Origin of the sequence: Microcystis ichthyoblabe FBCC-A1114 (genome assembly GCF_050500245.1) — a bacterium.
Taxonomy (GTDB): Bacteria; Cyanobacteriota; Cyanobacteriia; order Cyanobacteriales; family Microcystaceae; genus Microcystis; species Microcystis ichthyoblabe_A.
Window position 1 is genome coordinate 3343233 of sequence record NZ_CP191408.1, and the last position, 230686, is coordinate 3573918.

The following is a 230686-nucleotide window of genomic DNA, read 5'->3' on the forward strand; positions in this document are numbered from 1 at the left end:
CTGAAACAATCGCCCATTTGGTCGCGGACGATTATCTGGACATTAATGAGTGTCACCACTGCCGCTTTAATTTGGTCAGTGTTCGCCAAAATCGAGCAGGTGGTCGGTGCCCAAGGACAACTTAAACCCCAGGGCAAAGTGCAAGAAGTACAAGCACCGGTGAATGGGGTGGTACAGTTCGTTAAAGTTAAAGATGGCGATCGAGTTAACAAAGGGGATGTACTGGTTTTAATGGATTCCAGTGCCTCGCAAGTGCAGTTAGAATCTTTGAAAAAAATTCGCGCCACTGCTGAGAAGGAAAATCAATTCTATCGTCTCTTAATGGCGCAGGATCTGACACCGGCAGCAGTGGAAAGTTCGATCGCTCAATTAAAATTACCGAGTGAAATCGCCGATTTAGCCCGTAATCGTGCCGCTTTGGTAGCAGAAAATCAACTTTATCAAGCACAGGTCAGTGAAGGTGCCTCTAGCTCTGCTCTACAAGGGGAAGAGTTAGCCCGTTTAGAGGTTGCCCAACGAGAGGCCAATTCTCGACAAGCGGCCGCTAGATTGGAAATGGAACAATTAGCAAAACAATTGAACCAAACCAGGGTACAGTTGGCCGATGCCCGCTCCCAATTAATCAATGATCGCTTCGTCTTAGAAGAAATTAAGACTCGTAATGCCAATTCGATGAAACAAGGCCAAGAAGGCTTGGATATCGAGCGTAATATTCTCAAAGATATTGAACCCTTGGGGGATGAAGGAGCGATCGCCCGTTATCAGATTAATAAACAAAAACAATCGGTAACTGATCGCCAGAATGAATTACAGCAGCAAGAGGCTAATGGCAAAATCGATCGAGAAAAACAAGAGCAAGAAGTACAAACCCGCATCGCCGAAATTTCCCGTTTGGAACAGGAAGAAAAGCGTTATTCCCTGTTGATCTCCCAAGCGCGAGAAAGGCTGATTAACACCACAGTAATCACGGAAAAAGATGTGCGTGATAAAATGGCGGATAATTACAAAAGGATTGCTGAAATCGATAGTCAGATCAGTCGCGTTATCATTGATAACAACAAGCGCATTGCTGAGTTAGATAGTCAAATTAGTCAAGCACAACAGACGATTAAATATCAAAAAATTACCGCCCCCATCGATGGTGTGGTCTTTGATCTCAAGGCGCGGCCTGGGTTTGTTCCCCAACCAAGTCAAGCGGAAGCATTGTTAAAAATTGTTCCCGATGGCTGTCCCACCCAGATCAAAGATGCTGCTAAAGGTTGTTTAGTGGCAGAGGTGGACGTGACTAACCAAGACATCGGTTTTGTGCGCGTGGGACAAAAGACCGATATTCGCATTGATTCCTTTTCCTACAGTGAATACGGCGATATTAAGGGAGAAGTAATCTCGATCGGTTCTGATGCTTTACCTCCCGACGAAAATCACCGTTTTTATCGGTTCCCTGTCCGGGTAAGCTTGAGCAGTCAAGAGTTAGTTTTGAAAGATAAATCTACTCTGCCGCTGCAATCGGGGATGTCTGTGAGTGTCAACATCAAAGTCAATGAAAATCGCACGGTTTTGGGACTATTTACCGATATGTTCAATAAACAGGTGGATACTCTCAAACAAGTCCGTTAGGCGAAAAAATTCGGGGGTAGATCCTGCCAACGGCCTGAACCGATCGCGCTAATCGCTTCCGAGAGGTTAACCGCACCGGTATAAAGAGCGCGGCCCACGATTACTCCCGTTACTCCCAAAGGTTCCAAAGACAATAAACTCAGTAAGTCTGTCAGGGAACTAATACCCCCGGAGGCGATGACGGGAATTTCGACAGATTCGGCTAATTCTCGCAAAGCGGCGAGATTCGGGCCAGAAAGGGTGCCATCTCGATGAATATCAGTGTAGATAATCGTGCTGGCTCCTCTTTTTGCCATATCTTGACCGAGTGCGATCGCATCTACTGAGGAAGTTTCTAACCACCCCCTGGTGGCTACTTTACCATCGCGAGCATCAATACCAACAATTATTTGCCCCGGAAAGCTTTGACAAAGTTCGCTGACCAATTCTGGCTTTTCTACGGCTACTGTCCCCAAAATCGCCTTTTCTACCCCGATTTTTAGGAGATTACTCACCGTTTCTAGATCTCGCAGTCCACCCCCCACCTGTACGGGAATGGCAATATCATTAAGAATTGTTTCAATGGTTGACAAATTAACCGATTTACCCTCTTTGGCTCCATCCAAATCGACTAAATGTAATCTGGTTGCCCCCTGATTGACCCATTCTCGCGCCACTATTGCGGGATTATCATTAAAAACCTGCGATTGTTGGTAATCTCCCTGATAAAGTCGCACACATTTGCCATCGAGAATATCAATAGCGGGGATAACTTCCATGTTTTTCTCAATATCTAACTAAGGAGCGTTTTTTATTATATATTACCAGCCTTGTCAGTTATCAGTTATCAGTTATCAGTTATCAGTTTTGAGTCTGAGAGGGGAACAATCCCTCTCAAAGCATTGTCCACAAAGATTTTGAGGCTCTTCAGTTACAAACAGACACATCGCTAAACCTTGTTGGATAAGACTTTTAGACTTTTTTTCCCTCAAAAAGTGCCAGCCATTGCGGGGATCGGGGGGAAAATTCCTGGACTTTTTCCCTGAAAATTAGGTAACTGACTACCTCAAAACTGGTAAAACCCCACACCCCAAACCCCATACCCCACTCCCAGGAAAAGCTTTTTGCCGCAAACCATCTATATTAAGTGTGCATGATCAAATGGCAGTAACAGTGCTGTCTTTTCACTGATTACTGTTTACTGATCACTGATTACTGATTATCGATTCCTAGGGGAAAAAATTCTTCTAGAATGATAAGTACATATACGAGAGGAATTATACTCATGTCTGCTGGGAAGTTTCAAACAGCCGCTTCATTATCCGATCGAGAGCTAGAAATACTCGATTTAGTGGCTAATGGTTTAACTAATCAAGAAATCTCGGAAAAGCTGGAGATTAGTAAGCGTACCGTTGATAATCATATTAGTAATATCTTGACGAAAACAAAAACCGATAATCGGGTGGAATTGGTGCGTTGGGCATTGCATTGGGGTAAAGTTTGTCTTGATGATATTAATTGTTGTATCCTTCCTTCCCCGGCGCTGACCGATGATCAGGTTTCCTAAACTTCTTCGACTTTTGCTTGCGGTTAATATCATCAGTCTGGGGGGATGTAGTGATGCGGGTTTTGTCACCCCTCCCCAACAGCTTTTAGGAAATACTTTAAATACCCCTTCCTCAGAAGATAATCCCCGTTTTAACTACGATGGTCGTTATCTGGTTTTTGCCTCTGATCGCAGGGGTCAACGAACGATTTATTTATTCGATCGAGTGGCTAATCGTTTAGTTCCCCTACCGGGGTTAAATCAAGCAAAAACCTATCAAGATCAGCCAGATATTAGTGCCGATGGTCGTTATATTGTTTATGTGTCGGAACAGTCCGGTAAACCCGATATATATATTTATGATCGACAAACTCTGCAAGCAAAAAATCTCACCGAAAATATCTTAGGAGAAGTGCGTCATCCGACGATTAGTGGTAACGGTCGTTTTATTGCTTTTGAAAGTAATCGTTTCGGTCAATGGAATCTGGAAATATTCGATCGAGGTGGCGAAATTTCTCCTTCTTTACCCCCGATAAATTCTTCCCCGTCCCGATAGTATTGGGAGAGAAGGGAGAAGGGTGCGGGGAACTCACAGGTGTAGGTATTTTACAAACCTGTGAAGAGAAGACAAGGAGGACAAGGAGGGAAAGTGGACAAGGAAGTTTTTAGGCGCAAAGAGCAAAAGTGAGATGAGGAAGTATTAACAGCAAGAGTAGATTTTGTCAGGGACTGTTGTGGAAATAAACCATTTAAAGAAATAGCGGCTCTTCTCATTTCTGTTCAGTATTTTTATCAGCTACTAATTGGGATTTTAAAGTATGATAACCTCTTTTACTACCCAAAAAATCTTTCTGTTTCTTTTGGTGGCGTTCCCTGGGAGTTTCCGTTACATCCATTACCGTTACGACCGGTATCTCTGCTTGATTTAGTAGAGCTTTTTTTCCTTTTAAACGGAAGTTTCCCGATGGTAAAAGCATCCGTCTTTTTGAATTGTTCATCTGGTAAGTTTTGATAATCCATACTTTTGCTAATAAACATAGCAAAAGTATAGATGATTTCCTGACCTAAGATCACATTTTATTCTTTTTTCCACTTCCATCTAAAAATCGAGAAAAAAGAAAAACGCTGCATTATACCATAAAAAAATTATGTAAGAGGTTTATTCTTTGACAATAGAGTTGAATTCCTTGCAGCTTGGCTAAGGAGAATTTGGGTTTAATGGGAAGGAGCAGTAAAGACATAAAACTCATCCGCAGCAAGCGATAAACAAGGATAGTTAAAGTCGTATGTTTTTCGAGACTGAGAAGATAACCATAGATATTATGAGTTAGTCTTAGATAACCATAGCGTCGGGTGATAGAAGATGGTTCATGAATAATTTTAATCTGATTGGTAACAACGACTAAATAGCCTTGATTTGCGTATCTTCGGGAAAAATCAAAGTCTTCGTAGTAGAGAAAGTAATCGGGATCAAAATGGGGACAAGTGGAAAAATTAGAGAAATTAATTAATAAACTGCATCCCGTCACCCAGTCAGGAATAAGATAGGGTTTATTTCCATAGTCTAAGGATTCCTCTACCACGTTAATTGTGCCGATTTTAGCATTAAATTTTCCCCAACCAAACCAGATTTTACCATCCGGTTCGTAAATTTCTGTACCAGCGATGGCAACTTCGGGATATTGCTGAAAAAATTTGCTTGCTTTCTCCAGAGAGTCCGGTAATAAGTAAGCATCGGGATTAACTAACCAAACGATAGCTTCTTTGTCTTGTTGATAAATCCAATCAAGTCCTAGATTACATCCTTTCCCAAATCCTAAATTTTCTCCCGCTTCAATAATCTTGACTCTTTGCGCTGCTAAAGATTGGATATTTTTATCTTCAGTGGAATTGTTAATAATGATGAGAGTAGCAGATAAGTTATCGTTGAGGGAAGCGATTAAACGCTTAATTAATGCCCCGCAATTGTAGTTAACCGTCAATAGATAAATCATTACAGATAAAAGGTAGGAGTCACTGGCAATTAATAATGGTTAGAGAATAGCTTTTCCGTACTAATTACTCTTTTTGGAGAGGACAGAGATTATACTTTTCAATTTTACTGGAAAAGGGTTGACAATTTTGGAAGTCAATCTCTAGATTTTCTTTAGCTAAATCCTTCCCTAGCTCTGGAGATTTGCTATTAAAGTCAGTCATCAGAATATAGAGATTACCCACGGGGGTTTCTGCGATAAACTTTTCAGCATTTTTTCGCATTAAAGTTCCCTCACTAACTCCCATATTTCCTCGCAATCGCACAAAACGAGTCGAAGCGGGAAAATGGGGAACTAGATAACCCGTTCCTTCATCTCCCCACATAACAATCGTGGAATTTTCGTAGGGTTTTAATGCTTGACTATCGATACCAAAGTAATTATCTGACCATCCCATTCTCCACCAGTCTAAGGGTTTGACTGTAGCGGCAATTAAGGCAAAAATAGCGATTGAGATTATAAAAACTGTCCTTTTATGAGGATAAAGATAGGCAATGATCAGGATAATTAAAACTGGTGTAATTAACTCTAAAACTATCAAGTAACGATAGATAGAAAAACCCTTTAACCAGATCAGATAGGCACTACAATAAAAAGGTAATAGAAATCCGAGAATGGGTACATGGACTAAATTATTTTTTTGCTCTAGAGAACGGCGAGAGGTGTACTGATAAATAATCACTCCCAGAAGAATGACAATTAAAAGATAGGCAATGGCAAAACGAGTCTCTTTAAATTTTACCTCAGCCACTAGGGTTTGTTCCTGCACAAAATAAAAGGGATAAAATAAAAATTGCCAAACATCTTTCGGTAAAAACCGGGTATCTTGCAGGTTAAAATCTGTTTCGATGTAGGGAGATTGAAAAATTTTGTTGAAAAAGGGAAAAAGGGGATTAGCAAAATTAGTCCACATCAGGATTATCCAATAACCCATCGTCAGGGAAAAACCCACAGCCATAGAGAGAATTAAAGTCAGAAGATTACGCAGCTTTTCTTTGATGGTATTGGTTAAAAAACTAATCGCCACGATTAAACTGATACTATACAGTGCCGTGGTCAATTTTAGTCCCGTTGCTAGTCCTAAAAGCAATCCTGCGAAAATTATCGTTTTAAGCTTAACTGGTTGATTACGACCAAGACAAGCGATAATCAAAAATAATCCTGCCAAAACAAAAACACTGCTGGTACTATCTCCGATACTGGTTCCTAATTCGGAAATATAGGCTGCGCCAAAAATACTGGTAATCGCTGCCGCTATGCTTAAAGTTATCTTGTATCTTTCGCAAACCTTATCAAAGGAGTGATAAGTGATTAAATGAACTAACCACTGATTTAAACCGTGAAATCCTCCCAAGAAAAACCCAACCACCACCGGAGGTAGTTTTAGGTAATAGATAGCAACAAAAAAAGGAACATCCATCAAAGGATTAAAGAAAGTTTGTATCTGTGCTGGGAGGACATCATACTTAAAACGTCCCGTTAATAACATATAGGGATTATAAAAATGATAATTGCGTAAATCCCAGCTAACATCTTGACCTAAGATAACTGATAAAATCCCTAGTCCGATAAAATAAACTACTGCCCAGAGGAGGGGATGAGTCAGGTTGAACCGTTTTAATAATGTCATAACTTAATCAATAATTCTGGTGAATTTGACGAGAAAACTAACCCGTTTTTGTGCCATTAGACTAATTAGTAGCTCTGGGACGAGTCGGACTTTTAGCTGATAGCTTTTTACTTGATATACCATGTTTGGCTAACAAATACAAACGGAAACTTTTAACTCCCAAAAACGTCCTTAGGCGAGTTGACCAAATTTTGATATACTAAGGTGATAAAGTTGCCCACCATACTGACTCGATCGCCCATGAAGTCCGAAAAAGGGTTAATCTCGGTCAAGCAAGCTTATCTAAAAATTCTATCGGTCATCCTAGTTCTGGCGATAATTGGTTTATCGGTAGTCGGAAACTATGGTATCACTTGGGACGAACCGATCGAAGTGGATATGGTCAATCATAATCTCGAATATATCCGAGAAAACAAGCCCATATCAGAAATGTCCCGTCATTACGGCTTTTATTTTAACTACATCTCCCAGCTCATCTACGAGAGCAAAGAAAAATTTTTCCCTGCTACCCCCAATCTTCCTCCCAATCCCACTGATAAGGATAAATGGCTATCGAGGATCTGGCAAATAACCCGGGTTAAGCACGTCGTCACCTTTCTTTTTTCCCTGATTGCCTATCTATCGGTGGTGGGAATCGTCGCTATCCTAGCAGGAATCGAATCCGCTTGGTTAGGTGCGCTAATTTTAGCCCTATTTCCCGCTTTTTGGGGTCATACCTTCTTTAATCCCAAAGATATTCCCTTTGCAGCCATGTTTACCCTCGGAACCTTCGCTGGTTCCCTATTACTAGATAAATATTTTCAGTCCGAAAATAAGGCTATTAAACTAGGATTTAACCGTTTAACCGTTTATTCTTGCCTCTACGGGATTCTCGCTGGTTTAATCACCGGAATTCGCATCGGTGGCTTTTTTATCCTCTTTTATCTCATCTTCGCCCATCTAGTGGCCCGTTGGGATATCAAAACCCTCCCAAAAACCGTCTGGCGTTTTCTGCCCCTATACGCAGTTATTATACTTTTTTGGGCAATAACCACCTATATAGTCTATCCTGCTGCTTGGAGAAACCCGATTACTTGGTTTATCGAAGCGATAACCCTCATGTCGAAGTATAACATCTGGGATAATACGGTTCTCTTTGACGGTCAAAATATCCCCGGTCGTTCCTTGCCTTGGTACTATCTACCCCGGCTATTTTCCCTCACCACCCCCGTCCTCCTGCAAATCGCCGTCCTATTGGGTGTAATGGGGATTTTGACAAAAATGACCAAATTAACGCCAAGCCAGCGTGCTTGCGCCATAATCACCCTACTGCAAGCGTTTTTACTGCCCACCTTTGCTATCCTGCGTCAATCCACTCTCTACGACGGCATCCGTCACTTTTTATTTGTCATTCCCGCCCTAGCAGCGATCGCATCTACGGCCATTATTTGGACATATCATAAACTCAAGCGAAAGTCAATAAAAATCTTTCTAACGACCCTGCTAATCCTCAACTTTAGCGTCATTGTCTATGACATGATCAGTCTGCATCCCTACGAATACACCTACTATAATCGCGCCTACGGAGGCTTAAAAGCGGCCCAAGGTCAACAGGAAACCGATTACTGGGGATTAAGTCTCAAGGAGGGGATGGAATGGCTTAATCAAAATGCCGCCGCTAACTCTACCATTGTGGTTGCCGGTCCGATATTTGCGGCGGAAATGGTAGAGAATCACCAACGAAACTTTACGATAATCTATCGAGATGACTTTGCTTGGGGAAAAGCTCCCGAACCCGATTATTACATGGGTTTATCCCGATACGATTATTTCCAAGCTTTCCCCCATTGTCCCATTGTTCACGCCGTCCAACGCCAAGACACCCCCCTAACCATCATTAAACGTTGTCCTCAGCTATGATCGAAATGACCGCTATTCCGCCGATTTCCTTGCAAAACTACCGTATCGCTGCGATTATTCCCTGTCACAACGAAGAACTAACGATTGCTAAAGTTGTCTCCCAATTCCAAACTTTTCTGCCAGAAGCGGCAATTTATGTTTATAACAACCGCTCTAGCGATGATACCGTGACCGAGGCCCTGAAAGCGGGGGCGATCGTGCGTCAGGAAACCCAACCGGGAAAAGGCAATGTTGTCCGGCGGATGTTTGCCGATATCGAAGCGGATATCTATGTTCTCATCGATGGTGATGATACCTACGAAATTGCGGCAGTACGACGCTTAATTGAACGAATGCTGCGGGAACAATTGGATATGGTGGTCGGTGCGCGTCGGGAAGCGGTAAAATCCTCCCAGGCTTATCGCCGGGGTCATCGCGCTGGTAATCTATTTTTAACAGGATTCGTTAAATTTCTGTTTGGAGCGCGTTTAATCGATATGCTCTCCGGTTATCGCATCTTTTCTCGTCGTTTCGTCAAATCTTTTCCCGCTTTATCCAATGGTTTCGAGATTGAAACCGAGTTAACTATCCACGCTTTAGAATTAAAAATTCCCTTCGCTGAAGAACCAACCCTCTACGGGGAACGTCCCGAGGGTTCCCAAAGTAAGTTAAAAACCTTTCAAGATGGCTGGCGGGTATTGGGAACCGCTATTCTACTTTTTAAAGAAATTCGTCCTTTTCTCTTTTTTAGCCTTGTCTCGCTGATTTTGGCGGTTATTTCCCTCCTCTTAGCGATTCCCGTCCTGTTTGAATACCTCGAAACCGGCTTAGTGCCACGTTTTCCCACCGCTATTTTATCGGCCTCGATCATGCTTTTAGCCTTTTTAGGTTTGACCTCTGGCATGATCCTCGATTCCGTCTCCCGGGGACGAAAAGAGATGAAACGAATGGCTTATCTAGCTAACAGTTGGCTGAAAGCTTAGGGAAAAAAGCTCCCTAAACATACAAGTCTAGGTCACATCTCCAGTTAAACCGTCTCTAACCGTTGCAGCACGGAGGAGGGTTTTTTGTCAATAAATTCCGCCGGCGGAATTTGATATTTAATCAGATTGGCTAATTCCTGTAGTTGGCTGATGGCTTCCGCGCCTTCGAGTTTCATTAACTCTCGATCATCGCGCATTTCTGTCCAGGTGATGCCGTAATCGGACACGAGAAACCGAATTAGATGGGTTTCACCCAATCCCACCATAAAAGATGCGCTATTCATTTGACCGCCACAGGTGTAGCAAGATACTAGATAACCTTGATTTTCTAAGGCGATCGCTAAAGCCTGTAAATCCATGACTAAGTCTTTGACCAGTTGGCGATGCTGTTCTGCAAGTCGTTTAAACACAATTTTCCTCCTGATAACACTCCTCAAGTATAAAACCTTAACACTTTTTTAAGATTCTTTTCTGAGAAAATAGGGTACGTGAACTAAGTTTTCTTACGGATGGTAAGTAACAAAATGTAAAGAACCCTAAATCTAGGGTAGCGTAAATTTCTGAGATAGCTAAGTATATATAACTACAGAGCCACCAGTTTATCTATCTTTCCACCCCCTCGATCCCAACTATTCCCATCATGCCTATTTTTAAAGTTTATGATCCAGTTTCGACAAAAAAGTTCGTAAATCTATATTGACAATTACATAAACCTATGCTTCTATGCCGGATGCGGAGGGGTGTGGGGTGTGGGGTGTGGGGTGTGGGGTGTAGGGTGTGGGGAGAATAAATAAAAATAATCTCCTGTCTCCTGACTCCTGATCACTGATCACTGATTGCTGATAAGATTGTTACGAAAATATAAACACGAAATTCTATAGTTAGCCATGACCCAAAACGGAAGCTCGAAGTCGATCGTTGTCTCTCCCTCGATCCTATCGGCGGATTTTAGTAAATTAGGAGCCGATATCGAGGCTGTGGATAAGGCAGGAGCCGATTGGATTCACGTTGATGTGATGGATGGTCGTTTTGTCCCGAATATCACCATTGGACCCCTGATTGTCTCCGCTATTCGTCCCTATACGAAAAAACCTTTAGATGTGCATTTAATGATCGTGGAACCAGAAAAATATGTGGCTGACTTTGCGAAAGCGGGTGCTGACATTATTTCTGTTCACGCTGAACATAATGCTTCTCCCCACCTCCATCGTACTCTTTGCCAAATTCGCGAACTCGGTAAACAAGCGGGTGTGGTGTTAAATCCCTCCACTCCCTTAGATTTAATCGAATATGTGCTGCATTTGTGCGATTTAGTCCTAATTATGAGCGTTAACCCCGGTTTTGGTGGCCAGAGTTTTATCCCGGAAGTTGTCCCCAAAATCCGTCAATTACGTCAAATCTGCGATGAAAAAGGCTTGGATCCCTGGATTGAAGTGGATGGCGGCTTAAAACCAGCTAATACTTGGCAAGTTCTCGAAGCGGGTGCTAATGCGATCGTAGCAGGTTCGGCGGTATTTAATGCCCCTGATTACGCAGCAGCGATCGAAGGTATCCGTAACAGCAAACGTCCCCAACCTCAATTAGCCACCGTTTAATTGTCGCAGGGGTGGGTTAGCTGTTGATTAATTATCTTGCTATTCGCACTAACCCACTCTGCTGATTTGTTCTAAAACCTGCCGCCATAAACCCGAATTAGAGACGGCTAAAACTTCGCTAGAATCAGCTTGTAGGGGATTACCAGACCAATCGCTAATTATTCCGCCCGCACCTTCAATAATCGGGATTAAAGCACAAAAATCGTAGTATTTCAGGTCTGATTCTAGGATTACCATCGGCATGGCAGTGCAGCCAGTGGCTAACATCATATAGTTATAACAATCACCCCCAAAAGCGGTACGTTTGCAGACGGTTTGCAGCTGACGAGCGATCGCTTGTTGTCGTTCTGTGATAAACATTAAGGGAGTGGTGGAGGCTAAACAAGCATTTTTTAAGGCAAGTTCTTGATCTTGACAGTAGGGATTAACAATCATCTGGTTATTATAAAGACTCCCTTTTCCCTTCACTCCTAACCAGCGATCGCCTAAAATCGGTTGATCGACAATTCCTAAAATCGGTTGATTTTCTGCCACTAGGCCGATTAAAGTCCCAAAAATCGGCAATCCCTTGACAAAAGAGGATGTGCCATCGATCGGATCCAATACCCAATAACGACCACTTTGGGAGGGAATATTGGCTCCTTCTTCCCTAATAACCCCATCTTCAGGCAATTCTCGCTGAATAATCGCCACCATCGCCTCCTCAGCTTCTTGATCGGCGATTGTTACTATTGAGGAAACTTGATCGAGTTTTGTTTCGGTTTCTAGATGAGGCTGCCGAAAATAGCGCCGGATAATCTCTCCAGACGCGTCCGCTAATTGATGAGCTAGTTGGATAGTGCGATCAATATTCATCAATAAAAGTTATCCATACAGGAAAACAATAATATTTATTTATGGGAAAGGGAAGTGGGGAAGTGGGGAAGTGGGGAGATGGGGGATTTAGCGGAAATTTCCCGATCACCCTAAATCCCTATTGCCTCTTGGATAGTGCGATCAATATTCATCAATAAAAGTTATCCATACAGGAAAACAATAATATTTATTTATGGGAAAGGGAAGTGGGGAAGTGGGGAAGTGGGGAGATGGGGGATTTAGCGGAAATTTCCCGATCACCCTAAATCCCTATTGCCGCGTCGAAGCTAGAACTATCAGTGGGTAACAGTTTGATTTTGACTCCATAATTAAATTAGTCAACGATCGACTCAATCTCAAGACGAGAAAAAATTAATCTATTTAGGAGTTTAGCTGATGACGGCTTTTACGGAAAATGACCTAAAAAGGTTAGAAAATCTGATTATCAATGGACAAAAAGCGATCGAAACTCGTTTAACCTCTCTGGAGAGTGGACAAAAAGCGATCGAAACTCGTTTAACCTCTCTGGAGAGTGGACAAAAAGCGATCGAAACTCGTTTAACCTCTCTGGAGAGTGGACAAAAAGCGATCGAGAATAGCGTCGGAGAGATCAAAAGAGAAATTCAGGTCTTAGAGATAGGACAGACGGAAATTAAGGGAGAAATCAGGACTTTAGACGCAAAAATCACCGGTTTAAATGAAAGAGTGCAACTCATCGAGGCATCCGTGGGAAAAATTCCCGATTTAGCCGAAAAAATTGGGGAGGTAAAAAACTGGAAACAGATCGGTATATCGATTGTGACTGCTTTTGTGGGTGGGGTAATTGGTTGGTTAATTCGGGGAAAATAAAACTAGGCAATGTAACATAGTATTAAGCATTTGTATATTTTTATTAATTTTTATGGAACAGACAGCTTTAAATCTGATCGCGATTACCGTTTTTTCGATCACTCTTTCCGTATTTGTCACCCCTTTGCTGTCTATTTCGCCTTTTGTCCCCGCTTTGGCTACTTTTAGCCTCTTGGGATTAGTTACCGTTGATACTCTCACCTTTAATAACCGGGGCGTGACTTTACTACTGGATGCTCTTTCTCCTAGTAAACACCGTCAAAGAGTTATTCACCACGAAGCCGGACATTTTCTCACCGCTTATATTTTAGGCATTCCGATCGCCAGTTATAGTTTGACCGCTTGGGAAGCCTTTCGTCAAGGCCAGGAGGGAGTCGGCGGTGTTCAATTTGAACTAGCAGATTTAGAGCAAAAAGTCAAGAACTTTACCGATTTTCCTGCTTTTTTAGAGAGAATTTCTACGGTGTGGATGGCGGGAATTGCTGCCGAAACCTTAGTTTATGGTAAAGCGGAGGGGGGAGAAAGCGATCGATTTTATCTGCAATCGGCCTTAAAATTAGCGGGGGTTCCTGAGAATAATTATGCCCAAAAAGAGCGCTGGAGTTTATTACAGGCAAAAACTCTTTTAGAAAAACAACAGACTGCCTATCAAGCTTTAGTGATAGCTATGGAAAAAAGGACCAGTGTGGAAGAATGCTGTCGAGTGATTAGTGAAAGTTTAGTATAACGGGAAAAGTAATCAGGGATAGATTTGATAATTTCCCCGTTAAATTATTTATGAATAATCAGAGCATTCAATCCGATCAGCGATTAGCTTTAATTGTGCGCGGAGCAGTACAAGGGGTCGGTTTTCGTCCTTTTGTTTATCGATTAGCAACGGAATTAAACCTAACTGGTTGGGTGAATAATACAGCAGCGGGAGTTTTTATTGAAGTTGAGGGCAATCGAGACAAACTAGAAACTTTTTTGAATCGATTATCTTTAGAAAAACCACCTCGATCGCTAATTGAAAATATTGAGACTCAATGGTTAAATCCTATCGGTTATCAAAACTTTAGCATACGTCATAGCAGCGGCGGTGAAAAAAATACAATTGTTCTGCCCGATTTAGCCACTTGTCCCGATTGTTTAGCCGATATTTTTGACCCGAATAATCGTCGTTATCGCTATCCTTTTACTAACTGCACTAACTGCGGTCCTCGCTACAGTATTATCGAGAGTTTACCCTATGATCGCAGTGGCACAACTATGAGGGGTTTTAATCAGTGTCCCGAATGTCAAAGGGAATACGAAAACCCTCTGGATCGCCGTTTTCATGCCCAACCAAATGCCTGTCCTCGTTGCGGACCCCAAATCAGTCTTTTAGACAGTCAAGGAACTGTATTAGCGGAAAAAGATCAGGCTTTAATCGCCACTGCTAGAGCAATTCAACAGGGAAAAATTATAGCGATCAAAGGATTAGGAGGATTTCACCTAGTTGTCGATGCAAGAAATACGGAAGCAGTGCAAAAATTGCGACAACGTAAACAGCGACTGGATAAACCTTTTGCCGTGATGTATCCTAATCTTGAGTTAGTGAAAAAGCATGGTTATGTATCTTCTTTAGAATCGCAATTATTGCAGTCTCCTGCTGCGGCAATCGTCCTGATCAAACAAAGAAAAAATTATCTTTCTGCTGCCGTTTCTCCGGGTAATCCCTATCTAGGAGTCATGTTACCCTATACTCCCCTACATCATCTTTTATTAGCAGAATTAGGCTTTCCTATTGTAGCAACCAGTGGTAATCTAGCCGATGAACCTATCTGTATTGAGGAAAAAGAAGCTTTAGAAAAATTAGGAACTATCGCCGATTTATTTCTAGTTCATAATCGTCCCATAGTTCGACCAGTGGATGACTCTATTATCAGGGAAATGGCGGGAAAAGCGATGATTTTGCGGCGAGCGCGGGGATATGCTCCCTTTCCCGTTAAAGTTAATGAGGGAGATTTCCCCCCGATTCTGGCCGTGGGAAGTTATTTTAAAAATACCGTGGCTATCTACCAAAAAAATCAAGTTTTTATTAGTCAACATATCGGCGATTTAGATACAGTTAATGCTGTTAATCATTTTGAAAATATCCTCGATAGTTTAAAAAATTTATACGAGTTTGCACCCGAAGTTATTGCCTGTGATGCCCATCCTGAATATCTAGCAACCAAGTACGCTTATAGTTTAAATTTACCCGTTATTCCCATTCAACACCATTACGCTCACGTTTTATCCTGCATGGCAGAACATCAGCTACAACCTCCAGTTTTAGGGGTTGCTTGGGATGGAACAGGATACGGTTTAGACGGCACAATTTGGGGGGGAGAATTTATCCATATTGCTGCCGATTCTTGGCAGCGAGTCGCCCATTTTAAACCCTGGCCATTACCCGGAGGAGAAAAAGCGGTTAAAGAACCCAGACGAGTGGCTTTAGGATTACTAGAAGTTATGGAAAATACTGATAGGATAAAATCAGCTTTTAGTGAACAGGAATGGTCGATTTTTAGGCAAATGTTAACAAAAAAAATTAATTGTCCTTTAACTTCTAGTGTCGGGCGTTTGTTTGATGGTGTGGCGGCGATTCTAGGTTTATGTTATCAATTAAGTTTTGAGGGACAGGCAGCAATGCAGTTAGAATTTGCCCTTGATGGCATTAAAACGGAAGAGTATTATCATTTTTCTTTATCCTCCGACTCCCCCATAGTTATTGATTGGAATCAGATAATTTTAGGAGTTGTTGAAGATTTAGAAAAACAAGTACAAATCGGCATAATTGCCGCTAAATTTCATAATAGTTTAAGTGAGATTATTGTAGAAATTGCTCAGAAAATAGGCAGAGAAAAAATTCTCCTGACGGGAGGCTGTTTTCAAAATCGTTATCTGACGGAAAGAACAATTAATCGCTTACAAGCTTCGGGATTTCAACCCTACTGGCAGCAAACAGTTCCCACTAATGATGGTGGTATTAGCCTTGGTCAAATTATCGGAGCTTTTTCTCAACTTAAACAGTTCTAGAATAGCCGACAATCTACCTTTTTATTAGGTTATGTCAGCAGCGTTAAAGATAAACCACAGAGACACAAAGAACACAGAGAGCCGATTTTTTTCTAGACTGTTAAACGATGCCACTCAACGATTTTATTGCCTACTTTCAAAATAATTGCTTGACCTAAACCGAGTTCTTGTGTCACATTAACTAGATGGGCGAAATTTTGACGAGTGATTGCTAGTCCCTGCAAACAGGCTAGAAAATCGAGACAGAGAACCGTAGAAAATTCCCAAGTTTGTCGGTAAACACGGCAATTATCCGGTAAAAAAGCCACAAGAGCGCGAAAATGAGTCAAAGCGGCTTTCTCAAAATTGGCGCTAGTGCAGTCAAAAGACGAGTGCTGATAGCTCATAAAAACTTTGCCTGATAGGGAGATAGCAGGGTTTCCCTCAGACTAGCACCTCGCTTCTGGGGATCACGTTCCCTTTAGAATTTCTCAATAGACTGGCAAATCCCCCCAGAGGAGTATCGTTACCCGCGAGCCAATTGCTAGAAGCTAGGTTTCTTCCCAGAGATAGTGTACTGTAGATATTGATGTCCTTCCGGCTGGCAAGATAACCTATAAATTTCCCCACTCGTCCCCAGCGATAAAAGGCTGTATTTAGTCAAAAATCAAGTGTTGACTTTGATGCCAAACTTGCCTAGTAAAAAATGATCACAGCCTCAAGTTGCCGCTTAACTAATTGACTACTTAACTGATAACTGGTAACTAAGATTATGAATAATGCAATTGTCAAACCGAGAGATGTACAAGTAGCACCTATTGCCGTCGATACTTTTGTCTTTCGTTCCCGCACTTGGGACCGGTTAAAATTCGAGATCGAATATGGATTACAAAAGGGAACTACCGCCAATAGTTATCTGATTAAAGGTGAAAAAGTCGCTCTTTTTGATCCACCGGGGGAATCATTCTCGGCTATATTTTTAGAGGCTTTAACTAAAAGAATCGATCCGAAAACTATTGATTATATTATCCTCGGTCACGTTAACCCCAATCGTGCCGTCACCCTCAAGGCACTTTTAGAAATCGCGCCTCAAGTCACTTTTGTTTGTTCTAATCCGGGGGCAATTTCCCTGAAAAAAATTCTCGAAACCGAAGCATTAAATCTGTTGGTTGTCAAGGGGGAAGAAATATTAAATTTAGGAGCAAACCATCAATTAGAATTTATACCCACTCCGAACCCCAGATTTCCCGATCAACTCTGTACCTACGACAGCAAAACCGATATTCTCTACACCGATAAATTATTCGGAGCGCACGTTTGTGGCGACCAAATTTTTGATGAGGGTTGGAGCGTTTATAACGAAGATCGGCGTTATTATTTCGATTGTCTCATGGCTCCCTATGCCAGCCAAATTAGCAACGCTTTGGAGAAATTAGCCGCTAAATCGCCCTTATTTTATGCTGTTGGTCACGGCCCTCTGGTGCGTTACGCGATGCACGAATTGACCCTTTCCTATCAACAATGGTTGGCAGTACAAAAGTATCAAGAGTTGACAATCGCCCTGATTTATGCCAGTGCCTACGGCAACACGACCACCCTCGCTCAAGCGATCGCCATGGGGATCACGAAAGCGGGAGTAGCAGTCACGGCGATTAATGCCGAGTTCGCTGAACCGGACGAGATCAAAACGGCGATCGAAAAAAGTGTCGGTTTTATCTTTGGTTCCCCCACTTTGGGAGGACACGCACCGACTCCCATCCAAACCGCCTTGGGGATTACCCTAGCAAATGGCGATAAAAGCAAGCTGGTGGGAGTTTTTGGCTCCTACGGTTGGAGTGGGGAAGCGGTCGATCTTTTAGAAGGTAAATTCCGGGATGGCGGTTATCGCTTCGGTTTTGAGCCAATTCGGGTTAAATTTAAACCCACGGAGGCAATTTTAAAGACCTGTGAGGAAGCAGGAACCGATTTCGCTCAAGCAGTCAAAAAAGCTCGCAAAAGCAGACAACCGAAAACTAATGTTAACCAATCCCAAAGCGATCGGCGATCGCAGGCTCTGGGCCGTTTGGTGGGTTCTCTCTGTATCGTCACCTGCGAATTGGGGGAATTGCGCGGCGCCATGTTAGCCTCTTGGGTGTCGCAAGCGACGTTCACCCCCCCCGGATTGACTATTGCCGTGGCGAAAGAACGAGCGATCGAGTCTCTGCTTTATAGTGGTACGCCTTTTGTCCTTAATATCCTCCAAGAAGGTCAACATTTAGCTTTAATGAAGCATTTTCTTAAACCTTTTTCCCCCGGAGAAGATCGTTTCGCTAATATCGAAACCACTAAAGCTGAGAACGGTGGGCCGATTCTGGCCGAAGCGCTCGCTTATCTGGAATGTCGGGTGGAACAACGAATGGAGTGCGGTGATCATTGGCTGCTTTATGCGATCGCAGAAAAAGGCAGGGTTTTACACCAGGGTTTAACCGCCATCCATCATCGCAAATCTGGCAGTTATTATTAACTCATGGTGACGGGTAAGGGATCGCAAAAAACAAGGGTTTCGGCCGATCCCGAAAGTGAACAATACTTTCCCCTATCCTTCTGCTACTGTTTGTAAAACAAGATCATTGACATCCTCACCGCCGTAAACGGACGGCGATTCCCTACAGATCAAACAAACTTAATTGAACGATCTTTGGATGGGTTGACGCTTCACGGGATGCTGCTTCTTTAACAGAAGTCTTACACCTTCCTCTGCGTCCGTTTTTTGAGGTCTCCGATTGCCCACCGGCGACCTTGATATTAATTGCGGCGTTCACGTCCCTATCATGGAAAGTCCCACAAAAAAGACATTCCCACTCACGGATATTTAATGCTTTCTTACCGCCGATATTCCCACAACAGGAACATCGCTGAGACGTTGGCTCCCATCGGGAAATTATCCGAAAATCACGCCCATATTTATCAGATTTTGCCGATAGCATATCTCGAAAAGAACGCCATCCCAAATCTGATATAGCACGGGATAACTTGCGATTTTTAACCATTCCCGATGTGTTTAAATCCTCTAAAATTATCGTTTGATTTTCACGAACAACTCTAGTGGATAGTTTATGCAAGAAATCAGTACGAGTGTCTTTAATCTTTGCGTGGATTTTAGCTACTCGTTTCCTAGCTTTTTCCCGTCGTTTACTTCCTTTCTGTTTTCTAGAAAGGTTTTTCTGTGCTTTTCTTAGTCGTTTTAATCGTTTCTTTAACGGTTTCGGTGCGTCTATCTTTTCTCCTGTTGAGAGGGTAGCAAAGGTAGCAATCCCTAGATCAATTCCCACTGACTCCCCATTATTGGGAAGTATTTCGGACTGAATCTCGACAACAAAGCTGAGAAAATAGCGATCCGCCGCATCTTTAATCACGGTGACGCTAGAAGGTTTAGAAGGTAATGGACGACTCCAAACTATTCTTAGATCACCGATTTTCGCTAAAGTAACGCAGTGTTGGTTAACGGTAAAACCATTGTCAGTAAATCTTGCTGATTGCTTAGATTTACGCTTCTTAAATTGAGGAGGTTTGACTTTTCTTCCTTTTCTCTCTCCCTTGCAAGATGCAAAAAAGTTAGAATAGGCTGTCTCTAAGTCTCTCAAAGACTGTTGTAAAGGGATAGAAGAAACCTCGGTTAACCAACGCTTTTCTTCTGTTTTCTTGACTTGAGTTAGTCTTTTAGATAACTCAGTATATTTTGGCTTTTTCTCCCCTTGTCGATAGAGTTCTTGGCAGTAAGCTAAGGTATCGTTCCAGACAACACGCACACACCCAAACAACTGAGACAAAAGCCTCTTTTGTTGGTCTGTTGGGTAAATACGGTATTGATACTCGCTTTCATTGGGTTAAGATGTGTGTGTCTGTACTCTATTCTAACTAGGTCTGTTAATAATGTCAAGTCAGTTGCGAAGAGAAAGAAACTCTGTTTCCGATCTAAAGATACACTTGGTCTGTGTGACAAAATACAGAAGAAAGGTCTTTACTGGTAAAAGTCTGACTTTGGTTGAAAAATCTTTTAGAGAAGTTGCGGAAAAGATGAATTTTCAGATATTGGAATTTAACGGGGAGTCCGATCATGTACACGCATTGATTGAATACCCGCCGAAACTATCTATTTCTGTAATGGTCAATTCTTTAAAAGGAGTCTCTAGTCGTAGATATGGACAAGCTGGTTATCCTAAACCGCACGGGAAAGACGCTCTTTGGTCGCCCAGTTATTTTGTATCTTCTGTAGGAGGTGCGCCACTGGAAGTTCTTAAGTGCTACATTGAAAATCAGGAAAAGCCGTCGTAAAACGACGGGGTTTTAACCCAAATTTTCGATAAATTTCTGGCTGTAGTATATGCCTTGTTGTTGCATCGTTTCTATGTAAGGTTTGACTGCAGCGATCTTTCCCAACTGTTTTGCTTTAATTAAAATACCGATCGAACCTGTAATTGGAATATTGAGAGATTTACACACCTGACGAGCAGCTAATTCATTGATAAGCACTAAAGAGGCTTTTTGTTCTAGTGCAAGGACGATGACTTCTGATTCTCCTCGATCTAGAGTCGGTAATAGTAAGGAAACCTGCTGTTGAGAGGCGATTTCTCGGACAGAAATCCACTGTTCTCGTAATAGATTGATCGAGCCAGTTTTGTCTTGATCGTAAGTGCTGATTTCAAGAGCTACCGCCTTAGGAATAATGATGCTTTTAACTATTTCTTGTAAAAGACCGAGTTGACCAATTCGCGCAAAAGCGATGAGGGGAGTAGCGTTACTTACAATCATCAGGCTCCAGTTTTTCTATTCCCTTTAATTCAACCGCTAACGCCGATTCGTCATAATCAAACAATACAATCCCTTTTTTAGACAAAATATCCATAAATTCTAGGCGATTAATTCTCGCTAATTCCGCCGCTTTTCCTAAAGAAAGTCGCTTTTCTTGAAAATAATAAATAGCGGCCAGAAGTTTAATTTCTTGACCGAGTTCATCAATTCCTATTTTTAAAGCGGCAAGAACATCGGGAGAAAATTCTAGATTTAATATTTCATTTTTCATTCTAAGTACCTAGTTAAAAATAAAGTTAACTTTAGAGACAAGGGAACTCCGGAACAGGGAACAGAAGGGTTTCTGACTTTTTTTAAGATGTCTCTTAATTATTACAGCTTACAGCGTTTCTCATAAAGATGAAGTATAATCTGATTTGGCATCGTCTCCTGACTCCTGATTGAGGTGATTAAACCGCACAGTTCGCTATTATAGCAGCGGGCAGAAGGCAGAAGGAAAATCCTTGCCAAAACTGAATTTTAGCGATTTAGGTTGTCCTAACCAACTCGTTCTCTGCTATAAGTCTTATTAAGGGGGTGTTAGACCGATGCAGGTGAGATAGTGGCAGCAATTCTCATTTTGAAACGATTTTGCCTTGTTTCAGCGATCTAGAGATTCGTTAAGAATTATTAACCCCTCTAGGTGCAAGGGTTTTGATGTCATGAAACCTTAAAATGAGAATTGCTGATAATACCTCCCATCGACTCTACCCACTTTATATCCATTTTGTCCTTAATATCCTCCAAGAAGGACAACATATAGCTTTAATGAAGCATTTTCTTAAACCTTTTACTCCAGGAGAAGATCGTTTCGCTAATATCGAAACCACTAAAGCTGAGAACGGTGGGCCGATTTTGGCCGAATCGCTCGCTTATCTGGAATGTCGGGTGGGACAACGAATGGAGTGCGGTGATCATTGGCTGCTTTATGCGATCGCAGAAAAGGGTAAGGTTTTACACCAAGGTTTAACCGCCATCCATCATCGCAAATCTGGCAGTTATTATTAATTTGTTGTTATGATCATTTCAGGGGGTGTGTTAAGGCAAAATAACGCACCCTGATTTATCAGAAAATAAATTCTTATGAAAAGTATTGTTTTAATTGTTGGCTTTGAAACCTTTAACAGTAATTTGTATCGGCAATCGGGCCTGTTGGCTAGTTCTAAATGTCCCGATTTAGAAGTAAAAGTATTCAGCGATAAATCCTTGACTAGCGAACCGGAAATAGTCGAGCAAGCTTTAGCCACTGCCGACGTTTTTTTTGCTAGTTTGATCTTCGATTACGATCAAGTTACTTGGCTGCGGCAACGAGCAGCACAGATTCCGATTCGCTTAGTTTTTGAGTCTGCTTTAGAGTTAATGAGTTTAACCCGTTTGGGAGAATTTGCCATCGGGGATAAACCAAAAGGAATGCCAAAACCAATTCAATTTATCTTGAGTAAATTTTCCAGTGGCAAGGAAGAAGATAAGTTAGCCGGTTATCTCAGTTTCCTCAAAACTGGACCGAAACTGCTGAAATTTATTCCCGCTAAAAAAGTTCAAGATTTGCGTAATTGGTTAATTATTTACGGTTATTGGAATGCGGGAGGAACCGAAAATGTTGCCGCTATGTGTTGGGTAATTGCCCAAAAATATCTAGGATTAAAAGTACGGGAAATACCCGAAGTTATCGAAACTCCCAATAAGGGACTATTACACCCCGATTATCAGGGTTATTTTCTCACTCCCCAAGAATATTTAACTTGGTATAAAAAAAATAAATCTCTTGATAAACCAGTGGTGGCACTGCTGCTTTATCGGAAGCACGTTATCAGTAAACTACCCTATATTAATCAATTAATCCGTCATTTTGAAACGGCTAATTTAATTCCCCTACCCGTGTTTATTAACGGAGTGGAAGGCCATACAATTGTTCGGGATTGGTTAACCACAGACTACGAAATTCAGCAAAGAAAAAAAGGAATCATTGAAACTCCTTCTTTAAGTGAAGATGCGGTGACAGTAGATGCAATTGTCTCGACGATTGGCTTTCCTTTGGTGGGAGGTCCTGCGGGTTCTATGGAAGCAGGAAGACAGGTAGAAGTGGCTAAACGAATTCTGTCCGCTAAAAATATTCCTTATCTTATCGCTGCCCCTTTATTGATTCAAGATATTTATTCTTGGACAAGACAGGGAATCGGTGGTTTACAGAGTGTGGTTCTATACGCTTTACCTGAATTAGATGGAGCAATTGATACAATTCCTCTGGGGGGATTAGTGGGGGAAACTATCTATTTAATCCCCGAAAGATTACAGCGTTTAACTGGACGTTTGCATAGTTGGATTAAGTTACATAAAACCCCTCCGCAAGAACGCAAAATAGCCATCATTCTCTATGGATTTCCCCCAGGTTATGGGGCAGTTGGTACGGCAGCTTTGTTAAATGTTCCCCGGAGTTTAGTTAAGTTTTTACAAGCTTTAGAAGCGCAGGGTTATAATCTGGGAACGATTCCCGAAGACGGGGAAGAAATTATTCAAAAAGTCAAATTTGCCGATGATGAAAATCTCTCTAAACAAAATCGTTTATCGATAGAAAGTTTAGAAAATTGGCTAGGTTATCTATTAACTTCTCGCATCGAAAAACACTGGAAATCCCTTAAAGATGCGGGGATAAAAACTATTGGCGACCAGTATCATTTAGGGGGAATTGAGTTAGGTAATATCTGGATTGGAGTGCAACCACCTTTAGGAATTGCTGGGGATCCGATGCGGTTAATGTTTGAAAAAGATTTAACTCCTCACCCTCAGTATGCAGCCTTTTATCAGTGGTTACAAAAAGATTTTAAGACCGATGCGCTCGTTCATTTTGGTATGCACGGAACTGTCGAATGGCTGCCCGGTTCACCCCTAGGAAATACTGGTTATTCTTGGTCAGATATTTTATTAGGAGATTTACCGAATTTATATATTTATGCCGCTAATAATCCCTCGGAATCTATCCTAGCTAAACGTCGCGGTTATGGGGTGTTAATTTCCCATAATGTGCCTCCCTACGGACGAGCAGGATTATATAAAGAATTGATGATTTTACGAGATTTGATTGCCGAGTTTCGAGAAAATCCTGAGAAAAATTACGCTTTAAGAGATAGTATCCTGCAAAAGATTATTGATACAGGTATCTCTAAAGATTGTCCTTTTCTGGAAGCAGAAAAACAGGGAATAGAATTCACTTTAGAAAATGCCAAATTATTTAGCCGCTATGCACTAACCGATTATTTTGTCAAGGTGTATAATTACCTACAAATCGTCGAACAAAGACTATTTTCTTCGGGTTTACACACTCTAGGAACTGCTCCCAATCAGGAAGAATTAAAAGGTTATCTTGACGCTTATTTCACCGATTTATCTGAGCGAGAATTTCAGCGAATTATCGCTGATGAAGCAACCAATGAAAAGCTTAAAGAAGGCATTGCTATTAAAAATTTATTAGGACAAAATAGCGAAGAATTAACTAATCTTTTGCGGGGATTAAATGGGGAATATGTACCACCGGCACCGGGGGGTGATTTACTCCGGGATGGTGCGGGAGTTTTACCCACAGGACGCAATATACACGCTTTGGATCCCTACCGAATGCCTTCCCCCGCAGCCTACACGCGCGGACGAGAAATCGCCAAAAAACTGCTACAACAAAACTTAACCGAAAAAGGAAAATATCCCGAAACTGTAGCAGTTTTACTCTGGGGATTAGATGTGATTAAAACTAAGGGTGAATCCCTGGGTATTCTCTTAGAATTAGTCGGTGCGGAACCAGTCAAAGAGGGGACAGGAAGAATTGTCAGGTATGAATTAAAACCTCTAGGAGAAATTGGACACCCGCGCATCGATATTCTGGCTAATTTATCGGGAATTTTTCGCGATACTTTTATCAATATTATCGAGTTATTGGATGATTTAATGCAGCGGGCAGCTGAGATAGAAGAATCGGAAAATGATAATTATATCCGTAAGCACTATTTAGCCTTAAAAAGTCAAGGGATTGACAATGCCAGCGCTCGTTTATTTTCCAATCCTGCCGGGGATTTTGGCTCTTTAGTTAATGACCAAGTAGTGGAGGGAAATTGGAATAATGAAAACGAATTAGCGAAAACTTGGGAAAAGCGTAATGTTTTTAGTTATGGTCGTCAAGATAAGGGACAAGCGCGGCCAGAAGTGCTACAACAGTTATTAAAAACCAGTGAAAGTATTATCCAAGAAATTGACTCGGTAGAATACGGTTTAACCGATATTCAGGAATACTACGGCAACACGGGAGGATTAAAATTAGCCGCAGAAAAACAAAGCGGTAAACGGGTGATGACGAGTTTTGTTGAGAGTTTTTCCAATGATACAACTCCCCGCAAATTAGAGGAGGTTTTGCGCTTAGAATACCGCAGTAAATTACTCAATCCTAAATGGGCCAATGCCATGGTTAATCAAGGTTCTGGTGGGGCCTACGAAATCTCCCAAAGAATGACCGCTTTAATTGGTTGGGGCGGTACGGCTAATTTTAGTGACGATTGGGTGTATGATCAGGCAGCCGATACCTACGCTTTTGATGCAGAAATGGCGGAAAAATTGCGTCAAGCTAATCCCGAAGCTTTCCGTAATATTGTCGGTAGAATGTTAGAAGCACAGGGTCGCGGTTTTTGGCAAGCAGACCCCGACAAATTAGAGAAATTACAGGAATTATATCAATTGACCGATGAAAAGTTAGAAGGGGTTACTTAGGGTTTGCTGAATAAATCTAAAAACCTTCTTGGATAATATCTTTAGGCTTTTTTGAAATCAACAAGTGCCAGCGATTGGAGTCAGGTACTTTTTCCCCGAAAATTAGGTAATTGACTCCCTGAAAATTGGTACAACCCCACACCCTACACCCCACACCCCACACCCCACACCCTGACACCAGGAAAAACTTTTTGCCGCAAACCCTACTTAGAGTTTTCATCGCAACAGGGAATCCTTGTGATAATCTGATTTTCCTCCTGTTTTACTCAGCAGACGGATATTTTCAATCAGGATTGATTTTTCTAACGCTTTAGCCATATCGTATAAAGTCAAGGCTGCCACAGATACCGCCGTTAAAGCCTCCATTTCTACCCCAGTTTCCGATTTTGTCACCACTTCTGCGCGAATTTCGTAACCGGGTAACTCTGCTTTCGGGATAATCTGAACATTGATTTTTTGCAGGGGTAAGGGATGGCAAAGGGGAATTAAGGAGGAAGTTTGTTTGGCCGCCATAATTCCCGCTAGTCTGGCCGTCCCTAAAACGTCACCTTTAGGCGCATTTCCCTGTTCTATGGCTTCAAAAGTCTTTTTTAGCATTCTCACTTGTCCTAGGGCGATAGCAGTGCGTTTAGTGGGCATTTTCTCCGATACATCCACCATCTGGGCCTCGCCTTGGCTGTCGAGATGAGATAATTTTTCTTTACCCTCTTGCGTCATTGAATGAACCTGTGCTATAGTAGTTTACTGTTGAGAAAAACAAGGGCTTGTAGCTTAGTGGATTAGAGCGTGTGGCTACGGACCACAAGGTCGGGAGTTCGAGTCTCTCCAAGCCCGTTAGATACAATGGCATATACTACAGGAATTAGGGACCTATGGTTCCTAGTTTCTTTGGTTTTTTGCCCCATCTTCCCACTTTCCTATACTTTTTAAACAGGATTTAGTATCAGCAGCCAGTTTTGCTGGAGTATTTTTTACCCTCAAACAGTGAAAGAAACTAAACTTTTAGGATTGTATAATACTAAATCTGGTTATTAAAAACTGATTATTTATTCCCCCTTTTGCCTTTTGCCTCTTGCCTTTTGCCTGTCCTTATAAGTAACCTATGCTCAACGGATTTAGTATAATATGAATTCTCCTGCACCTGTGCCGACACCCTTTCAAGTTGCTTTAGAGCGTTACCAGAATGCTCTAAATTATTTAGATACTTCTCATAATAAATCTCTGAAAAAAGCACAGGCTTTAGAAATTATTACCGCCAGAGATGCTCTTCAGAAACGAATGGAAGCCGAGGCGGAAATTTCGGTTGATATGTGGTCAAAATTAATCGAACAAGATAATAGATTAAAACAGAAGAGTTACAAAATTACTCAAGTTATTGACTTAGCTGAATATCGGGAGACTTTACCTATGTCTGCTCAGGCTTGGTGGTGGCATTTAGAAAGTAGAGAATCTCTGCATCCTTGCAATCGCTTTGATTGGCTATGGAGAATCGGTAAACTGGTTTTATTAGGGGTTAATTTTACATTAATCGGAACGATTGCTACTCGGTTTCTTAGTGGTGGTTCAGGTTTGCCAGAAATAGGGGGTGTTATTTTTTCGACTTTCATTTCTTTATTACAAACTGAAAATGCTCTCACACGGACGCGCCAGAAGGGTTTTGTTAAGTTAATGAAATTTCTTGGGATTGCTGAACATTGGTATGAAGAAATACAGTTTTCTGTAACAGTAATAGTCTTTGCTTTTCTCTTGGGAATTTATCTAAATTTCTCTTGGTTTTCTGAGTTTTATAAGCAAGAAGGAAGCCATTTACAATCTCCTCCGCCAGCAAGTCAAGAACTTCCCAATTTAGCCTTAGCAGAAGAGAAGTATTTAAAAGCGATTGAGTTAGATCCAGATAATTTAGATGCTCATTATAAGTTGGCAACACTTTATGAAGAGTTACAGGATTTGACTAATGGGAAGAAACACTATTTAATTGCAGCAAAAGGTGGTTTTATAGATGCTTATAATAATCTCGCTTATTGGTATCTGCGAGATAATAAGAATGCAGAAGCGGTAGAGTTACTGGAAAAAGCCAAGAGATTATTAGCAGAAAAAGATGAAAAACTAGACCAATTTACTGAAGAGGAGAAACGCAATTTAGCAGTACAAAAATATAGTATTTATAAAAATCTAGGCTGGGCCAGATTTAAGCAAAATCGCAGTGAAGATACAGTTCCTAATCTTTTAGTTGCTATTGGTATCGCTGAAAATCCAGCTTATCAGAAATTTATCCGCAATCCCGGTGCTGCTTTTTGTATTTATGCTCAACTTTTAGAAAAAGAAGACAAGAAATTATCTCAGGAAAATTGGCGTAAATGTCTTAAATTAGCCGAAGGGAGGGAAATTAACACAGAGGAGGAGCAATGGTTATATGAAGCGAGGAAAAAATTGAAGTGAAGTAAAGTTTAGTGACTATTCTCTGAGTAATGCGCCAAATCCTTCTTGCTGAAAATGCTTATCAAAGGTTAATATTTCATCGATTTCCAGTTGTCTCATAATCTGCATTGAAGCACAATCAGTTAAACTGTATCCTTTATCTAATCGTCTTTGATAAAAATCAAAAGCCTGCTGAAATTGTTCACTGGTTTGGGGAATGATTATGGTTTTGCTGTCATTGCGTAAATCATGAGTTAGACGAATAGCTGATTTACGCAAAAATTCCCCTCTACTGCATAAAGCATTGAGTAATTCTGTGAGAACCATTTCACTGGTAACACCTCTAAAGTTACGGAGTCGTCCTGTCATAGCTGTAGCTAATGGATTAAGATTATCGCCAAAATCAGCAAGAGCCTGTAAATAGGATGTATCTAAGAAAATTGTTCTCATTCTTCCTCATCTTCTCTCGGTGCGCCGTACATATAGTGTTCAAAATTACGCGCAAAGTCTGTAGGTAAGTGTTTTCGCCATTCTGATTGGGGAACAACTTTACCAATCTCAACAATTCTTTGCCAAAAAGGTTTTTTGCGAAATTCAGGGTCATTTTCTAGTGCATCCCATTTAGCATCGAGTTCTTCCATTGATAACTCAGGCTCTTCGGATGTGTTAGAGGTTGAATGATTGTTTAAGTTAGTCATGATTAAAGGTTCCTTAGTGATAATAGGTTACTTTTATCATAGCATTTTCGAGTTGGAGCGAGGTACGGAGATTATCGAGGGTAATTAACCACAGAGACACAAAGAACACAGAGATTATTCACCGATGTTATAATTTATAATAGAACTCTTGCAAATTAATTATATGTTATAATGATGGGTTAACTAATTTTCCCCAAAAAATTAGTTAATCAGTACATTCGTCCTGAATGAAAACTTGAAGTTTAACTTTTAACTCAAAACTCTTTAGAGCTGCTTTAATTTGGTTATCAAAACCTCTTTATTTAAGCGGCACAAACTATCTCAATTATAAAAATTGAGAATAAATTCTCCTTGACTTGATTAATCTTTAGGCAACTTTTAAGAAGCTGCTATACCTATCCCTAACTCACAGTTATAAATAGCCGCCAACAAGTTAACTCTTAAACTATATCTTCGACGACGATTCCGATATTTACAGGATAAGATTTTAAAGATTTTGAGTTTCCTATTTATATGTTCAATGATAATCCTTTCTTTGGCTAAAGCCTTGTTATACTCTTTTTCTAACTCTGTTAATTTTCTATTTTTCGATTTCTTTTTCGGTGTATAACTATTACTATGGTATGCAGCTATTCCCTGATAACCACTGTCTTCTATGCTGGTAGTTAAAGGATGAAAACGAACTCGACTTTTTTTAAATAAACTAAAATCATGACCTCTACCTTTCCCACAAAAGACACAGATAATTTCCTCGGTATTTTGATCAGCTACTAATTGGGATTTTAAAGTATGATAACCTCTTTTACCCGAAAAAAAATCTTTCTGTTTCTTTTGGGGGCGTTCAATGGGAGTTTCCGTCACATCCATTACCGTTACGACCGGTATCTCTGCTTGATTGAGTAAAGCTTTTTTTCCTTTTAAACGGAAGTTTCCCGATTGTAAAAGCATTTTTTCCGTCTTATTTACAATCCGACATATAGTTGATTCTGATAGTTCCCAGCTTGTACCAATGTGAAAATATGTTCTATATTCTCGCCAATATTCTAACGTTACTAAAACTTGTTCTTCTATAGATAGTTTAGGTTTCGGTCCCCTTTTAGATGGTGAATTAGAGTCGGCTTCAACACTTTTTACTGATTCTACCATCTTTCTATATGTTTGTTTGTACACACCGAAACGGCGTTTGAATTGTTCATCTGATAAGTTTTGATAATCCATAATTTTGCTAATAAACATAGCAAAATTATAGATGATTTCCTGACCTAAGATCACATTTTATTCTTTTTTCCACTTCAATCTAAGAATTGAGAAAAAAGCAAAACCTTATATTATACCATAAAAAAATTATGCAAGAGGTCTAATGATGATGGCAAGAGAGCCGAATGTTTAACTGAAAGCTTGACATTATTTTATGTACAGACTATATTATAGTTATGGAATGGAATATTATATTTGATCCAGATTTTAGGTTCTGGTTTTATCAACAAGAACAGGGACTTCAAAATGAAATATTTGCTGTTTTAACTGTATTGATGAAACTTGGACCAGCACTGGGGAGACCACGAGTTGATACCATTGAAGGAGCTTCTTTTAAGAATATGAAAGAGCTTCGTATTCAGTATAAAGGTGAACCTTGGCGTGTTTTATTTGCCTTTGATCCTCATCGACAAGCAATTTTACTTGTTGGGGGGAACAAGTCAGGTAACAAAAGATGGTACAAAGAAAATATTCCTATAGCAGATCAACGTTATCAAAAATATCTGGAAAAACTTAAGGAAGAAAAGTCATGAAAGAATATACCAACTTCTCGGAAGAATTTAATAAACTTTGTGGAGAACGACAAGCAATTATTAAAGCAAGAGCTTCCCAAATTTATCTGGAGGAACTTACGCTTAAGTATTTGCAGGAAAAACTAGGTTTATCTTTATCAGAATTGGCAGAGCATCTTGAAGTACAGCAATCAATAGTACCTAACCTTAAACAAGAGCAAAATCTAGAGCTAAATACACTGCGCGAAGTAGTTAACGCCTTAGGTGGAACTGTCGAAATTATTGTCAAAATTCCCAACAAAGAACCTATAATTATTGGTGACTATTCAGAAACGAAGTGTAATTAACCACAGAGACACAGAGGACAGGGAGATTATTTGCCAATGTTATAATTTGTACTCAATAATAAAGGTGTTCGCTTTTGGAACACAATATTTAAGATGGAATTAACGGGAAGACTCCATGAACGCTATAAAGCAAAAATCTTAAATTGGTAAAAGTCTAATCCGAAAAATACGATCTGTCACTGACACAATTGCTCCCGTCTTTAATGCTTTTGTACAATCTCGTAAAACTATAGTTAAACGCTGATTAATTAGATTGTAGTTTTCATTGCCTAAACGGAATAGGATGACACTTGGTAAATTATCACCACTAATAGCGAGAAGTTGAGAAAAATCTAGATCGACAGTTAAAATTATCCGCTTTTCTCTTTTTGCTTTGGCAAGAATTTCCTGATCAGATAAAGTTTGTAAGCCTTCATCTCGAAGATGAACGACATCATAACCTTGTTCTCTTAACCATGAGACTGTACGCAGAGAAATCCCCATATCGGCTAGAAACTCTATCTCCATTGCTCGATTAATTCAAAATAATGAACTTGTTCTCTGGCTAACCAAGAAGCATATAATAAACATTGGTGAATATCTTCTCTTTCTAGGTCAGGGTATTCCTCTAATATTTCCTCTATCGGCTTTTCGTTAGCAAGTAGATTAAGAATTAAAGAAACAGGAATACGCATTCCTCGAATACAGGCTTGACCTGCCATAATTTTGGAGTTAAAAGTAATTCGGTCTAATTGTTTTAAGGTCATATAGTTTCCAGAAATATGAAGATGATACCTGTGGTAATTTTATTATAGCTAATTCTATAGTTGCGAGCGGAAGTGGGAAATTACTCCTTCAGTGAGGGTGCAAAGCTTGTCTCCAACCCCATAGGGAAGATTAGGGAATGGTGCGGTTTTGGTCTGTAGTAGTATAACAAGTAGACGAGAAAACGGTTTTTTTTAAAAACCCGTTTTCTGAAATCGCACCGTATTATGACTAAAGTCCAACAACGAACCTAATTAAAGCCAAACCCCAATTGATTCAACCCATGAATAAATTTCTCAAACTCTTTACCCCCATTTCCCTGATATTAATTACGGTAGGATTTCCGGCGGCGACTTTTAGCAACACTGTTGGAGTTAATACGATTTTTGAGGTAAAAGGTAAAGTTACCGTTAAAAAACCACAATGGAAAAAAACCCTTCCTGCTTCTGTCGGACTTACCCTCAGTTTTGATGATAATTTAGAAGTAGCAGCCAACGCTTCCGTTAAGGTTTATTGTAGTAATCTCAAGCAGTGGACGGTTAAAACAGGAAAGTATATTGTTTCTAATGGCTGTCCTCGGGGAAATCCTGTGATTTCACTTCCCAATATTAATAATACAACCCTCCGTCCAACAGGAAATAAAGAGAAAGTTTTAGCAAAATTACCTTATCTAATTACTCCTCGTGAAACGAATATTATTACCAATCGTCCTCGACTGCGGTGGAATGCTGTTCCGGGTGCAACTAATTATACTATCAAAATAGATGGGGTTAATTGGGAAACGCAGACAAATAAAACTGAAATAGTCTATCCCGGTGAACCTCCTCTGAAAGCAGGAAAGCGATATCGAGTAACAATAAAAGCTGATAATGGTGCGTCTTCTAGACGTGATGATGAAAACGTCGGGTTTACAGTATTAGATGAACAGACGAAGAAAACGGTTTTAGATGCTGTTAAAGCTGTTCAACAGCAGCAATTATCCCCAGAGGAAGCAGGGTTAGTTTTAGCGCATCTCTATCGAGGTTATGAGTTGTATGGGGATGCGGTTGAGGTATTAGAAGGATTGGTGAAGCAAAATAGTCAGGTTGCTACGGTTTATCAACTGTTAGGGGATACTTACCTTAAGATAGGGTTGCCTCAGTTGGCAAAAAAACCTTATGAAAAAGCGTTAAAACTGGCAACAAATACGCAGAATTTGTCAGTGCAAGCGGAGATACAAGCGGGTTTAGGAATAGCTTATCGTCTCTTGGGAAATAAGGATGAGGCGATACAGTGGTTAACTAAGGCGAAGGGGACTTATAATCAGTTAGGGGATACTTCGCAGGTTCAGGAATTGGCTAAAACAATTAATGAAATTTTAAAGAGGGAGTAAGGATGGAAGTTATAGCACTCCCGTAGGGGCGAAGCATTCGGGCAATAACCTATCGCTGAAACCGTAGATTTCTTATCCGAATGCTTCGCCCCTACAACTTATTTGAAATTACTATAAATTATGGATAATGGCTACTACTTTTGTACGGAGGTAATTACACAATGGATAAAGATAAACTCATAAAATATCGTCAAGCAGTGCAAAATTTGTTAAGTCGCTATGTAGCAGAAGATGTTACCAGTGAAGACGTAGAAGTACAATTAATATTTGATGTGGAACGGAATCATTATCAGTGGATGAATGTAGGATGGGAAGGTTTAAAACGAGTTTACCGCTCGATTGTTCATTTTGATATTCGTGATAATAAGATTTGGCTACAACAAAATTTAACGGAATTGAATCCAGCAGAAGATTTAATTTCAATGGGTGTTAAGAGGGAGGATATTGTTTTGGGACTGCAACCACCCTATAAACGGCCTTATACTAATTATGGTACTTAAAACAAATTCTCCTTGTCCCCTTGTTCCAAGGCTTTGCCTTGGAACACAATATCTAAGGCTCTGCCTTAAAGTAATGTTATAACTGTGGTGAGGTTGTTTTTAGTAGTGAAACGGCAGAAAAAATCAGAATTTTACTACAGCGAAAGGCTCAACCCGACAAATCTATTCAAGTTAATGTTTTTGCCTATCAATAAACTCTAGGGATAAAAAACCAATGAAAGTATCAATCAAATCAGGGATAGCGGTTGTCGTCATTACCGGGATGATGGGATTATCGGGAGTCATGTTAAACCCAACGGTGGGACAGGTGATTTCTCAGGTTTCACCGCAAGATAAATTAGCCGAAGCAGAGAGGCTAACTCAGCAAGTTATTCAATTGTATCAGCAGGGGAAATATAACGAGGCGATTCCCCTAGCAGAACAGGCTTTAGCTATCTATAAACAACAATTAGGAGACAACCATCCCCTAACTGCACAAAGTCTCAACAATTTGGCATTCCTTTACGATTCTCAAGGAAGATACAGCGAAGCCGAACCCCTCTACAAACAGGCTTTAGCTATCAGGAAACAACAATTAGGAGATAACCATCCCGATACTGCCGTCAGTCTCAACAATTTGGCATTACTTTACCAGTCTCAAGGAAGATACAGCGAAGCCGAACCCCTCTACAAACAGGCTTTAGCTATCTGGAAACAACAATTAGGAGACAACCATCCCGATACCGCCACCAGTCTCAACAATTTGGCAGGACTTTACAGAGTTCAAGGAAGATACAGCGAAGCCGAACCCCTCTACAAACAGGCTTTAGCTATCAGGAAACAACAATTAGGAGACAACCATCCCCTTACCGCCACCAGTCTCAACAATTTGGCATTACTTTACTATTCTCAAGGAAGATACAGTGAAGCCGAACCCCTTTTAAAAGAAGACTTAGCTATCAGCAAACAACAATTAGGAGACAACCATCCCGATACCGCCACCAGTCTCAACAATTTGGCAGGACTTTACGAGTCCCAAGGAAGATACAGCGAAGCAGAACCCCTCTACAAACAAGCTTTAGCTATCAAGAAACAACAATTAGGAGACAACCATCCCGATACCGCCACCAGTCTCAACAATTTGGCTGCACTTTACAGAGTTCAAGGAAGATATAGCGAAGCCGAACCCCTCTACAAACAAGCTTTAGCTATCAAGAAACAACAATTAGGAGACAACCATCCCGATACCGCCACCAGTCTCAACAATTTGGCTGCACTTTACAGAGTTCAAGGAAGATATAGCGAAGCCGAACCCCTCTACAAACAAGCTTTAGCTATCAAGAAACAACAATTAGGAGACAACCATCCCGATACCGCCACCAGTCTCAACAATTTGGCTGCACTTTACAGAGTTCAAGGAAGATATAGCGAAGCCGAACCCCTCTTCAAACAAGCCTTAGCTATCAGCAAACAACAATTAGGAGACAACCATCCCGATACCGCACTAAGTCTCAACAATTTGGCAATACTTTACTATTCTCAAGGAAGATACAGTGAAGCCGAACCCCTTTTAAAAGAAGACTTAGCTATCAGCAAACAACAATTAGGAGACAACCATCCCGATACCGCCACCAGTCTCAACAATTTGGCTGCACTTTACAGAGTTCAAGGAAGATATAGCGAAGCCGAACCCCTCTTCAAACAAGCCTTAGCTATCTTCAAACAACAATTAGGAGACAACCATCCCGATACTGCACGAAGTCTCGGAAATTTGGCAGGACTTTACGAGTCCCAAGGAAGATACAGTGAAGCCGAACCCCTCTACCAACAAGCTTTAGCTATCATCAAACAACAATTAGGAGACAATCATCCCGATACTGCCGCCAGTCTCAATAACTTGGCAGGACTTTACGAGTCCCAAGGAAGATACAGTGAAGCAGAACCCCTCTACAAACAAGCTTTAGCTATCAAGAAACAACAATTAGGAGACAACCATCCCGATACCGCACTAAGTCTCAATAACTTGGCAGGACTTTACGAGTCCCAAGGAAGATACAGCGAAGCAGAACCCCTCTACAAACAGGCTTTAGCTATCTATAAACAACAATTAGGAGACAACCATCCCGATACCGCACTAAGTCTCAATAACTTGGCAGGACTTTACGAGTCCCAAGGAAGATACAGCGAAGCAGAACCCCTCTACAAACAGGCTTTAGCTATCTATAAACAACAATTAGGAGACAACCATCCCGATACCGCACTAAGTCTCAATAACTTGGCAGGACTTTACGAGTCCCAAGGAAGATACAGCGAAGCCGAACCCCTTTACAAACAAGCTTTAGCTATCAGGAAACAACAATTAGGAGACAACCATCCCGATACCGCACAAAGTCTCAACAATTTATCCTCACTTTACTTATTTAAAGAAAAATATGCCGAAGCAGAACCCTTCTACCAACAAGCTTTAGCTATCCATAAAGCACAATTAGGAGACAACCATCCCTCTACCGCCACCAGTCTCAACAATTTGGCTGCACTTTACCAGTCTCAAGGAAGATACAGCGAAGCCGAACCCCTCTACAAACAAGCTTTAGCTATCAGCAAACAACGATTAGGAGACAACCATCCCGATACTGCTACCAGTCTCAACAATTTGGCTGTATTTTACCAGTCTCAAGATGATATTCCTCAAGCAATTAATTATCTCAGCCAAGGACTTGCAGTACAAGAATACAACCTCTCAGAAAATCTAAAAATGGGGGATGACAAGCAAAAACAAGATTATATGGCAAAGGTTTCAGGGACGACTAATGGGGTGATTTCCCTCAATCTTCAAGCTGCACCCAATAACCCAGAAGCAACCCGTCTCGCCTTGAAAACTATCTTAGAACGTAAAGGACGAATTTTAGATGTTTCAACCAATAGCTTACAAATTCTCCGACAACGTACTGATGACCTCGAAAGTCAACAATTATTAACTCAACTGATTGAAGTTCGGACTCAACTATCTAACCTAACTTTTAAAAAGCCTGATGATTTTCCCTCAGCAGAAATTTACCGTCAACAAATTAACGAAGTTACCGAAAAAGCAAAAGAAATAGAGGGTAAAATCGGTGTTCGTAGTGCCGAATTTCGTAACTTATCCCAACCCATTACCCTCGAAGGTATTCAAAAGCTAATCCCTGCTGATGCTGCTTTAGTTGAAATAGTCCGCTATCAACCTTATAATCCTAAAAATGATAGTTTTGGCATCCCTCGCTATGCTGTTTATATTCTCTATCCCAATGGTGACATCAAAGCCAAGGATTTAGGGGAAGCTAAACCGATTGACGACAAATTAATTTACTTCCGTGACAATCTTGCAGACGCACAAACTCCTCTCCCTCAACTGCAAAAATCAGCGCGTCAACTTGATGAGACATTGATGCAGCCTATCCGTCAATTATTAGGCAATACTAAAACAATTCTGCTTTCTCCTGATGCTGCACTTAATTTAATTCCCTTTGAAGCTTTAGTAGATGAAAATAATCAATACTTAGTGGAAAATTATCATATTACTTATCTCACTTCTGGACGGGATTTACTGCGCCTTAAAGATAAATTTGCTAGTCAACAATCTCCGCTTATTGTAGCTGATCCTTTCTATGGTAAAGCAGGGGAAAAAGTCGCTCTCACTCGTTCCATAGACCTGTCTGAGTTTACTTTTCCCGGTCTTCCGGGTACAGAACAAGAAGCTAAAGCGATTAAAAATATCTTACCTCAATCCACTGTTTTAACGGGTTATCAAGCCACAGAAAACGCCGTCAAACAAGTTAAAAAACCGAATATTCTCCACATCGCTACTCATGGTTTTTTTAAACCAGAAAGCAATGTGCTTGAGAATCCTTTATTGCGTTCTGGGTTAGTTTTAGCAGGAGTTAAAATCGGTCAAAGTGCAGGAGATGATGGGGTTTTAACTGCTTTAGAAACTACCAATTTAAACTTAGTCGGAACCAAATTAGTTGTGCTTTCCGCTTGCGATACGGGGAGAGGAGATATTAAAATCGGTCAGGGAGTTTATGGATTGCGCCGCGCTTTAGTTATAGCAGGTAGTGAAAGCCAATTAATTAGCCTTTGGAAAGTATCTGATGACGCGACTAAAGATTTAATGGTCGCCTATTATGGACGCTTACAAAAAGGAGAAGGACGCAGTGAAGCTTTACGACAAATTCAACTAGGAATGCTCAAGGGTGAGAAGCAAAAACATCCTTTTTATTGGGCAAGTTTTATTCCTTCTGGTGATGCAACTTCGATGCAATTTGACTGATTAAGGGTTAGGAGTTAAACTTAGGGGTAAAATTATTGGTATCACAAACAATTACTAGGAGAGTCACACAATGGCAACATTTACAGAAAACGACCTCAAAGAATTAAAAGACTTTATTGTAGGACAATTCAAAGAAGTTAATGACAAAATAGACAAGTCATCTGAACAACTTAATGGCAAAATAGACAGATTATCTGAACAACTTAATGGCAAAATAGACAAGCTATCTGAAGAGGTGAATAACTTAAGAGTTGACATAGCAAATATTAAAGGAGAATTAACAGGCGTGAATAAACGACTAGATAACTTGGAATTTACTAATCGAACCATCTTTGTTGCTATTGTTACTGCACTAATGGCAGGATTGGTTAAGTTATTTTTCCCAAATTTTCCTACTAATCCTTAACTGTGATTCAAAAAGAAAACGGATTTTTTCAAAAAACCCGTTTCCTGAAATCGAATTCAAAATAGGAAATAGCGCTGGGCCATAGGTAAAACCGTAGCGGGTTCACAGATTAATAATTCCCCGTCAGCACGCACCTCGTAGGTTTCGGGATTAACTTCCATGCGCGGTAAAGCGTCATTTAGCTTCATACTAGCCTTACTGATATTGCGCGTATTCGACACTGCCACGGCGGTTTTTTTCAGCTTTAACTTCTCAGGGATGCCCGCTTTCATAGCATATTTAGAAACAAATGTCAAGGAAGTTTTGGCGATCGCACCACCAAAAGAGGCAAACATGGGACGCATATAAACCGGTTGCGGTGTGGGAATACTGGCATTAGCATCGCCCATTTGCGCCCAGGCGATTAAACCGCCTTTCAGGACAATTTCCGGTTTTACGCCAAAAAATGCCGGTTTCCAGAGAACCAAGTCGGCTAATTTGCCCACCTCGATGGAACCGACATAATCGGAGACACCATGGGTAATAGCAGGATTAATCGTATATTTAGCAATATATCGTCTTGCCCGCAGATTATCATTCTCTCCCGTTTCCCCGGTCAGTCTGCCCCGTTGTACCCGCATTTTGTGGGCAGTTTGCCAAGTGCGGATAATTACTTCCCCCACCCGTCCCATAGCTTGAGAATCGGAGGAAATGATGCTAAAAGCCCCTAAATCGTGGAGAATATCCTCGGCAGCAATAGTCTCTCGGCGGATGCGGGATTCAGCAAAGGCCACATCTTCGGGAATACTCCGGTCTAAATGATGACAAACCATCAACATATCAAGGTGTTCCTCTAAGGTATTCGTCGTATAGGGACGGGTGGGGTTAGTAGAGGAGGGTAAAACGTTCATTTCCCCGCAAACCCTGATAATATCGGGAGCATGACCACCGCCGGCCCCTTCCGTGTGGTAGGTGTGAATGACGCGATTTTTAAAAGCGGCGATAGTGGCCTCAACAAAACCGGCCTCATTGAGAGTATCGGTATGAATCGCCACCTGCACATCGTACTTATCGGCCACGCTTAAACAGGTATCAATGGCTGCCGGAGTGGTTCCCCAATCTTCATGGAGTTTTAAGCCAATTACCCCCGCTTTTACCTGTTCCGCTAGTCCTTCCGGCTGACTGCTATTGCCTTTACCCAAAAAACCCAAATTCATCGGGAAAGCTTCGGCGGCCTCTAGCATTCGATAGATGTTCCATTCTCCCGGGGTGCAGGTGGTGGCATTAGTTCCCGTTGCAGGTCCGGTCCCGCCACCAATCATCGTGGTAATCCCCGACGCAATCGCTGTCTCAATTTGTTGGGGACAGATAAAATGAATATGGGCATCAATCCCCCCTGCCGTCAAAATCATCCCCTCCCCGGCTAATGCCTCGGTAGCAGGACCGATAATAATATCGACATTATCTTGAATGTGGGGATTGCCGGCTTTACCGATTTTATAAATTTTGCCGTCTTTAATGCCCACATCGGCCTTAACGATGCCCCACCAGTCGAGAATTAAGGCATTAGTAATCACTAGATCTACCGCCCCATCTTCCCTAGAAATGGGGGATTGGCCCATCCCATCGCGAATTACTTTACCGCCGCCGAATTTTACCTCATCGCCGTAGGTGGTGAAATCTTTTTCGACTTCGATAAATAATTCCGTGTCTGCCAGGCGAACTTTATCTCCGACGGTGGGGCCGTAGGTTTCAGCATAGGTGCGGCGATCGATGCGATAATTCATAGGGGGAATTCTTGAAAATCGAGATTGATTATACGATCGATTTTCCGGCAATCATCGCTTTTTGGGGATTTTTTTCCATTTTTAATCTGGCTCATTTTCCAGGATTTCTTTGGCTTTCAGTAAAGCTTGGTGATGTTCTTCGGTGACGGTGGGATATCGTAAACCGAGGGATTCGAGGGTGTGATAAATAACTGCCCCCACAGCTAAACGGGTAAACCATTTGGGTTCTTCTCGACTTTGTGTGATAATTTTTGTCTATAGAATCATGAAGTGTTTACCGGAAAGACTTTTGGGACTATTTTGCTGAAGAAACTATCAGTATAGACCCCGTTTTTTATAATTGAGATATAGCGTTTCCTAAGCTAGTGAGGTACATCTATTTTTCTTCCCTTTTGCCTTTGGGGACTTGCGCTTTGATAATGTACCATTTAGGGCTGGTCTTATTCTTCTACAGAGCGATTTTCTGGCTGGGATATTATTCCCACGCAAGTCCCTTGGCCTCTTGCCTTTTGCCTAAAACCCATAACTTTTGTACCTCAGCAGACTGAAAAACGCTATAGTTTGTGCCGCTTAAATAAAGAGGTTTGGGTTTTAGACTTGGCGTTCAACGAGGATGCCTGTTCTACTCGTCAGGATTTTGCCCCTGCCCGCTCCCTGGTGGTGCTTGACATAAATTCCGCAATAGTGTTATAATAGGGGACTGGCTTAAGCCAAAGACAGCAGGTGCGAAACAGCTTAAATACCCTGCCGAGGTCAAAGCGAGAAAACAGCAGCCAAAAAGACTAAAGAGAGATTTTTTCTGTCTTGGTCGTGCCTGAACTGATTCTCTCCACTCAACCCCGGCGCTACAAGGGGTTATTTTTGTGCCTGTGGAACCGGTCCCCCGCATACAGGAGGTGAACAAGGGATGGGGAGAAGCAGAGAAAGCAAGGGAGTAATTCTAGAAGAATTAAAAACCTCCCTGAGCGAAGCTCAATTAACGATGGTCATCGACTATCAAGGTTTAACCGTCGCTGAAATCAGCAATCTACGCCGCAAATTGCGCCCCACGGGAACGATTTGTAAAGTCACCAAAAATACTTTGATGGGCTTGGCGATCGCTGAAGATAGTGGCTGGGAACCGATGAAAAGCCTTTTATCGGGAACATCCGCCTTTCTGCTCGTAAAAGAGGACATCGGTGGAGCTTTCAAGGCCTATCAAGAGTTCAAAAAAGAAAGCAAAAAAACCGAATTGCGCGGCGGTGTCCTCAAAGAAGGGACAAAAGGTCAACTGTTGACAGAAGATCAGATCAAAGCGATCGCTGATTTACCGTCGAAAGAACAGTTAATCGCTCAGGCCGCTGGAGCAATCAACGCCATTGCCACCAAACTGGCCCGCAGCATCAACGAAGTTCCCGCATCTTTGGCCCGTGCCGTCGATGCCGTAGCCCGTCAAGAAGAAAAAGAAGCGGCTTAATACCGCGCCAATCAATCACTTACAAACAATTAGGAGTCTAACCCATGTCTGCTGTAGCTGAAATCTTAGAAAAACTCAAAACTCTTACCCTCTTAGAAGCTGCGGAATTAGTCAAAGGTATCGAAGAAACCTTCGGAGTTAGTGCCGCCGCTCCAACTGGTGGCATAATTATGGCTGCCCCCGGGGCTGCTCCTGCGGCTGCTGCTGAAGCGGTGGAAGAACAAACCGAATTTAACGTCGTTCTCGAAGAAGTTCCCGCCGACAAGAAAATTGCTATCCTTAAGGTGGTACGCGAATTGACCGGTTTGGGACTCAAAGAAGCGAAAGACCTAGTAGAAGCCGCTCCCAAAGCGGTTAAAGAAGGCACTAACAAAGATGATGCCGCCGCCATCAAGAAAAAACTGGAAGATGCTGGGGCAAAAGTTAGCGTTAAATAGATTGCCACTGATTCTGGGGATGTAGATTACATCCCCAGACAAGCTGAAAAGCTCATTTCCTGATACTATAGGATTGTTATAGCAGTCTTGTAGGATGTCTAACCATGGAAAGCGTCGCTTACATTTTAGTTTTAACTATGGCTTTGTCGGTAATTTTCTTCGCCATTGCCTTCCGGGAACCTCCCCGGATTCAAAAGTAAATTTCTTAACTCCGTTTAGGTTAATAATTTTCTTCCCTGAGCCGCCCGCTTGTCAAAAGCAGGTTAGCGGCTCTGGTTTTCGTATTTAAAGGCTTAAATTAAAGGTTCCCCTCACCGAGCGCCTCCTATGCAATGCCCTAATTGTCAGCATACCGATAGTCGCGTTTTAGAGTCCCGTTCCTCCGAAAACGGTCAGAGCATTCGTCGTCGTCGTGAATGCTTACAGTGTAAATATCGGTTCACCACCTACGAGCGCATCGAATTCGTGCCGATCACGGTGATTAAAAAAGATGGTAAACGGGAATCTTTTGATCGCTGCAAACTGCTGCGAGGGATCGTTCGCGCTTGCGAAAAAACCGGCATTCCTCACTCAAGATTAGAGGCGATCGTCAATGATATCGAATCCCGTCTGCAGCAAGACTCAAAACGGGAGGTAACAAGTCAGGAGATCGGTCAATTAGTCCTAGAATATCTCCGGCAAGAATCGGAGGTGGCCTATGTGCGCTTTGCTTCGGTTTACGGCAATTTTCAGGGAATTAGAGACTTTATCGCCGCTTTAGCGCTGCTGCAATCCTCCGAAATCGAACGCGCCTATCCTTCTTGGTCTCCAGTGGAAGAAGCCAGCGTGATCACCTCGTCTTAAATAGTTCCCGATTCAGTTATAATTAGGATCCCTTGTGCTATTTCAAGCCCAAGCTCTGGTTAGATTCTTAAAAGTCATTCTTGAGGCGGATTGCCTGCAAGAAAGCCGGATGCGGCAGTTCATCCCCTAGGCCCTACCTAGAAACTAAATTAGGAGGCATCTCCTTGATTTAGAAACTGTACATCACATAGGAGGAAAAACCTACGGAAATTCCGAGGCCCAAACAACGTACATGACCACCCAAAAAACTGCAAACAAAAACATAGGCTTTACCCATGAAGATTTTGCCGCCCTTCTAGACAAATACGATTATCATTTCAGTCCGGGAGATGTTGTCGCCGGGACTGTTTTCAGCATGGAACCCCGGGGAGCGCTCATCGATATCGGTGCTAAAACCGCCGCTTTTATCCCCGTGCAGGAGATGTCGATCAACCGCGTCGATAATCCCGAAGAAGTTTTACAACCCAACGAAACCAGGGAATTTTTCATTCTTACCGACGAGAATGAAGATGGACAGCTAACCCTGTCGATCCGTCGCATCGAATATATGCGCGCTTGGGAACGGGTGCGTCAATTGCAAAAAGAAGATGCTACCGTGCGATCGAATGTTTTCGCCACTAACCGTGGTGGAGCATTAGTCAGAATTGAAGGTCTCCGTGGCTTTATCCCCGGTTCTCACATTAGCACCAGAGAGGCGAAAGAGGATTTAGTCGGTCAGGAATTGCCCTTAAAGTTTTTAGAAGTGGATGAGGATCGCAACCGTCTGGTTTTAAGTCATCGTCGCGCTTTAGTGGAACGCAAGATGAACGGTTTAGCCGTGGGACAGGTGGTAATCGGTTCCGTGCGCGGAATTAAGCCCTACGGTGCTTTCATCGATATTGGTGGAGTCAGTGGTTTACTGCATATTTCCGAAATCTCTCACGATCACATTGACACCCCCCACACGGTTTTCAATGTCAATGATGAGTTAAAAGTGATGATTATCGATCTCGATGCTGAAAGAGGTCGCATTTCCCTCTCGACTAAACAATTAGAACCAGAACCGGGAGATATGCTCAAAAATCGCCCGTTAGTGTTTGAAAAAGCGGAAGAAATGGCGATTAAATACCGAGAAAAACGTCTAGCGGAAGCGGAAGGCCGGACCGTCTCGGAAGTAGTGGAAGAAATCGAAGTTCCCCCCGCCTTGGAGGAGGAAGATTTAGTTCTCGCCGCTACCGAAGAGTAGGTCAGTTATCAGTTATCAGTGATCAGTGATCAGATTTGAGTTTTAAGTGGACAGTGTTTATTCTCCAAAACCAGCACGGCTGGCAAATCCTGTGATTCCAGTCATCTCCTCACTACTATTGGCATCAAGGAAACGATCCAAGTGATCAAAAGTGGTTCCGTAGGTAATAGTTTTAGCGTCGTATCCTTTCAGACTGACGGTATGTGGCTCGAAAGCTTGGTGGAGATAGGGTAAACCGATGAGATGACTGTAGGTAGTGGCTCCGATGGCTAAATCCCTACCTATTTCTTTAGTGGCCGACTCTAAACGAAAAGCGGCGTTGACTGTATCCCCGATCGCTGTATAATCTGGATGTTCACCGCTGCCAGTATTGCCGACCATGGCATAACCAGTATTCACCGCCGCACCGATGCGTAATTTAAAGGGTAAGGGATATTGTGCGCTTAAGGCGCGAGTCATGTTATGTAGTTGTATAATTGCTTGGAAAATTTGCAGGATATCGTCTTGATTGACTTCCTGTTGGCCGTGAAACCAGATGGCCATGATCGCATCACCAATATATTTATCTACCCAACTGCCAGAACTGCGGACAATACCCCCGGCATGGCGAAACCAACTGCCAATCAGAGAAGAAAGCACTTTTTCGTCTAATTGCCTAGTTAAAGCCGTAAAATTCCGCATATCCACCACCATCACCGATGTTAAGCGCCGTTCATGGACGGAGGAGGTAGGGGTGTCCCATTCTAAATTGCGCGGTTGCTTGCCTACATTGGTGGGAGTAGCACGATAGAACTGCACCTCGGTTTTGCCAAAGGTGATCTGATCTGTGTTATGGATAGTCACGGGAATAGCTACCCTTCTGCCATTGACAAAAGTTCCATTGAGACTACCGAGATCGATCAGATAAAAATCTCCTGTTTCCGTGGATTGTAAAATAGCGTGATTGCGAGAGATACAGTGATCCTTAATCACGATATCGTTATCTTTGCCCCGTCCGATTGTCCAGTAAGATCTCCCCACGAGAGGGAAAAAACGCTGTCCCTTATCGGTATGGAGTAGTAAATAGGGATTTTCTCTTGGCAGTATATCCACAGGTACATGAGCGGCAATAGATAGACAGTCGCAACTACACATTATATAGCATATAGCAAGATTCCGCACATTTTCATCTATCTAAGTAAATAGATGGAAACGGGAATTAGCTAGGAAAACCCTTAAGCCAGAGAAGCGGTAATCCAAAATAAACCATCGACTAAAATTGTACTCAATACGGCTCCGCTAAATGCCCACCAATGACATACCCTTTTTTGCAAAGGATAAATACCGATCGCTAAGAGCAAGTTGAGCAGCACGATCGCCCAACTGATGCCCCAGGGGGTCTCAATTTGGGCCAAGGCGTTATGAAATATCGGCGATACTAGGTTGGGGTCTAGTTCCACGGTCATTAATTGTCGCCAGTAGGGAATTAGTCCCGTTAGATAGAAATATACATCGGTGATGGCAGTCCCTAACAAAGAACCCAGATAGAAAAGATTGCCCACTTTGCCGCGACCTTTGTATAGTCCCCAGAGAACAAAGGGCAGCCCGATCGCTTCCATGGGAATATGGATCAACGGTTCCCAACGCCACCAACCCCAGTAGAGAGAACCTGCTAACCAACTCCAACTAAAGCCCAAAAGTAAATCCCCCCAAAGACTGATTTTTTCTTGTTTGAGCAGCCAAACCCCTAACCCCACCCAAAAAAAGGTTAAACCTAGGCTAACTTCGGGATAGTAGCGCACTAGGGGCGCTTGCATGAACACGGGGACCGAGACCAGAAATGCTGCCGTCCAAAAGACGGATTGACATTTTTCCCAGTTGGGGACTAGGGGTTTCAGGCGATCGGGATTGCTGGGAACTAGGGTAGAGTTGAGCAAAGGATTTCAGAATTGTTACGAAACTTTACTTATATTAAGATACATCATTCTCTCTACACTATATCCCCTCTAGAAGATTTTGATAAAGTGAACTACTCTCAAGGTCGTTGAGAGCTTCCTATTTCACGGGGGATTGCCTCAAGACGGACTTTACACCCAGCTTTTGGTTTTACATCCCCTCTATGGGCAGTATCGCGCTTTTCCTAACGACAATACCCTTCGACGTAGCTCAGGGCAAGCTTCGGCTGGCTCTTTTGGTTTTTGTGTGTTAATTTTTGTTATGAATTAAAGCAAGCAAACAGCTTAATTGGTAAATTCATAACTTATTCTTTTAATAAGCTTTATTTTGGTATTCATTCCCTCAATTAATCCGTCGGTTGTATGATTTTCAAAGTAATTACAAATACCAGGCAAATGCTTCTGGATCATACTGGCACTACTTTGATATAATATCCCGCCTATTCTTATCCATTTTTCCAATTTTCTCTCAGCACCTCTGAACGTTCTACAACTTTGATAAATTTGTCTAATTTCTTCTTTCATTTCCCAGGCTATTCCCAAGCATGAATGTTCTTTCAGGATAACTTCTAGTTGTTGTTTTTGCTCGTGCTTTAAGTCCTCTTTATTCTTCCATAATAAATGAGGTAATCCTTTTTCATGCACCCCCATTAACTTTCTCAATTTATTAAGCTCGTCATTGATGATAGCCATTACATGAAAACGATCATAGATGATTTTAGCATTGGGAAATAATTCCTTGCTCACTGCTGTAAATCCTGACCACATATCGACGCTCACTTCTTTCACCTTCTCCCGAACTGTTTCTGGCTGTGCTTTTAAGGATTCCCAATTCATCTTGCTTATGTCCTTTAATCACATCTAGTAAAATTTTCTTGTCCAGATCTACGACCGTTGTTATGAAATCTTTATGTCCTTTTAAGTTACTAAATTCATCTAAGCTTATTCGTTCTGGTGCTTCCCACTCTTCCTTTTCTAGTTCTTTAGCACAGTGATTAAATATTAACTGAACTTCTGACCATCCTAACCCTTCTTCTCGACTTATTTCTTCGATACTACAATTTTTTACTCTCTCATAAATCATCGATTCATAGCGAATTGTCTGATGCTGTCTTAATCTCATAAAACATAGTCTTTCGCTGATATACTTTTGGCACTTTTGACAATGAAACTGGCGGCGTGGTACTTCCAAATATACTCGATTGCCTAATATTGACAAATCTCTGACTAGATTATACTCTGTCTGATTGATTCTGTCCAAGGTTTGATGGCAATTCGGGCATTCAATTGTTTCATTTAAAAGAGCGAGCTTTAGGAAAATTGTTTGAGTAATTTTTTGATAATTGACCACTGTTACATTTGGTAAATCGAGGAGTTGATCAAAATTTATCCACATAACTCACCTCCTGTTCTGTGTTACTATTATACCATGCTCACACAGAACCTAGAAAGGCCAATGCGTCTTAGTCTAGAATTGTGATAGAACAGATAGTAATCCCCTAAACCCTTGACAATAAGCAGCTGAACAATGGTATTAAGCTCCTTGCCCGTTCACGAATCATTTAGAATTGCTGTAGCTACTCAATTAAAGTAGTATTTGCCTGAAAGAGGGCAAAAAATCTAGAAAATCTACATAACTAAACCCAAAATCTAGGACAGAAATATGGAAACTCTGACGTTTAGTCAACCAATGCAGTTAACTGCATTACCCACCCAAGATGAACTTCCCTGCGATGATGGAGTACCCATGGAAACTCAAAGGCATAAATGGCAGATGGATCTGTTAATAGACAGTATATCCCCTTGGCTAGACCGACGAGAAGATGGTTATGCCAGTGGCAATATGTTTGTCTATTTCAGTACAGCACAACTGAAAAATCAAGACTTCAAAGGACCTGATTTTTTTGCCGTCTTAGGTGTACCAAAAGGGGAGCGAAAAAGTTGGGTTACTTGGGAGGAGGGAAAAGCCCCCGATGTAGTGATTGAACTCCTCTCGGAAAGTACCACTCAAATAGACAAAACTGAGAAAAAACAGATTTATCAAGATAAGTTACGAGTGCCTGAATATTTCTGGTACGATCCTTTTAATCCTGAAGATTTTGCCGAATTTGTCTTAGTTGATGGCCTATATGAACCGCGGCAACCCAACGAGAAAGGATGGCTAATCAGTGGTCGTTTGGGATTAGCTTTAGTTCGTTGGCAGGGAGAATATAGAGGGGTAACAACCGTCTGGATTCGCTGGGCGACTTTAGATGGAATGTTGTTGCCAACCCCGCGAGAGTTGGCTGAGGAAGCACAACAGAAAGCTGAGGCAGCACAACAGCAAGCTGAGGCAGCACAACAGCAAGCTGAGGCAGCACAACAGCAAGCTGAGGCAGCACAACAGCAAGCTGAGGCAGCACAACAGCAAGCTGAGGCAGCCGAAGAAAAAGCCGAACGATTGGCGGCTAAACTCAGGGAATTGGGGATTAATCCTGAAAGTCTCTGACTTCGTCTGGGTGGATTTTGGTAGTCCCACTAGCCTAGAGTTGACAATTTGGTCAGGCTGGGTTATGATGCTGCGAGTTAAAAGTAAATCCGTCTATGACTGACTTCCAACTGACCACTCCTGTGGCCTTCCTGATTTTTAATCGACCAGACACGACGGCGAGGGTGTTTGAAGCCATTCGTCAGGCGAAACCACCTAAGTTATTAGTGGTTGCCGATGGTCCGCGTCCTGATAGACTACAATAGTTTATGGACTACACCATTTAAGCCGAGGAGAGATTGTCAAGATGTTAGGATTTACCGAGATTGATGTTAGACAGATAGCGAAAACTCTAATATACAATAGAGTCTCCAGAAAGTTTTACGATACTTTTGATAAGCTAATGAGAACTCATATTTCCCCTGATATTCATAATTGGATAATCGATGTTCACAATAATCAGTATACTTTTGATCCTGAGTTAATAGGGATAGTACATATCCCGAAAACAGGAGGAACCTATTTAAGATATATATTAGAAAAGTCTAACTATTCGGCTAATTTTATTGGTATGGGTAAACATTTACCCATATCTATAAAATGTCCGCCTGAAAGATTTAAATATGTTGTTTTTTTGAGAAATCCTATAAATAGATGTTTTTCTTATTTTCAAATGTGCCAAAGAAATTCCAACATTCCCTGGCATAAATATTCAAAAGATATGCCAGATTTTTTCAAAAATTGCCGGGAGGTGCGAAATATGGCTTGCAGGTATATTTCTGGAAGGATGAAAGAAGTCGATTCGAGTTCTTTTGCCAAAGCTGTTGAAAATTTAAACAAAATGTATTTTGTTGGTTTATTTGAAGATTTTGAGTCCTCAGCCTTGGTGTTTTTAGATAAAATAAATTTAGACAATTCAAACAATGCCGCGCCACCATGCCAGACAAAAATAAAAGTTCCTCATTTGAATCAATATGATTATAAATGCAATGATATCATGCCCGAATCTACATATCATTTGATAGCCGAATATAATAAATATGATATTCTTTTGTATAATTATTGTATAAAAGAATATTTTCCAGAAAAAAGTAACTTTTTGATTAAAAATAACTAAGAGGATAGTACAGTAATGGATTATTTCCAATTAACAACTCCTGTCGCCTTCCTAATTTTCAATCGACCAGACACGACGGCGAGGGTATTTGAAGCTATCCGTCAGGCGAAACCGCCTAAGTTATTAGTAGTTGCTGACGGTCCGCTTACTGATAGACCAGATGATGTTGAAAAGTGTAAGTCTGCTCGTGCTATTATTGATGGAGTTGATTGGGATTGTGAGGTATTGACGAATTATTCTGATTTAAATTTAGGTTGTAAGAATCGGGTGTCGAGTGGTTTAGATTGGGTTTTCCATACAGTTGAAGAAGCAATTATTCTTGAAGATGACTGCTTGCCACATCCTAGTTTTTTTCGCTTTTGCCAAGACTTGCTTGATTATTATAGAAATGATAAACGAATTATGGCTATTTCGGGGGATAATTTTCAGTTTGGCAGAAAGCGCACGGAGTACAGTTACTATTTCTCTCGCTATAATCATATCTGGGGTTGGGCAACTTGGAGGAGAGCGTGGCAATATTATGATGTTAAAATGAAGCTATGGCAAGAAATTCGTGATGGTAACTGGCTTGAGTTTATTTTAGGAGAAACTCAGGCTGTCAAATACTGGACGAAGATTTTTCAAACTGCTTATGATAATCAAGTTGATACTTGGGATTATCCATGGACGTTTGCCTGTTGGATTCAGAATAGTCTAACAATCCTTCCCAATGTAAATTTAGTTAGTAATATTGGTTTTGGTGAAGATGCCACTCATACAATTGGTAGTAAAAGTAGAGTGGCAAGTCTTCCTGTTAAAGAAATGAATTTTCCGTTAAAACATCCTCCATTTTTGCTGCGTCATGTTGAGGCAGATGATTTTATTCAAAGAAATGATTATAATCTAAGTCTATTTACCAGATTGAATAATAGATTGAAGCGAATTATAACAAAAGCAAAGTAATTCTAACGGAAAATACCTATCATGAGTAATAATAAATGTCCAATTTGTCAATCAGGCAGAGAAAAAATTTTTAGAGCCAAACTTTTACAAAAATATGAAGTTGATTACTTTTTCTGCCAAAATTGTGGTTTCCTGCAAACTGAAAAACCCTACTGGTTAGAAGAAGCCTATCAAAATGCCATAGCATCTACAGATACAGGATTAGTAGTGAGAAATATTACTATATCAAAAAAATTAACTTGTATTTTGTATTATTTATTTGAAAAAAATGGCAAATATTTAGACATAGCAGGTGGCTATGGACTATTAACAAGGTTGATGAGAGATGTAGGGTTTGATTTTTACTGGTCAGATCTATACTGTCAAAATATATTCGCAAATTATTTTGAAGCTAGTAATACAAACAATGCTTTTTCGGCAGTTACTGCATTTGAAGTTCTTGAACACCTGTATGATCCTGTAGAATTTATATCCAAATCGCTTGAAAGTACAGAATGCAAAACTTTGATCTTTTCAACTCAGCTTTTTGATGGGCTTCCCCCAGCACCAAATGATTGGTGGTACTATGCCCATGAAACAGGTCAGCACATATCTTTTTTTCAGCATAAGACTCTCGATTTCTTAGCAAAACAAATGTCCTTAAATTTTTATTCTACTAGCAATTATGGTTTGCATATCCTTACTGACCAAACGATTAATAATCGATTATTCAAAATTTTATCTGGAAGGCTTTCTAAGTTGTTATATGCATATATTAGTAAACGAATGAAAAGCAAATTATTTTCAGATAGAGATATTATTTTAAAACAAATTTCAACAAAATAGATCACATAACTACAGACAAATTAATGTCATGAAAATTGTCTACGATCATCAAGTTTTTACCTTCCAAAAATATGGGGGAGTTTCTCGGTATTTTTACGAGTTATCCACACGAATGGCAAACTTCGACGATTGTGAAGTAAAAATTCTGGCGGGTTTATATATAAATGAATATTTAAAGCATTGTCCTCCTAATTTGGTTAATGGATGGAAAAGACCATCAATACCTAAAACAACTAGGATTGTAGATTTTATCAACGCTCTAATATCTAAAGTCTGGATAAAATCTGATACTCCTGATATTCTTCATGAAACATACTACACTTTTAATAGCATTGCCGCCAATTCATCTAAAACTAAAAAAGTAATTACAGTATATGATATGATTGATGAAAAATTCGCTGATTCTGCACCTAAATCTGCTAACTTATTCCTAGGGAGAAAAAAAGACTTTTCCTCTATTAAATTACAAGCAATTAAGAGGGCAGATCATGTTATATGTATTTCTAACAGTACTAAGGAAGATATGATAAATATTTTTGATATAGATGCTGAAAAAATAGCGGTGGTCTATCTTGGTTACTCTCTAATTTCTGCGCCTTCAGTAACTTCTAAATTATATAAGCAAAATTCTTATCATCCTTATATTCTCTATGTTGGACAGCGGGGATGGTACAAAAACTTTTCTCGATTAGTTAAAGCCTATGCCAGCCATTCTAGTCTTAATAGTAACTTCAATTTGTTATGCGCGGGAGGTCAGAAATTTTCTCAAGATGAACTTAATTTAATTGACGGTTTAGGACTAAGTGAAGATAAAGTTCTACATATTAATGGCAACGATCAAACTTTGGCAAAATTATACAGTCAAGCATCTGCCTTTGTCTATCCTTCTCTCTACGAAGGATTTGGCATACCAATCCTAGAAGCTATGTCATTTGGCTGTCCCGTTGTCTGTAGCAACACAAGTTCATTTCCAGAAGTGGCTGGTAATGCAGCCGAATTTTTCGATCCCTATGATATGGAGAGTATTGCTAATGCGCTAGAAAAAGTATTATTTGATTCAGATTTAACAAAAAAGCTTGTAGAATTAGGAAAGGCAAGGGTAAAGAGTTTTTCTTGGGAAAAATGTGCAGAACAAACCCACTCAATCTACGCCTCACTACTTTAGCTTGATCGAGAAAGTTGCTAAAATATGCTAAGCTATTACGATCAAGAATTATTATAACTTTTATTTATAAATAGCCAGAGTTTGTATAGACTTTTCTGATAGCAGTTTTCTTATCCACTCATCACTAGCAGCAATCTTACGACCACATATACGGTTAATTAACTATCTGTCATGATCAAAAAAACGATTAAGAAACTCTCCAGAAGTTTAGGAATTGATCTAAAAAGATACAATATCCAAACATCCGAAGCGGCGAAAATGCAGCGCTTGTTGGCCTATCACAATATTGACTTAGTATTCGATGTTGGCTCTAATATTGGGCAATATGCTAAATTACTGCGAGAATTAGGCTATTCGGGGAGGATAGTTTCCTTTGAACCACTGTCAAGTGCTTACTCTCAGTTAAAAGCTGTTAGTGAAAAAGACCCTCTGTGGGAAATTGCTCCCCAAGCTGCCATCGGCAACCAAGAAGGTGAAATTATCATCAATATTGCTGGTAATAGTTATAGTAGTTCAGCTTTGCCAATGCTGGATGCTCACTTAGAATCTGCACCGGAATCAGCTTACTCTGGCTCAGAAACAGTAAAATTGAGCAGGCTAGATACCATTGCCAAGGACTATATCAAAAGCGAAACTAAATCCATTTTCCTCAAAATAGACGTGCAAGGATTGGAAAAACAAGTGCTAGAAGGAGCAACCGCAATTTTGCCTTTGGTTAAAGGTATTAAGCTTGAATTATCTTTAGTCCCTCTCTACGAAAGTCAAGTCCTGTTTAAAGAAATGATTCATATCGTAGAAAAATTAGGTTACGAACTGTACGGTATTGAACCAGGGTTTACTGCCGAAAAAACTGGGAGGATGTTGCAGATGGATGGCATTTTCTTTAAACCAGATTAAAAATTTCATCTGGTAAAACATGAGTAAAGTTATTTGTTGATGTCCTTTCTCAAATAGTGCTACACTGTGTACACAATACATTGAGAAAATTGGGGTGCGAGAATTTCGGAGCGAACTCCCTAAATACATATACGCTGAGACTCCCGTTGAGGTACTACGTCACGGCCATACTGTTGGGTTCTATTTCCCTGTTAAACAGCAGGGGGAAATATGGTGGCATAAATTAGAGTTAGTGGTCTTCGGTGCCTCTGAACCAGTGAATCCGCCTGATTTCGGCTTAAAAACCCATTATTTAGGCAGATTAAATGATGATATTTCCCTAGCTTTAGTCTATGCCGCCGCCGATATTTTTGTCGCTCCCTCAATTGAGGATAATCTTCCCAATACAGTCATGGAAGCTCTCGCTTGTGCCACTCCATCTGTTGCCTTTAAAATTGGTGGAATGCCTGATATGATCGAACATCAAGAGAATGGTTATCTGGCTCACCCCTTCGAGGTGGAAGACTTAGCAAGCGGAATTAATTGGGTATTAGAAGATACAGAAAGGTATAACCAATTGTGCATTCGGGCAAGGCAAAAAGTGGAGCAAGAATTTACTCTTGAGATTCAAGCATCTAAGTATTTAAAGCTGTACAATGAAATATTGTAATATAAGCAACCTCGAAAAATTGCCTCTCTTTTCAATAACAGAAGCCTAAAAGCGCCTATAGCGTTTCCTGTTCGCAAGAGGTATATTATCGATGTTGAAAACCCTAATTAGCAAAGGTTTAACTGTGCCACACAGGTGTGAGAACCGCTATATATCACGACACTACCCCTAGTGGTCTCCTGACTTTTCAAACATCCTTTAAGAAAAACATGGGACAATTAAAATTATTTCTATTCGGGCAAGCTTCTTAACTAGAAAGACTTTTAGTCTTGAGATAATATTAGGTCGAGGTCTAATGACTCTCAAGATAAAACAGTCAGCATATTAGAGCAAATCTCTCAAAGCGACTCTAGAGTTAAAATTATCATTAACGCTAGGAATTTTGGCTTTGTTCGTTCTAGCTATTACGGACTTTTACAAGGAACTGGGGATGCGTTTATTTTAGTCTTCGCCGACTTTCAATATCCCCCCGAACTAATCGTCAATTTTTTGGAGAAATGGGAGGAAGGCTATCAAGTTGTTAAAGGAATTAAAGACAAAAGTACAAATGTGAAGACAAAAGAAGGAATTTATCCAGAAATGAGAGAGTTAGGTTTAAGTCCAGGAACTAAACTATTTTTGAAGGATGTCAATATTACAAAAGAGCAGGGATTTGGACAGTTTAACTTAGCGGGTAAGTGGAAAAAAACCTATGGGGGTTTTCAAACAAAAGAACCTTAATATATTCTGACAAATTTTGGGGATTTAGAGACGGCAATAATTGCCGATCAAAAAAGATTTGATATTGAGGAGATGTTCCGAGATTTTAAGTCGGGATGCTATAGCTTAGAAGGTTCTCAATTAGCACCGCAATACCTATCAAAGCTGATAATTGTTATAGCTATCGCCTATACAAGTGCCACACTACAAGGTAAAAAAATTAAGGATATGGGAATCCAAAAATATGTCACAAGACCCGAAAAAAGATATAAAGGTCAACGCAGACACAGCAGTTTTTATGTGGGTCAACATCTCTATCATTGGCTCCAGCTACATCAAATGTTCCTAAAAAATATAGAAGAGCTAATGCAAATTAGCCGCTATCGGTTGAAGGATTGCATCAAAGGACAAAGAGCAATATCGCTTGCCCTATCTACCTTCTAGCTCGCTTGTCCCCCTCTCAGGAGTTTTATGAGATTAAGACAGCATCATACAATCCGCTATGAATCGATGATTTATGAGAGAGTAAAAAATTGTAGTATCGAAGAAATAAGTCGAGAAGAAGGGTTAGGATGGTCAGAAGTTCAGTTAATATTTAATCACTGTGCTAAAGAACTAGAAAAGGAAGAGTGGGAAGCACCAGAACGAATAAGCTTAGATGAATTTAGTAACTTAAAAGGACATAAAGATTTCATAACAACGGTCGTAGATCTGGACAAGAAAATTTTACTAGATGTGATTAAAGGACATAAGCAAGATGAATTGGGAATCCTTAAAAGCACAGCCAGAAACAGTTCGGGAGAAGGTGAAAGAAGTGAGCGTCGATATGTGGTCAGGATTTACAGCAGTGAGCAAGGAATTATTTCCCAATGCTAAAATCATCTATGATCGTTTTCATGTAATGGCTATCATCAATGACGAGCTTAATAAATTGAGAAAGTTAATGGGGGTGCATGAAAAAGGATTACCTCATTTATTATGGAAGAATAAAGAGGACTTAAAGCACGAGCAAAAACAACAACTAGAAGTTATCCTGAAAGAACATTCATGCTTGGGAATAGTCTGGGAAATTAAAGAAGAAATTAGACAAATTTATCAAAGTAGTAGAACGTTCAGAGGTGCTGAGAGAAAATTGGAAAAGCGAAATATTATATCAAAGTAGTGCCAGCATGATCCAGAAGCATTTGCCTGGTATTTGTAATTACTTTGAAAATCATACAACCGACGGATTAATTGAGGGAATGAATACCAAAATAAAGCTTATTAAAAGAATAAGTTATGAATTTACCAATTAAGCTGTTTGCTTGCTTTAATTCATAACAAAAATTAATACAGGAAAACCAGGAGAGCCCGCAATTTAAATTACGAACAGCTTACTGCTGAACTCCCAATACTCACCACCAGAGGAGCCGATCCTTTAACAAATACAAAGAGACGATACCCCCTCAAAACCAGTTGATAGGATTATGGTAGTGACCGAAATCAACTTTTAAGAATCTATAATGGGCTTTATTGTCCATTATTATCTAATATAACGGCTTTAAAGCCTGTTATATGCACTTTTCCTCGGTATTATCATGGCCTATCCTCTCTACGTCGCTTTTATTTGGCATCAACACCAACCCCTCTACAAATCCTGTCAAACTAGCACCGATGCTTCGGGACAATATCGCTTACCCTGGGTGCGACTGCATGGAGTGAAAGATTATCTCGATTTAATCTTAATTCTAGAACGTTTTCCCAAATTACACCAAACTGTCAACCTTGTCCCCTCTTTAATCCTGCAATTAGAGGATTACGTCAACGGACTAGCTATAGACCCCTATCTTGCCCTCACCGTCACCCCAGAAGCGCAGTTAACCCTGGCACAAAAACACTTTATCCTCGAACACTTTTTCGATGCTAACCATCGTACCCTGATCGATCCGCACCCCCGTTACGCCCAATTATACGCACAGCGTCAAGAAAACGGTCATAGTTGGTGTATTAGCCATTGGCATCTCCAAGATTATAGCGATCTCTTGGCTTGGCATAACCTCGCTTGGATCGATCCTATCTTTCACAGTGACCCAGAAATCGCTGCTTGGTTAGAACAGGGAAAAAACTTCACTTTAAGCGATCGCCAGCGAATTATCTCCAAACAGCGTCAAATTCTGCGTCGTATCTTGCCGCAACACCGGTTAATGCAGGAAACCGGACAACTAGAAATCATTACCAGTCCCTACACCCATCCGATTTTACCCCTGCTGGCCAACTCGGAAGCCGGCCGGGTAGCGGTGCCGAATATGACCCTTCCTCGCCAATATTTCCACTATCCTGAAGATATTTGCCGCCATCTCCGGAAAGCTTGGCAAATCTATATCGATCGCTTTGATAAACAACCTCGAGGACTTTGGCCCTCGGAACAATCCGTTAGTCCCGCAATTCTCCCCGCTGTCGCTAAACAGGGTTTTCAGTGGTTATGTTCCGATGAGGGGGTGTTAGGTTGGTCTCTGGGACATTACTTTCATCGCGACGAAAAAGGCAATATTAGCGAACCAGAATTGCTTTATAGTCCCTACCTTCTGGAAACTAGCAACGGCAATTTATCGATGGTTTTCCGCGATCATCGTCTCTCGGATCTGATCGGATTTAGCTATAGTGGCATGAAAGCGCAAGAGGCCGCTACAGACTTAGTTAAACACCTAGAAGCGATCGCCGAACAACTGAAAACCAACGCAGAAACCACGACGCTAGAAAAACCCTGGTTAGTTACCATTGCGCTAGATGGCGAAAACTGTTGGGAAAACTATCATCAAGACGGTTTACCCTTCCTAGAGAATCTTTATCAACTTTTAAGCGACCACCAAGCGATCGAATTAGTCACCGTCTCGGAATATCTCGATCGCTTTCCGGCTAATGCAAAAATCCCTGTCAATCAACTTCATAGTGGCTCTTGGATCGATGCCAGTTTTACCACTTGGATCGGCGATCCCGCTAAAAATAAAGCTTGGGAATATCTAATTTTAGCCCGTCAAACCCTCGCTAATCACCCGGAAGCGACGGAAGATAATAACCCCGATGCGTGGGAAGCATTGTATGCAGCGGAAGGTTCCGATTGGTTTTGGTGGTTTGGTTATGGCCATTCCTCCAATCATGACGCAATTTTTGACCAACTTTTCCGCGAACACCTAATCGCTCTTTATCAAGCTTTAAATGAGCCAATTCCCTCCTATTTGCTCGAACCGGTGGAAGAACACGGGGATAAACAAAGTAATCGTCCGCTGGCTTTCATTCACCCCATTATCGACGGTTTTGGGGACGAACAGGATTGGGATAAAGCTGGACGGATCGAAATTGGCGGCGCCAGTGGTACAATGCACCGGACTTCCTTAGTACAAAGGCTCTTTTTCGGTTGGGATCACCTCAATTTTTATCTGCGTTTCGATTGGAAACCGGGGGCAGAATTAGGCAAAGATATCCCGCCTGAAGTACATTTATATTGGTATTATGATGAAGTGCATCGTCTGCAAAGTCCAATTCCCTTAGCAGATATTCCCCCTCGATCGCCCCTCGATTACGGTTATCATCATCATCTAGGAGTTAATTTAATCACGGAATTTACTTGGTTAGAAGTCGCTCAAGAATATTTTACTTGGCAACGAGTTCCTAGTAGTGCCAAAGCTTCTTTTAATCAATGTTTGGAGATTGCTGTCCCCTGGGAAGGATTACACATTGAACCCGATGCTCGTCTCCATTTAATCGCAGTTTTAGCTAATCAAGGTCAATACTATGATTTCCTCCCCGTTGAAGAATTAATCTTCCTGCAAAGACCTTAAATCAGTGATCAGTGATCAGTAATCAGTAATCAGTTTTTTAGTTATCAGCTATCAGCTAGAATCATTTATTAGTAAGTGATCAGTAATAGTAGAAAGATATGTTTTAGCTTTAACTAATCAGATAGATGGCTCTCTTAGGTTTGGTGGCTAAAATGTATTCTAAGATACAGTCTTGGGGCAGTGAGTGGAACGAACCACAGAGACACAAAGGACACAAAGATCGATCACTAATATATAAGTTAAACTTATCACACAAAGAATAAGAGAGCCTCAATTTTTCCATTAATGCCCAATTTGCTCAAGAAGCGCAGGAGAAATTAAACGCTATCCTTGGGGAAATGGATGCGGATCACTGACAAATTCATCACATCTGTGCAGCGGTAAATTAGCTAGATATTCCCATGATCTAGCTTTTTCAGGGCGCTAAGAGCATGAAGACGGACGATTGCTTCCCCATCGGCTGCTAAAGTCAGCAAAATACTTTTATTATCCCGCTCTAATTCTCCTAAAGCGATCGCTAGAGACTGTTTAACTCCCGTATCAGTGAAGAGCGCCGGACGGGAGTGATAAAAATTACTGAGAATTTCCCCTGCTTGTTGGCGTAATTTCTGGCAGGTTTGCCGGCCGAGAATAGCGATAATTTCCCGACAAATTAGGACATTTTCGCTATATAAAGCCTTTTCTAGATAATTTAAAGCTTCTCTATCCTCGATCCAGCCCAATGCTCGCACTACAGTTAATTTTAAACTATCGGGAGTTAAGGAAGATTGCAGCAGTGGATTTAAAGCTTTAGCTGAGGTTGCTGTGCCGATACGACCGAGAGCGATCGCCGTTTCTTGACAGATCTCGAGGTGGACATCGAATAACAGCGGTTGCAGATGGTTAAGTAAATCTGCTTGGGGATAATTCGTCCCTAGGTAACTACTAGCTTTAATTGCTTCCCGTCGCACCTCGATGGCCGGATCCTGTAAAGCATCGAGGATAATCGCAGTAATCTGGGGATGGTGAAAACTGCTTAAAGCTTCGATCGCCATGGACCGAATGGCGCTAGATTGATCCTTAACTACAGTTAAAAGCGGTTCGATAATTTCCGGCCGGCGAATTTGTGATAAAGCTTGTACGGCTAAAAAACGGGTATTAGAGTCGGACAGTAATTGTCCTAAACTAGAGATGGCAGAACTGCCGATATTAGCTAAAGCAGCCGCAGCCATTTGGCTGAGTTCCTCCTCCTCCGATCTTTGCAATAATTGACTGAGAGCGAGAATACAGGCTCGATCGTCAAATTGACTGAGAATTCTCGCCAGAAACCAGCGCATTTCCCCATCTTGTTCCTCGGATTCTAACAGGGCAATTAGAGGAGCGATCGCCGATTGACCGATTTGAGGAAATAGTTTCGCTATCTCCCATCGCTGTTGAAAATCGCATTTTTGTAAAGCTTCTAGGGCTAAATCGAGGATTTCATCGTTAATAATCGGTTCAATCGCATCTTTTTGGTTTAAAAGTCGCTGTATGCTGGCGTTTACTGTCTCCCAGTCCTTTTTATTCAACGCTATCTGAGCTTTTTCTAGCAGAGCTTGCATCGTGAGAAATGGCCTCGATTTTCGTGCTACCTATCTCAAGAATGTCAGACTTTCTCGCTTTTGTCCTCTCTCATAATGCAAGAAACCGATAATAAATCTCCAAATTGTGCATCAGACATCAGTATAGGGGGCATCAGCGATCGCACAGTAGGGACGACTATAACAAAGGGGTGTTTCCAAGTCGTGTTGTTCCAAAAATTCCCGATTACTTAAAATCCTAGCGGTTTCTCCCTCAGCTACCACCTGACCACGACTTAACACCACCGTGCGATCGCATAGTTCTAAAGCCAGATCGAGATCGTGGGTGGCGATCACTTGGGTTTGGGGTAAAGTGGCCAACAGTTGTATTAATTGCCGACGGGACCGGGGTTCCAGTTGGGCGCTAGGTTCATCAAAAACTAAGACCTCCGGTAACATGGCTAAAACCCCTGCAATTGCCACGCGTTTTTTTTCACCCCCCGATAGATTCTGACTGTTTCTCTTACCGTAATGCTGGGAATCCAATCCCACCGCGTGTAAAGCATGATGACAGCGATGGTTTAAATCCTCTCCCCGAATTCCCTGATTCATCGGGCCAAAAGTCACATCTTCCCAGACAGTGGGCATAAATAGCTGATCGTCGGGGTTTTGGAAGACTAAACCGACAAAATTGCGGATATTTTCTAAATTCTCCGGTTTAACTTGGTACGGACCGACGGTGATTCTACCGGTTTGCGGCGGGAGAATACCGTTAAAATGCAGTAATAAGGTGGATTTTCCCGATCCATTGGCCCCTACCAAAGCCACCTTTTCCGTAGCTTCAATGGCTAAATTAATACCTTTTAACGCTTCTGTACCGTCAGGATAGGTATAAACTAGGTTTTCAATAAAAATCGGGTTGTGGTGCATGAAAAACGAGACTTTTACCTGAGTAGATGTACCATTTGACCCCAGAGGATCAGAATTACTATGGCAATTATAGCGAGATAATCTTTCAGCTTACTTTGGGGAACCTGTACAGAAGGCAAGGAACCAGTGTAACCCCTCGATAACATGGCTTGATAAATGCGATCGCCACGTTCGTAGGTGCGGATAAATAAAGCGCCGATCATGTGTCCCACTAGCAACCGTTGCCATCGGGGACTACTCATTAAATTGCGCGCAATTGCTGCCCTTCGCATGGAATTAAATTCAGTGATCAAAACAGCTAGATAACGATACATAGAAGCTAAAATTGCCACCAATAAAGGGGGAGTTTTCAGGGTAACTAAGGCTTGTAACAGGTCGGGAATTGCTGTGGTTAAAACCAGAATATTGACCGTACAAAGACAGAGAAAAGCTTTAAAGGCCACACTGCCTAAAACCAGCAATCCCTCGCTAGTTATCCGCAAAAATCCCCAAGACCAAAGAATTTCCCCGCCATCACGAAAAAGAGTTCCCAATAAAACCACACCGATAAAGACAAATTCGATCGCTACTCTTCGTAAAAGTACGCTAATAGTCACCCGACTGATCAGAATTAAAATAATTAATCCTAATCCGTAAATCCCCCAAGTTTCCCAGCTACCATTCGGGGTTAAGGCTGTGGCAAAAACTAACAAAAGAGTCACTAAAACCCGGGTATGGGGCGCAAGTTTCTGCCAAAAACCGCAATTTTGGCACTCATTTTCGCGAGAAAAAGTAGCAATATGTAGCATTTATTCAGTTATCAGTTATCAGTGATTTAGGTATTTAGGGATTTAGGGAAATTTCAGCCAAATGCCGCACTCCCGACTCCTGATTCCTTACTCCTGATTTTGGGATTTTGGAATGACTAATTTACCGATACCCCAAGCGATGCCGAAAGTGGCAAGAGTTCCCAGAAAACCGGCGAGGGGAGTGGCCACACCTTCGGGAACACCTTTGAGGGCATAACCATCAAAAATTCGGGCGGAGGGTAATTGATTACCGAGGGCGTTAGGGTCTTCTTTTTGGCTAAATTGTAAGTCTTCCGCCACTCGATCGAGTCCGTCGGGATCGGGACTGGCAAAGGGAGAAAGAAAAACGGCAACAATTAGGGAGCATACCAGACCAATCAGAAAAAATTGGCTATTTTTGCGAATATTCATCGAATTAATTGCTTTATTGACGAGAAGCTTAGGAAGGGGAAACAGAAGTATTAACGGAATGGGGCGGATCGTAGAGGAGATCGGGACGAGTTCGCCAGATATAACCGACAGCGAAAACGGTAATCACCGCTTCCCCGATACCGATGAGGATATGCCAAGATAACATGGCCACAAGGGCGACTAAAGGCGGTACAGTCCCCGATAAAGCCAATTGCAGGGCGCAAGCCAACGCAGCCACCACCACACTTGTCCAAGCAGCGACGGCAACAGCGATCGCCATACTGCGCCAACGATGAAAACCGAAGGCTTTTCTAATCCCCAGATAGAGATAATAACCGCCAAACGTCCCGATCAGACCCATATTGACGATATTAGCCCCTAAAACCGTTAAACCACCATCTTGAAAAAATAAAGCTTGCACGATAAAAACCACCGCCATCACCAGAGAACCCGCCCAGGGACCGAGTAAAACCCCCGCGAGAGTCCCCCCTAACAAATGTCCGGAGGTTCCCCCCGGAATGGGAAAATTAATCATCTGGGCGGCAAAAATAAAGGCGGCACAAACTCCCATCAAAGGTACAGCCCGTTCAGCGTAGTGACCGCGCACTTTTTTGAGAGAAAAGCCAATCAGGACAACGGCAATTATCCAAGTAAATAGACTCACCGATGGACTCAAAAAGCCGTCGGGTATATGGAGGGCGAGATAAGGGGTCAGGAGAGGGTGAAACAAACCAACCCCTAGAAAATTAACAGACATTAAAATTCAGTCTCCTTGGCAATTTGGGTTAAAGATTTCCATAGAATTGCGTCGCTAGGACGGAAAAGTCCTCTCTTCTAGTAGATAACTAACCGCTTCATTTTACAATGCCCTCTCTGGGGATTTAAACCCTTTAGCTTCTTAAGAATTTCTGTTATTTTTCTGGTCGTCAGGGTTTAGCTATCAGCCAAAATCTCAATTATTCTCAAGCAGTCAAATTATTTAAATTATTATTAATTTTTCGAGGTTTTTTCAGTTTTTATGCTATTCCTTAATCAGTGAGCAGTTATCAGTTAGAAGAGGCTGGTGACTACATTGACTACGCGATCGGTAGTCAGGGTAGTGCTTTAATTGGTTTAGAGGTCAACTAATGATAAGCTATCAGAGATAACCCCCTCTTTTTCGCTTTTTCTAGCTTGGTATGAAACCGTGATCAACTCTGAAGAAAAAAGACCGACTTGGGACGAATACTTTTTAATGATCGCTAAATTAGCCGCCACCAGATCCACCTGTTTAGCTTTTCCCGTCGGTGCGGTAATTGTCAAAGATCGGCAGGTTTTAGCCACGGGGTACAATGGTTCCCCATCGGGAACGGTTCATTGTACTGCCCAGGGTTTTTGTTATCCCGGTTTGGGAACCTGTCGGGAATCCGGAGAAATTCCCTCTCGGGCAATTCATGCCGAAGCTAATGCGATCGCTCAAGCGGCTAAACACGGTATTTCTACCCAAGGAGCTAGTATTTACGTTACTTTAGAACCCTGTATTTCCTGCTTGAAACTAATTATTTCTTCGGGAATTAAAGAAGTTTTTTACGAAGCGGACTTTAATAGTGGGACAAAAGCCATGTTAAGGGATTCTTTTCTAGAAACGGGGATTATTAAATATAAAAAGATTTATTTATCAGAAGAAATGGCTAGTCATGCGGCCTTATTTTTATTAAATCCCATTTCGATCGATCTCAGGTAGTTAGGGACTTGCGCTTTGATAATGTACCTTTTGGGCGAACGCAGTTCGCCCCTACATTGTGGACAAAATCCGTTACTGTAGGGGCGCAAGCAACCTGCGCCCTCCGAAGTTACCGTTTAAATGTCCAAATCCGTAAGATTTAAACGCGGTCCGTGGGTTTCGATAAATTCTCGCCGGGGGGCAACTCGATCGCCCATAAGAATGGTAAATAATTCCTCTGCTTTGGCTGCGTCTTCGATTTCCACCCGTTTTAAAGTGCGAGTTTCGGGATTCATGGTGGTATCCCAAAGTTGTTGGGGCATCATTTCTCCTAACCCTTTAAAACGTTGGATTGTGTAGTTAGCATTGGAGGGAAATTCCGCTATCTTTTGCTGTAATTCTCGATCGCTATAGCAGTAGGAATGATTTTTACCGCGTTCCAATTTATAGAGAGGAGGACAGGCGATATATACATAACCTTGGTCAATTAAATTCTTCTGATAACGATAGAAGAAAGTTAACAACAAAGTTCGGATGTGTGCGCCATCCACATCAGCGTCAGTCATTAAAACAATGCGATGATAGCGCAATTGTGAGGGGTCGAAATCTTCTCCTTTAATTCCTAAACCGAGGGCGGTAATTAAGGATTGAATTTCCGTATTTTTGTAGATTTTGGCATCATCGGTTTTTTCGATATTGAGGATTTTTCCCCGCAGAGGTAGAATCGCTTGAAAACGACGATCGCGCCCCTGTTTGGCACTTCCGCCAGCGCTGTCCCCTTCGACGATGTAAATTTCTGACTTTTCTGGGTCTCTTTCGCTACAATCAGCCAATTTACCCGGTAAAGGTGAGGATTCCAAGACCGATTTCCGTCGTACTAAGTCCCGGGCCCGTCGGGCTGCTTCCGCCGCTTTGTACGCTTGTACTGCTTTTTCGATAATCGTGTCGGCCACTTGGGGATTTTGTTCTAGGTATTCGTTGAGAGTTTCCCCCACCAGCGAATCGACGATACCCCGGACTTCGGTGTTACCTAATTTGGTCTTGGTTTGGCCCTCGAATTCCGGTTCGGGGACTTTTACGGAAATAACGGCGGTTAAACCCTCGCGGACGTTTTCCCCCGCTAGATTAGGCTCGTTTTCTTTAATTTTATTGCGTTTACGAGCAACATTATTTAAAGTACGAGTCAGAACTGCCTTTAATCCTTCTAGATGAGTTCCCCCGTCAATGGTGCGGATATTATTAGCAAAACCGAGAATATTGTCGCTATAGGCATCTATACACCACTGAAACGCCACTTCGATATTAATTCCGTTCTTTTCCCCCGATACATAGATAATATCTTTGTGCAGGGTTTCTTTTTCCCGACACATATAGGCGACGTATTCTTTAATACCCCCCTCATAACAATAGGTTTCGATGTGGGGTTCTTCGGCACGGTAATCGCTAAAGGTGATTTTAACACCGGCATTTAAGTAGGCTAGTTCTCGTAAACGTCCGGAGAGGGTACTGTAATCAAATTCGATACCTTGGCTAAAAATTTCGGTGTCCGGCAGGAAATTAACCCTAGTTCCCGTTTTTTCCTCTTGACTGGGACTGCTGACCAATTCTGTGACAGGGATACCTCTTTCGTAGCGTTGGGTATGTACTTTATGATCGCGCCAGACGGTGACATCGACCCATGCAGAAAGAGCATTAACGACGGAAATCCCGACCCCGTGTAACCCTCCCGACACTTTATAACCACCACTGCCAAATTTACCGCCGGCATGAAGTATAGTGAGAACGGTTTCGAGGGCAGATTTACCCGTGGTGGGGTGGACATCGGTGGGAATACCCCGGCCATCGTCAGTGACGCTGACGGAACCATCGGCCTTGATATCCACTTCGATATGAGTACAGTAACCCGCTAGGGCCTCATCGATCGAGTTGTCCACCACTTCATAGACTAAATGATGTAGTCCCCGCGGCCCGGTCGTACCGATATACATCCCCGGCCGCTTCCTGACTGGTTCTAACCCTTCGAGAACTTGTATCTGTTCCGCGCCGTAGTTACTTGTCATAAAATTTCCCTAAAAAGGCTGTGATCCCTGATTGAACCTAAATGAATGGCAAAATCTTCAAAAATTGTAGCACATAAGGGTTAAAGACTGCTTAAATGCCTTTAGAGAGAATTTTTTATTAGGGATAGGACATAGGGAGACATTTTTGTTACAAGCTAAACCACTGGAAGGCAGCAAGGAGAGGAAATTCAATACCGTGTCTTTCTTCCCTGTCATTAGACCTCTTGCATAAATCGGAATTTCCGATGCCTGATTGAATAAAAGTTACAGCCATATTCAGCTTTAGAAAAAAGATCATTTGAAGAGGCTAAAAACCGCTAAGATGGGTGGGAACCTGTTGCACCTCTTTGTCTAGAATAAATGTATCGCCAATCTGAATTCGTTTCTCAGAAGACAAACATATCTCACGGAGCGGTACCTTCCTTCTCAGAAATCACCTAAAGAACACTATCGGTAGAAAATGAGCGAACCGTTAGTTCTAAGCGTTCTAAGCACTTCTGCTTATTGTAATTATGGGATGCTCTCCTGTACAATTACGGTAGCAGTATGTGTACAGATGAAGTTGAATCGTGGGTTGGGCAGGACGAGGCTTAACCGTGGTCTCCCCAAGGTCTTCAGTCCTTTTTTCTGATTTTACCTTGCCCACTTTAACAGAATTACATACACTACCAAGCAATGTTGCCAAACTAATCACCTTGAGATCAGGGGGTAGCAACTTCATCATGACAAATACTTCTCCACAATCTTGGACTTGTACAGGACATTCAGGTAAAACACACGATGAAATCGAGAATTGGGGAGATACCTGCTCTTTCCCTGGATGTCCAATGGTTCGTGGGCAAGACGGAAAAGCAACTTTACCCCAGCGAAAGCAACCTCCTAAACTACCAGTCAAACCTATCATAGCGGCAGCATTATTGTTAGCCGCGTTGGGTGTGGGTTTTCTTTTAAAAGATAAAATTTTTGGTGGTTCGGAATCTGCCGTTACTCCTACCCCTACCCCTACCATTTCACCTTCGACTCCTGGCACTCCTTATTCCCCTACTCCAACTACCTTTGACCCCACTTGGATCAGTGCTGGTGAGCGCACCTTAAATAGAACACAAGCCAATCCCTTTCGAGATCGAGGCGTAGAAGCATTTATAGCAGGGAATTTTGCTGAGGCAGTTACTCAGTTCGAGAAAGCAGTTTTAGGAAATCGCAACGATCCAGAAGTACAAATTTACCTCAACAATGCCAAAGCACGTCTTAAAGGCTCTCCTTTAGTTGTGGCAACTGTCGTTCCTATCGATAATCGATTGAATATTGCCCAAGATATGTTACGCGGAATGGCTGATGCTCAAACTCGCTTTAACGACGCAGGAGGAGCAGGGGGGCGTTTAGTCGAGATAATGATCGCTAATGATGGTAATGAACCGGCAAGAGCGCAAATGATTGCTCAAAATCTGGCTAATAACCCGAATGTCTTAGGAGTGATTGGGCATAACTCTAGCAAAGCAAGTCAAGCAGCCCTTCCTGAATACGAAAAGGTAGGACTAGCCATGATTTCACCAACCAGTACCAGTGATTATCTATCGGGTAATGTTTTCTTGAGAACGGTGCCTTCAGACGGAGAGAGCGTAAAAATACTAGCAGAGTACGCTAAAAATAAACTGTCGGTTCAAAAGATAGCAGTTTTCTACGATCCCAATAGCCCATTTAGCAAGAACTTATTTGAGGTTTTTGAAAACGCCTTTAAGCAATTAGGAGGTGAAGTCTACACGGCGATCGATCTAACTCGACAAAATTTAGATGTTAAGCAAGAAATACAATCCCTTCGCAATCAAGTCACTGCGATCATCTTGTTTCCAGACCCTAGTAACATTTCCAATGCTATTTCTCTCGCCCAAGCTAATGCTCAAGTCCCTGGAACGAAGTTTCAGCTTTTGGGAGGAAATTCACTGTATGGTTCTGATATCCTCACAAGTGGGGGAAATGCTATAGAGGGTCTAATCATAGCGGTTCCTTGGGTTGCCAATAATCAACCCTATGCCCAAGCTGCATATCAGCGTTGGGGTGGAGCTATTAACTGGCGAACAGCAAGTAGTTTTGATGCGACTATCGCACTGCTTAAAGCCTTGTCTGAAAATCCGACTCGCGCTAGTGTCTTACAAGACTTAAAAGCAACTAATCTACCAGCTTCAGAAACCTCTGGACAGCAGCTTCAATTTAATGCTCAAGGAGAACGACAAGAAGAATCAATGTTGGTCAAAGTCACCAAAGGGGCTCCTAATCGTCCTCCAAATGTTGATTACGGATTTCAATTAATTCAATAACAAATGATTTTACACACTCCTCAACCTGTTTGGCGTTATCCCTATTTTCAAATCCCAGCCATTTTGACAGGATTGTTTCTGATTCTTGCTTTATTAACTAGCTCTCTTAAATGGTTTCCTCCAAGTGTATCAGTACAAATAATGCTCGATCTGAGTTCAAGCACCTATCAATCAACGAATATTTTTCGAGGAACAGGAACAATTATGGCTGCAGAAATCGAAGCGGTTAAAGAGTACGCTCGCCAAAATGCTAGAGCAGAAAACCCTATTCTGCTATCTTTGTATGGGTTTGCCGATCAAGTAATTCCTATTACCCAAAACTTCTCTAATAACCCCAGAGAAATCGAGCAGTCTTTAGATCGAGTCGTGCAACCTAGTATAGCTTCTCTGATTGGAGGTGGAACGAACTTAAATATAGCTGTAGAAAAAGGACTAGAATCGCTCAAACTCCAAGTTGGAAGATGCAAAGAAATGTTAATTATTACCGACGGTCAGACTGAATTGGAGGAAAACTTGATTTCTCAAACTGTCAATAATGATGTTCGGCTTAATTTTCTGATTATAGGGCAAAACATTCCCACCAATTTAGCAGATATTTCCTCAAAAACTGGCGGTATTGCTTTACTCGCTAACGTTTCTAATATCCAAAAGTTAGTCAGCGAAGATTTTCGTAAAAAATTTAGTTCTAATTCCAAGCAAGTCAATTTTTTTCTAGGAGCAGCTTTCATTTCCTTGATGTGGATGTTGGTACTACCTACAGATCGATTTCTGCAAAACTATAGAAAAATGCCTTTTGATTGGACGGGAAGAATTGCCTTATTCAATGCCCTATTTTGGACAGTTTTTATCCTTTTGAGGATAGGCTTTCCTTTCTGGAGTGAATGTTAGAGTTACCAACTTTTATTAATGACGGAGAACATTATGTATAGCGTTACCCAAACAGATAGAAAAGATATTGTTCCTACTTTAGTTATTGGAGTAGGGGGAACCGGATTAGAAGTAATTTTGCGAGTTCGTCGTTTAATTACTGAATCCTATGGCAGTTTAAAAAATTTTCCCATTGTTGAATTTTTATATATTGATACTGATTCGGGTTATACACCTTCAAATACTCTGATGATTGGTCCTCCTTTAGAAGAAGGAGAAAAATACTATTCAAAAGTTACGCTTCCAGAAGTTCAAAAAATTGTCCAAGATCCCAGTGGATGGGACTGGTATCATGAGTGGCTGCCTCCTGAACTCATAAGTAATCCCCAGTTATTAGCCTCGCAAGAAGGTGCTGGGCAAATTCGAGCTTGTGGGCGCTTTTCCTTCTTTTTTAATCGTGACAAGATTGGAGCCGCTTGTCAAAGACTAAAAAAAGAGATTCGCAAAAGTGAACATATATCATTCATGCAAGAAAACTATCAATTAAAAGTCAAGTCTGAACTAAATGTTTTTGTAGCTTGTTCAATTGCTGGAGGAACAGGCAGTGGAATGTTAATCGATCTGGGATATTCTCTGCAAAACTGGTTATTTGGTAGAAAAGAAAGAGAACAAGGAGAAAAAGGAGACCTGACAGCAATTATTTGCACTCCTGATGCTTTTAGTAATGTCAATTCTAATGACAAAGTTCAGTGTAACGGTTATGCTGCCTTAGCAGAATTAAACTATTTTTCTGATCGAGGCGACGATCCAAAAACCAGATTTAGTGTTCGTTACGCACGAAATGAAGGTTCTCGTATTGAAAACGATCAAGCTCCCTATGATTATACTTATCTGATAGGTTCAACTAATGGATCTGGCGTGAATCTGAGCTTAGATCAAGTCAGAGAAGTGATGGCTCAAAACATCTTTTTAGATTTAGTTTCAGATTTTTCACCTTATAAACGCTCAATTCGAGATAATATCAAACGAGCAGCTTCGGGGAGCAACGATAAACCTCCAATTGGACGTAGCTATCCTCGTAATTTCATGAGTTTTGGTTTAGCCAGCATTGAAGTTCCTATTCATCATATTCGCTCCTATCTAGCTTCTCGACTAGCAACTGATTTATACAAGTGGTGGCAAAATTCTGAAATTAAATTGCCAGCACAACCTGAAACAGTGATTACTTCGCAATTGCGAGAAATTAATCTTTTAAGAGATGAACTTCGTAAAGCAATTTTACGCGCTAAAGATCAATCTTTCCCTTATCAAGCAGTTGTACAAACTTGGCTAAGTCAATTACGTCAAGACATCATTACTAATAACCAATTGCAATGTTCCCAGGAAGGAATTGTTGGTTTCTTTTCTAAGGAAAAAGGTAAGATTGTTAACTTTATTGATCAATATCTCCGTCCTCAAGTTGAGGATTACAAGCGCCATTTTGATGATTCATCACCAGACAAAAGGACTCATGGTGATTACTTGCGCGTGATGTATGATAATCAAGCAATGGTAATTAAAAAAGCCGAAACTGAACTTCGAGAACAAATATACGCCAACTTAGCAGATCGTAATTTAGGACCCAAATTTGTTCAGCTAAAAATTGAGGAAATTAAGCGCAGCTTTGATGCTGATATTGAAAGACTTTCCAAAGAAGCAGAGAAGAATTGGCTAGTCATCGAGGAAGAGGCTCGTAAGCAGTATGAGGCTAGTTTATCTCGAATGAACGAATTGAGAGATCGTTGGGGATTGCAAAAAGAATCGCAAATGAATAAAGAATGTGACGATATTTTAAAATACTTAGGACAGAATTTAAATGCTTTCTTGGAAAGAAAATCAAGAATTTTAGCAGTTGAAGTTCTCCGTCGCATGAAAGAATATATTAATCAACTCGAAAGACAGTTTAATAAATGGCAAACTCGGATCGAAAGATTAAAAATTGAATCTGACACTCAAGCTAAAAATTTTATGAACCAAGCAGATGCTTTAGAAATTGTTGGAATTAAATTGTTTAAACGTCAGGAACTCAACGAATGGTACGAAGATTTTCTCGCTAACGTAGTCAATACAAACGAGATAAACCTCAAGGTTGCGGCGCAAAAAGGTTTAAATGTATTGTGCGAAAGATTGACAGAAATAGTTCTGGCAAACAGCAGTTCTTTATGGGTAGAAGATAGACCTGCTAACGCTTATTTCCGTCTTTTTGATATTGAGAAAATTAAAGACATTCAATATCCTGATTTTTCTCAAATTGTTTATCAGCAGACGCAGACTACTATCAAAAATGCTGGGAATAATACAAGGCTTGTCCAAAATATGGATGCTTGTACTTACTTTATGCAAGATTATCCCGACGAATTAGAGCAGAAAGCCAAGATTCAGGAGTTGTTTGAACAATCGAAACCTCTAGTAAGATTAGACCAAAATATTCCTCAAAACTCTGGATTTGACTATATTGATTTTGCAAAAGCTGGTTTGCTAGGAGGTGATAATCCCCAAGAGCCAGGAGCAAGAAAACAAGCTGATATTTTAAGGATATATTTTAATGAGCAGCAAGCGATCGCACCCCTGACAGAAAAAGAACGCCACAAAATTTTAGCCATTCATGAAGTGGGAGGATTTTCCCTGCGGTGTATTCAAGGAATGGATAAAATGCGCGAGTCATATCAACTCTGGCGAGGGCAACGTATTGAAGCTGAACGAAAAAGACTACGAGGGCAAAGGGCTGATCTTCCTCCTTCGGTTCATATTCAAAAGGATCTCGTTTTTTGGGACTTTATCCCCCCCGACTCTCAAATAGAAGAATTAGTAGTAATTTATCGAGCTTTAGAAATTTTGCTCGATGAGATTAACCAGAGTAACAATCAGCGTGTTATTCGTTACACAATAGAAGTTCACGGAGAACAAGAAAAAGTGACCCTGGCTGCTAATTGGGAAGATGCAGTTCAGGTTTTGCAACTTCCTGATTGTCGCAATGATAAAGAGGAATTAAAACGCCAACTTGATGAATTAATCTATACAGCGGAAACACCAGCCCAAAAGCAGCAAATCCAAGAAAAATTAGAATCATATCTTCAAAAACGGTTGTCTGATTTTCGCAGACAGGGAGCAGAAGATAATCCCAGATATTTACGAGAAAGAAATATTATTCGTGAATTCAGTACCGCTAATCGATTGAAACCCTCTCCTTCTTCTGATGCTCAATCGCCTACTAAAACTGAACGTCAACAAGAGAGTACCTCTTCATCTAATCCAGTTCTAGGTTTTGAGATTGACTCTGGCTACGAAAAATACGAACAATATCTCGCTCAACTATGGAATCTCAAAGTACCTCTGGACGCATTTATCAGTGCCGCTCGCTCCAAAGCTTCTGAATTACAGCTAGATGGGCAAAAAGCAGAGGCTATCTGGAATAAGTTTATCAACCCATCTCCGCCTCCTCTCACTCCTCAAGAAGTCGAATATGAAAAATATCTCGGTGACTTATCAAATCTGAATGTTCCCCCAGAGGCTTTTATGAGTTCTGCGGAAGCCAAAGCATCTGCTTTAGGGTTGGATTCACAAAAAGCAGATGCCATCCGAAATAGGTTTTTGAGCTAACCCTTGTTTTACTCAGATTATTGCATCAGACTGCTTAAATGCCCTTAAGGAGAATTTTTTATTGGGGTTGGGTGTGGGGTGTGGGGAGAACAAAGCTGCTTTTTGCCTTTTGCCTTTTGCCTTTTGCCTTTTGCTTACTGCCAATTACCGATCAATAGTTTCTAGATAATGTCATCCTCAAATTTATAACCGACACCGACCACAGTTTTGATAAAGATAGGATTAGCAGGATCGGGTTCTACTTTTTTGCGTAAGCGTCGGATATGGGTATCTACTACCCTTTCATCGCCAAAAAAATCATTTCCCCAGAGATTATCGATTAATTGGGTGCGACTCCAGACGCGATTGGGATAACTGACAAAGGTAGCGAGTAGATTAAATTCTAAGGTGGTTAAATCGAGGGTTTCCTCCGGCATTCCCTCCAATTTACGAAGAGCAGAATGTTGATCTAAGTCGATAATAAAATGACGGCTGCGATGGAGTTGCTGGGGTTGACTATCGTGTCTTAAACTACGTCTTAATAAGGCTCTTACGCGAGCGGTTAATTCCCGGGGACTAAAGGGTTTGACCATATAATCATCGGCTCCCGTAGATAGACCGATAATGCGATCAATTTCTTCTCCCCTAGCGGTTAACATTAAAATATAGGGGTCTTTTGTCCCCGGTTTTTGGCGAATTCTAGCACACAATTCCAGTCCGTCTAATTCGGGTAACATTAAATCTAAAATCACTAAGTCTGGTTGCTTTTGATAAAATAGTTCTAGTCCTACCCTACCATTATAAGCCAGATGACAAGTAAAGGACTCCCGCTCTAAAGTTTGCTGAATCAAATGGGCGATTTCAATTTCATCTTCGATAATAACGATATCCATACAAGGGAAAAAGTTTACAAATATCTAGGCACATTTTAACATATTAAGGGCTGATTCAAGTCTGAATTGCATCACTATCTGATCTACCTTTATAGAATACCTCATTGGGGGTCTGATAGTCAAGACATTTTCGAGGACGATTGTTAATCAAGTTGAAGCAGCAGCGATTGCTTTCTATCATCAACAAACTGATTGGCCAGTAGTGCAAACTCTGGTCTGTGATCATGCTTCCCAATTCAAATTACTGACTGATAATATTACTTTGTGTTGGGTACATGAGGAACGACATTATAAGAAGTTGACTCCTTATGTTGCTTGTCACCAAAAAGCTCTTGATCAATTGCTGGATGATTTCTGGGATTACTACCGAGACTTGCTGGCTTACAAAGATGCACCCAGTCAACAGATGGCAGCAAAACTCCGATCTGAGTTTTGGAAACTTTTCGATACTCAAAGCGGTTATCAACAGTTGAATGAGCGAAAACAATTAACACTGCTGAAAATTTCGGAGTTGCTTTTAGTCTTAGAGCATCCCGAATTGCCCTTGCATAATAATCCGGCGGAGTTAGCTGCTAGGACGATGGTGCAGCGACGTAATATTAGTTAGGGACTTGCGCTTTGATAATGTGCCATCTGGCTGGTCTGGTTCTTCTACAGAGCGATTTTCTGGCTGGGATATTATTCCTACGCAAGTCCCTTATGCTACTCAAACTCTGACAGGGGACTCAGGCTTGGGATGCTTTTATGTCCCTTGTTGCTACTACTCGGAAATTAGGAATCAGCTTTTTTGAGTATGTTCGTGACCGCATTTCTCAACTTGGTAATAGTCCCTCTTTGGCAACTATTATTCGTGAGCAGTCTTCTCTCAATCACCTTGCTTGTTCATGAATACCAGAATAACTCCTGACCCCGATATATTGAGGGGATATGGGAGATCGAACCCAAAATCTATCTTCAATTTAATTATAACCAGCTACCTAGCCAAAAATTTGGTTAGGTATTTTTTTAGTAAACTATCATAACTTCTACTGTTTCTCCTGCTTGTATAGTAGTTTTACCCTGGGGAATTATGACCAAAGCATTAGTACCCGCTAAATTAATTAAATTAGCTGAATTGTGTTGTCCAGAAGCGAGTTGAAATTGATAGACTCCCTCGATAATTTCTATTTTTCCCCAGAGATAAACTTCTCTTTGTCCCTTAGATTTGAGAGTATCGCGGGTGATAACTCGCAGAAATTTGTTCTGATAATCTGTCAATCCTGATAATTTTTTAATGGCCATTTGTACGAAGCGCCAACAGGAAACTAAAGCAGAGACGGGATTACCGGGGATACCAAAGTAAATACAACCGTTAGGAAAAGTAGCAAAGGTTAAGGGTTTACCCGGTTGAATAGCAACGCTGCGAATCAGAATTTTTCCCCCTAATTCCTCTAAAATTCCCTCAATATAATCGTAATCTCCCACGGAAACACCGCCGGTGGAAAGGACGATAGCACTAGAATTAATGGCTTTTCTGATAGTTTCTCTGAGAAGTTCGGGATTATCTTTGATTATACCTAAAGGTCTAGGAATTGCCCCTAAACTGGTGATAAATGCCGTTAAAGCGTAGCGATTTGAGTCAATAATTTGACCTTTTTGGAGGGTTTCATCGGGATTAATTAATTCATCTCCCGTGGAGAAAATTGCCACTTTCGGACGGGAAAAAACTGTTAATTCGGTAGCTTGTGCCGTGGCTAAAACTGCTATTTCTGGAGAATTAAGGGCAATACCGGCTTTTAATAAGGCATTTCCTGCTTGATAGAATGTGCCGCGTTGACGCACGAAAAGACCTATTTTTTCGGGAGGGATAAGAATCGCCACCCGCTCCCCTTTTTGTTGAGTATTTTCCTGCATAATAATCGTATCACTGCCGGTGGGTAACATCGCTCCTGTAAATATTCGGGCTGTTTCTCCCGGTTGAATAATTTTTTCGGGGACTTTGCCGGCGGGAATTTCGGCGATAATCTTTAGAGTAACGGGATTTTCTGGGTTAGTGTCTTTAACATCTTCGTAACGGACAGCATAGCCATCCATTGCGGAATTATCCCAATAGGGAAAGTCTAAATCACTGCTGATATCTTCGGCTAAAATGCGCCCAAAAGCTGCCTCTAGAGAAACTTTTTCTGTTTGCTTTTGGGGTTGAATTTGAGTTAAAATTATAGATTCTGCTTCTTTGACTGAGTACATGGATTAAAAAAATGAACCGATTAGCTAGATTAAGGGTGGAAGATATACAAGCTTGGATTGGGGAAGTGCATTTATTGGATAGGAAGGGTCAGACTCCCTATTATATACCGGTTTTGAACCGAGTTAATCCCGAGGTTTTCGCTCTTCAGATTCACTGTTTTGAGGGGGAGATTTTGTCTTGGGGAGATGAAACTGTAACTTTTCCTTTGATGAGTGTGATTAAACCTTTTTTGTTATTATATCTTTTAAACCATTTAGGGGAAGATGCTGTTTTTCGTCGCGTGGGAAAACAAGCTTCTAGTTATCCTTTTAATTCTTTAACTCAACTGCAAGAGGATAGCGGTTTTCCCCGTAATCCTCTGATCAACAGTGGTGCGATCGCTTTGGCGGATTTATTAGGAGGGGAAACGCCAGAATCTCGCTGTGAAAATTTGCTTTTATGGTTAAATAAAATGGGTAATTGTCAATTATTTCTTGATCGCTCTGTGCTTGAGTCTGTTCACTCTTATCCTAATGTTCACAATCAAGCTCTAAGCTTAGAATTAGAAAAAAATGGTTATATCAGTCATCGTTACTTAGCTCTGGAAACCTACAATCGAATCTGTTGTTTATCTGGAAAAATTGCCGATCTTACTAATTTAGGTAAGTTAATTTTAGCTGCTCCTTTTGGCAAAATTATTCTAGAAATCATGACTAATTGTGGACTCTATGAAGCTTCCGAAAAATTTGCTATTGAGGTGGGTTTTCCCACTAAATCGGGAGTTAGTGGAGCTTTATTATCTATTCTGTCAGACGAGGGAGTTATTGCTTGTTATAGTCCTCTGTTAAATGAGCAAGGTAATTCAGTTTTAGGTCTGGATTTATTAACAAAATTAAGTAATTTTTTCAAGGAAATTTAAGCCATGAAAACAAGATTGAACTTTTCAAAAAAACACCGATTCTATTTAGTAATTATCTTGCTGATATTTATGGCTTTATGCGTCACCAGTTTATTTTTTCCCCTACCAGAATCCCTCAACTATGATGAAGGTTATCATTATGAAAGTGGAGTAGAAATTCTCAGAGGTACGGCAGCGAAACGGGGCGATGAAGATATTTACCATCGCAATATTATGCCAGCTTCAGCACTGCATCCCCTAGTTGATCAAACAATACAAAATATTTTTCCTATCTCTAAATATCTAAACTTAGAAAATAAGTTTTTTGGACGGTTTGCTACGATTATTATCTCAGTAATTTTAGCCATATATGTTTTTATCTGGTCAAAACAACTCTATGGAGTGTTAGCAGGATTTTTAGCCTTAATTCTCTATGTTCTCGATCCTAATATTATCGGAAATTCACGGATAATTACTCAAGATTTATTCGGAGCAGCTTCAATTTTTATTGCCATTTACTATTTCTGGTCTTTCCTAAGATTTGGTAGCAGAAAAAATCTGGTTTTAAGTATATTAACTTTTGGAATTGCCCAGATTTGCCGCTTAACAGCCGTTTATTTAGTTCCCATTTATATAATTTTAGGTCTTGGTTTTTACCATCGGGAAATTATTCAATCTATTCAAACCAAAAATATTCGCGTAATTCAACGGGTAATTAAGCGCAGTATCTTCTATATACTAGCTCTGATTTTATCAACAATATTAATCATAAATATTAGTTATTCTTTTGAGAGAAGTGGCACTCAATTGCAGAATTATCAATTTCTCAGTCATAGTTTTAAGCAACTGCAAACCTATCCTGTCTTAAAATCTTTGTCGATTCCTATTCCCGCTGCTTATTTGCAAGCATTAGACTTCGGTAAGTATAAACAAGAAACAGGTTTTGGTAGTGGAATGCCCTATCTTTTGGGACAGTTAGGATTTATAGTTGATCCAGTACAAGGATTTAAAATTAAGGGATTTCCCCAATATTTTCTGATCACTTTTCTCTATAAAGTACCGATAGCTACCCAAATATTTATCTGGTTGGGATTTATCAGTTTATTTCTCTGGAGAAAACAGTTAAATTTTTGGCAGAATGAAGCTTTTTTGATTATTCCCAGTCTATTATATTTCATCTTAATGAGTTCTAACACTGCTCAAATAGGTATTAGATATATTTTAATGATTTTCCCCTTTTTATTTGTCTTTGCTAGTCGGATTGTTACCGGTTGGCCAGCTTATAAAAGACCCTATCGCATTTTAATTATTGTCCTGACCCTTTACTTACTAATTTCCAATCTTTCCTATTTTCCCCATTATATTTCCTATTTTAACGAATTAGTTATTGATCGCAAAATGAGCTATCAAGTTCTGGTCGATTCTAATTTAGATTGGGGACAAAATAAAAATTATCTGCAAGACTATCTCCAAAAACATCCCAACGCTCTCTTTATTCGTTATGACGGAGATAATAAACTTAATTTAGTCATCGAGAATCAAAAAGTTGCACCCTCACAGGTTTCTCTCGATAATCCGATTAATTTACTGGTGATAGAAGCTAATCAATTAATCGGTATTACCACCGATTCTAACCATTTTTACTGGCTGCGTTCTAGTCGTCAACCTATTGATCATCTTGCTTATAGTTACCTAATTTTCAAGATTTCCTCTCAAGACGCAGCCAATATTTTTGGTAAAAACTAGAAACTGTTCACCAATACTTTTTCTGATTTTTCTTGCCAAGTACCATAAAAAATGGGAGGGATAACACTGGGTAATTGCAGACAGCAAAGGGGTTCTTTTTCTAACTGCTGACTATCATAGATTCTCCCTTGGCTGCTGTGATTATTGCCGTCGTAAACCACGACGATTAACCATTCCGTTTCTGGAGATAAACCATCGCAGACAAAAATCGGTTCACTTCCATAACAGTTATTTTCTAGATAAGCAATAGTTAACTTACCCGTGGAGTGATTAGAGTTCTTAAGTACAGGGTGAGAGCATATCAAACGCTATTGACAATTGGCCAATTTTGTGATCCGCTTGCTGTGTGAGCATTTCAAGTGATACCAGTCAATTAGAATAGTTACGAAATCGACCAAATGGGTCGATTTTTGCTTAACAATTGAGATGGCAAATTCTCCTTGAATATGCCTAAATCGCACTCTGGGTAAGCAACTCACATAAAGTTCATTTTGTCAAGGATTGTTAAGATGCGTTTACCCTGATAATTCCAGTGATCAATTGGCTATCCTGATCATCTCTGGTGATTTTCCCGCAGCATAAATATCCCACATTGTCCGATAAGCTTTTTCTAAATTGCGGGTAAAATGAAGGGTCTCAAATAACGGATAAGTAAGACGATTTTGTGCTAGTTTCTGTTTAATTTCGTGCAATTTATCAGGAGATTTTGCTAAATTAATCGCTAAATTTTTATACTCCTCTAAATTCTTAGTAATTAATTCAGGTAGGCCAATAGCTGTCAGTAAACTAGCACCAACACGGGAAGGAAAAGTCTCCCCCAAACAAGTTATAATCGGTAAACCTGCCCATAAAGCATCACTTCCAGTCGTATGAGCATTATAGTATAAAGTATCAAGAAATAAATCAGCTAGTTGATGCCGCGCCAAATGTTCCGACTTAGGTTCGAGATGGGCAAAAATTAAGCGATCGCCTTCAATTCCTCGCGCTTTTGCTTCCCGACGTAGATTTGCTTCAGCTTCAGCTACTCTCGAAAATAACCATAATACACTACCGGGAACATTGGCCAAAATTTGCATCCATACAGTGAATATTTGCGGCTCAATTTTATAGGTATGGTTGAAACAACAAAAGACAAAACCCGATTCAGGAAGACCATAATGGGAACGAGTAACAGGTTTAGATGATATAATTTGTTGATAATCATTAGCCTGATAACTATCCGGTAAAATTACCAATTTTTCGGTAAAATTATCAGCAGACTCTGGTGGTGTAACTATGGCATCACCAATAATATAGTCGATAAAATCTGCTCCCATTGTCCCCGGATAAACCAAATAATTAACTTGAATCGGTGCCGGTTTTAAAGCCAATATTTGTGTCCGCGCTTTATCAATATATCCCATCAAATCAACTAAAATATGCACCCCATCATTGAAAATCCGTTGTGCAGATTCCGTAATTGATAAAGTAGCAATATCATAAAAGCGATCGCAATCATTAGCAATGCGATGACGATACTCACTACCATCATCAGGATCATAGGAATAGGCAATTATTTCAAAGTTATTGCGATCATGTAAACCAAAGACACTTTGCATCAAATGACTGGTAGGATGATTACGAAAATCATGGCATAAATAACCTATTTTTAATCGTCCAGATCGGGTGCGGGAATGGTTAAAGTTTAGGGGTTTAGTAATCAATGCTAATTGTCTTTTAATTTCTTGAGCATAGTTAGAAGCTACTTTTAACTGTTGAGTAGCAGACCAAGGTTTATATAAGCTATCAAAGGGAGTTACTGCGGTAGTTTTTCTCTCTTGTAACTGTTTTTCTGTTAATTGCCAAAGTTGAATTAAATCAGCTTCTCTTGTCTCCCAATTACAAGTCATTTCCTTCATAGAAAATAAGCAAGCAAAAGCCTCTGGGGAATTAGGTTGAATGGCTAAAGCTTGCTTAAATACGCTCATAGCTGCTTCTACTTTGTCCTGTCTTCCTAACGCTAAAGCTAAACTATTGTAAGCTTTAATGTATTTAGGATTAAGCTTAATTGCTGTTTGAAAATAAGCGATCGCTTCTTAAATTTTTCCCTGTAGTTGTAACACATTGCCTAAATTAAAGTGTGCTTCTGGATAATTAGGGTTTTTCCTGATTGCTTCTTGAAACTTTACCCCAGCATCCCCTAACTTATCCTGCATTTGTAAGACTAAACCTAAATTATTCTCAGCAAAAGCATAGTTTTGATCGCTACGAATAGCTTGGTTAAAGCAAATAATCGCCTCGTCTAAATCTCCCTTGCTAACTGCTATTATTCCTAAATTATTGTGGCTTTCTGCATAATTAGGGTTAATAAGTAAAGCTTGCTTATAAGCCAAAATAGCTTGATCAATTTGTCCTAAACTATCCATGATTACCCCCAACTGATGCCAAGCAGCTGCATATTGGGGAGATTGATTAATTAATTGTTGATAGAGAGCGATCGCTTCTTCAAGCTTAAGCTGTTTTTGCAAGGTGTATGCTTGCTGATAAAGGGTATCTGCTGGCGAAGTATCAGGCTGATTATTTGCTATATTTCCTCCAACTAAAGGAGAAATAGGATCGAGAGTAATAATTTTAATGATGTCATCATTTTGGAATCCTAAAGCTTGGGGACGTTTAACTCCTTCTAATACCAATTCTCCAAAGTCTGACTACAGAAGTTTAATCCCCCTAAATCCCCCTAAATCCCCCTTAAAAAGGGTGACTTAAATTCGATGTGTAGTTTTCATTTAGAGAAATGGTATAAGATTTGTATATCATAAAGTTCAGTCACTTCACCTTCTAAGCGTATCCAGTGAACAACTTCACCTGTTTTCAAATCAATAATTAGCAGACCACAGCGAGGTTCTGCTTCTTTAGCCATTAAATTATCATCTAAGATTAACCCCGAAAAAGTCTTATCTACCCCACGATTTTTAGATAATCCAACAATGGCATAATTTCCGACAAATGCTAAACCACGCAGAAAACCAGGACAAAAAGTAACAGGCTCAAAAATGCCCTTATTTTGATCAATATAACCAAAGTAACCCGTACCCGCATTTAATAACCATAACTTACCCTGATAAAATCGGGGAGAATGAGGCATAGATAAACCAGTAGCAATCACTTCATTAGACTGAATATCAATGACACAACCGCCAGTTTGTCTTCTGTCTCTCCACCCATCCACCACATCTGATTGACTACAAGCGGTAACATAACGCGCCTTCCCATCTACCAAAGCTAAACCATTGAGATGACAACGATCTTCATTGACTAAAGCGGAAATAAACGATGGTTTCCATAGGGGAATACAACTATGGCGATCGCTGACTGTCGCCAGACAATTTAACATCGTACTGATAAATATAATTCTTTCAGAGAGATTTTCTATTGCCAAATCGTGAATATCTAAATCCCCAGTAGTATAACTAATGCGGGGGATATAAAGTTTATCGTAACCATTATAAAGCTGTTCGGATGATAGCACATTATCTAGTTGCCAGATTTGATAGCGGGAACTAAGATAAATCCTTTCTGGGGTAGTATATAAACCCATGGCGCGGTCAAATATCCGCTCAAATCCCGACATCCCCCTGTGGGGGTTAACTCCTAAAAACATCAGTCGAGAACTTTGATAGGTAGTAAAAGCCAGACTAATCTGCTGAGACTCTAACCAATCAATGAAATTACGGGAAGCAATTATCTCTACGGGGATAGATTGATTAGTATTGGGATTTGATTGATTCATCATAACCACAAAGACACAAAGATTAGCCAGTAGGGTGTGAAGCGCGATAGCATAACGCACCAATTTAATGATAGAGGTGGTGCGTTACGGCGGCTTGTTAATTTTGGTTTTTTGACCGAATTGATGGCCGCAAATACGCACCCTACACCTAAATTAGGTGTGTCAGTCCACTACGATTTATGTTTTTGTTTGAGCGCGATCGTTTATAATCAAAATATCATTATTTTGGGGTAAAAGAAAAATGCGTAAACAGACCATTCAATATACATCATCTTTAGATGCTTTGATTGCTGTTGCCAAGCGACTTAGCGTTTATGAGAACCAACATAAAATGGATTCCGAAGATTTTTATAACCAATACAATCAGGGAACATTGTCAGATGATATAATATTTATAGAATCGGCAAACGATTATCGTCATTACCTTGCTTTGCGTCAAGAATTAGAACAAATATTAAATCATGCTGCTTAAACTTTTATCTGATTACCTCAATCAAGTAGAGCAAGCAATTGTGCAGCCAGTAGGGTGTGAAGCGCGATAGCGTAACGCACCAATTTAATGATAGAGGTAGTGCGTTACGGCGGCTTGTTAATTTTGGTTTTTTGACGGAATTGATAGCCGCAAATACGCACCCTACGCCTAGTTAATTAAACAAAGAAATTAGTCACTGGAATGCTTTCTAAAGCAGGTAAAGTCCCAGTAAATCCGGTGATATTTATTAATAAATCATTGCTGGATTGGAAGCCAGCCGCGCTATCATTAATAACGAGGTAAGTTCCGGCTATCGCACCAGTTGTTACCTGCACTAAGGCGGCACTATTAACCGCTAATTCTTGATTACCCGTAGTGGCTCCATTGGCATCAGTAAATACCTGATTGACTAAATTCTGTAAAGTGGTGACAGTGCTATTAGCAGCACGACTGAAACTAATCGGTGCATTGGTGGCGAGTCCACCTTGAGTTAATAAGTCAATTTTATCAGTATTGATGGCAAAATCTGTGATACGATCGCTGGCGGATATGGTAGATTGTCCAAATTGGAAGATAAAAGTATCTGCACCTGGACCACCGGTTAGAATATCAGCACCATTAGCACCATTGATTTGATTATTGCCACTATTTCCGGTAATAGTATTGTTGTTATTGTTACCCGTACCGTTAATATTATTAGTGCCAATTAGTTTGAGGTTTTCGACACCGTTAGGTAAAGTACGAGTGAGAATGCTTTGCCAAGTATCAGTAATGATAACTCCTGCTGTTTCTTCATCAGGATTAATGATAGCATTAGTCGCATTTGACAAGGTTACTGCAAAGACTTCATCCGGTTCATTAAGGTCATCATTGAGAATGGGAATGGTAATAGTAGCAGTAGAAGCATTAGCGGGAATGATGAGAGTTCCTGTCTGGCTAGTGTAATCTACATTAGCATTAGCATCAATGGGTGCAGTAGCATAATTAACACTAATTTGTTGTGGATTGGGATTATTTACAGTGACGGTGAGAACTGCATTACTATTTTTACCTTCGACAACAGTAATGATGTCGTTGATGGAGAGTTGGGAAAAGTCGTCATTGGTAATTGTCCCCGTCACTGCGGTTGGTGTACCTATTGTATAACCTGTCCCCGCAGCAAGAGTTAAAATAACAGTTTCGTTACTTTCTACTATTGTGTCAGCAGTGGGGTCAACGGTTACGGTAGCAGTGGATGAACCAGCAACAAAGGTGACTGTATTGGTAGTCCCTGTACGAGTGTAGTCGGTATTTAAAGTCGCTGTCCCTCCGAGGGTGTAATTGACTGTTAAAGCATTACTTGTTACTCCGCTACGGGTGAAAGTATAAACCAGATTATTTGTCCCGTCTTCGGTAACACTTCCAGGAGAGACCGCAAGAGTAACATTGGTATCATCATTATTAATCGTCCCCGTCACTGCGGTTGGTGTACCTATTGTATAACCAGTCCCCGAAGTAAGAGTTAAGGCGACCGTTTCATTGTTTTCCACTGTAGTATCAGCAGTGGGGTCAACGATTACGGTAGCAGTAGTAGCATTAGCTGCGAAGGTGACAGTATTGTTAGTCCCGCTGCGAGTGTAATCGGTATTGAGAGTCGCAGTCCCCCCAATACTGTAATTGACTGTCAAAGCACTTGTTGTTACTCCACTACGAGTGAAGGTATAAACCAGATTACTTGTCCCGTCTTCAGTTACGCTTGCGGGAGAAACCGCCAGGGTGACACTGGTATCATCATTTTGAATGGCTCCGGTGGCAGTAGCGGTAGTAATAGTAGCGCCGTTGGTGGCATTGGAGAGGGTAACGGTAAAGTTTTCGTTCGGTTCTACTGTTGTATCTCCCTGAACGTCAACAGTAATCACCTTACTGATTTCCCCCGTCGTAAAACTCACTACCCCACTGGGTAACACTCCCCCGACAAAATCAGTGGCATTGGCAGGATTGCTGCCGCTGCCGGTAACTGCCCAGTTGACGTTATTGCTTCCCGTGGTATTAACCGCACGAGTGACGGTGAAGGTAAAGGCTTTACTGCCACTATTGCCCTCGGTTTGATTGGCACTGGTGGCGGCAATAGCGAGGGTGGGAACTGCGGGCGTACCCACATTTAAAGCCCACAAGTCATAACCGTTAACGCCGTCATTGGCGCTGAAGTACAGGGTGCTGCCCACTACCCTCAAATTGCGGGGGTTAGAGCCATTGGAACCAGGGCGGATGTCGGCTACCAGAACTGTACCGGCCGCCGTGCCGTCGCTTTTCCACAATTCCTTACCGTTAACGTCGTCAAAGGCAGTGAAGTACAGGGTATTGCCCACTGCCGTTAGATAGCGGGGGAGGGAGCTAGAGTAACCAGGGCGGATATCTTTGACCAAAACCGTGCCGGCCGCTGTGCCGTCACTTTTCCACAATTCCTCACCGTTCACGCTGTCAGAGGCAGTGAAGAACAGGGTATTGCCTACTGCCGTTAGATTGTTGGGGTAAGTGCCAGGGATATAGGGGTGAGAAACGCCGATATCTTTGACCAGAACCGTACCCGCCGCTGTGCCGTCGCTTTTCCACAATTCTCTACCGTTAACGCCGCCGTAACCGCCGCCGTCATTGGCGCTGAAGAACACTGTGTTACCCACCGCCGTCAGATAGCTTGGGTTGGACGAACCGGGGGCGATATCTTTGACCAAAACCGTACCGGCCGCCGTGCCGTCGCTCTTCCACAATTCCCGACCATTTACGCCGTTATCGGCAGTGAAAAAGAGGGTATTGCCTACTGCTGTCGGAAAGCGGATGTTGGAGCCGTAGGAACCAGGGCGGATATCTTTGACCCGAACTGTACCGGCCGCTGTGCCGTCGCTTTTCCACAATTCCTCACCGTTAACGTCGTCAAAGGCAGTGAAGTACAGGGTATTGCCCACCGCCGTCAGATTGCGGGGGCCAGAGCCATTGGAACCAGGGCCGATGTCGGCTACCAGAACTGTACCGGCCGCTGTGCCGTCGCTTTTCCACAATTCCTCACCGTTAACGTCGTCAAAGGCATTGAAGTACAGGGTATTGCCCACCGCTGTTAGATTGCGGGGGTTGGAACTCAAGCCACCAGTGATAACGCCACCGGAGCTAGAGGAGCCGGGGCGGATGTCCTTGACCAGAACCGTACCCGCCGCCGTGCCGTCGCTCTTCCATAATTCCTTACCGTTCACCCCGTCATCAGAGGTAAAGTACAAGGTGTTGCCCACTACTGTAAGACTGCCTGGCGAGGAGCTAGAGGAACCAGGGCGGATGTCCTTGACCAGAACCGTACCCAGCGCCGTACCGTCGCTTTTCCACAATTCAGTGCCGTTATACTTTGCACGGTTATAACTTGCATTTTTTACTCAAAGACAATAATATAGTTCAAGAGTCATAATTAGAAGCAAAGCACTCATTAAAAACATGATTAACCTAGAATTCACGGAAGAAGAAAAGAACTCACTGTATTATGAAAGATTTCATCATCCTCATCCCCGGGTTCAACTGAAGATGGAAGTTCTCTGGTTAAAAAGCCAAAAGATACCGCACAAAAAAATTTGTCAGTTAGCAGGAATCTCGCCAAATACCTTATTAACCTATCTTCGAGATTATCAAGAGGGCGGAATAGAAAAATTAAAAGAAATCAACTTCTATCGCCCTAAAAGTGAATTAGAGTCTCAAAGAGAAACACTCAAAAAATATTTCGAGAAAAATCCACCAGCCACAATAAATGAAGCTGTATATAGAATAGAAGAATTGACAGGGATAAAACGAAGTCCTACCCAAGTGAGGAAATTCTTAAAATCCTTGGGAATGAAATGTTTAAAAATAGGTTCTCTTCCTTCTAAAGCTGACCCAGATGAACAAGAAGACTACAAAGAAAAAAAGCTAGAACCCAGACTAAATGAGGCTAAAGAAGGAAAAAGGGCTGTTTTTTTTGTTGATGCCGCTCACTTCGTCATGGGAGCATTTCTCGGTTTTGTTTGGTGTTTTGAGAGACTTTTTGTTAAGTCACCGAGCGGGCGTAAACGCTTCAATGTTTTAGGAGCATTAAATGCAATAACTCATGAAGTTATTCTAGTTACTAATGACACTTATATTACGGCAACTCAAGTCTGTGAACTTCTTGAAAAAATAGCTGCTTTAGGACTAATGATTCCCATCACTCTAGTCTTAGATAATGCCCGCTATCAGAAATGTAAAATTGTTGAAGAATTGGCTCTTTCTTTGTCAATAGAGCTACTCTATCTGCCGTCTTATTCGCCTAATCTAAATTTAATTGAAAGGCTGTGGAAATTTGTCAAAAAGAAATGTTTACATGGTAAATATTATGAAAACTTTTCTGACTTTTCTTCAGCCATTTATGAATGTCTGAATGATGCCCATCTGAAACATAAAAAAGAACTGGATTCCTTGCTGACTCTACGATTTCAGAAGTTTAATAAATCTCAGATTATGAACGTCTAAAGTATAACGCCGTCAGCGGCGCTGAAGTAGAGGGTATTACCCACCACCGTTAGATTGCTGGGATTGATATCCTTAACTAAAAAAGGAGTTGACATGATTTTTTCCTGAATAAAGAGTAAAAATTAAACAATTAAGCCCCTAAAGAAGGCACCATCCACACCGATTGAGTGCCGTCGAGGTCGGTATCTCTCAAAGAAACCCGTTTTCTAAAGAAGTTCTAGGATTGGATTTTTGCCAAAGACTGCTTAAATTCTGCGAGAGAATTAGCGGTAGCTGCTAATTTTAGTAGCTCTTCTAAGATAGTAGGGTTAGTCATTTTGCCGATTATCTCTTCAATTTCTGAAGAAATCTCGCCAAACCGCACAGTTAAAACTGTTTTGATGTCATCACGGCTTTTTTGTAAAGCCCCAATTTCCTTGCCAATTTCCTTACCAATTTCCTTGCCTATTTCCTTACCGCGTTCTATTCCTCGTAACTCCATATTACTCATTAAAGGCATGGTTCTTTCCTCCTCAAATTGTTTAATTTTACTCTCTAAACTTGACTGCAATTCAGAGGATAAAGTCATCATATTGTCGATGATTTCAAACAGTTTAATTATCTGTTCTCTCTCGAACTCCTTTTCATATAATCCCCTGATTAACCTCCACTTCCACTGTTCCCGTTCTGGCAGCTTCCCAGTAGTCGCTTTTGTTTTCAGGTGTGCCATGACGATTATAGCAAAGGGATTGCTACTTGCTTCCAATTAGTCACTGATAACTGATAACTGATAACTGATAACTGATTAGTTGGTGAACTTCAGGAAAGAAGAAATGTAAAAACGCCTCAAAATACTCGGTTAAAGCTTCTTTCCAAGGTTCATCATAATTGGCAGTTGCTGGGTTCATTGGAGAAGAAAATTACTGAGACTATTGTTCTAAAAGTTGATGCAACTCATCAAAAGAATTAACGGTTAATGCCGATTTCAGTAACTCGTCTAAAATCGATAATACAGAAATTTTATCAACAGCTTGCTCAATTTCTATTGGAATGTCACCCAATCGCATTTTCAGCACCGTTTTAACATAGTTACGAGCATTTTCTAACGCTCCAATTTCCTTACCAATTTCCTTACCGCGTTCTATTCCTCGTAACTCCATATTACTCATTAAAGGCATGGTTCTTTCCTCCTCAAATTGTTTAATTTTACTCTCTAAACTTGACTGCAATTCAGAGGATAAAGTCATCATATTGTCGATGATTTCAAACAGTTTAATTATCTGTTCTCTCTCGAACTCCTTTTCATATAATCCCCTGATTAACCTCCACTTCCACTGTTCCCGTTCTGGCAGCTTCCCAGTAGTCGCTTTTGTTTTCAGGTGTGCCATCACTATTATAGCAAAAGGATTACTACTTGCTTCTAGTTCTGACCAGCTTTCCTCATAGTCCAGTAATTTAACCGTTGGGAATTTCAGACTCACTTCACAACCAGCGATAGTATAATTATAAGAATCTGGTCGCCAATTTACTCGTTCATCTCCTAATATAGCGAGACTGATAACTGGTTTCTGATACAAATCAAAGGCCCGATAGTTATAAATATACATCCTCTGAGGAAAATTTTCTTCGTATTGACTTTGAATTTCAATATGAATCAAAATCCAGACTTCTTCACCCCTGAGTAACCAGACTTTATAGAGTTTGTCAGCGAAACGTTTTTTTGTCTTTGCTGAAGCGGTAATCCGTTTAAGTTCTTTTTCTAGGGATTCGGGAGTTTTTGTCCAATCAATCAATTGGTGAACTTCAGGAAAGAAGAAATGTAAAAACGCCTCAAAATACTCGGTTAAAGCTTCTTTCCAAGGTTCATCATAATTAGCGGTTGTCTGTTTCATTATGACAATTTTAGTGGGTTGTTGTCAGAAGGTGAACGCTAACCTCAAAACTAAGCAGTTAAAGTATTTAACCAATTGATTAAATCTTTAACTGTAGAGAAATCGAATAAAGCTTCTGCTAATGCTTCGACATCATCAATACTTAACTCCATGATTTTAGTTTCTAATGAAGGATTAATCTCCCCTAACTTGCGTTTAAGTTGACGAAGAATCAATGTCTTTTCCCGTTCAATACCTTGTTCGATACCGCGTTCAATACCTTGTTCGATACCTTGTTCGATACCTTGTTCGATACCTTGTTCGATACCTTGTTCGATACCTAGTTCAATACCTTGTTCGATACCTAGTTCAATACCTTGACGCATCCAACTGGTGGTAATTTGCATGACTCCCTCCTGTACGGGTTGACTAAATGTGCTAATCTCTTCTTGAAATTGTCTCTCTTCCACCGGATTTAGATTGAGATATGTATCAATAAATCCAGAAATTAATTGCATTTTCGCAGGATTTAACCTTAAAGTAATTAACAAGCGCAGACATTCCGCTTTTACCTTGGCTCGCTCTTTCTCGGCAATGTTCATCTTCGCCATCAAAGCTGAAGCAACCGGATTCGGTTGATTAAGAAAATCTCGCCAATTTAATTGATTTAACTGCACTACTTGATAGTTAAATTCTAATACCTTAAAATCGGGAAAATCGACTACATATTGACTAATCGCTTCTCTTTTTGGCTTTGAATAAGAAAAAATTACAATCGGATAAATCGGTAAGACAAATTTCTCATGAAAGCGAGCAAAATAAGTAAACATTCGCCGATTAAACCACTTGCGGGAACTTTCCTGCGCCTCCAGATGAATCAGAAAAAAAGATTCTTTTCCTCTAAACTTAACTTGTGCGACTAAATCGCTTTCATACCTTTCTCCTTCCGTGACATCGGTAAATACTTCTTTGTCTAAAAAAGTAATCGAGTCCCTATCTAAATAATCCATCAATTGAGGAAAAAATAACTCGATAAATTCTACAAAAAAGGTGGAGATTAACTCCTTAAATAAGCGATCATGGTCAATATTGTTAGTCATGTAAATGTGTCTGTGATCGCTTCGATGGGTACAGTCAACAGTTCAAAGAACATGGCATTATGGGGAAAGTAGTCTAATTCTGGTAGATATTATAACACATAAAAGCCAGATCGAAAAAAAGTTTTCGATAACTCCGTCTTGAGGCAGTCGTAAGAACTAAGCAGTTAAAGTATTTAACCAATTGATTAAATCTTCAACCGTAGAGAAATCGAATAAAGCTTCTCTCTCACAAGTCCAGAAAACGGGTTTCTCAAAGAAACCCGTTTTCTAAATAGCGCCTTTTTCTGATTTTTCTTGCCAAGTACCATGAAAACTGGGAGGGATAACACTGGGTAATTGCAGACAGCAAAGGGGTTCTTTTTCTAACTGCTGACTGTCATAGATTCTCACTTGGCTGCTGTGATTATTGCCGTCGTAAACCACGACGATTAACCATCCTGTCTCTGGAGATAAACCATCGGAGACAAAAATCGGTTCACTGCCATAACAGTTATTTTCCAGATAAGCAATAGTTAACTTACCTGTGGAGTGATTATAACAAGCAGGAAGTCCGATAATTTCCCGACGAATATCGCTATCAGGACGATGGACAGCTAAAAAAGTATTTTGCCATTTTTGTCCCACCAGTTGCGGGGAAACCACTGGAAAATCACAGCTTAAATCCGAGAGAATTTCCTGATTAATCACTTTTGCTGATAGGGGATTAATAGTAATACTTGCCAATTTTCCAATGGCTAAGGTTTCGGTTTTACCCGTGGGAACTTCTTTTAAAAATTGATTAGTTTTAAAGTCATCATAACGGACAAAAACAATTTCAAGATTGCCTTGCTCATTCACACAACCATTAGCAAAGTGCCATTGAAACCATGAATCGGTAACACTTTCACTGACTAATTCCAGAGAATCTCGCTCAAAAATTAGTATTCTTGTTCCTAATTTTGGCTGCCACTGCATGGCATCACTAAAAGTTTTAAATCCCAACAGTATCAATAATTTATCCGCTTTTATCGGTGGAACGAAAAAGACCAAATACTGTCCTGCTAAAACAAAGTCATGCAGCAGAGACAATCTATCTAAATCAAAAGTTTTTTTGTGGATAATTTGACCAGTGGAGTCAGACTTATAGAGATTTAAACTAACTTTGGCACTGATTGTCACCCCGAAATTAAAAATCTCTCCTCTGGACAAATCTAGCTTAGGATGAGCGGAAAAAGTTTCCTTTGCTTGTAACCTAGATAAATTATCTAAACCTAGGGTTTCTAAAGATTGTAAATCTAATTTATGGGGAAAACCCCCTTCCCAGAGAGCTAATAATTTATCGGGTAAAGCTAACACCGAGGTGTTAGCGGCATTTTTTACCTCTTTTCCCCAATTATTCCAAAAGAAGCTGGGGGCATTCATGCCATAATTAGGAAATAAATATTGATTAGCGGTACTTTCTTGCTGATAACCAGCAGTCTGAACATAACGATAGGTGGCACTGGCTCCATTATCATGAAAATGTACAGCTAAAACTGCCCCATCTCCGTCAAACCAATGACCAACTTTTTGCTTACCTCTTTCTAATCTCCCCGGACCATTGCGATAGAGACTCCCCCGCAATCCGTCGGGAATTTTCCCCGATAGTAAGGTTAATTGCGTTTCAGAAAATTCCACTGCTGGTTTTTCTAAAGATTTTGCCCAAGCTTTCATAGATTTGCTTTTTTAGTAATTACATAGTTGAGTATAGCCCTAGACTAGGTTCAATGACAATAATTTCGGCAGTTTACCAGTTAATTAGTATTCGTCACAACCGATAAATTATATCATTATAAAGTATCGGGATCAATTCCCAGAGAACGGATATATTCGGCTAAACGTTCAGCTTTAAGATGCTCTTGTTCTAATTGTAAACTTGCTTCTTCAGCTTTAAGACGCTCTTGTTCCAATTGTAAACTTGCTTCTTCAGCTTTAAGACGCTCTTGTTCCAATTGTAAACTTGCTTCTTCAGCTTTAAGACGCTCTTGTTCTAACCTTTGAGATAACTCAAGAGAAGTTAAAAATTTCTGACCATCTAAACTATAAATTTCTAACCCATCTTCTCTCAAATCAAATCGGATACTTAACCGAGGACTAACCCATCCCTTAATCTCAGGTATAGAACTTAATAGTCCTTCCTGTCTCAACCATCCTTGAAAATTATGAGAATCGGGATCATAAAGATAGTATTCTTCCACTCCATAACGTTGATAAAACAGTAGTTTTCGCTCCATTTCTTCTAAGCTATTAGAAGGGGAGAGAATTTCAAAGACCACTTGAGGAGCAATGTTATCTTCTTGCCATTGTTTATAGGAACCCCGTCTTCCTTTCGGACGACCAAATACTACCATAACATCGGGAGCAACCGGTCCAGTAATTTTCTTATCTTGGACAGGATACCAGAGCAGATCTCCCGCAATAAAAACGTTAGGAGAATTAGCAAAGAGAATCTCAAGATTTTCTTTAATTTTCACGATCCATTCGTATTGTTCGGTGTTATCAGCCATGGGTTTACCGTCACTGTCGGGGTATTCAATATCTGGATCAATAGCTGGTGTAAAGGTCATAATTTATACTCCTTTAAATATTCATAAAGTATCGGGATCAATTCCTAGAGAACGGATATATTCAGCTAAACGTTCAGCTTTAAGACGCTCTTGTTCTAATTGTAAACTTGCTTCTTCAGCTTTTTGAGATAACTCAAGAGAAGTTAAAAATTTCTGACCATCTAAACTATAAATTTCTAACCCATCTTCTCTCAAATCAAATCGGATACTTAACCGAGGACTAACCCATCCCTTAATCTCAGGTATAGAACTTAATAGTCCTTCCTGTCTCAACCATCCTTGAAAATTATGAGAATCGGGATCATAAAGATAGTATTCTTCCACTCCATAACGTTGATAAAACAGTAGTTTTCGCTCCATTTCTTCTAAGCTATTAGAAGGGGAGAGAATTTCAAAGACCACTTGAGGAGCAATGTTATCTTCTTGCCATTGTTTATAGGAACCCCGTCTTCCTTTCGGACGACCAAATACTACCATAACATCGGGAGCAACCGGTCCGGTAATTTTCTTATCTTGGACGGGATACCAGAGCAGATCTCCCGCAATAAAAACGTTAGGAGAATTAGCAAAGAGAATCTCAAGATTTTCTTTGATTTTCACGATCCATTCGTATTGTTCGGTATTATCAGCCATGGGTTTACCGTCACTGTCGGGGTATTCAATATCTGGATCAATAGCTGGTGTAAAGGTCATAATTTCTGCTCCTTTAAATATTCATAAAGTATCGGGATCAATTCCTAGAGAACGGATATATTCGGCTAAACGTTCAGCTTTTTGAGATAACTCGATAGAACTTAAAAATTTCTGACCATCTAAACTATAAATTTCTAACCCATCTTCTCTCAATTCAAATCGGATATTTAACCGAGGACTAACCCATCCCTTAATCTCAGGGATAGAACTTAATAGTCCTTCCTGTCTCAACCATCCTTGAAAATTATGAGAATCGGGATCATAGAGATAGTATTCTTCCACTCCATAACGTTGATAAAACAGTAGTTTTCGCTCCATTTCTTCTAAGCTATTAGAAGGGGAGAGAATTTCAAAGACCACTTGAGGAGCAATGTTATCTTCTTGCCATTGTTTATAGGAACCCCGTCTTCCTTTCGGACGACCAAATACTACCATAACATCGGGAGCAACCGGTCCGGTAATTTTTTTATCTTGGACAGGATACCAGAGGAGATCCCCCGCAATAAAAACGTTAGGAGAATTAGCAAAGAGAATCTCAAGATTTTCTTTGATTTTCACGATCCATTCGTATTGTTCGGTATTATCAGCCATGGGTTTACCGTCACTATCGGGGTATTCAATATCTGGATCAATAGCTGGTGTAAAGGTCATAATTTATACTCTGAGGTTATTTGTTTGAAAATTAAATTCTAGCAGTGAGGTTATCTTTCCCCTCTAGTCCCAAAATAACATCGCCAATAAGATTGATCAAAATGTTTGTGTACTTTTGTTAAAAAGAAAAAGTTTTTTTGACAAAAAGAACAACTTGTGATAGGGCATAAATCTCTAACTTGACAAAAATTCCCCGCACTAGAAGCTGATCCAGGATAGCGATCGAGAGTTATAATCGAGCCATTACCCCGCGCTCCCAGTCGGGATGAGAAATCTATGATGACCGCTCTCTACGAGGAAGATTTTGTTCTCTGGACAGAAAAAACCGCCGAACTGTTAAAGCGAAAAGAGTTTGACCTGGTGGACTGGGAAAACCTGATCGAGGAAGTGGAGTGCATGGGAAAAAGCGAGAGACAGGCAATAACGAGTTTATTAACCGTTTTAATCGAACACTTGCTCAAACTATCCTATTGGGAATCGGAAAAAGAACGGAATGCCCGTCACTGGATAGTGGAGATCGCAGCTTTCCGATCGCAATTAGAACAAAAAATAGATAGTGCCACCCTCGTCAACCATGCCCGCGATTCTTGGGAAAAAGCCTATTTAACCGCCAGAAAATCCCTGATTAACGCCAGAATCGTCGATAAAAACGTGATTCCCCTAGAGTTTATATTCACTCTCCAACAGGTATTAGACGGGGACTGGTTCCCGATCGATATCGAACCTTTTTTGGAAACCCGTCCATAAATTGCAGTCATATCCCCGCAAAAAGATTAGGATTATCAGCGAATATAACCGAATATGAAAGATATCGAGCAAATCCGCCGCCAACTTATCGAACGCTACCAACAATTATCGGCACTCGATCAGGTGATCGTCCGTCTTTTTTCCCTAATCTATGAACCGATCGCCCGCAGCACTTTTCTAGACTGTTTAAATCAAGCTCATTACCGCGACGAGAACAACCGGCGATTTAACGGCCAAACCCTGAAATCCCATTTAGATATCCTCCTAGAAGCGGAAGTAATCACCCAGGACAAAGGCTACGGGCCGCGCTGTCATCCCCTCCTCGTCGAGATTGCCAGCCGTGATAGCGTTAGTAAGGGAGAATTCAAGCGTTTTGCCGAGATTATCAAGGCAAAACTGCCGCAACCCCGAACTCGTTGGGATGAAAGCCTAGTTTTTCAGGGAAAAGAGCAATTAATCCGAGAAATCCGTCTGGCCATCTATCGTCAGGATTTCGACTCGATCGAACAACAAATCGCCGATTATCAGAAAACCAGCTATTCTTCCTCAAAAACCAGCCTAGAAGACCTTCTCATCCTCATCTACGATAACCCCTTCGATGGGGATTGGTTACGGACGCAACCGACCAAATTTCAAGCTCTAGCACTAAATAGCATTCTTGTCAAGGCTTTTGAAAAAATAACTCGCGCCGATGGAGCTTTTTCCCTCCTAGAAGAACTCTGTCAAGACCAGACCAGTGTTTCCGAAGGCCATTTGTGGCTCGAACAGGCAATCATCCGAGGACAAAGCGATAAAGTGCGTCGGTATCTCGATCGCCCCTTCCCGGAAAGCCAAGCAGCAGCAATCGGGGCGATACGGGGTTGGATTGCCTTTCTAGGCGGGGAAAACAGCAAAGCGATCCAAGAATATACCCTCGCCCTTAAAGCCCTAAAAAAAGCCAAAGGAAAACAAAAAATCTATTTTTCTTCGATTAGCGGCTTCTCCTTTATTTTTGCCCTCCTCAAAGAAGGAACCCCCGAACGTCTCGCCGAAGCCGCCAGCTATACCAGTTGGGTGGCGCGTCAAAACGATCATCTTTTCAGTCCTATCTATGCCCGTCTGGAAAAAATCATCGCTGCCCGTCAGGGAGATATGCAGGCCAAAGACGCAATCATCGACGCGACGATCAATCCCTACCAAATGGGCCAGGGTCTAGAGACTCTTATCTGTAGTATCTGTCTCTACTGGATGAGTAGCAGCATCGCTAAAAAACATCTGCCCCGCCTATTGCTGCCCCTCTACAAAGATGCCAAGGCGGCTGGCTACCATTGGTTAGCCCTGGAAACCGGGGCCCTACTGTCCCGACTCGATCGAGCGCCGGAAACGGAGGTGGTTATAAAATGGCATCTCCCTTCCCCCCTGGTGGATGCGATCGAACCCCAAGAAGCTTGGCAACTGTGCCTGAATGCCTTGACTAATCTGTGCGCGCCAACACCAACCCCGGGTAAATCCAACCCCGTCGTCCGCCTTGCTTGGTTTCTCACTATCCATTCCGAGGATTATTTCCTGCAACCAAAAGAACAGAAACTCGACGCGCGGGGTAATTGGAGTCGTGGCCGTCCCGTCTCCCTTAAACGTCTGCGAAAAACTGGGGAAATTGACTATTTAACCCCGCAAGACCTGAAAATTTGCGCCCATATCTTCGTGGAATCCAGTTACTATGGCCAGAACGAGTATCACTTTGAGCGCCGGGCCATTATCGAACTGATCGGTCATCCCCTGGTGTTTTGGGAAGATTCCCCCAGAACGCGGGTAGAAATCGTCGCCGGGGAACCAGAATTGCGAGTAAGTAAGGAAAAATCGGGTAAATTAATCCTGTCTTTACTGCCCGATCTCAGCGATCGCCAAGAAGTGCTGATTTGGAAAGAAACCCCCACTCGCATTAAGGTAATCGAAGTCAAGCCAGAACACCGAAGCATCGCCGACATTATCGGCAAAAGCAACCGCCTAGAAGTCCCCGACAAGGGCCGGGAAAAAGTCCTGGCCGCGATCAATTCCCTGTCCGGGATAGTGACAGTACATTCCGATATCGGGGGAGGAAAAGCAGCCCGGTCAGTGGCAGCCGATAGTCAACCCCGGATTCATCTCTTACCGGCCGGAGAGGGTTTAAAAGTGGCGGTTCTCAGCCGTCCTTTTGGGGCAGCTGGTCCCTATTTCCAGCCTGGAAAAGGGGGAGAAACAGTAATCGCCGAGATTGAGGGGGAACGGCTGCAAACAACTAGGGATCTGGCCCTAGAGAAAAAACTGGCCCAAACAGCGATCGATTCTTGTCCGATCCTGATCAGTTTCGAGGAAGAAAACGGGGAATGGCGACTAGAAAATCCAGAGGATTGTCTAGATCTACTGCTGGAATTGCGGGAATTAAACGATAGCGTCCTTGTGGAATGGCCAGAAGGAGAAAAATGGCGGGTGTCGCGTCAGCTTCGATTACAAGACCTACACCTAAATATCCACAGTCAACGGGATTGGTTTGCGGTCAGTGGGGAACTGCACCTAGAGGAGAAATCGGTGCTGAGTATGCAGGAGTTGATGAAATTGCTAGAGGGATCGCCGGGGCGGTTTATTCCCCTCGGAGATGGTCAATTTCTTGCATTAACCGAGGCATTTCGGGAACGGTTACAGGAAATGCGTGCTTTCTCGGAAAAGTCCGGCGACGGTTTGCGGTTTCATCCCTTCGCTGCCCCGATGCTCTCGGAACTCACCGAGGAAGTGGGACAACTCAAGGCCGATAAACGTTGGCGCGATAATTTGCAACGCTTTCAGGAGAGTCAGGATTTTACCCCAGAAGTCCCCTCAACTCTACAGGCAGAATTGCGCGACTATCAATTGGAAGGCTTTCGCTGGTTAGCTAGACTGGCCCGGTGGGGGGCCGGGGCCTGTTTGGCCGATGATATGGGATTAGGGAAAACTTTACAAGCTCTGGCAGTGATCCTAACCCGCGCCTCCGAGGGACCGACTTTAGCGATCGCTCCTACTTCAGTATGTTTGAACTGGATTAGTGAGGCGGAAAGGTTCGCACCCACCTTAAATATCATCCAACTGGGAACAGGCGATCGGCAAGCGCTACTCGATCGACTGCAACCTTTTGATCTGTTGGTCTGTAGCTATGGGTTATTACAGCAGGAAGAAGTTGCCACCATGTTGGCCGGGGTAGAATGGCGGACAATCGTTCTCGATGAGGCCCAAGCGATTAAGAATTTCTCCACCAAGCGATCGAAAGCAGCGATGAATCTGCGGGGGGATTTTAAACTAATCACCACGGGAACACCGATAGAGAATCATTTAGGGGAATTATGGAATCTTTTCCGTTTTATTAACCCCGGATTGTTGGGGTCTTTGGAAAGTTTTGATCGCCGTTTCGCCACCCCGATCGAAAAATACGGCGATAAAACCGCTCGCGAACAGTTAAAAAAACTGGTGCGGCCTTTCCTTCTCCGGCGCACCAAAAACCAAGTTCTAGCGGAATTACCGCCGCGTACCGAGATTTTAGTCCCGATCGAGTTAAGCGTCGAGGAGAAGGCGTTTTACGAGGCCTTACGGCGGCGTGCTTTGGAGAAATTAAGCGAGAGTGACAGTACCGCCGGAGCCAAACATCTCCAGGTACTGGCAGAGATCATGAAATTACGCCGGGCCTGCTGTCACCCGCAGTTAGTGGCTCCGGATTTGGATTTAGCCGGCTCGAAATTGTCCCGTTTCGGGGAAATTCTGGATGATTTATTAGATAATCAGCATAAAGCGTTGGTATTTAGTCAATTTGTCGATCATTTAGCGATTATCCGCAGTTATCTCGATCAACGGCAGATAAAATATCAATACCTCGATGGTAGTACCCCAGCCAGCGATCGGCAGAAACAGGTGAAAGCTTTTCAAGCGGGGGAAGGGGACGTATTTTTAATTAGTTTAAAAGCCGGGGGGACAGGATTAAATCTCACCGCAGCCGATTATGTTATCCATCTTGATCCCTGGTGGAATCCCGCAGTGGAGGATCAGGCCTCCGATCGCGCTCACCGCATCGGCCAAAAACGTCCGGTGACGATTTATCGCTTAGTGGCCAAGGATACGATCGAGGAAAAAATTGTCGATCTGCACCACCATAAACGCGATCTCGCCGATAGTTTATTGGAGGGGACCGACGCAAGCGGTAAGTTATCTACTGACGAATTATTGCGCTTAATGGCCGAGGGATAAAAATATCCCCGACGCAGTTTAGACTAACTTTTTGATAGCCGCTACTAACTGCTCGATTTCTGAGGGCAAAGTGAAATAATGAACACAGGCACGCACACAGAGGGGGTCGAGGAGAGTTCGCAGTAAAAACCCTTGTTTTTCTAGCTGTTGCACTAAATTTTGTGGGGTGATGGCCGAGTCAATTTGAAAGGAAACTAAACCGGATTCTGGCGGAGAATTTTTTAAACATTTCACCCCTTTAACCGTCTTTAATTCCCCCCAAAGATAAGCCGCTAATTGACAGATTTTTTCGTATCTTTGTCCCCCATCACCCCAGGCGTTATGTACCGCAATAGTTGCCCTTAAACCCTCAAATTGAGGATAGGCAGAAGTGGCCACTTCAAAGCGTCTAGCGTCCGGTTTCCAACCGATAGGCTGTCCTTGCTTATCTGTTTCAATACCGCGCCAACCGATAAAAGTGGGCTGTAAACTAGGGAAAATTTCGGGACGAATATACAATCCTCCCACACCGGCCGGTCCACACCACCATTTATGACCTGTAAAAGCATAACAATCGGCGGCAGTGGCGCTTAAATCCAAGGGCAAACAACCCACGGATTGGGCAGCATCCACCACCACTAAAACGGGTTTTTCGGTGACAGAATTATCATGACAAAGCTGCGAGATTTCCTTGAGGGGTAAAACCTGTCCAGTATTCCAGAGAACGTGACTGACCACCAAAACCCTAGTTTTTGGCCGTAAATGAGCGGAAATGACTTCTATCGGGTTGCCGTCGTTTAAAGTTTCCCGAATAGGACAAGTGGAGATTTCCAGATGATAACGACGGGCAATTTCCCGAACTGTGGCGATAATTCCGGGGTGTTCACAATCGGTTAGTAAAATATGTTCCCCCGCTTGCCAATCAACCCCCCAGAGGGCGATATTACAGCCTACAGTGACATCCTCGGTGATAGAGAGAGTTCTGGGGCTGATTCCCAATTCTTGCGCCATTTCTTGCCTGAGAAGTTCCGTTTTTTTGGTAATCCAATCGTTTACCTGTCCTGAAAAAGGCCCCTTTTGTTGGAGAAAATTATAGGTATCGATAATCGCTTCTAATCCGGCCTTGGGCAAGGTTCCCTGACCACCGAAATTAAAATAAACTTTATTGCTAAGTCCCCGAAATTCCTGTCTTTGTTCGGCTAAATCCGGTTTACTAGGGGCGCAATCGAGGCTATTTTCGTCTAAATTCTGCATAAGTGAGGAGATGGGGAGTCAGTTATCAGTTATCAGTTAGAAGGTGTTGGGTTTTGGGGTTTTAGTTGAATTCCCCATTGCCCCATTTTACCACTTCCTGACGACCAACTCCTGACGACTAACGGCTGAATTCTATCGACGGATCAAGTCGCAATTATCACAATAGTATTAAAGCAGAGGAAACATACTTGTGAATGTTTTCTTTTTTTAGTTTATTATTTTTTACCTTGAATGTCAGCCGGGAGGCTATGTATGTTTTACCGATGAGACGGGGCTTTTAAAGGAGCGAAGTAATTCGCCCCAGGGTTCCCCTCATGAAAAGCTGACCAGTATAGAACAGCACTTCGACACATTTCGCCACATTTTGATTCTCCAAACACTTATATTTATATTTATATTTATCGTCCTTATTAAATATACTCAAAAAAGCTAAGTAGTCGTGCAAAATAAATTTCCTAGTGAAGAAAGGCAAAAGGCAAAAGGCAAGAGGTGGTTAGATATGTGTAATTAATTTTGCTTAAGTACTTACGATAGGGCATATTGGAAACTGGCACCTCGAGTTGCGCTCGGTTCGACTACGCTCACCGAGCGCAAGGGGAGATTTAAGCTCTATCGCATGAGTGCGATGGGAGTGTCAACAAAATCTGGGCAGACAGGGCCTACCCGATCATAATTATTTCTGGGGAGGGTTGGAAGCGGAAGGACTGCGATCGATGACTTGATCGATTAAACCATAGTCTAGAGCCTCTTCGGCGGACATAAAGAAATCCCTTTCCGTATCCTCGGCGATGAGGTCGAGAGGTTTACCGGTATGACTAGCTAGGTGTTGATTGAGTAATTGTTTGAGATAGAGAATTTCTTTGGCCTGAATTTCGATATCGGTGGCCTGACCTTGGGCGCCGCCGAGGGGTTGGTGAATCATGATCCGCGAGTTGGGTAGGCTCATTCTTTTGCCCGGTTTGCCGGCACTGAGGAGAAAAGCCCCCATACTGGCGGCTAAACCAATACAAATGGTGCTGACATCGGGACGGATTTGATTCATGGTGTCAAAAATCCCTAATCCGGCCGAAACGGAACCACCGGGGGAGTTGATATACAAGTAAATATCTTTTTCGGGGTCTTCTGCTTCTAGAAAGAGTAATTGGGCGACGATTAGGTTAGCCAGGTCGCTGGTTACTTCTTGTCCCAAAAAGACGATTCTTTCCCGTAGTAGTCGGGAGTAGATATCGAAGGCGCGTTCGCCCCGGCCTGTGGTTTCAATAACGGTAGGAATCATTGCGCTTTCTTGTCTTGCTGCTGCGGTTGGTTTTTTGATTTTGACATACTCCCACCGTCAAGCTACGCTGTGACGGGGGATTCTTCCCATATCACTATCGGAAATTCCTTGTTCAACGAGACAGCTTAGATTCTCAATGTCTCCATTCAAAATCCAGAGGTCGGACTCTCCCAAGGCGTTTGGGTCGGTTTCTGTTTGCCCAACAGTACCGTTGAGATGATTTCCCAAATATTTCAACCCTTTTTTAAGAATATTTATTGCTGCATTATGATCCCTATCTATGACTGTTTGACAATTAGGACATTGATGAGTTCTAGTGCTTAAGGTTTTTTGAACTCTCGTCCCACAAACTGAACAATCTTGAGAAGTAAAATGCGGTGGTACAGCAACACAAACAATCTGATAAATCTTGGCAAAATAATTCAGCCATTGAGTGAATTGATACCAAGAAGCATCGGAAATCGACTTGGCGAGCTTACGGTTTTTGACTAAGTTTCTTACCTTTAAAGCTTCATAGACTACCAAATCATTAGACTGGACTAACGCCAAAGCCTCTTTAATTGCTTTGTCTTTACGTTGTCTTGATACTTTAAGATGAAGCCTAGCTACTTTTACCCGTTGCTTGTGATAGTTTTTAGACTGTTTCTTTCCTTTACGGAATTTCTTAGATAATCGTCGTTGTGCTTTTTGAAGTCGTTTTTCTGACTTTCTTAAATAACGTGGATTCTCTACAGTATTGCCTTGAGCATCGGTATAAAACTCCTTTAACCCTAAGTCAATTCCTGTTATTTGTCCCGTCGGTTTATGGTATTCTTGCCGTTCTACGTCAATCAGAAACTGGCAATAATAACCGTCAGCACGTCTAACAACTCTTACCCGTCTAATCTGTTGCTCTGAATAATAAACTAAGGTCTTTTGACTACACCATAAATCAAATTCTCCTGCTTTAAAGCCATCAGTAAATCTGATTTTACGTCGATCATCAGATAGTTTGTAGCCTGTTAGTTTGTATTCAACAGAACGACTATGCTTTTTGAACCGAGGAAAACCCTTTTTCTCTGGTATATTAGCATGACAATTCTGATAAAACTTACTAATTGATTGCCAGGCTCTATCAGCAGCAGATTGACGTGCTTGTGAGTTTAATTTATTAACCCAAGGAGTCTCTTTATTGTTAGCTAGTACCGAGCAAAGTTTTTGGAGATTATTGCGGGTTGTACCCTTATGATCCATCCAATAACGAACACAAGAATTACGCACAAACTGAGAAGTTTTGATAGCTTCATCAAGCCGGTGATATTGCTCTAGTGTCCCGTTTTTTAGCTTTGCTTCTACGACTAGCATATAACAATTCTCGACCATTGGTTAAGTAGATTATAACACAGTTTGTCCACAGATGGTGGAATTAAACCGATGCTCCGTTGCTAATATTCTGGTCGGATTTCATCCCCCGCTAATTTTTGTGAGTATCTTATCGAAAAATGTAGCGGGGGTATTCATCCGATATTTTAGGTAACTTAGAGAATGGGAAGTGGGGAAGTGGGGAAGTGGGGAATTTCAACTAAAACCCCAACACCCTAACACCTAACGGCTAACGGCTAAAAATAATCTTCTCGATGGCATCTAGGGCGGTTTCTAGGTCATCATTGACGATTTGATGGGGGAATTCCTCGCTGGCGGCCAATTCTTCTCGGGCGCGCTCCAGGCGACGGGCGATCGCTGTTTCGGCATCTTTGCCCCGGTCGCGCAAACGACGTTCTAATTCCTCGAAACTGGGGGGTAGGATAAAGATTCTCCTCGCTTCGGGGAAGCTTTTACAGACCTGTCTGGCTCCCTCTAATTCGATTTCTAGAATTACGGTCTGGCCTGCCGCTAATTGAGCGGCGATCGCTGATTGGGGTGTTCCATAGTAGTTGCCCGCGTATTCAGCCGATTCGAGAAATTCTCCGGCTGCCATTTTCTCCTCGAAACTGGGACGGTCGAGAAAGTAGTAATCTTCCCCCTCAATTTCACCCGGTCGAGGTGGGCGCGTAGTGGCGGATACGGACAGGTAGAGGTTAGGGAAACGAGTTAGTAAATGCCGTACTAGCGTACCCTTGCCCACACCGCTAGGGCCAGTAATGACGATTAATTGACCGGGTTGCATGGGGTTAATAACTTAGTTGCTACTATTAACAGGGGCTTCCTTGTTGACCACGAAACGGTGAGCCACGGTTTCTGGTTGAATGGCCGACAGCACTACATGACTAGAATCGGTGATGATCACCGCACGAGTCCGTCTTCCGTATGTAGCATCGATTAAACAGCCTTTATCCCGAGCATCACTGATGATGCGTTTGATAGGAGCCGATTCTGGGCTAACGATGGCGATAACCCGATTAGCGGAAACAATATTACCGAAGCCGATGTTGATCAGTTGTATATCCATAAGTTAACAAAGGTGCAGTCCTTTGTACAAAAGAGTGTGGAGGTATGATTACAATGTTATCGAGAAAGATTTAGCCTTACAACGCTAAAAATAACATTCTTAATCACATTTTAGTATTTTTTCAGGTTTTTTGCGATTTTAATTAAATTTGTTTACACGAGTCTCTATCTTAGGGAATAAAAAGGCAAAAGTCGGGAAAATTAGGGAATTTTGAGGGAATGGGGTGTGGGGTGTAGGGTGTGGGGTGTGGGGAGATGGGGTTTAGGGTGATGGGAGCTTTTTTCAGTGATCAGTAAACTGAAAACTCACAACTGATCACTGATCACTGATCACTGTTAAGAATGTCCCCGGCAATGGCATGATAATTATGGTAACTAATAAGTATTCTCTATCCTTGGTGGGTGCGTTAGACTATGGGTTTTGCTGATCTATCGATCGCTGATATTGCGGCAGAGTACGATCTGGCCGATGAATCTGTGTTGTCACTTTGCGACCAATTAGGCATCTCCTATAAAGATCGGCAGACTAATCTCGCCCTAGAAGATGCTAAAGCAATTATCTCACTGATTTTATCCCAACGCTCAGGAGTAACCGCCTCGAAAACGGAAACGTCCCCTTGACTTTATTCCCCACTGCGATCTTCTCGGTGTCCGTGATCACTTAGAATCGATCGATACCCTCCCAGAGGAGAAAATTTTTTAGTCACCTTAAAATTCCCTTTCTTGGAACAATTGCGAGTAGGAGAACAATGATCAAACGTTTGATTGTGGCAGCGATCGCTGTAGTCTTTTTTGTATTACAATTCAATCTTAACGGCGCTAGTGCCTTAGAACTCGATGAAGAAAGCCTCACCATCACCCTCAATGATGCAGGGGAATCGGTGACTTTGACTTCTGAACAAGCGACGGAAGGACAGAAACTTTTTGTCGCCAATTGTACTAAGTGCCACCTGCAAGGTAAAACCAAAACTAATAATAACGTCAGTTTGGGTCTGGCCGATCTGGCAAAAGCGGAACCTCCCAGAGATAATCTGTTAGCATTGATTGATTATCTAGAACATCCCACCAGTTACGATGGTGAAGATGATCTCAGCGAATTTCATCCCAATGTTAGCCGTCCCGATATCTTCCCAGAATTACGCAATCTGACCGAAGATGATGTGTATAACGTCGCCGCTTATATGTTGGTTGCTCCCCGTCTAGACGAGCGTTGGGGTGGTACAATTTACTTCTAAATTGCCCTCCATATATCCCTCGATCCCTCTAGATTTCTAGGGGGATTTTTGATTAGACAGCAAATAGTTGTAAAAATTCTTTGAGTTCATTTAATACCTCATGCTCAAAGTTCCAAATGTCTTTTTTGGTTAAAGCATGGGATAAATTACAATATTTCTTAGCCTCTCTTTTTTCATTCTGTGATGGTGTATCTTCCCTGATATAGTTTTGAATCCACAATTTATCAATTTTTTTACGATTTATATCAATATTTTTTTGTGCAAGACAGGATCGCCAAGCTTCTACACAATCAGCATGGGGAGAATCTTGGGTTTTAATTTCTCTCAACACTGTCTCTAGTTCCCCCTGTTCATTAACATGAAGAAAATGACAACCTATTTGAGTATTCGTAGAAGCATTTAATTGAAATAGCTTTTGGATATCATCTATCCTGGCTGCTTCTCTAAAAACTCTTTGAATACATTGACTAACCAGAGCAAGTCTTTCTTCTCTGGTTTGTTCATCTAAATCTAAAACAATACCTATCTTTTGAATATCATCTTTAAGCAGGGTGTTATTAAGTCGTTTCAGTCGTTGTTCAAGGCTGCGATAATTTTCTTGTTCTATTCCGTCTAGAATATAAAATTCAACAATAGTTATCGTTAAATGATTCGATTCATTAATATGCTCAATAATAGCTCGTAAAAAAGCCGCATCATCTTGACTTTCAACAATTATTACATTAGCCACGATTCTACTCACCTCTGATTCGATCATTATGCTTGAGAGCGTAATCTAAGATATCTAATTCACTTTTAATACCGATAATTTTATCAGTTCTGGGACTCCTTGCTAGTTCAAAATAGGCCCCCTCTTCTGGATAATATTCTAACCCCACATCGGCAAAAGCTTGGATCATCTCTAAACTGTGGGTTGTGGCAAAAATTTGGCTATCTAGTTCGATAGCTAATCGGAATAAAGTTTTCCAAATATCTGGGTAAGCAGTATAGTGAAGACCATTTTCTATTTCATCGATAAAAATAATTTTTTTAGGATTGATGAGTAGAGCAAAAATCATCTCTATCAGACGATTAATAGCTTCACCAAACAGAGATATGGGTAGGCGTTTTCTCTCTTTTCTTTTCAGATATAAATTTGGTTCACCCAGAAAAAAACTTTCTATTTTTTCAATGGACGGATCGAGAATTTGTAGAGCTTTTAGCACTTCTTCTTCCTGTTCATTAAAAACTATTTTAGTATAGGACTCGCTCAATTCTTTCAAAGATTTATTGACAGATGCGGCAATGATTACTGGTTCCTCATCACCCCCATTAGGTAAAGCGAGTATTCCCTCAGAACTAGCAATTAAAAAATAGTTCAGTTGACCATCATTTGAGTCATTATCATGGTCAAAACTTGTGTGAATATTTAAGATAGAAATAACTGATTTATTTTTAGCGATAAAATCGTATAATTTTTGTAAGTCTTCAGAGATTCCTAGAATACTATCTTTAAGAGAACTAGAAATCGATATTTTTACCAATTTATCTCCTTGGTTAGATTGGGAGCCTTTTAACTCAATAATATTTTTTTTATCAAGATTGAATAATAAATCATCCCAAGCATTTTTGGGAACAGCCTGAACAACTGCTAAAGATTGCCTACGAATGATTCCTCTGATGTAGGGATGAATAGTATTTGGATAGGGATAACTATACAAAAATATTGCCTCTAACAGGGCAGTTTTCCCTGAATTGTTATTACCACCAATTAAATTAACTCGCTCAAAACCTTCAATTTTGGTATGCTCAAAACATCTAAAATTACTAATTTCAATATCCTTAATCATGTTGACCTCTGGGCTGAATAAACATAAACTTAGGGTTAGGAATGACCCGGGTAAGATGGGGATTTTTTTACTTAATTCTAGACGAGAATCCCCTCCAACTCTCAAACCGGTGACTATCCCCCACCGAAACTGCCGCCCTAAGAGATAATAGAGACAGGGATTTATTTACATTTCTTCATCATGGCTAGAGACTTACGAGGATTTATTAAGCTTTTAGAAGATCGTGGCCAATTACGCCGCATTAGTGCATCGGTCTCTGCCGATTTAGAAATTGCCGAGATCGCTAATCGGATGCTGCAGGTGGGGGGACCGGCCCTACTGTTTGAAAACGTGCAAGGGGCCGAGTTTCCCGTCGCTATTAACCTGATGGGAACGGTAGAACGCATCTGTTGGGCGATGAACCTGAATAAACCCGAAGAATTGGAAGATTTAGGCAAAAAACTCGCCCTCTTGCAACAACCGAAACCGCCGAAAAAACTCTCCCAAGCGATCGATTTTGGTAAAGTGTTGTTTGATGTCCTGAAAGCCAAACCCAACCGTAACTTTTTTCCTGCCTGTCAACAGGTGATTTTAGAGGGGGATGAAGTAGATTTAAAGAAAATTCCGATGATTCGTCCCTATTCGGGCGATGCAGGTCAGATTATCACCCTAGGGCTAGTAATTACTAAAGATTGCGAAACGGGAACCCCTAACGTCGGTGTCTATCGCTTACAGCTACAGTCTCACAATACCATGACCGTCCACTGGTTATCCGTGCGCGGTGGGGCGCGTCACCTGCGAAAAGCGGCACAAATGGGCAAAAAATTAGAAATAGCCATCGCTTTAGGGGTCGATCCTCTGATTATCATGGCCGCCGCCACTCCTATCCCCGTAGATCTGTCAGAATGGCTGTTTGCGGGATTGTACGGTGGTTCTGGGGTACAGTTAGCCAAGTGTAAAACCCTCGATTTGGAAGTGCCGGCCGACGCAGAAATCGTCCTCGAAGGAACAATTACCCCCGGAGAGGTATTGCCAGATGGACCCTTTGGTGATCACATGGGTTACTATGGCGGTGTGGAAGATTCACCCCTGATTCATTTCCACTGCATGACCCATCGTCGCGACCCCATTTATTTAACCACTTTTAGTGGTCGTCCTCCCAAGGAAGAAGCGATGATGGCGATCGCTCTTAATCGTATTTATACACCGATTTTACGGCAACAGGTGTCGGAAATCAGGGATTTTTTCCTACCGATGGAAGCTTTAAGCTATAAAGCGGCGATTATCTCCATTGATAAGGCCTATCCCGGACAAGCGCGGCGAGCGGCCTTAGCTTTTTGGAGTGCCTTACCCCAGTTCACCTATACTAAATTTGTCATCGTCGTCGATAAGGAGATTAATATTCGCGACCCCAGGCAAGTGGTTTGGGCAATTAGTTCTAAAGTGGATCCGGTTCGCGATGTGTTTATTCTCCCGGAAACCCCCTTTGATAGCCTCGATTTTGCCAGCGAAAAGGTCGGTTTGGGGGGGAGAATGGGAATTGATGCCACGACAAAAATGTATCCTGAAACTGACCACGAGTGGGGGGAACCTTTGGAGTCGGATCCGTCCATGGCGGTCAAGGTTTCCCAACGCTGGTCAGAATACGGTTTAATCGATATTAATTTACAAGAAGTAGATGCCAATAAATTTGGCTATGAAATGTAGATTTATTCGACTAAGCTGTCAGCTAAGAGGCATTTTAAAGGATTTAGAATCTTGTCTTCTGACAAAAGATTCGCAAACTTCAGCAAAAATGATTCTACAGATAATGGTAAACCAAAACGTCAATGTAGAGATTGTGGCGATCGATTTAACACTACCTCAATTTTCTCAAAAAAATCGACCCGCCGCTAGGCGGGAGACAAAGGGCAAAAGAGCAAAATAAGGGAGGGTTAAAGTCCTGGGAAGACACAGGCAAACCGAATGATAAAGGTGGTGCGTTAAAGCGGATTGTTAATTTTAGTTTTTTGACCGAATTGATAGCCGCAAACACGCACCTTACACTCTACTAAAAGTGGGAGGTTTTCAACCCAAATTTTCTGGTAAAATGATTAAGGATAATTGGCCAAAACTTTATGAGGATTTAAGCCTGTGATTATCAAAGAGTTAGAAGAGCAACTTCTTGCCCTCAAACCTAGCGAAAAAGTGCAGGTAATCCAGTTACTCGCTCAAAGTCTGGGTGGTGATTGGCAGGGAATTGAGAAAACGCCTAAAGTTTGCGGCGGACAAGCTTGCATTGCCAATACAAGAATTCCAGTTTGGGTGTTAGTAGAAGCTCGTCGTCTTGGTTATAGTGATGCTGATTTATTAACAAGTTATCCGACTATTAAGGCTACGGATTTAGCTAATGCTTGGGTATATGCGGCAGCTCATGAAGATGAGATTGATTTGCTCATTGAGCAGAATGAGGCAGTTTAGGGGATGGCACGTTTTTACGCAGATGAGCAGTTTCCTTTGCCGGTTGTGGAATTGTTGAGAAATTTGGGGCATGATGTTTTGACGGTGCAAGAAGCGGGAAATGCTAATCAACAAATTTAAAATAGAGACAAAATATTCTCATCTAGATGCCACATCATTTCATCTAGATGGAGAATATAAAAGTGAAGAAAAAAAAGAGAAAAAAGAAGAAGAGATTATCAAAGAAAGACCAATAATTATTACCAAAGTATATTCTCGTGACCATCGACCAGATTTGAAAGAATGCGTCTTAGACTTAATAACAACCCAGGATGGAGACGTACCATTATTTGTGAGAGTTGGAGATGGAAATGAAGAAGGGTAAGCTGTCTTTGGCAAAATCTTAGTAGAATTTAAAAAACAAATAAAATTTGACAGTATTATGGTCTGTGACAGTGCCTTATATAGTCAAGAGAATCTTTAACTAATTCAACATCTAAAATGGATAAGTAGAGTTCCCATGACGATAAAAAGAGCCAAAGAATTAGTCCAAAATGCAGAAATGGAAGAAATAGATGCCAAGGAAAGAGAAAAAAGGGCAGAGCTAAATTTCTGACAGGGGAACAAGCAAGCTGAAAAGCTTATTTAGCATGGAATACAGACACAGACTCCCAAAAAAGATAAGTCATATTTACTATGTATGACCTAGATAACGAAAATGATAAGTGAACTATACCAGAAAGTGTTAGAAAATGAACTGGGACGAGCCGGATATCTACTGTTGTTAATGATAGTTGGAACCTGGCAAATACTAAAGCAAGCTAAGTTAGAGATATTAGCAGAAGCACTACCAATACCAATCCTGTTTGAGAGTCGGAGAAAAAAACTAAAAAGATTTTTAAAGCTGGAAATTCTGAATATTGAAAAAATCTGGTTTCTCTGCCTAAAAGAGATGTTAAAACAGCAGCAGAGATTCACAATAAAAGGATTAGTATATATTGCCATAGACCGGACGAGTTGGGGAGCAATTAATATCTTGATGGTGAGTCTAATTTATGACAAGAGAGCCATCCCAATCTATTGGGAGATATTAGATAAAAAAGGAAGTAGTAATCTCGAAGAACAGCATCGAGTATTGGGGAAAATATTGACGGTGCTATCAGGTCATAAAATAGTGGTATTAGGAGATAGAAAATTTTGCTCGGTTAGTCTTGGAAAGTGGTTTCAGAAGCAGAGTTTATACTTTTGTTTAAGACAAAAACAAAGTACAAATGTGAAGACAAAAGAAGGAATTTATCAAGCAATGAGAGAGTTAGGAAATGAGAGAGTTAAGTTTAAGTCCAGAAACTCAACTATTTTTGAAGGATGTCAATATTACAAAAGAGCAGGGATTTGTCGAGTTTAACTTAGCGGGTAAGTGGAAAAAAACTATGGGGGTTTTCAAACAAAAGAACCTTGGTATATTCTGACAAATTTTGGAGATTTAGAGACGGCAATAATTGCCGATCAAAAAAGATTTGATATTGAGGAGATGTTTCGAGATTTTAAGTCGGGAGGCTATAGCTTAGAAGGTTCTCAATTAGCACCGAAATACCTATCAAAGCTGATAATTGTTATAGCTATCGCCTATACAAGTGCCACACTACAAGGTAAAAAAATTAAGGATATGGGAATCCAAAAATATGTCACAAGACCTGAAAAAAGATATAAAGGTCAACGCAGACACAGCAGTTTTTATGTGGGTCAACATCTCTATCATTGGCTCCAGCTACATCAAATGTTCCAAAAAAATATAGAAGAGCTAATGCAAATTAGCCGCTATCGGTTGAAGGATTACATCAAAGGACAAAGAGCGATATTGCTTGCCCTATCTACCTTCTAGCTCGCTTGTCCCCCTCTCAGAAAAACTTGACCAACTATTATTGGCTTACTTATTCTTAATTTGTTACTTTACTTTCCAAGGCGGATTTGGTATTACTTAGGCTGTTTGACCGCCTAGGTACTAGGCTATGGCTTTTCTACCAGCACTTTTTGAGAATTTACTAATGAGTGGGCTTGTGAGGGTTGAGGGTAATTCGAGTAAACTGAAAAGGTGTTATCATTTGGAGGTAAGTTGTTTTCGTTAACCACACAGCAAGCTATTAAGTCGGTTGAGCTTTGCCAAAGTCTCTCGGATGGATTTCGGGATATTGTTTTATTCCGATTTGACCCGTTACGGGGCGAAATTTATATCTTGGCAGGTGAAGACATTGAATTGATTATTTATGCCGATGGAAATTGGGAGTTTTTGCCAAATGAAGCCTAATTTTAACGAAATGAGCAAGTCCACTCTCAGAGCCTATGTTCTACAACACCGTGAGGATGATGAGGCTTTGCGGGCGTTGATGAGTCGTCGTGATCCGAATGCGATCAGGTATAATTTCCCTAGTACGGAGGAGGGTTTACGTCAAATGGAGGAGGTGATTCGCCGTAAAATTGAAGGGACTTTATAGGTATAGTCTTTTTTGCGGCTGACTCTGGGGTCTGGCAAATGCTGAAAATGCTGAAGAACAATCTTTCTCAAGAGCTTTGCTTCTTGTTGCTGCTGGCGGGTCAAAACTAGCTGACCAAAGCCTTTTGCCATAATAACTAACTGGGGAATGCCGACCGCTGTTCATTCTTAGGTTAACCCATTGAGTGTCTCCGAGACCGACTCAAAGGTTGTCAAGCTGGCACTCTATACTCCGTGTCGTTTGTCAAGTACAATTTGTACCAAAGTAAAGCAGTAATCTACCTACAAATATTTGAGTAACCTAACACAATGCAGTCATTTTTAACGATCTTCAACATTATTTGGGAAAAAGATCTATTTCATTGGATTACCCTTGCCGTTTTTTCAATTGCAACAGTATCGAAACTTAACGCCTAGTGAATTAGTAAATAGAGATAAATATACACTACCGCCTATCCCAATTTTTAGCGAATATATTGCAGAAATTTCTCCGTACTTTATCAAGAGCAATCAAGTAAATAGCGATACCGTTGATTGGTTATTGCGTTGCCTTGATCAAATGCCAGAGAGAGAACAAGCTTCTTCGGTTGATTTTATTTTAAGTAATCTTTCGATAGATATTGCTATTAAATTTCCACTATTAGTTTCATGGCTAAAAAATAATTATAACAATCATCAGAAACAAGCTCTTATTTCTCTAGTAGCTAGGCAAAACTTTAGAAATTTAATAGGAGCTATTAATTATAACAATTTTCGAGACTTAGTGAACTTAATTGTCAATAATATATACCTTGGAAATAATGATGAAAAGCAACTTAGAAATCGCCAGCTTTTCTGGAGTAATTATAGCAATAGTTTTATGAGAATAAAAATTTTACTTCCTGAACAAACCTATTCTATTATTGGCAATAAATTTAGGGAATATCAAGACATTCTGAAATTAGAAGATGACGGAAGCAATCCCACAGAGTTGTGTATATTTGATTTTTGATAGTGAAACAGAAAGTCTGTTGATATTAAGTTGAGTGCGATCGCTGATCTGGTAGATTGCGTTATACCATTTCTCTAAATGAAAACTACACATCGAATTTAAATCCCCCTTTAAGTTCCCCTTTTTAAGGGGGATTTAGGGGGATTAAACTTCTGTAGTCAGACTTTGGAGAATTGGTATTAGACAACAATCCCAAAATTAGGGGCGCAAAGAACTTGCCCCCTCTAGATATCACAGTAATTCCCCTGACCGTGGCTTCTAGCGGATCATTGCCCGGAGGGAACTAGAGAGTTGATTGGCTGCCCGTGCGGCCACCAATCCCGAAAGGGCAGCAACCACCACTGTAGCAAGGCAGGTTAGCTGGGCTGCCCCCGGCCCCCCCACCCCCAGCACCATCGCTACGGCAGTCAAAGGTAGGCGATAGCCACCAGCAATACCGGCCGCTGCCCCCGCCGCACCCGCCAGATCCCCCGAAATCTCAAAGGTGGTGGCGAACACCCGGCCACTGAGGTCGCCGATCGCCAGAAAAGGGACAAACACGCCGCCACAGCCCCCGGCTAAAACCGCAGCGGTGGTGGCCGCGGCCCGGAGCAGAGCTACCGCTAACAGATGGTAAGGAGTTGTTTTAATGTTTTCGGCCCAGTCGATAGCGGCTCCCCCCGGCCCAAAAGCCGCTGCCGGAGTCGCCACCCGTCCGATCACGATCGCCAAGAACAGCATCATCAGGCCACCAATGAGGAGACGAGTGGCGGGCCTGTCCCGTAAGCCTCTGGCCCAGTAGATCGCCTCACCAGTGAGGGCTGTAATCATGCCAGCGATCGCTCCGATCGATAAAGTGGCACCCACCGCATCCCAGAAGTCAGTCGGGGCAACCTGCGGCACCACCAGCCTGATCAGTTGCAGCTTAAAGGCAGCGTTGACTCCCCATCCCACCAGTCCCCCGGCTAACATCGCCGCTGCCCGCTCCGGGGTGATCGGAACCTGGCGTCGCTGACTCAACTCAAACATAAAAAAGCTGCCCACCAGAGGGATTCCCATCAGGGCAGAAACACTGGCCGCACCGCCACCGATGGCCAGAGGCCGCACCAGTTGACGCAGGGCTGGATTTATGCTACCCAACCAGGTTCCCGTCGCCACGCCAATATGAGCCGCCGGTGATTCTGTTCCCATGGGCGCACCCAGTCCAACGGTGGAGAGGATGGCCAGGGCGCGCAAGGGGGCTAGATTCCAGGGGAAGCGCTCTTCGGCGCCGGATGCGTTCACCACGTCACCGGTCAGGTCGGCGCGAGCAATGTCATGGGGGAAGGAGTACCAGGCCATGAGAGAACCCCAGCGGCCAGAGGCAGTGGCCTCGCGGGGAGCTAAGGTCTGCACAGGTTGGCCCTTACCCAGTCCAAACAGGACTAGCACTGCTAAGGTAACGCCCACCAGCGGCAGCAGCAGTAGCCAGACGTTGCCTAGGTCAGAGGCAATTCTCAGGGTTTGCTTAATTGCCTCAGTCAGCAGTACCGCAGCCAGAGAGCCGATCAAACCGCCGAGCAGACCAGCAACGGCCCATGGGCCTACCCTGGTTAACAGAAGTTGTAGTTTGTTATTTAGCATCGCGCACAGAAAGTTAAGCTTTTATTGTTCCGATAGCAAGTCCATTTGAGTCGTCAAGCAAAACACCCTGAAAGTCTTTACCTAAAATGTCGGCTTGAAGGCTCTTGACATCCTCACCGCCGTAAACGGACGGTGATTCCCAAACCTCACGATTTAGGTTTCTGCTTCTTTCCCGAAGGATTTTTCGCACCTGCCTTAACAGATTTACTCTGTTCTGGTCATCAGGTCGCTCTACAGACTGACACCGCAAGCCCTGCGGCCAAAATATTTTTACTTGCGTTAATATCTCGGTCATGGTGCGTCCCACAGTCTGGACAATCCCATTCTCGAACATTTAACGGCATTTTCTCAGCAATATACCCGCAATTACTACACCTTTTAGAGCTAGGAAACCATCTATCTATTTCGATGTAATTTCTCCCATACCAACGGCATTTATAGGCTAATTGTCGAGTGATTTCTCCCCAACTAACGTCAGATATTGCCTGAGATAATTTCGGGTTTTTGACCATATTCTTGACGGCTAAATTCTCAACCACAATCGTTTGGTTTTCACGAACTAATTGAGTGGTTAGCTTATGTAAATGGTCTTTTCTACTATCGGTGATTTGAGCGTGAATCTTGGCTACTTTGATTCTTGCTTTTTCCCGATTTTTTGAGCCTTTCTGTTTTCGAGAAAGATTTTTTTGCGCTTTTCGCAACCTCTGATAATGTTTCTTGAAATGCCTAGGATTAGATACTTTATCGCCGTCGCTGGTAATTACTAGGCTACTAATTCCTAAGTCAATTCCGATGGCTTTATCTGTTACTGGTAATGGCTTAATTGTTGGGTCATCAAATCTTATTGAAATATGCCAACGTCCAGACGGATGTAATCTGACTGTTACTGTGCTTGGTTCACAGCTTTCTGGGATTTGTCTTGACCATCGAATAGGTAAAGGTTCTGTGCATTTGGCTAAATAGATTTGTCTGTCTTTAAATTTAAAAGCAGATTTGGTAAATTCGGCACTTCCTCCCTGATGTTTTTTCTTAAAGTTAGGATACTTAGTACGACCAGCAAAGAAGTTAGTGAAAGCTGTTTGTAAATGTCTTAACCCTTGTTGTAAGGGTACACAGCTAACTTCGTTTAAAAAGTCTAATTCTTCTTGTTTTTTCCAATCGGTCAACATTGAAGAAGTTTGAGCGTAGCCTACTCTTTCTTGCTTTTCGTACCAAGCTTGTGTTCTGAGATGGAGAGCTTTATTGTAAACTAATCTTACACAGCCCAAAGTGCGCCGCAATAGCGACTCTTGTTCGGGTGTGGGGTAAAATCGAAACGAATAGGCTTTTTCCATACCTCACATTTTAGCATATATTTCGTAAACGATGCTCATATTTAACAGTAAAGCCGTCGTAGAACGACGGGGTTTCAGACCCAAATTTTCGATGAAACCGAGAGCCTTGAAGCCGACCAGCATATAACAGTGATGGAATTCAAGTCTGAATTCCATCACTATTTGATCTAACTTCACAGAATACCTCATTCGGGGTACGGCTCTCTTATTCTTTGTGTGGTCAGTTTAACTTACTATAGAAGCGATCAATCTTCGTGTCCTCTGTGTCTGGAGTGGTTCCTGCCACTCGCTCGCCAGCAGGACTATATCTTAGAATACATTTTACCCACCAAACCTAAGAGAGCCTCCTGCGTCTGGACTACTGATAAAATAATGGGTAATGGTTTCATCTGGGGGAATTCTCTCTAAAATTAACTTTTTGTCGGGTTGATTAAGGCACTCGATTTCTGCGGTAATTTCGAGGGACTACAGGAGAGTTCTTGGATAATTAATTTTTGAGAGTTCAAAAATGAGAAAAATAGGCATAAAATCTCTAAGTAGAGAATTTAGTTGATTAAAGCTCATTCTTGATTCTCCTGACGACCGAATACTGGCTACTTACTCCTCAACTAAGGGAAGATTTTTGATTTTTGCCAGAGGTCTATACTTAAGAGAGCCGTAGATTAATAACATTGTCGTTAAAGTTATGGCCATAATTAGGGGAGCGATTTTGGCTAACCAGAAAGCCACGAAGATTATGCCGATTCCGTCAGCGAGTAAGATGGGTAAACGTGGCCCTATGCCATGGTCAATAATTTTTTCTGTGCTTGGCTGCAGTTGAATCTTGGCTAAACATTGAAACCAAATTTGACTGACTAAAACTATTAAAGCTCCCCATCCTATCGAGAGGGTAGCCAGATAAAAGCCCGATAATTCTAAAACAATTGTACTAACTGTGACGATAAAAAAGCGATCGAGGCGAGGATCGCTGGTTTTTTGCTGAAATTGGGCAATTTCTCCCAAGTCCACCGCCGCCATGCGTGCCTGTTCCATACACATCCCCAGGATACCTAGGGCAAGAATAGCAGCGGATAGGTTTTCCGGTGAGAAGATTTGGGAGATTATGCCTAAACTAGCCGGAAAAAACAGTAAAAAAAGGATCGTTCGTCTCATCTATTCGAGGTGGGGTCGGATTAAGATAAGAAATGCTCTTGACTTGATCATTTCTGTAATGTCTTGTTTGCCTCCTTTTCAAAATGCTCTCCTTCTCACCCAAGCTTTAACCCATCGTTCCTATGTCAATGAACAGTCGGAATTGACGGAAAATAACGAGCGCCTAGAATTTTTAGGCGATGCGATTTTGGCTTTTTTGGTGGGCGAACTATTGTATCAAAAATATCCCGCCATGAACGAGGCCGAATTAACCCGTTTGCGGTCAAATTTGGTCAAAGAAGAACAATTAGCGCAATTAGGCATTGAAATCGGCCTGGGGGAGTTAATGCGTTTAGGCAAGGGAGCAATTAAAGATCGGGGGCGATCAAATCCTACCCTATTAGCGGACAGTTTTGAAGCGATAATTGGGGCTTATTATCTAGATTCGGGGTTAAATGCGGTTAAAAACTATCTGCACCAACTTTTTATCCCTGTTGCCTCTCATTTAGTCTCTCAACAATCGGAATCGCCATCTTTTATCGATGCCAAAAATCTCTTTCAACAGTGGGCGCTGGCCAATTTCGCCTCTAATCCAGAATATGCGATCATTGATGTTACTGGCCCCCCCCACGCTAGGGAATTTACTGCCGAAGTGCGGGTTAATAACCTTCTCTATGGTACAGGTAAAGGCAAACGGAAACAGGATGCCACCAAAGCGGCTGCCGAAGATGCCTTAAAGCGCTGTCAATGGCAATAATAAATAAGGCCAAACCTACTTATCTTAGGGGCCACCAATTAACTTTATCTCTGGTGGCACTGTAAACTTCTTTTAAACCCTCGGCATCCAGTACCCGAATTAAATCCCCCGTCGATTCTGAGGCAATTAATCCCACGGTTTGCAATCCTTTTAATACCTGTTCGACGGTGCGTTGATTGAGTTGACAAGCGCGAGCAATCACATCGACGGATAAATCAAAAGTATAGATATTTTCGGCACTCGGTTGACTGCCTAATTCTCTTTCTTGATAGATTAAAGCTCTCAGTAAAGTGGCTACAGCTTGGGGTGGATAGCTACTGCAATTAAGCAGATGATACTCGAATTTTTGCTGTAATTCAAATAAAAAACAGTACCGTTGACGAAAACTTTCGTTATCGTTGTAAATCTTTTCTAGCGCCGATAAGGGAATTTTTAGGACGTGGGTAGTTTTATAGGATTCCACCAAACAGGGAAAGGCGCGACTGGCTAAACCATAACTAAAGGGTAAACTCCTCATGCCAAAACAACCGCCGGGGTAGGTAATGGCAATAATCCGGTCGAGGGGAGTGCTGCGGACGACGATTACACCCTCATCCAAAATCACATACAAAACATCTAGAAATTCATCGGGGAGAAAAGCCGTATAGACGGGACGATTGGAAAATAGCGTCTCTAGCTTGAGATTGTCGGCATCGAGATACTGACTTAACCAAGCTTCCTCTAGTCCGCGAAAGAGAAAACTCTGGTTAATCAGTTGTTGTAGGAGGGTTGTTTTTTTGGCTTTGACGCTCTTGCCCATAGTCTCAAACCTAGATGTAGCACTGATTCCATCTTCTCACAGTTTCCCTTGTTATCACCTTATTTCCAATTTGTTTTATAAATGTATTGAAATTTTGTTTCCTGTGCTGTAGGATTAAACTACACCTGAAAACAGATACAACCTCAGAGTAAAGCTTAGGAGCGCCGCCGATGCAGTCATCCCAGTCTTGTTTATCCCTACTCATGGCAACTGTCCTGACGGGAGGAATGCTGGCATCTTGCACCCCATCCCCCACCAATAGCGGCAATGACAGCCAAAAACCCGTGACTGTGACGCTTGTTTCCTATGCTGTCACCCAAAGTGCCTACGAAAAAATCATTCCCAAATTTGTCGAGGAATGGCAACAAAAAACGGGGCAAAAAGTAACTTTTGAACAGAGTTATGGTGGTTCCGGTTCCCAAACTCGTGCCGTTATCGATGGTTTAGAAGCGGATGTGGTAGCGTTGGCTTTAGCTTTGGATACCAAGAAAATTGAGCAAGCGGGATTAATTCAACCCGGTTGGGAAAAAGAAGCTCCCAATGACTCTATTGTTCATAAATCTGTAGTGGCTTTTGTTCCTCGTGATGCCAATATTAAAATTAATCAATGGTCAGATTTAGCCAAGGATAATATTAAGGTTATTACTGCTAATCCCAAGACTTCTGGCGGAGCGCGCTGGAATTTTCTCGCTCTTTGGGGTTCGGTGACGCAAGCGGGAGGCAGTGAACAAGCGGCGCAAACTTTTGTCGAAAAAGTGTTTAAAAATGCGCCAGTTTTACCTAGAGATGCTCGCGAATCTAGTGATGTATTTTTTAAACAAGGCCAGGGAAATGTGCTGATTAATTACGAAAATGAGATGATTCTCGCTAACCAAAAAGGCGAGAAGTTGTCCTACACTGTTCCCACCGATTACAATATTTCTATTGATAATCCCGTGGCGGTTGTTGATGCCAATGTGGATAAAAAAGGTACGAGAAAAGTGGCCGAGGCTTTTGTGCAGTTTTTATTTACTCCCGCAGCCCAAAGAGAATTTGCTCAGGTGGGGTTTCGTCCCGTTGAACCGACGGTATTTAAAGAGTTTGAGAGTAAATTTCCTCAGATAAAAAATCTCTTTACCGTGCAGGATTTAGGCGGTTGGGATAAAGTACAAAAGCAATTTTTTGATGATGGAGGCTTGTTCGATAAAATTCTGACTAAAGCTGGTAAATCTTAAAGGATAAAAACCATGGATAATCAACCTCAATGGCAAACTATTAATCATCCCCAAAGTGACTTACATCTCGATCAATCTGGACTCGATCGCCCCACTTCCCGAAGAATAAAAATTCGGATTCCTAAACAATATATTAACGAGCCAATTATAGCACGTTTAGGGTCTTTTCCTGGTCTAAAAGTGAATATATTTTCCGCTTTGTTAGCTGCCAATAATAATCAAGATGGCTGGTTCGATCTACAACTGCAAGGCAACTCCCAAGGGATAGAAAATGCCCTTTCCTATCTGGCAGATTTAGATGTAGAAGTTTGGTATGATTCAGCACAAGTTCTTGAAGAAGCGGACAATTGGTAATCTCTAATCGGCACCCCCCTTATCAAGGCGGATCCCCACCCCCCTTATCAAGGGGGGCAGGGGGGATCAAAGGCAAAATTTATCTTCTATTTAATTGGAACTACTTACTTAGCAATAATTAACAATGGCTAACCCACAATTATCTTTATCTCCCAGTCAACCCCTGAAAAAAGTTTCTATTCCTTGGGTAATTACCATTAGTTATCTAGTGGTTTTGTTGGTTTTACCAGCAGCGGCACTATTTGCTAAATCCCTAACTCTTGGTTTTGCCGAATTTTGGCGCATTGCCACTTTACCGATTTCTTTATCCGCCTACCAAGTCACTTTTTTTACTTCCTTAATCGCTGGACTAATTGACGGAGTTTTTGGCACTATTATCGCTTGGGTATTAGTGCGTTATCGATTTCCTGGGAAAAAAATTGTCGATGCTTGTGTAGATTTGCCCTTTGCTTTACCCACTTCTGTTGCTGGTTTAGTCCTCGCCACAGTTTATAGTGATAACGGTTGGATCGGTCAATTTTTTGCCCCCTTTGGTATTAAGATATCCTTTACCATTTTAGGGGTTTTTGTGGCGATGTTATTTATCGCTTTACCCTTCATTGTCCGCACCCTACAGCCGGTTTTACAGGAAATGGAAAAAGAAGTAGAAGAAGCAGCTTTATCCCTCGGAGCTTCCTCTTGGCAAATCTTTTGGCGAGTGATTTTTCCCACAATACTGCCCGCTATTTTAACAGGAGTTGCCCTCGGTTTTGCCAGAGCGATCGGTGAATATGGTTCTGTAGTTATTATCTCCTCTAATATTCCCTTTAAGGATTTAATTGCCCCAGTTTTAATCTTCCAAAGACTAGAGGAATATGATTACACGGGGGCGACAGTAATCGGCATGGTTTTATTGCTGGTTTCCCTAGGGATGTTAGTAGTAATTAATTTCCTGCAACAATGGGGGCAAAAATACAGAGTTAAGTAAAGAGTAAAAAACATTACAGTATGACTGGAGACAGATCAAAAATGCAGAATCCAAAAGCCTTAACTAAACAGAAAGAATGGGATTACAAACCCCTACTAATTATCATTGCCCTTGTCTATCTGGCACTGTTATTATTTATTCCAGCAGCAGCAGTATTTTACTATGCTTTTCGCAATGGATTCCAAGCTTTTTTAGAAGCTGCGGGAACCTCTGACTTTATCGAAGCGGTAAGATTAACAGTAATTATTGCCCTAATTACTGTACCCTTAAACACAATTTTCGGACTTTGTGCAGCTTGGGTAATTGCTCGCAATCAATTTCGTGGCAAAACGTTATTAATTAGTTTAATTGACTTACCCTTTGCCGTTTCTCCTGTGGTAGCGGGTTTAATGATTGTACTGCTCTATGGGCGCAATGGTTGGTTAGGTTCTTTTCTAGAATTTTTCGATATAAAAATACTTTTTGCTTTACCCGGAATGGTATTAGCAACTATATTTGTCACCATGCCTTTTGTCGCTAGAGAAGTTATCCCAGTCTTAGAAGAAATTGGCTTAGAACAAGAGGAAGCGGGGCGCACTTTAGGGGCAAATGATTGGCAGATTTTCTGGCGCGTTACTTTACCTAATATTCGTTGGGGGTTGATGTACGGAGTGCTGTTAACTAATGCCCGGGCGATGGGAGAATTTGGGGCGGTTTCTGTGGTTTCTGGCAGTATTTTAGGGAGAACTGCCACCCTGCCAATTTTCGTAGAACAGGCTTATAAAAATTATCTCACTCCTGCCGCTTTTAGTGCGGCGGCTATTCTAGCTTTACTAGCGGGAGTTACTTTAATTATCAAAGAAATTCTCGAACGTAAAACCGCCCACAAAATTCACACTACCTAACTACAAAAAACCTAAAAATATGAGCGGGCGTTGGGTTTCATGCTTCAACCCAACCTACGTTCTACAAAAAACCTAAAAATATGAGTATTATCATCCAGCAAGTTTCTAAACGTTTCGGCAATTTTCAAGCCTTAGATAATATCAATTTAACCATTCCTGAAGGTAAATTAGTCGCCCTCCTCGGACCATCGGGATCGGGAAAATCCACCTTATTACGTTCAATTGCGGGATTAGAAACTCCCGACAGTGGCGCAATTATCATTAACGGACAAGATATCACCCATCTGGACCCTAGACGGAGAAATATCGGCTTTGTTTTTCAACATTATGCCCTATTTAAACATTTAACTGTCCGCCAAAATATTGCTTTTGGCCTAGAAATTCGCCAGCAAAAATCGCTGGTAATTAAGAAAAAAGTTGAGGAACTATTAGAATTAATTCAATTACAAGGATTAGGCGATCGCTATCCCGCCCAATTATCGGGAGGACAACGGCAAAGAGTAGCTTTAGCCCGCGCTTTAGCCATTCAACCGAATGTATTATTATTAGATGAACCCTTTGGGGCTTTAGATGCAAAAGTCAGAAAAGAATTAAGGGTATGGCTGAGAAATTTACACGAAGAAGTTCACGTTACCAGTGTTTTTGTTACCCACGATCAAGAGGAAGCAATGGAGGTGGCCGATACGATTGTCGTGATGAATCATGGTAAAATTGAACAGGTGGGTTCTCCCGCCGAAATTTACGATCATCCCGCTACACCTTTTGTGATGCAATTTATTGGAGAAGTGAATATTTTACCTAATCTAGCAGGATTAGGAAAAGGGTATCATCAGGGGGATAATTCCACCGTCTTTATCCGTCCCCACGACCTCGAAATCATTCCCGAACAAGATGGGTTGAATAGTTGGGCAGTGGTAAAAAGAGTTATTCATTTAGGCTGGGAAATACAAGTAGAATTAATGTTAGCCGATGGGGAAATGGTGGTGGCTTATCTCAATCGTGAGGAGTACAAGCAATTACAGTTACAACCAGAACAAACGGTACATTTAAAACCGAGAAAAGCGACCTTACTCACAGATTTTGACAATAAAATTGAGAAATTTATCGATTATTCAATTTAAAAACCTTAGTTGTGTTACAGCTTTTCTCATCAGGATAAAGTACAACCTAATTTGCTATTGATGATCGACTCCCCAAAAAAACTTCCTGTCTCACCATTAAGATAACTGCTATAATGTTTGACTAAGACAATTATTTTTAAGTAATAGCCAATTCAAAAATGAAACGCATCAACCTCAATAGTTAACAAAGAAAGGCTGATCAGGTACTGTCCGATCAATACAAAAACAAATCAGAGCCTTATCGTTCTTGGGACAGGGGATTAAACGAGCAGATTAAGGGACTATTGAGACAATTTTTTCCCAAGGGTAACGAATTTTAAAATCCTTAAGCTAGAGCAGGTAGAAAGAGCCGTAAACTCTATTAACAATCGTCCTCAAAAATGTCTTAATTATCGTACCCCAAATCAGCTATTCTATGAAGGTAAATCGGACAGTGATGCAATTCAGACTTGAATTGGCTCATCATATTAATAATCCGCCAACAGTGAGTGCTTAAAAACGGATTTACTATCATAATGTGTTGTTTTCCTGATTGTCTGAAGATTGAACGCGAAAGGGAGGCGCAACATAATCGGAAGGTAAATAATTTTCGGGAATGGTTGTTGTATTTCCATCTCGTAGGGAGGTGTAACTGGGAGAAAGAATCTCAATCCCAGCTTCATTACACTTATCTTGAATATTTTGATGGAGTTCTGAATAAATGATTACCATTAAATTGGGTTGGTTAGTGTAAGCGTTCAATTGATAACTGATGTAAAAATTATCTAGGCTAGTTTGCAGGACAAAAGGTGCGGGTTCTTTGAGAATATGCTCGGTCTCTAGTGCAGCTTCAATTAAGGTTTTGTGGGCTTTTCGCCAGGGCAGATCGTACCCTAGGGTAATCGTTGTCTGAATAATTAGATTTCTGTTTAATTCCCGCGAGGAAATACTAAAGTTAATCACATTACTACTTAATAAAGATGAGTTAGGAATAGTAATGATTTTATTAGTGGGAGTACAAATGCGGATGACTAGGAAGTTTTTTTCAATTAGATCGCCAATTACATCTCCTACTTGAATGTGATCTCCGATGCGAAATGCCCGGGTATAAATAAGAATAATTCCCCCGATAACATTGGCGATCGCTGAAGTAGAACCAAGGGATAAAAGAAGACCAAGAAAAACAGAAATGCCTTGAAAAGCTGGAGAATTAAAACCGGGCAAATAGGGAAAAGCCACTATTGCTGCTATGGCAATAATTATGACTAATAGGATATTGTAAGTCGGTTTAGCCCAATCAGTATAAAAACCAGGAATAACCAGATTTCCTCTTTCTATTGCTGTAAAAAAGGGCTTGATTAGCCCGATTAAGTAGTAGGTTATAAAAATGATTATGGCAATAACAAAGGCATTGGGAAGATATTTGCCAATGGACGACAAAACCAGTTCTAATGATTGAGAAAAATAGCCTAAAATACTCTCACCAAAAACTCTTGTCCAGGGAAATAAACGAAGTACAAATGTGGCATAATTAAATAATAATAAAAACAGAACAAAGAAGCGAATTATGCGAAGAACTCGCAACCAAAAAAAGCTTATATTAGAGGAAGATATGATCTCAACATTCCCGATTTGAATGCCTGGCGTCAAGGATTCAATCAAACGTCTAATAAAGGGAAATAGCTTCCCTGAAATTTTGATAACTGCAAAGCTAATAATCAGGAAGGCAAAGCTGGCTATAACCGTATAAATGATGTTCTTAAGTAGTTGTTCGGGTTTTCGATCTTGGCGATATTGAGCGATAGCAACCTGAATTTTTTGTAAAGCTTGTTGAGCTAAAACCTCCGGCGTTGAACGATAGGCTTTTGCATCTCGCTCCGTCACCGTTAGAATTACTTCTTGATCTACACTTAAATAAAGTGAGTTATCATCAGGAATCTGCTTAATTGTCAGGTTCTCAACAGGAATAGAATCATTTTGAGCAATTCTTTCAATTCTCCGGGTAATAGCGTTAGCTCTCTCCTCCGCCGAAAATGAAGAAACTCCACGCCGGATAAAAAAGAGAGTTTTTCCATCTAACATAACTGGAAAGCCGTCAATTTTATTTTCCGGTTGTGTCGGATTTTGAGCTATTCCCAAAAGAGGGGAGGTTAGAGTCAGTAGTAAAACTACGATAAATATTACCAAAGTATGCCCAATTTTTTTCATCCATCCTCTAGCTTTAGATGCTGTAGTTGGCATTGAATATCTTTGATTAATATCGACAAACGGTACAAATTTCATAGGATTAAGTCAGATTTTTCTGGGTGTAGTCGGGTAAGGTTTAGGCATTAAGAAAAGCTAAAACCAGTCGCAGAGTAATTGTCCCCGGCAACATGAATACAATCAGGGCGACAATTATTTGACAGAGCCAGCGAATTTGAGTATAGCGTGGTTTTCTAGAGGTTTTTTGGCTCTTCTCGACTTTGTGTGATAATTTTTGCTTATGGAATCGTGAAATGTTGACTGAGAAGGACTTTTACGACTATTTTGCCGAAGAAACTATCAGTATAGGCTTCGTTTCCACACATAAACCAGAAGAGCCGGTTTTTTTGATCATAGATCAAAGCAGAATTATCCCTAACTATTCTCTCACAAAAATCCAGTGGGTAAATTAAGTGATCGCTGCTGGTAATTCCTGGCGACTGTACTAATACTAAATCCTGTTTAAAAGCCATAGGAGATTAGGGAGATGGGGGAGTGGGGAGATGGGGGAGCAAATGTCAGCAGAAAGTTAGCAAAATTATCTAGTCACACCAGTCAATAAAACGCCGTAGCAATTCTATCTATCCTAGTACAATTGCTCAGGAGCTACGATCAATTAACCTAGAAGAGTTAGCCAATAACCAAATTCAGGCGTTGACAAGTTTATGTCACTTTTCTCATCAACCCCTGGCAAAAGTCAAAAAGTAATCAATAATATAGCGGTTTTCAGTCTCATAAGGTATAGTAAATCCCTTGATAGATAGGCGTTTCAGCGTTTCAATCGGGACTCACTTCTGTGAAAACCGCTATAATATGCAGGGGTTAATTATTGCTACTATGGCAAGAGTACCTCTCGTCTGGCTTCCACTAGAAGTCTGTTGGTAGCTTCGGGAATTGTCAAAACCGAGATGTAGTTACTCATTGAACGCCACAAAGGCCAAAATATGGAGTATCGTTTATGAGCCATTTATCCCTATCCGAACAGATTAACGCGGAACTTCTGGCAATCCTGATCGAAGAGGAAGTCACCTATCCCTGGGATGTAACCGCTGTTGAGAGTCATGATCCCTTAGACGTGACAGAAACGCCTTTTTCTCTGTGTGAAGGACTAGAAGCGACGGCGATCGAGGCACAAGCTCATAGATTCTTTAGCAGTTTACACCAAAAATTCCCGACAGTTTCCCTTTCATCCCGGTCTAATATCTTTGATAAATTTGCCTCTTTACTGCCAGCCGAACATTTAAATCGTCTAGTAGAAAGTGCTGAAAATCTAGTTAATAGTCAATTAGATAACTTCGATCGCCTTGTTGTTTGTCTTAGCGAGCTTTTTCCCCAATGGTCTCCAGAAGATTTACAGGTTTTTGCCCGTCCCTACGCCTATACTATGCGTAATGGCCAGAGCAAAACCACTATAGACACCGAAGATTGGCAAAGTCTTTCCGAAATTGAACAAATTCGCCGGAGTGCAGCCATCGCCAGCCAGATTTTTCGCCACTTGTCTTCTCCTGAATAGTCATCTGGTTATCAGCCGTACTGCATTGAAACTGCCTATTAGACCTCCATCTAAATATTATAGTCATTTCAATTAGGATTGAGAATATCAATGCCAGAGTTCATAAGGGTTCAACCAGTCTAGACTGTATCAGAATTATCTGAAATGACTATATCTTAAGACTAAAAGTTTTTCTAGTTAAGGAATCTAAGCAAATAAAAATGATTTTAATTGTTTCATATTTTTTCAGTGAAATTGAATTAGCAACGATAAATACACATTTCAGCTTAGAACTACTCAGTTAGTACAAAAGCTAAAAGCAAGCTGTGACTGGGTTATAATTTTTGGAGATGTCTATTAGATATTTTAGTACAAATGCTCAAACTCTCTCTCCCCGCTCCATCTCCCCCTTCTCCCGTCTCCCCTTACCGATTACTGTTTACCGATCACTAAAAAAACCCCTACTCCCAATTCGGAGATACTGCTAGGGAAAAACGAAAAGTGCTGCCTTTACCTAATTCACTTTCTACCTCCATTTGACTTTGGTGTAATTCCACTAAACGACGGGTAATCGCTAAACCAATACCACTACCCCCAGAATAACGGGAACGAGAACGATCTGCCCGCCAAAAGCGCTCGAAAATAAAGGGTAAATCCTCTGCTGCGATGCCGATTCCCGTGTCGATAACGGCAATTTGTAGGCGATTTTTGTCCCTTGTCACTTGCAGGGTAATTGCACCATGATCGGTGTAACGAATGGCATTACCGAGCAGATTAACTAAAATTTGTTCGAGGCGATCGGGATCGGCCATGACAGATGGTAAATTGGGGGGACAATCTAACTGTAAAGTCGGTCCATCTTCTAATAATTGATCGGCAAATTTTTCGATAAGAGAATTTAACAAAGTTAATAAATTAACAGGTTGCAGTTTAATCGAGAGATAACCAGATTCCGCTTGCGATAGCTCCTGTAGATCGTGGGTTAAACGTTCTAACCGGCGGGTTTCTTTCACTAATTTCTGATAAAGTTCTGGATTAGGTTTGATCGCACCATCGGCTAATTCCTCCAGATATCCCCGTACCACAGTTAAAGGGGTGCGTAATTCGTGGGTAAGATCACCGATTAATTCCTGGCGACGTTTTTCCACATCGGCTAAACTAATCGCCATCTGATTAAAACTGATGGCTAATTGATTTAATTCTGGGATTTCGCTTTCTGGAACTCGCGCCGATAAATCCCCTTCCGCAAAATTTTTAGTGATTTGTTTGATTTGTTTTACCGGTTTCATAATGCGTTGAGAAACCAAAAAACTCAGATAACCAGCTGCACTTCCTCCCGCAATAAATGACCAAATAGCACTACTATCCCAAGCCGTCTCAAAACCCCTAACCAAGAAAGTTCTTGCCGAGCGCACGGTAAAAAATCCCTGCCTTTCTAACTGTTCCAAACGCAAAACAAACATTCGGGGAGAAGATAATTTAGCAATGATAATAAAGCTACTCAATCCCACCACCATAACGAGGAGATGGGATAAAAATAATCTGGTTCCTAAGCTTAATTTTGGTGGCTGCATATTTGGTAAAAAACTCTATTTGTCGTCAATATTATTAACATTGTTTATCATAAAGATGAAGTATAACAGGATTGGGCATCGACGACCGACTCCCGAAAACAAAAACTTTGTACCTCACCATTAAGATAACAGCCATATATCCGGCTACAGCATCATAAAGAACTCTATCGGGTTCTTCCTGTGGAAGAATCTCCCCTTAAGCCATGCTGTGAGGGGAGAATAGGTCAAAACCTAACTTTTTGCCGCTCTATGCTATGGTATCAAGATGCGCTACTCTGTTAGGAGATGATTTTGCTTGAGTCATCTGCTCAAAGTAGCGTCTGTTTTTTTTAACCCTTACCCCCAAAAGAGAATCTTTTCTGTATGCTAGAGGCTAATAATCAGGGAGAGAATCAAATATTTCTCTATGAAGTTGTTTTTTCCGGTTCTTCTGGCTCTTTGCCTCAACGCTTCTCCCGGACAGTCCTGCGAGTACCTAAAAGCCGCATGAGTCAAGAAACACAGCGCCTCCTGCGCCAAGGTGCCAGGATTCTCAGTATAAAGCCTCTTGACCCAGAAACTGTCTCCATTAAGCCTAGTTTACCACCTCAACCCTGGTGGATAGAGATCACCACCACTCAGCCGAAATGTCTCTATTATTTCGGTCCGTTTGAGAGTTTTTCTGAAGCTTTATCCCATCAATCCGGTTATATCGAAGACCTACAATCGGAATCTGCCGTGGGGATTAACAGCGAAATTAAACAATGTCAGCCCGAGGTTTTAACTCAAGAAGATTTTTAATATATGGTATCTAATTATACAGATTTTTAGGAATAGTTAGTCTCCTTTTGTTTTCGTTGAATAATGCCTTCACCTTCACAGAATTTACAGGGGACGGATTCATTCTCTGTCTCTAGATAGATTCTTCCTTTGCCTTGGCAGTGGGAACAGATAACTTTTTCTTCCCACCAATAATTCTCTAAAAAAGCCTCATCGGTAATATAGGTAAAATCTTCAAACATTGGCTTGTCCTCTTATTGTTCAGATAGCTTAATCTGGGTTCACCTTTCAAGCTGAGAAATTGAAAATCAGTTTTACCCCCATAGTAAAAAAGATCGGGTTCATTCTCTTGGAAACTTAAATTACTTCATATTTATTCATATTTATTAATATAATAATGAGTGTTCACTATCAATCTTTGCTAAAGCAGCACCCCCTGATTGTATCATAGCAGACATGGCAATTAACGACCAACTATACTTTAGACGTTCATAATCTGAGATTTATTCAACTTCTGAAATGGTAGAGTAAGCAAGGAATTCAGTTCTTTTTTATGTTTTAGATGGGCATCATTCAGACATTCATAAATAGCTGAAGAAAAGTCAGAAAAGTTTTCATAATATTTAGGGTTGGCTGAATAAATGTGAAATGTAGGTAAGGTAAGGGTTTTGTGGCTTTTCTCGCCAAACAGGTGCAAGATTTTGAGAGAATCATGCTTCCAAACCTTGCGTTTTCATCGGCCCGCGTCCTGTAGGGGCGAAGCATTTGGGCATAACCTATCGGTGAAACCGGAGATTTTCTATCCGAATGCTTCGCCCGTACTTTTTGCCGCAAACCCTATTTAGTATTACAATCGATCGGATTTGGCGGATCTGAGTTTTTGTCCCTTTTGAGTTTCTCGATTTCTCGTTGATTGGCTTTCCAGTCCTCAGCCACCCATAATTGTTTATCTTCATCCCACTTGGATTCCGTGTATATTGCTTTTTCCCAAAAGCAGGCCGATTTAATTTGTTCTGGATTAAGACCCTCGGCTCCGTTGAGGTTGGCTCCGTTGAGGTTGGCTCCGTTGAGGTTGGCTCTGTAGAGGATGGCTCCGTTGAGGTTGGCTCCGTTGAGGTTGGCTCCGTTGAGGTTGGCTCTGTAGAGGATGGCTCCGTTGAGGTTGGCTCGGTAGAGTTCGGCTCCGTTGAGGTTGGCTCCCTTGAGGTTGGCTCCGATGAGGTTGGCTTCGTTGAGGTTGGCTCCCTTGAGGTTGGCTCCGTTGAGGTTGGCTCGGTAGAGTTCGGCTCCGTTGAGGTTGGCTCGGTTGAGGTTGGCTCGGTTGAGGTTGGCTCCGTTGAGGTTGGCTAGGTTGAGGTTGGCTCCGTTGAGGTAGGCTCCGATGAGGTTGGCTTCCCTCAAATTTGTCCGACTTAAATCAAGAATTTTAATTTTATTAGAGTCAGTTGTTTCAGCCAAATTATCGCCAGCTTGGTCATTCTCAACTTTACGCCGGCCGATTACCGTTAAAGCGGCCTGAACTGGAATACTCACGGAAGGGAGCTTTTCTAGGGCCTTCTCTCTTTCCTCTGGCTCCAGTTGTTGAATATTCGAGGGAATGGGGGAATTTTTACGAATGTAGGAAGTCAGCACTTCCATAATTGTCCATTGATCCTTGGGAGAATCTTTGGCAATTCGCTCTAGGGAATAAATGCCGCCAATTACCACCTCCTCTTTAGTATTACCGATTTGCTCGACAGCTTTCGAGAAGCGCTCGGTAATCAGACGTTCCTGAATCAGTTGCCTTTCCGCTTGAGAATTGAGATAATTGACAAAAAGCCCGATTCCTGCCGAAAGGGTAGCAATTAATCCCAGGGCAGAAATAATCGTTTTGACCACCTCAATGGCAAAGGTGCGGCTGTCTTTGTCTTCACGGGCAAAAAGTCCCGGTATTTGCTGAAATAGCCAGAAGGGAAAGATTAGCAGTTTCCAAGCAACTCTGACAAGAGACTGGAGCGATAGCAACAATCTTTTAATTAGCCTTTTTCCCCCGCGATAGGGCATCTTTAGATTCCAAGCAAGAATCGCTCTGGGATGTTGGCTCAAATATTCTTTCGCTTGCTGCCAGTCATCTATCTCATTGCCTTCTTTACCCGATGCCAGCCGTTTTTGATAAAACTCGTAAGCCTTGATCTGGTGCAATTCTAAAGGAATTCGTGGTGATTTTTTCGGAACCATGCAGCGTTTTCCCCGCCAATAGATGGATTTTGCCAAGGGACTGAGGGACTGACAAAACTGTTTTCGAGGCCGGTTGAAAAGAAGTAAGTAGGTAGGCGTTAAAAGTTGTCAGATGCCCCCCTTATTAAGGGGGGATTAAAGGGGGGACTAAGGGGGGATCGGCACCCCCCTTATCAAGGGGGGCAGGGGGGATCGGCACCCCCCTTATTAAGGGGGGCAGGGGGGATCGGCACCCCCCTTATCAAGGGGGGCAGGGGGGATCGGCACCCCCCTTATCAAGGGGGGACTAAGGGGGGATCGGCACCCCCCTTATCAAGGGGGGCAGGGGGGATCCCCCCGCCTATCGGCACCCCCCTTATCAAGGGGGGCAGGGGGGATCGAACCTAAAATCCATTTTTAATTTAATTATAACCAGCTACTTACAATCCAACCATTAAAGTTTATCTGTTAATCGGGTAATCGGCTCTCTCGGATGCTGTGTGATCAACAGGATCGATCATCGAGATTGTCGGTATAGACTAGAGCCTAACGTCAACCTTTGATCAAGCTGTTGCGATACAATCCAGCAAAGACAAGAGAGCCTGTTTAGAGAATCGATCGCTTTAAGTGGTGTACTCGGCGTTAATTTTGACGTAATCGTAACTAAGATCGCAACCCCAGGCCGTACCTGTTCCCGAACCGTTACCGATACAGATAGACATTAAAACGGTATCTTCTCGTAAATAAGCCCCGCTTGCTGCCGCTTTCAGGTAATTACTGGCACTAGCTCGATCGAACGCCAGAGGTTGACCATTTTCCATCATCACGAAGTCGCCTAACTTAATTTGCAGATCCTCTTGATGGAAGACTATCCCGGCCCGGCCCGCGGCCGCCGCAATTCGTCCCCAGTTAGGATCTCGACCGAAAACCGCCGATTTTACTAAGGAAGAACCGGCAATGGTGCGAGCAATCTGACGAGCGGACTGATCATCGGCCGCCCCCGAAACCCGCACTTCTATTAAACAGGTGGCTCCTTCCCCATCCCGGGCGATCGCTTTGGCCAAGTATTGACAAACTTCCGTTAACATGGCCTCTAACTTTTGGGCATCCCGGCCCATTTCTGTGATGGCTGTGGTGCGCGATTGACCGTTAGCCAAGGCGATCAGACTGTCATTGGTACTGGTGTCCCCATCCACCGTGATCTGATTAAAACTTTTATTAGCCGCCCGACTTAACATACTTTGCCAGAGAACCGTCGATACTGCGGCATCACAGGTAATAAAGGAGAGCATCGTCGCCATATTCGGGTGAATCATCCCCGATCCCTTGGCAATTCCCCCAATTGTGACCGGACGACCATCGATGGTGGTTTGCAAGGCGATCGATTTGGGGACTAGATCCGTGGTCATAATCGCCCGGGCCGTGCTTTCGCCGCCATTTTCCGACAATAAACCCGCTAAGGTCGGTAAAGCGGCGGTTAACGCATCCATGCGAATCCGTTGCCCGATCACTCCTGTAGAAGCCAGCAAAATTGCATCGGCGGGAATCCCTAAAACTTGGCTCAAGGCGGCGGCACTATCGAGAGCATCTTGCCATCCAGCTTCCCCCGTGGCGGCGTTTGCTTGGCCAGCATTACACAAAATCGCCCTGGCGCTGGCTTTAGTTTGTAGGCGTTGACGGCAATAATCGACGCAAGCGGCCCGCACTTGACTGGTGGTAAAGACTCCGGCGGCGATCGCTTCTGTTTCCGAGACAATTAGGGCTAAATCGGGCAAACCGGACGGTTTTAAGCCCGCGGCCATCCCTGCGGATTTAAATCCTTTTGGGGCCGTGATCCCCCCCTCTATTTCCTGCCAATCGGCCATTTTCTCCCGTCTCCTACTCAAATTCGACACTCGATTATAGCAAGTAAAAAGCCAAAAATTAGCAAAGGGTTTGACCGTTTCGGGTTGGGAAGTGGGGAAAAAAGGCCGACGGCTGATAATTACTGGCTGCAAATTAGCCTAAAATACGATTAATTGACCAGGATTTTGGGGCGATAGTTTATGGAACGCGGTTTATTGTGGACACCTTTATTAATTCTGTTTATTTGGTTGGCTTGGAGTGGTTGGAATGAATACCAAAAAGTGGAAATCTATCGAGAATGGGCGGAAAACTTCGATCGAGCTAAGTATGATATATATTCTGTCTTAGGTCAAAAAGATAAAATTATCACTTGGGGAAAGCCAACTCGTAAGGGAGTGATCAATTTACAAACTTTTTCCCTAGAGGAGGTCAAAGAAATCCGTTTGTTAGTTAATAATCAAGTGGTGGATTTAGATGCTCTTCCCCCGCAGGGTTCCCCTTTTCTAGAATTTATTTTTAAGGAGCGATCACCTGAAAAAATTCCTTTTACTGAAGTTGAATTGGCTAGTCGGTGGGCGAAATTTTTACAACAACAAATCTTAATTTAATGGCGATAATTTCTAGCGCAATCTTCCTGATCGCAGGATACCGACAACTAACCATAAACCGATAAAACTAGCTGTAGCAAATAATACGGTACTAATAATAGTTAATTGCCGAGATTGGGTGCTGGCCGTAACAATAGCAGCCCCGATAATTAAGGAACCAATAATCACACTAAAAGCTAGTCGATTGGCGGAATTATCTAAACTGCGACGGAGATTATCTAATTCACGAATTTTCAGATTAACATTTAAAGTTTCTGAGGTTAAACTATCTAGTAAAACTTCGATTTGACGGGGAGATTTCAGGGAAAAAGATTTCAAGTCTAAAACTGTTCTTAGGGCAGTTTGTAGGGGAGTGCTACCGATTAACTGTTGTTCAAGAATATTAGTTAATAGCGGTTTGACTTCCTCCAGGATATTAATATCAGGATTAAATTTTCGGGCAGTTCCTTCTAGATTAGCGAGACTTTTGGCGAATAAACCTAAATTACCCGGGAGTTTAATTCTATTGCGACGGGCAATTTGCAAAAGTTCATAAACCACCTCACTAAAGTTAATTTGATTTAAATTGAGGTTATAATATTTTCGCAACATCCGCTCATAATCTACCTCTAATTGTACTAAAGTAATCGGGACTACTGACTCGGACAGTTTAATAGTTAGTTGACTGCATCTTTTCGCATCTAAGTCAACAATTGCTAATAACAATTCTGTTAAAATTTGTTGAGTTTGCGGGTCTAATCTGCCCACCATACCACAGTCAATTAAAGCTACTCTACCATCGTCAAGATAGAAAATATTACCCGGGTGAGGATCGGCATGAAAGAAGCCATCAATATAAATTTGTTGAAAAAATGACCGAAACAAAATTCTAGTTATTTCGCTTTTTCTTTGGGAAATTGCTTGCTCAGTTGGCGGTCTAGAAACATCAGCCTCTAAAATTTGTTTTCCTTCTAACCATTCTAACACTAATAGCTTGGAATTAGTTAAGTGCCAATAAATTTTAGGAATAACTAACTGTTTGGGTTCTGACCACCGACTCTGGGTTAAATTATAGCGTAATTGGTCAGTATAATGACCTTCTTGGGTGAAATCTAATTCCGCATTAACTGCTTTAATAAACTCCTCTGCTAAGTCAACAACGTCATAACTTTGACCAAATTCTGTGAGGGCAACTAAATCAGCAATTCCCTTAATTAAGGCACTATCTTGGGCGACAATTTTTTCGATCCCCGGACGCAAGACTTTAATCGCTACTTCCTCCCCAGATAATAAAGTTGCCCGATGAATTTGCCCGATCGATCCTGCGGCGATCGGTTGGGTATTAATATACTTAAATACCTGTTCGATCGGTTTTGCTAACTGTTCGGTGATGACTATTTCTATATCTGTCCAGGCAACGGGAGGAACTTGCGCTTGTAGGGCAGTTAAAGCCTCGATATAATTAGCAGGTAGCAGATCGGGACGGGTACTAAGTAACTGTCCCAATTTGACATAAAAAGGACCCAATTCCACAAGGATTTTTTTGAGAACTTCTGGGGTGGGAATCTGGGGATTTTCTGTTTTTCCTAGGGTTAAAACCCCGCGCATATAGTCCCAACCATTGCCGAGAACTATCTCAAGGATTTCTTTTTGTCTTTGACTGGTTTGGGGGAGTGAGAACACGGTATTATCAGTTATCAGTGATCAGTTATCAGTTATCAGTTATCAGATTTGACTTTTAAGTGAGCAGTATTAAGTAGGGCTGGCTGAATAAATGTGAAATATAGACGAGGTAAAAATATGTGCAAGGTTTTGAGAGAATCGTGATTCAAAAGCTTGCATCTTCATTGGCGATTGTGTCCTGTAGGGGCGAAGCATTCGGGCGATAACCTATCGCTGAAATCCTAGATTTCCGATCCGAATGCTTCGCCCTTACTTTTTCAGCAAACCCTACTTATCAATCCTATAACAATTTCTCTAATTTGGGATCGGTTTGTAAGTGCTTGAGAACTTGTTTAATATCTTGGGTACGATCTTTGTGGACAACGAGAGTCGCTTTACCGTCGCGAACAATTACCAGATCTTTTAAACCAATAGTAACGATCACTTCTTCCTCATCACTAGCATAGATAATAGCCCCCTCCGTATCCAAACCGACATGATTGGCCAGTTCAATATTTTTGCCCTTTGCTTCTAGTAATCTTTCCAGAGCATTCCAATCTCCCAGATCATCCCAACCGAAATTAGCGGGTAAAACGTAAGCGAGTTGGGTTTTTTCCATCAAAGCATAATCGATACTTTTTTTCTCTAAATCCTCATAGGCAGCGATGCCCCGATCGATCAGAGGCTGTAAAATATTATTAGCGTGGGTTTTTAGCTCCTCTAAAACCACTTGTCCCTGAAAGATAAACATTCCGCTATTCCAGCTAAAAAGTCCCGTTTCTAGGAATTTTTCGGCCGTGGTGCGATCGGGTTTTTCCGTAAAACGACTCACTTTATAGACGGGTAAACCATTAAATTCGCCCTGATTTTCTCCCTGTTCGATATAACCGTAACCGGTGGAGGGATAATCGGGTTTAATTCCTAAAGTAACGATCGCTTTTTGGCTGACGGCCACTTCTACGGCCGCTTTTAAAGTGTTAATATAAGCCTCTTGATTACCAATATAATGATCGGCAGGAAAAAAACCGATCGCCACTTCTTTACCATAACGTTTTATCACTTCTAAAGTAGCCCAAGTCACAGCCGGGGCCGTATCCTTGCCCACCGGTTCCACTAATAGGTTACTCTCCGGTAAATCGGGCAGTTGTTCGCGGACACCATCAGCGATCGCACTAGCGGTAATTACCCAGAGATTTTCCCAACCTGCCCCTAAAGATAATAGACGATCGGCCGTTGCTTGTAAAAGACTGCGACCACTACCATCAAGACAGAGAAACTGTTTCGGACGCGCTAGACGACTGAGAGGCCAAAAACGTTCCCCTTTACCCCCGGCGAGAATGACTGGAACAAGCGACTGATTCATAAAAAATTGACACTTATCGGTTAAGCTGAACCGATTGTATCAGACGGCAGCGAGGGGTGAGCATTTTCCTGACTCAAAGCTAAAAAGCGGGCAAATAACCCGCTTTCTAGCAAAAATAACCGAAATATTGCGATTAGAAATTCATTTCGGCCGCTTGTACTGTTTCCACTTGTTTTTTCTTAATAACTAAGAGGATTTGGCAGAGCATAATACCACCGAGGAATAAAACCAATCCTTTGATCCGGCCGGGATTTTGTAGGACAACTTCCGTCTCTTTTTGACCAAAACCGCCAACATTGGGGTTACTGGTTAAAAATTGTCCCACTTCGATCGCTTGACCTTCCGAGACGATTAACTCAGGTCCTGGGGGGATATTTTCCACCACGGGGCCAGCTTCGGAAGTGATGGTGACTTCATAACCACCGGCTTCGGTTTTGCTAATCTGGCTAATTGTACCTGCGGTAGAAGCTTTGAAAGCGTTATTATTGCTGGGTTCACCGGTGGGGTACACTTGACCACGACCACGATTGGCCCCTAAATGCACAGCATATTTACCGAAGTGAATACCTTTATTTTGGCTAGGATCGGGGGCCAGGACGGGGAAAACGATTTCTTTGTATTGATCACCGGGTAAGGGGCCAACGATAACCACGTTATCTTGACCTTCTTTGTAGGATTGGAAATAGACTCCACCGAGTTTTTCCTGCATTTCTTCGGGAATGCGATCGGGGGGCGCGATTTTAAAACCATCCGGTAGCATTAAGACTGCACCGACGTTTAAACCCCCCTTGGATCCGTCTCCTAACACCTGTTGACTGGCGGGATCGTAGGGGATTTTTACCACTGCTTCAAAGACGCTATCGGGTAATACCGAGTGGGGGATTTCAATTTCGGCGGGTTTTTGGGCTAAATGGCAGTTCGCGCAGACAATCCGACCTGTGGCTTCTCTGGGGGTTTCCGGGGCGGTTTGTTGCGCCCAAAAAGGATATGCTTGGGCAGATTGGGGGTTAATGACATCGCTGGTTAGGAGTAGGGAAACGGTAGCGATCGCCACGAGGACGGCTTTCACTAGGGCCTGTCTGTGGACTTGCGGGAAGCTTAAAAAGTTGAATGTTCTCATCTCTATCGGTTGAATAATTCCAAATCTCGTCACATTGAATAATCTAGGACCACCAGGGTTCTTCACCGGTGCGGAAGTCGGTTTCCGTCCAAGTGGAGAAGACGACTTTATCATTATCGGTGACGTTGGCATGGGCGAGGGCTAAGGATAGAGGCGCTGGACCGCGAACTACTTTTCCTTCGGCATTGTACTGGGAACCGTGGCAAGGACACATGAATTTTTCTTCGCTGGCATTCCAAGGCACCACACAACCTAAGTGGGTACAGACGGCGTTAATTCCGTAGTTGGCCAGGGTTTTGTCCTCTTGGACGACTAAATAGGTGGGGTCGCCTTTTAAGCCTTGGGCTAAGGTGCGATCGCCAGGGTTATGGGTGGTCAGAAATTGACTGACAATCACATCATTGCCTAGGGCATCTTTTGCGGTGACACCGCCACCCGTACCACCGGCCGAGGGGGGAATAAAATACTTAACAATCGGATACAAAGCCCCCGCTGCTACTCCGGTAATTGTACCAAAGGTCAACAGGTTCATAAATTGACGACGACCCAAATCGGGAACATCTGTACCGGAAACTTGACTCATTGCTCCTTATCTCCAAATGTAAATTTTTGTAAACTAATTCTCATCTAAGGGCGATTTTGTGCATCTCGATCAAGACGAAAACCCAGAGCTTAAAGAAGGTTTACAAGGGCTGTATTAGATTATTACAGATATTGAGTCACGGACAATTGCCACGGCAAAGCTGCCCCAAATGCGATCGCTGTTTGATCGCTTTCAGTGCTAGAGGCAAATTATTAAAAAATTGACATAATGGCGGCTTGTGTGTTTACTTGACAGTTACGCTTCCTATCAGTCATACTATTAAAAATAGTTCAAAAAAACCAAAGATTAGGTTATGTGACTCTAACCAACACAATCAACTATTACCAGTGATTTACTCAAGATGATGACAGCTAATTCTGCTTATGAATTGTTAGAATCTGCTTATAATGAACTCGATTTTAGTCAAGGCGACTTAGTGAGTTCAAAAGTGTCATTGTCAGAAATAACTTTAGAAGAGTGGATAGAAAAAGGAGATTGGTTAGAATTAGCTAGGCAAGTTGAAGCAGAAAAAGTTTTTTTTGTTAATAATAATCCTGTGATTATTTTTGCTAAATGCGATACTCAAGAAGATGAAAAAGTACGGCAAATCTTTAATAAAATATGGTGTATGGCTAGACCAAGTTACCTATTTTTAGCGAAAGAAGGTGAACTAGCTATTTACGATCTAACCAAACCACCTGCTAGAAGTATAGAAGATTGGAAGAAAAATAATAGACCGTTAGAAGTTGCCCAAAACATACTTGAAGTAACTTCAAAACTTTATCAATACAGACGGGAACAAATCGAATCAGGGAAGCTTTTTGAGGATGAGCGTTTTGAAACATCTAATCAACGTGCTGATCAATCACTGATCAAAGATTTAAAAACAGTTCGTTTAGCCTTAATTAGTGGAGGATTAAGCGAAAATAAACGTAAATATGCTCATGCTTTAATTGGTAGATCAATTTTTATTCGCTATTTGGAAGATAGAGGAATTTTAACTCAAGAGTATTTTGAAGCAATAGCACAAAACAATGCAACATGGAAAGCCTTACTTAATGCTCCTGACGATCAGTTAAATATGGAAACTGAAGCTAAACAACATTATATCAAAATATTAAGTGATAAAAGTTTTACCTATGCTTTATTTAATCAGTTGAGTCAAGATTTTAACGGAGATATGTTCCCTTCTGATGAACAAGAAGCGGAATCTGTTGAGCAACGGCATTTATCTCTCTTGCAAGAATTTTTACAGGGAAATATTGATCCACAAAAAAAATTATTTTTCTGGGCTTATAAATTTGATATAATCCCTATTTCTTTAATTAGTAGTATTTATGAAGAATTTTATCATGAGTCAAATACAGAAAATATTGATAATGGGACGCATTATACACCGAGTTCATTAGTGGAATTTGTCTTGTCTAAAGTTTTAACGTCAGATTGTTTGACAACTCATCCCCGTATTCTTGATCCTTGTTGTGGTTCAGGAATCTTTTTAGTGGAAGCATTTCGGAGAATTGTGAGACATCGAGTCTATCAAAATCAGGAACAGCGATTAAGTTGGCAAGAGTTAAGAGAAATCTTAAAAAATCAGATAGCTGGCATAGAAATTAATTCAGAAGCTATCAGAATTACTGCATTTAGTCTATATCTTGCTTTATTAAATTATCAAGAGCCTCGAAACATTTTATCACAAATTAAACGAGGTGAAAAATTACCCTTTTTAATTTATCAAGCGAATGGGTTATCTGAGGATAATCACTTTAATAATTTAGTCTGCGATAATGCTTTTCAAGAATTTTCTAACTCAGAGGATTTGATATTATCTAGAAATTTTAGTAGTCAATGTGCTGATGTTGTTGTCGGTAATCCTCCTTGGGGATCTCCTAAAACGAAGGATAAAAAAGGCACAAAAGACTTAAATATCGCTTTACAATGGTGTCAAGAACGTGATTATCCAGTCGGAGATAAAGAACGTTCTCAAGCGTTTATCTGGAGAGTATTTGATTTTTTAAAAGATAATGGATGGTCAGCATTAGTGGTATCAACAGGTATTTTCTTTAAGACCCATGATAAAAGCAAAGAATTTAGACAAAAATGGTTAAACAGTGTCTTATTAAAAGAAGTTGTCAATTTTGCTCATGTTCGTGATATTTTCTTTAAATCTGGTAATAAAAACCAATCTAGTGCCTCAATTTCTCCTTTTGCTTCAATTATTTTTCAGAAAGTCAATCAGACAGAGTTAACCTTAAAAGATCAAGTTGTCACTTATTGGTCTGCTAAAAAAACAGCTATGATTAAAAATGTGCAAGCTGTTATTTTGAGTGTTATGGATCGTCGTGGTATCAGACAAAGTGAACTATTTTATAATGATTCTTTATGGAAAATTTATTATTGGGGAAATCATCAAGATGCTGGTTTAATTCAAGGTATAACTTTAGCTCCAGCATTAAAAGAATTACATGATCCTAGCAATAGTGGTCAAGGGTTTACAACTGGAAGTGCTTATTCAGCACCACAATGGCTATCTAAATATCAAAATCTACCGATTCCCAAATTTCAACGTTATTCTTCTATTCAAAAAGACTGGTTTACATCATCTCCCAAAAAAGTGCATCGTATAGCGAATGAATCTTTATTCTATGGTGAAAGATTATTGATTAAACATGGCATTAGTCAAGCATCTAGAAAAAAAGGAGAAATTATTGCTCGATTAGAATCAGAAAACTTCAGTTTTACAAATTCAGTAAATTGTATCAAGTTACATGATGTTGAAGAATGGAAATATAAAATTATATTAGGAACTTTATGGTCTTCATTATCTCGTTATTACTTTTTTCTGACTTCTAGCAAATGGGGAATATGGCATGATGGAATTTATAAGGATGAATATTTAAGTTTGCCGATTATTTTTCCAAAGGATCAAGGTATTCGGGAAAAAGTTATCGATATTGTTGAGCAATTACAGAATTGTAATCCTATAAAGTATAGTATTGAACATCCTGAAGGAAAAACTCCAGAAAAAATAGAAGCACAACTCACTGAATTAGAATATCAATTAGATGAGGCAATATTTGATGTCTATGATCTCACGATTGCTGAACGGGATCTCATTCGTGATATGTGTGATGTTGGGATAGAGTTTTACTATAATCATATCAACAGTAAAGCAGTAAAACCTGTTGAGAGCTATCCTCAACAAAATCAAGGACTTCTCAACGATATTAATAAAAACCGTCAAACTCAAAAAGGATTAGAAGGTTATTTACAAGCCTTTTTAGATATTTGGAATCGAGAATTAGAACCTGATGGTGAATTCAGTTGGCAGATTATTCGTCCTCAATTTCAGGGGTTAGAAAATCCTATGTTAGCCGTTATTTTCTCTACACAAGAGTATGGAGAAAAACCTCAACCTGTCTCCCAATCAGATCAAAAACAATGGATAGGAATTATTGCTCAATTAGCAAGACAAGAAAACGGTTTATTAGTTCCCTATAATAGCCATCAAATTTATCTTGATGGTTTAGTTCGTTCGGTTTCTGATACAGAAATCATTATTATTAAGCGTAATGAACGAAGATTCTGGACTCGTAGCATGGCGCGTGAGGATGCGGAGGCAACAATGCTTCAAATTATTAACTTACAAGAATCTCAAGAAAGGATCTAAACTTATGACAAAACCAAGTTTATTAAAAAAAGATATATGGGGTAATCATGAAAAGAGAGTTTTAGCTATTTTTAGGCTTGCTTTAGAAATGCTTCAAAAGAACCAAGAATTACCCCAAAGTGAAGATGAACTTAATCGAAAACTATGCTTTTTTGTCCGTTATGCCAACCAACAATTAACTATTTCTAATCAAGGAATAGAATGGCCTTGTATGTGTGAAGCCAATAATCAACCTGATGCTGATGATAGCATTGGAGCTAAACGAGAATATAAACGACCTGATTTTCAATGGGGAATCTGTGATACTAACGAAACAAATCCTGAAAGAATGGATAAATTTTACACTTTAGAGGCTAAAAGACTCGGTTCTCCATCAAGTTCCCAATGGATACTTAACAAAAATTATATTCTAAATGGGATTAACAGATTTATATTAGTTGAATGGGGTTATGGAAAATCCGTCAGTTCGGGAGCAATGATTGGTTATATTCAAAATATGGAATTAAGAGAAATTTTAAATGAAGTTAATAAGCATTGTTCACAACTAACCATTATAGAGTTAACTTTATCGCTGGAAGGATGGCAAAATGATGTGAGTCGTCTTGACCATCAACTAGAACGTCCTGATGTGCCACCTAGTCCATTTAATTTAAGACATCTATGGGTAGATTTACGAAGTAAAAAAACTGATAACAATGACGATACCTCATCATAAAAATTTATTCAAATTCTCCATTAAACGCTCATGAATCTCATCACCCCAAAACCGAACTAAGGAGAAACCTAGGCGATTGACCCTTAAAAACGCATCCTCAGCATCATAAACTGCTAATTCTAACTGATTCGGATTCATTAAAATCATCAATCTCCCTTTTAAGTCAACTCTTAGAAATTGCTAAAATAGGAGTAGAAAAAGCGATAGAAACCGATGAAGAAACGGCAACCGCTTGGATAAACCAACAACTAGAAAGCTTGGGAGTCAAACTAATCTGAGCAACACAAAAATAGAACTACCCTGGATTTTTACCAGAGAGGTTTATTTTTAACGGGGGAGAATGTCAACCCTCACTGCTAGACTCAACAGTATGGCCGACTTCGCTGATCCATTGGGCAATTTCTGCGGGGGATGCGGTGGTTTCTACGGTGACGATTTTATTGGCTACATCCACCGATATTTGGGCTGCTGGTTGCTGATTATTAATCGCTTTAGTAATGGTATTAGCGCAACCTTCACAGGCAATACTAGGCACTTTTAGGGTAATTGTCATTGTTGTAACTCCAGTAACTTTATAGCTAAAAACTAGCATAAATTGTCAGGGGTAGCTGATTTTTTAAGAGTTTATTTACCATTTCAGCACTGCCGCTTCGATCCCCTGTTCCCGACGCAGTTTACTATCTTTTTCTAGCCATTGAATGACCTGTTTATGGGTTAGCTCTTCTAGGGTTACTCCCGTATCTTCGGCGATTATTTTTAATAAGCGTAGGGAAGAAATCGTTAAACGAGTCAGGAATTTTTCGGGAGAAGTTAAGAGGGCAGCGTCCACATCTGCCGATTCTTCTGGGGTTAAAAATTGTCTGTTTTCGATCATAGTTTTATTTGGTTTCCATCCAATTGTCACCGGCTTTAATTTCTACCAAGAGAGGGATCGTCAAGGAGACAGCTTCTTCCATAGTCGTCTTGATTTTTGACTCTAGGGATGGCCATTCTTCCCTCGGTACTTCCAAGACTAATTCATCATGGACTTGCAGCAGTAATCTCGCTCGATAATTTTGCAGTACCTCGGCCAATTTTACCATCGCTACTTTAATAATATCAGCACTGGAACCCTGAATGGGCGCATTAGCGGCCGATCTTAATAATTGTGCTTCCTCGTTGTTGAGTTTGAGGCTATCTAAATCGATGTCATGTAAGGACAGTCCTCGCAGTCTTTTTAAGAGGGGATTATCGAAGTTAAAATAACGTCTTCTGCCCAAAATTGTTTCTACATATCCCTGAGCGATCGCTTGTTTTTTGCTATTCTCTAAATACTCAAATACTTGGGCATAACGTTGATGATATTTTTCAATAAATTTTCTGCCCTGTTCTACGGTTAATTTCGATTCACGGGCGAATTTTTGCGCTCCCATGCCATAAATAACTCCGAAGTTAATTGTTTTTCCTAAACTGCGTTCTTCTGGGGTAATTTCCCCTTTATCAAAGAGCAATTGAGCGGTGACTTTATGAACATCTTGATTACTACGATAAGCTTCTAATAAAACTGGTTCTTGACTGAGATGAGCCAGAATTCTTAACTCGATTTGTGAGTAGTCCGCTGATACTAATAAGTAACCATCTTCGGGAATAAAAGCTTGACGAATTCGTCTAGAAAATTCACTGCGAATGGGGATATTTTGTAGGTTAGGATTGGAGGATGATAAGCGTCCGGTGCTGGTAATGGTTTGATTAAAATCTGTATGTACTCTTGCGGTTTTTGGTTCGGCTAATTTCGGTAAAGCATCCACATAGGTGGATTTTAATTTAGATAAGGTGCGATGTTCAAGTATATAATCAATCAGGGGATGATCGCCTTGTAGTTTCTCTAAAACACTTTGATCGGTGGAGTAACCTGTTTTAGTTTTTCTGGATTTTTTGCGATTGAGTGCTAATCGATCAAAAAGGATTTCACTTAACTGTTTAGGAGAGCCAAGATTAAAAGTTTCTCCGATGGATTCATAAGCTTTTTTTTCTATGTCTGCTAAGTCTCTTTCTAGTTGCTGGGACAAGTTTTTTAGATAATTGATATTAATTTTTATACCATAATTTTCCATCTGCCACAGCACCATTACTAAGGGAGATTCTACCTCTGAGAATAATTGATATAAAGGGGGAATTTTAGTTAATTCTGCCTGTAATTTTTCTCGAAGTAAATAGGTAGCGTAGGCATCTAATCCGCAGTAGTTAGCAGTGGTGGTAATATCTAAATCAGCGATAGTTTTTCCCGTAGGAATACCGAGACTTTTATAACTAAGGGAACTGATACCGTCCAAATAGCGATCGCATAAATCTTCGAGATTATGAGTTAGTTCGGGATGGAGGACATAACTAGCCACCATAGTATCAAAAACTAGACCTTTAACGGTAATTCCTTGATGATAAAAAACATCAATATCAAATTTCGCATTCTGGAAGACTTTCGGATAATTATCACTGGCTAAAATTGGGCGTAATTTTTCGAGGACTATCTCTAGATTTAAATTATCACCGCTCTGGTGGCCGATGGGAATATAGGCCATAGAATTTAATTCTTTTCCCCAACAGCAACCGATCCCGACCAATTTGGCTACACGAGGATTTAAATCTGTGGTTTCGGTATCCCAAGCGACAGGAAAATGTGGATTAGTGAAAGTTGTTAATTTGGCCAGTAAAGCATCTAACTTAGGAATAGTATCAATAATTTCCGGAGCAATTAGAACTGGTGGAGAAATAGGGGGTAAATCAAACAGAGACAATTGATTAGAATCAGCATCGCTAGTTAATTCTAGGGTAGGAGTGCCACCTAGATGCTGTTGAATTTGATCGAGTTTCTGGAGAATTTTCTTTAACTCTAATCTTTCCAATAAAGGTTTAACTAAACGCCGCTCAAAACCTCGGAGACGAAATTTCTCCTCTTCGAGGCTAACGGGGGCATCAAGGGCAATTTTAGCTAAATAGCGAGAACTTTCGGCGGCGGGTTTACCCTCTAATAATTTAGTTTTTACCATTCCCTTGATCGATTCCAGATTAGTATATATATCCTCTAAGTTATCGTATTTTTTTAATAAATCTATCGCTGTTTTTTCGCCAATTCCGCGCACCCCGGGGATATTATCAGACTTATCACCGCAAAGAGCTTTAAAATCTACTACCTGTTTTGGTGTCACCCCTAACTTTTCCGTGACAGCTTGGGAATTAAATTCTGTATAACCCTGTCCTGATGTACTTTTTACCGCATTAATATCCAGATAGAGAACCGTGGTTTTTTTCTCCTCATCTACCAATTGGAATAAATCTCGATCGCCTGTTAAAATCTTGACTGTATAACCATTATCGCCGGCCTGTTTTGCCAAAGTTCCTAAAACATCATCTGCTTCATAACCCGGAGAAGTCACAATAGGAATATTCATCGCTGCCAAGAGACTTTGCAGATTAGTTAAATCGGGGCGAAATTCTTCGGGAGTTTCTTGCCGATTAGCCTTATAATTGACATCAGCTTCGTGGCGAAAAGAAGGAGCTGCTAAATCAAAAGCGACCGCTAAATAAGCAGGTTTTTGAGTTTCTAGTAACTGCAGCAGAGAATTTAAAAACCCAAAACAAACACTGGTAGGAATGCCGCTAGAAGTACGCAGAGGACCAGAACGAGACTTAGCAAAGGCATAATAGGCACGAAAAGCCAAAGAATGCCCATCAATCAGGATAAATAGCTTATTTTGCTCGGCACTGATCATAATCTAGTCTCAAATTTGCGTGTTATTTCCATTTTAAGGATTACCGAGCCATTATTCAGCCATTAGCCTTGAATCGGCGATCGCTGATAACACCCCGTCAAAAAAAATATTTGCCAAAAAGCCAGCGTAAGGGTATTTTAAGAATAATTTTATATGTTTACTTGTCAATTACATGAGAATCCTAGTTACAGGCGGTGCGGGTTTTATTGGTTCCCATCTAATCGATCGCTTGATGGAACAGGGTCATGAAGTGATCTGTCTGGATAACTTCTACACGGGGGTGCGCCGAAACATCGTTAAATGGCTAGGAAATCCTTATTTTGAGCTAATTCGTCACGATATAACCGAGCCGATCCGTCTAGAAGTTGATCAGATTTATCACCTGGCCTGTCCTGCTTCCCCAATCCACTATCAATATAACCCAGTAAAAACGATTAAAACCAATGTTTTAGGGACTCTGTATATGCTGGGCCTAGCTAAAAGGGTAAAAGCGCGATTTTTGCTCGCTTCTACCTCAGAAGTCTATGGCGATCCCGATGTGCATCCCCAAACGGAAGAATATCGAGGTAATGTCAACTGCATTGGACCGCGTTCCTGTTATGACGAGGGTAAACGGGTGGCGGAAACCCTGGCTTTTGAGTATTATCGGGAGCATAAAGTCGATATCCGGGTGGCCCGGATTTTCAACACCTACGGCCCGCGAATGCTAGAAAACGATGGTCGAGTGGTGAGTAATTTCGTCGTGCAAGCTTTGCGCGGTCAACCCCTGACGGTTTATGGTCAAGGTTCCCAAACCCGCAGTTTTTGCTATGTTTCTGACCTAGTGGAAGGGTTAATGCGTTTGATGAATGGGGACTTTATCGGGCCGGTTAATCTCGGCAATCCCGACGAATACACAATTCTGGAATTAGCACAAGTGATCCAAGGCATGATTAATCCCGATGCCGAATTAGTCTATAAACCACTACCGGAAGATGATCCCAAGCAACGACAACCGGATATCACTCGTGCTAAAACCTATTTGGATTGGAGTCCCACTATTCCTCTAAGTCAGGGTTTAAAAATGACGATCGAGGATTTCCGTTCTCGTCTCAGCTAATCCCTAATCAATAAAATTAACTTAATTGTCACTGGAGTGATTATCATGCGTGTTTGTGTTATCGGAACGGGTTATGTGGGTTTAGTCACTGGGGTTTGTCTAGCACATATCGGTCATCATGTCATCTGCATTGACAACAATGAAGAAAAAGTCAAATTAATGAAATCGGGACAATCTCCCATCTATGAACCGGGGTTATCAGAATTAATGCAGTCTTCGGCAGCCTCTGGCAATCTGGAATTCTCCACGGACCTAGAAGCGGGAGTTAAACACGGTGAAATTCTCTTTATCGCTGTTGGTACACCTGCACTACCCACCGGGGAAAGTGACACCCGTTATGTGGAAGCAGTGGCCCGGGGTATTGGGGCCCATCTCAACGGTGGTTATAAAGTAATCGTCAATAAATCTACCGTTCCCATCGGTTCTGGGGATTGGGTACGGATGATCGTCCTCGATGGTGTGGCCGAGAGACAAAAAAATCTCGTGGCCGCTGGTGGCGGTATTAGTACACTAGAACGCATCGAAGCGGATTTCGATGTGGTCAGCAATCCCGAATTTTTACGCGAAGGTTCGGCGGTTTATGATACTTTTAACCCCGATCGCATTGTTTTAGGCAGTAATAACCCGAAAGCCATCGAAATGATGAAGGAATTGTACGCGCCTTTGGTTGAACGTCAATTCTCTGAAGATACCTCCTTGCCTCCCGTTCCCGTGGTGGTTACGGATCTCAGTTCGGCGGAAATGATTAAATACGCCGCTAATGCCTTCCTAGCCACCAAAATTAGCTTTATTAACGAAGTAGCTAACATCTGCGATCGCGTCGGGGCCGATGTCACCCAAGTGGCTAAAGGTATCGGTTTAGATTCCCGTATCGGCAGCAAGTTTCTCTCGGCCGGGATCGGTTGGGGGGGGTCCTGTTTCCCCAAAGATGTGTCGGCTTTGGTACATACCGCAGAAGACTACGGTTACGAAACGGAATTACTTAACGCCGCTATCAATGTTAACAAACGTCAACGGACAATCGCGATCGAAAAACTGCAACAGGAATTAAAAATCCTCAAGGGTAAAACCGTCGGTTTGTTGGGATTAACTTTTAAACCCGATACCGATGATATGCGCGATGCCCCAGCTTTAACCATGATCGAACAGTTAAATCGTTTAGGTGCTAAGGTAAAAGCCTATGATCCGATCGTTTCCCAAAGTGGTTTAAGTCACGGTTTAAGCGGTGTGATTATCGAATCGGATCCGGAAAGATTAGCCGATGGTTGTGACGCTTTGGTGGTGGTGACGGAATGGCAAGAATTCCTCCGTCTCGACTACGGCAAAATGGTTAAAACCATGCGCGAACCCGTGTTAATTGATGGTCGCAATTTCCTCGATCCTGCGGTGGTGACAGCAGCTGGTTTCCGTTACCTCGGTATTGGACGTTAATCCTAGGAATCCGCCTTTTCAGTAGGACTGACGCGGTTGGGGAAGGTACAAGAAGCAGCACCACTTACCCCTGCTCCTAGGGGCGAAAATTGCCCGATTATGCTGGCTGAAAAACGAAAAATTCCGATCTGACCATGGGGTTATTGGCTATAGTTAAATGATGTGAACAGGAGCCACTAGAATCCAGGGGCGATGGGTAGAATTAAATTGAGAAACTAGAATCAGTTTTAGCAATACATACCTATGGTTAGCTCTGTTCAATACCGCTACACTAACGAACAAGTTAGGGACTGGTTACGGGGATTACTGACAATTGCCTGGTCTGATGGGGATTATAGCACCAGCGAGCAGGAATCGATCGCCCGTTTCGCTCACGAATTAGAATTAGATGACGACCACGTTCTCTATCAATCGATTAGTCCCGAAGAATTGGCCGCAAGTTTCGGTCATGACCCCAAAATATCAGAAAACTTCCTCCGCACGGCGGTTATGGTAGCGATCGCCGATGGCATTTATTCCCCCGCAGAAGCGCAATTACTGCGTAGTTATCGGGATGCTTTCGGGTTAGAAATCGAGGCCCTGTCAGCTTTAGAACATACTATCTGTGAAATTCCCGAAATTACCACAGAAGCGAATAAATCCGAGTTTATCAGTGCCGAACATCCCCACCCAGATCTGCTGCATCCCCTCAAAGACTGGTTAGATGGGGTGGAAATGCACGATCCGCGCTTGGCCCGGTTTATCTGCAAAATGGTGCCGCCTCAATGTCCTTTTGAACGCGATATCGTGCTGTTTGGCCATAAATTAGTCCATATTCCGCCTCTGTGCAAGTTAAATCCTCTCTACGAGCAATTAGTCGGGTTACGTTTCCGCGCCCTATCATACTTAGCCGATGATTGTCAAGAGGATATTTCCGAGTATATTTAGCCAGTTTAACTAAAATTACGGCTAAAATGGTATAAATATCCTGCTGACAGAAAACATCTCAGCCTCAAGGCTTTTCCTAGCCAATTCTTCCGTTAAAATTAGGTTAGGGACTTGCGCTTTGATAATGTACCTTTTGGGCGAACGCAGTTCGCCCCTACATTGTGGACAAAATCCGTTACTGTAGGGGCGCAAAGCTTGCGCCCTCCGCTCGCTCAGGTTTGCTGATCACCCTAAGTGGGGCGAGAGCCTTGGAGAGCCCCCGCAGCTAAGGGACTTGCGCTTTGATCATGTGCCATCTGGCTGATCTGATTCTTCTACAGAGCGATTTTCTGGCTGGGATATTATTCCCACGCAAGTCCCTTAAGTCGCCGTTGACAGAGAAAATATGAGTAAAAACTCCCGACGAGTCGATTTTCCTGATTTACCCGGGCTAAAAAACCTGCGCTCCTATCAATGGCAGTGGCTGGGCCGAGATATACTCGCCGGTGTCACCGTGGCAGCCTACGCTATTCCCCAGTGTATGGCTTACGGCGACCTGGCCGGGGTCGATCCCGTGGTGGGATTGTGGACTCTCGTGCCAGCCGCCCTAGTTTACGCCCTTTTCGGCTCCTCATCGCAACTATCCCTCGGACCAGAATCGACCACAGCAGTGATGACGGCGGCAGCGATCGCACCTCTGGTGAGCCTTCAAGGGGAAAATTACGGCAGTTTAGCGGCTTTTTTAGCCCTAATGGTCGGTTTAATCTGTTTTGTCGCTTACATCGCCCGCTTGGGATTTCTAGCTAATTTACTCTCCAAACCGATCCTAATCGGTTATATGGCGGGAGTGGCAGTGATCATGATTGCGGGACAACTGGGTAAAATTAGTGGTTTGTCAATCCGTGAAAATACGGTTTTTAAAGAAATTTTCGCTTTTTTCTGGGGAATAAACCAATGGCACTGGCCAACCCTTAGCCTCGCTCTATTGCTGTTACTATTTCTATTTGTCATCCAAAAATATTTTCCCAAAGCACCGGGTCCCTTGCTGGCGGTTTTACTGGGAACCCTCGCCGTCGCCACCCTCCATCTTGATGGAGAAGGGGTGGCAGTAGTGGGGAAAATTAGCAAAACTTTGCCTAATTTTGGCTTACCAACCCTAGATTTTTCCCAATTACTACCCCTAGTAACCGCAGCCGTCGGCATTGCCCTGGTCGGCTATTCCGATAACGTCTTGACCGCCAGAGCCTTCGCCGCACGTCATAACCAAGAAATCGATGCCAATCAAGAATTTTTAGCCCTAGGACTGGGGAATCTGGCGGCGGGTTTTTGTCAGGGATTTCCCATCAGCAGCAGCGCCAGTCGCACCGCGGTGGGCGATTCCGTGGGCAGTAAAAGTCAACTTTACTCCCTGGTGGTGGCAGTGGTGGTGGTGGCGGTCATTTTCCTGCTCGGTCCGGTACTGGCACTCTTTCCCAAGGCTGCTTTGGGTGCGCTGGTGATTTATGCAGCCTGTAAACTGGTGGATATTGCTGGCGCTAAACGACTAAAAAGCTTTCGCAATAGTGAGTTTAATCTCGCTGTCCTGACCATGGTGGGGGTGCTAACCACGGGGATCTTAAGCGGGGTTGCCATCGCCATCGGTCTCTCGGTTATCGATTTATTGGCCCGCATTACTCGGCCCGATGATGCGGTCTTGGGTACAGTCCCGGGGGTGATGGGTTTACACGCACTCCAGGATTGGCCAGAAGCGCAAACAATACCAGGGTTAGTTATCTATCGTTACGATGCCCCCTTATTTTTTGCTAATGCGGCCGACTTTAAACGTCGCGCTCTCAGTGCCATTGCCCGGGAGACAAAACCGGTAGAATGGTTTGTCTTGAATACGGAGGCCCTTGGGGAATTGGATAGTACAGCCGTAGAGATTCTTGAGGAATTAGCGGCAGAATTATCAAGACAGGGTATAGTTTTCGCCCTCGCTAGGGTTAAACACGATCTGTACTTAGAATTGCAACGTTCCCGCTTGTTAGATAAAATTAGCCAAGAGAGAATTTACTATACTTTGCCAGCGGCGATCGAAGCTTTTAAAAATCGTTGACTGATACTAAATCATTAGGGGTCGAGAAGGTCATCGCCGACCTCCCCTCCCATAAAGAACCTACCCGTGCATAGTTTTCGGACTTTATTGAAATTAGCTGATAGAGTTGTCTAAGTTGGGCTTCCGTCGGTTGCATTTAGTCATTATCGGCTTGATTTTAGATTATTGTTCATTTTAGTATTATTAATCGAAAGTCACTTCCCTAACCTATTTAGGGTTTGCTGAATAAAGGTGAAATGTAGGCAAGGTAAGGGTTTTGTGGCTTTTCTCGCGAAACAGGTGCAAGATTTTGAGAGAATCGTGCTTCAAAACCTTGCGTCTTCATCGGCCCGCGTCCTGTAGGGGCGAAGCATTCGGATAAAAAATCTACGGTTTCACCGATAGGTTATTGCCCGAATGCTTCGCCCGTACTTTGTCAGCAAACCCTATTTAGCATCAGTTTAACCCATTTTTCAAGAATCTAGGCTAGAATATAAAGACAAGACGTATTGCTCTGGGTTAATCTACTCTGTAGAAGCTAAGAAGGTAATCAAAATGGCTAAATATTCGCCTCTTATCAATGTATCTCCTGAAACTATGAGTGGTGTTCCTGTTTTTTCAGGTACTAGAGTTCCGATACAAACACTTTTTGATTATCTTAAAGCAGGAGAATCAATTGATGATTTTTTAGAGGGTTTTCCAACGGTAACAAGAGAACGAGTTATTAGCTTACTTGCAGAATTTGAAAAAGAGCTTATTGATAGGGTAGCGTGAAATGAGGCTTTTTTTAGATGAATGTATTGACCGAAGATTAATGAGGGAGTTTACAGGTTATAATATCAAAACTGTTCCGCAAATGGGATGGACTGGGATCAAGAATGGTCAACTGTAAAGATAATTACAGAATCTAAAATAAACTTATTTTCCTTCCAAGATAAATTTATCTCCTGAACCAAATCGATAATATTTTTTCCCTGTTAGTCTATCTTCTGCAATTTCGACATTCTTACAGCTTATCATTCCTCTAGGATCTGGATTACCAATACGACTGTATCCAAAAGCATCAGCATAACCTACACACTTACCTGCTGATATAGGTATTGAACAGTTATATCCATCTGAAAACAGAGAACCTGATATAGTAGGATTAACTCCGTTCCGCGTACATTCATACTGACGACGAGATTGGCTAATTAAAATATCATTACTGATATTGTTTGCTTGTATGGGAGCAGAATTAATTAATCCCACACCAATGAACATACAGAGGATTTTAATGGCTCTCATAGTGAGTAGTTACTGCAAAAACAACCATAATAAGCAGAATCCTAACTAATAAGTTTAAACATTGTCAAGACGGAAAAAAACGGATATTGTCGGAAGTTTTGTTAACTATGTTTACAAATATCGGAAAATAACGGATAATGACGGTATTATCTCTCCAAATCTTAACATTACTCCCATGGATACCCAAGAAGTCTTCTCACTTATTGATAATCTGGTTTTTGACCACACGGGAAAGCATCTCGATACATTGCAATTAGGGATTTTAAAGAACGTTTTTGATGGTCAGAAATATGCAAAAATAGCAGAAAAATATAATTGTTCTGAAGGTCATGCCAGAGATAAAGCCTATGAACTTTGGCGCATTCTTTCGGAAGTGTTAGGGGAAGAATTAAATAAATCAACTGTTCGATAAGCAATTGAAAGGTTAATTGTCAGCAATAGTATTAATAATTTGGGTAATAAATCTGTAAAAATTGATCAGGTTACTTTTTGTCATAACCCTTCTAATAATCGAGAAATAGAAAATTATCATATTGATAAAACTGAAAACAATGTTATTAAAGCAAAACTAGAAACTGTTCCCAAACTAATAGGATTAGGATTAACAATCGAACAAATTGCTCAAGCTCTTGATTTAGATATACAATTAATTTTAGATAGTCTCAAACTAGAGTAACTTTGATAACTTTATCAAGATATGGATGTCAAGCTGCTTTGATACAGAATTGACAAGGATAGGGAAATGGGGTCCTTTTGGATTTGGTGGGTAAAATGTATTCTAAGATACAGTCTTGCGGGCGAGGGAGTGGAAGGAACCACAGAGACACAGAGGACACAAAGATCGATCGCTACTATATAAGTTAAACTTATCACACAAAGTTGAGAAGAGCCTTATTTTCGCTTGATCGCTCCAGCATTTATGCTAAATTTACCTCGCCCACTTCAGTCTGTTAAACTCAACTGTTCATAGCTCTGAAAATTTCACGAACAGAGATTTTTTCGAGCCAACAACCTATAAAAAAGTTGTCTAGCCGTAATTCCTATAATTCAATCACACCTGCTATTAATTTCCAGCAGGGAGCTTCTCCTTCCCAATTTGCCGAAGAGATCCAAGGCAGACTAAGACTGACGGTAACAAAACAGTTTTGCTGAGGTTGATAGCCTGTATTTAATTTCTCGACAAATACGGGATCAGTTATCTTTGCTTCTGTCAAACTGTTACCATTCGCTGTTGTAATTGTGCCACGCCACTCAAAATTTCCTTTTGAATTTTCTTTTTGATATACTCTAAAACTCTGCACTTGAATCAACTGGAGAGTATAACGTTGATTGAAATTAAGGTTTTTCAAATAAGAAGGATTAACATATTTAATTGAATTGTGCAGTATTTTTGTTGGGGTTCTACAATACTTTCCCAAATCATTGATATTGAATCTACCTACACATTTCCATTCACCGGGTAAAACGGAAAAATTTTCCGATTCAAACCCAAAATCATTGCCAGTATCAGCAAGGGGAATTTCGAGAATATCTAAAACTTTTGGTTCTTTACCAGAAATTAGTCTAACTGATCGTGGAACCCTGCCATCTTCTGGATAAAGAGAATCACACACAGGACGAACCCAATTTCCTGAACTAATATCAATTCCAGCGATACAGCGTTCATTTAATTTCCATGAATTAGCAAGACAGACAATTTTTTTCAGAGATGACATATATTGACATTCCCCCATTTATCCTTTAAATATTCGGCCACTAAACGACGGTGACAATTATGAGGTTTTGCCTCACTACAGAGTAAACAAGCGTTATTAATTACATCTGGAGAAACTTTTGTTTCAATCCTGCGGCTACTAATAAGTTGTCTAAATTTTTGTTCGTATATTGTCCAATCAACTTTTTTCTTTTTATATTCATCAAGAATATCTTGAGTTGGAGCTAAGTCTAAAACATGAACATATTCAATTCCACCGATGACTTTTAAAAAATATTCTAGGTCAGCTTTTTTACTAAATCCTGCTAATTGGGAAACATTATTTAAACGAGTATCTATAACTCTCTTAACGCCAGCTTTTTGTAAGTCATCAAAGAACTTCTGTGCAGTCTTTTGAGTAAAGCCGATTGTAAAGAGATTGATTGTCCTGTTCATCATAATTACCACTTGTTTCTATATAAGCAATTGCATCACCCTGAAGCTTATAAGCTTTCTCCAAACATTCTGCTTTTGTGAGAAGATTGCTATTTGGCTCGACAAATAAAGAAAGCTGAATTTCTTTTTGACTACTTGCTGAAAAATCTGTCAAACTATGTTTAAACAGCATTCTTTCTTCCAGATGGTCATGAGATTCCAAGTCACCATTTTTGAGAATATGATAAATATCTAAATCGCAATGACGTAGATGTTGACAAACCAGAATCGCTCTATGACATTCAATCGGGTCTTTCTCCGCACACATAAGGGCAATTCGATGTTTTTTCACTCCCTGTAAAATTCGTTCAATTCCATGATTAAAAGCAGATGTTTTAGCAATTTTTTCGTATAAAGCCTTACCATTGACATAACATTCTTCGCTGCTCGGTCTGGCTCCTAATTCCTTGCCCAAAAACACATAGTAAATGCCTTCACTTTTTAAAGCATTTGACAATATTGACTGATTAAAATGCTTGAGAAATCGGCTATAAGGATGAGAACGAACATCAGCAAGGGCAGTTATATTATGCTTCTTAAGTAGAAGCATAAATGAGGCAATTTCGTGATTAGAGTGACCGATGGTGAATAACTGCATCAATATTATTATTCCTTCGATGAAAGCCTACAATAATCATTGTAGATCAACCATTGCCTAGACAGGGGAACACCATCGGGCTAGAAGTGACTCTATAGGCAGAATATCCCAACTTTTAACCCTGATTATCGGTCAGGGGTCGATGTTTCTCAATCAAATTGATCGCCTGGGTGACACTTTCCGGGAAAATTACCACTAAACCACCCTCAGAAACCGTGCTTAAAGCCTTCTCTAAAGCTTCCGTTTCATCGAGAATAACTTCCGGACGCAAACTGCCATTTTCTTCGCTAATTCCCCGGAGAATTAAATCGGCCACTTCCCCCCGGCGGCGACCGCGAGTATCGTTATCTTCCTTAACAATAATTCGATCGAACATAAGCGCCGATAATTTCCCTAATAAAATTAAATCATCATCCCGTCGATCGCCCGGCCCCCCAACCACGCCGACTTTTTCGCCGGACCAATTGCCGACAAAACCGCCGACGGCTTCGTATCCGGCGGGATTATGGGCATAATCGATTAAAGCGTGATGGTGTCCCAAGTCAAACAGGTTCATCCTACCGGGGGTCTGGGCCACGGAAGGTTTAAAAGTCCGCACCCCTTGGCGAATTAACTCGATATCGATACCATGCACAAAAGTGGCCAAACAGGCGGCCAAGGCGTTAGCAATCATAAAAGGAGCCATTCCCTGCATAGTCACGGGAATATTAACCGCTTCCTCGATTCTCAGCGTCCATTCTCCCTCTAGAATCGACAGATAGCCATTCTCATAGATGGCGGCCATGCCACCGCGACGGATATGGTCGTGAATAATCGGGTTATCGGGACTCATGGAAAAATAAGCGACTCTTCCCTTGACTTTTTCGGCCATACTAACGGTCAAGGGATCATCGGCATTTAAAACCGCGTAACCCTCGGCGCTAACCACCTCGGCCACAACGCTTTTTACCTTCGCCATTTGTTCGATGGTGTCGATATCACCGATACCCAAATGGTCGGCGGCCACATTTAACACCACCCCCACATCGCACTGATTAAAGGCTAAACCCGATCGCAGGATACCACCCCGGGCCGTTTCTAATACGGCAATCTCCACCGTGGGATCCTTCAAAATCATACTGGCGCTGTAGGGACCGGTGTTATCGCCCTTTTCTACCAGATAATCATCGATATACACGCCGTCCGTCGTGGTAAATCCGACTACTTTCCCCGTTTGTCGGCAAATATGAGAAATTAAGCGGCTAGTGGTGGTTTTGCCGTTAGTTCCCGTAATGGCCAGAATTGGCACGCGACTGGGAGTCCCGGGGGGGAATAACATATCGATAACTGGAGCGGCGATATTGCGGGGTAAACCGCGACTGGGGGCGACGTGCATCCGAAAACCGGGGGCGGCGTTGACTTCTACGATTACCCCGTCCACTTCTTTCAGGGGTTTGCGGATATCCTCTGTCACCACATCGATCCCGGCAATGTCTAAACCGATTAATTTTGCCACTCTTTGGGCGATCCAGACGTTTTCGGGGTGAATTTCGTCGGTACGATCCACGGCGATGCCGCCGGTGCTTAAATTAGCCGTGGCCCGCAGATAGGCGATCTCTCCGTGGGCTAAAATGCTGGTTAATTCATAGCCCTGTTTCTCTAGCACATTAAGGGCGGTTTTGTCAATAGTTATTTTAGTTAAAACGTTGGCGTGACCGTCACCCCGGTTGGGATCTTGATTAGTAATTTCGATTAATTCTTCTACAGTTGAGCGCCCATCACCGACGACGTGAGCGGGAATCCGTTCGGCCACGGCGGCGACTTTACCATTTATGACTAAAATTCGGTGATCACTGCCTTTATAATACCTTTCTACGATCACGCTGCGGGTTTTCGAGGCGGCACTGGCTAGATCATAAGCTTCCTCTGCTTCCTGTTGAGTTTTAACATCGATGCTGATGCCCCGGCCGTGGTTGCCATCGAGGGGTTTAATCACGATGGGAAACCCTCCCACTTCCTCGATTGCCGCTGACAACTCATCCAAGTATTGAATCACCGTACCCCGGGGGACTGGAATCCCACCATCCTTGAGGATAGTTTTTGTGCCTTCCTTGTCACAGGCCAACTCAACGGCTAAAATCCCCGAAAAACTGCTTAAAGTGGCTTGAATGCGCTTTTGGTGAACGCCATAGCCCAATTGCACCATGGCACGAGCGCTCAGGAGTAACCAGGGAATATTTCTAGCTTGTGCTTCTTTGACGATGGTTTCTGTACTCGGACCGAGGGAGGCATTATTGCATAAATCGCGTAAATCGGCTAAATCTTGGGCTAATTCTTGCTTAGGATAGGTTCCCGTATCGACAATCGATTGACACAAACGCACGGCAGCCCGACCCGCATAACGTCCCGCTTGCTCGTCAACGTACTCAAATACCACGTTATAGACTCCGGGGGTGGAGGTGCTTCTAGTGCGACCAAACCCGACGGGAGTTCCCGCCAATTCCTGCAATTCTAGGGCGATATGTTCGATGATGTGGCCCATATAAGTGCCAGTGCGGACTCGTTCAAAGAAACCGCCGCGATAACCGGGGGAGCAGTAATGTTCGACTAAACTGGGGAGAACGTCGATTAATCCCTCGTAAAAGCCGGGGATTTCATTCGATGGCTTCTCTGCGAGATCTTCGAGATCTAGACGCATAACAATGAGCTTGTCGCGACGAATACTCCAGTAGTTGGGACCGCGCAGGGTTTGGGTTCTGAGAATTTTCATGATGCTGGTGTTCGCTGTTGAGAAGCACAAAGAAGCCGTTCTTTATTGTCTGGTTTTCTGAGAGCGGTAAACTGTTCATCGTGAACAGTTTTTCAGGAGTTTTTTTACCCCAATTTAGGGATCACTTGCTGTTTTTTGAGATGATAGCCATCACCGTAGGCCAGAATATGTACCCGCAGATTATGCAGACTCAGGGGTTCGTTAGCGGTGACGTGATGGTGGTTGGTGTGGGACATTTCCCTAGCATTAATTACCGTCACTGTACCGCAGCCGATTACTGTCATCGTGCCATCCCGTTCAAACATAGCGCAGGTATCCTCATCAATGCCAATTCCTAAACGTTCAGGATAACCGGAGATAGCGCTCATTAACCGAGCCATGCGGTTGCGATTGTGGAAGTGTTGATCGACAATGACTTCAGGAATGAGACCTAATCCCATGGCCATATCCACTAGGGCCCGATTGGGTGCTTCCCCACTGCTGCCCCCGGCAATCATGTGATGACCCATAACGGCGGCCCCGGCGCTAGTTCCGGCTAGGGTTAATTCTCCCTGTTGCACTCTTTGTCTGATTCTTTCCATCAGGGGAGTATCGGAGAGCAAACCGCATAAACGCAGCTGGTCGCCTCCGGTCATAAATACACCTGTACACTCTTCGATGTAGGCTTGAAATTGGGGGTCTTCTCCCTGTACGCGATCACGAATATCGATAACTTTGACGTATTTTGCCCCCATTTCCTCGAAAATCTTCTGATAGCGATCGCCGATTAGAACCGGTTCTCTGGAAGCGGAGGGAACAATAGCGATCACTGCTTCGCTACCCCCAGCGCGATTCCAAAAGGTATGCAGTATCTCTTTACCGTGGACTTTATCCTCGGCACCTCCAATGACTAAAATCGCCGTTTTGAGAGATACGGGGGTAGGATTTTGGTGGTGTTGGGTTTCTAGCTCGATGATCATGTCACTGAACGAATAGACATTTTTAGGGATGGAAGGTTTTTCGGGAAGATGGACAGGTATCTTGATCTTATTTTCCCTGAACGGTTGATGGAAAAAAATGCGGTTTAGGAATATTTTTCGGGACATCAAGCAATAGTAGAGGCGATTTTAGCAATTTTCTTCGATCCACTGGCAATGACGGACTGTTAGTTAACTTTTAGTCTAGGCTAGACTTCGATCACTCAAGCTAGAGCCAGAAAAACCCCTAGACAGTACAGGATAGTCTATCATGTTATTGAGATAGACTAGCGCCAAATTAGCAAGATTTTAACCGATCGAGCCGTGACAAAATGATACATTAAACACTATCCCAGTCTAGGCCTTAATTTTCCCCGTGCAGTTTGACATTATTACTCTCTTTCCCGATTTTTTTACTTCACCGCTGCAGTCAGGGTTGTTGGCAAAAGCTCTCGAACGCGACATCGCTAGGGTAAATTTGGTCAATCTCCGGGATTTTGCCCACGATAAACACCGTCGCGTCGATGATGAACCCTACGGTGGTGGTGTGGGAATGTTATTAAAACCAGAGCCAATTTTTGAGGCGATCGAGTCTTTAGAAATTTTACCACCCCGGGAGATCGTGCTGATGACTCCCCAGGGGGAACCTCTCAATCAAGCTTTACTGAAAACTTGGGCCAGTAGTTATCAGCAGTTAATTCTCATCTGCGGCCATTATGAAGGGGTAGATGAGCGGGTTTGTGAGCATTTGGTGACTAGAGAGGTATCTTTAGGGGATTTTGTCCTAACTTGTGGGGAAATCCCGGCTTTAGCGATTATTAACGGGGTGACGCGGTTGTTACCCGGGACGGTAGGTAAGGCAGAATCGTTGAAATTGGAGAGTTTTGAGGCAGGTTTATTGGATTATCCCCAATATACCCGGCCGCCGGTCTTTCGCAGTTGGCAAGTGCCGCCGGTTTTGCGATCGGGTAATCATCAGGATATCGCTGATTGGCGCTATCAACAACAACTCGATCGCACTAAGGAACGTCGTCCAGATCTCTGGCAAAAATGGCTAGAGGAACAGGATTAATCGCCAAAAATGCTCCTGTGGGCATGATGAATTATGAATGATAAATTATGAATATAGCGTTTCCTAAGCTAGTGAGGTACACCTATTTTTCTTGCCTTTTGCCTCTTGCCTAAAACCCATAACTCTTGTACCTCAGCAGACTGAAAACCGCTATATATAGTTTTCCCGACTGTCTCAAGAAATCCGTTTTCTTGTAATAAATATTAATTTCTGTTACAGGGGTATTGAAAAATTCGGGATTGTTGGGCTAAAACTGTTAGCAATAAACCTTTGCGGTTAACGTCATGACTTCTACCCTTTTGCCGAGCTTTCCTGCTGTTGACGATGTTTTGTGCAATTTCGCTCAATCTGATGGCTTGAGTCAAGCTAATCGGGTGGATAGTGCGAGAAATCAGCGTTTAACCGCTACCGTAGTTTTCCTCGATGCTGGTGTTAGCGATTATCAAAGTCTCCAAGCTGGAGTAATTCCAGAAGTCGCCACCGTTATTCTCTCTCCCAATCAAGACGGAATCGAACAAATATCCGCTTTTTTACCACAAAATCCCCAGATTACCACCACCACCTCTATTATTAAATCGGTGCGTTACGCTATCGCGCTTCACCCCTAAGAGTAAGCGGACAACTCAAATGAACCAAACAACAGCCAATTATGATGAACCCTGGAAAGAAGCATTAAGCGAGTATTTTGAAGCGTTTTTATACTTCTTTTTTCCTGAAGTTCACCAATTGATTGATTGGACAAAAACTCCCGAATCCCTAGAAAAAGAACTCAAACGGATTACCGCTTCAGCAAAGACAAAAAAACGTTTCGCTGACAAACTCTATAAAGTTTGGTTACTCAGGGGTGAAGAAGTCTGGATTTTGATTCATATTGAAATTCAAAGCCAGTACGAAGAAAATTTCCCTCAGAGGATGTATATTTATAACTATCGTGCCTTTGATTTGTATCAGAAACCGGTTATCAGTCTTGCTATATTAGGAGATGAAAGAGTAAATTGGCGACCAGATTCCTATAATTATACTATCGCCGGCTGTGAAGTGAGTCTGAAATTCCCAACAGTCAAATTACTGGACTATGAGGAAAGCTGGTCAGAACTAGAAGCAAGTAGCAATCCCTTTGCTATAATAGTCATGGCACACCTAAAAACGAAAGCGACTACTGGGAAGCTGCCACAACGGGAACAGTGGAAGTGGAAGTTAATCAGGGGATTATATGAAAAGGAGTTCGAGAGGGAACAGATAATTAAACTGTTTGAAATCATCGACAATATGATGACTTTATCCCCTGAATTGCAGTCAAGTTTAGAAAGTAAAATCAAACAATTTGAGGAGGAAAGAACCATGCCTTTAATGAGTAATATGGAGTTACGAGGAATCGAACGCGGTAAGGAAATTGGAGCGTTAGAAAATGCTCGTGATTTTGTGAAAAAAGTTTTGGAAAACCGACTAGGCGATATTCCTGGAGATATTGGACAATGTCTCAATGATGCTTCAGTTATTTCGGTTTTAGAAGAGATGTTAAAAGCCGCACTTATAGTAAATTCTTTTGAGGAGTGTAGGAAGTCTTTTAGTATCATCATAAATAAGTAGGGTGGGTAATACCTACCTTACTTAGTAAACTGTTTGAAATCATCGACAATATGATGACTTTATCCCCTGAATTACAGTCAAGTTTAGAGAGTAAAATCAAACAATTTGAGGAGGAAAGAACCATGCCTTTAATAAGTAATATGGAGTTACGAGGAAGGAAAATTGGTGAGGAAATTGGGGAGTTACGAGGAATAGAACGCGGTAAGGAAATTGGGGTGCTAGAAAAAAGCCGCGATGCCATAAAAACAGTTTTAACCGTGCGGTTTGGACAGATTTCTTCAGAAATTGAAGAGATAATCGGCAAAATGACTAACCCTACTATCTTAGAAGAGCTACTAAAATTAGCAGCTACCGCTAATTCTCTCGCAGAATTTAGGCAGTCTTTGGCAAGAATCCAATAATCTTATCCTAATATCTAGAAAACGGGTTTCTTAGAAAACGGGTTTCTTTGAGAAACCCGTTTTCTGTAAATTTTTGTTATAGAAACCTTGAAAAATTCGGGATTCTTTGCATAAAATAGTCGCAGTCATCCTTTGCGGTTAACGTCATGACTTCTACCCTTTTGCCGAGCTTTCCTGCTGTTGACGATGTTTTGTTCAATTTTGCTCAATCTGATGGCTTTTGGGCGAATTTAGAAACCGCTTTTGGCACAAGTTATGATGTGGTTAAGGCGACAGAGTTACGACAGCAGTGGAAAAGCCGAAATTTTAGTCAACTTCCTGAGATTGAGGTTGTCAACAGCAGTGTTTTAGGTAGTGCAAATGGCGCTTATGGGATTAGCACCAATAAGATATATCTATCTGAAAGCTTTTTTGCTTCTGCTAGTTCAGATGCTTTGGTTGCGGTGATGTTGGAAGAAATTGGGCATTTTGTGGATGCTCAAGTTAATACGGTGGATACGGTGGGGGATGAGGGAGAATTATTTTCTCATCTGGTGAGAGGGGTTAATTTAACTGAGGCTGAGTTAACTTATATTCAAACAGAAGATGATCGTTCTGTTATTGATTTAGGGGGACAATTTATAGGGGTTGAACAAACAGCACCAATTACTTTAATTGTCAATACTACTATAGATGAGAATGATGGTAGTGCCACTATTGGCACTGGTTTATCCTTGCGGGATGCTGTTACAATTGCTAATCAAAGTCCTAATACTCCCTATATTATTAAGCTGAAATCAGGAACGACTTATGAATTGACTTATGTTAATAAGTGGGGTACGACAACAGGCAATCGCAGTTTGATTACGGTCGGTACGATTACCATTGAAACTGATGGAACAGCACTAGCTTCTATTGTGAATAATGCTAGTCCTATCCCTGGGCAAAATGGTCGTAATCCTATTATAAGTAACGGTAGTAAACTTGGAGTTACATTAAATAATCTCTATATCAGCAACAAAGCAGGAAGGGGAATTGACAACGTTGGAACATTAACATTAACCAACAGTACAATATCTGGTAATACGGCTGGTTGGGGAGGGGGAATTGACAACGGTGGAACATTAACAATAACCAACAGTACAATATCTGGTAATACGGCTGGTTGGGGAGGGGGAATTGACAACAGTGGAACATTAACAATAACCAACAGTACAATATCTGGTAATACGGCTGATTGGCGTGGAGGGGGAATTGAAAACGGTGGAACATTAACAATAACCAACAGTACAATATCTGGTAATACGACTGATTCTTATGGAGGGGGAATTTTCAGCGAGGGAACATTAACAGTAACCAACAGTACAATATCTGGTAATACGGTTGATTCTTATGGAGGGGGAATTTTCAACAGTGGAACATTAACATTAACCAACAGTACAATATCTGGTAATACGGCTACTCATGACGGAGGGGGAATTTTCAACTCTAAGGGAACATTAACATTAACGAATGGCATTATTACTAGCAATAGTGCCAACTACTTAGGTGGTGGTATTTACAATAATGTATGGGGTACATTGAGTTCAAATAGTATTATTAGTGGAAATACTGCGAACCAAGTTTGGTATATAGACTTAGAAGACCCAGATGGACATTCAACTACAGACAAATCCAGCTGGATTAATGGTAAATGGATAGCAAATCCAATAGATCCAAAATATCCAAATATATATGATGAAGGCACTTTTACCGCACTCCCACCCACTCCTAATCCTCCACCTAAACCAACGATATCAGTCAGTAATGCGTGGGTCGATGTTCCCGCAGGGACTAATCAAACAAAAGTGCTTAAATTCGAGGTTAAACTATCCTCAGCCTATGATAAACCGATAACCGTTGATTACTATACCCTTGATGGAAGTGCCAATTCAATAGACTCTAAGCAATTAAAAGATTTTAACAATGTTGTCAAACAAACCCTCTCCTTTTTCCCAGGACAAACCAGCAAACAAATAGAAATTACCGTTTTAGGAAGTGCGCTTCCTACCGACCAAACCTTTGAAATTTTGGCCAAAGATACCGCTTATCGTAATTGGACAGATACGGACAAAGGCAAAGAAGTAGATAAGAAATATGACTATAGTGACCTGGGTTACGAAGGCTATCGTATCAATAAAGTTTTCAAAGATTCTACCACAGGATTTGATGCTTTTGGTTTAACTTCTGATGAAAAATTCTTTCTGGTTTTAGCCAATCCCCTTAATGCCAATGAATTTACATCCAATAGCAATAACTTACTGCAAGATATTGCCAATACTTCAGGCGGTAACAATACCGCCGCCTATACTGCTGGACAGAATCTAATCAACCAACTCACCAGCACCAAGCAATCCTATACCTTCACTGATGGCACAATTTATGACCTTGCTAAACCTCCTGTTTTAGCGATTCGGGGTACTGAATTCTCATCTGTTAACGATCTATTAAGTGATGCTGAAACCGAAGGAATTGGCTATAATCAATTTACTAACAATAAAGCCGCAGTCAATCAATGGCTTTCAGAAGTAACTAATCCCGTAAGCGGATTGACTCTAAAACCTAATATTACAGGTCATAGTTTAGGCGGTGCATTAAGTCAGTGGGTAGGGGGTAGTTATACAGGACAACTCGGAAAGATTGTTACTTTCAATAGTCCGGGTATTTCTCAACAACCCGGCATTAATTTTAACGCTACTAATAACTTAGGTGTCACTCATTACATAACTTCGGCCGATTTGGTTAGCATTGCAGGTTCAAAATATCTGAGTGGAGTCTGGAACTTAGAAAAATATTCAAAACTAACATCTGCAATTACTTTTGAAAAACATTCAGTTCCCGTCTTAAATCAAACTATTACAAGAACTAATTTGTCAAAGCCGACAGATTTAACCCGGAAAGTTGCCAACGGAAATACTACTGATTTAAGTAGTTACTGGTTTACATATTTGCCTGATGCTGATTATTTTGCCTTGCAAATGATGATTAGAGGATTGGGAAGCTTACCTATTCCTGGAATTGGATTAACAGGAACATATCTGGCAGCGGCTTTAACTTATCGTGGAACCGTTGAACTGAATCGACAAGCAATCGGAAGTGCCATTGATGGTCTTGGAAATATATCCGATGCAGTAACATCCGCTTACAACGCAGCTAAATCTTGGACTTCAGATGCGTGGGATGCGATTATTGGACAGTCTGACAAGAAACTTGGTTTATCTCCATCAACTGCAAATCAAAGCAATTCAACGCTAAAGCTTGCATCATCTTTTCTCGACACAAATAGCTATCAAATAGCAACAACAGCTACAGCATCACAGACAATTGATAACTTTTGGGATGCCATACCTGACTGGGGAAATAATGCTTGGCAAGCTACAACTAAATGGTCAGCAGATGCTTGGAAAAGTATCAATCAATGGACACCCCAAACTTGGCAAGCAACAACTACCTGGACAGCAGCCGATTGGAATAAACCATTCTTTACTATCTCAAATCCGACAATTGTAGAAAACAATTCAGGAACAAATAACCTGATATTTAAAGTTACATTGTCAACCACAAGTACCCAAACAATTACCGTAAATTATGCCACTGCTAATAACACAGCAACAGCAGGAAGCGACTATACAGCGAAAACAGGGACTCTCACCTTTACCCCCGGACAAATCAGCCAAGATATTATTATTTCCGTCAATGGTGATACTGCAATTGAACCCGATGAGACTTTCTTGATTAACCTTTCTAATCCTAGCAATGCGCTGATTACAGATAATCAAGGATTAGGAACAATTACTAATGATGATGGTGATAATACCAGTGTCACTCTTGCGGTTTCTCCCGCAAGCGTTACCGAAGACGGGACAACCAACTTGGTTTACACTTTTACCCGTAGCGGTTCCACAACTAATGCTTTAACAGTCAATTACACCCTCGGAGGGACAGCTACTCTTAATACCGACTACACTCGTACAGGGACTAACAATACAGTCACCTTTGCTGCTAATTCATCCACTGCTACCGTCACCGTTGACCCCACTGCTGACACAATAGTAGAAAGTAACGAAACCGTCACCTTAACCCTAGCTTCTGGGACAGGTTATAAAGTAGGGACTACCACCCCAGTGACGGGGACAATTACCAATGACGACTTTCCCCAACTCTCCATCAATAATATTACCGTGGTCGAAGGCTTAGATAATAATGCCATCCTCACCGTCACTGTCAATAACTCCAATCCACAACCAATTAGCGTCAACTATACCACTGCACCCATTAATGCTACCGCCAATGTAGATTACACTAGCAAAACTGGAACTATCACCATTGCACCTAATACTGCCACCGCTACTATTAGCATTCCCCTCCTCAATGATAACCTTAATGAACCTGATGAAGTCTTCACCGTCACCCTCTCCAATCCGGTTAATGCTACCATCAATCCCGACGAAGCAATTGGACAAGTAATTATTACTGACACCCTACAAAGCGCAATTACTCGCACCTTACCCAACAATGTCGAAAACCTCAGACTAATTGGCACTAATAATATTAATGGTACGGGTAACGCTGGTAACAATAATATCACCGGAAATAGTGGCAATAATCAAATCAATGGACGTGCGGGAATCGATACCTTAACCGGTGGTTTAGGTGCAGATACTTTCATCTTCCAATTTGGTCAATCTACCATATCAACAAGGGATCGTATCACAGATTTTGCCATCAATAGTGATAAAATCGACTTATTAACTCAAGGTGGAACTGCCATGAGTGCGCCTAGCAATTTCAGTCGTGCTGCTAATAGCACTGTCACCACTTTACAGAATTTAATCAATCAGGTATTTACTGATGCTAATGGAGCGATTACAGGTAATCAAGGATTAGGGGTTAATAGTGCCGCCTTAGTGCAGGTAACAACCGGTGCAATAGCTGGAACTTACCTCGTTATTAATGATAGCGCGGCTGGCTTCCAATCCAGCAATGATTTATTAATAAATATCACCGGATTTACTGGGACTTTACCAGCTTTAGGGAGCATTCCAGTGGGTAATTTCTTTGTTTAAGTTTCTAAGCTCTCCTTCTAAGTCACCTAGAAAAAGGGTTTCTCGGAGAAACCCTTTTTCTGTGTTAAAAATTGTCAGCTACCCCCGCCATTTATTAGTTACATATTTCTTAACATAAAGTTTGACAACAACTATGGTATAACTTCACAAGAACTTGATATTAAGTAGGTAGGCGTTAAAAGTTGTCAGATCCCCCCGCCTATCGGCACCCCCCTTATCAAGGGGGGCAGGGGGGATCGAACCTAAAATCCATTTTTAATTTAATTATAACCAGCTACTTATTATTACAATAGTCTCAAAAACAATGATCGAATTAAGTCCCGCCGCCGCTAGAGAAATTGAACGTTGGAGTCAAAGCCGTCGCCTGAGTGGTTCCTATCTGCGTTTGGCAGTAAAAAACGGTGGTTGTTCGGGACTTCACTATCATCTCGAATTAACCCCTATTGCGGCAGAAAACGATCGCTTTTATCAAAGTCAGGGTATTAATATTGTAGTCGATCCTGACAGCGATCGCTACCTACAAATTTTAAAATTAGACTATTCAGAAGATCTCATGGGTGGTGGTTTGCGTTTTACCAATGCCAACACCCAAAATACCTGCGGTTGTGGTCTTTCCTTTAGCGCTTAATTAACTGCTCCAAATAGCCAAGACAACTAAAAGCGCATTAACCAGATAAAAAGCTCCCACAATCTTCGTTTCCGTCCAACCACTTAATTCTAAATGATGATGAAAAGGAGCCATTTTTAATAATCTTTTGCCCTTGCCGTCGGGTCCTTTTGTGGCTTTATAATAGATAACCTGAGCGATTACCGAAAGAGATTCCAGAAAGAACAGACCACTAATTAAAAATAATCCCCAGAGATGTCCAGTAATTAAACCCACCGCAGCTAAAGCGCCTCCTAAAGCGAGGGAACCCGTATCACCCATAAACACTTTAGCGGGGTTGCGGTTATGAAAAATGAAGCCTAGACAAGCACCAGCAAAACAAGTGCAGAAAATCGCCAAATCTGGATGACTAGGAGCGATAATAATGGCTAAACCCAAAAAAGCGATCGCACCTGTTCCCCCCGCTAATCCATCCACCCCATCGGTGAGATTAGTGGCGTTACTTTCAGCCACAAGGACAAATCCCGCCAAAATCCAGAAGAAAAAGCCCAAAGGAATGACTAATCGACCCCAAAGGCCGATATCGGTACTCACCTGATTGAACGACATCCAGAGGCAAAAAAGCACCGCCCCCGTTATCTGTAAAATTAACTTCATCCGGGGAGATAGGCCCTTATTCGACTTATAACGCAAAATTTGCCAATCATCTAACCAACCGATACCCATGTAAGCAAAAGTCAGCAAAGCAACCGCCACCACATTAGGAGTAAATTTAGACCAGATTAAAGCGAAAATAAGGGCTACTGGCACAAAAAAGCTGCCTCCCATCGTCGGGGTTCCTGCTTTCTTTAAATGGGCCTGGGGTCCATCTTCGCGCATAATCTGACCCATTTTCAAGCGCCGCAGCATCGGGACTACTTGACAACCAAGACCAGCACTGATTAACGTTGTGGCCATCAGGGGGATTAACAGGGAATTAGTGGACTGAAAAAAAACTACTAACAGAAATAGTAATCCCGTTAGTAGAATCAGGAGATGGGTTCCAGTGGGTTTTTTAAAGATAGGGGCGGAAAAAATGTTAGCGTTCACGACTAAAGCGTCAGATAAGGGTAAAATTTGCCAAAGAAGACAGGATTAATCTTCATCTAAGACTAATTCGTCCTCGTCGTCATCATAACCGATATCATCGACATCCATCAGTTCAGATAGTTCCACATCTTCTTCGAGAGTCAGATCCGGTTCGGCGATTTTATCCCGGGGAATCATGCGATTATTTTTTTCTAACCACTCGACAATGGAAGCGTCTTTTTTTAGGGGAATAACCGCGGCCGGTTCGTAGCGGGGTTCTTGACGAATAGAAGGATTAAGCATAATCACTCGACGATTAACAGCAATCATTTCGAGTTTACCATGTCTTTTAAGGCTCTGATAATCTCTTGATTGGCTGCGGGGAAAGTGTAATTATCTAGTTCCTGGATAGTTACCCAGCGGATTTCTTCACATTCGATCGCTCTTGCTTGGCCGCTGAGATAACGACAGTTATATACTTGTAGATTAACCCGAAAATGACTATAGGTGTGGTCGATGGTGATTAAATGACTATCAACCGCGATGTCAATGCCAATTTCTTCTAATATCTCTCGTTTAATACATTCCTGCACCGTTTCATTGCCTTCGATTTTGCCGCCGGGGAATTCCCAAAAACCGCCTAGGAGTCCCTTGGCTAGACGGCGATCGATTAAAATTAAATCTCGATCATCTCTAATTACGGCCACACCGATTTGTTTAGAAGCTAAAGAGTCTGTTTCGGGAATCATAGTGGTTATTGGCGAAAAAATCGGAAAAAATAGTTAAAAACTGACTGCGGAAAATTGAGTCAAAAGATGATATAATCGAGAATTGTACGATTAACGATTAACAATGACAGTCAGTTCCGAATCAAAGTTTATTTTAAAAGTATTGTGGTTAGATCAGAACGTAGCGATCGCTGTAGATCAGGTGGTCGGCAAAGGAACTAGCCCCCTCACCGCTTATTTTTTCTGGCCGCGCAATGATGCTTGGCAACAACTGCAAGAGGAGTTAGAAGCAAAACACTGGATTGATGAGTCCGATCGCGTTGATGTTCTCAACAAAGCCACAGAAGTAATTAATTTTTGGCAAGAGTTACGCAATCAAGGCCGACAAATCACCATGGCCGATGCACAGTTAAAATTCCCCGAAGTTGTGTTTAGTGGTAGCAATTAATCGGCTTTTTAGCCGTCAGCTAGATAATCTTGATAATAGGCAGAAAAATGGCTAAAAGCTGATTGCTAAAGGCTAAAAAATTAATCGGGTAGGTTTATATAAACCCGCCCGATTTTGCTTTAATTTAATTTGATTTGGTTGGGTTTAAACCGATACTAAACCGCCAGCGGCCTGGTATCTAGCGCGAGCTTTGCGCCATGATTGTTGCGCTTGGATAGTTTTGCGACGGTCATCCCCTTTACTGACTTCATCGAGACGAGTTTGGGCCCGTTCGTATTCGGCGCGAGCTTTTTCCTTATCGATTTTTGAGCCTAATTCCGCCCCATTAACGAGGACTTTGATCTCATTATTTTCGACTTCGGCAAAACCGCCCAAAACTGCGATATTTTCCCAGTCTTTCCCCGGTCGAATTCGCATTACGCCAATATTCAGGGCAGTTAATAAAGGAGCGTGACCACTAAGAATACCTAATTGTCCCGTGGAACTGGGTAGGATTACTTCTTCAGCCACGTTATCCCAGACAATGCGATCGGGTGTAATAACCCGTACTGTAATGCTCATTGGTGATAATAACGATAATTTTGGCAGATTTCTGGGTTAAGTAACCGCTAAACGCGGTTACTACTGACTTTTAATTAGCCTTTTTTGAGTTTTTCGCCTTTAGCGATCGCTTCATCGATATTGCCGACCATATAGAACGCTTGTTCGGGTAAGCGATCGAGTTCACCTTTGAGGATCATCTGGAAGCCTTTGATCGTATCAGCGAGGGTAACGTATTTACCTGGGGAACCGGTGAACACTTCCGCCACGAAGAAAGGTTGCGAGAGGAAACGCTCAATTTTGCGAGCGCGGTCAACGGTGAGACGATCTTCTTCCGATAATTCGTCTAAACCGAGAATAGCGATGATGTCCTGTAACTCCTTATAGCGTTGCAGGGTAGATTGGACGGCGCGAGCGGTGCCGTAGTGTTCATCACCGACGATATCAGCTTGGAGCATGGTGCTGGTGGAACCGAGGGGATCTACCGCCGGATAGATACCTTTGGAAGCCAGACCCCGGGATAGTACAGTAGTTCCATCCAAGTGAGCGAAGGTAGTAGCGGGAGCGGGGTCAGTCAAGTCATCCGCCGGTACATAGACCGCTTGGATGGAAGTGATCGATCCCTCTTTGGTGGAGGTAATCCGCTCTTGCAGGTCGCCTACATCAGTGCCGAGGGTGGGTTGGTATCCTACCGCAGAAGGCATCCGACCGAGGAGCGCCGATACTTCCGAACCGGCTTGCACGAAACGGAAGATATTATCAATAAATAAGAGTACGTCTTGCTTGCTGACATCGCGGAAATATTCGGCCATGGTCAAAGCAGAGAGACCGACGCGCATTCTCGCTCCGGGGGGTTCGTTCATCTGACCGTAAACGAGGGCAATTTTCGAGTCTTCGGGGTTATCAGCGTTGATTACCTTCGATTCGATCATCTCGTTGTAGAGGTCGTTTCCTTCGCGGGTTCTTTCACCCACACCGCCAAAAACCGAGACACCCCCGTGTTGAATGGCGATATTGTTGATTAATTCCATCATAATGACGGTTTTGCCCACACCAGCACCCCCAAAGAGGCCGATTTTGCCCCCTTGACGGTAGGGGGTGAGCAGGTCAATCACCTTGATACCGGTTTCAAAAACCGTCGGTGTCACTTCAAGATCGACTAATTTGGGAGCGGGACGGTGAATAGGAGAGGTTTCGGTGACGTTAACCGGTCCTTTTTCGTCCACGGGTTCACCAAGAACGTTAAAAATCCGACCGAGGGTGCATTTACCCACGGGAACGCTAATCGCTGCGCCGGTATCCACGATATCCATACCGCGCACTAAACCATCGGTGGTACTCATGGCAACGGCCCGCACTTGGTTATCACCGAGTAACTGTTGCACTTCACAAGTAACCGATAGATTTTGACCGGCGGAGTTGGTTCCTTTTACGGTTAAGGCATTATAAATACGGGGCAGTTTGCCACTGGGAAATTCGGCATCGATGACAGGACCGATGATCTGGACGATTTTACCAACGTTAGTTTCTGTTGTCGCTACCATTGTTTATGTCTACTCTGGGTTTTAGCTGATAACTCCCACAAGGGGAAAGTCTTAATTTTTTGTAAAATTAGCCAATACACAGCTTATCACGCTAGGGGATCAGATCAGTTATTTTCGCTATCAGCCCTCAGCAGTCGGTCGTCACGAGACTCGGAGACAGGAGATTATTTTATTTGTTCCCCCCACTTCCCGCTTCCCACTCCCCGCTCCCTGCTTGACAAACACAGGGGTTTGCCTTTAATTGAACGTTGCCTCATGTCTCAAGGAGAAGATGGCCACAGTGTCGAGGGTTTAATTGCTCAAGATATAGGTTGGGATTTTTAAGGGGAAACTTTCTTTTAAAATTGGCGTTTACTTTTGATTTTATTACTCAATCCAAGCTTTTGGGGGGTTGGGGGAAGTCGCTGAGTCTCAAATTAAATTAATTAAGCTTGAACAAATGCCAGAAAAAGCGACATTTTTTAAGGGATTACAGATACCAAAATACCATTTTAATTTCTATAAGTCATACAAAAATTTAGGTTAAGATGACCTCCGAGGATGAATTAATCTGATTTTTGACGCTTTCTAGTAAAAGTTGATACAAAAAATGAGGTGTTTTTTGATTGGCTAATTCCAGACTATTCTGATAAATTTTAACAGCAGATTCATCATTAATCATTCGATAGTGAATGATTTTTGTCCATTCTGGTGCAGTTATCATTAATTGAGGAATCACTTCAATAAAAGCCTGTATTTGTTGTTGGGGTTCAAAATCTTCTAAAAAATGCAATAAACTAAACATAATTTCAGGATGTTCACAGTTATCATCTAGGATAAGATGTAAGTCTTTTAAATCTTTATCATCAGGATATTTGGCAAGTTTTTCTAATGTTTCCTCAAATAAGTTAATTTCTTGGGGTGTTCTCATTAAGCGATTCTCTTGTAGGATTTTTATTAAATTCATGGGGTTGTTGCTCCTTGATCAAAAAAGGTTGACCAAGTAGTTTTATTAAGTTGAATGAGTTCTTGTAATCCCTTTCTAATATCTGCATTATATAATCCTTGACCTAGATAAATTGAGCGAATATCCCAAACTTCTTGTGCTAAGGTTTGTCGAGGGGAAAGAGTTAAGTCTGGACTTTTACCATAAGATAAGGTTTGACGATGACGACCTCCTTTTCCGGGGGATAAGTGTTCCATCATGATAGCAATTCCTTGATTAGTTGTGTAACCTTTGATTTTCGCTTTCATATACGCATTGGATGGTAGATGATGAGGGGTTAAGTTATCTCCTCTACGACCTAATTTTAACAAGTCGCCGTATGTCCCGACTTTTCCTTCTCCTGTCAGTAGTTTAAATTGAGTGATGTTGTCTCCTTATGATTATTTTAGGCCATAGGTTGATCATAGGTGAATAAAAATCTTATCACTCTTCTATCTCGGAAAATCCCTGTCAACACATAAGTGCTGAAACTCCTATTTTATAAGCGAGCGCTCGCCTATTTTCTAACAACAACTCGAAAATTTAGTTTCTGTTAGTTATTGATCACCCGAAAGCTTGCCCCGAAAGAAAGCTAGAATTTAGACACGATCAGAGCTTTTTCCTGATAATTAAGCTTTAATGACCCATTTTCCTCTTTTCCCCCTGCTCCCCTCTTCCCAACCCAAAAAAGTAAGGCAGGCCTTAGCCTACCTTAAAACAAAGCGAGGTTAATCAACTTTGGGGATGCCGATGCAGTGGATGGAATTGGACTATTACCATATATTGGCGATTATAACAAGGGTTTTGCTGCTTGCACAGATTCAAATAAAAAATAATTTAAAGCTTGACCATAGATTTTAGTCTATATACTGAAACACAAGAACTATCTCCTGTCAAATTTTCAAGGGACAGCTTTACCGAGATGCACTCCCTTGTCTCAACTGTCCGGGAGAATTGTGCTGTAAGATATCTTCAGTTTCAATTGTTTAGGCTCGCAATCGTAGATGAGAATAAATTTCGGTAGCTTTTGCGGCAATCTCAGGAAATTATCGGTTAATTATATGAATTCTGCTAAAATTATCGCCATTATCACGGGAGCGATTTCGATTTTAATCGCCGTTGCCTATTTAATCCTAGTTCAGATTCTGGACTTTCGCACCGAGATGATTCCCGCTCCCCTAGAAGTTATTTTTCCAGGATGATAAAAATTGGGGTTGAAAAATTTTCAACCCCGAAAAAAGCAATTTTTGAGCGGATTAACCCACCGATTGTAACTGTAATTGCGAGAGAATATCGCTCTGCTCAGAGCGCCGATGACTAGAGACTGTCACCACACCGTCCGCAGTTACATCTAATAGCGCATGGTCTCCAGAATTGACTTTTCCCGATAACATCGCCTCGGCTAAACTATCCTCTAAGCGTCGAGTTAAAGCACGACGTAAAGGCCGCGCACCGTAGCTAGGATCATAACCCTCATTGATGACCAAATCCTTAAAAGCGGCGGTAACTTCCACAGAAATGCCTTTTTCTGTCAATTGTTTGGCTATATCTGCGATCAGAATATCGGCAATCTGGGTAACTTCTTCGCGAGTTAACTGTCGGAAAACAATGATTTCATCGAGACGGTTGAGAAATTCGGGACGGAAATATTGTTTTAACTCCTCTGTCACCCGATTAGAAATCTGTTGGTAACGCGATTGAGCAAAATCGTCAGCCATCTCGAATCCTAAGCTATTACCGCCCTTTTCGATGACTTTTGAGCCAATATTCGAGGTCATGATAATTAGGGTATTCTTAAAGTCCACCCGACGACCTTGGGAATCGGTCAAACGACCATCTTCTAACAGTTGCAGGAGAAGATTAAAAACATCGGGATGTGCTTTCTCGATTTCGTCAAACAAAACCACTCTATAGGGTTGACGACGCACTGCTTCCGTTAACTGACCGCCTTCATTATAACCGATGTATCCGGGAGGCGCACCAATTAATTTAGAAACCGTGTGGGATTCCATAAATTCCGACATATCTAGACGAATCATACTGGATTCCGAGCCAAAGAGTAACTTAGCTAAGGCTTTCGTTAATTCAGTTTTACCCACTCCCGTGGGACCGGCAAAAATAAACGAGGCAATCGGACGGTTAGGATTCTTTAAATTTACTCGCGCTCGACGAATAGCACGAGAAACGGCATTTACTGCCTCCTGTTGACCAATAATCCGCTCGTGCAGTTGAGATTCCAGATTTAAGAGCGATTCTGACTCAGTTTCAGTTAATTGGGTAACGGGAATACCAGTCCAAGCGGCGACAATTTGGGCGATTTCCTCCGCATCCACCACCGGAATTAAAGATTCGGGGTTAATTAGGGGTGATTCTTCGCTAACCTCTGCGGGACTTTTACTTTGCAGGGAATAGCGCAGATGGGTGCGGGATCCCGCTTCATCGAGAAGATCGATCGCTTTGTCCGGTAAAAAGCGATCATTGATATAGCGAGAGGATAGATGAACAGCAGCTTCGATCGCTTTTTGATCGTATTTTACCTGATGGAAATCCTCGTAGGTGGCTTTTAAACCGCGTAAAATCTCGATCGCTTGCTCTTTGGTCGGTTCTCCCACCATAACTGGCTGAAAACGTCTTTCTAGAGCCGCATCTCGCTCAATATGCTGTTTATACTCATCGAGAGTGGTTGCCCCTAAACACTGTAACTCGCCGCGAGCTAAAGCAGGTTTAAGCAGGTTAGAAGCATCCATAGCTCCCCCCATGCTACCAGCACCCACAAGAGTGTGAATTTCATCAATAAACAGGATAATACTGCCCGATTTGCGAACTTCCTCCACGATACCCTTTAAACGTTCCTCAAAATCGCCGCGAAAACGGGTTCCCGCCAGTAAAGACCCCATATCGAGGGCAATTACCTGTTTATCCTGCAAAAGTTCGGGAATATCGCCACTATGGATGCGTTGTGCTAACCCTTCAGCGATCGCTGTTTTGCCTACCCCCGGCGCACCCAGTAAAATCGGGTTACTTTTGGTACGACGGCCTAAAATTTGGACAACTCGCTCGATTTCTGGCTCTCTACCGATTACAGGGTCAATTTTGCCATTTTTGACCTCTTGGCTTAAATTGCGACCATATTGGGCTAAAATACCGCCTTGTGGAGCATTTTTCTGGTCTTCATAGTCACTGCTTGCCGTGAAGCGACCACTAGCGACTTTTTCCCCAGCATTTTTCAGTAAAAGGCCGCGAAGTTTGATCAAATCAACACCCTGCATAATTAAAATTTTAGCGGCTAGGGATTCGGGATCGGCGGTGATAGCGAGTAATAGATGTTCAGGTGCGATCGCCTGTTCCCCTAATTGTCGAGCTTCCTGAAATGCTTGCTCGAACATCTTTTTCGCTTTCGGGGTAAAAGGGATATTAACGGGACTGTAACCGCTGCCACGGCCGGTCATTCCTTCAATCAGGCGGCGACTTTCGTGCAGGGTGACTTTTAAATCCTTGAGAATTAAGGCTGCGGCGGCGGTGGCTTCTCCTATCAATCCTAACAGTAAATGCTCCGTACCCACGACACTGTGACCGGCACGACGGGCTTCTTCTTGGGCGAACATCACCGCTTTGATAGCTTTCTGGTTAAAGTATTCAAACATGATCGACGGCTTCCTGGCTACTGGGCTCTACTTGTTACTGTAACGTTTTCTTTACATTAGCCGGAAGGGGGATATCCGTATCAGTAGGGTGGGTTAGTCAGTGGTGAGTTTGGGCGATGCTTAAAATCCTTAACAAAAATTAAGGCTGCTGGCAGTTATAACCTAACCCCTGTGCAACTGTCGCTCTACAAAACTAATGCAGAAATGATAATTATTGATGTACCATATAAGGCGCGATAACTGAGGACGTAAGGATTGAAAAGGCTGCCAGCCAAGTTTTTTCGAGCCGAAGGTGGGTCGGAGCCGGTCAAAGATTGGTGGAAAACTCTCAGCCGTGAAGATTGCCGGATTATTGGCAGCGATATCAAGGACGTAGAGTTTAGCTTTCCCATCGGCTGCCCCTGTGCCGTTCACTTTCATCAAGAAGTCCCAAAAAACCCAAAACAGGAAATCGATTTAGCTCTCAATCGTAAGAAGGAACAGGAAAAATATGACCGCTAACCCCCATACTGGCTCTGATTTCGATGATTTTCTCAAAGAAGAAGGTCTTGAGGAGGACTGTAGTGCGGTGGCACTCAAACGGTTACGGTTGCGGCAGTTGGCTGAGGAGATGAAACGGCTCTCTCTGACGAAAACGGAGATGGCGGCGCGGATGCAGACCAGTCGAGCGCAACTTGACCGCCTCCTCGACCCGGAAAAGACGGGCGTTTCCCTCGATACTATCCAACGGGCGGCTTCTGTGGTGGGCCGCCAATTGCGAATCGAGTTGCTCTGAGGGAAGTCAGAAAGTTCGGAGTGCCGCAGATGAAATTACCCAACGGGGAACTGGCAGAAATCTCGATGGAAAAACTGATTGGCTATTGCTTAAATCCAGAACATTCCAGGGGAAAAAATAAAGCCAGAGTCTTTCGCTCTCGTCTGGGAATAACTGCCGAGAACGCTGAGGTTTTGCGATCGCTCATCTCACAGGCTGCCCTGGAGGGGGAAGTTGTGCAACAAGCGGTCACGGAATTCGGCCAGCAGTTTAAAGTGGATTGGACGATACCAGAACGGGAAGGAACACAACTGCGAACTATCTGGGAAATCGGCTTAATTAATCCCAATCCTCGCCTAATTTCTGCCTTTATCAAGTAAACTACCATGAAAGACATCAAACTCTTAGATACGGTTGCCATCCTCAACTCCGTCCCTCGGGAGCGATTGACTTTAGTTGAGCCAGATTATGAAGCTTTCCCCAGCTTGCCAAGCGGACAGGTGGGAACGGTGGTTGAGGTGTATGAAAAAGGTTCGCGCTATCAATATTTAGTGGAATTTTCTGACAGTCAGGGGCGGGAATATGCGATGGCTATTCTGCCAGGCGATGAGCTTCTGGTCTTGCATTATGAACTGGAGGCGGCGTGAATTCTGCTTAAGGGAAAACGCTATGGCTCAAGTAGCGGTTAGCGAAATTTTGAACCCTATTATCGAATCTGACACACCGCGCCACAATCTCTCACGGAAGGCGATAGGTCGCCTGAGAAGCAGTAAAACAGGGGAAAATACCTGAAACTCTTTCCCCTGTGAATCCCTAAGCTAGGGAGAAGAATATAAAGATTTATTAAATTGTAGCTTTTGCTACAGTTGTGGGGGGGGAGTGTGTATGCTTCTGCTATCTCCCTTTGGTGTTGGGTTGGGGTGCTGCTTGATCTAGCTACGAGGGAGGACGATCGCACTACCCGCAATTTCAACAATGGCATGGGCAAGGATGCGCGAGTCTATCTCGATTCGATAGAAACACTACTAAAAAGATTAATATTCATTATGGGTTGGAGAAATTCACTTTTACTAACATTGTTGATTTTGGTTGTTGGCATTGGTCTTGGAGCGATTACAGGAAGTCCTATAATGCGTGGAATTGTCTTCTGGACAGCACTTTGGGCAGCAATTGATTCCCATAGAATAGAAATTCATAAGTATAAAATTACAGGATCATTCGTACCATCATTTGGTAATTCATGGTCAGTTTTTTTGTTTTTACTTCTCCTTTGGGTGTATTGTTTTCCTGCCTATTTGATTATTAGAGGAAAGATTCTTAAAGGAATTATACCTTTAAGAAACGAAGACGAATAAGGCTACCAATCAATCCAGACTAACTCCCCTCTCCTGCTCCCAGAGGGGTTGGGGGAGAGGTCAAATCATCAAACCATTATCTATCAACGAGTTGCTCATCGCCAAGAAATTTATAAATTTTTCCCTTAGTGCGATAACATGATCTTGTATGGTATTTTCTTCAACCGCAAACTAAAACCTTCCCAATATACCGAAAAAGAAACCACAAAAGCCAGCTAAATTGTTTCTAAAAATACCATAAATGCCCCTTCATTCAGTCAGTTGAGGAGGGGAATTTATATCGTATTTTTATGTTATCTTGGGGGTATCTATACCGTTTTGCGGAAGGCAAAAGTCTTATACCATAAACTTTTCACGTTCCTAGTATGTGCCTCACTCATTCGCAAATTGCTATATTTTTACAATCCAAGTCAATCATTTTCAGTCTATACTGTTACCAGTGTAAAATAAATAAGAGGGGTTATTCATAATGAGTCCACATCCGTATAACTTTGACAACCTTCTCTTCTGGAATAACCTGATAAACCAAACGATGCTGAATATTAATACGTCGGGAATAATAGCTCGCTAAATCGCCACTGAGTTTCTCATAAACAGGATAAGATTGATACGGATTTGACTTAAGAATATTTAATAACTCGTTAGCTTGTTTTGCCAACCCAGTACGAGCCAGCTTTTCAGCATCTTTTTTCGCTTGTTTGGTAAAAACCAACTGCCAATTATCCATTTAAAATTGCTCTGATACCCGCCTCATCCACACAATCTTCAATAGAAGTGTTGCCACCTTCAATAATTGAATCTACCATACCAGGAATAGAATACAAATAAAGCGTTTCTTGAATAGAGTTCCAATCTTCCTCAGCAATTAAAATAGCATTCTTTTTCGTACCAGATAACAAAATCGGTTGATGATTATCATTGGTATCATTCACTAATTCATCAATTTGTTCTTTGGCTTCAGTAACAGTAACAATTTTCATGTAACTATCCCTTAAATTAACAACAAGAGTGCAACCGATTCTAACACAAGTCAACTATTATTCAGGATAATAGCACCTTTTCTAAATATTTGTCAAATTTATTTTTGCTTATTCTCGTTGCCAATTCTTGATAAGTTGCCTTGCTCTGAAGAATGGTACATTGACTGATTGATTACTTTTCTGGGTGTTCCTAGTGGATTGAGTAAAGCACTAATAAAAACATTGGTATCTATAACAACTCGATTAGTCTGAGTAAAACTCCTAGTTTGGGTTGAAGCATGAAACCCAACAACTTCCCGGAATATTTTCACAATCTTGGTTGGGTTTCGCCTTGTGAGCCGATTGGTAATACCTGCTCAATAATGATAGCTCAACCCAACCACCTTGTTCCTAGAGATTTACACTTTTTGTTATCTCTGATCAAGGGTTGCGCTTGCTTTGGTTTAACCTGAGCGACTTAGTTTTTGCTGCGCTTTTTTCCGGCTTGAGATTTTGAGTTTTACGGCAACCGCTTGAGTTTTTTTGAATTACCCCTTGACAATCAAGACAGTCACTACGGCTGATAACTGATAACTGACTTCTAACCCAATTTTGGACAAAGATAAGCAAAAATTATTTATTGACTCCACAAACTTGAGAATATTTAAATTAACATTTCGCAATATTTACAAATTCTTAAGAATTAATTGAGAAAGATTTTTATTTAACAAAGATGTTATGAAGGTTACAGCGATTTGATAGAATTTCATAATGGGCTATTCTGTGCTTTTTTAGGCAGCAATGGTTGAAACCCTTGCCACATCTACAAAGTAATCCTAATTAAGACGGGTAAATTAGTCAATTTCACCCACAACGATGATCTTTTTTTTGTGTAGTTTTATTGCAAAAAAAAAGTTTTTTTGACCAAAAGCACAAAGCATGATAAGGAAGCTGGTGTATTTCTGGCTGCGCGTAATTATTGCAGAGTTAGGTCAAAATCAGGGGATTTTCTGTTTTCAAGTGATGAAATACAGAAAAGCAGCAATTCGATCGAGAAATCGATAAAAACAGCCTAGACTAGAAAAAGAATCCTCTATCCTGACAGCTATCCTGTGGAGATTACTTTTTTAGGAACCAGTTCCGGGGTTCCCACTCGTTCCCGTAATGTCTCTAGTATCGCCCTTCGTTTGCCCCAACGGGCGGAAATATGGCTGTTTGACTGTGGAGAAGGAACTCAACACCAGTTACTGCGTAGCGACCTGAAAAGTTCCCAAATCCGACGCATTTTTATCACCCATATGCACGGGGATCATATCTTTGGTTTAATGGGATTGTTAGCCAGTATTGGATTAGCCGGTTCTGCTCAGGATATTGATATCTACGGACCCCCCGGACTAGGGGACTATCTGCGTGCTTGTGCTAAGTATTCCTATACTAATTTAGCCAATCGGGTGCGTGTCCATCCCATTTCCCCCGGCATACTCTACGAAGATGAAGAATTTACCGTCTCCTGTCAGCTATTAAAACATCGTATTCCTGCCCATGGTTATCGTATCGCCGAAAAAGACCGTCCTGGACGTTTTGATGTGGAAAAAGCCAACGCTTTGGGTATTCCCCCCGGACCAATTTACGGCAAGCTGAAAAAAGGGGAAACTGTCACCCTCCCCGATGGCAGCAAAATTCGCGGTCAGTCCCTCTGCGGAGAAACGGAAATCGGCCGTAAAATTGCCTACTGTACCGATACTATTTTCTGTGAAGGATCGATCGAATTGGCACAAAATGCAGATGTGCTAATTCATGAGGCGACTTTTGCACACCAAGATGCCGGATTAGCCTTTGAAAGTGTTCACTCCACTTCGACGATGGCAGCCCAGGTGGCCTTGGCAGCCCAGGTAAAATTGTTATTAATGACCCATTTTAGTCCCCGTTATCTACCGGGGAATTCTCTGGATATTTCCAATCTGTTAGAGGAAGCGCGGGCAATTTTTCCTAACACTAAATTAGCCTACGATTTCCTCACCTACGAAGTCCCCCGCAACCGTCAAGAAATCGCCTTAGGAGTTAAGTAATTATGCCAGCAGCAGTAGAAGAAAAAAGCATGGTTCCCACGGTTTTAGTGGGTATTGGTGGCACGGGTAACGAGATTTTATCGCGCTTGCGTCGTTTAATCGAGGAAAGTTATGGCAGTTTGAGCAATTTTCCGATTGTCAGTTTTTTGGTGGTTGACACGGATAAGGATTATAAAATCAGTAATCCTGAAGCTGCTGGCAGTGCTTTTAAAGATAACGAAAAACACTGGGCCCGGGTGAGTGGAAAACAGGTACAGGAGATGGTATCTGATATGGATAGATATCCCTGGATTAATAGTTGGTTTCCCCCGGAATTAGAGAGAAATATTACTTCCCTGGAAGCGGGAGCGGGACAAATTCGCGCCTGTGGTCGTTTTGCTTTATTTTGTAATTATCATGAGATCCAAAGAAAATTTCTAGACGCGGTGAGACGGGTAAAGGGACAAGAAAACTTTATGCTCGATCGCTATGGAATTAAAGTTAGTAATAGTGCTATTAATGTCTTTACTACGGGGTCTTTAAACGGTGGTACGGGTAGCGGAATGTTAATCGATCTAGGTTACTGTATTCGTAATTGGTTACGAGGGGAAAGTAGTCCTTTGAGTACGGCAATTGTTCCCACTCCTGAAGCATTTGCGGGGATTAGTGTCGGCGATCGAGTTTTGGCTAATGGTTACGCTGCCTTGATGGAATTAAATTACTTTTCTGACTACAGAACTGAATATCAGCAACAGTTTAGCAGCGGTTTAGTCGATGAAGTGGTTAGTAAATTACCCCCCTTTGATTTTACCTATTTAGTGGGGACAAAAAACGGCGAAGGTGATTTTAAACTCGGTCAAATTCGGGAAATGATCGCCCAAAATATCTTCCTAGATATGACCTCTGATTTTGCCCCCCATAAACGTTCTATTAGAGATAATATTAAGGGTTCTTGGGCGCAAGCTGACCCGGGGGGACGCGGTTATCCTAAGCAATTTATGAGTTTTGGACTATCAACTATTGAAATTCCTATTGCCCAAATTCGTACTTCCTTATCGGAACGTTTAGCCAAAGATTTAATTAATTGGTGGCTGAATGATTCCGTGATTTTACCCGCTCAAATGTTGGACTTAGTAAGAGGTGATATCCTCAAAAAAATGCGCTTGAGCGAAGGGGAATTAATTATGGATTTATGTGCCGACAAGGATCGCTCTTTAATTGCCATAATCTCCCAATGGATTAACGAAACTCGTCAGGAAATCAATCAAGATAATTGGCTATCTTGTACCAAACAGGGTGTTAATATTTTAGGCAACGAACAGGGAAAAATTCTGCAATTTATTGATGATTATTTAACGCCAAGAGTCGAGGAATTTAAACGCAATCATTTACTAGAATTGAGTCCCGATGAACGGATGCACGGCGATTACCTGAAAAAGATTTATAGTAATCGGGATGAAATTATTCAACGGGGTAAAAAGTCCCTAGAAATAGAGTTTTATAATATCCTTGAGGATCGGAACCGTGGGGTAAAATTTGCCGAGAGTTTTATTGTTTTAGTAAGACAAATCTTCACCGACATAGCAGAAAAATTCCGTCGCGATCAAGAACAGGTTTGGAGTCAAAACGAAAGTAAACGTCAACGAGAATACGACACAGCCTTGGCAGAAATTAATGATCTGAAAGATAAACTTCATATCTCAAAAAAAGATAAGATGGAAGAATATTGTGAACAAGCTTTAACGGGATTGGAAGGCTATTTAATGGCCAATATTCAACGAAAAACCAGAGGTGCGGGAGTAGAGGTTATTAATCGTTTACTGGAACATCTTAATCAATTAGAAAGCCGTTTTAATCGCTTTCGTCAGAAGTTAATTCAAAGTCGCGATCTATTTAATCTGCAAGCTAACCAACAGATTGATAGTGCCGATGCTTTGTTAATTAATGGGATTAAATTATTTGATAGACAAGAATTAAATGGTCTTTATCAAGACTTTATCGAACAATTTGCTTCGGGGATTGCTGGTAACAAAAACGCCTACGATACGGGTATGGATAACCTTTGTTTACCCCTCTCACAGGAGATTTTAAAGCAATCTAGTCCCCTCTGGAAAGAAACGCGGCGCTCCGATGAAAATATGCGTTTATTTGACATCACCGAGATTGCCGATATTCGTCAAGGTGATTTTCAAAAAGTTATCCTAAACCAAGCTAATCAACTCCTACAAAATGCTCCCGCTAGTAGTCGCATTCAGCAGGAATTAGCTGCTTGTGATCGCTTGTTAAAAATCTATAACAACGATGCCGATATTATCAATAATCTTCGCATTGCCTACCAAAAATCGCGACCCCTAATTATGCTTAATCCTGCGGTTTTGCGGGGAAAAGATGCGGGTTTTACACCCCAATTAAATCAAAATGTGGCCCTGATTGGGGGAAGAAATACCAGTAACCCGGCAGCCCAAAAAATTATTCCGAAACTGCGGGAATTTATTGCCAACGAAGACGATATTAAACCCTTGGGAGACGTGGAAAAATATCGTCTTGTCTTCGTGCAGGAAATTGGCGGTTTTTCCCTACGTTGTCTCGAGGGAATGCGAGAGTTGCGCCAATCCTATCAGGACTGGAAAGGAGAATTTATTCTCGCCAAACGCGCCCAACAAATGGGGGAAAATCGCGATTTACCCATCCCCGTGCATATCCAAAAGGAACCGCCTTTCTGGGATGTTTTTCCCGAAGATCCGAGTATTTATCAATTGGTGGTAACAGCCCGAGCTTTGAAAGTGCTTTTCCCAGAAGTCAATCGAGTCACTAATGAGAAAACAATTCGCTATGAAATTAAAACCGCAACGGGATTAAAAAAAGTCGATATCGCCACCAGTTGGGAAGATGCGGTACAGGTGTTAGAAGTAAAAGCTTGTCGCGAAGATAAGGAAAAAATTCAAAGTCAGGTGACAGCTAAGTTACAGGCTGCAGCTACTCCGGAGAAAAAACAAGCTTTGTATCGGACTTTCATTGAATATTTACAACAACGTTCCGAGGAGTTAACAGGAGGAAAAGACAATACAGAATATAAACGGGAAGATGCAATTATTTTGCAGTTAATCCATAACTATAAGTTGGATAGCGCTGGAGAAATTCCTCTTTCTCCGATGACAGAAGTGGCTAACCCAGCTTTAATTATCTGCGGTAATTGTGGACATAAAAACCCGCCCTCGTCTAATTTTTGTTCTAAGTGTGGGGCAAAATTAGTTAAGTAGAAATTAGATTTTGGGTTTGATCCCCCCTGCCCCCCTTGATAAGGGGGGTGCCGATAGGCGGGGGGATCCGCCTTGATAAGGGGGGTGCCGATAGGCGGGGGGATCCGCCTTGATAAGGGGGGTGCCGATAGGCGGGGGGATCCGCCTTGATAAGGGGGGAATCTGACAATTTTTAACACCTACCTAATTTAACAGAAAAAGTGGGGGTGTTAGCTGGACTAACATCCCCAAAATGAAAATTTTCGGGAAAAATTGCCTAATAGCGAAAAAACTGGATTATAATAAGGTCTTTACTCAAGATTTTTGCTAATCGCTAACTGCCATAAAACCCAATCAAGACCCCTGTTTATCGAGAGAAAAACCAATGGTAGCCACTTTAAAAGGACGAGATGTTTTAAGAATAACCGACATGAGTAGCCAAGAAATCAGCGCCCTACTCAATCTATCGGCACAGCTTAAAGCTGGTAATCTTAACCCTAGCTGCAACAAAGTCTTAGGATTGCTATTTTATAAAGCTTCCACTCGGACCCGGGTTTCCTTTACCGTCGCCATGTACCAGTTAGGGGGACAGGTGATCGATCTTAATCCCAGTGTAACCCAAGTGGGGCGCGGGGAACCCTTAGCCGATACAGCCCGGGTACTCGATCGCTATCTCGATATTCTCGCGGTTCGCACCTTTAAACAAGAGGATTTAGAAGCTTTTGCCAATTACTCGCGCATCCCGATTATCAACGCTTTAACGGATTTAGAACATCCCTGTCAGATATTAGCCGATTTACAGACTATCCAAGAGACTTTTCAGACTTTACGGGGAATTAACCTCACCTATGTGGGGGATGGTAATAATGTCGCTAATTCTCTCCTCTTGGGTGGTGCTTTGATGGGGTTAAATGTGCGGGTTGCCTCCCCTGCAAACTATCAACCCGATGGGGAAATTGTCGCCAGCGCCCAGGCTATTGGCGAGAAAACCGGTAGTAAAATCTTGATTACCGACGATCCCGTTACGGCCGTAAAAGACTCTCAGGTAGTCTATACTGATGTCTGGGCGAGTATGGGACAGGAAAGCCTCGCTGATGCCCGAATTCCCGTTTTTCAGCCCTACCAAGTCAATGAACAGCTAATGAGTCACGCTGACAAAGATGCGATTATTCTCCATTGTTTGCCTGCTCACCGGGGCGAAGAAATTACCGACGGGGCGATCGAGGGTGTACAATCAAAAGTCTGGGAACAAGCGGAAAATCGGATGCACGCCCAAAAAGCTTTAATGGTGAGTTTATTGGGATTAATCTAGCTCCAGATGCTCAGTTACCTAAAATAATTATTAAACTCGATCATCAATCATCCTAAGACCTGTCCGACACCGGAAGTTAACGCTAGGATTGATGGTAAGAGCAATAATCAGGGCAGCCTCCACACCTAACTATATGTCAGACACCTCCGCCGTTAAAAAATATCTCGCCCATTGGTTTCAATTGGGAAAAAAAGTTATTTGTCCCAAAAACCAAGCTATGCTATTTCCGCTGCCAATTTTCAATGCTGATCGCTATTCGTCGGAGTTTGAAGATTGTTGGCAAAAAATGCTTGATCCTGAAAGTGGCGATTGTTACCTAGAGGGTACTCAACAAACCATCCAAGACTTACTTTCCCCTCAATGGGAATTTCATCCCTGCGCTCGTTGTACTATACCTGTACCAATTGAAGTGCTGGGCCAATCGAGTTTATCCTGTCCCTGCCATGATTTGAGTAATTGGCCCAATTTAGAATTACCCCTACCCCATTTACCCGTCAATAGTCGAGAAAATCTCGATCGCATCCGGCAAAGATTGCTAAAAAATTCTCACCCACATTAACCAGACAAAAAGAGACGTTAGGGGTAACGTCTCGAAAAAAGGATTGATATTTAACGATTTCTGCCAAAAAGATTGACTAAATCTCGCAATCTCTCGCTATATTCTCCGGTTAAAGCTTCCTGACGATAGCGCCATGACCAATTCCCTTCTGCGACACTGGGGGTATTCATCCGCGCATCCGATCCTAAACCTAACACATCCTGTAACGGTACGATCGCCTGATTAGCCACGGAACTATAGGCCAGTCGAATCAGATCCCAAGCCACTCCCTGACCACTGGGAGCGCCAAGATATTGATATAGTCGCGCTTTTTCGTAGTCATTGGCGTTATCCTGAAACCAGCCCACAGTAGTATTATTATCGTGAGTGCCGGTATAAATCACACAGTTGCGTTCGACGTTAAAAGGAAGATAGGGATTACCCGCATCACCCCCAAAAGCGAAGTGGAGAATCTTCATCCCCGGGAAAGCAAAGTGATCGCGAAAATCTAGGACTGCTTGGTCAATATCGCCCAAATCTTCGGCAATAATCGGCAATTTACCTAAACGAGCGCCAATAGTATTAAAGAGATCATAACCTGGGGCCTTGAGCCAATGACCATTAATAGCGTTTTCCTGGCCAAAAGCCACGGCCCAATAGGCCTCTAATCCGCGAAAATGATCGATACGGATAATATCGACTAGGGAAAGAACCCCTTTTAAACGGCGTACCCACCAGTCAAAGCCCGTATTTTTGAGATAATCCCAGTTATAGAGAGGATTGCCCCATAATTGCCCCGTTTCTGAGAAATAATCCGGGGGAACCCCGGCCACTTCCAAGGGATTACCGGTTTGGGTATCTAGTCGGAAAACCTGCGGATTTGCCCAAACATCGGCGCTATTATGGGAGACATAAATGGGGATATCACCGATAATCTCGATACCGAGGGAGTTAGCATAGCGTTTTAGGGCTAACCACTGCTCAAAAAACTCAAATTGCAGGAATTTGTGCAGAAAAATCTCCTCTTGTAACTCCTGTTTCGGTGTTTCCAACGCACCCCAATGACGTTCGCGAATTTCTGTCGGCCATTCCATCCATGCTTTACCCTGGTAAGCGTGGGATAAAGCCATAAATAGGGCGTAATCCTCCAACCAATCGGCATTGCCAGCACAAAAGCCGGCAAACTGTTTGTAAAGAATTGTGTCAGAACCCTTGACAAAATTGCTCGCCGCCTTTCTAAGTAGGGGAATTTTCCAAGCGATCAATCGCTCAAAATCCACTTGATCGAGGGGAAAATCGGGAATATCCTCGAAATCTGCGTCACTAAGCAGGTTTTTCTCCCGAAGAAGATCGAGACTAATCAGGAGATGATTGCCGGCAATGGCGCTAAAACTCATGTAGGGAGAGTTACCGTACCCTGTGGGGCCTAAAGGGAGAATTTGCCAGAGTTTTTGACCACTTTGAGCCAAAAAATCGATAAATTGATAGGCTTCCCTACCTAGTTCTCCAATCCCGTAACGACCGGGATGACTGGTGGGATGAAGCAAAATACCGCTAGAACGGCTAAAAGCCATGAAAAAACCCCCTTATCAGTGATTCGGTTAGCAGTTATTAAGTGTTTAAAGCTGAATGCTCACTGCTATCTCCAAGCTAACCCGATCTCGATCGATAACGGCAATACTTAACAACTTTATTAGACCTATAGGACACAATCAGGCATTACAGCCGTACATTAACAGATCGTCTTTCCAGTGAAAAGGATTCCTTCGGATCACGTTCCACGTTACCCCGGAGGAAAAACCGATCGCTTGTCAGTTATTGCGCCAATGATAGGGGCGCATCGTGGTCAGTGAGTTGATCGAACTGCGTGCGCCCAAAATGTAATATAGATATTTCGACCAAATTGAGATGCAGCCGCCGAAAATTCAAGAGCGATTCACTTACTGTCAGTAAGTCCCACTTCTTGTAACCTCCTCTTCAACCCAGACCGGTTACTGTACTGCTCGTAAATCCGGTTCAGGCGCTCTTGGAAAACGGCCAACTGGTTTTGATATTCGGCTAAATCTCTTAATTTGACCAACAATTTAACAGCCTCATCGTAGGATTTAGACTGAGCTTTCTGAATTAGGGACTCGACTTGCTGCCAAACTTGCGCTTCCCGTTTAGCTAAAGTTTGTAGTTCCTCAATTCGCTTGGCTTCCGCTTCTTGTTGTCGCCGTTTTTCTGCCTTTTTTCCTTCCTCAGCAGCAGCCTCAAGAAGTTCTTGGATCGTGCGTCGAGGCTGGTTAGAAGCAGGAGAATTAGGGATTAATTGAGATAGCTTTTGTTTGAATTTAGCAGATAAATTATGTTCTCCTTTAGCCAATCTTAATAGGAAATCTTCGCGTTCAGAAGCCGATAATTGGCTAATAGCTTGTTGCCAAGTTTGCTCCGAGATAGTTGTTAGTTTACCACTGGATGCACAAGCAACATTTAATAAGTGTTCGTCCAATTCAAAGATTTCCGTAAAAGCCTTTTGAGCGGCAGAAAGTTGCCCTAGTCCGGGGGGTAAAGGAGGTTCTAGTTGGGTCTTATCGATGTCTATATATCCCTCCGATAAGTCAATAGCTTTCAGCCAGGCTAAATATAATCCTCGATAATCTTGCTGGAGAATTTCTTGGCGTAATCCTATCAATTCCGATAGAATCCCTTCTCCTTCTATCCAGTCATTAAAACCCTCTTCTTGACTAAATTCCCAATCTAAAATTGCCCAATCTCCCGCAAAAGATAAGCTGATATAATTATCGATACAGTAAAGTTCAATTGCTTCTCGGTTGATCAGGGATGTGGGAAAACGAAACATTAATTGCTGTGTTCCCCAGTTGGTGATGTAGTACATGATATCGAAATACCGAGCCAGCACCTGTTTGGGATCCCCCCGAAAATTGCCGTAACTATAGTTGAAACTGGCAGTCGTTGCCGTCGGTTTGACGCGACTCGATAGCTCGCAGATGGCAGCCCTTTCCTCTTGGGTGAGGGGGCGATCGATAGCTTGGAATTCGTAATATTGGTATTCGCTCATGGTGTGTAACCTATCTCAAGGTTTATGATCGATATGCTGATAATTGTACGGGGATAGTTAGGGTTTAAAGATAAATTCGACAGGACGGGCGCTCTCGGATGTATTAGGAATAGCAAGAATAGGCAAATCGCCCGATCTTTACCGATAAGGAAAAAGTTCGGGTGATCGATCGGTAATTTTCCCGCATCTGTTTTTTCGAGAAATCTAATCTATTCCTTTGGATAGTGGCACGGTCAAAATCGATAAGATTATAATTTCTTTTGTTAAGCACTTTAGCGATCGCTAGATATTTGTACGATTCATTGTCGGCTAATCGTTAAATTTTGTGAAAAAAAACTCATTGGTTGAGATTATCGGAGATAGAATCAGAATAGTTGAATAAGGGGGAAATAATTAGAGCCTTTTGGCATGGTTTCTCGATGGAGAATTCTATAGATAAAAAAGCACTGGGTCTGCTTTTCCCGACTATTACCGGAAGATCGGTTTGGCGGGTACGGCGGTGGCGTGTTTTTGAATTTAAAGTGTGATCGCTGTTCTTAGGGAGCAGTTTGCGGTGGGGACAGTGACGGCAAAGACTATTCAACCGAAGCCGAAGGGATTGTGATATCTGCACAAGAAGTGGCAACTCGTAGAGCCGTTTTATCGGTTATCAACAGTTATCATTGCTACTTGATTTTGGTGAAGATTAGCCGTACTACATAAGATTTGAGGTTTATTTGTACGCTGCGCCTGAATTAATTCTTTATTCGTTGCTGCATCAGCGACGGCTAGGAGATAAATTTTATACTGCTGCTTATCAGTGATTGAGGTAGTTCCTGTGGTAAATTTAAATCTATTACTATTAGGGGAAGTTTCTTCATTAGGTCGTTCTATTACCTCTCCTTGTACAAAGCAATCTTTGTCATATATAGTGCCTCTCTCTCCTCTTTCATTTATATATTCCATAATCGGTGAAGCAATTAGCCAAAGTCTTTTTTCTCGACAGGGACTTATTTCGCCTTCTACTATAAAATTACCATCTACTTTGTTGTTCTCGGAAGAAGAGTCTGGGACTGAGATATTCCCCTCACATTGTTTTAAGCGGTTATTATCTGCGGTGAGTTTTTGATTTTTTGTGGTGAGTTTGAGATTTTCTTCCTCTGATTTTTTAAATTTATCTTCTTTGACCTCATAAGTATTTTTGCTTAAAACCACATTCCCACTAAATTCATGCACTGCTCTTGCAGCCGCAAATCCTAGACCAAAGGCAGCAACAAGACTTGTTAGTGCCACTACCATAGGATGGTCTGCAAGAAGCTCAGATACTTGTTCTATAAACCCTTTCTTGGTTGGTGGTTCTGTCATTTCAAATAAGTTCCTTAATTTAGTAATTTCCTCAAAACTCTATCATATATCTGGACTTCCCAGCAATTCTCATTTTAAGGTTTCATGACCTTAAAACCCTTGCACCTAGCCTGCGTTATTCATGAAAACTGGGGAAAATCCTCAAAAGCCTTGTTAGGAAAGTCATTCAGCGATATAGCTAAAAAACAGTCTGTTTTTTGAGAGCCTCTTATAACTGGACTTCCCCCATACATAAATAATAAATACTAAAAAATTAACAAAACCCTTACTGCAGGTCGCTTCTCAGAAAAAATTGAAAAGAGACTGCTGGGTACATTTTTCACTTGAAAATGGCTGTACCGTTGACTGTATCTGGAGTAGAGCGATTCCGTAGAGTTAGCTGTATAGTGATCGCTAACCTGATTTTAACAGATAGTGTCATTAATCTCTAGAGTAAGGGATTCCCTCTGTAGCCATGTTTTTGCTGATTTTCTGCCCCGAAACAAGCTATAATGGTCTAAAGGTCAAATTTGAAAATTTTTGCCTCAAACCCTATCTGCGTAAGAACTTCAGGATTTTGTGTTTAGTAGTTCATTTGTATTATATTGCTTGAACTCAGGCTCTGTAAAACTTTTAGCCATAGCTAGTATGTTTATACGTGGGAAGTCCAGTTATAATCAGGGTTTTGGAAATTGGTGAATAATGCAGGCTAGAGGGGTTAATAATTCTTAACGAATCTCTAGATCGCTGAAACAACGCAAAATCGTTTCAAAATGAGAATTGCTGCACGAGGACTCGCCCTCCCCAACCTCAAAGTATCTTACTCTTTTCTTCTTTTCTGGGAGAGGGGTTGGGGTTGAGGGCAATTAACCATCTCTGCCATTACTTTTGAAAAATGGCATTAGAGAGCGTTAGGCAGGGACAGTGACCGCCGAAATCAGCAAAGACCGTTCAATTCCCCCAAAACAGCCTGATGTTTCTGCCGCGCTGACCTTTCCTCGGTCGATGTGCGCTGGTTGCCGATAGTCGATAGGTGGATTTCGATAATCCCGTCAATTCTTTCGCTCGATGGCATCGAGTTCCCGACATATTTCGGCGGCCAGCCGATAATCCACACTTCCCGTTAAAGTAGCTCCGTCATAGTGGCTGCCAGCATAGCAGCCGGGGTTATGGCAGCGAGGCAGTTTATCCCAGTTAAAGGTTTGAAAACAAGGGAAGCACAAGGTAAACTAATTATGATAAAACATTAATATAGAGGTTCTCACACCTGTGTGGCACAGTTAAACCTTTGCTGATTAAACTTTTTAACATTGATAATGTACCTCCTGTGAACAGGAAATACTATAAATAAGCGGTAAAAATGAAAGAAATTTAAGGGAACAATTAATTATGCAACTAGAAGATTATTTTTTATTTATCTCCGAAAATGATATTAGAATCAAAGGTAATCGCCTCGGAATTGATAACGTACTCTTTTATTTATTGGAAGGCTATACCCCAGAAGAAATAAATGCTATCTATCCTGATCTAAGTTTAGAGAAAATCTACGCGACTATTACTTATTATCTCCAGAATCGGCAAAAAATTGATGCCTATTTATTGCGCCTCCAGAATTGGCGAGAGACTCACTACCATGAAGCACTAAAACATCCTTCACCTCAACGAGAAAAGATGAGAAGAATTAAACAGCAAAGGCAAAATTCTGTCAAGGTATGAAAATCAAGTTTTTACTCGATGAAACCTTATCCCCCCGCTTGAAAGTTGCTGTCTTAAGGTTAAATCCAGAGATAGATATTTTACGCATTGGAGAGCCGAATACACCACCGTTAGGAACTCTTGACCCTGATTATCTCAACGACTCTTAGTGACAGATAATCGTACCAGTATGCCTGAACATTTAGAGGAATATTGGCAAAAAAATCAACAAATCTGGGGACTGTTTTGGATTCGTCCCACAACAACAATGGAAAAACTAGCCGAAGAATTAATTATGATTTGGGAAACTACCGAAGCAGAAGAATGGATCGATATTGTCGATTGGATTCCTTTTTAATTAATGATATAATAAGATTATTACCGTCCTTTTTATGCTTGATTATTAATTTGAATGACTCGCCAAATTCATGACCAATTTGCTAAGGAATATTTAGAGGAATTACTAACACCTCTAGGGACGATTAGAAAAAGTAAGAAAGTAAAAAGTGAGGTTCAAGAAATCGATGTCTGGTTTGAACCATTTAGCTCACCTACTCCCACTGAGTTACCTTTAGGGTTACTTGGAAAAATGGCGGCTACTTCCTGTTTGTTTGAACCTTTCCGCAATCCCCCGACCGAGGTAGAGATTCGCAGTTGTTTGTCAAAGTTATACGCGGTTCATGGGGATGTCTTGAGAAAAGCGAAACGGTCAAACAAAACTCTAACAGAAGCTGAACTACCAGTTCTCTGGATTCTAACGCCCACCTTTTCAGCTAGAATGATTGAAGATTTCGGGACTCACAGCGATGAGAGTAATTGGTTAACAGGGGTTTACTTTTTAGCGAAGTCTCTCAAAGCGGGTATCATCGTCATTCATCAATTACCAGTAAATGAAGACACCTTATGGTTAAGAGTATTAGGTAAAGGAGGAACTCAAAAACGAGCAGTAGAAGAGTTAGTTGAACTGCCAGAACGCAATCCTTTTCGAGAGAATTTATTAGAAATTCTGGCCAACTGGCGCAAAAACTTAGAATTGAGAGATAATTTAAGTACCGAAGAACAGGAGGACATCATGAATCTATCACCAGCTTATTTACAACAAAGGGAAGAGTGGAAGCAAGAAGGTACTTTAGAGGGACAACTTTCGCTGATAGCCAGTCTTCTGGAAGGACGCTTTGGCAGCCTAGATTCGGAATTATCTGGTCTGGTGGAACGGATCGCCCAACTTCCTATCTCGGAACGCACCGGATTGCTTCTTTCTTTGGCAAATTTATCCCGCGAGGAATTGTTGGAAAGATTGTAAATTTCGTTTCTCGCTCTTCTTACAGTCGTTCAACGATAACTGTTTTCCTTTTGTTTTTGCCGATAAGCTTCAAATTCGGGGTTACTGGCAAGAATTTGACGGACACGCTCGCGACTTATGCCGTATTTATCCCCTATTTGCTGATAGCTCAATCCTTGTCTATGGAGTTCTAAAAAATCGTAGCTTTTTTGCAGTTTTTCCTTTCTCTGTGCATCTCGTCTTGGGGTTGGACTCTTATCGCTAAGGTGTCCTACTATTTCCCTTCCCAACTCAGTCAAAGAATATTGAGAATCGTGGAAACTAACCAATCCTTGTTTTTCCAATTCTTTAAGTATTTTATGTACTCTGGTTAAATTATGAGCAGTTGTTGCCAATTGCCGAGATGGTTCCGAAAGTATCCGAATTGCCGAATCGATCTCAATCGGATAATCTAACATCCCTTTCAGAATCTGTTTCTGTTTTGCTTGGAGATTAGCGATCATCTCTTCTAAATGTTGAAAGTCTTCATTTTTATCCATCGGAATTATCATTTCAATAGACCTTTCCCTAGTCTGATAAAATCACAATCAGGGGATATTGTCAACAACTAACCGTAGCTTACCCAGTCGTTTATGTCTTGCTGATGCACTTTTTTAAAAATGGTGATAAACTCAACTGTACTGGGTACACTCTCCCTATCGGATGAATTTGAGAAAAAATCGAGAGAAAAAAACGATGAACGAACGAGAAACATCCAACAAAATTGAGGCGGGCGGGGGTTTTCCCGTATTGCAATATTGGGCAGAAAAAACTCTCTCTCCTCAAGGGGTTAAACTCTGGCAAACCTTGAATCATAAAAGTGCCTGTTTAGCTTGCGCTTGGGGAACGGGAGGACAAAAGGGCGGTTTTGTCAACGAAGCGGGGGAAAGTCTGCAACGTTGTCTCAAAAGTGTCGAGGCAGTTACTTCCGAATTAATGCCAGGTATTAAAACCGATTTTTTTCAGACCTATCATCTCGCTCAATTACAGTCCTTAACCTCCCTAGAATGCGATCGCTTGGGTCGTTTCAGTTATCCCGTCCTCTTAAAAGCCGGAGAAAGTCACTATCAACGTATTAGTTGGGAAGAAGTGTATCGATTAGCCGAACAAGCTTTTCGTCAACCGTCCGAGACCATTGCCTCCTATAGTTCGGGACGTTCTTCTAATGAAGCCGCCTATCTCTTACAATTGTTTTTCCGGGCATTAGGAAGTAATAATTTAGCCGATTGTTCCGATCTCTGTCATGCCGCCTCGACCGTAGGCTTAAAACAGGTTTTCGGAACCGGAACTTCGATGGTCAGTCTGGAAAGTTTAAAACAAGCCGATTGTGTGGTGTTAATCGGTTCTAACGCTCCGGCTAATCATCCTCGCCTGATGAATGAATTAATTCAAATTCGTGATCGCGGCGGTAAAATTATTATTATTAACCCGCAAATTGAAGTCGGATTGGTCAAATTCTCCTCACCCGCTTTTCCGATTAAATCCCTATTGCGGGGCGGTTCCGATATTTCAACTCTCTACCTACAGCCGATACCGGGTAGCGATACTGCCCTATTCGTCGGATTACAAAAATCTTTAATTGAACAAAATTTAGTGCGGTGGGATTATCTCAAATCCCGTACAGAAAATTGGCAATCTGTTATAGATTATGCCCGACAAACACCCTGGGAAACCATTACTAAAACCTGCGGTTTGTCCCGAGAAGAAATTGAAGCAACCGCCGCCCTTTTCGGCAATTTAGAGCGTGTGGTTTTCGCTTGGGCAATGGGGGTTACACAACAGGAAAACGGGGTAGATAATATTATCAGTATTGCCAATACCGCTTTAATGACGGGAAATGCTGGCAAAATCGGAGCCGGAACCATGCCAATCAGAGGTCATTCTAATGTACAGGGCTTCGGTTCCATGGGCGTTACAGTGAGATTACGTCAGGAAATCGCCGAGGCACTTGCTCAACTTTTAGGAAAGCCATTAAATATAACCGGCGGTTATGATACCAGGGCATTAATTGAAGCTGCCGAACGGGGAAAAATTAACACTCTTTTCTGTTTAGGAGGTAATCTTTATGGAGCAAATCCAGATTTAACTCAAGCCAAAAAAGCCTTAGCTCAAATTGATACAATTTTTTATGTAGCTACTAAGCCAAATTTAGGACATTTTCAGGGATTAGCCCGACAAAATACGATAATTTTACCCGTATTCGCTCGTTTTGAAAATCCTCACCCGACAACCACCGAATCGGGCAATAATTTTGTCCGTTTTAACGAGCGGGGAAGCAGTCATCTACAGGGTTCCCATGTGGATATCATCTCGGAAGTAGAACTGTTAACAAATATTGCCGTCAAGGTTTTAGGCACAAACCCGATTGATTGGTCGAGATTACACGATACCGCCTATATTCGTCAGTTAATCGCCAAAACGATTCCTGGTTATGAAAAGATCGGGCAATTAGATCAAACCCAAACAGAATTTACCATTAGCGGACGGATTTTTACCGAACCCCATTTTCCAACATCGACTGGAAAAGCGCAAATGTCTGTCACGCTTTTACCCACTTTAAAAGCACCGCAAAAGCAAGATTTCAATCAACCAGAAAATGCACCAGGAATTGCTCTGATTCTCGGAACAGGACGCAGTTATGGACAACATAATACCGTCGTTTATCAAGTGGGCGATAAATATCGGGGAATGCCTCACCGTCATTGTTTATTGATCAACGCCGAAGATGCCAAAAAAGCGGGCTTTCAAGAACATCAACGAGTCACCGTTCAAGGAGATGCCGGCAAATTAGAGAATATCGAACTTATTTTCGGTCCGATTCGCGAAGGTGTTGGCTTTATGTTCTATCCCGAAACCAATGTTTTATTCAAAGCTAAAATCGATCCTCGCTGTGGGACTCCTGCTTATAAACGAGTTCCCGTCTGGGTTTTTTAGTTATCAACTCCTCTAATTTTCTTTTTTGGAAATAATGAAATAGAGTTAACCAAGCCAACCAACGAATCGAGCAGAAGGGCTTCCTGAAAAGTTATGGTCGATTTGATCGCATTTCTGTTATCTTCTTCTTACCGTCATTAAAATAAGTAGGCATGGGCGAGTTTTTGCTAACCGTATTAAGCATAGCAAGTTTGTTTGCTGTCGGGATGGCTACCCCTAGCATTGCCAGTCCCACATCTGCAGCGACAAACTTGCAACTAGCTCAACGTCCTAACTGTAACAATCCCCAGACTCAAAGCGAAATGAACATTTGTGCCAGCATCGCTTATCAAAACGCCGATCGCAAGTTAAATCAAGTTTATCGACAACTACTGCCAAAACTGTCAGCTGCTCGCAAACAAAAATTAATTAGCGCCCAACAAGCTTGGATTAAGTTTAGAGACAGCAGTTGCGAATTTGAAAGAAGTGCCTATGAGGGAGGCTCTCTAGCTCCCATGATTTACGGTTTTTGTTTGGCAAATGTCACCGAGCAGCGTACCAAAGATTTGCAAAGATATTTAGAAGATAGCGATCTCTAAGTCAGAATCGCCGTTGATATTACCGATAATTCCTTAGACGTTTACTGCACAACAGCCTAAGCGGGTGAGGGGAATCGAACCCCTATCATTAGCTTGGAAGGCTAGGGTTTTACCACTAAACTACACCCGCATTTTCTCAGTAGCTTTGTTAGCATAACACGAATTGCCGATTTTTGCAAGTAGGGATTTTCAGCTTGTGAATCGCCTCTAGATGGTCATAGATCGCCTAAAAATCCCGATCGCTCCTTTTTATCCCCGATTTGGCTAAAAGTTTTCTCCACGCGATCGAGGTCTAGTTGGGAGAAATTATCGATCGCCCAGTTGGACACTCTCTGCATAAAATGGAAGGGGTAGGTATGAGCGATTCCCACCACCTGCATTCCCGCTCTTTTTGCCGCTTCGCAACCGGCAAAAGTATCTTCAATCACCAGACATTCCCAGGGTTGCAATTGCAGATTAAAATTCCAACGATTGAATCTTTCTACGGCCAGTAAATAACCATCCGGTTGGGGTTTACTGGTGCTGATCTCATCACCAGTGACAATGACACTAAAGTAATCCCCAAGGCCCGCCTGTTGCAAGATTGATTCTACTTCCGAGCGTATTGCTCCCGTCACCAAACCGATTTGTAGATCCCTGGCCTTAACCCGTTTTAAAAAAGAGTATATCTCTTCATAAATAGGAAGTTTCTCTAATTTTTCTAATCTTTCTCGGTATAAACTCGCTTTTTTGTTAATTAACTTAGTCAGATACTCCTCGGTCACTTGACGACCGCGACGGGTGAGAACATTACGCAAACAGACGCGATCGCTTCTTCCCAGACATAACTCCGCAAATTCCGACCCTAGGGGCAGTAAATTTTCCCCGAGCAAGATTTCATTGATTAACTCTTGATGGATTGGTTCATCATTGATGATCACCCCATTAAAATCGAACAGAACAGCCTTTAACATCAATCTTAGACAGAAAAGCTAATAAATACTCAGTGTTCTTGATTATACTAAAGTTTTTCGTCGGAGCCTGGCGGGTCTTGTCCCTGACCCCATCTCAACAAACAATTTTAACCGGAAAATTGCCAAGGCCTTGACAAATTCCCAGATTTGCTCTATTATTTTGTTATAGTGGGAATCCGTGCTGCCCTGTAACCCCCCTATTTGGGGCTGAGATATTAGCCAAAAATATAACAAAAGAATTTAGGGACCTGCGTGGGAATAATATCCCAACCGATCGGAGGGCGCAAGCTTTGCGCCCCTACAGTAACGGATTTTGTCCACAATGTAGGGGCGAACTGCGTTCGCCCAAAAGGTACATTAATGTAGGGGCGAACTGCGTTCGCCCAAAAGGTACATTATTAAAGCGCAAGTCCCTTAGGCCATTGTTTCCGATACCCAACGACGGAATAATTCCACAGCAATCCGATAACGAGAGTCTTGGCATTCGATGACATGATGATTTTCAAGGGTTTTTAGGGCCCGGTCGAGAGTTGTGGCAGTTAGTCCGGTGCTGGACAGTAAATCTGCCCGGGTTAATCCTTGCAGATGGGGAGAAAGAACTATTAAAATCTCCTGTTGTCCGGCCGCATCTTGTTTAGCCTGTTTCCAGACACCCGTAAAATAATAATTCCCCCTTTGGAAAAACTCAGCATCGATGGCTTTTTCCACATCTTCCACCTGAAAACGAATATCTTGGGGACGTTGCAACTCAAAGACCTGTTTATTATAAAAACGTACCAGATGAAAGCCGATCAGTTGTACTAGATAGGGTTGACCGTGGGTAAGTTGATAAATTTTGTCCAAAGCGGATGGGGTATAGTCTAGGGGAAAATCCTCGTCTTCCCCAACGGGATTAGCGAGGATAACGCGAGTGGACTCAGGAGAGAGGAAACTAACTGGAATCGGGTAAACACTGCCAAAAAAAGGATGAAAATAATCGGCAGTCATCTCCTCTAGGGTATGTAATCCGGCAAAAACAAAAGCTAGACGCGGACTACTCTGGACAAGGGAACGCAGATAGCCGAGGAAATTCGGGGGGAGGGTATTCGCTTCGATTAAATCCTCAATTATCTCGAACTCATCGAGGGCAATAATTAAACCGGTTTTAGCTTTTTCCGGCAGAATCTGGCGCATCAGACGGTCTAAATAACGATTAAAATACATTTCTGGATGTTGGGAGATTTTTTCCTCTTCTGGGGCATCAATTGCTAAAGTTTGGGCGATTTCCTCAGCCATAGTCAGGAGAACTTCGGCTAGGCTGGTTACTGTGGCCAAGCGCTGTAAATTAATGTAGATAACGGAGACATCTGGTGGGAGATATGCCTCCAGATTGCGTAGAATCGAAGTTTTACCCATGCGACGATGACCATAGAGAACCACGGAGGATAGGTTATCTCCGGACCACATTGACTGAAGTTCCCGCAGGATATCCTCACGACCAACAAAGCGTTGACCGATCACCGGATCACCGATAATGTAGGGATTAGGAATCGGTTGGGTAATAGTCACCGTTCCCACCGTTCCCGCGATGGATGCGCTAATTTCTGCCCATTTTTCGGCAATAGAAAGGATTAATTCTTTTTCTGCTTGGGGTAAAGTAGCCGCCTGTTGGTCGGTTATATCCCTTAATTCCCCGATAATCCGATTAAGAGCGAGGGATCTGGTCTGTTGGGAGTAACTTCTCTGGACTAAAGCCATTTCTGTGATAACTAGATTTAAACTGCTGATAGCTTGCCAAGTTTGCGGACGTAATGAAGGTTCTGCGGCAATGGGGGCAACCTTCAGGGAAGCGATACTATCGGGAGTTGCTGCCTGACTAAATCGGTGTAAAGTTTGGGCGAGGCTATACATTTCTTCCCCGTAGGCGAGGGAACGTACCACAGCAAAGGCTTTTTCGGCTTTTTCGGTGTCCTGTTGGTGAAGATACCAAAAACCGGCGGCGGCGGCGCGAGCAGGGGTATCGAGACGGATTTGGCTGTCAGGAAAAGAAAACGGTTTCGCGGACGCATATTTTAACAATTGCCAATCGGAGGGATTTTCTGCCAGACGGGACACCCGATAGATAATTTCTGCCTCTGGGAATTGCGATAAAACGCGGTTAATGGCGACAAGGACAGGAATAAACTGGCAGCTGTACCGAAAGTATTGATTGAGGTTATTAATAGCCGTTTCCCAGTCTTGCTGTAACCATTGTTGTAGAGTCGAGGTTAACCCCGGCAGCGGTAGAAGGGTAATACGGGGAAAAAGTCGCCCTTGGGGGCCCGCCAAAAGCCCGATTAGCCAATTATCAGGACGGGGAAAGGTGAATATAAACCCCACGCCGTACACCACGCCGTACACCACGCCGTACACCACGCCGTACACCACGCCGGACACCACGCCGAACCCCACGCCCAACGCCACGCCCAACACCACGCCGGACACCACGCCGAACCCCACGCCGTACACCACGCCCAACGCCACGCCCAACACCACGCCGTACACCACGCCGTACACCACGCCGTACACCACGCCGGACACCACGCCGGACACCACGCCCAACACCACGCCCGACACCACGCCGTACACCACGCCGTACACCACGCCGGACACCACGCCGGACACCACGCCCGACACCACGCCCCACACCACGCGCACCCAATTAACAGAAAGTCCTAAATTTGCCGCTATGCTACAGATAATCAGAGGGGTAATTACAGTTAAGAGAAGACCCTGAATCCCTAGACGCAATTGTACGGGATGGTCGCGGAGAAATTGTATTTTATCGCGCCATGTTTTCTGTTCTGTTAATTTATCGCCGCCGCCTCTCGTTTCCACATACCAGCGCACTGCTTGGGGAAAATAAAACACCCAGTACAACAGCAAAAGATAATCAAAGGGATTCCATAAAGATAAATCGCGTTTGAGTTTAGGGGCGAGATTAATTCTGGGGACGGTGCTTTCCTTCATAATTTTTATCTCTAGCTATTTACCCGGTGATGGTTTATTAAGTAGTTAGGTGTTAACTGTCAAACACCCCCCTTATCAAGGGGGGCAGGGGGGATCAAACCAAAAATTAAATCAACTTATTGTTTAGTTATAACCTAAGTTCGGGATGCTGAGTTATTGACTTTGGTTTGATAAAGTTTAAAACAATTTTGCATCACCTCTCGCGGCTTTCCTTGACTTTGCCTAACAAGAGAACTTATTTCCTCCTCAGTAAAAGTCACTCCAGTTTGACTTAGACGATGACTAATAAACTCTTTAATTTTAGCTTCATCCCATAATTTAATCGGAAATTGTTGACAAATTCCCTCGAAAGGTGAATCACCTCCTTTGTTATCAGGAAATAAAACATCAAGGGAACGATTAGCCGCTACTACTAATCTTAAAGGTGGATCGGGACGATTGGCTAACTCTCTTAATTGACTTCTAAGCTGATAGCTGAAATATTTTTGAGTCATATTATCTACCACATCCAATAATAACAGGATTTTATGTTTTTCTAATTCCCTAGTTAATCTAGTTCCTTTGAGCGGTTTATCGTAAGGTACAGCTATACCAATCTGATGACATAATTCATAATAAAAATCCTTATCTCCTGCTAATCCTTCTAAGTTTAGATACAAGGGTTGTCGATGACTAAGTAAATACTCCCTTGCTTGATGGTAAATTCCCCAAAGCAGGGTGGTTTTTCCCGTTCCCCTTTCCCCGATAATAGCAGCACTACTGCCGGAATTTAAAACCTCAAAAATATCTTTAATTTCTTGTTCTCGGCCAAAAATCTGCTGAATTTCTTTAATACCTCCGGAAGTGGGTTTAAAAGGATTATGGGCATTTTTTTGGGGTTGTAATTGCGGAAAATATTTAAAAATAGTCTGAACTGGAATCGCTCTTCCTCCTAAATCACTGTACTCATCTCTGGTTTTATTCACCACTCCGCACACTTTCCCCGTGCGTAAATTTAACAGAGGTGAACCACTAAAACCGGGTTGTACTTGCCCTAATTTAAACTTGATTAAGGGGTTTTCATCCCCCGTTAAACCTATATACTCAAAGTCACTAGGATCACCGTTCGGATACTCGTTGGTATAGCCAAAAGTGTATAATTTATCTGTTAATTGTAAATCGTGATCAAAATCGACATATTTGTGATCTAAAGACGAGTTTAATTGTAAAAGAGCCAGATCGATCCCGTCTAGATTCGGTAAGTCGATAATTTTAGCCCCAGAAATTTGACCTTGCCAAATTATCTCGATAGTCTCGTTATTATCCCGCGCATCTTTTACCACATGAAGACAGGTCAAAATTAACCCTTGTCCCACAAAAAAGCCTGTTCCTGACGCATCGATTAACTTTAACCTGACAGTGTACGGAGGTAGAGATTCCGGGGTAAGCATTTAATCAATTTATCCTCCCCATTCTAGGGTAATTTTTAAATTTCCCTTTCCTTCACCTTCCACAATTAAAGCGGTTAGTTTACCAGATTTTACCCTGACTTCTACCCCAAATTCTACGGTGGCCTTTTTGGGCTGCACTTTACTTATCGTAGCAGCGATCGATTCAGTAACTGCCTCAATTGTATCAGCCACACTTTGAAAGTCAAATATTTGATCGGATACTTCCCGTTCACCACCGAAACTTCTCGCTTCCACTAACATGGTGACATTTTCTTTAACTTTAACTGAAATAATCTCATATTTAGATTCTGGCATAAGGCTCCTTCAATGACCCATTTATGGTTTTCTCGATTGCTTCTCGGACAAACTTATAGCGGAACTAAAAAGGCTTATATATATTTCGGCACGGATTCCCATTATACTAGAAAGTATAGGTCAAATCGAGGGATTTTGTCAAGTCTTTTTTGCCATTAATCTATTTGTGTTATGCAATAGAGGGGGTTATAAGGAATGAAACCCCGATAGAGACAGACATTGCTGCGATTTTTGTCAATTGTTTTCGCTCTAGAACAAACTAATCAATTAAGTCTCTTGCCATATAAGGATTTAGTCAATTTATGCCCCTATATCGAACCATACCAAGTAACGAAGAACCTTCTTTTTCCTCTTCTTGAATCGCCGATTTCGGGACAATGACGACGTTAACCGATTCTTCTACTTCGTTGAATAGTTCTAAAACATATCCTTCCTCACCCCCCTTCGGATGGGCAACTATATCAACAAGAATCGCCGAATCACCCTGCTTAAGATTGTATTCGGGAACGTCGCGGGCTAGGGTCACTTCTTCGTATAGTTGCGCCATGGTTTATTTTTCCTTTCGGGGTTTGAGGGTGATAAATTGAAATTGATGATCTAGGTTTCGTTTTAGCCAAATCGTGACAACGGATAGGGGAACTTGATTACTGCTGATTAATTCCCCCTCGACTCTATAGAAGGTTCCGTATTCGTTGGTAAGATCTTCGATGGCGGGATTGGTTTGAATTAGTTGGATGAGGGCGGTTTTTAGTGCATCGGGATTAGCGAGGGTAAAGCCAGCGCGGGCGAGGTATTTTGATTTGTCATCTTTGGGGCGAAATTTGAGGAGATATTTAGTTATTTTATCATCGGGAATTAGGGAGTCGCTAGGCAGGTACATCGGATCGAGAGAATTTTGTTTGATTTTACCTTGAATTGAAGTTTTAATATCGATTAACTGATCAAGTGTATTAATTGATATTGTTTCAAGTTTTTTTTGGGGTTGTAATTGCAGAAAGTTTTTTGAAATAGTCTGGACTAAAAAGGCTTATATATATTTCGGCACGGATTCCCATTATACTAAAAAGTATAGGTCAAATCGAGGGATTTTGTCAAGTCTTTTTTGCCATTAATCTATATAATTGTGGGGCTGCTTACCGGTCATCGTCCTGAAAAAAATTATGCCCCAGTTTGTTAAACAAGCATATATGCAGCGGTCAACCGAGACAGCACAGGAGCCTCTCTTATTCTTTGTGTGATCAGTTTAACTTATATAGAACCGATCAATCTTTGTGTCCTTTGTGTCTTTGTGGTTCGTTCCAGTCGCTCGCTGGCGGGAATATATCTTATAAAATACATTTTACCCACCAAACCCAAGAGAGCCGACAGGAGGCAAAAAACGAGTTATTGGACAGAAAGAGGCGATGGGATGTTATTATTTAAAGCCGATTCCCCGGAAGCAGCCGAATTGATCATCGGGCAGCATCCCCTGGCGAATAGTAGTGGAATAGGCTATTAAAGGAGTGAACCCTGTGCAAATATTCACAACAATCCCCGGTTTACGCACTTTTTTGGCTGATTATCGCCATGATCACAGTATTGCCCTCGTGCCAACCATGGGCGCCCTCCATAAAGGTCATGCTAGTCTAATTCGACGCGCAGTGACGGAAGCGGAGGTAACTGTGGTCAGTATTTTTGTTAATCCTCTACAATTTGGCCCCACAGAGGATTTTTCTCGCTATCCCCGCAGCCTTGACAGCGATCGCCAATTGTGTGAATCCTTGGGAGTTGCTGCTATTTTTGCTCCCAGTGCGGAAACTTTAGGAATTGGTGATTCTGAGGAGATAACCGCAGTTGTTCCCCCGATTTCTCTGACTAGCGGGTTATGTGGTGCTTTTCGTCCGGGACATTTTCAGGGAGTAGCCACAATTGTCACGCGGTTGTTTAATATTATTGCACCGACGATCGCCTATTTTGGCGAAAAGGATGCCCAACAGTTAGCGATTATCCGACAATTAGTCAGGGATTTAAATTTAGCGATCGAGATTCGCGCTTGTGCTACAGTGCGAGAAACATCGGGATTAGCAGTTAGTTCTCGTAATCAGTATCTATCGGCCACAGAAAGGGAAAAAGCGACAATTATCGCCCAAAGTTTGCAATTAGCCCTCGAAAGTTTTCGTTTAGGGGAAAGACAAAGGGAAAAATTACTGGCTATTGTGCAAAAAAATCTCGACAGAGTAGCAGAATTTCGCTGTCAGTATCTGGATTTAGTCCATCCCCAGAGTTTACAACCGATCGAGCAGATCGAGACAGGGGGACTGTTAGCGATCGCCGGATCGATCGGTCAAACCCGTTTAATTGATAATATTATCTTGCGTCAACGTCGGGCAGTTATCGCTATTGATGGACCTGCTGGAGCGGGAAAATCGACAGTAACGCGCTTAGTAGCGGAAAAATTGGGGTTAACCTATCTCGATACCGGTGCGATGTATCGCGCGGTGACATGGTTAGTGGTGAATTCCGGTCTGGATTTGTCCGCAGAAGCGGCCATCGCCGAGTTATTATCTTTAGCGAAGATAGAAATAATCCCGGCCGATAGTCCCGAAAATGTGACTATAGTGAAGATTAACGGGCAGGATGTGACTTTAGAGATTCGCTCTCCCGCAATTACCTCGCAAGTGTCCAGAATTGCCGCTCAAAAAGCGGTGAGACAGCAGTTAGTCACCCTGCAAAGACAGATGGGAATATCGGGGGGAATAGTTGTGGAAGGTCGGGATATTGGTACTAATGTTTTCCCAGAAGCGGAATTAAAGATTTTCTTGACAGCGACACCCGAAGAAAGAGCCAGAAGGAGATTAAAAGACTTAGAAGCGCAGGGAAATGGGGGTATTAGTCTCGCAGAATTAACCCAAGAGATTGAAAAAAGGGATTATTTGGATAGTAATCGCTCCCTAGCACCCCTGCGAAAAGCCACAGATGCGATCGAAGTTAATACCGATCATCTCACTATTACAGAAGTCACAGAAAAAATCATTGCTCTTTATCATCAAGGAGAAGAAAATCAATGGAGAAGCCTCTAGTTTTTTTAGATACTGATGTTTTGATTTCTTATCTACGAGGAGATCTTGCCAGTGTGCATTTATTTGATCGAGAAATACTCGATCGCGTTTGTCTTGCTATTAATGCGATCGTTTTACAAGAGTTATTATTTTTGGCAGAAGTTCGTAATCATCCTGAAATAGTCGATCGGATTCAAGAAAAGGTGACTATCTTGGATTTTGATTTAGTAAAACTTGATCAATATTGGCAAAATGCTAGAGATATTCGCAATATTTTGGTACACTCGAATGATGTTTTAATTTTAAGTAGTGCCGCTAATTGTGATTATTTAGTTACCTATGATCAAAAACTTAAAAAAGCCTCTAGTTATCTATATAACTCTAAACCGATGGTAGTAACACCTGAAGAATTATTAGAGGTTATCGATCAAAAAAATATAGTCCCTTCTAGCCTCTCTTGCCAAGGATATAAATCCTCAAATTTCCCCTTAAACAAGGTGATTTAGGGAGATATTTATGAAGTTAAATTATCTGAATTTATCATCTATCTGTTTAACGGTAACTTCCTTGATAATTATCGGCAGTCCAGCTATATCTTTAGCCGATCATAGATCACCAATAACTTTAGCTTCTCGGGATTTATCAAACCAGCAACAGGGAAAAAAAATTATTCTTAATGGTCGTTCTTTGCCCGTTTCTTGGCGACAGTGGACATCAGCAAATAGTACCAGAATCGCCATGGGTGACACGGGAGCAAGACAATTATTCGGCATGGATTTTCTTAGCACAAATGATCCAAAAAAGCAACCGATAAACTGGTTTAATTTACAAACTTTATCGGCTAATTTGATCAATTCCGATCGCTGGCTGGATGTTACGGATATTTTACTAACAATGGGGGCAACAACCACTATTAATGGCGATAGTTTAACTATTAACTTTGCTGCTGCCCAGATTCAAGATATTCAGCTAGAAAATTATGGAGCAGTACAAAGGATTATTATTCAACTCGATCGCCCGACCTTTTGGCAAGTTAGTCAGGCAAAAAATGAAGCTGTGATTACTCTAGAAGGAAATGCCCAACAATCCCTTATCTCTAGGTTTCAACCCCAAACTATCAGCAACAGTAATCAAAATAACGATGAAGATGATCTAGGAAACTCTAATAATAACTTACCTACTCAGATCACTTCCTTAGAAAATAATGGGGTGATCAGTCGTTTAAAAATTAACCTTCCCACTGCCTACGGATTACAGATCAGCAGTGTGGATAATCCTCCCCGAATTATCATTGATTCTCGTCCCGATGCTATGGATGAAAAGCGCATTGTTTGGCAACCAGGGTTAATCTGGAATCAAAAATATATTCAGTTAGATCAAGATTGGTTTCCCGTGACTTGGTTAGAAATCGATCCCAGAAATCCTCAGATAACTATTAAACCAATTACCGCTAATTCCACCTCAATGCGCGGCACTAATCCCCTGATCACGATTAATAGCGAAAGTAACGCAGTAGCGATGATTAATGGCGGCTTTTTTAATCGTAATAATCAGTTACCTTTGGGAGCAATTCGTGTGGATGGCAAATGGTTATCTGGACCAATTTTAAACCGAGGAGCGATCGCATGGGATAATCGTGGTAAAATCAGGATCGATCGCCTCAGTTTAGAGGAAACCCTCATTACTGCCACCGGACAACGTTTTCCCCTAACCCATTTAAATAGTGCCTTCCTAACAGCCGGCTGCAGTCGTTATACTCGCGATTGGGGGAGTAATTATCATCCCCTCACCGAGCGGGAAACCGGGTTAGTCGTCCAAGGCGATCGCGTAACGGAGAAATTAAATAATCTTTCCCCACAGGATAGTATAGAAGTACCAGAAAATGGCTATTTAGTCATCTGCCGAAAGACAGATATTAATTTAAATATTGGTGAGACAGTCAACCTCGATAGCGTCACCCTACCGGGAGATTTTGCTAATTATCCTCAGATTTTAGGTGCTGGCCCCCTATTATTGCAGAATGGGCGCATAGTTTTGGATGGAAATGCCGAAAAATTTAGTCCTGCATTCCAAAATCAACAAGCTTCCCGCAGTGCGATCGCAGTTAGTCAAGAAGGAAAAATTTTGCTAGTTGCTATCCATAATCGCGTCGGGGGAAGGGGGGCAACTTTAGGCGAATTAGCCCGAATTTTGCTGTTAATGGCGGCAAAGGACGGTTTAAACCTAGATGGGGGTAGTTCCACTGGAATAACCTTAGGGGGTTATCTGCTCGATCGCTCTGCCGTTACCGCCGCAAAAGTCCATAATGGAATAGGAATATTTTTATCCCCGTCTCCTTGAAAGGTGTGAAAACAATGGATAATAGCGACTGGATTAAACAATTGCTGCTGATGGGTATTGGCACCACTTCCATGGTGGCAGAAAAGATCAAAGAAGTGAGCGACGAATTAGTCAAAGACGGTAAAATCAATTCTGATCAGGCTAAAAACTTTGTCGATGATCTGATGACACAGATGAAGTCTGAACAGGGGAGCTTCGAGAACAACTTAGAACGCTATATTCGCCAGATTTTGCAGGATTTAGGGGTTCCCCGACAATCGGAAATGGACGAACTGCGGGGAAGGATTGATAGATTAGAACGACAGGTGAGAGACTTAGAGAATAAACTCTGGCGTTAGGGAACTATGAAATCAATGCGCGAAATCTTGCTCAGTTTTGCTATCATTGCGGTTTGTGGCTTATTTTTAATCGTTGCTTCCCTCTTTGGTGGAGGGGAAAAAGCCAATGCGATCGCCGCAGAAATAGATCCACCCGCTATCACTCAAACTATTAATAAGGAAATCATCTCCATGGATTTAGATCAAGCAGTTACCACCGATTCGGGACTAAAATACATCGATATCGTGGAAGGAACTGGAGAAACTCCCCAAAAAGGTCAAAAAGTAACTGTTCACTACACGGGAACCCTGACAGACGGCAAAAAATTCGATAGCTCCAAGGATCGCAATCAACCTTTTACCTTTACCATTGGAGTGGGTCAAGTGATCAAAGGATGGGATGAGGGAGTCGCATCGATGAAAGTCGGTGGGCAGCGTACCTTAATTATCCCCCCAGAATTAGGTTATGGTGCGCGGGGTGCCGGTGGGGTAATTCCTCCCAACGCGACTTTACTTTTCGATGTGGAATTGTTGGGAGTTAAATAGGTTTTTCCTCTGATTTTTCACTTCTACCCGCATCGATCCTGAATGCGGGTTTTTTGACAGATTGCTGGAAGCTAAAGGCCAAATCAGGAAGATTTAGTAAATTCTAGACCGTTTTCGCTACCGTAACGTTCCATAAAACGCATAAAACGATCCCACTCTGCGGGAGAATTAAAAATAACCGTAGCTTCGATCGCCGTGGGTTTACCGTTGATGAATTTGCCTTTTACTTCCCTGGTGACGATTTCTCCTTCTTCATCGACGAGATACATCCCCGTGATTTCCTCGGTTTGTTGATCTCCGAGGATAGTCGGTTGATCAAAATAAAATTTTGCCGATCCCTTCTCTCCCGTTTTAGTGCGACTTAAGCGGATATCGGGAACAACTGGTTCTTTTAACCCCCGGGAAAACTGAATTTCTGCCATTACTTTTCTTTATCCTTCTCATAAAATAGACATTTCTAGATCATCTCACACCAAGTCGCAAGTAAAAAGCAGATGGGACACCATAAACTTAAAGTATCCACGGTAAACTCGCGGGGGTGGGTTTGACTGATGAAAGATCACCTGTAAACCTCTCCCTTCCCACTGATAACCAATAACTGAGATGAGATGGTTTTATTAGAAGCAGCGGTTCATTCTTCCCTACGCGCTTTTTTACGCGAACAAGGACGCTTTTACTGGTCTCATCATCTCACTATGGGGCGACTGGTGGCTAGAGCTTTACGCTTAAAACGGTCCTCTCTCATACAAACTGGAACTACTCTGTCCCGTTATTGTCTCAGTTATCTCACCCCGGCTCTTTTGGGTGATACACCTGTTCTGATTGTTGCTCCAGAGTCGGAAGTAAACCTACTGTTAGAAGTGGAAATCCCCCATCTGCAAGCATGGTTACAAACTCAACGAGCTATCCTCAAAAGCGATCGCTTTCCCGCTAATTTTACCGGTTTACTCCTCACCACACCCCAACAATGGTTAGAGGATAAATTGGGCAATCTCGGTCATTTTCCCCAGAATATCCCCACTATAATCGATCGAGCCGAAGATTTAGAAACTTGTCTAGTAGATTATCTCACCGTCACCATTACTCCCGAACAATGGTCTGCTTTAGAGTCAGCATATCCCCAGCATAGAGAGTTTATAGACTTAATTAAAGCACAACTTAGCCAAAGTATTCTTGGTCATCCCATTAATCCCTATAATTGCTATCTTATTGATGCCAAGGAAAAAGAATATATAATTGCTCTCCTGCAACGCTTACATCAAGACTTAACCACTGATTCTGTTTGGCAACTTTTAGCGGCAAAAATCCCCGAGCATAATTATCTCCTCTGGACATCAGTAGATCGAGATCGAGAAGAATTTACCCTAAAAATCAGTCCTTTGGAGGTGGCTAGTTTTTTCAAACCAATTTGGCAGCAGCAACCCTTTGTTTTAATCGGCAGTTTTTTAGATAGCGAAAAATCCGCTAATTTATACCGTCAAAATCAAGGTATCGGAGAAATTTTAACTCTAAAGTTTGCAGCTGATCGCGAAAGTGAATATATTCATTTATATCTACCCGATCGCATCAGCGCCCCCAATACCCCCGAATTTCAACCGATGTTATTAAAGCAAGTGCGGGAATTAGTTAGTGCTAATCATACCAGTGAACAACCGATAGTAATTCTGATTGAAGATGTTCCCCTCAAAGCACAAATTGCCACCCAAATCGCAGCCGATTACGGTTCGCGAGTACAAGTGGAAAAAACTGGGATTAATAGTAATACTATTCTGGTTTCTGGTTGGCAATTCTGGCAAACCCATCAAGAAAAATTTCTCACCCCCAGTTTATTAATTATCGCTACTTTACCCTTACCTTCCCCCGAAAATCCTCTTGTTGCTGGCAAAATTGCCTACTATAAACGACAACATCTCGACTGGTTTCGTGCCTATCTTTTACCCACAGCAGTGAGAGAAATTCAGCAATCTGTTCAGTCTCTCCGGGAGTGTCAAGGTTGTGTGGCTGTCCTCGATAATCGTGTCAATGCTCGCAGTTATGGCCGACAAATTCTCTCCGCTTTAGAACCCTATGCTAAAGTTAATTATCTCGATCAACAATTTTTTCAAGATAAAGATTAAATCAGTTATCAGTTATCAGTTATCAGTTATCAGATGGGGTGCATCTCAATTTTGTAGAAATATCTATATTACATTTGGGCGCACGCAGTGCGCCCCTACCATTGACGCGATAATATTATTGTAGGGGCGAATTGCATTCGCCCTCTTGGAATAACTTCTGCTGCTCACCAATATGTGAGAGAATGTCACCAATAAGAGATGCACCCTATCAGTAATCAGTTCACTGTTCACTGTTTACTGATCACTGATCACTGATTACTGATAAAATCTCCCCCAGAGCCATATTTCCAACTGTCTAAATAACGATGGTAAAGATATTTTTGCTTGTCGGGTAACTTTTCTAAAACAGGTTTTAAGCTGGTTGCTAAGGGATATAAACCACTATACAAAGCTAAATTAAAATAATGTCCTGTCCAATCGATAAAAGGACTGATACCCACTTGTGGAATCATCGGTAAAACTAATTGAGGATTAACCAAAGGCAAAGTTTTTGAGAGGGAAGAAAACTGCACCACATCCTGTAAAAACGGTTTTAATACCTCATCTCCTAACTTATCCATTACCCGAAAAACTCCACTCATTAAGTCATTAATTTGACTGGGATTAGGGTTAGCAGACATCGGGACACTCATGGTTTTTTGAAATAGCCACGTTACCGATATATTGGGTTGATAGGGTTGTAAAAGAGCTAAATCTTCTCGGTTTAAAGCATCGATTTGTAAAGCTTCCTCGATGGCGAAAGTTAGCCTTTTTAAATGCCTAACCATTGCCCCAAAACCACCAAAACTGACCGGAGATTGACTACCGCTACTATCTCCCACTGCCAGAATTCTTGACCAGGGCATCTTTAAAGGACTTTGACGATAGGCAGGGAAAAAACCCGCTAGAAAACGCTGAAAGTTTACCGCTTCTAAATCCACCTTTTGATACTCCGGCAGTAATCTTAAATACTCCTCCATCAAAAATTCTAAACTAAAGCGATCGGGATGGGTATCAAGATAGGTAAATAAATAAGTTGTCCGACCATCCCTAGCGGGAAATGCTTCCCAAAAGTATTGACATTGGTGCAAGATTGGGGTAAAAGAATAAATCAAATCACCAGTTTCATTACTGGGAAAACCCTGACCGCAACTACCCACCACTAAACAAACTCCATCGGGTTTTTCTCCTTTTCTTGCCTGTTTTGCAATTGGGGAAAAATGACCCATGGCATCGATTAATAAACGGGTTTTTAAAGTCATTTCTCCCGTTTTAACCATTACCCCGTCAGGATGAATAATTGCCCCGCTAAACCCGGAATTTTCTAATAACTTTCCTCCCGCTTGCAAAAACTTAGTTTTTAAAGTCTCTAGCAAATAAACCGGATCAACACCAATATTTAAAATATCTCTAACCCAAAGCTCATAACCTTGATAAAATCCCACCCTCCCAGGATTATATTCCGTCGCTATCGCTTGATTTAATTCCGCTTCGGTCAATAAATCTAACTCTAAAAAACTGCTTAATTCTAAACGGGAAATATTCCACTCCTGCTCACGACCGCGCAGAATACCTCTTTCTAATAATGCCACACGCCAGCCCCTAGTTTGTAAAGCAGCCCCGATAAAAATTCCCAGGGTTCCCCCCGCAATAACTAGATCAAAATCCGTCTCTCCTAAAGATTCTTGACTTTGATTAATTACCGTAGGAATAAGCGGATTTTCTAAACGCAAAGCTTGCCAAGTTCGATCGCTGGCTCGCAATTGTTGTAAACTCTGAGGAGATACGCGATCGAGTAAAGATGCAACTAAAGACATAATCTTATATCAGTTATCAGTTATCAGTTATCACCATATCTAGAGGAGAAACCTATTTAGATTGGAAAAACTTTTTCCCTTCTTCAACCAGTTTATTAATATCCTTGAGAGAAACTCTAAAAATAGCTAAAACTCCCGTGAAAACTAATAAAAAACCGATAAAACTATTCCGATCATAGAGAAATAAACCCACTAAAACGATAAAATAGGGAGAGAGAATTTTACTAATATTTTCAACTACAGTAACCACCTCTGGAGTAGGAGTCTCAACAAGATTAATATCGGTTTTATCCTGATCTGGTTCAAGATTTTGCTTAATCGAAAACATCACCTCCTGTAGGTCTTTTACCTCCGGTGGGTTCGGTTCCTTCCCTGGTTTGCCAAACATTTTTAACTCCCTCGCCAATTTATCTATACCATCTATGGTAGCCAAAAAAAGGGCAAGCGGGAAAAGCGCGAGCAGGTCGAGAAATTCTCAGGGCAATTTTCCTTATAACCCCCTCGGCCTCGGCTGCTATAATCAGAGGAACAACTCCCAAGTTCGTTAACGGTACAAAAAAACTATGAATACCAGTCCAGACCGTGTGATTATCTTCGATACCACCCTTCGAGATGGGGAACAGTCCCCGGGTGCCGCTTTAAATGTGGATGAGAAGCTAACCATAGCACGCGCACTGGCACGACTGGGAGTTGATGTCATTGAAGCAGGTTTTCCCCACGCTAGTCCGGGGGACTTTGATGCGGTGCAGAAAATTGCCAGCAGCGTCGGCAGCGAAGCTGATAGCCCGATTATTTGCGGATTAGCCCGCACTACCCAAAAAGATATCAAATCTGCCGCCGATGCGCTCAGACCCGCCGCCAAGCCCAGAATTCACACTTTCCTAGCCACATCTGATATACACCTCCAATACAAACTTAAGAAGACTCGTCAGGAAGTTCTTGAGATTGTGCCGGAAATGGTGGCCTATGCCAAATCCTTTCTTAATGATGTGGAATTTTCCCCCGAAGATGCCGGCCGCAGCGATCCGGAATTCCTCTACCAAGTCCTCGAAAGAGCGATCGCCGCAGGAGCCACCACCGTTAATATTCCCGATACCGTCGGTTATACCACCCCCAGCGAATTTGGGGCTTTAATCCGGGGTATTAAGGAAAATGTCCCCAATATCGACCAAGCGATTATCTCCGTCCATGGTCACGACGATCTAGGGTTAGCGGTGGCTAATTTCCTCGAAGCAGTTAAAAATGGCGCTCGACAGTTGGAATGTACCATTAACGGTATCGGTGAGCGTGCCGGTAACGCTTCCCTAGAAGAATTGGTGATGGCCCTTCATGTGCGGCGCTCCTATTTTAATCCTTTCCTCGGTCGTCCCCCAGAGTCCACGGAACCTTTAACCAAGATCAACACCAAGGAAATCTATCGCACTTCTCGCCTAGTTTCCAATCTTACCGGCATGATCGTGCAACCGAATAAGGCGATCGTCGGTGCTAACGCTTTCGCACACGAGTCGGGAATCCATCAGGACGGGGTGTTAAAACATAAACTCACCTATGAGATTATGGATGCAGAATCGATCGGTTTGACCCATAATCAGATCGTCCTCGGTAAACTCTCCGGCCGCAACGCTTTTCGCTCTCGTTTACAGGAATTGGGTTTTGAGCTTTCGGAAACGGAACTTAATAACGCTTTTATCCAGTTTAAAGAAATGGCCGATCGCAAAAAGGAAATCACCGATCGCGATCTAGAAGCTATTGTTAACGATGAAATCGATACGGTTCCCGATCACTTCCGCCTTGAGCTAGTACAAGTGTCCTGTGGAAATAGTGCCAGACCCACGGCCACCGTAACGATTCGCACTCCCGACGGTAGCGAGTTATCCGATGCGGCCATTGGTACAGGACCAGTGGATGCTCTCTGCAAGGCGATCGATCGAGTGGTGCAGATTCCGAACGAATTAATCTCATTCTCGGTGCGGGAAGTTACCGAGGGAATCGATGCTTTGGGAGAAGTGACTATCCGTCTCCGTTACGAAGGACGCACCTATTCTGCTCGCGCGGCCGATACCGATATTATTGTCGCCTCCGCTCGTGCCTACGTCAGCGCCTTAAACCGTCTCCACGTCGCACTGCAGCAGAAGGAAAAAACCCCAGAAATGGTACAAGTCTAGATAGGGTTTTAGGGTGTTAGGGTTTTAGGGTTTTAGTTGAAATTCCCCCACTACCCCACCACCCCACTTCCCCACACCCCACACCCCACACCCCACTCCCCATCTCCCCACGGTGCTATTGGAGAAAATCTTAAATTTGTCTCGCAAATTTCTAAAATGTTGCTAAGTTAATATTATGAGCTTGCGCTCTAACAATTTTAATACACTTGTATTGAAATTGGATTCGCGTAAAAGCAATGAGGGATGAAATTTGTCCGTAAGAATCCGATCAAATTAAATACAATAGCTAAAGACTAAAGGAATTAGCAAGGGCCAATAGGGATTATGTTCCTCTTGCCAGTGGGAACAGTTAACCCATCCCATAATTCCTTTGATACTTAGCTATCTGGTCAACACCGCAGACAAACCGGCGATCGGATTCCAGTCCTCCAGCCATTTACCCAATTTTTGCAGGAGCCAGATTATGAGTTGACCGAGCTAAAACGGCATTCCGTGTCGCTAAAATCGCATCGACACAAGGAAATTTAAGCAAAAATCTTCTCCCATTTGTTGTAATTAAAGCTACAATCGGAAAAGTCTTTCCCCGTCTCGGATTTGAGACACAAATTTGTTCAGTATCACCTAGATTGAGATTCGATCTTCTAGTTTTGCACAGAAGGAGCAAGAGGAAAACGGCATGATGCAGGCCCACGATGTACTAACCCTTACCGAGCCGCCATTGGATTTAGATTTGATTGACCTAGACGAAGACTTCGATGATGAGGATATCGAGTTAGAGCTAGAAGAAACCAGCGATAGCAACGATGGCAAAAAAACCCGCCGCCTTGCCAGCGCTCGTCGTCGCGACGCCGCTAGAAAAAAACCCTATACAGAAGATTCGATTCGGATTTATCTGCAAGAGATCGGCAGGATTCGGTTATTGAGAGCGGAGGAGGAGATCGAATTAGCGAGAAAAATCGCCGATCTACTGAAATTAGAACGCATTCGCGAAGATTTTTGCCTCTATAGCGATGCTGAATGGGGAAAACAGGTTTTCCTGTTCGAGCGCATCGAAAAAATTATCGCCGAAAAATCGGAAAAAGAACCGAAATTATCGGATATTAAGGCTTATTTAGGTAAGACGGAGCTAACGGCTCCCATGGTGGAAGAATGGCTGGCGAAATCAAAGGAATACTTATCGGCCTTTAAGCGTCGTTTGTACCATGGTCGTCGCGCTAAGGAAAAAATGGTACAATCGAACCTGCGTTTAGTGGTTTCGATCGCCAAGAAATACATGAATCGCGGTCTTTCCTTCCAAGATTTAATTCAAGAAGGTTCCCTCGGTTTGATCCGTGCCGCCGAAAAATTCGACCACGAAAAGGGTTATAAATTCTCCACCTATGCCACTTGGTGGATTCGTCAAGCCATCACCCGTGCGATCGCCGATCAATCCCGCACCATTCGTCTTCCCGTCCACCTCTACGAAACCATCTCTCGGATCAAAAAAACCACCAAGATTCTTTCTCAGGAAATGCGTCGCAAACCCACCGAGGAAGAAATCGCCACCAAGATGGAGATGACCATCGAAAAACTCCGTTTTATTGCCAAATCCGCCCAATTACCGATTTCTCTAGAGACTCCTATCGGTAAAGAAGAAGATTCCCGTTTAGGAGACTTTATCGAAGCGGATGGGGAAACCCCAGAAGATGAAGTTTCTAAAAATTTGTTACGCGAGGATTTAGAAAACGTCCTCGATACCCTTAGTCCTCGCGAACGCGATGTGCTGCGGCTACGCTACGGTTTAGATGACGGCCGGATGAAAACACTCGAAGAAATCGGCCAGATTTTCAACGTCACTCGCGAGCGCATTCGTCAAATAGAAGCCAAGGCCCTGCGGAAACTGCGTCACCCTAACCGTAATAGTATCCTCAAAGAGTACATTCGTTAATTTCCCGTCCTTAAAAAACTAGAAACTGAGTCTCATTGAGGCTCAGTTTTATTGTTATCTACACTTTCCTCGATCGAATTTATTATGATATGAATTAACAATAATTATAGCAGTTATCTTAATGATGAGGTACAAAGTTTTCCTTTTGGGGAGTTGCTCATCGATACCAAATTAGGTTAGACTTTATCTTGATGAGAAACACTATAAATATCTCATTGATTAGAATCAAGAAATGTATGATAATGTCTGTAAATTTCTCGCCGAAAATTATAGTCGTGACTTCGCCCAATGGTTATTAGGAGAACCCATCTCTTTCACCCAATTGAGTCCCTCGGAACTGTCTCTAGAACCGATTCGGGCTGATGCCCTGATTTTGTTAGAATCAGATCAGATAATTCTTCATCTCGAATTCCAGACCGATCCTGACCCAAAAATGTCCTTTCGGATGTTAGATTATCGCACTAGAGTCTATCGTCGCTTCCCCAAAAAAACCATGCGACAAGTGGTAATTTACCTGAAAGAAACCTCATCACCTTTGGTGCGGGAAAACGCTTTTATCCTTCCCAATACCCGTCATGAATACGAAGTGCTTCGTCTTTGGGAAATTCCAGCCGAGAAAATGTTAGGATTATCAGGATTGTTACCCTTGGCCAATCTAGGAAAAACCCCTAATCGTCCCGAAATTCTACGACAAGTAGCCGCAAAAATTGATAATATCGAGGGTAGAACTGAAAAAAGCAATTTAGCCGCCGCTACAGCAATTCTGGCGGGGTTAGTATTAAGTAAGGAAATCATCGGAAGTTTATTAAGGGAAGAAATTATGCGCGAATCAGTTATTTATCAGGATATCCGGGAAAGTGGAAAAGCACAAGGAAGAGAGGAAGGAAGACGAGAAGAAGCGGTTTCTTTGATTCTACGGCTACTTAACCGTCGTTTAGGTGAAATATCCTCGACTTTAAGCCAACAAATCCGAGAACTATCTCTAGAACAATTAGAAACTTTAGGAGAAGCGCTGCTCGATTTTACTAGCTTGACAGATCTGACCGCTTGGTTATCGGAGATAGAAACTTAAATCCCCAGAAGATGTCTGCTCGTCCTGCGTTAAATTTTTAAATACCGGCTTTTTTCCCGTATTGATTTAACTATGGCTACCAGCGATATTCCCCATTCTACTCACTCATCCCCAAAACCCCTGCCAAAACTGGGACTTTTCACCATGTTTCGCTTAGGACTCTTTCAGATGGGACTAGGTATTATGTCCCTGCTGACTTTGGGGGTTCTCAATCGGATTATGATCGATGAGTTAAAAGCCCCGATGGGTTACGCTACCGCTAACCCATCCTACAAATGATTGCGCCTCTCTACTTAAATATCTCATTGATTAGAATCAAGAAATGTATGATAATGTCTGTAAATTTCTCGCCGAAAATTATAGTCGTGACTTCGCCCAATGGTTATTAGGAGAACCCATCTCTTTCACCCAATTGAGTCCCTCGGAACTGTCTCTAGAACCGATTCGGGCTGATGCCCTGATTTTGTTAGAATCAGATCAGATAATTCTTCATCTCGAATTCCAGACCGATCCTGACCCAAAAATGTCCTTTCGGATGTTAGATTATCGCACTAGAGTCTATCGTCGCTTCCCCAAAAAAACCATGCGACAAGTGGTAATTTACCTGAAAGAAACCTCATCACCTTTGGTGCAGGAAAACGCTTTTATCCTTCCCAATACCCGTCATGAATACGAAGTGCTTCGTCTTTGGGAAATTCCAGCCGAGAAAATGTTAGGATTATCAGGATTGTTACCCTTGTCCAATCTAGGAAAAACCCCTAATCGTCCCGAAATTCTACGACAAGTAGCCGCAAAAATTGATAATATCGAGGGTAGAACTGAAAAAAGCAATTTAGCCGCCGCTACAGCAATTCTGGCGGGGTTAGTATTAAGTAAGGAAATCATCGGAAGCTTATTAAGGGAAGAAACTATGCGCGAATCAGTTATTTATCAGGATATCCGGGAAAGTGGAAAAGCACAAGGCAGACGAGAAGAAGCGGTTTCTTTGATTCTACGGCTACTTAACCGTCGTTTAGGTGAAATATCCTCGACTTTAGGCCAACAAATCCAAGAACTATCTCTAGAACAATTAGAAACTTTAGGAGAAGCGCTTCTCGATTTTACCAGCTTGACAGATCTGACCGCTTGGTTATCGGAGATAGAAACTTAAATCCCCAGAAGATGTCTGCTCGTCCTGCGTTAAATTTTTAAATACCGGCTTTTTTCCCGTATTGATTTAACTATGGCTACCAGCGATATTCTCCATTCTACTCACTCATCCCCAAAACCCCTGCCAAAACTGGGACTTTTCACCATGTTTCGCTTAGGACTCTTTCAGATGGGACTAGGTATTATGTCCCTGCTGACTTTGGGGGTTCTCAATCGGATTATGATCGATGAGTTAAAAGTTTTACCCTTTCTCGCCGCAGCTGCGATCGCTATGCACCAGTTTGTTAGTCCAGCACGCATCTGGTTTGGGCAAAGATCCGACGGTAAAACTATTTTCGGTCATCATCGCAGCGGTTATGTCTGGATTGGGGCGGCAGTTTTTACCGCTTTAGCTTTTATTGCTTTGCAGGTAGTCTGGCAATTGGGACTTAGTATTCAAACTTCGGGATGGAATACCATTTCCTACGCTTGGATTGCCCTCTTAGCCTTAATTTTCGCCCTCTACGGACTAGCTTTAAGCGCCAGTTCCACCCCTTTTGCTGCCCTCTTGGTGGATGTGTCCGATGAAGATAATCGATCGCAATTAGTTGCTATAGTTTGGTCAATGCTGATGGTGGGAATTGTCGTCGGGGCGATCGTTAGTTCTCGTTTGCTGGATACTCCCAATATCTGCGGTACAAATATTTTGACCTATGATCCGACTCAATCAGCCCCCATAGCCAATATTCCGCAACTACAGGCGACAATTAACCCCGTGTTCACGATTATGCCCGCTATCGTCTTCGGTCTCTGTATTTTAGCGACTTTTGGCGTAGAAAAAAAATATTCTCGTTTTAGTAGTCGGTCCACTCTTGTGCAAAGAGAGGATCAAATTACCTTTAAGGATGCGTTACAGGTTCTCACCGCTAGTCGGCAAACCGGTTTATTTTTCACCTTTCTGCTGATGATGACTTTGAGTTTATTTATGCAGGATGCAATTATGGAACCGTTTGGGGGCGAGGTTTTTGGGATGTGTATCGCCCAAACCACCCAATTAAACGCTTTTTGGGGAACCGGAACCCTTTTTGGTATTGCTGCCACGGGATTTATGCTCATTCCCCGCATCGGTAAACAAAAAACCACTAAATATGGCTGTATTTTTGCAACAATTTGTTTTATTCTCTTGATTTTTGCTGGCTTTTCTGCTGACCAAAGTTTATTAAAATCAAGCTTGCTCTTTTTCGGTTTAGCTTCGGGAATGATTACTGCTGGGGCTACCAGTTTAATGTTAGATTTAACCGCTGCCGAAACCGCAGGAACTTTTATCGGCGCTTGGGGATTATCCCAAGCGATCGCCAGGGGATTGGCCACGGTTTTAGGCGGTACGATTTTAAATATCGGTAAAGTTATCTTTTCTAGTCCGGTTTTAGCCTATAGCTTAGTTTTCCTCGTGCAAGCATTGGGAATGATCCTGGCAGTTTGGTTATTAAGTCGCGTCGATGTCAAGGAATTTAAGGAAAATGCCCGAGCAGCGATCGCTACGGTCATAAAAGGAGAGATCGACTAGCAAAAGCAAGCAAAAGTGAGATAACAGGAGAATTAGCCCGATCGGGGGAAGTTGATTAGCAGCTTTTTTCCTATCCTAAAAGTAGAGAAGAAAACGAAAGAGGAGGCTAAAACGATGAAAAGGACTTTAATGATTGCCCTAGGTTCCCTAGCTTCCTTACTGCTGATTAACCCCGTCGGTGCGGAAAATCCCCGACAGGTGCAACAATTATTGAATACGGGGGAATGTCCGGGGTGTGATCTCCGGGGTGCAGATTTAAGAGGGGCGCATCTAATCGGTGCAGATTTGAGAAAAGCGAATTTACAGGGAGCTAATCTCGAGGAAGCTAACTTAGAGGGCGCAGATTTGACCGATGCTAACCTAGAAGGCGCAAATTTAACCGCAGTTCTTCTGACTAATGCCAGTTTAAATCAAGCTAATCTCAATGGAGTTAATTTCACCAGTGCCATGATCTATGATGCTGATGTGACGGGTGCGTCAATGGGGGGAATTAACTTGACAAATGCTCAGATTTATGGTACTGGCATCGCTGTGGGTGGTGAAAATCCTTAGATGTTCTTGTCCTCAAAATATAGTTAATTTTGTAACAGATGCAGGTGTTGCGTCTGTTTTTTTATACACTTTTACTAAATAGTTTGAGTTATAAAATAACCGGCATGACTCAACCCACACCGCGCTCTAGTGTCTTAATTGTCGATGATTTGCCCAATAATGTGCGGCTATTGTCGATTATGCTCACCGAGAAGGGATATCAGGTACGCAAAGCGATTAATGGACAGATGGCCCTGAATACAGTGCGATCGCTAATTCCTGATCTGATCCTCCTCGATATTAATATGCCCGATCTCAATGGTTATCAAGTTTGTGAACAGTTAAAAGCTGATGAAAACACCAGAGAAATTCCCGTGATTTTTATCAGCGCTCTTGATGATGTCTTCGATAAAGTCAAAGCTTTTCAAGTGGGAGGTGTCGATTATATTTCTAAACCTTTTCAAGGGGAAGAAGTGATGGCCCGCATCGAAAATCAATTAACTATTTCTCGTCAAAAAAAACAACTACAAAACGAAATTAAAGAACGTCAAAAAACTGAGGAAACTTTAGAAATTTATCTTCATGCTGTCTCTCACGATCTCCGCAATCCCGTGATCGGGATGTCAATGATCTTAAATAATTTAATTAAAAATTCTCAGGGAGAAACTAAAGAAGTATCCCGGAAGATTTTACAACAGATGGCCAACAGTTGCGATCGACAATTAACTTTAATTGATTCTCTTGTCGAAACCCGACAGAATGATCTTTGGGGAGTTTCCCTAGAACTAAAGCCTTTATCTCTCTACGAAATTGGTCAACAGATCGGTCAGGAATGGGAGTTAAGATTAAAGGAAAATCAAGCAACTTTAATTAATAACTTTTCCCCCGATTTACCCTTAGTTAATGCCGATGCTCACCATCTCTGGCGAGTTTTTGAGAATTTATTAGCCAATGCCATTAAACACAATCCCCAAGGTATAATTATCACTTTCTCGGCTAGACTAGAGGGCAATTATCTCCGGTGTAGCATTGCCGATAATGGGGTGGGAATTAGCGAAACCCAGAGAAAACAATTATTTGATCGCTATCAACGAGGCAATAATAATAATCAGATTAGTTTAGGACTAGGTTTATATCTATGTCGTCAAATTATCCATGCTCACGGGGGTGAAATTGGCATTATGAATAATGACGAAAAAGGTTCACAATTTTGGTTTACTTTGCCCTACTAAGCTGTTGACTAAGTAGGTAGATGTTAAAAACTTTCAGACACCCTCCTTATCAAGGGGGGATCCCCCCGCCTATCGGCACCCCCCTTATCAAGGGGGGCAGGGGGGATCTATCTTCAATAGAACTCTTGCAAATTAATTATATGTTATAATGATGGGTTAACTAATTTTCCCCAAAAAATTAGTTAATCAGTACATTCGTCCTGAATGAAAACTTGAAGTTTAACTTTTAACTCAAAACTCTTTAGAGCTGCTTTAATTTGGTTATCAAAACCTCTTTATTTAAGCGGCACAAACTATCTCAATTATAAAAATTGAGAATAAATTCTCCTTGACTTGATTAATCTTTAGGCAACTTTTAAGAAGCTGCTATACCTATCCCTAACTCACAGTTATAAATAGCCGCCAACAAGTTAACTCTTAAACTATATCTTCGACGACGATTCCGATATTTACAGGATAAGATTTTAAAGATTTTGAGTTTCCTATTTATATGTTCAATGATAATCCTTTCTTTGGCTAAAGCCTTGTTATACTCTTTTTCTAACTCTGTTAATTTTCTATTTTTCGATTTCTTTTTCGGTGTATAACTATTACTATGGTATGCAGCTATTCCCTGATAACCACTGTCTTCTATGCTGGTAGTTAAAGGATGAAAACGAACTCGACTTTTTTTAAATAAACTAAAATCATGACCTCTACCTTTCCCACAGAAGACACAGATAATTTCCTCTGTATTTTGATCAGCTACTAATTGGGATTTTAAAGTATGATAACCTCTTTTACCCGAAAAAAAATCTTTCTGTTTCTTTTGGGGGCGTTCAATGGGAGTTTCCGTTACATCCATTACCGTTATGACCGGTATCTCTGCTTGATTGAGTAAAGCTTTTTTTCCTTTTAAACGGAAGTTTCCCGATTGTAAAAGCATTTTTTCCGTCTTATTTACAATCCGACATATAGTTGATTCTGATAGTTCCCAGCTTGTACCAATGTGAAAATATGTTCTATATTCTCGCCAATATTCTAACGTTACTAAAACTTGTTCTTCTATAGATAGTTTAGGTTTCGGTCCCCTTTTAGATGGTGAATTAGAGTCGGCTTCAACACTTTTTACTGATTCTACCATCTTTCTATATGTTTGTTTGTACACACCGAAACGGCGTTTGAATTGTTCATCTGATAAGTTTTGATAATCCATAATTTTGCTAATAAACATAGCAAAATTATAGATGATTTCCTGACCTAAGATCACATTTTATTCTTTTTTCCACTTCAATCTAAGAATTGAGAAAAAAGCAAAACCTTATATTATACCATAAAAAAATTATGCAAGAGGTCTAATTTAATTATAACCAGCTACTTATCTACATTACCCGTTAAGACTGTCTATGAGCAGGAAGAGCCAGTTTAAACATTTGTTTTTTCCTGTTACCAGGGAAAGAAACGGCTAAGATCTATTTAGATCAACTATCTTCACTTGCCATGGCCGCTAATGCCGACTATTCTGCCCATTCTAGACTTAACTTGCAACAACCTTGGCATACCTATCCGGTGGAAACCACCCTATCTATCCTCGGTAGTTCGGCTGTTAATGGCCTCAATAGGGAGCAAATCGCCCAAAGAATTAAATATTATGGCAAAAATGAACTAAAAGAACGTCCAGGGCGCAGTAATTGGCAAATTCTCCTAGATCAGTTTACCAATATTATGCTCCTCCTCTTAATTGCCGTGGCCATAATTTCCGGGGGACTAGATTTACTGGCATTGCAGCGCGGTCATCTGGCTAAAATTGGTGTTCCCTTCAAAGATACGATCGCTATTTTAACAATTGTCATCCTCAATGGTATCCTCGGCTATCTGCAAGAAAGTCGTGCCGAAAAAGCTCTGGCCGCTTTAAAAAAACTCTCCTCTCCCCAAGTTAATGTTATCCGCGAGGGTCAACGCAGAGAAATAGATGCGGTTAATCTCGTCCCCGGGGACATCATGCTGATTGAAGCGGGAACCCAAATCAGCGCCGACGGCCAAATTATCGAAGCTTTTAACCTGCAAATTCGCGAATCGGCCTTGACAGGAGAGGCAAATAGTGTTAATAAATCCGCCTCCATTGACCCCTTAGACAGGGATACTCCCCTTGGCGATCGCTTAAATTTTGTCTTTACTGGAACAGAGGTACTGCAAGGCCGGGCTAAGGTCATCGTTACCAATACGGGGATGACCACGGAATTAGGCAAAATCGCTCAAATGTTAGCAACAGTCGGCAATGAACCCACTCCTCTCCAAAAAAGAATGACTCACTTGGGCAATGTCCTTGTTGCTGGTTCTCTCATTCTAGTGGCCCTGACTATTACCATCGGCCTGATCAATGCCGGTTGGTCGGCCCTAGAGGAATTAGTCGAAGTTTCCCTTAGTATGGCAGTAGCCGTCGTTCCCGAAGGATTACCCGCAGTTATCACCCTAACTCTCGCCCTAGGTACCCAACGCATGGTCAAACGTCAGGCCTTGATTCGTAAACTGCCGGCAGTAGAAACCCTTGGTTCCGTTAATGTGATCTGTTCCGACAAAACTGGGACGCTAACGGAAAATAAAATGATTGTACGCGAGATAGAGACGGTTAATCGCAGTTTTTCAGTTACTGGGGATGGATATAGTCCAAAAGGACAATTTTTAGACTCCGATCAACGGGCGATCGATCCCAAAACCGATCTAGAATTACATCATCTCTTAATTGCCAGTGTCCTCTGCAACGATGCCAGTTTAAACCTCGATAATGGTCACGATAGCATTTTAGGCGATCCCACGGAAGGAGCCTTATTAGTTTTAGGGGTGAAAGCGGGATTAAATTTATCCCTAACCAAGCAAGAGTTCCCTAGAATCGCTGAAATCCCCTTTTCTTCTCAAAGAAAGCGAATGTCGGTCATTTGTCAAGGAGTCAATACCGTACTATTTACCAAAGGTTCTCCGGAATTAATCCTTGAACAATGTCTCTCCTATCAATCGGGATTAGAAAGTCTTCCTTTTGGGGATAGGGAAAAAGAACAAGTCTTAGTCGCTAACAATGCTATGGCTAACAGGGGTTTGCGAGTCTTAGGATTAGCCTACAAAAACCTGATTTATCCGCCAGAATCAACTGAAATCAGCGAAGATGCCCTAATTTGGTTAGGAATGGTCGGTATGATCGACGCAGCGCGACCGGAAGTACAAATCGCCGTGGCCAGGTGTCGAGAAGCGGGAATCCGTCCGATTATGATCACCGGTGATCATCAATTAACCGCTCTAGCGGTGGCTAAAAGTCTTGGTATTGCCCAAGCGGGAGCTTTAGTGATCTCAGGGCGAGAATTAGATAAATTATCACCAATTCAGCTAGAAAACCTCATTGACAAAACTAACATCTATGCCCGTGTCTCCCCCGAACATAAATTAACTATTGTCCGCGCCTTGCAAAAAAAGGGTAAATTTGTTGCTATGACCGGAGATGGGGTGAATGATGCTCCGGCCCTGAAACAAGCAGATATCGGCATTGCCATGGGAATCTCCGGCACCGATGTCACCAAAGAGGCTAGTGATATGATTCTCCTCGATGATAATTTTGCCACCATCGTCGCTGCCACGGAAGAAGGGCGAGTGGTTTATAACAATATTCGCAGTTTTATTAAATATATTCTCGGCAGTAATATCGGGGAAGTGATTACTATCGCCGCTTCGCCTCTTTTGGGTTTAGCTACTCCTCTCACTCCCCTACAAATTCTCTGGATGAATTTAGTTACTGATGGTTTACCCGCGTTAGCTTTGGCAGTGGAACCCGCTTCTCCTAATATTATGCGTCGCCCTCCTTTTAGTCCCCAAGAAAGTATTTTTGCTCGCGGTTTGGGCAGTTATATTGTGAGAATTGGGATTATTTTTTCGATTATTAATATCACTCAAATGTTAATCGCTGTGCGCTTGGATCCGCTTTTTGGTAATACCGGTTCATGGAAAACTATGGTTTTTACTACTCTCTGTTTAGCTCAGATGGGTCATGCCATTTCTGTGCGATCGAGCGATCATCTTACCATAGAAATGAATCCTTTGACTAATCCCTATCTCTGGGTAGCAGTAACCCTGACGACAATTTTTCAACTGATGTTAATCTATGTTCCTGCCCTGCGGGATTTTTTCGGCACTCAATTTTTAACTAAAGAAGAATTATTAATCTGTTTGGGGTTTAGTACCTTATTATTCGTTTGGGTGGAGTTAGAAAAATTATTTACCCGTTGGTATCATCGGCGATAATCAGGGAGCTTTTTTCAGTGTTCAGTAAACAGTGAATTGAAAACTCAAATCCCATAACTGATAAACCCCATCCACAGGGAAAACCCTTGTTTGGCTTTTTCGGCTAAGATTTTTGCATAAGTAGCTGGTTATAATTAAATTAAAAATCGATTTTAGGTTCGATCCCCCCTTAGTCCCCCCTTAATAAGGGGGGTGCCGATCCCCCCTGCCCCCCTTGATAAGGGGGGTGCCGATCCCCCCTTAGTCCCCCCTTAATAAGGGGGGTGCCGATCCCCCCTTAGTCCCCCCTTAATGAGCTGTCCTTTAGTCACATCTTTCTTAACATTTCAAACCTTTGTAGCACAAGGCTTTCAAGACTCGGTTAACAATTTGTAATATTCCTTGTTGACACCCTTACTGACAAAGAAAAAACTGAAATCAAGTCAGGATAAGGGTTGGAGTGCTTACTGCAAAAATTGTTAAGAAAGATCCGACTAATGGATAGCTTAATAAGGGGGGTATCTGATAATTTTTAACGCCTACCTACATAAGTAGTCATGCAAAATAAATTTCCTAGTGAAGACAGGCAAGAGGCAATAGGCAAGAGGCAAAAGCTTTATCGAAATGTGTAATTAATTTTGCTTAGGTACTTAGTAATAATTTTAAGGCTTAGTGCCTTGGCCGTAAAATTCCAGTTCTCTAGCTGATTGCGATTTGGCTTACTATTAAAAATTGTTTTGATCTAAGATTGAATCAGCAATATTTTATTGGGAGTATCAAACAATGGAACCAGTTTCTCTGATTATCGCCGCCTTGACTGCCGGTGCGGTTGCTGCGGCTAAAGATACGGCGGAAAAAGGCGTTAAAGATACATATCAAGGTTTGAAAACCTTGATTAAGCGTAAGTTTGCTAATGATGCTTTAGCACAGGCAATGGTAGAGGCAAAACCAGAGGATATCAAGAAAGCTGAAGGTTTGTTAAAAGATAAAATTGTCGAAGCCGGGGTTGATAAAGATAATGAAATCACTAAATTAGCCCAAGATTTACTAGACAAGCTCCAAGAACAACCCGGTGGACAACAAATTATCACCCAAAATATCAGTAATGTTAAATATGCTGCTACCTCTGGCACGGGTAATGCTAGTATTAGCGGCATCACCGAGCATGGCACATCTAAGGATGACTGAGACTGTATTTTAATTAATCAGGATGGTTGATATGTCAGAACCAAGCGAAATTCAACAAAATATTACAGAAGCTCAATATGCTGCTACCTCTGGGACTGGCAATGCAACCATCACGATTACCAATTACTATTATCGAGAAGAAGCAAGAATAGCCCCTGCTGATTCTGCCGATGTTGCCGATGATAATCTGCCCTGTCCCTATCGTGGCTTGTTTCATTTTGGGCCAGGAGATGCAGAATACTTTTTTGGGCGCAAAAGCTTTATTAAAACCCTATTTCAGGCAACCCAAACCCGTAATTTTATCCCCCTATTAGGTGCGTCGGGAAGTGGTAAATCCTCGGTAGTTTTTGCGGGATTAGTCCCTAAATTGCAACAAGAAGGTCACTGGCAGTTTACCCATTTTCGTCCCGGTTCTGACCCTTTTCATGCCCTAGCTTTGGCATTAGTTCCCCTTTATACAACTAATCTAAATGAGACAGAACGCCTCGCCCAAGCGCGTCAGTTAGCCAATTATTTGCGTGATGGCGACATTCCTCTAGCTGACGTTGTTGCCCAAATCCAACAGAATTATCCCAGTGAACGGGTGCTGGTAATTGCCGACCAATTTGAGGAACTTTATACCCTCTGTCCTGATGAAACAATCCGTCGTAATTTTCTCGATAAATTAACTACATTCCCCTTTGAAAGGGTAGGAATGGTGTTGGTATTAACTATGCGGGCGGATTTCTTGGGGAATGCTCTTTCCTATCGTCCCTTTGCCGATGTCTTACAAAATACTGACTTGAAATTGGGGCCGATGAACCGAGAAGAACTCACAGAAGTTATTGAAAAACCGGCGCAAAAATTGGGGGTGACATTGGAAGCGGGACTGGTGAAACGCATCCTCGATGATGTGGAGAGTGAGCCGGGGAATTTGCCATTACTAGAGTTTGCCTTAACGGAATTGTGGCAGCGGCGACAGGGCAAAGAATTAACCCATCTGGCATATACAGAAATTGGCGAAGTGCAGGGTGCTTTGGCCCGCCATGCCAATGAAGAATATGACAAGCTGAGTGAGGCGCAACGGAAAGAGGTGCGGCGCATTTTCATCCAATTGGTACGCCCAGGGGAAGGCACAGAAGATACGCGGCGGCTGGCGACAAAAGCGGAATTAGGGGCGGTAAATTGGGCGCTGGTGAAACAACT

At 41.9% G+C, this 230686-nt stretch carries 200 protein-coding genes, 2 tRNA genes, 19 pseudogenes and 1 other annotated feature (2 of these 222 only partly in view); of the genes and pseudogenes, 119 read left to right on the plus strand and 102 right to left on the minus strand.

Features of this window, described 5'->3' with window-relative positions:
* Nucleotides 1-1617 carry the 3' portion of an HlyD family efflux transporter periplasmic adaptor subunit gene (locus ACQY1Y_RS16185; protein WP_430013136.1) on the plus strand. The gene continues 153 nt to the left of window position 1, outside the view, so the window shows 1617 of its 1770 coding nt (coding positions 154-1770); its start codon lies off the left edge, out of view; the stop codon is at nucleotides 1615-1617.
* Here the strand turns inward: ACQY1Y_RS16185 and hisA are convergent.
* A complete protein-coding gene (hisA, locus tag ACQY1Y_RS16190; RefSeq protein WP_002736165.1) occupies nucleotides 1614-2375 on the minus strand; it encodes a 1-(5-phosphoribosyl)-5-[(5-phosphoribosylamino)methylideneamino]imidazole-4-carboxamide isomerase in 762 nt (253 codons plus the stop codon). The two genes, ACQY1Y_RS16185 and hisA, sit on opposite strands and share 4 nt — an antisense overlap.
* A gap of 506 nt (nucleotides 2376-2881) precedes the next feature.
* On the opposite strand from hisA, the gene ACQY1Y_RS16195 reads away from it, so the two are divergent.
* Together ACQY1Y_RS16195 and ACQY1Y_RS16200 are read left to right on the plus strand one after the other, a co-directional pair.
* Complete coding sequence (locus ACQY1Y_RS16195) at nucleotides 2882-3163, plus strand: helix-turn-helix domain-containing protein (RefSeq protein ID WP_002737431.1); 282 nt, start codon at nucleotides 2882-2884, stop codon at nucleotides 3161-3163.
* Nucleotides 3147-3698 carry a TolB family protein gene (locus ACQY1Y_RS16200; RefSeq protein WP_002774341.1) on the plus strand — a complete coding sequence of 184 codons (552 nt, stop codon included), beginning with the start codon at nucleotides 3147-3149 and terminating at the stop codon, nucleotides 3696-3698. Before ACQY1Y_RS16195 ends, ACQY1Y_RS16200 begins: the two co-directional genes overlap by 17 nt.
* Nucleotides 3699-3918: 220 nt before the next feature.
* On the opposite strand, the pseudogene ACQY1Y_RS16205 reads toward ACQY1Y_RS16200, so the two are convergent.
* The 3 genes and pseudogenes from ACQY1Y_RS16205 to ACQY1Y_RS16215 all read right to left on the minus strand — a co-directional run.
* Nucleotides 3919-4134, minus strand: a pseudogene (locus tag ACQY1Y_RS16205) (IS5/IS1182 family transposase); the annotation flags it as partial.
* Between the two features lie 138 nt (nucleotides 4135-4272).
* Nucleotides 4273-5136: a glycosyltransferase gene (locus ACQY1Y_RS16210; protein ID WP_002774343.1), complete on the minus strand. Its 864-nt coding sequence runs from the start codon at nucleotides 5134-5136 to the stop codon at nucleotides 4273-4275.
* 64 nt (nucleotides 5137-5200) lie between these two features.
* Entirely contained in the window at nucleotides 5201-6805 is a 1605-nt protein-coding gene (locus ACQY1Y_RS16215; RefSeq protein WP_002774344.1) for a glycosyltransferase 87 family protein, read from the minus strand.
* Between the two features lie 240 nt (nucleotides 6806-7045).
* On the opposite strand from ACQY1Y_RS16215, the gene ACQY1Y_RS16220 reads away from it, so the two are divergent.
* Complete coding sequence (locus ACQY1Y_RS16220; RefSeq protein WP_430013137.1) at nucleotides 7046-8704, plus strand: hypothetical protein; 1659 nt, start codon at nucleotides 7046-7048, stop codon at nucleotides 8702-8704.
* Nucleotides 8701-9666, plus strand: a complete 966-nt coding sequence (locus ACQY1Y_RS16225) for a glycosyltransferase family 2 protein (protein WP_430013138.1) — start codon at nucleotides 8701-8703, stop codon at nucleotides 9664-9666. The genes ACQY1Y_RS16220 and ACQY1Y_RS16225 overlap by 4 nt, the downstream gene beginning before the upstream one ends.
* Nucleotides 9667-9710: 44 nt before the next feature.
* Here ACQY1Y_RS16225 and ACQY1Y_RS16230 read toward each other — a convergent pair whose 3' ends face one another.
* Nucleotides 9711-10076, minus strand: a complete 366-nt coding sequence (locus ACQY1Y_RS16230; protein WP_002754785.1) for a DUF1815 family protein — start codon at nucleotides 10074-10076, stop codon at nucleotides 9711-9713.
* A 477-nt stretch (nucleotides 10077-10553) separates the two neighbouring features.
* On the opposite strand from ACQY1Y_RS16230, the gene rpe reads away from it, so the two are divergent.
* Nucleotides 10554-11261: a ribulose-phosphate 3-epimerase gene (gene rpe, locus ACQY1Y_RS16235; RefSeq protein ID WP_002736739.1), complete on the plus strand. Its 708-nt coding sequence runs from the start codon at nucleotides 10554-10556 to the stop codon at nucleotides 11259-11261.
* A gap of 48 nt (nucleotides 11262-11309) precedes the next feature.
* Here rpe and hisN read toward each other — a convergent pair whose 3' ends face one another.
* On the minus strand, nucleotides 11310-12116 hold the full coding sequence (gene hisN / locus ACQY1Y_RS16240; RefSeq protein ID WP_430013139.1) for a histidinol-phosphatase: 807 nt from the start codon (nucleotides 12114-12116) through the stop codon (nucleotides 11310-11312).
* A gap of 396 nt (nucleotides 12117-12512) precedes the next feature.
* Between hisN and ACQY1Y_RS16245 the strand changes: the two genes are divergently transcribed.
* The 3 genes from ACQY1Y_RS16245 to hypF are packed head-to-tail and all read left to right on the plus strand — an operon-like array spanning nucleotide 12513 to nucleotide 16007.
* Complete coding sequence (locus ACQY1Y_RS16245; RefSeq protein WP_430013140.1) at nucleotides 12513-12965, plus strand: hypothetical protein; 453 nt, start codon at nucleotides 12513-12515, stop codon at nucleotides 12963-12965.
* Nucleotides 12966-13017: 52 nt separating this feature from the next.
* The gene (locus tag ACQY1Y_RS16250; protein ID WP_430013141.1) at nucleotides 13018-13692 is read left to right on the plus strand and encodes an ATP-dependent Zn protease; all 675 of its coding nucleotides are present in this window, start codon (nucleotides 13018-13020) and stop codon (nucleotides 13690-13692) included.
* Between the two features lie 50 nt (nucleotides 13693-13742).
* Nucleotides 13743-16007: a carbamoyltransferase HypF gene (gene hypF / locus ACQY1Y_RS16255; protein WP_430013142.1), complete on the plus strand. Its 2265-nt coding sequence runs from the start codon at nucleotides 13743-13745 to the stop codon at nucleotides 16005-16007.
* A 92-nt stretch (nucleotides 16008-16099) separates the two neighbouring features.
* Here the strand turns inward: hypF and ACQY1Y_RS16260 are convergent, their stop codons facing one another.
* Nucleotides 16100-16393, minus strand: a complete 294-nt coding sequence (locus tag ACQY1Y_RS16260; protein WP_061431498.1) for a hypothetical protein — start codon at nucleotides 16391-16393, stop codon at nucleotides 16100-16102.
* A gap of 365 nt (nucleotides 16394-16758) precedes the next feature.
* On the opposite strand from ACQY1Y_RS16260, the gene ACQY1Y_RS16265 reads away from it, so the two are divergent.
* Nucleotides 16759-18489 carry a diflavin flavoprotein gene (locus tag ACQY1Y_RS16265; protein ID WP_002754795.1) on the plus strand — a complete coding sequence of 577 codons (1731 nt, stop codon included), beginning with the start codon at nucleotides 16759-16761 and terminating at the stop codon, nucleotides 18487-18489.
* Between the two features lie 142 nt (nucleotides 18490-18631).
* On the opposite strand, the gene ACQY1Y_RS16270 is transcribed toward ACQY1Y_RS16265, so the two are convergent.
* Complete coding sequence (locus ACQY1Y_RS16270) at nucleotides 18632-19795, minus strand: RNA-guided endonuclease InsQ/TnpB family protein (protein ID WP_430013143.1); 1164 nt, start codon at nucleotides 19793-19795, stop codon at nucleotides 18632-18634.
* 103 nt (nucleotides 19796-19898) lie between these two features.
* Here ACQY1Y_RS16270 and tnpA point away from each other — a divergent pair, with 103 nt between their 5' ends.
* On the plus strand, nucleotides 19899-20300 hold the full coding sequence (gene tnpA / locus ACQY1Y_RS16275; protein WP_430013144.1) for an IS200/IS605 family transposase: 402 nt from the start codon (nucleotides 19899-19901) through the stop codon (nucleotides 20298-20300).
* 12 nt (nucleotides 20301-20312) lie between these two features.
* On the opposite strand, the gene ACQY1Y_RS16280 is transcribed toward tnpA, so the two are convergent.
* A complete protein-coding gene (locus ACQY1Y_RS16280) occupies nucleotides 20313-20777 on the minus strand; it encodes a DUF3368 domain-containing protein (RefSeq protein WP_430013145.1) in 465 nt (154 codons plus the stop codon).
* Complete coding sequence (locus ACQY1Y_RS16285) at nucleotides 20764-21048, minus strand: UPF0175 family protein (RefSeq protein ID WP_002754799.1); 285 nt, start codon at nucleotides 21046-21048, stop codon at nucleotides 20764-20766. The genes ACQY1Y_RS16280 and ACQY1Y_RS16285 overlap by 14 nt, the downstream gene beginning before the upstream one ends.
* A 494-nt stretch (nucleotides 21049-21542) precedes the next feature.
* On the opposite strand from ACQY1Y_RS16285, the pseudogene ACQY1Y_RS16290 reads away from it, so the two are divergent.
* A pseudogene (locus tag ACQY1Y_RS16290) lies at nucleotides 21543-21824 on the plus strand (flavin reductase family protein); the annotation flags it as partial.
* Nucleotides 21825-21899: 75 nt separating this feature from the next.
* Nucleotides 21900-25565: a magnesium chelatase subunit H gene (gene bchH, locus ACQY1Y_RS16295; RefSeq protein ID WP_430013146.1), complete on the plus strand. Its 3666-nt coding sequence runs from the start codon at nucleotides 21900-21902 to the stop codon at nucleotides 25563-25565.
* A gap of 216 nt (nucleotides 25566-25781) precedes the next feature.
* Here the strand turns inward: bchH and moaC are convergent, their stop codons facing one another.
* Nucleotides 25782-26282 carry a cyclic pyranopterin monophosphate synthase MoaC gene (gene moaC, locus ACQY1Y_RS16300; protein WP_430013147.1) on the minus strand — a complete coding sequence of 167 codons (501 nt, stop codon included), beginning with the start codon at nucleotides 26280-26282 and terminating at the stop codon, nucleotides 25782-25784.
* A 43-nt stretch (nucleotides 26283-26325) separates the two neighbouring features.
* On the opposite strand from moaC, the gene ACQY1Y_RS16305 reads away from it, so the two are divergent.
* Nucleotides 26326-26399, plus strand: a tRNA-Arg gene (locus ACQY1Y_RS16305).
* 291 nt (nucleotides 26400-26690) lie between these two features.
* The gene (locus ACQY1Y_RS16310; protein WP_430013148.1) at nucleotides 26691-28004 is read left to right on the plus strand and encodes a tetratricopeptide repeat protein; all 1314 of its coding nucleotides are present in this window, start codon (nucleotides 26691-26693) and stop codon (nucleotides 28002-28004) included.
* A gap of 15 nt (nucleotides 28005-28019) precedes the next feature.
* Here ACQY1Y_RS16310 and ACQY1Y_RS16315 read toward each other — a convergent pair whose 3' ends face one another.
* The 3 genes from ACQY1Y_RS16315 to ACQY1Y_RS16325 all read right to left on the minus strand — a co-directional run bounded on the left by ACQY1Y_RS16315 (nucleotide 28020) and on the right by ACQY1Y_RS16325 (nucleotide 29917).
* Nucleotides 28020-28433 (minus strand): type II toxin-antitoxin system VapC family toxin, encoded by a 414-nt coding sequence (locus ACQY1Y_RS16315; protein ID WP_430013149.1) that lies wholly within the window; start codon nucleotides 28431-28433, stop codon nucleotides 28020-28022.
* A complete protein-coding gene (locus ACQY1Y_RS16320; protein ID WP_024970586.1) occupies nucleotides 28430-28681 on the minus strand; it encodes a hypothetical protein in 252 nt (83 codons plus the stop codon). The genes ACQY1Y_RS16315 and ACQY1Y_RS16320 overlap by 4 nt, the downstream gene beginning before the upstream one ends.
* 378 nt (nucleotides 28682-29059) lie before the next feature.
* A complete protein-coding gene (locus tag ACQY1Y_RS16325; protein WP_420065461.1) occupies nucleotides 29060-29917 on the minus strand; it encodes an IS5-like element ISMae4 family transposase in 858 nt (285 codons plus the stop codon).
* A 197-nt stretch (nucleotides 29918-30114) separates the two neighbouring features.
* Here ACQY1Y_RS16325 and ACQY1Y_RS16330 point away from each other — a divergent pair, with 197 nt between their 5' ends.
* Together ACQY1Y_RS16330 and ACQY1Y_RS16335 are read left to right on the plus strand one after the other, a co-directional pair.
* Nucleotides 30115-30471 carry a type II toxin-antitoxin system RelE/ParE family toxin gene (locus ACQY1Y_RS16330; RefSeq protein WP_147068867.1) on the plus strand — a complete coding sequence of 119 codons (357 nt, stop codon included), beginning with the start codon at nucleotides 30115-30117 and terminating at the stop codon, nucleotides 30469-30471.
* Nucleotides 30468-30797, plus strand: a complete 330-nt coding sequence (locus ACQY1Y_RS16335; protein WP_016516765.1) for a helix-turn-helix transcriptional regulator — start codon at nucleotides 30468-30470, stop codon at nucleotides 30795-30797. The genes ACQY1Y_RS16330 and ACQY1Y_RS16335 overlap by 4 nt, the downstream gene beginning before the upstream one ends.
* A 138-nt stretch (nucleotides 30798-30935) precedes the next feature.
* Here the strand turns inward: ACQY1Y_RS16335 and ACQY1Y_RS16340 are convergent, their stop codons facing one another.
* Both ACQY1Y_RS16340 and ACQY1Y_RS16345 read right to left on the minus strand, forming a co-directional pair.
* A complete protein-coding gene (locus ACQY1Y_RS16340) occupies nucleotides 30936-31304 on the minus strand; it encodes a DUF5615 family PIN-like protein (protein WP_002766989.1) in 369 nt (122 codons plus the stop codon).
* Complete coding sequence (locus ACQY1Y_RS16345) at nucleotides 31295-31543, minus strand: DUF433 domain-containing protein (RefSeq protein WP_002774376.1); 249 nt, start codon at nucleotides 31541-31543, stop codon at nucleotides 31295-31297. Before ACQY1Y_RS16345 ends, ACQY1Y_RS16340 begins: the two co-directional genes overlap by 10 nt.
* 281 nt (nucleotides 31544-31824) lie before the next feature.
* On the opposite strand from ACQY1Y_RS16345, the gene ACQY1Y_RS16350 reads away from it, so the two are divergent.
* The 4 genes from ACQY1Y_RS16350 (at nucleotide 31825) to ACQY1Y_RS16365 (ending at nucleotide 38104) form a co-directional block, all read left to right on the plus strand.
* Nucleotides 31825-32913 (plus strand): tetratricopeptide repeat protein, encoded by a 1089-nt coding sequence (locus tag ACQY1Y_RS16350; protein WP_430013150.1) that lies wholly within the window; start codon nucleotides 31825-31827, stop codon nucleotides 32911-32913.
* A gap of 161 nt (nucleotides 32914-33074) precedes the next feature.
* Nucleotides 33075-33413: a XisI protein gene (locus ACQY1Y_RS16355; protein WP_430013151.1), complete on the plus strand. Its 339-nt coding sequence runs from the start codon at nucleotides 33075-33077 to the stop codon at nucleotides 33411-33413.
* A gap of 283 nt (nucleotides 33414-33696) precedes the next feature.
* Nucleotides 33697-37698 (plus strand): tetratricopeptide repeat protein, encoded by a 4002-nt coding sequence (locus ACQY1Y_RS16360; protein WP_430014688.1) that lies wholly within the window; start codon nucleotides 33697-33699, stop codon nucleotides 37696-37698.
* 70 nt (nucleotides 37699-37768) lie between these two features.
* A complete protein-coding gene (locus ACQY1Y_RS16365; RefSeq protein WP_430013152.1) occupies nucleotides 37769-38104 on the plus strand; it encodes a hypothetical protein in 336 nt (111 codons plus the stop codon).
* Nucleotides 38105-38160: 56 nt separating this feature from the next.
* On the opposite strand, the gene ureC is transcribed toward ACQY1Y_RS16365, so the two are convergent.
* On the minus strand, nucleotides 38161-39870 hold the full coding sequence (gene ureC / locus ACQY1Y_RS16370) for an urease subunit alpha (RefSeq protein ID WP_002735350.1): 1710 nt from the start codon (nucleotides 39868-39870) through the stop codon (nucleotides 38161-38163).
* Nucleotides 39871-39951: 81 nt separating this feature from the next.
* Nucleotides 39952-40092 (minus strand): annotated as a pseudogene (locus ACQY1Y_RS16375) (polyphosphate kinase 2 family protein); the annotation flags it as partial.
* A gap of 470 nt (nucleotides 40093-40562) precedes the next feature.
* Nucleotides 40563-40679, plus strand: a sequence feature (ribosomal protein L10 leader region).
* 98 nt (nucleotides 40680-40777) lie between these two features.
* Between ACQY1Y_RS16375 and rplJ the strand changes: the two are divergent.
* From rplJ to ACQY1Y_RS16400, 5 genes are all read left to right on the plus strand, one after another.
* Nucleotides 40778-41326, plus strand: coding sequence for a 50S ribosomal protein L10 (gene rplJ, locus ACQY1Y_RS16380; protein ID WP_002737633.1), 549 nt, complete (start codon nucleotides 40778-40780; stop codon nucleotides 41324-41326).
* Nucleotides 41327-41370: 44 nt separating this feature from the next.
* Nucleotides 41371-41763 carry a 50S ribosomal protein L7/L12 gene (rplL, locus tag ACQY1Y_RS16385; protein ID WP_002736522.1) on the plus strand — a complete coding sequence of 131 codons (393 nt, stop codon included), beginning with the start codon at nucleotides 41371-41373 and terminating at the stop codon, nucleotides 41761-41763.
* A gap of 104 nt (nucleotides 41764-41867) precedes the next feature.
* Nucleotides 41868-41963, plus strand: coding sequence for a photosystem II reaction center protein T (locus tag ACQY1Y_RS16390; RefSeq protein WP_012267019.1), 96 nt, complete (start codon nucleotides 41868-41870; stop codon nucleotides 41961-41963).
* Nucleotides 41964-42090: 127 nt separating this feature from the next.
* Nucleotides 42091-42606 (plus strand): transcriptional regulator NrdR, encoded by a 516-nt coding sequence (gene nrdR, locus ACQY1Y_RS16395; RefSeq protein WP_002737459.1) that lies wholly within the window; start codon nucleotides 42091-42093, stop codon nucleotides 42604-42606.
* Nucleotides 42607-42838: 232 nt separating this feature from the next.
* On the plus strand, nucleotides 42839-43831 hold the full coding sequence (locus ACQY1Y_RS16400) for a 30S ribosomal protein S1 (RefSeq protein WP_002737013.1): 993 nt from the start codon (nucleotides 42839-42841) through the stop codon (nucleotides 43829-43831).
* A gap of 57 nt (nucleotides 43832-43888) precedes the next feature.
* Here ACQY1Y_RS16400 and ACQY1Y_RS16405 read toward each other — a convergent pair whose 3' ends face one another.
* The 3 genes and pseudogenes from ACQY1Y_RS16405 to ACQY1Y_RS16415 all read right to left on the minus strand — a co-directional run bounded on the left by ACQY1Y_RS16405 (nucleotide 43889) and on the right by ACQY1Y_RS16415 (nucleotide 47161).
* Complete coding sequence (locus tag ACQY1Y_RS16405; protein ID WP_419894489.1) at nucleotides 43889-44923, minus strand: FHA domain-containing protein; 1035 nt, start codon at nucleotides 44921-44923, stop codon at nucleotides 43889-43891.
* Between the two features lie 122 nt (nucleotides 44924-45045).
* Nucleotides 45046-45747, minus strand: a complete 702-nt coding sequence (locus ACQY1Y_RS16410) for a DUF3120 domain-containing protein (protein ID WP_002736983.1) — start codon at nucleotides 45745-45747, stop codon at nucleotides 45046-45048.
* A gap of 278 nt (nucleotides 45748-46025) precedes the next feature.
* Nucleotides 46026-47161, minus strand: a pseudogene (locus tag ACQY1Y_RS16415) (ISL3 family transposase).
* Between the two features lie 267 nt (nucleotides 47162-47428).
* On the opposite strand from ACQY1Y_RS16415, the gene ACQY1Y_RS16420 reads away from it, so the two are divergent.
* From ACQY1Y_RS16420 to ACQY1Y_RS16475, 12 genes and pseudogenes are all read left to right on the plus strand, one after another.
* Nucleotides 47429-48253, plus strand: coding sequence for a Uma2 family endonuclease (locus ACQY1Y_RS16420; RefSeq protein WP_430013153.1), 825 nt, complete (start codon nucleotides 47429-47431; stop codon nucleotides 48251-48253).
* Between the two features lie 95 nt (nucleotides 48254-48348).
* A pseudogene (locus tag ACQY1Y_RS16425) lies at nucleotides 48349-48489 on the plus strand (glycosyltransferase family 2 protein); the annotation flags it as partial.
* A 50-nt stretch (nucleotides 48490-48539) separates the two neighbouring features.
* On the plus strand, nucleotides 48540-49349 hold the full coding sequence (locus ACQY1Y_RS16430) for a hypothetical protein (protein ID WP_430013154.1): 810 nt from the start codon (nucleotides 48540-48542) through the stop codon (nucleotides 49347-49349).
* 15 nt (nucleotides 49350-49364) lie between these two features.
* Nucleotides 49365-50291, plus strand: a complete 927-nt coding sequence (locus ACQY1Y_RS16435; protein WP_430013155.1) for a glycosyltransferase family 2 protein — start codon at nucleotides 49365-49367, stop codon at nucleotides 50289-50291.
* A 21-nt stretch (nucleotides 50292-50312) separates the two neighbouring features.
* Entirely contained in the window at nucleotides 50313-51116 is an 804-nt protein-coding gene (locus tag ACQY1Y_RS16440; RefSeq protein ID WP_430013156.1) for a class I SAM-dependent methyltransferase, read from the plus strand.
* 28 nt (nucleotides 51117-51144) lie between these two features.
* Nucleotides 51145-52281: a glycosyltransferase family 4 protein gene (locus tag ACQY1Y_RS16445; protein ID WP_430013157.1), complete on the plus strand. Its 1137-nt coding sequence runs from the start codon at nucleotides 51145-51147 to the stop codon at nucleotides 52279-52281.
* A 171-nt stretch (nucleotides 52282-52452) separates the two neighbouring features.
* The gene (locus ACQY1Y_RS16450) at nucleotides 52453-53178 is read left to right on the plus strand and encodes an FkbM family methyltransferase (protein WP_430013158.1); all 726 of its coding nucleotides are present in this window, start codon (nucleotides 52453-52455) and stop codon (nucleotides 53176-53178) included.
* Nucleotides 53179-53377: 199 nt separating this feature from the next.
* Nucleotides 53378-53827, plus strand: a pseudogene (locus ACQY1Y_RS16455) (glycosyltransferase); the annotation flags it as partial.
* A 294-nt stretch (nucleotides 53828-54121) separates the two neighbouring features.
* Nucleotides 54122-54397, plus strand: a pseudogene (locus tag ACQY1Y_RS16460) (glycosyltransferase); the annotation flags it as partial.
* A 222-nt stretch (nucleotides 54398-54619) separates the two neighbouring features.
* Entirely contained in the window at nucleotides 54620-54970 is a 351-nt protein-coding gene (locus ACQY1Y_RS16465) for a hypothetical protein (RefSeq protein WP_430013159.1), read from the plus strand.
* Nucleotides 54971-54991: 21 nt separating this feature from the next.
* A pseudogene (locus tag ACQY1Y_RS16470) lies at nucleotides 54992-55846 on the plus strand (ISL3 family transposase); the annotation flags it as partial.
* Nucleotides 55847-56103: 257 nt separating this feature from the next.
* Nucleotides 56104-58344 (plus strand): glycoside hydrolase, encoded by a 2241-nt coding sequence (locus ACQY1Y_RS16475; RefSeq protein WP_430013160.1) that lies wholly within the window; start codon nucleotides 56104-56106, stop codon nucleotides 58342-58344.
* 389 nt (nucleotides 58345-58733) lie between these two features.
* Here ACQY1Y_RS16475 and ACQY1Y_RS16480 read toward each other — a convergent pair whose 3' ends face one another.
* The 5 genes from ACQY1Y_RS16480 to ACQY1Y_RS16500 all read right to left on the minus strand — a co-directional run bounded on the left by ACQY1Y_RS16480 (nucleotide 58734) and on the right by ACQY1Y_RS16500 (nucleotide 62768).
* Nucleotides 58734-59924 (minus strand): HEAT repeat domain-containing protein, encoded by a 1191-nt coding sequence (locus tag ACQY1Y_RS16480; protein ID WP_430013161.1) that lies wholly within the window; start codon nucleotides 59922-59924, stop codon nucleotides 58734-58736.
* 111 nt (nucleotides 59925-60035) lie between these two features.
* A complete protein-coding gene (locus ACQY1Y_RS16485; RefSeq protein WP_430013162.1) occupies nucleotides 60036-60812 on the minus strand; it encodes an energy-coupling factor ABC transporter ATP-binding protein in 777 nt (258 codons plus the stop codon).
* Between the two features lie 14 nt (nucleotides 60813-60826).
* Entirely contained in the window at nucleotides 60827-61600 is a 774-nt protein-coding gene (cbiQ, locus tag ACQY1Y_RS16490) for a cobalt ECF transporter T component CbiQ (protein WP_430013163.1), read from the minus strand.
* An 87-nt stretch (nucleotides 61601-61687) separates the two neighbouring features.
* Entirely contained in the window at nucleotides 61688-62011 is a 324-nt protein-coding gene (locus tag ACQY1Y_RS16495) for a PDGLE domain-containing protein (RefSeq protein ID WP_430013164.1), read from the minus strand.
* Nucleotides 62012-62039: 28 nt separating this feature from the next.
* On the minus strand, nucleotides 62040-62768 hold the full coding sequence (locus tag ACQY1Y_RS16500; RefSeq protein WP_002755902.1) for an energy-coupling factor ABC transporter permease: 729 nt from the start codon (nucleotides 62766-62768) through the stop codon (nucleotides 62040-62042).
* A 429-nt stretch (nucleotides 62769-63197) separates the two neighbouring features.
* On the opposite strand from ACQY1Y_RS16500, the gene ACQY1Y_RS16505 reads away from it, so the two are divergent.
* A complete protein-coding gene (locus tag ACQY1Y_RS16505; RefSeq protein WP_110578255.1) occupies nucleotides 63198-63734 on the plus strand; it encodes a deoxycytidylate deaminase in 537 nt (178 codons plus the stop codon).
* 116 nt (nucleotides 63735-63850) lie between these two features.
* Here the strand turns inward: ACQY1Y_RS16505 and gyrB are convergent, their stop codons facing one another.
* Nucleotides 63851-65773, minus strand: coding sequence for a DNA topoisomerase (ATP-hydrolyzing) subunit B (gyrB, locus tag ACQY1Y_RS16510; RefSeq protein WP_036400481.1), 1923 nt, complete (start codon nucleotides 65771-65773; stop codon nucleotides 63851-63853).
* 722 nt (nucleotides 65774-66495) lie between these two features.
* Here gyrB and ACQY1Y_RS16515 point away from each other — a divergent pair.
* The 3 genes from ACQY1Y_RS16515 to ACQY1Y_RS16525 all read left to right on the plus strand — a co-directional run bounded on the left by ACQY1Y_RS16515 (nucleotide 66496) and on the right by ACQY1Y_RS16525 (nucleotide 72594).
* On the plus strand, nucleotides 66496-68088 hold the full coding sequence (locus ACQY1Y_RS16515; RefSeq protein WP_288136519.1) for an ABC transporter substrate-binding protein: 1593 nt from the start codon (nucleotides 66496-66498) through the stop codon (nucleotides 68086-68088).
* A gap of 204 nt (nucleotides 68089-68292) precedes the next feature.
* Complete coding sequence (locus ACQY1Y_RS16520; RefSeq protein WP_430013165.1) at nucleotides 68293-68976, plus strand: VWA domain-containing protein; 684 nt, start codon at nucleotides 68293-68295, stop codon at nucleotides 68974-68976.
* Nucleotides 68977-69009: 33 nt separating this feature from the next.
* The gene (locus ACQY1Y_RS16525; RefSeq protein WP_430013166.1) at nucleotides 69010-72594 is read left to right on the plus strand and encodes a tubulin-like doman-containing protein; all 3585 of its coding nucleotides are present in this window, start codon (nucleotides 69010-69012) and stop codon (nucleotides 72592-72594) included.
* A gap of 161 nt (nucleotides 72595-72755) precedes the next feature.
* On the opposite strand, the gene ACQY1Y_RS16530 is transcribed toward ACQY1Y_RS16525, so the two are convergent.
* Nucleotides 72756-73466, minus strand: a complete 711-nt coding sequence (locus tag ACQY1Y_RS16530; RefSeq protein ID WP_002737246.1) for a response regulator transcription factor — start codon at nucleotides 73464-73466, stop codon at nucleotides 72756-72758.
* 202 nt (nucleotides 73467-73668) lie between these two features.
* On the opposite strand from ACQY1Y_RS16530, the gene ACQY1Y_RS16535 reads away from it, so the two are divergent.
* Nucleotides 73669-74073, plus strand: coding sequence for an IS66 family transposase (locus ACQY1Y_RS16535; RefSeq protein ID WP_430013167.1), 405 nt, complete (start codon nucleotides 73669-73671; stop codon nucleotides 74071-74073).
* A gap of 398 nt (nucleotides 74074-74471) precedes the next feature.
* On the opposite strand, the gene ACQY1Y_RS16540 is transcribed toward ACQY1Y_RS16535, so the two are convergent.
* On the minus strand, nucleotides 74472-75692 hold the full coding sequence (locus ACQY1Y_RS16540) for a molybdopterin molybdotransferase MoeA (protein WP_430013168.1): 1221 nt from the start codon (nucleotides 75690-75692) through the stop codon (nucleotides 74472-74474).
* An 11-nt stretch (nucleotides 75693-75703) separates the two neighbouring features.
* On the opposite strand from ACQY1Y_RS16540, the gene ACQY1Y_RS16545 reads away from it, so the two are divergent.
* Together ACQY1Y_RS16545 and ACQY1Y_RS16550 are read left to right on the plus strand one after the other, a co-directional pair.
* On the plus strand, nucleotides 75704-76591 hold the full coding sequence (locus ACQY1Y_RS16545; RefSeq protein WP_287232232.1) for a glutaminase: 888 nt from the start codon (nucleotides 75704-75706) through the stop codon (nucleotides 76589-76591).
* A 69-nt stretch (nucleotides 76592-76660) separates the two neighbouring features.
* Nucleotides 76661-78316, plus strand: a complete 1656-nt coding sequence (locus ACQY1Y_RS16550; RefSeq protein ID WP_430013169.1) for a glycosyltransferase family 39 protein — start codon at nucleotides 76661-76663, stop codon at nucleotides 78314-78316.
* Here ACQY1Y_RS16550 and ACQY1Y_RS16555 read toward each other — a convergent pair.
* The 3 pseudogenes from ACQY1Y_RS16555 to ACQY1Y_RS16565 form a co-directional block, all read right to left on the minus strand.
* A pseudogene (locus ACQY1Y_RS16555) lies at nucleotides 78313-78588 on the minus strand (carotenoid oxygenase family protein); the annotation flags it as partial. The gene ACQY1Y_RS16550 and the pseudogene ACQY1Y_RS16555 overlap by 4 nt on opposite strands.
* Before the next feature lie 264 nt (nucleotides 78589-78852).
* Nucleotides 78853-80985, minus strand: a pseudogene (locus ACQY1Y_RS16560) (tetratricopeptide repeat protein); the annotation flags it as partial.
* Nucleotides 80986-81098: 113 nt separating this feature from the next.
* A pseudogene (locus ACQY1Y_RS16565) lies at nucleotides 81099-82088 on the minus strand (TIGR03032 family protein); the annotation flags it as partial.
* Between the two features lie 238 nt (nucleotides 82089-82326).
* Between ACQY1Y_RS16565 and tumA the strand changes: the two are divergent.
* Entirely contained in the window at nucleotides 82327-82557 is a 231-nt protein-coding gene (tumA, locus tag ACQY1Y_RS16570) for an antitoxin TumA (protein ID WP_002755114.1), read from the plus strand.
* Between the two features lie 176 nt (nucleotides 82558-82733).
* Here tumA and ACQY1Y_RS16575 read toward each other — a convergent pair whose 3' ends face one another.
* The gene (locus ACQY1Y_RS16575) at nucleotides 82734-85910 is read right to left on the minus strand and encodes an ELWxxDGT repeat protein (protein ID WP_430013170.1); all 3177 of its coding nucleotides are present in this window, start codon (nucleotides 85908-85910) and stop codon (nucleotides 82734-82736) included.
* Nucleotides 85911-86013: 103 nt separating this feature from the next.
* Between ACQY1Y_RS16575 and ACQY1Y_RS16580 the strand changes: the two genes are divergently transcribed.
* On the plus strand, nucleotides 86014-87057 hold the full coding sequence (locus ACQY1Y_RS16580) for an IS630 family transposase (RefSeq protein ID WP_069474877.1): 1044 nt from the start codon (nucleotides 86014-86016) through the stop codon (nucleotides 87055-87057).
* A gap of 217 nt (nucleotides 87058-87274) precedes the next feature.
* On the opposite strand, the gene ACQY1Y_RS16585 is transcribed toward ACQY1Y_RS16580, so the two are convergent.
* From ACQY1Y_RS16585 to ACQY1Y_RS16620, 8 genes are all read right to left on the minus strand, one after another.
* Entirely contained in the window at nucleotides 87275-87802 is a 528-nt protein-coding gene (locus tag ACQY1Y_RS16585; RefSeq protein ID WP_430013171.1) for a hypothetical protein, read from the minus strand.
* A gap of 4 nt (nucleotides 87803-87806) precedes the next feature.
* Nucleotides 87807-87944: a hypothetical protein gene (locus tag ACQY1Y_RS16590; protein ID WP_316577663.1), complete on the minus strand. Its 138-nt coding sequence runs from the start codon at nucleotides 87942-87944 to the stop codon at nucleotides 87807-87809.
* A 21-nt stretch (nucleotides 87945-87965) separates the two neighbouring features.
* On the minus strand, nucleotides 87966-88928 hold the full coding sequence (locus ACQY1Y_RS16595; protein ID WP_430013172.1) for a hypothetical protein: 963 nt from the start codon (nucleotides 88926-88928) through the stop codon (nucleotides 87966-87968).
* A 50-nt stretch (nucleotides 88929-88978) separates the two neighbouring features.
* Nucleotides 88979-90007: a DUF4351 domain-containing protein gene (locus ACQY1Y_RS16600; RefSeq protein WP_016514578.1), complete on the minus strand. Its 1029-nt coding sequence runs from the start codon at nucleotides 90005-90007 to the stop codon at nucleotides 88979-88981.
* A 267-nt stretch (nucleotides 90008-90274) separates the two neighbouring features.
* Nucleotides 90275-91699: a carotenoid oxygenase family protein gene (locus tag ACQY1Y_RS16605; protein ID WP_103112331.1), complete on the minus strand. Its 1425-nt coding sequence runs from the start codon at nucleotides 91697-91699 to the stop codon at nucleotides 90275-90277.
* Nucleotides 91700-91815: 116 nt separating this feature from the next.
* A complete protein-coding gene (locus ACQY1Y_RS16610; RefSeq protein WP_430013173.1) occupies nucleotides 91816-92592 on the minus strand; it encodes a Uma2 family endonuclease in 777 nt (258 codons plus the stop codon).
* Nucleotides 92593-92613: 21 nt separating this feature from the next.
* Entirely contained in the window at nucleotides 92614-93285 is a 672-nt protein-coding gene (locus ACQY1Y_RS16615; protein WP_430013174.1) for a Uma2 family endonuclease, read from the minus strand.
* Between the two features lie 21 nt (nucleotides 93286-93306).
* Nucleotides 93307-93936, minus strand: a complete 630-nt coding sequence (locus ACQY1Y_RS16620; RefSeq protein ID WP_430013175.1) for a Uma2 family endonuclease — start codon at nucleotides 93934-93936, stop codon at nucleotides 93307-93309.
* A 276-nt stretch (nucleotides 93937-94212) separates the two neighbouring features.
* Here ACQY1Y_RS16620 and ACQY1Y_RS16625 point away from each other — a divergent pair, with 276 nt between their 5' ends.
* Both ACQY1Y_RS16625 and ACQY1Y_RS16630 read left to right on the plus strand, forming a co-directional pair.
* On the plus strand, nucleotides 94213-94683 hold the full coding sequence (locus tag ACQY1Y_RS16625; RefSeq protein ID WP_430013176.1) for a DUF29 domain-containing protein: 471 nt from the start codon (nucleotides 94213-94215) through the stop codon (nucleotides 94681-94683).
* A gap of 54 nt (nucleotides 94684-94737) precedes the next feature.
* The gene (locus ACQY1Y_RS16630; protein ID WP_430013177.1) at nucleotides 94738-98910 is read left to right on the plus strand and encodes a DEAD/DEAH box helicase; all 4173 of its coding nucleotides are present in this window, start codon (nucleotides 94738-94740) and stop codon (nucleotides 98908-98910) included.
* An 18-nt stretch (nucleotides 98911-98928) separates the two neighbouring features.
* Here the strand turns inward: ACQY1Y_RS16630 and ACQY1Y_RS16635 are convergent, their stop codons facing one another.
* From ACQY1Y_RS16635 to remA, 5 genes are all read right to left on the minus strand, one after another.
* A complete protein-coding gene (locus tag ACQY1Y_RS16635; RefSeq protein WP_430013178.1) occupies nucleotides 98929-100143 on the minus strand; it encodes an aminotransferase class V-fold PLP-dependent enzyme in 1215 nt (404 codons plus the stop codon).
* A 673-nt stretch (nucleotides 100144-100816) separates the two neighbouring features.
* The gene (gene clpP / locus ACQY1Y_RS16640) at nucleotides 100817-101458 is read right to left on the minus strand and encodes an ATP-dependent Clp endopeptidase proteolytic subunit ClpP (RefSeq protein WP_316578624.1); all 642 of its coding nucleotides are present in this window, start codon (nucleotides 101456-101458) and stop codon (nucleotides 100817-100819) included.
* 18 nt (nucleotides 101459-101476) lie between these two features.
* Nucleotides 101477-102763 carry an RNA-guided endonuclease InsQ/TnpB family protein gene (locus tag ACQY1Y_RS16645; protein ID WP_069473965.1) on the minus strand — a complete coding sequence of 429 codons (1287 nt, stop codon included), beginning with the start codon at nucleotides 102761-102763 and terminating at the stop codon, nucleotides 101477-101479.
* 247 nt (nucleotides 102764-103010) lie between these two features.
* Nucleotides 103011-103565 (minus strand): guanylate kinase, encoded by a 555-nt coding sequence (gmk, locus tag ACQY1Y_RS16650; RefSeq protein WP_002736224.1) that lies wholly within the window; start codon nucleotides 103563-103565, stop codon nucleotides 103011-103013.
* 12 nt (nucleotides 103566-103577) lie between these two features.
* On the minus strand, nucleotides 103578-103847 hold the full coding sequence (gene remA / locus ACQY1Y_RS16655; protein WP_002737924.1) for an extracellular matrix/biofilm regulator RemA: 270 nt from the start codon (nucleotides 103845-103847) through the stop codon (nucleotides 103578-103580).
* Nucleotides 103848-104260: 413 nt separating this feature from the next.
* On the opposite strand from remA, the gene ACQY1Y_RS16660 reads away from it, so the two are divergent.
* Entirely contained in the window at nucleotides 104261-104467 is a 207-nt protein-coding gene (locus ACQY1Y_RS16660) for a hypothetical protein (RefSeq protein WP_002735525.1), read from the plus strand.
* Between the two features lie 128 nt (nucleotides 104468-104595).
* A complete protein-coding gene (gene psbV / locus ACQY1Y_RS16665; protein WP_103112337.1) occupies nucleotides 104596-105081 on the plus strand; it encodes a photosystem II cytochrome c-550 in 486 nt (161 codons plus the stop codon).
* A gap of 52 nt (nucleotides 105082-105133) precedes the next feature.
* Here the strand turns inward: psbV and ACQY1Y_RS16670 are convergent, their stop codons facing one another.
* Both ACQY1Y_RS16670 and ACQY1Y_RS16675 read right to left on the minus strand, forming a co-directional pair.
* Nucleotides 105134-105838, minus strand: a complete 705-nt coding sequence (locus ACQY1Y_RS16670) for a DUF3226 domain-containing protein (protein ID WP_430013179.1) — start codon at nucleotides 105836-105838, stop codon at nucleotides 105134-105136.
* The gene (locus ACQY1Y_RS16675; RefSeq protein ID WP_430013180.1) at nucleotides 105816-106910 is read right to left on the minus strand and encodes an AAA family ATPase; all 1095 of its coding nucleotides are present in this window, start codon (nucleotides 106908-106910) and stop codon (nucleotides 105816-105818) included. The genes ACQY1Y_RS16670 and ACQY1Y_RS16675 overlap by 23 nt, the downstream gene beginning before the upstream one ends.
* Nucleotides 106911-107090: 180 nt before the next feature.
* On the opposite strand from ACQY1Y_RS16675, the gene ACQY1Y_RS16680 reads away from it, so the two are divergent.
* The 9 genes and pseudogenes from ACQY1Y_RS16680 to ACQY1Y_RS16720 all read left to right on the plus strand — a co-directional run bounded on the left by ACQY1Y_RS16680 (nucleotide 107091) and on the right by ACQY1Y_RS16720 (nucleotide 112810).
* Nucleotides 107091-108596 (plus strand): UbiD family decarboxylase, encoded by a 1506-nt coding sequence (locus ACQY1Y_RS16680; RefSeq protein ID WP_430013181.1) that lies wholly within the window; start codon nucleotides 107091-107093, stop codon nucleotides 108594-108596.
* Between the two features lie 426 nt (nucleotides 108597-109022).
* Nucleotides 109023-109349: a DUF433 domain-containing protein gene (locus tag ACQY1Y_RS16685; protein WP_002774079.1), complete on the plus strand. Its 327-nt coding sequence runs from the start codon at nucleotides 109023-109025 to the stop codon at nucleotides 109347-109349.
* 3 nt (nucleotides 109350-109352) lie between these two features.
* Entirely contained in the window at nucleotides 109353-109469 is a 117-nt protein-coding gene (locus ACQY1Y_RS16690) for a DUF5615 family PIN-like protein (RefSeq protein WP_002737600.1), read from the plus strand.
* Nucleotides 109453-109938, plus strand: a pseudogene (locus ACQY1Y_RS16695) (IS1634 family transposase); the annotation flags it as partial. The gene ACQY1Y_RS16690 and the pseudogene ACQY1Y_RS16695, both read left to right, overlap by 17 nt.
* Before the next feature lie 132 nt (nucleotides 109939-110070).
* Complete coding sequence (locus tag ACQY1Y_RS16700; RefSeq protein WP_242028722.1) at nucleotides 110071-110733, plus strand: hypothetical protein; 663 nt, start codon at nucleotides 110071-110073, stop codon at nucleotides 110731-110733.
* A 12-nt stretch (nucleotides 110734-110745) separates the two neighbouring features.
* Nucleotides 110746-111210 (plus strand): hypothetical protein, encoded by a 465-nt coding sequence (locus ACQY1Y_RS16705; protein ID WP_242028721.1) that lies wholly within the window; start codon nucleotides 110746-110748, stop codon nucleotides 111208-111210.
* A gap of 210 nt (nucleotides 111211-111420) precedes the next feature.
* Nucleotides 111421-111633 carry a DUF6888 family protein gene (locus ACQY1Y_RS16710; protein WP_036397117.1) on the plus strand — a complete coding sequence of 71 codons (213 nt, stop codon included), beginning with the start codon at nucleotides 111421-111423 and terminating at the stop codon, nucleotides 111631-111633.
* Entirely contained in the window at nucleotides 111623-111820 is a 198-nt protein-coding gene (locus tag ACQY1Y_RS16715) for a DUF6887 family protein (RefSeq protein WP_002736866.1), read from the plus strand. Before ACQY1Y_RS16710 ends, ACQY1Y_RS16715 begins: the two co-directional genes overlap by 11 nt.
* Nucleotides 111821-112192: 372 nt before the next feature.
* Complete coding sequence (locus ACQY1Y_RS16720; RefSeq protein WP_002774083.1) at nucleotides 112193-112810, plus strand: EH signature domain-containing protein; 618 nt, start codon at nucleotides 112193-112195, stop codon at nucleotides 112808-112810.
* Between the two features lie 258 nt (nucleotides 112811-113068).
* Here ACQY1Y_RS16720 and ACQY1Y_RS16725 read toward each other — a convergent pair whose 3' ends face one another.
* From ACQY1Y_RS16725 to ACQY1Y_RS16740, 4 genes and pseudogenes are all read right to left on the minus strand, one after another.
* On the minus strand, nucleotides 113069-114412 hold the full coding sequence (locus tag ACQY1Y_RS16725) for a chloride channel protein (protein ID WP_430013182.1): 1344 nt from the start codon (nucleotides 114410-114412) through the stop codon (nucleotides 113069-113071).
* A 146-nt stretch (nucleotides 114413-114558) separates the two neighbouring features.
* Nucleotides 114559-115746 (minus strand): annotated as a pseudogene (locus ACQY1Y_RS16730) (RNA-guided endonuclease InsQ/TnpB family protein).
* 3 nt (nucleotides 115747-115749) lie between these two features.
* Nucleotides 115750-115902 (minus strand): hypothetical protein, encoded by a 153-nt coding sequence (locus ACQY1Y_RS16735; protein WP_172963124.1) that lies wholly within the window; start codon nucleotides 115900-115902, stop codon nucleotides 115750-115752.
* A gap of 441 nt (nucleotides 115903-116343) precedes the next feature.
* Complete coding sequence (locus tag ACQY1Y_RS16740; protein WP_430013183.1) at nucleotides 116344-116898, minus strand: hypothetical protein; 555 nt, start codon at nucleotides 116896-116898, stop codon at nucleotides 116344-116346.
* Between the two features lie 58 nt (nucleotides 116899-116956).
* Here ACQY1Y_RS16740 and rnc point away from each other — a divergent pair, with 58 nt between their 5' ends.
* On the plus strand, nucleotides 116957-117634 hold the full coding sequence (rnc, locus tag ACQY1Y_RS16745; protein ID WP_430013184.1) for a ribonuclease III: 678 nt from the start codon (nucleotides 116957-116959) through the stop codon (nucleotides 117632-117634).
* 19 nt (nucleotides 117635-117653) lie between these two features.
* On the opposite strand, the gene ACQY1Y_RS16750 is transcribed toward rnc, so the two are convergent.
* The gene (locus tag ACQY1Y_RS16750; RefSeq protein WP_002789377.1) at nucleotides 117654-118433 is read right to left on the minus strand and encodes a Crp/Fnr family transcriptional regulator; all 780 of its coding nucleotides are present in this window, start codon (nucleotides 118431-118433) and stop codon (nucleotides 117654-117656) included.
* A 170-nt stretch (nucleotides 118434-118603) separates the two neighbouring features.
* On the opposite strand from ACQY1Y_RS16750, the gene ACQY1Y_RS16755 reads away from it, so the two are divergent.
* The 6 genes and pseudogenes from ACQY1Y_RS16755 to ACQY1Y_RS16780 form a co-directional block, all read left to right on the plus strand.
* A complete protein-coding gene (locus tag ACQY1Y_RS16755) occupies nucleotides 118604-119647 on the plus strand; it encodes a sulfate ABC transporter substrate-binding protein (protein WP_430013185.1) in 1044 nt (347 codons plus the stop codon).
* Between the two features lie 12 nt (nucleotides 119648-119659).
* Nucleotides 119660-120001: an NIL domain-containing protein gene (locus tag ACQY1Y_RS16760; RefSeq protein ID WP_002768372.1), complete on the plus strand. Its 342-nt coding sequence runs from the start codon at nucleotides 119660-119662 to the stop codon at nucleotides 119999-120001.
* Nucleotides 120002-120125: 124 nt separating this feature from the next.
* Entirely contained in the window at nucleotides 120126-120968 is an 843-nt protein-coding gene (gene cysT / locus ACQY1Y_RS16765; RefSeq protein WP_002736038.1) for a sulfate ABC transporter permease subunit CysT, read from the plus strand.
* Between the two features lie 41 nt (nucleotides 120969-121009).
* The gene (gene cysW / locus ACQY1Y_RS16770) at nucleotides 121010-121852 is read left to right on the plus strand and encodes a sulfate ABC transporter permease subunit CysW (protein WP_002736746.1); all 843 of its coding nucleotides are present in this window, start codon (nucleotides 121010-121012) and stop codon (nucleotides 121850-121852) included.
* An 80-nt stretch (nucleotides 121853-121932) separates the two neighbouring features.
* Nucleotides 121933-122973 carry a sulfate/molybdate ABC transporter ATP-binding protein gene (locus tag ACQY1Y_RS16775; protein ID WP_430013186.1) on the plus strand — a complete coding sequence of 347 codons (1041 nt, stop codon included), beginning with the start codon at nucleotides 121933-121935 and terminating at the stop codon, nucleotides 122971-122973.
* Between the two features lie 236 nt (nucleotides 122974-123209).
* Nucleotides 123210-123426 (plus strand): annotated as a pseudogene (locus ACQY1Y_RS16780) (transposase); the annotation flags it as partial.
* 57 nt (nucleotides 123427-123483) lie between these two features.
* On the opposite strand, the gene ACQY1Y_RS16785 reads toward ACQY1Y_RS16780, so the two are convergent.
* The gene (locus ACQY1Y_RS16785; protein ID WP_430013187.1) at nucleotides 123484-125235 is read right to left on the minus strand and encodes a mechanosensitive ion channel family protein; all 1752 of its coding nucleotides are present in this window, start codon (nucleotides 125233-125235) and stop codon (nucleotides 123484-123486) included.
* A 200-nt stretch (nucleotides 125236-125435) separates the two neighbouring features.
* Nucleotides 125436-125669 carry a hypothetical protein gene (locus ACQY1Y_RS16790; protein ID WP_430013188.1) on the minus strand — a complete coding sequence of 78 codons (234 nt, stop codon included), beginning with the start codon at nucleotides 125667-125669 and terminating at the stop codon, nucleotides 125436-125438.
* 485 nt (nucleotides 125670-126154) lie between these two features.
* Between ACQY1Y_RS16790 and ACQY1Y_RS16795 the strand changes: the two genes are divergently transcribed.
* Nucleotides 126155-126709, plus strand: coding sequence for a hypothetical protein (locus ACQY1Y_RS16795; protein ID WP_002736722.1), 555 nt, complete (start codon nucleotides 126155-126157; stop codon nucleotides 126707-126709).
* Between the two features lie 440 nt (nucleotides 126710-127149).
* Here the strand turns inward: ACQY1Y_RS16795 and ACQY1Y_RS16800 are convergent, their stop codons facing one another.
* Nucleotides 127150-128262, minus strand: a complete 1113-nt coding sequence (locus tag ACQY1Y_RS16800) for a sensor histidine kinase (RefSeq protein WP_002754673.1) — start codon at nucleotides 128260-128262, stop codon at nucleotides 127150-127152.
* A 363-nt stretch (nucleotides 128263-128625) separates the two neighbouring features.
* On the opposite strand from ACQY1Y_RS16800, the gene ACQY1Y_RS16805 reads away from it, so the two are divergent.
* Nucleotides 128626-129042 carry a DUF1816 domain-containing protein gene (locus tag ACQY1Y_RS16805; RefSeq protein ID WP_002737782.1) on the plus strand — a complete coding sequence of 139 codons (417 nt, stop codon included), beginning with the start codon at nucleotides 128626-128628 and terminating at the stop codon, nucleotides 129040-129042.
* A gap of 26 nt (nucleotides 129043-129068) precedes the next feature.
* Here ACQY1Y_RS16805 and ACQY1Y_RS16810 read toward each other — a convergent pair whose 3' ends face one another.
* The 4 genes and pseudogenes from ACQY1Y_RS16810 to argJ form a co-directional block, all read right to left on the minus strand.
* Complete coding sequence (locus tag ACQY1Y_RS16810) at nucleotides 129069-129263, minus strand: hypothetical protein (RefSeq protein ID WP_002737105.1); 195 nt, start codon at nucleotides 129261-129263, stop codon at nucleotides 129069-129071.
* 239 nt (nucleotides 129264-129502) lie between these two features.
* Nucleotides 129503-129646: pseudogene (locus ACQY1Y_RS16815) on the minus strand (IS630 family transposase); the annotation flags it as partial.
* A 212-nt stretch (nucleotides 129647-129858) separates the two neighbouring features.
* Nucleotides 129859-131238, minus strand: a complete 1380-nt coding sequence (locus tag ACQY1Y_RS16820; protein WP_430013189.1) for a pentapeptide repeat-containing protein — start codon at nucleotides 131236-131238, stop codon at nucleotides 129859-129861.
* Between the two features lie 602 nt (nucleotides 131239-131840).
* Complete coding sequence (gene argJ, locus ACQY1Y_RS16825) at nucleotides 131841-133082, minus strand: bifunctional ornithine acetyltransferase/N-acetylglutamate synthase (RefSeq protein ID WP_149979571.1); 1242 nt, start codon at nucleotides 133080-133082, stop codon at nucleotides 131841-131843.
* 180 nt (nucleotides 133083-133262) lie between these two features.
* On the opposite strand from argJ, the gene ACQY1Y_RS16830 reads away from it, so the two are divergent.
* A complete protein-coding gene (locus ACQY1Y_RS16830) occupies nucleotides 133263-133670 on the plus strand; it encodes a hypothetical protein (protein WP_430013190.1) in 408 nt (135 codons plus the stop codon).
* A gap of 12 nt (nucleotides 133671-133682) precedes the next feature.
* On the opposite strand, the gene ACQY1Y_RS16835 is transcribed toward ACQY1Y_RS16830, so the two are convergent.
* The 4 genes from ACQY1Y_RS16835 to petC all read right to left on the minus strand — a co-directional run bounded on the left by ACQY1Y_RS16835 (nucleotide 133683) and on the right by petC (nucleotide 138377).
* Nucleotides 133683-135332, minus strand: a complete 1650-nt coding sequence (locus ACQY1Y_RS16835; protein WP_002774117.1) for an ABC1 kinase family protein — start codon at nucleotides 135330-135332, stop codon at nucleotides 133683-133685.
* A gap of 280 nt (nucleotides 135333-135612) precedes the next feature.
* Nucleotides 135613-136674, minus strand: coding sequence for a mannose-1-phosphate guanylyltransferase (locus ACQY1Y_RS16840; protein WP_430013191.1), 1062 nt, complete (start codon nucleotides 136672-136674; stop codon nucleotides 135613-135615).
* A gap of 133 nt (nucleotides 136675-136807) precedes the next feature.
* Nucleotides 136808-137794, minus strand: a complete 987-nt coding sequence (petA, locus tag ACQY1Y_RS16845; protein ID WP_430013192.1) for a cytochrome f — start codon at nucleotides 137792-137794, stop codon at nucleotides 136808-136810.
* Between the two features lie 43 nt (nucleotides 137795-137837).
* Nucleotides 137838-138377 (minus strand): cytochrome b6-f complex iron-sulfur subunit, encoded by a 540-nt coding sequence (petC, locus tag ACQY1Y_RS16850; protein ID WP_061432350.1) that lies wholly within the window; start codon nucleotides 138375-138377, stop codon nucleotides 137838-137840.
* A gap of 361 nt (nucleotides 138378-138738) precedes the next feature.
* Between petC and ACQY1Y_RS16855 the strand changes: the two genes are divergently transcribed.
* Together ACQY1Y_RS16855 and ACQY1Y_RS16860 are read left to right on the plus strand one after the other, a co-directional pair.
* On the plus strand, nucleotides 138739-142047 hold the full coding sequence (locus tag ACQY1Y_RS16855) for an HsdM family class I SAM-dependent methyltransferase (RefSeq protein WP_430013193.1): 3309 nt from the start codon (nucleotides 138739-138741) through the stop codon (nucleotides 142045-142047).
* Between the two features lie 4 nt (nucleotides 142048-142051).
* Nucleotides 142052-142762 (plus strand): hypothetical protein, encoded by a 711-nt coding sequence (locus ACQY1Y_RS16860; protein ID WP_002736973.1) that lies wholly within the window; start codon nucleotides 142052-142054, stop codon nucleotides 142760-142762.
* On the opposite strand, the gene ACQY1Y_RS16865 is transcribed toward ACQY1Y_RS16860, so the two are convergent.
* From ACQY1Y_RS16865 to polA, 4 genes are all read right to left on the minus strand, one after another.
* Nucleotides 142757-142900 (minus strand): MerR family transcriptional regulator, encoded by a 144-nt coding sequence (locus ACQY1Y_RS16865; protein WP_228009614.1) that lies wholly within the window; start codon nucleotides 142898-142900, stop codon nucleotides 142757-142759. The genes ACQY1Y_RS16860 and ACQY1Y_RS16865 overlap by 6 nt on opposite strands.
* Before the next feature lie 205 nt (nucleotides 142901-143105).
* Complete coding sequence (locus tag ACQY1Y_RS16870; RefSeq protein ID WP_002759990.1) at nucleotides 143106-143354, minus strand: heavy-metal-associated domain-containing protein; 249 nt, start codon at nucleotides 143352-143354, stop codon at nucleotides 143106-143108.
* Between the two features lie 36 nt (nucleotides 143355-143390).
* Nucleotides 143391-143636 carry a hypothetical protein gene (locus ACQY1Y_RS16875; RefSeq protein ID WP_002736270.1) on the minus strand — a complete coding sequence of 82 codons (246 nt, stop codon included), beginning with the start codon at nucleotides 143634-143636 and terminating at the stop codon, nucleotides 143391-143393.
* Nucleotides 143637-143640: 4 nt separating this feature from the next.
* Nucleotides 143641-146511 (minus strand): DNA polymerase I, encoded by a 2871-nt coding sequence (gene polA, locus ACQY1Y_RS16880; protein ID WP_430013194.1) that lies wholly within the window; start codon nucleotides 146509-146511, stop codon nucleotides 143641-143643.
* A gap of 172 nt (nucleotides 146512-146683) precedes the next feature.
* Here polA and ACQY1Y_RS16885 point away from each other — a divergent pair, with 172 nt between their 5' ends.
* The 5 genes from ACQY1Y_RS16885 to ACQY1Y_RS16905 all read left to right on the plus strand — a co-directional run bounded on the left by ACQY1Y_RS16885 (nucleotide 146684) and on the right by ACQY1Y_RS16905 (nucleotide 152795).
* Entirely contained in the window at nucleotides 146684-147610 is a 927-nt protein-coding gene (locus tag ACQY1Y_RS16885; RefSeq protein ID WP_430013195.1) for a UDP-glucuronic acid decarboxylase family protein, read from the plus strand.
* A 45-nt stretch (nucleotides 147611-147655) separates the two neighbouring features.
* The gene (locus tag ACQY1Y_RS16890) at nucleotides 147656-149041 is read left to right on the plus strand and encodes a UDP-glucose dehydrogenase family protein (protein WP_002774128.1); all 1386 of its coding nucleotides are present in this window, start codon (nucleotides 147656-147658) and stop codon (nucleotides 149039-149041) included.
* A 243-nt stretch (nucleotides 149042-149284) separates the two neighbouring features.
* Nucleotides 149285-149968, plus strand: coding sequence for a Mo-dependent nitrogenase C-terminal domain-containing protein (locus ACQY1Y_RS16895; protein WP_002754710.1), 684 nt, complete (start codon nucleotides 149285-149287; stop codon nucleotides 149966-149968).
* 385 nt (nucleotides 149969-150353) lie between these two features.
* The gene (locus tag ACQY1Y_RS16900; RefSeq protein ID WP_430013196.1) at nucleotides 150354-152042 is read left to right on the plus strand and encodes a SulP family inorganic anion transporter; all 1689 of its coding nucleotides are present in this window, start codon (nucleotides 150354-150356) and stop codon (nucleotides 152040-152042) included.
* Nucleotides 152043-152576: 534 nt separating this feature from the next.
* The gene (locus ACQY1Y_RS16905) at nucleotides 152577-152795 is read left to right on the plus strand and encodes a DUF433 domain-containing protein (protein ID WP_002794870.1); all 219 of its coding nucleotides are present in this window, start codon (nucleotides 152577-152579) and stop codon (nucleotides 152793-152795) included.
* A 144-nt stretch (nucleotides 152796-152939) separates the two neighbouring features.
* Here ACQY1Y_RS16905 and ACQY1Y_RS16910 read toward each other — a convergent pair whose 3' ends face one another.
* A complete protein-coding gene (locus tag ACQY1Y_RS16910) occupies nucleotides 152940-153308 on the minus strand; it encodes a hypothetical protein (protein WP_002794871.1) in 369 nt (122 codons plus the stop codon).
* A 175-nt stretch (nucleotides 153309-153483) separates the two neighbouring features.
* On the opposite strand from ACQY1Y_RS16910, the pseudogene ACQY1Y_RS16915 reads away from it, so the two are divergent.
* Nucleotides 153484-153984: pseudogene (locus tag ACQY1Y_RS16915) on the plus strand (hypothetical protein).
* Between the two features lie 14 nt (nucleotides 153985-153998).
* On the opposite strand, the gene ACQY1Y_RS16920 reads toward ACQY1Y_RS16915, so the two are convergent.
* From ACQY1Y_RS16920 to ACQY1Y_RS16945, 6 genes are all read right to left on the minus strand, one after another.
* Nucleotides 153999-154181, minus strand: a complete 183-nt coding sequence (locus ACQY1Y_RS16920; RefSeq protein ID WP_232306241.1) for a hypothetical protein — start codon at nucleotides 154179-154181, stop codon at nucleotides 153999-154001.
* Between the two features lie 167 nt (nucleotides 154182-154348).
* Entirely contained in the window at nucleotides 154349-155023 is a 675-nt protein-coding gene (locus tag ACQY1Y_RS16925; protein WP_262382351.1) for a dual OB domain-containing protein, read from the minus strand.
* Nucleotides 155011-155457: a DUF488 family protein gene (locus tag ACQY1Y_RS16930; protein ID WP_002738277.1), complete on the minus strand. Its 447-nt coding sequence runs from the start codon at nucleotides 155455-155457 to the stop codon at nucleotides 155011-155013. The genes ACQY1Y_RS16925 and ACQY1Y_RS16930 overlap by 13 nt, the downstream gene beginning before the upstream one ends.
* Nucleotides 155393-156094, minus strand: a complete 702-nt coding sequence (locus ACQY1Y_RS16935; RefSeq protein WP_002736234.1) for a DUF488 family protein — start codon at nucleotides 156092-156094, stop codon at nucleotides 155393-155395. The genes ACQY1Y_RS16930 and ACQY1Y_RS16935 overlap by 65 nt, the downstream gene beginning before the upstream one ends.
* A gap of 115 nt (nucleotides 156095-156209) precedes the next feature.
* Nucleotides 156210-158843, minus strand: a complete 2634-nt coding sequence (gene cphA, locus ACQY1Y_RS16940; RefSeq protein ID WP_430013197.1) for a cyanophycin synthetase — start codon at nucleotides 158841-158843, stop codon at nucleotides 156210-156212.
* A gap of 104 nt (nucleotides 158844-158947) precedes the next feature.
* On the minus strand, nucleotides 158948-159802 hold the full coding sequence (locus ACQY1Y_RS16945) for a cyanophycinase (RefSeq protein WP_002754723.1): 855 nt from the start codon (nucleotides 159800-159802) through the stop codon (nucleotides 158948-158950).
* Nucleotides 159803-160175: 373 nt separating this feature from the next.
* On the opposite strand from ACQY1Y_RS16945, the gene trmD reads away from it, so the two are divergent.
* The 6 genes and pseudogenes from trmD (at nucleotide 160176) to ACQY1Y_RS16975 (ending at nucleotide 168574) form a co-directional block, all read left to right on the plus strand.
* Nucleotides 160176-160871 (plus strand): tRNA (guanosine(37)-N1)-methyltransferase TrmD, encoded by a 696-nt coding sequence (trmD, locus tag ACQY1Y_RS16950; RefSeq protein ID WP_002736821.1) that lies wholly within the window; start codon nucleotides 160176-160178, stop codon nucleotides 160869-160871.
* A gap of 284 nt (nucleotides 160872-161155) precedes the next feature.
* On the plus strand, nucleotides 161156-161479 hold the full coding sequence (locus tag ACQY1Y_RS16955; RefSeq protein WP_430013198.1) for a DUF4347 domain-containing protein: 324 nt from the start codon (nucleotides 161156-161158) through the stop codon (nucleotides 161477-161479).
* A gap of 19 nt (nucleotides 161480-161498) precedes the next feature.
* A complete protein-coding gene (locus ACQY1Y_RS16960; RefSeq protein WP_430013199.1) occupies nucleotides 161499-162461 on the plus strand; it encodes a hypothetical protein in 963 nt (320 codons plus the stop codon).
* A 26-nt stretch (nucleotides 162462-162487) separates the two neighbouring features.
* A pseudogene (locus ACQY1Y_RS16965) lies at nucleotides 162488-162862 on the plus strand (hypothetical protein); the annotation flags it as partial.
* 146 nt (nucleotides 162863-163008) lie between these two features.
* Complete coding sequence (locus tag ACQY1Y_RS16970) at nucleotides 163009-167946, plus strand: Calx-beta domain-containing protein (RefSeq protein ID WP_430013200.1); 4938 nt, start codon at nucleotides 163009-163011, stop codon at nucleotides 167944-167946.
* 304 nt (nucleotides 167947-168250) lie between these two features.
* Entirely contained in the window at nucleotides 168251-168574 is a 324-nt protein-coding gene (locus tag ACQY1Y_RS16975; RefSeq protein WP_316577630.1) for a HesB/IscA family protein, read from the plus strand.
* Here the strand turns inward: ACQY1Y_RS16975 and mraY are convergent, their stop codons facing one another.
* Genes mraY through mutT form a run of 3 tightly spaced genes read right to left on the minus strand, consistent with a single transcriptional unit; the run spans nucleotide 168575 to nucleotide 170370 of the window.
* The gene (gene mraY / locus ACQY1Y_RS16980) at nucleotides 168575-169642 is read right to left on the minus strand and encodes a phospho-N-acetylmuramoyl-pentapeptide-transferase (RefSeq protein WP_130756550.1); all 1068 of its coding nucleotides are present in this window, start codon (nucleotides 169640-169642) and stop codon (nucleotides 168575-168577) included.
* A gap of 45 nt (nucleotides 169643-169687) precedes the next feature.
* Nucleotides 169688-169951, minus strand: a complete 264-nt coding sequence (locus ACQY1Y_RS16985; RefSeq protein ID WP_002735746.1) for a DUF3134 domain-containing protein — start codon at nucleotides 169949-169951, stop codon at nucleotides 169688-169690.
* Nucleotides 169948-170370, minus strand: a complete 423-nt coding sequence (gene mutT, locus ACQY1Y_RS16990; RefSeq protein ID WP_016514645.1) for an 8-oxo-dGTP diphosphatase MutT — start codon at nucleotides 170368-170370, stop codon at nucleotides 169948-169950. The genes ACQY1Y_RS16985 and mutT overlap by 4 nt, the downstream gene beginning before the upstream one ends.
* A 103-nt stretch (nucleotides 170371-170473) precedes the next feature.
* Here mutT and ACQY1Y_RS16995 point away from each other — a divergent pair, with 103 nt between their 5' ends.
* Entirely contained in the window at nucleotides 170474-170797 is a 324-nt protein-coding gene (locus tag ACQY1Y_RS16995; RefSeq protein WP_002736597.1) for a 30S ribosomal protein PSRP-3, read from the plus strand.
* Nucleotides 170798-170941: 144 nt separating this feature from the next.
* Here the strand turns inward: ACQY1Y_RS16995 and atpC are convergent, their stop codons facing one another.
* The 4 genes from atpC to ACQY1Y_RS17015 all read right to left on the minus strand — a co-directional run bounded on the left by atpC (nucleotide 170942) and on the right by ACQY1Y_RS17015 (nucleotide 174114).
* Nucleotides 170942-171358 carry an ATP synthase F1 subunit epsilon gene (gene atpC, locus ACQY1Y_RS17000; RefSeq protein WP_002735380.1) on the minus strand — a complete coding sequence of 139 codons (417 nt, stop codon included), beginning with the start codon at nucleotides 171356-171358 and terminating at the stop codon, nucleotides 170942-170944.
* 74 nt (nucleotides 171359-171432) lie between these two features.
* Nucleotides 171433-172881 (minus strand): F0F1 ATP synthase subunit beta, encoded by a 1449-nt coding sequence (gene atpD / locus ACQY1Y_RS17005; protein ID WP_002737987.1) that lies wholly within the window; start codon nucleotides 172879-172881, stop codon nucleotides 171433-171435.
* A 517-nt stretch (nucleotides 172882-173398) separates the two neighbouring features.
* On the minus strand, nucleotides 173399-173827 hold the full coding sequence (locus ACQY1Y_RS17010) for an Imm30 family immunity protein (protein ID WP_002774153.1): 429 nt from the start codon (nucleotides 173825-173827) through the stop codon (nucleotides 173399-173401).
* On the minus strand, nucleotides 173824-174114 hold the full coding sequence (locus ACQY1Y_RS17015; protein WP_002737970.1) for a hypothetical protein: 291 nt from the start codon (nucleotides 174112-174114) through the stop codon (nucleotides 173824-173826). Before ACQY1Y_RS17015 ends, ACQY1Y_RS17010 begins: the two co-directional genes overlap by 4 nt.
* A gap of 792 nt (nucleotides 174115-174906) precedes the next feature.
* On the opposite strand from ACQY1Y_RS17015, the gene ACQY1Y_RS17020 reads away from it, so the two are divergent.
* On the plus strand, nucleotides 174907-175047 hold the full coding sequence (locus ACQY1Y_RS17020; RefSeq protein WP_002786556.1) for a hypothetical protein: 141 nt from the start codon (nucleotides 174907-174909) through the stop codon (nucleotides 175045-175047).
* A gap of 54 nt (nucleotides 175048-175101) precedes the next feature.
* Here the strand turns inward: ACQY1Y_RS17020 and ACQY1Y_RS17025 are convergent, their stop codons facing one another.
* Complete coding sequence (locus ACQY1Y_RS17025; RefSeq protein ID WP_430013201.1) at nucleotides 175102-177489, minus strand: ATP-dependent Clp protease ATP-binding subunit; 2388 nt, start codon at nucleotides 177487-177489, stop codon at nucleotides 175102-175104.
* A 255-nt stretch (nucleotides 177490-177744) separates the two neighbouring features.
* Here ACQY1Y_RS17025 and ACQY1Y_RS17030 point away from each other — a divergent pair, with 255 nt between their 5' ends.
* From ACQY1Y_RS17030 to ACQY1Y_RS17050, 5 genes are all read left to right on the plus strand, one after another.
* Entirely contained in the window at nucleotides 177745-177990 is a 246-nt protein-coding gene (locus ACQY1Y_RS17030; RefSeq protein ID WP_430013202.1) for a hypothetical protein, read from the plus strand.
* Nucleotides 177980-178264 (plus strand): helix-turn-helix domain-containing protein, encoded by a 285-nt coding sequence (locus tag ACQY1Y_RS17035; protein WP_130756552.1) that lies wholly within the window; start codon nucleotides 177980-177982, stop codon nucleotides 178262-178264. Before ACQY1Y_RS17030 ends, ACQY1Y_RS17035 begins: the two co-directional genes overlap by 11 nt.
* Before the next feature lie 29 nt (nucleotides 178265-178293).
* Entirely contained in the window at nucleotides 178294-178623 is a 330-nt protein-coding gene (locus tag ACQY1Y_RS17040) for a DUF6883 domain-containing protein (RefSeq protein WP_287693008.1), read from the plus strand.
* A gap of 6 nt (nucleotides 178624-178629) precedes the next feature.
* Nucleotides 178630-178890, plus strand: coding sequence for a DUF4926 domain-containing protein (locus ACQY1Y_RS17045; RefSeq protein ID WP_430013203.1), 261 nt, complete (start codon nucleotides 178630-178632; stop codon nucleotides 178888-178890).
* A gap of 234 nt (nucleotides 178891-179124) precedes the next feature.
* Nucleotides 179125-179598: a hypothetical protein gene (locus ACQY1Y_RS17050; RefSeq protein WP_230458559.1), complete on the plus strand. Its 474-nt coding sequence runs from the start codon at nucleotides 179125-179127 to the stop codon at nucleotides 179596-179598.
* Nucleotides 179599-180058: 460 nt separating this feature from the next.
* On the opposite strand, the gene ACQY1Y_RS17055 is transcribed toward ACQY1Y_RS17050, so the two are convergent.
* The 3 genes and pseudogenes from ACQY1Y_RS17055 to ACQY1Y_RS17065 all read right to left on the minus strand — a co-directional run.
* On the minus strand, nucleotides 180059-180325 hold the full coding sequence (locus tag ACQY1Y_RS17055; RefSeq protein ID WP_002756029.1) for a Txe/YoeB family addiction module toxin: 267 nt from the start codon (nucleotides 180323-180325) through the stop codon (nucleotides 180059-180061).
* On the minus strand, nucleotides 180318-180578 hold the full coding sequence (locus ACQY1Y_RS17060) for a type II toxin-antitoxin system Phd/YefM family antitoxin (RefSeq protein ID WP_002736246.1): 261 nt from the start codon (nucleotides 180576-180578) through the stop codon (nucleotides 180318-180320). The genes ACQY1Y_RS17055 and ACQY1Y_RS17060 overlap by 8 nt, the downstream gene beginning before the upstream one ends.
* Nucleotides 180579-180654: 76 nt before the next feature.
* A pseudogene (locus tag ACQY1Y_RS17065) lies at nucleotides 180655-180883 on the minus strand (putative toxin-antitoxin system toxin component, PIN family); the annotation flags it as partial.
* Nucleotides 180884-181669: 786 nt separating this feature from the next.
* Between ACQY1Y_RS17065 and ACQY1Y_RS17070 the strand changes: the two are divergent.
* The 4 genes from ACQY1Y_RS17070 to ACQY1Y_RS17085 all read left to right on the plus strand — a co-directional run bounded on the left by ACQY1Y_RS17070 (nucleotide 181670) and on the right by ACQY1Y_RS17085 (nucleotide 187715).
* Nucleotides 181670-182626 (plus strand): ribonuclease Z, encoded by a 957-nt coding sequence (locus tag ACQY1Y_RS17070; protein ID WP_002756024.1) that lies wholly within the window; start codon nucleotides 181670-181672, stop codon nucleotides 182624-182626.
* A 2-nt stretch (nucleotides 182627-182628) separates the two neighbouring features.
* Complete coding sequence (locus tag ACQY1Y_RS17075; RefSeq protein ID WP_430013204.1) at nucleotides 182629-185865, plus strand: tubulin-like doman-containing protein; 3237 nt, start codon at nucleotides 182629-182631, stop codon at nucleotides 185863-185865.
* 364 nt (nucleotides 185866-186229) lie between these two features.
* Nucleotides 186230-187156: an ornithine carbamoyltransferase gene (gene argF / locus ACQY1Y_RS17080; RefSeq protein WP_002736751.1), complete on the plus strand. Its 927-nt coding sequence runs from the start codon at nucleotides 186230-186232 to the stop codon at nucleotides 187154-187156.
* Between the two features lie 133 nt (nucleotides 187157-187289).
* Nucleotides 187290-187715: a hypothetical protein gene (locus tag ACQY1Y_RS17085; RefSeq protein WP_002735544.1), complete on the plus strand. Its 426-nt coding sequence runs from the start codon at nucleotides 187290-187292 to the stop codon at nucleotides 187713-187715.
* A gap of 50 nt (nucleotides 187716-187765) precedes the next feature.
* On the opposite strand, the gene malQ is transcribed toward ACQY1Y_RS17085, so the two are convergent.
* The 4 genes from malQ to ACQY1Y_RS17105 all read right to left on the minus strand — a co-directional run bounded on the left by malQ (nucleotide 187766) and on the right by ACQY1Y_RS17105 (nucleotide 193301).
* Nucleotides 187766-189268, minus strand: a complete 1503-nt coding sequence (malQ, locus tag ACQY1Y_RS17090) for a 4-alpha-glucanotransferase (RefSeq protein WP_002737299.1) — start codon at nucleotides 189266-189268, stop codon at nucleotides 187766-187768.
* 362 nt (nucleotides 189269-189630) lie between these two features.
* Complete coding sequence (locus ACQY1Y_RS17095; protein ID WP_430013205.1) at nucleotides 189631-190755, minus strand: hypothetical protein; 1125 nt, start codon at nucleotides 190753-190755, stop codon at nucleotides 189631-189633.
* A 639-nt stretch (nucleotides 190756-191394) separates the two neighbouring features.
* Nucleotides 191395-192099: a hypothetical protein gene (locus ACQY1Y_RS17100; RefSeq protein WP_430013206.1), complete on the minus strand. Its 705-nt coding sequence runs from the start codon at nucleotides 192097-192099 to the stop codon at nucleotides 191395-191397.
* A gap of 1031 nt (nucleotides 192100-193130) precedes the next feature.
* Entirely contained in the window at nucleotides 193131-193301 is a 171-nt protein-coding gene (locus ACQY1Y_RS17105; protein ID WP_430013207.1) for a hypothetical protein, read from the minus strand.
* Nucleotides 193302-193467: 166 nt separating this feature from the next.
* On the opposite strand from ACQY1Y_RS17105, the gene ACQY1Y_RS17110 reads away from it, so the two are divergent.
* From ACQY1Y_RS17110 to ACQY1Y_RS17125, 4 genes are read left to right on the plus strand one after another with little or no spacing between them, the layout of a single operon-like run.
* A complete protein-coding gene (locus ACQY1Y_RS17110) occupies nucleotides 193468-193794 on the plus strand; it encodes a DUF433 domain-containing protein (RefSeq protein ID WP_430013208.1) in 327 nt (108 codons plus the stop codon).
* Complete coding sequence (locus tag ACQY1Y_RS17115; protein WP_002796188.1) at nucleotides 193791-193943, plus strand: hypothetical protein; 153 nt, start codon at nucleotides 193791-193793, stop codon at nucleotides 193941-193943. The genes ACQY1Y_RS17110 and ACQY1Y_RS17115 overlap by 4 nt, the downstream gene beginning before the upstream one ends.
* Nucleotides 193943-194131, plus strand: a complete 189-nt coding sequence (locus ACQY1Y_RS17120; protein ID WP_287636579.1) for a hypothetical protein — start codon at nucleotides 193943-193945, stop codon at nucleotides 194129-194131. The genes ACQY1Y_RS17115 and ACQY1Y_RS17120 overlap by 1 nt, the downstream gene beginning before the upstream one ends.
* Nucleotides 194132-194185: 54 nt before the next feature.
* Nucleotides 194186-195076 (plus strand): hypothetical protein, encoded by an 891-nt coding sequence (locus ACQY1Y_RS17125; RefSeq protein ID WP_069475148.1) that lies wholly within the window; start codon nucleotides 194186-194188, stop codon nucleotides 195074-195076.
* Nucleotides 195077-195105: 29 nt separating this feature from the next.
* On the opposite strand, the gene ACQY1Y_RS17130 is transcribed toward ACQY1Y_RS17125, so the two are convergent.
* The gene (locus ACQY1Y_RS17130; protein WP_002736581.1) at nucleotides 195106-195594 is read right to left on the minus strand and encodes a sigma factor-like helix-turn-helix DNA-binding protein; all 489 of its coding nucleotides are present in this window, start codon (nucleotides 195592-195594) and stop codon (nucleotides 195106-195108) included.
* A gap of 196 nt (nucleotides 195595-195790) precedes the next feature.
* On the opposite strand from ACQY1Y_RS17130, the gene ACQY1Y_RS17135 reads away from it, so the two are divergent.
* The gene (locus ACQY1Y_RS17135) at nucleotides 195791-198028 is read left to right on the plus strand and encodes an FdhF/YdeP family oxidoreductase (protein ID WP_430013209.1); all 2238 of its coding nucleotides are present in this window, start codon (nucleotides 195791-195793) and stop codon (nucleotides 198026-198028) included.
* 152 nt (nucleotides 198029-198180) lie between these two features.
* The gene (locus ACQY1Y_RS17140) at nucleotides 198181-198606 is read left to right on the plus strand and encodes a lysozyme inhibitor LprI family protein (protein WP_069475149.1); all 426 of its coding nucleotides are present in this window, start codon (nucleotides 198181-198183) and stop codon (nucleotides 198604-198606) included.
* Nucleotides 198607-198665: 59 nt separating this feature from the next.
* Here ACQY1Y_RS17140 and ACQY1Y_RS17145 read toward each other — a convergent pair.
* The 7 genes from ACQY1Y_RS17145 to ACQY1Y_RS17175 all read right to left on the minus strand — a co-directional run bounded on the left by ACQY1Y_RS17145 (nucleotide 198666) and on the right by ACQY1Y_RS17175 (nucleotide 205172).
* A tRNA-Gly gene (locus ACQY1Y_RS17145) sits at nucleotides 198666-198736 on the minus strand.
* 85 nt (nucleotides 198737-198821) lie between these two features.
* Complete coding sequence (locus tag ACQY1Y_RS17150) at nucleotides 198822-199559, minus strand: HAD family hydrolase (RefSeq protein ID WP_430013210.1); 738 nt, start codon at nucleotides 199557-199559, stop codon at nucleotides 198822-198824.
* 414 nt (nucleotides 199560-199973) lie between these two features.
* Nucleotides 199974-202547, minus strand: a complete 2574-nt coding sequence (locus ACQY1Y_RS17155) for an AAA family ATPase (RefSeq protein ID WP_430013211.1) — start codon at nucleotides 202545-202547, stop codon at nucleotides 199974-199976.
* Nucleotides 202548-202681: 134 nt separating this feature from the next.
* Nucleotides 202682-203977 carry a trypsin-like peptidase domain-containing protein gene (locus ACQY1Y_RS17160; RefSeq protein ID WP_430013212.1) on the minus strand — a complete coding sequence of 432 codons (1296 nt, stop codon included), beginning with the start codon at nucleotides 203975-203977 and terminating at the stop codon, nucleotides 202682-202684.
* Nucleotides 203978-203986: 9 nt separating this feature from the next.
* Nucleotides 203987-204292, minus strand: a complete 306-nt coding sequence (locus ACQY1Y_RS17165) for a CU044_2847 family protein (RefSeq protein WP_016516640.1) — start codon at nucleotides 204290-204292, stop codon at nucleotides 203987-203989.
* Nucleotides 204293-204587: 295 nt separating this feature from the next.
* Complete coding sequence (locus tag ACQY1Y_RS17170; RefSeq protein ID WP_002755998.1) at nucleotides 204588-204839, minus strand: DUF4926 domain-containing protein; 252 nt, start codon at nucleotides 204837-204839, stop codon at nucleotides 204588-204590.
* Between the two features lie 3 nt (nucleotides 204840-204842).
* On the minus strand, nucleotides 204843-205172 hold the full coding sequence (locus tag ACQY1Y_RS17175; RefSeq protein WP_002755997.1) for a DUF6883 domain-containing protein: 330 nt from the start codon (nucleotides 205170-205172) through the stop codon (nucleotides 204843-204845).
* Nucleotides 205173-205526: 354 nt separating this feature from the next.
* Between ACQY1Y_RS17175 and ACQY1Y_RS17180 the strand changes: the two genes are divergently transcribed.
* The 6 genes from ACQY1Y_RS17180 to ACQY1Y_RS17205 are packed head-to-tail and all read left to right on the plus strand — an operon-like array spanning nucleotide 205527 to nucleotide 210533.
* On the plus strand, nucleotides 205527-205790 hold the full coding sequence (locus ACQY1Y_RS17180; RefSeq protein WP_002803937.1) for a hypothetical protein: 264 nt from the start codon (nucleotides 205527-205529) through the stop codon (nucleotides 205788-205790).
* Nucleotides 205791-205803: 13 nt separating this feature from the next.
* On the plus strand, nucleotides 205804-207351 hold the full coding sequence (locus tag ACQY1Y_RS17185; protein WP_430013213.1) for a bifunctional pantoate--beta-alanine ligase/(d)CMP kinase: 1548 nt from the start codon (nucleotides 205804-205806) through the stop codon (nucleotides 207349-207351).
* A complete protein-coding gene (locus ACQY1Y_RS17190; protein WP_002803933.1) occupies nucleotides 207336-207836 on the plus strand; it encodes a type II toxin-antitoxin system VapC family toxin in 501 nt (166 codons plus the stop codon). Before ACQY1Y_RS17185 ends, ACQY1Y_RS17190 begins: the two co-directional genes overlap by 16 nt.
* A gap of 10 nt (nucleotides 207837-207846) precedes the next feature.
* A complete protein-coding gene (locus ACQY1Y_RS17195; RefSeq protein ID WP_430013214.1) occupies nucleotides 207847-209670 on the plus strand; it encodes a phosphodiester glycosidase family protein in 1824 nt (607 codons plus the stop codon).
* Between the two features lie 14 nt (nucleotides 209671-209684).
* Nucleotides 209685-210008: a phasin family protein gene (locus tag ACQY1Y_RS17200; protein ID WP_002746237.1), complete on the plus strand. Its 324-nt coding sequence runs from the start codon at nucleotides 209685-209687 to the stop codon at nucleotides 210006-210008.
* A gap of 6 nt (nucleotides 210009-210014) precedes the next feature.
* Nucleotides 210015-210533: an FKBP-type peptidyl-prolyl cis-trans isomerase gene (locus tag ACQY1Y_RS17205; protein ID WP_430013215.1), complete on the plus strand. Its 519-nt coding sequence runs from the start codon at nucleotides 210015-210017 to the stop codon at nucleotides 210531-210533.
* 83 nt (nucleotides 210534-210616) lie between these two features.
* Here ACQY1Y_RS17205 and psb28 read toward each other — a convergent pair whose 3' ends face one another.
* Entirely contained in the window at nucleotides 210617-210955 is a 339-nt protein-coding gene (gene psb28 / locus ACQY1Y_RS17210) for a photosystem II reaction center protein Psb28 (RefSeq protein WP_002755988.1), read from the minus strand.
* A 186-nt stretch (nucleotides 210956-211141) separates the two neighbouring features.
* Between psb28 and ACQY1Y_RS17215 the strand changes: the two genes are divergently transcribed.
* Nucleotides 211142-212650, plus strand: coding sequence for a helicase C-terminal domain-containing protein (locus ACQY1Y_RS17215; RefSeq protein WP_287636596.1), 1509 nt, complete (start codon nucleotides 211142-211144; stop codon nucleotides 212648-212650).
* Between the two features lie 248 nt (nucleotides 212651-212898).
* Here the strand turns inward: ACQY1Y_RS17215 and ACQY1Y_RS17220 are convergent, their stop codons facing one another.
* Nucleotides 212899-214446 (minus strand): FAD-dependent oxidoreductase, encoded by a 1548-nt coding sequence (locus tag ACQY1Y_RS17220; protein WP_430013216.1) that lies wholly within the window; start codon nucleotides 214444-214446, stop codon nucleotides 212899-212901.
* 52 nt (nucleotides 214447-214498) lie between these two features.
* A complete protein-coding gene (locus ACQY1Y_RS17225) occupies nucleotides 214499-214834 on the minus strand; it encodes a hypothetical protein (RefSeq protein ID WP_430013217.1) in 336 nt (111 codons plus the stop codon).
* Nucleotides 214835-215009: 175 nt separating this feature from the next.
* Here ACQY1Y_RS17225 and ACQY1Y_RS17230 point away from each other — a divergent pair, with 175 nt between their 5' ends.
* The 8 genes and pseudogenes from ACQY1Y_RS17230 (at nucleotide 215010) to ACQY1Y_RS17265 (ending at nucleotide 224068) form a co-directional block, all read left to right on the plus strand.
* On the plus strand, nucleotides 215010-216611 hold the full coding sequence (locus ACQY1Y_RS17230; protein ID WP_430013218.1) for a 2-isopropylmalate synthase: 1602 nt from the start codon (nucleotides 215010-215012) through the stop codon (nucleotides 216609-216611).
* A 676-nt stretch (nucleotides 216612-217287) separates the two neighbouring features.
* A complete protein-coding gene (gene rpoD / locus ACQY1Y_RS17235) occupies nucleotides 217288-218538 on the plus strand; it encodes an RNA polymerase sigma factor RpoD (RefSeq protein WP_104396765.1) in 1251 nt (416 codons plus the stop codon).
* A gap of 232 nt (nucleotides 218539-218770) precedes the next feature.
* On the plus strand, nucleotides 218771-219610 hold the full coding sequence (locus tag ACQY1Y_RS17240) for an Rpn family recombination-promoting nuclease/putative transposase (protein WP_024970292.1): 840 nt from the start codon (nucleotides 218771-218773) through the stop codon (nucleotides 219608-219610).
* A gap of 72 nt (nucleotides 219611-219682) precedes the next feature.
* Nucleotides 219683-219871: pseudogene (locus ACQY1Y_RS17245) on the plus strand (MFS transporter); the annotation flags it as partial.
* Nucleotides 219872-219932: 61 nt separating this feature from the next.
* The gene (locus ACQY1Y_RS17250; RefSeq protein ID WP_430013219.1) at nucleotides 219933-220760 is read left to right on the plus strand and encodes an Rpn family recombination-promoting nuclease/putative transposase; all 828 of its coding nucleotides are present in this window, start codon (nucleotides 219933-219935) and stop codon (nucleotides 220758-220760) included.
* Nucleotides 220761-220832: 72 nt separating this feature from the next.
* Complete coding sequence (locus tag ACQY1Y_RS17255) at nucleotides 220833-222305, plus strand: BCD family MFS transporter (RefSeq protein WP_430013220.1); 1473 nt, start codon at nucleotides 220833-220835, stop codon at nucleotides 222303-222305.
* Between the two features lie 114 nt (nucleotides 222306-222419).
* Nucleotides 222420-222857, plus strand: coding sequence for a pentapeptide repeat-containing protein (locus ACQY1Y_RS17260; protein WP_002735631.1), 438 nt, complete (start codon nucleotides 222420-222422; stop codon nucleotides 222855-222857).
* A gap of 104 nt (nucleotides 222858-222961) precedes the next feature.
* The gene (locus ACQY1Y_RS17265; protein ID WP_430013221.1) at nucleotides 222962-224068 is read left to right on the plus strand and encodes a hybrid sensor histidine kinase/response regulator; all 1107 of its coding nucleotides are present in this window, start codon (nucleotides 222962-222964) and stop codon (nucleotides 224066-224068) included.
* A gap of 355 nt (nucleotides 224069-224423) precedes the next feature.
* Here ACQY1Y_RS17265 and ACQY1Y_RS17270 read toward each other — a convergent pair whose 3' ends face one another.
* On the minus strand, nucleotides 224424-225281 hold the full coding sequence (locus ACQY1Y_RS17270) for an IS5-like element ISMae4 family transposase (protein WP_002732125.1): 858 nt from the start codon (nucleotides 225279-225281) through the stop codon (nucleotides 224424-224426).
* Between the two features lie 266 nt (nucleotides 225282-225547).
* Here ACQY1Y_RS17270 and ACQY1Y_RS17275 point away from each other — a divergent pair, with 266 nt between their 5' ends.
* The 3 genes from ACQY1Y_RS17275 to ACQY1Y_RS17285 all read left to right on the plus strand — a co-directional run.
* The gene (locus tag ACQY1Y_RS17275) at nucleotides 225548-228334 is read left to right on the plus strand and encodes a cation-translocating P-type ATPase (protein ID WP_430013222.1); all 2787 of its coding nucleotides are present in this window, start codon (nucleotides 225548-225550) and stop codon (nucleotides 228332-228334) included.
* A 762-nt stretch (nucleotides 228335-229096) separates the two neighbouring features.
* Nucleotides 229097-229501 carry a hypothetical protein gene (locus ACQY1Y_RS17280; protein ID WP_012266550.1) on the plus strand — a complete coding sequence of 135 codons (405 nt, stop codon included), beginning with the start codon at nucleotides 229097-229099 and terminating at the stop codon, nucleotides 229499-229501.
* A gap of 31 nt (nucleotides 229502-229532) precedes the next feature.
* A protein-coding gene (locus tag ACQY1Y_RS17285; protein WP_430013223.1) for an S-layer homology domain-containing protein crosses the window boundary here: on the plus strand, nucleotides 229533-230686 show its 5' portion. Its footprint extends 679 nt past the window's final position; 1154 of the gene's 1833 nt are visible here — the first part of the coding sequence; it begins with the start codon at nucleotides 229533-229535; the stop codon falls past the right edge of the window.

What these genes read in the sequence shown, in the direction of transcription:
- ACQY1Y_RS16420 (WP_430013153.1), top strand. Translation starts at nt 47,429, where the DNA reads ATGGAAACTCTGACGTTTAGTCAACCAATGCAGTTAACTGCATTACCC.
- atpC (WP_002735380.1), bottom strand. Translation starts at nt 171,358, where the DNA reads ATGAGCATTACAGTACGGGTTATTACACCCGATCGCATTGTCTGGGAT.
- ACQY1Y_RS16760 (WP_002768372.1), top strand. Translation starts at nt 119,660, where the DNA reads ATGGATAATCAACCTCAATGGCAAACTATTAATCATCCCCAAAGTGAC.
- ACQY1Y_RS17015 (WP_002737970.1), bottom strand. Translation starts at nt 174,114, where the DNA reads ATGAAAGCGAAAATCAAAGGTTACACAACTAATCAAGGAATTGCTATC.
- ACQY1Y_RS16675 (WP_430013180.1), bottom strand. Translation starts at nt 106,910, where the DNA reads ATGATTAAGGATATTGAAATTAGTAATTTTAGATGTTTTGAGCATACC.
- ACQY1Y_RS16735 (WP_172963124.1), bottom strand. Translation starts at nt 115,902, where the DNA reads ATGGAATTCAGACTTGAATTCCATCACTGTTATATGCTGGTCGGCTTC.
- ACQY1Y_RS16800 (WP_002754673.1), bottom strand. Translation starts at nt 128,262, where the DNA reads ATGCAGCCACCAAAATTAAGCTTAGGAACCAGATTATTTTTATCCCAT.
- ACQY1Y_RS16365 (WP_430013152.1), top strand. Translation starts at nt 37,769, where the DNA reads ATGGCAACATTTACAGAAAACGACCTCAAAGAATTAAAAGACTTTATT.
- atpD (WP_002737987.1), bottom strand. Translation starts at nt 172,881, where the DNA reads ATGGTAGCGACAACAGAAACTAACGTTGGTAAAATCGTCCAGATCATC.
- ACQY1Y_RS17270 (WP_002732125.1), bottom strand. Translation starts at nt 225,281, where the DNA reads ATGTTTATTAGCAAAATTATGGATTATCAAAACTTATCAGATGAACAA.
- ACQY1Y_RS17115 (WP_002796188.1), top strand. Translation starts at nt 193,791, where the DNA reads ATGAAAATCAAGTTTTTACTCGATGAAACCTTATCCCCCCGCTTGAAA.
- ACQY1Y_RS16500 (WP_002755902.1), bottom strand. Translation starts at nt 62,768, where the DNA reads ATGTCTGTTAATTTTCTAGGGGTTGGTTTGTTTCACCCTCTCCTGACC.
- ACQY1Y_RS16440 (WP_430013156.1), top strand. Translation starts at nt 50,313, where the DNA reads ATGAGTAATAATAAATGTCCAATTTGTCAATCAGGCAGAGAAAAAATT.
- ACQY1Y_RS16325 (WP_420065461.1), bottom strand. Translation starts at nt 29,917, where the DNA reads ATGTTTATTAGCAAAATTATGGATTATCAAAACTTATCAGATGAACAA.
- ACQY1Y_RS16910 (WP_002794871.1), bottom strand. Translation starts at nt 153,308, where the DNA reads ATGAGAGCCATTAAAATCCTCTGTATGTTCATTGGTGTGGGATTAATT.
- ACQY1Y_RS16250 (WP_430013141.1), top strand. Translation starts at nt 13,018, where the DNA reads ATGGAACAGACAGCTTTAAATCTGATCGCGATTACCGTTTTTTCGATC.
- ACQY1Y_RS16525 (WP_430013166.1), top strand. Translation starts at nt 69,010, where the DNA reads ATGTATAGCGTTACCCAAACAGATAGAAAAGATATTGTTCCTACTTTA.
- gyrB (WP_036400481.1), bottom strand. Translation starts at nt 65,773, where the DNA reads ATGACAAGTAACTACGGCGCGGAACAGATACAAGTTCTCGAAGGGTTA.
- ACQY1Y_RS16320 (WP_024970586.1), bottom strand. Translation starts at nt 28,681, where the DNA reads ATGACTAACTTAAACAATCATTCAACCTCTAACACATCCGAAGAGCCT.
- ACQY1Y_RS16905 (WP_002794870.1), top strand. Translation starts at nt 152,577, where the DNA reads ATGGCTAAATATTCGCCTCTTATCAATGTATCTCCTGAAACTATGAGT.
- ACQY1Y_RS17150 (WP_430013210.1), bottom strand. Translation starts at nt 199,559, where the DNA reads ATGTTAAAGGCTGTTCTGTTCGATTTTAATGGGGTGATCATCAATGAT.
- ACQY1Y_RS16600 (WP_016514578.1), bottom strand. Translation starts at nt 90,007, where the DNA reads ATGACTAACAATATTGACCATGATCGCTTATTTAAGGAGTTAATCTCC.
- malQ (WP_002737299.1), bottom strand. Translation starts at nt 189,268, where the DNA reads ATGGCTTTTAGCCGTTCTAGCGGTATTTTGCTTCATCCCACCAGTCAT.
- ACQY1Y_RS17195 (WP_430013214.1), top strand. Translation starts at nt 207,847, where the DNA reads ATGAAGTTAAATTATCTGAATTTATCATCTATCTGTTTAACGGTAACT.
- ACQY1Y_RS17045 (WP_430013203.1), top strand. Translation starts at nt 178,630, where the DNA reads ATGAAAGACATCAAACTCTTAGATACGGTTGCCATCCTCAACTCCGTC.
- ACQY1Y_RS16360 (WP_430014688.1), top strand. Translation starts at nt 33,697, where the DNA reads ATGTTAAACCCAACGGTGGGACAGGTGATTTCTCAGGTTTCACCGCAA.
- ACQY1Y_RS16750 (WP_002789377.1), bottom strand. Translation starts at nt 118,433, where the DNA reads ATGGGCAAGAGCGTCAAAGCCAAAAAAACAACCCTCCTACAACAACTG.
- cphA (WP_430013197.1), bottom strand. Translation starts at nt 158,843, where the DNA reads ATGAAAATTCTCAGAACCCAAACCCTGCGCGGTCCCAACTACTGGAGT.
- ACQY1Y_RS16520 (WP_430013165.1), top strand. Translation starts at nt 68,293, where the DNA reads ATGGCTGCAGAAATCGAAGCGGTTAAAGAGTACGCTCGCCAAAATGCT.
- ACQY1Y_RS17275 (WP_430013222.1), top strand. Translation starts at nt 225,548, where the DNA reads ATGGCCGCTAATGCCGACTATTCTGCCCATTCTAGACTTAACTTGCAA.
- ACQY1Y_RS16805 (WP_002737782.1), top strand. Translation starts at nt 128,626, where the DNA reads ATGCTAGAGGCTAATAATCAGGGAGAGAATCAAATATTTCTCTATGAA.
- ACQY1Y_RS16960 (WP_430013199.1), top strand. Translation starts at nt 161,499, where the DNA reads ATGAACCAAACAACAGCCAATTATGATGAACCCTGGAAAGAAGCATTA.
- ACQY1Y_RS16245 (WP_430013140.1), top strand. Translation starts at nt 12,513, where the DNA reads ATGACGGCTTTTACGGAAAATGACCTAAAAAGGTTAGAAAATCTGATT.
- ACQY1Y_RS16280 (WP_430013145.1), bottom strand. Translation starts at nt 20,777, where the DNA reads ATGATTGTAAGTAACGCTACTCCCCTCATCGCTTTTGCGCGAATTGGT.
- ACQY1Y_RS16795 (WP_002736722.1), top strand. Translation starts at nt 126,155, where the DNA reads ATGAGCCATTTATCCCTATCCGAACAGATTAACGCGGAACTTCTGGCA.
- ACQY1Y_RS17165 (WP_016516640.1), bottom strand. Translation starts at nt 204,292, where the DNA reads ATGCCAGAATCTAAATATGAGATTATTTCAGTTAAAGTTAAAGAAAAT.
- ACQY1Y_RS16840 (WP_430013191.1), bottom strand. Translation starts at nt 136,674, where the DNA reads ATGAATCAGTCGCTTGTTCCAGTCATTCTCGCCGGGGGTAAAGGGGAA.
- ACQY1Y_RS16870 (WP_002759990.1), bottom strand. Translation starts at nt 143,354, where the DNA reads ATGCTAGTTTTTAGCTATAAAGTTACTGGAGTTACAACAATGACAATT.
- ureC (WP_002735350.1), bottom strand. Translation starts at nt 39,870, where the DNA reads ATGAATTATCGCATCGATCGCCGCACCTATGCTGAAACCTACGGCCCC.
- ACQY1Y_RS16630 (WP_430013177.1), top strand. Translation starts at nt 94,738, where the DNA reads ATGAAAGATATCGAGCAAATCCGCCGCCAACTTATCGAACGCTACCAA.
- psbV (WP_103112337.1), top strand. Translation starts at nt 104,596, where the DNA reads ATGATCAAACGTTTGATTGTGGCAGCGATCGCTGTAGTCTTTTTTGTA.
- ACQY1Y_RS17220 (WP_430013216.1), bottom strand. Translation starts at nt 214,446, where the DNA reads ATGTCTTTAGTTGCATCTTTACTCGATCGCGTATCTCCTCAGAGTTTA.
- ACQY1Y_RS16635 (WP_430013178.1), bottom strand. Translation starts at nt 100,143, where the DNA reads ATGCAGAATTTAGACGAAAATAGCCTCGATTGCGCCCCTAGTAAACCG.
- ACQY1Y_RS17085 (WP_002735544.1), top strand. Translation starts at nt 187,290, where the DNA reads ATGTCAGACACCTCCGCCGTTAAAAAATATCTCGCCCATTGGTTTCAA.
- mutT (WP_016514645.1), bottom strand. Translation starts at nt 170,370, where the DNA reads ATGATTCCCGAAACAGACTCTTTAGCTTCTAAACAAATCGGTGTGGCC.
- moaC (WP_430013147.1), bottom strand. Translation starts at nt 26,282, where the DNA reads ATGACGCAAGAGGGTAAAGAAAAATTATCTCATCTCGACAGCCAAGGC.
- ACQY1Y_RS17160 (WP_430013212.1), bottom strand. Translation starts at nt 203,977, where the DNA reads ATGCTTACCCCGGAATCTCTACCTCCGTACACTGTCAGGTTAAAGTTA.
- ACQY1Y_RS16400 (WP_002737013.1), top strand. Translation starts at nt 42,839, where the DNA reads ATGACCACCCAAAAAACTGCAAACAAAAACATAGGCTTTACCCATGAA.
- ACQY1Y_RS17135 (WP_430013209.1), top strand. Translation starts at nt 195,791, where the DNA reads ATGAACGAACGAGAAACATCCAACAAAATTGAGGCGGGCGGGGGTTTT.
- gmk (WP_002736224.1), bottom strand. Translation starts at nt 103,565, where the DNA reads ATGCAACCCGGTCAATTAATCGTCATTACTGGCCCTAGCGGTGTGGGC.
- petA (WP_430013192.1), bottom strand. Translation starts at nt 137,794, where the DNA reads ATGAGAACATTCAACTTTTTAAGCTTCCCGCAAGTCCACAGACAGGCC.
- ACQY1Y_RS17095 (WP_430013205.1), bottom strand. Translation starts at nt 190,755, where the DNA reads ATGAGCGAATACCAATATTACGAATTCCAAGCTATCGATCGCCCCCTC.
- ACQY1Y_RS16550 (WP_430013169.1), top strand. Translation starts at nt 76,661, where the DNA reads ATGGCTTTATGCGTCACCAGTTTATTTTTTCCCCTACCAGAATCCCTC.
- ACQY1Y_RS16865 (WP_228009614.1), bottom strand. Translation starts at nt 142,900, where the DNA reads ATGAATCCGAATCAGTTAGAATTAGCAGTTTATGATGCTGAGGATGCG.
- ACQY1Y_RS16985 (WP_002735746.1), bottom strand. Translation starts at nt 169,951, where the DNA reads ATGATTGCTGTTAATCGTCGAGTGATTATGCTTAATCCTTCTATTCGT.
- ACQY1Y_RS16435 (WP_430013155.1), top strand. Translation starts at nt 49,365, where the DNA reads ATGGATTATTTCCAATTAACAACTCCTGTCGCCTTCCTAATTTTCAAT.
- ACQY1Y_RS17110 (WP_430013208.1), top strand. Translation starts at nt 193,468, where the DNA reads ATGCAACTAGAAGATTATTTTTTATTTATCTCCGAAAATGATATTAGA.
- ACQY1Y_RS16285 (WP_002754799.1), bottom strand. Translation starts at nt 21,048, where the DNA reads ATGAAAAATGAAATATTAAATCTAGAATTTTCTCCCGATGTTCTTGCC.
- ACQY1Y_RS17200 (WP_002746237.1), top strand. Translation starts at nt 209,685, where the DNA reads ATGGATAATAGCGACTGGATTAAACAATTGCTGCTGATGGGTATTGGC.
- ACQY1Y_RS16645 (WP_069473965.1), bottom strand. Translation starts at nt 102,763, where the DNA reads ATGCTAGTCGTAGAAGCAAAGCTAAAAAACGGGACACTAGAGCAATAT.
- ACQY1Y_RS17100 (WP_430013206.1), bottom strand. Translation starts at nt 192,099, where the DNA reads ATGACAGAACCACCAACCAAGAAAGGGTTTATAGAACAAGTATCTGAG.
- psb28 (WP_002755988.1), bottom strand. Translation starts at nt 210,955, where the DNA reads ATGGCAGAAATTCAGTTTTCCCGGGGGTTAAAAGAACCAGTTGTTCCC.
- ACQY1Y_RS16485 (WP_430013162.1), bottom strand. Translation starts at nt 60,812, where the DNA reads ATGCACCACAACCCGATTTTTATTGAAAACCTAGTTTATACCTATCCT.
- ACQY1Y_RS16715 (WP_002736866.1), top strand. Translation starts at nt 111,623, where the DNA reads ATGAAGCCTAATTTTAACGAAATGAGCAAGTCCACTCTCAGAGCCTAT.
- ACQY1Y_RS17205 (WP_430013215.1), top strand. Translation starts at nt 210,015, where the DNA reads ATGAAATCAATGCGCGAAATCTTGCTCAGTTTTGCTATCATTGCGGTT.
- ACQY1Y_RS17230 (WP_430013218.1), top strand. Translation starts at nt 215,010, where the DNA reads ATGAATACCAGTCCAGACCGTGTGATTATCTTCGATACCACCCTTCGA.
- ACQY1Y_RS16475 (WP_430013160.1), top strand. Translation starts at nt 56,104, where the DNA reads ATGGCCTATCCTCTCTACGTCGCTTTTATTTGGCATCAACACCAACCC.
- ACQY1Y_RS17215 (WP_287636596.1), top strand. Translation starts at nt 211,142, where the DNA reads ATGGTTTTATTAGAAGCAGCGGTTCATTCTTCCCTACGCGCTTTTTTA.
- ACQY1Y_RS17010 (WP_002774153.1), bottom strand. Translation starts at nt 173,827, where the DNA reads ATGAATTTAATAAAAATCCTACAAGAGAATCGCTTAATGAGAACACCC.
- ACQY1Y_RS16955 (WP_430013198.1), top strand. Translation starts at nt 161,156, where the DNA reads ATGACTTCTACCCTTTTGCCGAGCTTTCCTGCTGTTGACGATGTTTTG.
- ACQY1Y_RS16495 (WP_430013164.1), bottom strand. Translation starts at nt 62,011, where the DNA reads ATGAATATTCGCAAAAATAGCCAATTTTTTCTGATTGGTCTGGTATGC.
- ACQY1Y_RS16925 (WP_262382351.1), bottom strand. Translation starts at nt 155,023, where the DNA reads ATGTCATCTCTGAAAAAAATTGTCTGTCTTGCTAATTCATGGAAATTA.
- hisA (WP_002736165.1), bottom strand. Translation starts at nt 2,375, where the DNA reads ATGGAAGTTATCCCCGCTATTGATATTCTCGATGGCAAATGTGTGCGA.
- ACQY1Y_RS16690 (WP_002737600.1), top strand. Translation starts at nt 109,353, where the DNA reads ATGGCACGTTTTTACGCAGATGAGCAGTTTCCTTTGCCGGTTGTGGAA.
- ACQY1Y_RS16350 (WP_430013150.1), top strand. Translation starts at nt 31,825, where the DNA reads ATGAATAAATTTCTCAAACTCTTTACCCCCATTTCCCTGATATTAATT.
- ACQY1Y_RS17225 (WP_430013217.1), bottom strand. Translation starts at nt 214,834, where the DNA reads ATGTTTGGCAAACCAGGGAAGGAACCGAACCCACCGGAGGTAAAAGAC.
- bchH (WP_430013146.1), top strand. Translation starts at nt 21,900, where the DNA reads ATGAAAAGTATTGTTTTAATTGTTGGCTTTGAAACCTTTAACAGTAAT.
- rpoD (WP_104396765.1), top strand. Translation starts at nt 217,288, where the DNA reads ATGATGCAGGCCCACGATGTACTAACCCTTACCGAGCCGCCATTGGAT.
- ACQY1Y_RS16340 (WP_002766989.1), bottom strand. Translation starts at nt 31,304, where the DNA reads ATGGAGATAGAGTTTCTAGCCGATATGGGGATTTCTCTGCGTACAGTC.
- ACQY1Y_RS16670 (WP_430013179.1), bottom strand. Translation starts at nt 105,838, where the DNA reads ATGATCGAATCAGAGGTGAGTAGAATCGTGGCTAATGTAATAATTGTT.
- ACQY1Y_RS16995 (WP_002736597.1), top strand. Translation starts at nt 170,474, where the DNA reads ATGACAGTCAGTTCCGAATCAAAGTTTATTTTAAAAGTATTGTGGTTA.
- ACQY1Y_RS17175 (WP_002755997.1), bottom strand. Translation starts at nt 205,172, where the DNA reads ATGTACCTGCCTAGCGACTCCCTAATTCCCGATGATAAAATAACTAAA.
- ACQY1Y_RS17240 (WP_024970292.1), top strand. Translation starts at nt 218,771, where the DNA reads ATGTATGATAATGTCTGTAAATTTCTCGCCGAAAATTATAGTCGTGAC.
- petC (WP_061432350.1), bottom strand. Translation starts at nt 138,377, where the DNA reads ATGAGTCAAGTTTCCGGTACAGATGTTCCCGATTTGGGTCGTCGTCAA.
- ACQY1Y_RS17190 (WP_002803933.1), top strand. Translation starts at nt 207,336, where the DNA reads ATGGAGAAGCCTCTAGTTTTTTTAGATACTGATGTTTTGATTTCTTAT.
- ACQY1Y_RS17055 (WP_002756029.1), bottom strand. Translation starts at nt 180,325, where the DNA reads ATGGATAATTGGCAGTTGGTTTTTACCAAACAAGCGAAAAAAGATGCT.
- ACQY1Y_RS16610 (WP_430013173.1), bottom strand. Translation starts at nt 92,592, where the DNA reads ATGACCTTTACACCAGCTATTGATCCAGATATTGAATACCCCGACAGT.
- argJ (WP_149979571.1), bottom strand. Translation starts at nt 133,082, where the DNA reads ATGGCCGATTGGCAGGAAATAGAGGGGGGGATCACGGCCCCAAAAGGA.
- ACQY1Y_RS16790 (WP_430013188.1), bottom strand. Translation starts at nt 125,669, where the DNA reads ATGGCTTTTAAACAGGATTTAGTATTAGTACAGTCGCCAGGAATTACC.
- polA (WP_430013194.1), bottom strand. Translation starts at nt 146,511, where the DNA reads ATGATCAGTGCCGAGCAAAATAAGCTATTTATCCTGATTGATGGGCAT.
- ACQY1Y_RS16545 (WP_287232232.1), top strand. Translation starts at nt 75,704, where the DNA reads ATGAACCGATTAGCTAGATTAAGGGTGGAAGATATACAAGCTTGGATT.
- ACQY1Y_RS16530 (WP_002737246.1), bottom strand. Translation starts at nt 73,466, where the DNA reads ATGGATATCGTTATTATCGAAGATGAAATTGAAATCGCCCATTTGATT.
- ACQY1Y_RS16855 (WP_430013193.1), top strand. Translation starts at nt 138,739, where the DNA reads ATGATGACAGCTAATTCTGCTTATGAATTGTTAGAATCTGCTTATAAT.
- ACQY1Y_RS16820 (WP_430013189.1), bottom strand. Translation starts at nt 131,238, where the DNA reads ATGGTTCCGAAAAAATCACCACGAATTCCTTTAGAATTGCACCAGATC.
- ACQY1Y_RS16330 (WP_147068867.1), top strand. Translation starts at nt 30,115, where the DNA reads ATGGAATGGAATATTATATTTGATCCAGATTTTAGGTTCTGGTTTTAT.
- hisN (WP_430013139.1), bottom strand. Translation starts at nt 12,116, where the DNA reads ATGAATATTGATCGCACTATCCAACTAGCTCATCAATTAGCGGACGCG.
- ACQY1Y_RS17140 (WP_069475149.1), top strand. Translation starts at nt 198,181, where the DNA reads ATGGGCGAGTTTTTGCTAACCGTATTAAGCATAGCAAGTTTGTTTGCT.
- ACQY1Y_RS17260 (WP_002735631.1), top strand. Translation starts at nt 222,420, where the DNA reads ATGAAAAGGACTTTAATGATTGCCCTAGGTTCCCTAGCTTCCTTACTG.
- ACQY1Y_RS16335 (WP_016516765.1), top strand. Translation starts at nt 30,468, where the DNA reads ATGAAAGAATATACCAACTTCTCGGAAGAATTTAATAAACTTTGTGGA.
- ACQY1Y_RS17025 (WP_430013201.1), bottom strand. Translation starts at nt 177,489, where the DNA reads ATGTTTGAATACTTTAACCAGAAAGCTATCAAAGCGGTGATGTTCGCC.
- ACQY1Y_RS16345 (WP_002774376.1), bottom strand. Translation starts at nt 31,543, where the DNA reads ATGACCTTAAAACAATTAGACCGAATTACTTTTAACTCCAAAATTATG.
- cbiQ (WP_430013163.1), bottom strand. Translation starts at nt 61,600, where the DNA reads ATGCTACATATTGCTACTTTTTCTCGCGAAAATGAGTGCCAAAATTGC.
- ACQY1Y_RS17035 (WP_130756552.1), top strand. Translation starts at nt 177,980, where the DNA reads ATGACCGCTAACCCCCATACTGGCTCTGATTTCGATGATTTTCTCAAA.
- remA (WP_002737924.1), bottom strand. Translation starts at nt 103,847, where the DNA reads ATGGATATACAACTGATCAACATCGGCTTCGGTAATATTGTTTCCGCT.
- ACQY1Y_RS16930 (WP_002738277.1), bottom strand. Translation starts at nt 155,457, where the DNA reads ATGAACAGGACAATCAATCTCTTTACAATCGGCTTTACTCAAAAGACT.
- ACQY1Y_RS16970 (WP_430013200.1), top strand. Translation starts at nt 163,009, where the DNA reads ATGACTTCTACCCTTTTGCCGAGCTTTCCTGCTGTTGACGATGTTTTG.
- ACQY1Y_RS16220 (WP_430013137.1), top strand. Translation starts at nt 7,046, where the DNA reads ATGAAGTCCGAAAAAGGGTTAATCTCGGTCAAGCAAGCTTATCTAAAA.
- ACQY1Y_RS17155 (WP_430013211.1), bottom strand. Translation starts at nt 202,547, where the DNA reads ATGAAGGAAAGCACCGTCCCCAGAATTAATCTCGCCCCTAAACTCAAA.
- ACQY1Y_RS16810 (WP_002737105.1), bottom strand. Translation starts at nt 129,263, where the DNA reads ATGTTTGAAGATTTTACCTATATTACCGATGAGGCTTTTTTAGAGAAT.
- ACQY1Y_RS16265 (WP_002754795.1), top strand. Translation starts at nt 16,759, where the DNA reads ATGAATAATGCAATTGTCAAACCGAGAGATGTACAAGTAGCACCTATT.
- ACQY1Y_RS16860 (WP_002736973.1), top strand. Translation starts at nt 142,052, where the DNA reads ATGACAAAACCAAGTTTATTAAAAAAAGATATATGGGGTAATCATGAA.
- nrdR (WP_002737459.1), top strand. Translation starts at nt 42,091, where the DNA reads ATGCAATGCCCTAATTGTCAGCATACCGATAGTCGCGTTTTAGAGTCC.
- ACQY1Y_RS16480 (WP_430013161.1), bottom strand. Translation starts at nt 59,924, where the DNA reads ATGCAAGCTCTGCTAGAAAAAGCTCAGATAGCGTTGAATAAAAAGGAC.
- ACQY1Y_RS16595 (WP_430013172.1), bottom strand. Translation starts at nt 88,928, where the DNA reads ATGAAACAGACAACCGCTAATTATGATGAACCTTGGAAAGAAGCTTTA.
- ACQY1Y_RS16540 (WP_430013168.1), bottom strand. Translation starts at nt 75,692, where the DNA reads ATGTACTCAGTCAAAGAAGCAGAATCTATAATTTTAACTCAAATTCAA.
- ACQY1Y_RS16895 (WP_002754710.1), top strand. Translation starts at nt 149,285, where the DNA reads ATGGTTAGCTCTGTTCAATACCGCTACACTAACGAACAAGTTAGGGAC.
- rnc (WP_430013184.1), top strand. Translation starts at nt 116,957, where the DNA reads ATGTCTTGTTTGCCTCCTTTTCAAAATGCTCTCCTTCTCACCCAAGCT.
- ACQY1Y_RS17250 (WP_430013219.1), top strand. Translation starts at nt 219,933, where the DNA reads ATGTATGATAATGTCTGTAAATTTCTCGCCGAAAATTATAGTCGTGAC.
- ACQY1Y_RS16445 (WP_430013157.1), top strand. Translation starts at nt 51,145, where the DNA reads ATGAAAATTGTCTACGATCATCAAGTTTTTACCTTCCAAAAATATGGG.
- ACQY1Y_RS16450 (WP_430013158.1), top strand. Translation starts at nt 52,453, where the DNA reads ATGATCAAAAAAACGATTAAGAAACTCTCCAGAAGTTTAGGAATTGAT.
- ACQY1Y_RS16430 (WP_430013154.1), top strand. Translation starts at nt 48,540, where the DNA reads ATGTTAGGATTTACCGAGATTGATGTTAGACAGATAGCGAAAACTCTA.
- ACQY1Y_RS16935 (WP_002736234.1), bottom strand. Translation starts at nt 156,094, where the DNA reads ATGCAGTTATTCACCATCGGTCACTCTAATCACGAAATTGCCTCATTT.
- ACQY1Y_RS16945 (WP_002754723.1), bottom strand. Translation starts at nt 159,802, where the DNA reads ATGATCATCGAGCTAGAAACCCAACACCACCAAAATCCTACCCCCGTA.
- ACQY1Y_RS16755 (WP_430013185.1), top strand. Translation starts at nt 118,604, where the DNA reads ATGCAGTCATCCCAGTCTTGTTTATCCCTACTCATGGCAACTGTCCTG.
- ACQY1Y_RS16200 (WP_002774341.1), top strand. Translation starts at nt 3,147, where the DNA reads ATGATCAGGTTTCCTAAACTTCTTCGACTTTTGCTTGCGGTTAATATC.
- ACQY1Y_RS17265 (WP_430013221.1), top strand. Translation starts at nt 222,962, where the DNA reads ATGACTCAACCCACACCGCGCTCTAGTGTCTTAATTGTCGATGATTTG.
- ACQY1Y_RS16785 (WP_430013187.1), bottom strand. Translation starts at nt 125,235, where the DNA reads ATGAAATTTGTACCGTTTGTCGATATTAATCAAAGATATTCAATGCCA.
- ACQY1Y_RS17075 (WP_430013204.1), top strand. Translation starts at nt 182,629, where the DNA reads ATGCCAGCAGCAGTAGAAGAAAAAAGCATGGTTCCCACGGTTTTAGTG.
- ACQY1Y_RS16355 (WP_430013151.1), top strand. Translation starts at nt 33,075, where the DNA reads ATGGATAAAGATAAACTCATAAAATATCGTCAAGCAGTGCAAAATTTG.
- ACQY1Y_RS16605 (WP_103112331.1), bottom strand. Translation starts at nt 91,699, where the DNA reads ATGAAAGCTTGGGCAAAATCTTTAGAAAAACCAGCAGTGGAATTTTCT.
- ACQY1Y_RS16515 (WP_288136519.1), top strand. Translation starts at nt 66,496, where the DNA reads ATGACAAATACTTCTCCACAATCTTGGACTTGTACAGGACATTCAGGT.
- ACQY1Y_RS16975 (WP_316577630.1), top strand. Translation starts at nt 168,251, where the DNA reads ATGATCGAATTAAGTCCCGCCGCCGCTAGAGAAATTGAACGTTGGAGT.
- rpe (WP_002736739.1), top strand. Translation starts at nt 10,554, where the DNA reads ATGACCCAAAACGGAAGCTCGAAGTCGATCGTTGTCTCTCCCTCGATC.
- ACQY1Y_RS16725 (WP_430013182.1), bottom strand. Translation starts at nt 114,412, where the DNA reads ATGCTAAATAACAAACTACAACTTCTGTTAACCAGGGTAGGCCCATGG.
- rplJ (WP_002737633.1), top strand. Translation starts at nt 40,778, where the DNA reads ATGGGGAGAAGCAGAGAAAGCAAGGGAGTAATTCTAGAAGAATTAAAA.
- ACQY1Y_RS16775 (WP_430013186.1), top strand. Translation starts at nt 121,933, where the DNA reads ATGAGTATTATCATCCAGCAAGTTTCTAAACGTTTCGGCAATTTTCAA.
- argF (WP_002736751.1), top strand. Translation starts at nt 186,230, where the DNA reads ATGGTAGCCACTTTAAAAGGACGAGATGTTTTAAGAATAACCGACATG.
- hypF (WP_430013142.1), top strand. Translation starts at nt 13,743, where the DNA reads ATGAATAATCAGAGCATTCAATCCGATCAGCGATTAGCTTTAATTGTG.
- ACQY1Y_RS16225 (WP_430013138.1), top strand. Translation starts at nt 8,701, where the DNA reads ATGATCGAAATGACCGCTATTCCGCCGATTTCCTTGCAAAACTACCGT.
- ACQY1Y_RS17020 (WP_002786556.1), top strand. Translation starts at nt 174,907, where the DNA reads ATGAATTCTGCTAAAATTATCGCCATTATCACGGGAGCGATTTCGATT.
- ACQY1Y_RS16620 (WP_430013175.1), bottom strand. Translation starts at nt 93,936, where the DNA reads ATGACCTTTACACCAGCTATTGATCCAGATATTGAATACCCCGATAGT.
- rplL (WP_002736522.1), top strand. Translation starts at nt 41,371, where the DNA reads ATGTCTGCTGTAGCTGAAATCTTAGAAAAACTCAAAACTCTTACCCTC.
- tnpA (WP_430013144.1), top strand. Translation starts at nt 19,899, where the DNA reads ATGTCAAGTCAGTTGCGAAGAGAAAGAAACTCTGTTTCCGATCTAAAG.
- ACQY1Y_RS16900 (WP_430013196.1), top strand. Translation starts at nt 150,354, where the DNA reads ATGAGTAAAAACTCCCGACGAGTCGATTTTCCTGATTTACCCGGGCTA.
- ACQY1Y_RS16590 (WP_316577663.1), bottom strand. Translation starts at nt 87,944, where the DNA reads ATGAACCCAGCAACTGCCAATTATGATGAACCTTGGAAAGAAGCTTTA.
- ACQY1Y_RS17170 (WP_002755998.1), bottom strand. Translation starts at nt 204,839, where the DNA reads ATGGCGCAACTATACGAAGAAGTGACCCTAGCCCGCGACGTTCCCGAA.
- ACQY1Y_RS16210 (WP_002774343.1), bottom strand. Translation starts at nt 5,136, where the DNA reads ATGATTTATCTATTGACGGTTAACTACAATTGCGGGGCATTAATTAAG.
- ACQY1Y_RS16195 (WP_002737431.1), top strand. Translation starts at nt 2,882, where the DNA reads ATGTCTGCTGGGAAGTTTCAAACAGCCGCTTCATTATCCGATCGAGAG.
- ACQY1Y_RS16875 (WP_002736270.1), bottom strand. Translation starts at nt 143,636, where the DNA reads ATGATCGAAAACAGACAATTTTTAACCCCAGAAGAATCGGCAGATGTG.
- ACQY1Y_RS16680 (WP_430013181.1), top strand. Translation starts at nt 107,091, where the DNA reads ATGGCTAGAGACTTACGAGGATTTATTAAGCTTTTAGAAGATCGTGGC.
- ACQY1Y_RS16390 (WP_012267019.1), top strand. Translation starts at nt 41,868, where the DNA reads ATGGAAAGCGTCGCTTACATTTTAGTTTTAACTATGGCTTTGTCGGTA.
- cysW (WP_002736746.1), top strand. Translation starts at nt 121,010, where the DNA reads ATGCAGAATCCAAAAGCCTTAACTAAACAGAAAGAATGGGATTACAAA.
- ACQY1Y_RS17040 (WP_287693008.1), top strand. Translation starts at nt 178,294, where the DNA reads ATGAAATTACCCAACGGGGAACTGGCAGAAATCTCGATGGAAAAACTG.
- ACQY1Y_RS16830 (WP_430013190.1), top strand. Translation starts at nt 133,263, where the DNA reads ATGGAACGCGGTTTATTGTGGACACCTTTATTAATTCTGTTTATTTGG.
- ACQY1Y_RS16890 (WP_002774128.1), top strand. Translation starts at nt 147,656, where the DNA reads ATGCGTGTTTGTGTTATCGGAACGGGTTATGTGGGTTTAGTCACTGGG.
- tumA (WP_002755114.1), top strand. Translation starts at nt 82,327, where the DNA reads ATGCGTAAACAGACCATTCAATATACATCATCTTTAGATGCTTTGATT.
- ACQY1Y_RS16310 (WP_430013148.1), top strand. Translation starts at nt 26,691, where the DNA reads ATGAATTCTCCTGCACCTGTGCCGACACCCTTTCAAGTTGCTTTAGAG.
- ACQY1Y_RS16740 (WP_430013183.1), bottom strand. Translation starts at nt 116,898, where the DNA reads ATGAGACGAACGATCCTTTTTTTACTGTTTTTTCCGGCTAGTTTAGGC.
- ACQY1Y_RS16660 (WP_002735525.1), top strand. Translation starts at nt 104,261, where the DNA reads ATGGGTTTTGCTGATCTATCGATCGCTGATATTGCGGCAGAGTACGAT.
- ACQY1Y_RS16580 (WP_069474877.1), top strand. Translation starts at nt 86,014, where the DNA reads ATGATTAACCTAGAATTCACGGAAGAAGAAAAGAACTCACTGTATTAT.
- ACQY1Y_RS16260 (WP_061431498.1), bottom strand. Translation starts at nt 16,393, where the DNA reads ATGAGCTATCAGCACTCGTCTTTTGACTGCACTAGCGCCAATTTTGAG.
- ACQY1Y_RS17125 (WP_069475148.1), top strand. Translation starts at nt 194,186, where the DNA reads ATGACTCGCCAAATTCATGACCAATTTGCTAAGGAATATTTAGAGGAA.
- ACQY1Y_RS16625 (WP_430013176.1), top strand. Translation starts at nt 94,213, where the DNA reads ATGATGACCGCTCTCTACGAGGAAGATTTTGTTCTCTGGACAGAAAAA.
- ACQY1Y_RS16465 (WP_430013159.1), top strand. Translation starts at nt 54,620, where the DNA reads ATGTTCCGAGATTTTAAGTCGGGATGCTATAGCTTAGAAGGTTCTCAA.
- ACQY1Y_RS16315 (WP_430013149.1), bottom strand. Translation starts at nt 28,433, where the DNA reads ATGAGAACAATTTTCTTAGATACATCCTATTTACAGGCTCTTGCTGAT.
- ACQY1Y_RS16615 (WP_430013174.1), bottom strand. Translation starts at nt 93,285, where the DNA reads ATGACCTTTACACCAGCTATTGATCCAGATATTGAATACCCCGACAGT.
- ACQY1Y_RS17060 (WP_002736246.1), bottom strand. Translation starts at nt 180,578, where the DNA reads ATGAAAATTGTTACTGTTACTGAAGCCAAAGAACAAATTGATGAATTA.
- ACQY1Y_RS17255 (WP_430013220.1), top strand. Translation starts at nt 220,833, where the DNA reads ATGGCTACCAGCGATATTCTCCATTCTACTCACTCATCCCCAAAACCC.
- ACQY1Y_RS17280 (WP_012266550.1), top strand. Translation starts at nt 229,097, where the DNA reads ATGGAACCAGTTTCTCTGATTATCGCCGCCTTGACTGCCGGTGCGGTT.
- ACQY1Y_RS16885 (WP_430013195.1), top strand. Translation starts at nt 146,684, where the DNA reads ATGAGAATCCTAGTTACAGGCGGTGCGGGTTTTATTGGTTCCCATCTA.
- ACQY1Y_RS17130 (WP_002736581.1), bottom strand. Translation starts at nt 195,594, where the DNA reads ATGGATAAAAATGAAGACTTTCAACATTTAGAAGAGATGATCGCTAAT.
- ACQY1Y_RS16215 (WP_002774344.1), bottom strand. Translation starts at nt 6,805, where the DNA reads ATGACATTATTAAAACGGTTCAACCTGACTCATCCCCTCCTCTGGGCA.
- cysT (WP_002736038.1), top strand. Translation starts at nt 120,126, where the DNA reads ATGGCTAACCCACAATTATCTTTATCTCCCAGTCAACCCCTGAAAAAA.